This window comes from Streptomyces sp. NPDC013457, assembly GCF_043089925.1.
Classification (GTDB): domain Bacteria; phylum Actinomycetota; class Actinomycetes; order Streptomycetales; family Streptomycetaceae; genus Streptomyces.
In genome coordinates, this window is sequence record NZ_JBICBL010000013.1 from 1 (window position 1) to 224510 (window position 224510).

The window sequence follows — 224510 nt, forward strand, 5'->3', positions numbered from 1 at the left end:
CCCGCGGAGCGGGTACCACATCGCTGCGCGATGTGCAAGCGAACACCCGCGCTGCGCGCGGGTGTTGCGCTCCCGCTCCGCGGGAGCGCTGGCGGGACGCTGCGCGTTCCGCTCAACCCGACTGCTGCGCAGTCGGGTTGATGCTCCGTCCGCTGCGCTCCCGGAGCTACGGGACTTCGTCCCGCTGTCAGGCTTCCGCTTCGCTCAGCCTGGCGAAGCGGGTCCGCTGCGCTCCCCCGCCTGACGGTTCTTCCGGCTGCGCCTTCAGAACCTTGGGGCCCGCTATCGCGGGCCTGGCTGGCTACGGGGGCGGGTGCCCGGGGGCGGTTATTCGATGTGTCCGGTGGTTGGGTCCACCTGCTTCAAGAAGTCCCGGGCTGACGCCTGCAGTTCCTGCTCGCTCAATGCTCTGGCCGGCTGCACGGCAGAAGTGAAGCCGTACCCGGGGTTGGGGCCTGACAGCCAGGTGAAGTCGTATGTGCCCAACTCGTCGGGTCGCTCGGTGACCTCGAACGCTTCCCCGTCGACCATCAGTGTCAACCGCCGTGTGCTGCGTCTGTCCATGACTGGCCAGTATGCCGGGATCCTGCCATCGCTCGTTCGTGTCGGTGTTTCAGGGGAGCGTGCGCATCAGATTGATGCAGCATGTAGCGTTGGAGAAAATGTTACACACCTTGCAGCCGCCCGGGCGGGGAACGCTCACGTCATCAGAAAAAGGGAAAGCCGTATGTGGAGTGTTCAGGATGTGGCGCGGGATCAGGTCCGACGCCAAGCAGAGGGTCCGCAGATCGCCGCCGTTGCGGAGAGGGGCGCGGAGGCTGCTGTTCGCAAGCGTGAGACAGCGGAGCGGTTGCGGCGGAGTGGTTCCCTTGCGGCGCGGGCTGTCTTCGAGGCGCGGCGGCGTGACGAGGCGGAGGAGCTGTGGGTGGTCATGGCCGGCGGATCCAGGCGGTGGCCGCTCGAAGCGGGCTTCGGCCCGCTCGGGTCTTGGCGCAGCTCGACGTACGGATCGTGGTGAGCGAGGACGGTACGGTGTCCGTCTCGCCCTTCGCACCGTCCCGGTAATCCCTGAAATGGGCAGCGAACGAGCTATGGGAGGATCAGGAATTGCCGGGTATTCAGCTCCGGGAACATCAGCTCGCTCAGAAAGCGAGTTTCCGTAAGTGGGTGGGATTCCCTGCAAGGTCATCCGTGCCTCCTCAGGGTGCCCGTGGCACGATCGTGTCAGCGACCGGATCCGGCAAAACGATCATGGCCGCTGCTTGTGCCCTGGAGTGCTTCCCCGAGGGCCGGATCCTCGTGACCGTGCCGACCCTGGACCTGCTCGTGCAGACCGCCCAGGCGTGGCGGGCGGTGGGTCACCGCTCCCCCATGGTGGCGGTGTGCTCGCTGGAGAACGACCCGGTGCTGAACGAGCTGGGAGTGCGCACCACCACCAACCCGATCCAACTCGCCCTCTGGGCCGGGCGCGGGCCGGTCATCGTGTTCGCCACATACGCCTCCCTGGTTGACCGCGAGGACTTCGAGGACCCGATGGGTCAGCGGAAGGTTCGCGGGCCGCTGGAGGCCGCTCTTGCGGGCGGAGAGCGCCTGTACGGACAGCATATGGACGGTTTTTCGCTCGCCATCATCGACGAAGCCCACTCAACCGCAGGCGATCTTGGCAGGCCATGGGCGGCAATCCACGACAACGCCCGCATCCCCGCCGACTTCCGGCTCTACCTCACCGCGACCCCCCGCATCCTCGCCGCGCCCCGGCCACAAAAGGGCGCGGCCGGCCAGGAGCTGGAGCTCGCATCGATGGGCCAGGACTCGGAAACCTACGGCCCGTGGCTGGCCGAGCTCGGGCTGAGCGAGAGCATCGAGCGGGGCATCCTCGCGGGCTTCGAGATCGACGTGCTGGAGATCCGCGACCCCTCCCCCGTCCTCGGGGAGTCCGAGGAGGCTCAGCGGGGCCGGCGCCTGGCCCTGCTGCAGACCGCACTTTTGGAGCACGCGGCGGCGTACAGCCTGCGCACCGTCATGACGTTCCACCAGAGGGTGGAGGAGGCGGCGGCATTCGTGGAGAAGTTGCCCAAGACGGCTGCGGAGCTGTACGTGAACGACGCCTCCGACGACGACCGCGCGGCTGCGGACCGGCTGCCGAAGTCGTCCATCGACGCGGAGTTCTACGAGCTGGAGACCGGCCGCCACGTACCCCCGGACCGGGTGTGGTCGGCGTGGCTGTGCGGCGACCACCTCGTCGCCGAACGACGCGAGGTGCTGCGGCAGTTCGCAAGCGGAATCGACGCCTCGGGTCGGCGGGTGCACCGGGCGTTCCTCGCGAGCTGTCGTGTGCTCGGGGAAGGCGTCGACATCACCGGCGAACGCGGAGTGGAGGCCATCTGCTTCGCCGACACCCGCGGCTCCCAGGTCGAGATCGTCCAGAACATCGGCCGCGCACTCCGCTTGAACCGCGACGGCTCCACGAAGATCGCCCGCATCATCGTGCCCATCTTCCTTCAACCCGGCGAAGACCCGACCGACATGGTCGCCTCCGCCAGCTTCCGCCCCCTTGTAGCGGTCCTCCAAGGCCTACGTTCGCATGACGAACGTCTGGTCGAACAGCTCGCATCCCGTGCGCTCACCAGCGGCAAGCGCACGGTCCACCTCCAGCGCGACGAGGCCGGGCAGATCACCGGCTGGGACGGTGAGAAAGAAGACCAGGACAGCGATCGGGCCAGCGGCAGGGGCGAGTCGCCGCTGCTGCACTTCTCCACTCCACGCGACCCGGCCACGATCGCCGCCTTCCTCCGTACCCGGGTCTACCGGCCCGAATCCCTGGTCTGGCTGGAGGGCTACCAAGCCCTGATCCGGTGGCGGGCGGAGAACGAGATCACCGGCGTCTACGCCGTCCCGTACGACGTTGAGGTCGAGGTCGGCGTCACCAAGAACTTCCCCCTCGGGCGGTGGGTGCACCAGCAGAGGAAGGCGCTGCGGGCAGGTGAGCTCGAGGAACGGCGCAAGGTCCTCCTGGACGCCCCAGAGGCCGGAATGGTCTGGGAACCCGGCGAGGAAGCCTGGGAGAACAAACTCGCCGCGCTCCGGGCCTACCGACGCGCCACCGGCCACCTCGCGCCCCGGCAAGACGCCGTGTGGGGCGAAGGCGAGACGATGGTGCCCATCGGGCAGCACGTGGCGAATCTGCGCCGCAAAGGCGGTCTGGGCAAGGACGCGGAGCGGGCCGCCCTGCGCGCGCAGCAGCTGGCTGCGGTCGACGAGGACTGGAACTGCCCGTGGCCGCTGGACTGGCAACGCCACCACAAGGTGCTCGCCCGCCTCGCGGAGGACGAGCCCGACGGCGTGCTGCCCGACATCGCACCCGGCGTGCTCATGGACGGCGACGACCTCGGACGATGGCTCCAACGGCAGAAGCAGCCCGGCACCTGGGCGCAGCTTCTCCCCGAGCAGCAGGAACGACTGACCAAGCTGGGCGTCAAGCCGCTCGAGGCGCCGGCTCCCGCCCCCGCGGCTGGGCACGCGGCGAAGGGCCTGACCAAGGCGCAACAGGCGTTCCAACGAGGCCTGGCAGCCCTCACACAGTGGATCGAGAGGGAAGGCGCCCACCGGCCCGTACCACGCAGCCACGCCGAGGAGATCGCCGTCGACGGCGAGACGGAACCGGTACCCGTGAAACTGGGGGTGTGGGTATCGAACACCAAGACCCGGCGGGACAAGCTCACCGCCGACCAGCTGGAGGCGCTGCGGGAACTCGAAGTGGAGTGGGCCTGATGGCGAACGAAGAAGCGTGCCACAGTTCGACAGGTTCGGCACTCCGTGTTCTACCTTCGGCGCGGCCATGGAATGATCGCTGCACTCGGTAACCAGAGGGAGGCGGTGGGTGCATGACCAGCCCGGAGAATCCCTTCGAGGCATCGGCGTCAGCGCTCGGATACCTCTACCAACTCCGCGTGGCCCTCCAGCGGTGTGTGGAACTCTCCAGGGGTGGGATCGAGTGGAGTGTGGCGATTGAGGCAACGGACGATGTCCAGGCTCTCATCGGGTCGCACACCGAGCTGACCCAGCTGAAGAAGCGGGCAGACAACGTGAGACTGACGGACCTGTCGTCGGACCTGTGGAAGACAATCAGGGTCTGGTCACATGCCGTCACCGAGGGGCACATCGACCTTGCCGAGACAAGCCTCTACCTGATTACCACCGCAGAGCTGCCGGATGACGGCGCGGGGTTCCTCCTGCAGCCCAAGGCCAGCGGACACCGTGACGAGCGGGCTGCCGAGGCCCTCCTCGTCCAGGCGCGGCAGTCCTCGAAGAGTACGACGTTGGCCAAAGCCTTCGAGGCGTTCGACGCGCTCGGGGCACAGCGCCGGGCCGAGCTCATCAGCCGGGTCGAGGTCATCGGTGACGCGCCGGGGATGGACTCCATCAGGGAGGACCTGCTCGGCTACGCAAGCCTGGCCGTCGAGCGCCAGTACGCCGAGTCCTTTCTTCAGCGTCTTGAGGGCTGGTTCTTCGAGCGGGCGTCTGTCCAGATGAGTTTCCCGGGGTCGGATCCGGTGACCGGCGCCGAGTTCGACGAGCTGTTCAACGATCTGCGCAATCAGATCGGTGAGCACAATCTGCCGATCGACCCTGATATCGCCGCGCTCACGGCTGCGGCCCCGGCCGCAGCCGATGCCGCAGCCAAGGTGTTCGTGCATCAGCTCCGACTGATCGACGTGGGCGCGGAGCGGATCGGCTACGCGGTTCGGGACTGGGTGAGGGCCTTCGCTCAGCGCTCGCGCTGGGCGAACGAGAACCTGCTACGTGCCGGCGAGATCGGCGCATATGAGCGCAGGCTCGTGGAGGAGTGGCAGTCGCGCTTCGCCGAGATGCGTGAAGACCTCGGCGATGAAGCCACCGAGGAAGAGATGAAGCGTGAGGCCAAGCTGATCTACAGGTGGGTCGACCGGGAGGCCCGGCTTCGCATCCGCACCGGCTGTGAAGAGGTGTTCGTCGTCAAGGGGTCGTACCAGATGCTCGCGGACGAGCTGCGAGTCGGGTGGCATCCGGACTTCAGCGCCCGGCTGGCGGCTCTGCTGGAGCCGGCGGGAGCCGCTGATGGCTGAGCGTGACCTCAGCCGCGAGGAGCGCGCCCTGTTCAACCCGGCCTTCACAGCACTTGTGTGCGTCCGGGCTGTGCAAGGCTACGAGAAGCAGTACCGCTCCGCCTGCCCACTGCCAGTCGCAGTGACCGCCGCGGTCATGGCTCTCCAGCCGTCCATCCGGACGGCGCTGCCCGCCACCATCCGCAGCGGGCTGATGAACTGGCTCGACGAGAACGAGGCCGTGCGCGTGGCTATGGGTCTCAACGCCGCTGCCCTCGCCGCCGTCGTGCGACCAGGCCTGCTCTTCGCCCTTCAGAGCGATGTGCTCAGGCTTCAAGGCTCCGGGCTGACGGTGAAGCCACGGGCCGTGACGGCCCTCAAGGACGGTCCCGAACAGAACACCGCGATCCAGAAGGCCGCCCATCAACTCGGGCGCTGGCTGCCCAGCACTGGCAGCATCAGCACCGTCCTGACGCTCCTGGGAGTCCAAGCGTGACCTTTCAGATCCAAGCGGTCACCGTCTACGGCAAGCAGCCCGGACAGGTCCGCACGGTCCCGTTCCACACCGGCACCCTGAACATCGTCACGGGCGACTCCCGGCGCGGGAAGAGCGCGCTGCTGACGATCATCGACTACTGCCTGGCTAGCTCCGACTACCCCGTCAAGGCCGGTAAGGTCCGCAAGTACGTGGGCGCCTATGCCGTCACCCTGACGAAGCCCGGCCGGCAGCTCTTCGTCGCCCGGCGCGCCCCGGAGCCCGGGAACGCAGTGAGCACCGTGCTGTGTGTCCTGTCCCAGGCCCCAGAGACCCCGCCTCCCCCGCTGGAGGGGCTGACGTTCGCGACGCCCCTGGACACCGCCAAGGACATCCTCAGCGACTTCTGCGGCATCGACCGCACCGTCAAGGTGCCCGCGGTCGCCCGCGCCCAGACCATAGCTCCCTCGATCCGCCACGCGCTGTACTTCTGCTTCCAGGCGCAGAATGAGGTCGCCAATCCCGACCTGCTGTTCCACTCCCAAGGTGAGGAGTGGCGGCCGAACACTATCCGGGGTGTGATCCCGTACTTCCTTGGCGCCGTCGACCCTGAACAGGCAGCGCTGCGCAACCGGCTGCGGCTCCTGCGCCGGGACCTTTCCGACCTTGAGGCCAAACTCGCCCAGGCCCGCGACCTCGGCCCAGCGTCGGGCCAGGCCCGAGCTCTGCTCACCGAGGCGGTCGAGGCAGGCCTTCTACCGCACCGCGACAGCGAGCCGACGGGCGAGGAGGTCCTTGGCCTTCTGCGGTTGGCCTTGGAAGGCAGCATCCGGCTAGAGCTGGAGTCCCGACCGGACAACGACGGCGACCCGTTGGCCGCCGCCATCGGCCGGCGTGCCCAACTCCGGCGCGCCGCTGGGCAGTCCCGGGCCCGCATCGCCGACCTCAAGCGCGCGGTCGAGGAGAATGACGACTTCGCGGGCGAGGCAAGAGAGCAGCGCCGGCGTCTCGCGTCTCTCGGGTTGATGCGAGTGTCCCCGGACACCTCCCAGGCCGCCCAGTGCCCGGTGTGCGAAAGCCCGGTCGCCTCGGCCAACACCACGGTAGCGACGATCATGCACGACCTCGAACGCCTCGATGGCGATCTGCAGGTGATCGGCAGCGACACACCTGCCCTGCAACGCCAGATGGCCCTGGAGGAGGAGCAACTGCAGCAACTGCGCGCGGCGCTCTCCCGCAGCCAGGACGAGATCAACGAGATCAGCGCCGGGCTGCGCGCGCTGCAGCAGGAGCCGGACCAGGCGCAGCGGGCCGCCCACGTGCGCGGTCGTATCAGCCTCTACCTCGACACCACCGCCCAGCATGTGAGTGCCCCGCAGGTCGAAGACCGCCGCGACGACCTCCAGCGACAGATCGCTGAGTTGGAAGAGCTCCTGAGCGACGATACCCAGGGCGACCGGCTCACCAGTTACCTGTCCCTGATCAGCCAGAACATCCGCACCAAGGCTTCCGCGCTGGAGCTCGACCACTCGGACGCGCCCATCCGCCTCGACGTCAACCGGCTGACTGTCGTCGCCGACACGGCCGACGGTCCCGTCCGGCTCGCCGACATGGGCAGCGCCGAGAACCACCTGGGCTACCACGTCGCCACGCTGCTGAGCCTGCACGAGTGGTTCAGCGAGCACCGTGGACCCGTCCCGCGGACGCTGATCCTCGACCAGCCGTCCCAGGTGTACTTCCCGCCCGACTACACCGGCGAGCCCACACCCCAGGGGACCGACCTCAGCCACCTGCTGAATATCTACCGGACCATCAACGACACCGTCCAGGCACTCGGCGGGGCGCTCCAGGTCATCGTCGTTGAGCACGCTGACCTGGCCGACCCGCTCTTCCGTGACCACGTCGTCGAACGCTGGCGCTACAGCAACAACCAGGCCCTCGTCCCACCGGAGTGGATCACCGAAATGACCGACGACGAAGACGAATAAGCCTGCAGCCTGGCCTGTCTGCATATCCCGCCGTCCGGCGCTCCTTGCCCCGTCGGGGCGCGAGGGGCAGGGGCCGAGGGGCCGCAGCCATCAGCGCCAGTCGAGGTGGCCGGGCGGAAACGCAGGACGGCCATGAGAGTGGGCGGAGTCCGCTAGCTGGTCCAAGGGGTCGTGTCCGCCAGCGAAGAAGACGGCCGCCAGAAGACCACTGCGAAGAAGGCCGCGCCCTCGCGGCGCCGGAAGTCCGCCTGAGCAGCAGATCCGGCGCCGCGAAACACTTCCTGCTTCTCGTCGCGCGCCCGATCAAGAGGGCAGTGATCCACTTGGCCCGCTGGCGCCTGAGGAGTCAGATGGGCTTGCAGCCGTTATGCGTGCAGTGGGGGATGCCTCCTCCGCCTCCGGAAGGCAGTGCCGACCGCTTACCATCCTTGAGATAGACCAGCATCGCGGGATTCTGCTTCCAGTCGGTTCCTGAGACATTGAAGGTGTCTGCGTCCTCCTCGGGAATGTGTCCCGCGTCGAACAGGATGGAAGCGACATCCTGCGGACGGTCGATCTCAGCGACCTTCACGGTCCCGTCAGGGTACTCAACCTCGAAAGTGGCTCGACGAACCGCGCCCCGCTCAAATTCGGACATTTGATCTCCTTTGGGTCTGCCGTCGTCGGCAGGCTAGGTCCTTCTCCGCCTGCTGCCGAGGCGAATCGCGAAGGCTTGGCCCAGGCGGACGCAGCGGGGAGCCGTTCTCCATCCCCCGCGCGAGACGAAGGCGAGGAGGCTATGCGCCGGCTCGGCTTCCACGACCGGGCGCTGCCGGAGCTGCTGCTGGGTGGGTCGGGATGCCGGCTTGGGAACTCGCGGACGACGACCACGCACGGGCGGGCGGATCGCCGGCACCGTGGTTCACATGTGGGACTGCCCGCTTGCCGGGAAGCCGCGCGAGGAACTGAACATCGGCCAGGCGCTCGACACGCTGGAGCGGCCGGGCGCGCGGGCGTGCCAGGAATGCAGGGCCGCGGAAGCACTGCTGCCCCTGCTCGGCGGCGGGGACGGCTAGCCGAGCCAGTCGGTCATCTCGGTCTGGACGGCCGAGCCGTCGAGGTCGGCCAGCTTCATGCCCACGAAGGTGCGGGCCCAGTCGGAGGTCTGGATCCGGAACGGCATCTTCTCAGCGGTCAGCGCCTCGACGACCGGGGCGGCCGCCTGCTCCGGCGTCTGCGCGGTGTCGCTGCCGAAGGACGTCAGGGCGTGGTTGATGTACCCCTGCAGCGACGGGGCGTACGGGCCCGCCTGCTCCAGCAGCGCCGGGATGTCGAGCCCCACGTTGTTGACGAACTCGCTGGCGACGGCGCCCGGCTCGATCACGGACACCTGGACGCCCGCGGCCGCGGCGACCGGGGCCAGCGCCTCCATGAAGCCCTCGACGGCGAACTTGGCCGCGCAGTACGACTCGTTGAACGGCTGGCCGACCACGCCGCCGACGCTCGTCACGGTGATGACCCGGCCGCCCGAGGCGCGCAGGTGAGGGAGCGCGGCCCGGGTGAGCTCGACGACGCCGAAGAAGTTGACCTCCATCACGGACCGGACCTGCTCCATGCCGTGCTGCTCGATGGTGCCGACGAAGCCGGCGCCCGCGTTGTTCACGATGGCGTCGAGGTGGCCGTGCTCGGCGACGACCTCGGCCACGCAGGCCGCCACGGAGTCCGCGTCGGTCACGTCGAGCCGCTTGACCTGGACCAGGTCCGAGACGCCGGCCTCGGCGACGGCCTTGTTCAGGGCTTCGGCGCGGGCGGTGTCGCGCATGGTGGCGACGGTGTGCCAGCCGGACCTGGCGGAGGCGACCGCGGCGGCCAGGCCGATGCCGGAGGAGGTGCCGGTGATGAGGACGGTCTTGGCGGCGGTGTGGGTGCTCACAAAGGCTCCTTAGTTTTGTGCGTGCACACACACATTAACGATGTGTGCGTGTGCACGCAACCCGGTATCCTTCCCCCATGGCGCACACGCATCTCAACCTGGACGGCCTCACCCCCCGCGACCACGCCTTCTACGGCCTGGTGTGGGCCGGGACCACCCTCACCGCACGGGTCGACCAGGTGCTCACCCGCCGCCACGACCTGCCGCTGTCCTGGTTCGAGGTGATGCTCTGGCTGAGCGTCCAGCCCGAACCGGTCGCACCCTCCGAGCTGGGCGCCAAGACCCTGCTCAGCCGCAGCCAGGTCTCCCGCGTCGCGGATTCGCTACGCGCCCGCGGCCTGGTCGAACGGGTCCCCTCCCCGACGGACGCCCGGTCGGTGGGCATCGCCCTCACCGAGGCGGGCCGCCGCGCCTTCGCGGAGGCCGACGCCACCCGCCGCGAGGCCCTCGCCGAAGTCTTCGACAACCGCCTCGACGACGCAGACATAGCCGCACTGGAAACCGTCTGGGCCAAACTCAAAGACAAGCCCGAGGCCTAGAGACCGGTACGGCCTCCCGGCCCCGGGACACTGCGCCTCCCATATGCCACTCCGTGACAGTGGAACACCGGAACGTCCCGTCCGCGACAGTGAGACCTGCCTCAGGAGGAGGACCCCGAGCCGCGACGACGCGCAGACCTCGCCCGTTCCGGCCCCGTCAGGGTGGGCTGACGGGGCCGGCACGGGCCTGCCAGCCGACGGCGGCAGACCCGTAGGAGGAAGCGTGCGGTCGCTTCACCACGACCAACGAACCCGCCCGCCGGGGGGCACGGCCCATGAAGATGGCGAGCGAAGTCCTCGACGACGGTCAACAGATCCTCCACGGGCACGGGTTGGTGCCGACCCACGGTCAGGCGGCGGATACGGCTTACGTCGGTGGTGTCGATCGGGGTGGTGTAGCCGAGGCGGGCGCGGGTGTCGATGACGATGCCGCCCGTGGTCGCGGCCGACTACGGGCGCGGGGCCGGCGCTCAGCCACCACCGGACCATCGGGCCGGAGGCCGTCGGAGCGCTTTCAGCCAGCCAGTAGCCCAGCTGCCCACAGCCGATCGCGCTGCTCCGGGCCAGGCCACGGCCACCGACTCCGGGGCCGGATCAGGAGCAGCAGGCGGAGGCAGCGACGGCTTCCGGCGCTACCAGGCGGGGCCCGGAGGGCGGAGAAAAAATCTTGGATGCGGCTGGACGGATCTCCGGCCGGTGACGGCGGTACTTGTGAACGCCCAGATGGGCGAGGAGTATTCGTCTGACCGTCAGGGGAGAGCACGGCATGGGGACACAGAGCGTGGTTGGCGGCCTCGACCGAGGAAGGGCTCGTGGTGACGCTCACCTCTGACTCGCCGTGCGCCCGGACCGGCTGCACCCAGGGGCAGCGGTCTCCTGCCTGGAATGCCCGTGGGGGCCGACGATGGTGGCGGTGAAGCCCAGGCTCGTGCCTCCGCTGGAGAACCTCTCCTCGACGATCCTGCCGATGGAGCTGACGGCCTTCCACGACGCCCACCGGCTGAACTTCGTCAAGTACGCGCGCAGCCGCAACGTTCAATCGGCCGACGCTGAGGACGTCGTCAGCGCCGCGTTCCTGACCTTGTATCGGGCGGGCCAGGCTTTCCTTGCGGCGGACAACCGGACCGCGTTCGCGTTCAAAGTGCTGAGCGACACGATCATCGACCACTTCCGGCGCCGCGACCGCAGACCGCGTACCCAAGCACTGGCCGGGGAGCCGGACGACTACTGCGGGGGCGGCACGGGTGATGGCGGCATCGAGTCCGTGATCTGCCGGGTCGACGTAGAGCGGGCCCTGCAGGCCCTGCCGGCCCGTCAGGCCGACTGCCTGCGGTTGCGGCTGTTCCTCGAACTGTCCAGGGAGCAGATCGCCCGGTACCTCGGGATCAGCCCGTCAGCGGTCTCCTCTCACATCTCCGCCGGGCGCCGGGCGCTGGCGGGGCGCCTTGAGAGCTACCAGCCGCATGTGACCGCGGGACAGGGAGGCACGAAGTGAACATCGACGACCTCTTCCAGGCCGCCCGCACCACCCTGCGAGAGGAGTACCACGGCTACGACCCCGCCACGGGGCGTGCCCGGCTCGAGGACGACGCAGTCCGCGACTCTGTCGACACCCAGTCATCAAGCTGGGTGGAGGACTGGTCCCCGCTGGCCGCATGCAACACCACCGACCCCGACGAGCTGTTCGTCCATGGCGTCGCGCAGAACCGCGCCAAGGCCGTCTGCACCGGCTGCCCCGTCCGGACCGAGTGCCTGGCCGACGCGCTCGACAACCGGGTCGAGTTCGGTGTCTGGGGCGGAATGACCGAACGCGAGCGCCGTGCCCTGCTCCGGCGCCGGCCGTCGGTGACGTCCTGGCGGCGCCTGCTCCAGACGGCCCGGGACGAATACGAACGCGGTGCCGGGATCATGCAGACGCAGCGGCAGACGGAGGTGGTGGCCAAGGCCATGGAGTGGACCGCATAGAACCCGTGGGGGCCGGCCTCGTGTCGGCGCCCCGCGCCCGGCCCCGGAAGACCGACAAGCCCAGAAAGGAGCCCGGAACCGTGCCCAGACACAGGACCACAGTCGGCCGGCTTTCACTGCGGAGGGCCGCCTTCGCAGCGGAGCCGACCGGAACCGGATTCGGGCGCGACAAAGCCCGGTATCACGGTCGTGATACCGGGGCCCTGTCTTGCATGCAGGAGTCCGTCGTCCCGAGTTCTTTGGCGAGAGCGGGGAGCAGCGGACCCTCTTCCAACCACGAGCAAGCTCACAGTCGGCCTGCGGGATACCCGGCGCGTCTGCGCTAAGGCGTCCCGCCGATGAGTCCTCCCCGTCCGGGGTCGAAATCATCGTTACGCCCTATCTAAGGCTCCGGACGCCGGATCCGTGCAGCCCAATTGATGTGACGTGGGTCACATCGCCCTGCGAGGGTCGCGCACGGCCGGATGCCGGTCCGCGTGCATGTATCCACACCGCCGAAAACCCCGTTCCACGCCCGGCCTGCGGCCCGCAATGAGGGGTGTGCCACGGGGCCGGCATCTGCTTGAATTTATCTGACAACTCAACACGGACCATGCAGGACTGGGGAGTTCGCGAACCCTTTGGCGAGAGCGCGCGAGCCCCGGTCTCTTCCAACCGGTGTTGCCGGGCTGCTCCAGCCCGGCAACACCGGTGTCGCCGGTCCACGACACCGAGAGGGAGACTCACGTGAGTCTGTCCGCGTTCCGCGACTCCGCCCGCCGCCTGGCCCAGCGTGCCCTGAAAGCCGCCCGAGACGCCCCCGGCCACGTCCGCCGCAAGCTCAAGGCCGTCGACCTGTTCGTCCAGGACCACCACGTCGCCGCCACCGCCCTCGTGCTCATGCTCATACTCGCCGGCGCCGGAGCCCTGTTCTGGTTCCGCCTGGACGAAGTCGTCGAGTTCGCCCGCACGTACGCACCCGTGGCCACCATCCTGTCGATCACCGTCGGCACGCTCCTGGGCGTCACCAAGTGGTTCCGCAAGCGACGCGCCGCCCGACTCGCCCTGGCCGCCGCCGACACCGGGCCCTGCGGAGGTGAGATCCGTGACCGCAGCTGAGCGCGACGGACGCCTCCTCATCGACGGAGAGCTCCAGGACCCCGCTCACATCGAGCTGGCCGACTTCACCGACTTCTACACCGCGACCAAGGCCGGCACCCATCGGATCGTCCGCTCCAAGCTTCGCCACCTCTACCTCTTCGGCGGCGACGCCGACGACATCGTCCAGCACGCCTACGAGATCGTCTTCAAACGCTGGGAACGCGTAGGACGCCTCACAGCGCCCGAGGCATACCTCCACACCGTCGCCGCCAACCTCACCTACAAGGCCCTCGCCAAGAGGAACGCCGAGTTCGACGCCATGTACCCCGTCCCCACCGCCATTGACATGCCCGCCACCCGCCTCGAAAGCCACCTGGAGCACCAGGTCCTCAAAGAGACCATCGCCCCCCTCCCCCACCGCCAACAGCAGATCCTCGTCATGACCTACTACGGCTTCAACGACAAGGACATCGCCGCCACCCTCGACATCGCCGAGTCCTCCATCCGCTCCCACCGCCGCCACGCCCGCAACCACCTCGCCCACACCGCCCGCCACGACACCGAACCCGCCTGACCGCACCGCCCCACGCGGCCCCGTACCCGCCCGGTCCGGGGCCACGCCCACGCACGGCCGACGCCTCAAGCAGCGGCCAGACGCCCGCCCCGCAGCCGTACACCTGAGGTGGATGCTCCCGAGGGTCTGCGGAAGGTTCGCGGGCCGCTGAAGGCCGCTCTGTCGGGCGGGGAGCGGCTCTACGGCCAGCGCATGACCGACGCCGGAAACTTCTGCTTCAGCAGGTCAGAGGGCCGCGGGGGTGGAACACCAGGACCCGGGGCGGGAAGCGTTTCGCCGACCTGGCCGCCGACGACACCTGCGGGCGGTTGGCCTGGTTCCTGGGCGCAGGCGTTGCCGCGCTCTCTTCCGCCTTGCGCTCCCCCTGATCCCGAGGCTGGTGCTGATGGGTGATCTACTCGGTGTGCAGCACCGAGGCGATGGTCATCCGGGCCGCCGACCGGGCCGGGACCAGGGCACCGAGGACGGCGATCAGCACGCCCACCAGGAGCATCGCGGCCAGCTGCGGGGCGTGCCACACGTCTTTCATGTACGCCGGGAAGTCGACCACGCCGACATGGTCCACGATGAGGCGGTGTGCCGCGATCCCGAGCGGGATGCCGAGCACGCCGCCGGCCGCGCCGAGCCCGGCCACTGAGGTCACGGTCATTACCACCACCTGCCGGGGTGTCATGCCGATCGACTTGAGCATGCCCAGGTCCCGGCGCCGCTCGCGGGTGTTCAGGAGGACGGTATTGAAGACGCCGAGCGAGGCGACGAGGGTCAGCAGCGTCGTGAACACGGTGGAGAAGGTGACGACGGTGGCGGTGCCGGCGTTGCCGGAGTCAAGGACCGACGCGTGCAGGGCCGGGTCGAGCGCCGTGACGGCCTCGGCGTAGGCGTGCGCGTCGGCGCCGGAGGCCAGCCGTACCGTGTACTCGGTGGCGTGGGCCTTGGGTGCGAGCCGGGTGAAACTCTCCCACGTGGCCTCCAGGGCACGGGCGTTGCCCTCGACGAGCTGACCCACGACGGTCGCGGTGATCCTCCTGCCGTTCAGCTCCAAGGTGACCCGGTCACCGAGCTTCAGGCCGCGTTGGGTCAGGAAGGCCGGCCCGGCCACGATCTCGCCCGCCGCCTTCGGCGCCCGGCCCTTGACGATGCTGTGCTCGTACACGGAGTCGTCCCCGCGGTAGAAGTCGGCGAAGACGGGCTGAGTCTGTCCGGACATGTTCGCCTGGGAGAGCGCGCGGGCCCGTACTCCGTCCGCACCGGGCAGGGAGCGCAGCCGTTCCTCGATCTGCGCGTCGCCGAGGCGGGGCGGCGTCCGGTCGTTGCCCGACCCTTCGCTCGTCACGTGGATCCTGGCGCGGCCGTCCTCCCGTCCAATTTCGCCATACGCCAGCAGGGTGCTGGTCAGTCCGGTCGACAGGGTCACCGTGATTACCCCGAGGACGATGGACGCCAGGGTCAGCAGCGTGCGGGCCGGGCGGGCGAACGGCTGGCCGAGGCCCAGGCTGACCGGGCGGGGCAGCCGGGTGGCGCCGAGCATCTTCTGGACGCGCAGCCCACGCCCGGTCCGCGGAGCGCCGCCCGCACTGATGGCCAAGGCGGCGGGCAGCCGGCGGGCCCGCAGGGCGGGGACCAGCGCGGCGAGCAGGACGAGGGCGGGCATGCCCAGCAGGCAGGCCACAGAGACCCATGGGTTGATCTCCGCGACCGAGGCCCGGCCCACGTCGATGCCGGTGAACGCGACCTGCAGGATCGGTCCGGCCAGGGCGTTGCCGGCGAGCGTTCCCAGTACGCAGCCCACGACGGCCGGTACGGAAAGCATCGTCAGGTAAACGGCGACGACCTGGTTGGGGGTGAAGCCCAGGGCCTTGAGCACCCCGATGTGCCGGTAGCCGGAGACGACCGCCCCGCTGACCACGTTGCCGACGATCAGAGTGGAGACCAGCAGGCCGAGGACGCCGAAGAGTGTCATGAACGGGAGGTAGGAGTCGGCCAGCGCGGAGAAGGCCTGCTTGAGGGTGAGGTATGTCTGGGTGCCGGTCAGCGCGTCCTCGGGCAGTCCCGTGGTGGCCCGCGCCAGCGAGGCGCTCAACTCGGCCTGGGTCGAGGAGTCGGTGAAGCGGTAGAGCATCTGGGCGGAGGTCGGGTGGAGTGCGGCCATCTGCTCGGGCGAGACCCAGGCGCTGGCCGACTTGCTCATGCTTGCAGCGAATCCGACGACGGTCAGAGTCGCTCCGCCGGGGATCTTCAGTTGGGTGCCGAGGAGATCCGGGCCGGGGGATCCCTGGACGGACCAGTTGACGACGATCTCGCCGGGCGCGGTGGCCCAGTGGCCCTCAAGCAGCTCGATCCGGTCCACCGGGCCGGCCGGATCGGCCCGGCCCACCACGGTGAGGGTGCCGCCCGCCATCCAGAGCCAGTCCTTGGGGATGTCGACGACGGCCTGCCCGAACGGTCCGGCGGCAGCCTCCACACCGGCCTGCCGGGCGGTCCGCGCTAGTTGCTCCCGCGAAACCTTCTTGGTGTCGAAGGACGCTGTCGTGTGGGCGCCGCGCTGCGCGGCGTATGCCTTGTCGAAGGGGTCCGAGGCCGCGGTCAGCAGGGCCAGCGCGAGCAGGACGGTCGTGGTGGAGCAGAGCACGACGAGCCCGATGACGAAGGTCTGGAGCCGACGGCGCTTCACGGCCGCGCGCGAGGCCGTCCATACGGCGCTCACGCGGCCGCCTCCAGCGTGCTCTCACGGGCGATCCGGCCGTCGGCGACTTCGACCAGGCGGCTGGCGCAGCGGGTGGCCAGCTGCGGGTCGTGGGTGACGATCAGCAGGGTCTGGCCGATCTGGTTGAGGTCGATCAGCAGGTCCATGACCTGCTCGCCCGAGCCGCTGTCGAGGGCGCCGGTCGGCTCGTCGGCGAGGAGCAGGGCCGGGCGGTTCATCAACGCCCTGGCCACGGCTACGCGTTGGCGCTCACCGCCGCTGAGCGTCGCCGGATAGTTGTTCCGGCGCCCAGCGACACCGAGTTCGTCCAGGAGCTCAAGGGCTCGGCGGCGCGCCTGCCGAGCGGGGGTGCCCGTCAGCTGGGCGGCCAGGGCCACGTTGTCCAGGACGGGCAGGTCGTCGATGAGGTTGAAGAACTGGAAGATCATGCCGACGTTCCGCCGCCGGAACAGGGCCAGGCCCGTTTCGTTCAGCTTCCCAAGGTCGTGGCCCTGCACCTCGACCGTGCCCGAGGTCGGCCGGTCCAGGCCCGCCACCATGTTGAGCAAGGTGGACTTGCCGCAGCCGGAGGGCCCCATCACGGCGACCGCGTCGCCCGTGCGGATCTCCAGCGACAGGCCGTCTAGGGCCTTCACGTCGCCGTACTCCTTGTGTACACCGTCCAGCCGCACCACTACCTGCCGAGTACCGTTTTGATCGGTTGTCATGGCTCGAACCTAGGGCGGGGCCGATGGCGTGGCGTCGCCCCCCAGATGTATCTGGGAGGTGAGGTCATCCTGGGGATGTACGGAAGCTGCATCCGGAGGCCGATGCGGGGTGAGGCGGGCACCTGCGAAGGTGATCGGGTGGGGGAATCCTGGACGATCTGGCTGGTCATCGCCCTGGCGGCGGCAGTTGGCGCCGCCGGGTGGCTGTACGTGGCGGCGGTCCGGGCACGGCGGGCGCACCGGAAGGCCATCGAGGAGCGCGGTTGGCTCCTTGAGCGGGAGCGCGAGAGCGCGTCGCGCATGGCGGTGGACGCCGAGCGGGCCAGGATCGCGGCCGAGCTCCACGACATCGTCAGCCACAACGTGAGCCTGATGGTGGTCCAGGCAGGAGCCGCCCGCGAGGTGCTGGCCACAATGCCCGCGGAGGCGGCGGCGGCGATGAGCGCCGTCGAGACCGCCGGGCGGAACACGATGACCGAGCTGCGGCACCTGCTCGGCCTCCTCGCACCCGCGCAGAACGGCGAGGACGAGCCCTACGAGGTGGACCTGTCGCCGCAGCCGAGCCTGAGCCGGCTCGGCCCGCTGGTCGACCGGATTGCCTTTGCCGGCCTGCCCGTCGAGATGCGCATCTCGGGTGAGCCGCGCCCGCTGCCGACCGGGATCGACGTCACCGCCTACCGAATCATCCAGGAGGGCCTGACCAATGCGCTCAAACACGGAGAGGGGGCGAAGGCCGAGGTGACAGTGCGGTACGCGGACCACTACCTGCGCGTCGAGGTGCTGACCGGCGGACCGAGCGTCCTGTCGGGCGGCGCGCCCGCGCACAGGGCGCCGGGACAGGGCCGGGCGGACGGAACGGGACGAGGGCTGCTCGGCCTGCGGGAGCGGGTCGCGGTCTACGGCGGCGATCTGGACGCCCGCCGCCGCCTCGGCGGCGGCTACCGGGTCCGCGCCCGGATCCCGCTGGACCGCCCATGACGACGAACGCCGAGCCCGCCCCGCGCGTCGTGATCGCCGATGACCAGGAGCTGGTCCGCACCGGCTTCCGTCTGATCCTGACCGCCCGTGGCATCGACGTGGTGGGCGAGGCCGACGACGGGGCCGAGGCGGTGGCCGCCGTGCGCGAGCTGCGGCCCGACGTCGTCTTGATGGACATCCGGATGCCCGTGATGGACGGCCTGGATGCCGCCCGCCGCATCCTCGCGCAGCACCCGGACTGCCGAGTGATCATGCTGACCACCTTCGACCTCGACCACTACGTGTACGCCGCCCTCGCCGCCGGAGCCAGCGGATTCCTACTCAAGGACGTCACCCCCACGCATCTGGCCGCCGCGGTCCGCCTGGTCGACACCGGTGACGCCCTCCTCGCACCCTCGATCACCCGCCGCCTCGTGGAGCGCTTCGCCTCCGGTGCCCCCCGCACCGGTTCGGACCTCGCGACCCCGGCCGTCCACCGAGACCTGGCCGCACTGACGCCGCGCGAGCGCGATGTGCTGACGCTCATGGGCCGGGGTCTTTCCAACACCGAACTGGCGCAGGAACTGACGCTCAGCGAGGCGACCGTGAAGACCCACGTGGCCCGGATCTTCGCCAAACTGACCCTGCGCGACCGGGCCCAGGCCGTCGTCCTCGCTTACGAGACAGGGCTCGTCTCACCGGGCGAGTCCGCTGACACCGCCAAGCCGTGGGGGCGAAATTGAGCGTCGCGCGGTCCCCAAGGGAAAGTACACGGTCGGCGGTACTTCGAGGGCGCACCGGTGGCCGCGGCGGAGCGGGGATGCGGCACGCTGCCGGCAGTTCCAGGGTCGAGCCGCTTGTCAATGCCGAGCTAGGCTGGGGCACTGGCCAACCTGTCGAGGAGCTGGTGAAGGCGCGCACCACGTTTGTGCAAATCGGCGGCCGCGGGGCGCGGTGGTCCAGCGGGAAGCGTTTCGCCGACCTGGCTGACATCGAGTCCGCAGGCGGTTGGCCTGGTCCCCCTCGGCACAGGCGTTGCCGCGCTCTCTCCCACGTGCTGGCCGGGCCTGTCGCCGCCAGGTGTTTAGAGAGGGATTTGGCGAGTAGAAGGGGTCCACGACCAATCCGGTTACGTTGACGAGGAGGTCCCCATGTCGGGCACGGAGAAGAGCAAGGCCCACGCCGAGCAGGCCAAGGGCAAGGTCAAGGAGACCGTCGGCCGCGCTGTCGGCAACGAGCGTATGACCGGTGAAGGCCAGGCCGAACAGGCCAAGGGCAACGCCCGTCACGCCAAGGAAGACATCAAGGACACCTTCCGGCACTAACAGCGCCCGGCCCATGCCGCAAGGCTCCGGCCACTCCGTACAGACGGAGTGGCCGGAGCCTTGCGGCATGCCGAGGCGAATTAGAGAGCAAGCCCGCCCCCCACCCCGGTGGTGGGGGGGGCAGCGACCGCGCCCGGCACTGGGGCTTCGGGGCACGCTGCTCGGCTCCAGGTCCTACGCTTCAACCGGGGAAGGAACGCCTGCCGCCCGCAAGGCCGGCTGTCTGTCACGCGGCTCTGCGGCCGTTGCGGAGATCGCCCGGACGGTAGTGGAGGTGACGGGCCGGGCCGCGCCGGCGGCAGGCCACCGGCATCGCGCGCGCCGGGGGTGGGCGGCCCGCGCCGCGGCCGGGAAAGGGTGCTCTATGAGATGGCGGCGTCGTCGACCGTATCGCGGACCTGGAGGTAGGCGTCGACGCCCGTAATCGTGAAGAGCCGCTGCAGCTGGGGGGTCGGTGCGGCTACGCGCAAGGCTCCTGCCTGGTGCGTCCGGATCAGCAGGTTGAGCATGGTCGAGTCGGCGAAGGTGATGCCAGAGGCGTCCAGGACCACCTTGGAGTGCCTGTCGATCGCGTCCGCCAGCGCGTCCGCCAAGGGTGTGATCGAGCCCATGTCGTACTCGCCCCGGGCAACGATCACCCAGGCATCACGCCATGCGTACTGCTGCACGCCGGTCTCGCCAGAGGCGTGCCCGGTGTCGGCCATGAGCGTAGGCGTGACGGCCTCGTCCCTCAGCACCTGTCGACCCCTTCCACTGACCCCGCCCCGGGGACATGCGTCATCGAATGCATGCAACTTATGTCATGCAATTATGTTCCGGCAAGCTGGGTCCCCTAAAATGCTGGACATGGTTGGAGTGCCCGAATCACACAGCGGATGGACGTTCATCACAAGCCACGCGCGCGTCCTGGCGGCCATCGCCGACGATCCGAACGTCCGTATCCGTGATATCGCCGCCCACTGTCGGCTGACCGAGCGCGCCGTCGCGCGGATCATCACCGATCTCGAGCGGGACGGCTATCTCTCGCACACCCGCGAGGGGCGAACGAACACGTATCGCATCGAGCCGAACAAGATCCTGCGCCACCCGGCAGAGGCAGGTCTCCCCGTCGCCTCCCTGCTCTCCCTGCTCGTTCAGGACGAGACCGAACGCTCCAAGGAACCGGCCGCATCGCCGCACCAGTAACCCTGCCGCACCCCGCGCCGAAAGCCCCGAGCCGGAGGATTCTTGGGGCGCTGCCCCTGGTAGACAGTGACCGGTGGGTATCCAAGAGCGTGAACGCAAGATGTACCGGCCGTTGCGGCGGGCCGGCCTCGAGGTGATCCCGGACGCCGTGCCGGACGGCACGATGCCGTTCGTCTCCGGATACCGCCCCGAGGACATCGTCGGCGGCTTCTCCCACCCGTACAAAACGCCACGGCTCGTCCAGCGTCTCAACGAGGACTGGTACGACCTGGCGGTCTCCTCGGGCCTTCTCGACCACCAGCGCGAGTTCCTCGTCCTGCTTCCCCACGGCACCCACACGCACCATGCCCTCCTGCCGAAGGAGCACTTGCACTATGGCCGCCATACCCCATCGCCGGTCTGGACCCGGGTCCGGCTCCTCGACCGCTGGGACATCATGGGCCGGGGTGCGGCATCGGCGTTCCTCGGCATACGCGCGGGCCACCCGGGTTTCAGCATGATGGCGCTCGACAGCAGCGTGTACATCAGCTGCTCGACAGGCGAGATCGGCGTCGACGTGAGGGCGGTAGCCCACCCGGCCCACTCTGAGAACATCCTGCAAGACCTGGAGTGGTACGCACATTGGGACTATCCCCGCACCGACAAGGAGTTGCAGAAGCGGATCGCTGCCTGGCTCGCGGGCCGCGGACCGGGGACCGCACCTCTTACGCGGCCCGGTCGGCCGGGAGCAGGACGTCGGCGTGGCGCTTGAGTTCTGAAGGCATGGCAGCAGCAACAGAGTTGACGTCCGAGGTGTCCTGGGGTGTCCTGCTGCAATGTCTGATCTTCGTATCCAGCAGCCGGACGGCGACGCCGCGCTCAAGGACTGGCAGCACGTCCACAACGTGATCATTCCTACTCACCCCCTCTCTCTGGACGAGGTACGGGAACGGGCTCAGCGCAACCACCTTGAGATCGCGTACCTCGATGACGATCTGGTGGGATGCAGCACGGTACGCCCGCCGTCTGACGAAACACCGGCAGCCACAGTCATCGCCCGCGTCCTCGCCCCTCACCGCAGGCGGGGGTTCGGCGAGGAACTCTACGAGCGCGGGCTCAACCGGGCTCGCCAGCTGGGGGCCGAGATGATCGAGACTGTCATCCTGTCCTCCAACGAGGACGGACTGCGGTTCGCGCTCAAGCACGGCTTCGTCGAGACCGAGCGATACCTACTACCCGGCGACACCATCCCTTGGATCGACTTGCGGCTCGCTTAGGGCACGCCACAGCGGCTTCAGTGTCGCCCTCCCAGCGGCCTACGGCCCCGTGACCCGCAGAGCGAAGCATCGCCGCGGTCGAGCACCCTTCCGAGACGAGGCGCTGGCTAGTCGACCTCGACGTACGTGACGATGAGGATGCTGCCGAGGGCGGTCGCGGAGAACACGATCCGGACGCCGGAGTGCTGATAGTCGCGCAGCGCTGTCGCGGTCGCGTGCGGCTTCACCTCAGCGGCCGCTCAGCTTGCCTTCCGGTACGCCCCGGCGGGTCCTGCGACCCGGTGTCCGTAGCGGGCGTTGAGCTGGTCGATCACGGGCTCCAGGCGCAGGCGCTTCTCGCGGGCGTGGTCGAGCGAGAGCTGGGTTCCGGGGCCGTCGTCGGCCGGGCCGAGGTCCTCGGCAATGAGCGTGATGCGGCGGATCCTCGCGCGCTGGAACGCCATCGCGTCCAGGAGTCGCATTGCTGCGGTGCGGAGGGCGTCGGTGTGGGCGGAGTCGCCTACCTCAATTGGATCGACACCGACATGGTCCGAGACGCCGACCAGCACGCGGTCCTGCGAGAACTACGCGCCCACATGCCGCCGCCCGCACGCAAAATCCGCCCGGCCCCCTCGGTCGCCGAAGACCTGGCCACCGCCGTGGAACGGCGCAAGCCATCGGTCTACGTACCGGCCTGGCTCCGCGCCGTCCAACCCCTCCGAGCGTTCCTGCCACCCCTCGTCACACACATCGCCCGCACCGAACTTCCCCGCCTGGAACGCACCACACCGTTCACAGCCACCGGCCTGCTGGGCGCCGGAGGCCGGGCCGACGACAGAACCCGCAACGCCTGAAGCCCGCCACATCCAATCTCGCCGAACCGGGATGCTGCCGGACGTGCACGGCCATCACCGGTCATGCAGGCGCCAACCCAGGGGGCCGGTTCCCCGCTGATCAGCGCCGTGCGGGCGATCACCAACGGGGACAGGCCTCCAGAGCTGGGATCTCTAGGGGGCTGGCCTGCGAGGTGTGCAATTCCGTCTTGAGGGGAGGAGGGTAAGAGGACCGGAACGATCCGGGTTGCGGTCGGCGGTCATCCTTCACGCCGACCGGCGATGTCGCCTCGACGCCAGGCTTCGACGCCTGGAACCCGCGGAGGACAACGGGAGCGCGATCGCGGAGGGCCTTCCCACCAGCGCAGATCGAGGTGCCTTCCTCATGGTTCCCGACCTTCAGGCGGGTGTAACCCGCTGCACACCCATCCTGCTACACGGTGCCCCCACCTGGCAGCCCACCGTCGGTCGCGCCTCCGTCCGCTTGGTCCGCACCGGCTGCCCCACCACGGCCGTCCTGCACCTGTACGGAGAGTTCGACACCGGCACCGTCGAATGCCTCCACGCAGCCATCGCCTCGGTCTGCACCACGCGAACCCGACGGCTGCTGCTCGACCTGACCGAGGTCACCTTCGCCGACTCCGCGTTCGTACACGCCCTGAGCCAGGCCGAGAAGCGAACGGAGCGGCTCGTCCTGATCGGCCCGCTCACGTCCTCTGTGCGCCGTGTGCTCGACGTCACCGGCACCCGGAAGCTGTTCCACATCGTCCTGGACCAGGCCGCGGCCTGACCTCTTGGCCGCCCAACTGCGGGCGGGCGCCCGCGCTGCTACTGCGTGGGAACGCGCCCGGCGAGGTCGCCGGCGAGCTGCGCCGCGTTGTATCCGTGGTGGGTGGTGTCCAGGGTGCTCAGCCGTCTCAGGAAGCCGATCGCCGCCAGCGCCTCAGCCTCGGTCAGCAGCGGCAAGCGAGGCTCGTCGAGGTCAGGAGAGTCGCCGATGATCGGCTCGAAGGTATCCATGGGGTGATCAACTCGCCGGGGCGGGACAGGACACGCAGCGTGGCCCGGTCGGCTGCCTCAGGCGCTCTTACGGCGGGTGGTCTTCTTCGCCGTGGTCTTCTTGGCGGCCGTCTTCTTCGCGGGCGCCTTCTTCTTGGCCGCGGCCTTCTTCTTCGGCTTCGGCATCTCGTGCACGGTGGCATGCTCGCCGGTCTCGCCGCGGGCTTCCTTCGCCTTGGCCACGGACTCCTCCAGCGCGGCCATCAGGTCGACGACCTGCCCGGCCGGTGCTTCCTCCCCGGCGACCGGCGCAGGCTGGCGGTGCTCGGCCTTCGCCTCGATGACCTCGACCAAGGCCTCGCGGTAGTGGTCGACGAGCTCGATGTCGTCCAGGTGCTCCACGCTCATCGTCTCCAGCAGCGCGAGCGCACCCCGCAGCTCCTCCTCGGTGGGGGCCTTGCCCTCGGGAGCGAGGGTCTCGGAGGAGCGGATCTCGTCGCCCCAGTGCATCGAGTTCAGCAGCAGCGCGTCGCCCTTGATCCGCAGCATGCCCAGGCGCTCGCGGCCGCGGAGGGCGAACTTGGCGATGGCGACCTTGTCCGTACGCTCCAGCGCCTTCCTGAGCAGAACATACGGCTTCGCGGCGACCTGGCCGTCAGCGCGGAGGTAGTAGTTGCCCTCACCCAAGCGAATGGGGTCGATGCTGTCGCGGTCGACGAACGCCACGATCTCGATGGCCTTGGCCGTGGGGAGCGGCATCTCCGACAGATCGGATTCCGTGATCGCGACGACCTGATCCTTGGCGACCTCGTAGCCCTTGCCGATCTCGTCCTGGGTGAGCTCCTGGCCGTCGAGCTCGCACACCTTGCGGTACCGGATGCGGCCGCCGTCCTCCAGGTGGACCTGCTTGAAGCTGATGCTGTGCGACTCGGTCGCCGGCTCCAGCTTCACCGGGATCGTGACCAACCCGAAGCTGACGGCCCCGCTCCACATCGAACGGCCGGCGGGCATGCGCGCCTCCCAGAACCCCCTGGCGGTCGGACACCCAGGCTAGGCAGATACGCGCCGTGATCGCAGGCTGAGCCGCTCCTCGACGACCTGGACGTCGGACACACCCGTCTCAGACGCCTTGAACACCGCGTATGCCTCGACGGCGCCAGCGCTGTAGCTGACAGCGGACTCCCGACGGTCCTCATGCCCGGCCTGCGCCCACGTGATCTTGAAGTTCTGCATGCCTCTGCTCCACTCTCCTGGGTCCGGTCCGGCGGCGGCAGCATCGGCATGGGCGCAAGCCGCCGGACTCGCACAAGAGTGCCACCTGGCACTAACACATCCCCCGGAGCGGCACCCGTGGGCGTATGCCCTGATCGAGTGGGGTGTGCCCCCGCCAGCGCCGCGGCGTTGGGCCAGGTACGGCCTCGGGGACATCGGTACAGCGGTTGGCGCTGAGATTGATCATGGTCAGCAGCGAACGCCGCCCCTGAGGGCGTGGGGCACCTGTTTCACGGTGCCTGAGCAGTGGAAGGGCTGAGCGGTACTTCTTCGCTCCTTGGAGGACTTCATGCCAGAAGATTTCGAAGACGTCCCTGAGCCGTACGAGGACACCGTCGACGAGCCCGTCGACGAGACCGGGGTTGACCCCAAGGACATCGAATTGGTTACGGCGCAGACTGGTGCGTCACGAGCGAAGGCGGTCAGGGCCTTGAAAGAGAGCGGCGGCGACCTCATCAACGCGATCATGGCGGCCGGCGAATAGTCGGCGAACCGGCGCCGCACCCGACCAAGGGGCCAACTGTCTGGCACGGCCAAGGCAACACCGGCCTCGGTACTGGTGGACTCGCCTATTCAAGGTGTGCCCACTGCATTCCACCGGGCAGCTCCCGGGTCGCACACAGCAGGACCGTGCCCGTGACGACGTCCCCCAACCCTGAAACACTCCTCAGCCCCAGACTGCCGTAGAGGAGAGAGCCCGATCTCCGCCCGCCCTCGTCCACTCAAGCGGAGAGGCGTCGCGCCCGCAGGCTGAGCTGCTCATCGACGACATGTGCGCAGGTCGAGCGGCTGGGAAAGAGCGTCCCGGCCGTCCCGGTGAGGGATCCCCAAGTGGACACGCCCGACAGCCTCGGTCAGGGCCCTGACGCGGTGACCACTGGCGCCCTGCCGAGATCCGCGAGCGGCACGGTCGACCTGCCTCAGCTCCCGCTAAGCACGGCGCCGCTGTGATCGCATGCCCCGGAGGCGCGCGGCCCCGGGCCCTTTCGCGTGGCCGCCGCCCCTGAGTGTGGGGGGTGTCCGGGCCAGCGGCAGGAGCGCCGCGCGCTCCACGCCCGCCGATCCATGCGCGCCAAGTACGGTCAGCCGGGCGGCAAGGCGAAGCAGACACGGGGACTGGGACTCCGATCTCTTCGAGGTCTCCTGCCCTCGTCCATGCCAACGGGGCCCGTCGCCGCTGGGCGAACTCGGGGGCCGATGCGGGGCTACAGTCACGGGCAGGGGCCCGGAACCACTTGCACTGGCTCTCCCCGTGACCTTGACAGCGAGAGGGCTCGGGTCAAAGACCCAGGCCTTCCAGACGGCCAGCCGGTCCGATGCTGCTTGAGCCGGTATTGCCAGCTCAACGGCATTTCCCTTCCTGCACCGCTCTTCATCAAGTAGTTCCTACTCTCAGAACCGTCGCTCTTTGCAGGCTCGGATCGGCCATCAGCTCAACCACAGCGCTATTAAAGGAATCGATTCCGTCGGCCTCCAAATGGGCCATGATCTCATCGGGGTAGATTACACTCGCTAGCACTTTGCAGCCACCAAGGCTGTGGTGAGTCAGGGTTTCAACCGCGACACCGTCCTCCCCCTGCCTTGCCTCAAACAGTACATAGCCGCGTACCAACATCATTGCTCACCTGTTTCCCGAGCCTACCTATCCGGATATCATGCGCAGCCATTAGACCTTCCGGTCCAAAGGCTCTTGATCCGTGATGACGAGCGGGCATGCTCGGCAGGCTGATTCACCGATCTGGTCAAACCAGCGGCAGGTGGCGCGGATAGCGCACGCTGGAAGATCGGCAGCTTGCTCTTCAGGCGGCGCATGGTTCCCCAAGTATTCCGCAATAGCGCATCTATTCTGTCGCCAATGCATGCACTTTTGCTGCATGCAGCGAGATGCAAACCGGAATCGCTTCTCGGGGCTCTTACCAGCAACCTCTGAAAGGAATTCAGGCGTTACTGGAATTGCCGGTCGGACGAATCCGATGCGTCCACCTTCTTGCACCGCTCCGATTATCTGTGCGCCATCCTCGCACTCAGCACTCGGGCAGGTCTTTTCGGTACTCATTGCGGCGGCCTCGCCTTTGCTCCCATGCGCTTCGGAGGGCGTTCACCTTCCCCAAGGCCTTCCGGGACCAGAATATCGCTGGATTTGAGGACCTCAAGCGCCTTTTCGAGCTGCATCGAAGTGAGGACATGTTGAATTGACGTGACGATGGTGTCTTCCACCTTGCTCTTCTGTTCGTCAGTCAGGTTGATCCCTTCGAATTCTACAAAGAATGTGCTCTTTTCCGCTTCTTCTGTCGTCATTTCACTCCTCCAGAGCTTCAGGCTGTAGGGGTTCCTGTGCTATCACTCTTGTTGGTACGGATATGTCTTCACCCTTCGCGTTGCTGATCCCGAGTTCCTCGGGAATTCGATCCGATGGAGGAGAATTCCCTGTAGGTGTCACGCGCGAGACGTACACGTTGACGCAGTGATCTCCTACGCCGACGCCATGCACAGCGGGAATGCGCATCAGTATTTCCTCGTACTGTTTCGCCGCCTTACGGCACTCGTCTTCTGACGGGAGGCCCACTGCTGGATTGAATTCGCTTGGGGAGCCCTCGCTCATGTCACCAGCTCGATTTCCATAGAGTCGAGGACAAAGTTCAGCGGACTGAAGACACTGGCCGAGGCTGACCCGCACCAGTGAAGGCCAACTGCCATGCCCTCCATGTCGCATACGAGGCTTCCGCTGTCACCGCTGTCCGTGTATCTCTCGCAGAGGACTTGGTTGCGGAATCCTGCGCTTCCATACGTTCCGTCCGCCTTCACGATGGGCATGAACGTCCGGTAGTCGATGTCCCGCACGATGCCGAGGGTGTGCCCTGTTGTTCGGCCAGACTTTTGCACCGTCATCCCTCGCTTGAGGTTTGCGGTTACACCTTTTACCCTACCTATGACGGGAATTTCTGTTGTTACCGTGGCATCGGTGGAAACCGCGGCGATCGCCGCATCGCACAAGTTGTTGTATCCGGGTTCGAAATCGAACGACACCCATTCTTTGAGGTGTGCGATGACGTCCTGCGCGCCTCCACCATCTTTAGGGCCCGGCTGAAGGATGACGTCCTCTTTGCTCGCTCTACCGCTTCGGGCTAGCACGTGACTGTTGCTTAGTACGTAGCTGGTTGAGGGGTCACCTGTCTTCCTCACAAGGCAACCTAGCGTCCCGCCCGAGGCTTTAGAGTGAGACAAACTGTAGCCTGGGGCTATTGGGCGAACTCTCTCGGTGAATGACTCGAGCCGCATTTCCCCAATGGATTGCACGTCGGTTTCTATCTCCCCTATCTCCGGGATCGTTATGCGATCCGGGATGCGGCGGTCACCAGGGATTTCGAATATTGGCTCCTTTCTCTTGACATAGGCAACGAGAGCCAGCCGTTCGGTGGGCTGTCCGTTCTCCATCTTTGTCGCGACGCCCAGTCCGGTGATATTTGGGCCGGACACCCACGGGCTGGCAGATAGCGCGGCAGCCCGTGAGCCTGGGTCCAGCTCCTCGATTTCATTTGTCCCCGGAGGAATTGTGATCACTTCGAGAGCGCTCCTGAGGGCTTCTTCTGTGCTTGGCACTGCATCCTCCGGGACGAATGATCCGGCGATCGAAACTACTTCTTGCGAGTAATTGTCACCTTGACCGATTTGGTCGTAGAAACTTCTGCCGAAGTTTCGCCTTCCGGGGTTACTCCGTCCGGCCCCTCCAGCAGGTGGCGGACCGCTGCGAGTACCTGCTCCTGGACATCAGGAATTTCTTCCTTCGAAGGGAGTTCACCGGTCCAGGTCACCTCGAGTTGTGAAGTGACGTCCTTAGTCGCTGGGGCGATGCTCATCGATAGCTCCTTTGGCGCTCGGATCCTGTCGAAGGATTTCGGCACTAGGACCCTGATAGGCGTATTTCAAAACTAGCTCTCTCACCCTTCGACTGCATCTCGGATCAAAGCTGTTGCAATTTCACTGATTCGCCCTTCAATTTTGCAATTTTTCACGATATGTGGAGGGTGCACCTGCTAAACCGCTGTGCCGGGAGAATCGCTCGTGCCAGGGCCGCGTCGAGGATCGCAAGGCGACCAGCCGGCGCCGAAGAGGCCGGTCTGCAGCTATCCGGCAGCCACGCAGGGCCGAGTGCCTGGAGGCGAAGGCGGCGCAGCACACGCTCCGCGCTCCGTGGCGGGCCGAGCGGGAGACGCATCCCTGGGGCAGGCCGCTGTCCTTGCCCGCCTCGCGGCTGCCAGCCTCGAACTCGCCGCACAGGAACCGCAGCACGCCGTCGGCGGCGCGAGAGCGCGCAGAAGTCAGCGACAGGCACCGAACCTCGATACGCCCCCGTCGCGAACGCGTATCGAGAGAAAAGGAGGGCGGCCGATGAGAGCCCGGCAGATCCTCGGGCTCCGCGAGGGGTTCGGACGCTCGCGGAGCGCGTCAACCGGCAGCGAGCCGGACGCTGGCGCTACGCCTCGCGTGGCTCCTGTCCTCTGGCTCGGCCAACCCCGGTCCCATCCGACAGGTCTCGAAGCGCAGACAGGCTGCGGTCGTCATGTAGTGACGGTAGCGGCGACGAACGGGACATGACGGCCCGTCGACACCCGCGCGCGGCGACGGGAAAGGACCTCGACGTGAGCACGCATCCAGACCTGCCCGAGACTCTGGTCCACTTCACCGGCCGGCCCTGCGGGCAGACCACGCGGCGGGAATTCCCGCCGAGCACGTCTCAGAAGCTCCGGGTGAGCATCCAGCACAGCGGCACCCTGCGCGGAGCGCCGGACCCGCCGCGCAATGCTTCGCGACGGGGTCGGGCCCAGACCACCTCGTCGTACGGATGCACGCCGTCGATCGTGGCATTGGCCGGTGTGGGGGACGTCGGGGCGGCCCGGTGGTACTGCCCCAAAGCCATGGGCACAGGGCCTGACCCGCACGCTCCTTACCGGCACGGGCTTCCGCGAGGGTAGCGGACCGGGGTGCCCGCGCGGGGCCAGCCTGAGCGATTCAAGGAGCGGAGCGGCGATCCGGTCCCCACCTCACCCGGGTCCATGGAAAGGACGGTTGGTGTGACCGCCCTACCGAGAGTCGTCTACAGGAGCGACCCGTCCCTCCAGCCGTCTCGAGCCTCGTTGCATCGGAAGGCAGACCCGCCGTCGTCCAGCAGCGCGGCGAGCATCCCGAGCGAGAGCCAGTCGTCGAGCTGTAGACAGCCAACACCCTCACCAAGATCACTTCAGGTTGCCTTGAAGTGACCCTCTGTCAGTGGGGCCCGCTACATTGATCTGTTGCGCGGGATTCGCGCCGTGACCTGGGGAGGGACGGCTTTGCCGTTAGTGAGGGGATACATCAGGCGGGACGGGACGGCGGTCCGGTCGTACTGGAGGGCGCCGGCTGGGACGCGCAAGCAGACCGCGTATGCGATCGGGATCGTGGCGGCCGTGCTCGTGTTCGGAGGCTCCGGCATGTCGTCGGGCACGGAGACGAGTCCACGGCACGTACCGGCGCCAGGGTCGACGACGGTGGTGACCTATCCGATCAAATGGCCCGAGGCAGATAAGGCGAAGTCCCGCCCGGCGCCGACGGTGTCGTATCCGATCAAGTGGCCCGGATGGAATGAGACCGCTCCGCGGCCCAAGCCGACCGTGTCGTACCCGATCAAGTGGGACCGGAACGGGGCCGCACGGTGAGCCGGCGCTCCGCGCGACGTCGCCCGACCCGGAGACGCTCACGCAAAACATCCGGAGGCGAGCAGTTCGTCCTCGTCGGCGGCGGTCTGCTCGCCGCGTGGCTGCTGTTCACCGGTCTGGTCAACTTCTTGGCCGCCCACCCGTGGATTCCCCTTACGCTGGTGCTGCTCGCCGGCGGTGCGGTGGCCGCCTGGCTGGTCCAGCGGCAGCGGGCGGCGCAGTGGGAGCGGGTGCGGTCGCAGGGACTGCGGTACGCGCTCAGGCACTTGGACGCGCTGCACCACCGGCAGTTCGAAGACGCTGTGCGTGACCTGATGCACCGTGACGGATGCGCGGACGCGGTCCAGGTCGGCGGCGCCGGGGACAACGGTGCCGATGTGAAGGCCACCGACCCTTTCGGGCGGCGGTGGGTCATCCAGTGCAAACACCGCCGCGCCGGCCTCGAGGGTGCTGCGGTCGGCACGCCGGACCTTCAGGTCCTCAACGGCACGGGGCGCCCGGTCCACCGCGGTGATGTCATCGTCCTCGTCACCAACGGCAGGTTCTCCAAGCCTGCGCTCGAGTTCGCCCGTGACCAGCGGCTCCACCTGGTCGACCGGGCGGTCCTCGCCGAGTGGGCAAGCGGCTCCAAGCCCTTGTGGGAGCTACTGCGGGTCGTGCCTCCACCTCGCAGACCCACCAGCCTGTCCTGACGCCGAACCGCATGGCGCTGTCTGGAGCGGCTCCGAGGCAGCGCCATGCGGTCCAGGCAGAGAGCCGGGCTCAGCCAGAGAATGGCAGCAGCCGCTCAGTCCGCCGCAGACCTAGCTCAACAGGCCGCTCGCAGGAGTCGCCGAACCGGCATGGCGGCTCGACGGGCAGGAAAGTTGGGGCGGCCCGGCGGTACTGCCCCCAAAGCTATGGGCACCGGGCCTGACCCGCACACTCCATACCGGCACGGGCTTCCGCGAGGGTAGCGGGGCCGGGCCACCCGTGCGGGGCCGGCCTTAGCGGTTCACGGAGCGGCGCCGCGATCCGATCCCCGCCTCATCCGGGACCCTGGGTACGGCGGTTGGCGTGACCGCCCTCCCGATGGTCGCCTGCAAGCCTGCATGGGCACCTCCGGCACTGCCCGCAGGGCGGGCGTCACAGCGCAACCACGACTGCGAAAGCGCCGGCGATCGCCGCGGCGAAGGCGGCCATAACCATGAGCGGGGTCGCCAGCTGCGAGGCCTACGCGACATAGCCGACCGCAGCCAGGCAGAGCACGAAGACAGTCACGGTGAGCAGCACGACCAGGAGCACGAGCTTGGACATGAATCCCCCTGCTCCACCTCGCCTGCGACGGCCGTGACCTGCCCCTGACCGTCGTCGTCACGCCCTGCAACGTCAACGACCCCACCGTCTTCGATACGGTCACGGAGGAACTGAGGGTGCCCCGGACCGGCCCCGGCCGCCCCGCCTCAGGCCGAACACGGTCATCGCGGACAAGGCGTACTCGTCTCGGGCGATCCGCCTGTCCGACGCAGAGGAAACCGTGCGGTGATCCCGGAGCGAGCGGACCAGAAGGCCAACCGCCTGCGGCGAGGAAATGCCGGAGGCAGACCACCAGCCTTCGACCGCGAGCTCTACAAGGCCCGCAACGTGGTCGAACGCTGCTTCAACCGCTTCAAGCAGCTCCGCGCGATCGCCACCCGCTTCGCCAAACTCGCCACCCGCTACAAGGCTGGAGTCCACCTTGCCGCACTCATCCTCTGGCTCCGGGAGCCCAACCAAGATCTTTTGTCAGACAGGACCTAGTACTCCAGTGTGACTTCGTAGTTCGACGTCACGTCGCGCGTGTGGTGGCTACTGGGCGGTGTCCTGCCCGATCGCACGGAGGACGTCGGCAAGCCAGACCAGGTGGTGGCCCACGGCCCGGTTCGGGTCGGCAAGGAGGTCCTCAAGGTGCTGCCACGACTCGGAGAGCTGCCCGATGGTGATCGTTTTCGGTTCGTTGGGGACGTCATAGAGTTCGTCGCCCGGAACCGACCAGAAGTAGTCGTGTTCGAGTGCCACTGCGCTGCCGGCTGACGCTTCGATGTGTCGCAGTGCCAGCTCGAAGGCCGTCCGAAGCTGATCAAGGCAGATCCGCAGAGGTTCGCCATGGGCTCATTTTGTCGATCAGGGGCCGTCGGGCCGAGCAAGGAGTTCGGCACTGCCCAGGACCCGGCCCGGAGCGAAAGCGGCCACCGCGTGATCATCGGGGGTTGTGTGGACTCCTGAAGATCGTGCGACGGCAGCGGGCCAGAGCGTGGACCCGGTCCCGTGGCGGGCGTTGTTGGACCAGGCCATGGCCCGGATCGCGGGTCGGTTCCGACGGGTGGAACCGCGGGCGGCGTCGAGCGCAAGAACTGCTGGCGGCTGGCCGACCGGGATCCTTGGGCTCGCTCATCGGCCCCTCCTTCCTGACCAGCGCCCTGCGAACAGAGCGATCTCCGCCTGGATCGGCAGAGAGTTAGAGAGGTCAGTCCGGTGGAGCGGCCCTAAACATAGGTTGACGGAAGGGCCCTGAGGGCACCCCCTACATGATGTGTCGCCTCAGAGGCACCAGAGCCTTTGGATTGAAGTCGCTCTCGGGTCCCTCCCAATTTGTTTTGTGGGGTAGACCGCGGATGTGACGTTCCAAATCGACATCGCGAGGTGACCGGCGCCGGGCGGCGGGGTGCCAGCGGCGCGTTGACAAGGTGAAGGCCCGGGGCGTGGCTGCATAGGTCATAACCGAGAGCGGTTGTTGGCGATGTTCAGGAACACTTCGTGATCACGTCGTCTGAGATGTCGGCGAGAAGTAAGAGCACCGGCGACTGCGCACCGGCAAGGTCGGGTGGTGCAGAGCCTGTCAGAGCCAGGTGGCACCCTGGGCGCGTGCTGATCGATGGATACGAGGACGACCCTCTCGTTGCGGCGGAGGACCTGCTGGCTCTGCCGGGGTTCTGGGCTGCCTACCTGCTGTGGATATGCCAGACCGAGGAAAACGAACCGGATCCGCTGTGGTTCGGCGCTGACGAGGCCGACATGGATGCCGCGTACGAGGCCCTGACCGACGAGGAGCGCTGGCCGGTCTTCCGCATACCATTCGCCGACGGCCACAGCGCGCTCATCGTGGGCCGCAACTTCGCCGACGACCTGGGCACGGAGTACTTCATCTCCCACCCCGAGTGGGACCGGCACGGCCATCTGGCCACCATCGACGGGCACCAAGCCGGCCCCGGACTGTCCTGGCGCGAGCTCACGCACATCGCCAACACACCCGACCCCAAGGCTCCCGGCGTCCACGCACCGCACGCCCGCCTGCTGCTTCTGCTTCCGGCCCTCGGAGACAGCGACCTACCCACCGCCGCGGCCACACCGATCGGCGATGCGCTCATCCGGGTGGGCGTCGCCGAGGACCGAGCGCTTGGAGTGGCAGATGCCCTCCTTCACGACCATCCCTTGTGGGAGCCGGCGGAATGGACCCTGCCCTCGCCGTCCCCGCTCTCCGGAACCACGCAGCATTTTCCCGGCATCCTGCACTGCGACGAGCCCCACAGCCCGCGGTGCGGAATCCGCCTCGCCCAAGGCATCACCCGCGAGCAAAGCGACCGGTTGGCGCGAGCACTCGGCACCTGGCCCACGCCGTGACCACCTGCCCGGGTCAATAGGCACGCGAGACGGACAGAAGCAAGCATCGGCGCGCTACCAGAACTCAGCAACACGCTTCCTGTCGCCAACGGACTGTTCTCGGCGGTGACCAGCAAACGCTGCTGCCTCTCAGCGACAAAGCCAGGGGGCGAGAGCGCCGGGGTGGGGCCTGCATTCGCTGACCTCTGAGGGGGCAGAGGGTGCACGCAGCGGGGGTGCGCTCATGGTCATTGCTGGTGTGTCCCGTCGGGGAAAGTCAGCCCCCGTTGCCGAGTAGGTGGTGGGCACGGAGGGGGCGGGGTTCGAGTAGGTAGCGGATTTTGCTCGGGTGGTGACCGGTGGCGTGGGCGATCGTGTCAATGCTCTGGTTCATGAGGTCGTGCAGGACGCGCGCGTCGTAGCGGAGCGGGTTGCCGGTGTCGATGCCGGGCACGGGGTGGGTCCTGCTCTGTGTGCAGGCGACGAGCTGGTCCCAGGCGAGAGCAGCGGGGTTCGGCTGGGCTAGCACGTAGTTCCAGTTGGCGGCGAGGAGCCCGACCGCCGTTCGTACGGCGGCTTGGGCAGCTTCGGGGTCGAGGTGGGCGCGGGCGTAGGCGTCGTACCGGGGGCGGTTCAGGGTGTGGAAGGCGTCGAGGGCGGCGGGGAGAACAAGGCCGACCGCCGGGGTGCCGGGGGCTCGGCCCGTTGTTCGGGCGCGGGGCCGTTGCTTCGGTGGATTTCTCGGGGTGGTGGTTCTAGTTTTCAGGGCGGTCATCCCATGGCTCCGGCGGGCATGGAGGACACGGTGACTCCCCCGCGGTCGCTGCGGCCGAGACCACTTGCGGGGGCTGCGGCCTGCCAGAGGGGGCGGATGGTGTCGGGCTGTCCCCGGAGGGCTGTGACAAGCGTGCTGACGGTGGGCCAGTCGGCTGTGCAGGTGCCGTGGAGGAGGCCGGTGACCTCTTCGCCGGTGAGAGTGTTCCCGGTCCGGGCGCACAGTTCGGCGGTGTCGATGTGGCCAGCGGCCAGGTGCATGCCGCGCAGCGCGGCGTGGAGACTGCTGGGTTGAGCGACCCGATAGCCGCGGGCGGCATCCCACAGGGGGCGGAGCTCGTCCGGGTCGGCTCCGCAGACTTCCGCGAGGAGCTGGGTGACCTTCCAAGAGGGCGTGCGCTCGCCGGTGAGCACCCGGGAGATGTAGGAGCGGGATACTCCGGCTGCGCCGCCGAGCGCGGTGAAGGTGAGGCCGGTCTCGCGCTGCAGCTGGGATAAGGCCTTTGACAGGGTGGCGGCCGGCGTGGTCGTGGAAAGGGTGTATAGGTCAGGTGACACTCCCTCGGTGGTCGGCTGCGGAGCGGGCGCAGGCTCAGGGTGGCGAGGCGCGGGAATGCGTGCGGCCCGCGTGGGCGGTGTGGCAGGGGTGGCGCGAAGCGCGTCGGCGCGGTCGCCCAGGCGCCGGGCGTTGGCCTTCCTCAGGCGGGTGAGGGAGTCCTGGCTCATGTTGAGGGCCTCGCGCATCTGGGCGGGTTTGAGCTTGCGGTCGTACGCCTGCTGCACGAGGGCCGCTACGAGGTGCTCCAGTTCGCTGATGATGGTCCTGGCTTCCTGGATGGCTTCGAGGGGCTGGTCACCGGCGTGGACGAGGCCAGCTGTGTTCCGGGTGCGCTGCTGGATGCTCTCGAGGATCTCGACGGCGTAGCGGTCGTTGTCGAGGGATTTGGGCGCGGACTGGTGGTGCCTGCGGTATCGGCGGCCGCACTCGTCGGAGCAGTACTGGCGACGGCGTCCCGTGGGCTTTTGACTGACGGTCTTGAAGCATCCCGGGCGGGAGCAGAGTGCGGCGGTCTGGTCTGATCCGGTCATGGGAGATGGTCCTATTGGGCGGTTGCTAGCGGGAATGGCCTTCTGCTCGGAAACGGCAACTTCTCGGCCGTGTCTGCGCGTCCACGGGCGCGGGAGCCGAGCCCGCCGCGGCCGAGCGGGCCGCGGCGGGAAAGGGTGCCAGAGCGGCCGGTGGCCGGTTCAGGCACCCTGGCTGTCGTCATTCGGTGCGAAGGCGCCGGTAGCGGAAGTACGAGCGGCGCGCCGCCGCGGTAAGGAACGCCGCCAGGCCGATGGCGATCAGGAGCTCTTGGGGGGCGTACCAGAGGGCAATGCCGACTACGGACGTCGCCAGGAGGGGTCCGACCTGCATGTTGACCTGAAAGTCACGCCGGTTAAGGGTTTGACCTGCTTCTCCCAGCGGAATGGTACGGTCGAAAAGCTCCGGCCGAGACCCCTTGTTTGCATGGTTGGAGACATGGTCAGGGGGCATCTGTGCTCCTTGATCGAAGTAGTTGTTCGCGGTGAGTCAGCTCTTCACTTCTGGCTGCGAAACCGGGTCGAGCTGACTCTCCGCCGCGACGCTACCCCGTCACCCGAATGACGGCCATCGCTACTGTCCGTTAATGGCACGATCTGCGGTTGACGCTCCCCCGGTTCCGCACAGACGATCGATGACGGGCTTTCAAGCGATCGCAGATCGAACACTTTTGCAAATCTGTGAGCACTTCTTGACACCCGGTCGGCGCACGCCCGCGCACACAGCCCGCGCACCTCGAACCACCGTTCACTCACGGCCCGCGAGGGCGACACAGCCCAGCTCTGCGTCTGCCCGGGACCGGATGCCTCCTCGACCGCAAGTCGCAAGCTTCCGGGGGGCCTAGTCACGGTCCGCTCGCCCATGTACGGGGGATGCAGCCCTCCCCCGGCAAGGCCGCCGCCCAGCGCTCTGGCCGGGAATGAGGGGCTCAGGTCTCGTCGAAGGCGCGCGCAGTGTCCGAGAACCCGGACTGATGCGGACGCATCCAGGCTGCGCGGGCGCGACGAAGGACTGAACGAAGCCCCACCTCCTGCACGTCGACGGGTGGGAGCTCGTTCATTGGAGATAGCCGGGGGTCGGCTGCTTGCACTTGAGGTGCGTTCGCCGCTCCGATCGCAGAGGGCGCAGCTACCACGGCCATCGAGGATCTTCTCCGTCAGAGTGGACCGGCGAGCCGGGTGGGCACGCGTGTCCAGCCACATCGCGTTCTCGCCACCACTCACAGTCAGGCCATAGCGCTCGATCCCGGGCTGGTCACTAGTGAGCCACATTGCGGCTGTTCAGGAGCATGATCGTCGGAGCAGGCAGGTAAGGCACGCAGCTGAACGGTTCGGTCGAGCTGGTTGACAGGGCCTGCGAGGCCAGGCGCGACGTCAGCGTTTGATGCGTCCGCGGACGGCGAGCACGGCGAGGGCAAGGAGGGCGGGTTCCACGACGCGGGAGGTCATCTCGATGTAGGTGCCGGCGGTGGTCAGGTCCTGGCCGGAGGAGCGGAACACCACCGAGTTGAGCGTGACGTTCAGGGCCTTCTCGAAGCGCTTGCCGGTGAACCTGTTGCCGGTGGGGTTCTGCAGGTCGTCTTTGTCGATTTCGAAGGTGACCTTGCCTCCGCCAAGCGGCACGGTGCCGGTCGCCTCCTGCTTCGGATCCTCCTTCGGCAGGCCGAAGCCCATCAGCAGTCCGACAGTGATGAGCATGGTGGCCGCGAGCGAGCCCAAGGCGCGTGAGGCACGCATGCCGTAGCCGGACAGTGCCCAGTAGGCGGCTAACAGGCTCCGCTCGCTTCGGGGTATGTCGTCGGCGTGCCGACGCATCTCCATCTCGCCGTAGTAGAAGTCGGCGGCGCCCGGCTCGTGCTTCCCGTCTTCGAACGCCTTGCGGAGCGCGCGGTATACGGGTGCCAGTTGTAGCGGGCCGACACGTCCGGTGCCGAGCACGGCCACGTTCCAGCCGATAGCGGCGCCTGCTTGGTTCGCTCGCCAGTGGTGCTCTTCGGCAAGGGTGCGGCGTGGGGTGAACCGGACTGGACGCCAGCCCCGCCACTGGAGTGCGGACGGCGTCGTGTCGAAGGTGCAGGCGCCTTCCAGCCGTACCTGGTCCAGGTGGACGGTCCCGACGAACAGGCACCTCGACAGGTCGACATCGGCGAGGACCAGATGCGCTGCGTCCACCCCGCGCAGCGAGGCCAGCCGCACCGCAGCGTCCGGCGTGCCAGCGAAGTCCTGTTCCGCCAGCACCTGCCCGTCAGGGAGCACGAAGGGGTCGGCCTCCGCAGCAATGGTGAGGGGATACTCGAAGACCGCGTGGGCGAAGTCCACGCTGGCGTAGCGCAGACGCACCTCGGCCGTGGACAACCAGCGGGTCCGTCGGCACTCCAGACGGCGCGCGGCGAACGAAAGGGTCGCCGGCCCGTTGAACACCGCCCCGGACAATCGCACCCGTCCGGCGCACACCAGCGGCCCGAGGCTGACCCACCGCTCGAAAACCGCCGACTCGAACCCGGCGTTGCGCTTGAAGGTCGCCGCCTCGAACCTGGCGGCACCCTGGAAGATCGTCGACCCGAACCCGGCCATGCCCTCGAAGATCACCGCTACGAACCAGGCAGTGTCCTGGAAGGTCGCCCGCACGAACCTTACGAGGCCCTGGAAGATCGTCGACCCGAACCCGGCAATACCCTGGAAGATCGACGACCCGAACGCGGCCGTGCCCTCGAAGGTCACCGACCCGAATGCGGCCGTGCCCTCGAAGGTCGCCGACTCGAACTCGGCGGTGCTCTGGAAGGTCGCAAACCCGAACCAGGCGATGCCCTTAAACGTCGCCGACCCGAACCCGGCGATGCCCTGAAAGATGGCCAACCCGAACCCGGCAATGCCCTCGAAGATCGCAGAGTCGAAGTCGGCGTCGCCCTCGAAGGTGGCCAACCCGAACTGGGCGTTGCCGAGGCGTGCGTGTCCAGTGGCGGGGTCGCGAAGGGCGTTGAGGAGGGCGTCGAGCAGGGGTTCGGTGAAGGGGGTGCCGCGGTGGTCGATGTCCGCGCCTGGGGCCAGGCCGGCTAGGTAGGCATCGCGGTCGGCGTTGGCCAGGTGGGCGAGGCACGCAGTGTGGCCGGGAACGTGGATGCCGCGACAGCCGACGGGGGCGGTAGCAGGGGCTGCGCCGTGCGCGCAGTGCGGCCAGGCTGGCGTTTCGGATGTGCTCATGGCGCGGCAGCTCCACGGTCAGGTACCTATGCGGACGGTCTGGGGACCGGGACGGTTCAGACTCGACCGTGACACGCAGCGTCGTCGCTCTGCCCGCCCCGCGTCGTGATCATTCCGTATGCGCTTGAGCAACCCGCAGATATCTGTCAGACGCGGTGACTGTGAGGCACGTGCCTCACACGGCAGCAACGGTCTCGGCGGTCACATGCCGGGACTGCCTTGCCAGCCGCGGCGACTGCGCTAGCCTCGGAGCCGTACCCGATCCGGATGGGGACCGTGATGGCGCACCTGATCTTCGACGAGGACGAGCAGCGGAAGCTCCGCGAGTCCGCCCGTGAACGCGCCGCCGCCGGCGAGGGCCTCCTCGCCTATGCCTTGGAGCAGCTCGCTGCCGAGGGCATCAACCTCGCCACCGCCACCCCGTACGCAGCCGTACAAGCCCGCCACGGTCTAGGCGACGGCGACGCCGCCCGCACCACGCCCGGCGCGGCGTGATGCCGCCCAAGCACGGCCCTTGGCGCGCCCACGTCGTCCTCCACGACGTCGCCGAACAGCAGATCGATGCGATGAGCGACGCCGAGCGCGAGGTCCTCGATCCGGCGATCGTCCGTCTCTCCCTCGACCACCGGGCCGGCACCCAGGTCGAGGGAAAGCTGGAGTGGGAGTACCGCGACAGCCAGGTGCGGATCGTGTATATCCCGACCGCCCTCGGCACGATCATCCTCGTCGCTTACGTCGAAGTCGACTGAGCCCACAACGGCCCGCAGTGCACCGGGCCTGCGCCATGGACAGGGACACGTAGCCGCAACTGCGCCCGCCACTGGCATGAGCCGGCCCCGCTCCCCCACCGTGACGTGAGAGGGCGGGGCCGCCTGACAGGGGTCTACTCGTCCCTGGCGAGCAGCACGGACACTTGCTGAAGGATCTGGGACAGCTCCTGCCGATGCTCGACGGGGAGACCGCGGCCGAGGTCTTCAGCCACCTCCGTCACACCGGCCGCGTGGTGGAAGTACCAGTGAAGCAACGCCGTTCGCTGGTCAGGTTCCATGCGTTCCCGGGCGAGTACGCCCGGACCTTCCCAGAGCATCGTCTCTAGAGCCTTGAAGGCGCCGCTCGCACCGGCGGCCGCCGGTACGAGGTCGGCAACGGGCCGCGGTACTGGGACCTGTCGCGGCTCGGGGGCCGGTTTTCCCGTCTCTTGCGAGTCGCCGGCGTCCGGGCTTGATGCGGGTTCGAGTGACTCCGGTTTCAAAACCGGGTTTTGATCCTGGAGGGTGCGCGGCTGGCGCTCCTTGGGCTGTGCCGCCTTAGCGGACCGACGCGCGGTGGTCTCAGCGGCCTTCTGCGCCTTCAGCCTCTCCAGGTGCTCCTGCTGTTCCTCAGACTTCTTCCCGCCGACCTTCTTCAGCACATCGGCGGACTCCTCGCCTGCTTCGAGGCGTTGCTGCAGCTCAGGAGTGAGGTTCAGTAGGGCGAGGCGGTGCGACACCCATGTCTGGGAGCGGTGGAGCCGCTTGGCCAGCGCGGTCTGCGTTCCGTGAATCTTCAGAAGGCGTTCCAGCGCCCGGGCCTCGTCCATGTGGTCGAGTTCCTTGCGGTGGACGTTGGCGACCAGGGCTGACTCCAGGATGCTGTCGGAGTCGCTGCCAAGGCTGTCGTCGAGCATGACCTTGATGGTCTTCAAGCCGGCTTCCCGTGCGGCGGCAAGTCGTGAGTTGCCCTCGATGACCACGAAACGGGTGCCAGGCTCGAGTTCGCCAGCGCGGCCGGGCTCCGCTGCGAGATAGGCCTCCCGGCTCATGATGCTGATCGCTGTTTTCTGGCCGTGGTCGAGGAGGCTGTTGGCCAGGTCCGTGAGGTCACCCAGTTCAGAGCGCGGGTTCGCCGGGTCGTGCGGGGGATGTGGTGGAAGCCCCTACCGGGCACGGGTCGTATCTGTAGGCTTAGCCGCTCATCAGCACTCTTGAGGGGGACCTCGCCATTGCGTACCTATGCCGTCATTGCCTCAGTGCTTGCTGCGTCCGCCGTCGGCGCGCTGTCCGCTGCTCCGGCGCACGCCGCCGAGTACTCCTCCGCACTGAAGGTCCGCGGGGTCCAGTACGACGCGCCTGGCCGGGACTCCAACAGCTGCACGTACGGGAACACTCGCGAGGAATACCTGACGGTCACGAACTTCTCGCGCACGGCGACCGTCAATTTGCGCGGCTACGTGGTGAAGGACGCGGCCGGCAACCGGTTCACGTTCACGGCGAACCACTACCTGCAGCCCGGCGACTACGTGAAGCTCCGCGGCGGCAACGGCACGGACTCCGACGGCGGCAACGTCGTCTACCGCGACAACTGCAACTTCATCTGGAACAACGACCGCGACACCATCTACCTCATCAAGCCTGGCGGGGCGGCTGCAGACACGCACTCATACACCAAGACCGTCAACGACCGCGACGGCAACGGCTTCATCACCTTCCACTGAGACACCACCGCAGGGATGCCACCCAGCCCAGCCTGGACGGCATTCTTCTGCGTCTGCCGCTTGATCTGGCCCTAGTCATGGGGCGGCAAGGGGCCGACATAGTCTTCCCAAGAGGCTGCCCATCGTGGGTCGGTGGGAGCACGGGCGGGGTCCAGGGAAGCTGCCCGGGGCAGAGCTCGCCCGGCGTCCGCGACCGTCTACTACAGCTCGAACTCGCCACGCGAACAAGTCCTGAGGCGGGGACCTCCTCCAAACTTCCGGTACAGCGACCTTGGGCCCTAGAAGTAGTCCACTTTCAGTGCTTCGGTCACGATATGCCGTATCTAGTCGTCGATGGATGCCGATGCCGCACGTCGAGAGGCGTGCTGCGACGGCCCTGCCTGATCCGGTCCTGCTCTGTTGTGCCGAGGCGCGATGCAGCCGCAGCGGGCGCGGTGTTGGCTACAGCTCGAACTCGATGTGCTCGACGTCGGTGAGATAAACCTCTTCCAGGTCCCCGGCGCGGCGTCCGCCGTCCTGGAAGTAGACGTCCTTGAGTGCTTCGGCCGCGACGGCCTGGAGCTCGCGTTCGCCGGCGCCTTGCTCGCGGGCAGTGAAGAGGCGGTCGGCGTACTGCGGGGGCAGGGCCACGGTCAGGTGACGGATGCGGCCGTCGTCAGTGGTGCCGATCGGGGCGGTGTAGCCTCGGCGCGCGCGGGTGTCGATGACGAGGCCGCCCGTCGTGGCGGCAGCCTTGCGGGCGCGCGCCCGGATCTGGGACTGCCACCGCTGCTTGACCTCGCGCTCCATACGCGCGGCAAGGTCAGGCCGGGGTCTCTTGATCTGGTCTTTCACGTACCGCTCCACGGTCCGCTGCGAGACGCCGAGCAGGGCGGCAACAGCCCTGGTGCTGCCCTGGTGCTGCTTGACGAGGTAGCGCACCTGGGCGCCCGCGGATTTCGGTGCGGGACGGGTGAACGCCCCCTCGAGGGCCTTGTCGAGGCTGTGGCTGATGGTCATGTCCGGCCCTCTGGTCCAGTCGAGGCGCACCCGGTACGGGCGGGGCGCTGTACGGCGATCTGAAGGGCTGTCACCACCCGCCCCGCAAAGGAAGACTCGGGCGGGCAGGTGAGGCGGCAGGCGGCCGCGCAAGGATCTAGATGGGGGCGAGGTGAGGCTCCTCTGCCTCAGCGGCTGCAATTGCCGCGTCCCGAGCGGCTTCCCACTCGGCGTCAGCCGCCTGCCTGGCTGCCTCCGCCTCGAAGCGGCACCGGCGGCACCAGCCCTCGGACACCACCGGCCGCCCGCACTGCTTGCCCCCGTGCCCGGGGCACGCACCTTCAGAGTCCTGCGGAGCAGCGCAGGTAATGCACACCGTCGTGTGGTCGATGACGCCGCGACGGCATCCGGCGGCGCACGTGGGCTGCTCGCCGGTCAGGCATGTCGAGCACAGGTCGCTCCCGGGGCGGGCGAGGCGCGGGCACAGGCCTCCGTCCCCGGCGCAGGGCCGATGGCGCCCCGCCCCGGCGGTCTCGACCTCCATCTGCGCGCGCCGGTCAGCCCAGGCAGCCGGCACCGCGGTGTGTTCCCTGCCCTCGGCCTCCGGGCGGGCCGCGTCGTACTCACCGGCTTGCTGAGCCGGGATCGGCTGGATGCCGGCGGATGCCCCGATCCGGACGAGGTCTTTCAGCCGCCGCCCCACGACTGCCGCAACCGTCGTGCGCAGCGAGGACGGCAGGGGACGGGAGAGCAGTGCGTGCCGGATCTCCTGCGCGGTGAACCCGACCTCCAGCATCCCTGTGACCGTGCGTCCCTGGTCCCGCAGCGAGTCGGCGTGGTTGATCTTCCACTGGGAATCCTCCGCCGCGACCGCCAGCAGCACATCTACCCCAGGTGTCCGCTCCACCGGCCGCACGGCGGCCCCGGAACCAGAAGCGGCACCCCGCCCCCCGTTGCTGCCGTCGTTCTCCGGCGCGGCGCCAGCCGCCGCCGAATCCTCACCGGCCGCCACAGGCACGCGCTTCTGGTCCTCGACGATGCCGCCGCCCCCGTCCGTCCTTCCGTCCGGTGCTTTCGCGTGAGCTTCCACTACCTGCACGGAAGGACGGACGGGGGCGGCACTGGCTGAGCGGGAGGACTGAGCGGGAGGACTGAGCGGGAGGAAGCGATCTTGCAGGTCGGCCGCAGAATCGGGGTTGGATTTCCAACCCAGCGGGTTGGAAATCTGACCCAGCGGGTTGGAAATCCAACCCGGGCCCTCGGCTGAGGGGGTCGGGTTGGATTTCCAACCCGCCTTCTCGGCACGCCGCTTGGCCGCCCGCTCCGCCTCACGGGCGACTGCCTTCCGCGCCGCCTCCTCCGCCGGGCCCTTCACTGCGTCTAGCAGCGCGAACGCGTTGCGAGGGCCGGTGTATCCGGGGCCCGGACGATCATGGATTCGGATCCGTAGAGGCCGGCTCGCCGCACTCGCCCGCGAGGACGTCTTGATCTCCTTACCCTCTGGGGTAGTGAGCAGCCGGGCCCGCGTGAGCAGCCGCATGAGATCCCGGATGCGGCCGATGCTCGACTGCTCCGCCGCCTCCCCGGGCAGCACCGGCTTACGGGGCAGCAGGTAGGCGATCTGGAGCAGAGTGAGTTTCCGTACCGGACCGTGCTTCTCGATCACGAGTGCACGCAGAATCCAGTACAGCCGAACGGCCGAATCGCTGAGGTAGGGACACAGAGGAATCCAGTCGTGGAGCTGGCTGGTGTAGAAGCCCGCAAGATCGGGCCCGTCCAGCTCCACACCCTGGCTCTCGTCAGTGCCCTCGTCGTACCTGCCAGCCGTCACCGGCTGTCCTTTCCGGCCCCGCGCGGGTGCACCGCTTGCCGAGTGTCTCCCATGGGTACACTCGACAGGGACCTGCGTAGGTCAAACCCGCCGCCCGGGAGGTCAGAGCCCCGGGGTCACCGGCGGGTTTTCACGTTTCGTACACGCGAAGTTATGCCCAGTCTCGAGCGTGAGGCGCACTGCTAGCGCAGGTCGGTAGTCCACCGGAGGATCGTGGGGCCGTTGGTGACCTTGACAGCCACCTCGACGACCCGATCGTCCGCGAGGTAGACGGTGCGGACCACCTGAGTCACCGGGAGCTCGCCGCCGACTGTGAGGCCCAGGTGCCGCTTCTCCGCTTCAGACGCGTGCCGGGACGTGACCTCCTCCAAGACGCGATCTTGCGCGACGCCAAGGCGCTCGGCTGCCAGTTCGCGCGAACCACCCGTGGAGACCGGCTCCGCCAGCTCGGGCGTTGCGGCCACGACGTACGCGGGGTAGTACGAGCTGCTCACATGGACCGGCACACCGCCGCGGCTGACAACCCGCCGGCGCACGTGCACTGGAGTGCCTGGTGACACATCGAGACGCGGGGCGATCAGCTCATCCGCCCCCACGGTGCCTACTTCGAAGATCTGCGAGCTTTCCCCGCCACCGAGGGCCTTGCCGGTAGAGGCGTGCAGGGCAATGCGATGGGCGATGTTGTTGCTGATGGGGCCTGCCACGACCGTGCCGACACCGGCCTTCGGAAGCGTGAGCCCCTCGGTCTTCAGCATCCTGAATGCACGGTTCACCGTGGTCTGAGCCACATTGAAGCGCTCGGCAACCTCACGCATCGAGGGCATCGTTTCGCCGGGCCTTAGGGCGCCGTCCTGGATCTGCTGGCGGTAGTGCGCCGCGATCTCCGCGTATCCGACTGTCTGAGCCATCTCCGGCCTCTCCTTTCTGATGACTCGTGCTGCTCTCCCCTCGAGTGCAGCGCTACACACAGAAGACTAAGCCACGTGAACATACATCGCTAGCACTAGCGCTTCAGATCGCTAGTGCTCTACATTATGGATGCGCCGAAGCCCGCTAGATCGGGGCTCGAGGCAGGCAATTGCTCTGACCTGCGAAAACGCAGGAGCCCGGACGGCAGCGCGTGATGGCGGCCCGGAAGGAAGCGCCTGACCCTTCTCAAATCCACAGTGGAATCAAGTGATTTCAGGCATCTGCGACAAGCCGTGAGCCCTGCCGCATGAACAGACGCGAGCACTTTGGCCCTGCCCGCCCTTCGGGGTGGCTGGGGCTCCGTACGTGCGGTGAGACAGGGGCAGAGATCGCGAACCCCGAAAGGAACCTCGACCGGTGCGAGTCCGGTCCGGGGTGCTGTGGCATTCATGCCGCTCGGAGCTGGGCTGCTGCCCGCTCCAGAACGAGTGACGGCCCCGGGGGTGGAGCCCCGAGGCCGTCTGAGTCCTGTCTAGGAGGACCCGATGAACAGCATGGCATGTGCACTTCCCGCCCTCGGTAGCGAGGTCCGGGTGGACGCGCCGGAGCGGCGCCTGACAGCGCTGCTCGACCGCATGGCCCGCGAGGGCGACGCCCGCGCCACGAGGGTTGGGCAACGAACCCGGCGGACGCTCCAGGAGATGATCCCCGGCTTCGTCCGTCAGCCGGTCCTCATCCTGCGCCGGCCGGAGATGGCCGACGACGCGTGCCCCTTGTGCCTGAGGTGGGGGTGCAACGGAACCGACTGCCCGCCAGCCGCCGTCATCCCGCCGCCCGCGGCCGCCACGATGGCGCCGCCCGCCGCCACCTCCGGCCAGTGCCAGATTTGCAGCGGACGGTTCGAGGGCTGGAACGGTGGCGTCTGCGACGCCTGCCGCGCGACCGGACGCTGACCCGTGCGCGACCTGTACGAGCGCTACATGCGCGCCGCTGCTGCCGTCCGTTCGCACGACGCCGGATGCATGACATGTGCGGCGATGGGGCGGTGCCCGGAGGGGGCGCGGCTGTTCGAGAGCTTCGAGCGGCTCCAGGACGCGTACATGAACGGCAAGCGCCCGTGAGCAGGGGCGCGCGGCGACGTTCTTCGACCCGGACGGCGAGGTCTACGGCATCCCGCCCTACCCCCGCCGCCTCTCCCCTGAAGGGCTGGCGACCCGTCGCCAGCTCCGCTCCCCGGGCCTCGCCCGAACGGGCAGGAGATCCTCTGGTACGGCCGCCGCGACCCGGGCACCCGTACCCGCCCGGTCCGCGTCGCCTACCTCTAATCCGTCCGATGACCCCGGCCCGGTGGCGCGCCCACCACGCCATGATGCGCGCCCGCGGACCTGTCCCCCGCGTGCCGCGTCACTCACCCCTACGTCATCCCGACCTCCCTGGCGTATGCCCAGGCGCGCCGACCAACCCGCCGCCCTCGCGGCCTAGGAGGAACAGCTCGTGATCCGATTCAGCAGGACCCGTCCCGACGACGGGCCCGACGTTCGTGTGTGGAGTTGGCGGCGTGTCGTCCTCGCCGTCCTGGCCGCGGTGACGCTCGGCGTCGCCGTCCTGTCCGTTGTGGTCAGCTACAGCATCCTCGAGCCGCGGTTCGGCGGGTGGGCGTACGCGATCGTCGGCGCTCTTGATGCCCTGTGGGTGGTGTTCCAGGGGGCGGAGATTCTCGCAGGCAACAACCGGCGCCGCGCGGCCCGCGCCCAGCGCGCTGGGCTGATTCTGACGACTGTACTGACGGCCATGCCGACGACCGACCTGATCCTGACCGGCGACGGGAGGTTCGAGCTGGCCATGGTCCTCACCCCGCTCGCGATCGTTGCCACCAAAGCGGCGTGGTGGCTCACGCTGCCGTCGCTCGGCCGCCGGGTGTCGGGGGCGACGCGACAGAGGATCGCGCACAAGCGGCAGGAAGTCTCTGACCGGCTGGAGGAGATGGAGGCGGAGGCGGCGCACCGCATCGAACTGCTCGCCGTCGCCACCGACCTGGAGAAGCAGGTGGCCGACGCCGAGACCGCCTACCGCAAGGCAGCCCTGAAGAGCCGCCAGCGCACCGCGGAGAAGCTCCATGACCAGGCCGTGACCACGGAGGCCACCCTCACGGACAAGGCTCTGCCCGCTTCCGTTGCAGCGATCCGGCTCCCGGAGCTGGGCACGTGGGACCCCACCATGCTGCCCGGCACAGACCTGATGGGGGGCGGCACGCAGGTCAGCGCGCTGCCGACTTCACCCGGCACGCAGGACAGCACGGAGAGTGTGCCGGTCGACGACACGGAGGCACAGGACACGGCACACGCCGCGGCTCTGGCCGACCTCGCGTACGTCGCGGGCGTGCCGGTGCCCGTGCCGGGCGAGGCCCTGACCTACGGGCAGATGGACGTCGTCCTGCGCCACCTGCGCTACAGCGACGATCCGCCGCTGTCCTACCGGCAGGCCCGCGACCAGTACCGCGACGCGGGGTTCGTCGGCAGTGAGGAGCGGATCCGCCGGGTGTGGGGCGATCTCCTGGCCAAGGAGGAAGCCGGCCCCGCCCGCAGCAGCAAGGCTTCCGCCCTGGCTGAGGAAGACGACGCCGAGGAGGAGCCCGAACACGGGCGCGCGAGCTGACAGCCGGCACCACCGATGCAGCCCAGCCGATCCGTCGGCTGGGCTGTGTCGCGACTGCCGGACCCAGCGGTCGACCGGTGCAGACCCGGCGAGCGATCTGGCGAGCGGCACATGTCGCAGACCCAGGCGCAGACCCGGCGAGCACCAACAACCCCAGCAGGCACACGCCTTGCGCGCGTTACCCTGCGTGATTCCATAGTTACGAAGGGGAGCGTTGACGAGTGAGCAAGAGAAGGACGAAAGCCCAGGAACAGGAGGACAGCTACGGGCAGGCCGCGGGCGCGATCGGCGCGTTAGCCATCGCCTTCGGTGGCATGGCGGCCATCAAGGACAAGCTCGGTATGTCCTGGCCCGCAACTGTCCTGCTGACCGCCGGCGCGCTGGTCGCCATCGGATACCTCGCATGGAAAGTCCGCACGACCGTCAAGCGCCTGTGGGCCCGCGAGGGCCCCTCAGAGCCCGCAGCGGCCCTGCGCAGCGAGGCCTCCCAGGAGACGGGTGACGACCCGGGCGCGGCTACTGTGCCGGCACATCCGGAGCTGACGGCCGCGCTCATCACAGCCGGCGCCATCGGGAAGGACGAAGTGATCCGCGCCGACGAGGCCCGAATCAAAGAAGCCCCGATGGGCACCCGGTACAACTTCCTGGTGCCCCAGGGGCGGTCCTATGAGGACGTCGAGAAGAAGCTGACCATCCTCGCGGGAGTCCTCGGCGTGACCCGGATGCACCTGAAGATGGAGCGCAGCCGCGACACCGACCGCCGCGTGAAACTGCTCAAGCTCCACGAGCCGCCGTTCACCCAGCCTTTCCCAGCGCCGAGCCGTGAGGAAATCGAGCGGTTCCCCGGAATCGCGATCGGCCACGACGTCACCGGGAAACTCGTGGGGCTCCCCACGTTCGACAAGGCGTCCATGCTGATCGCCGGTATGACCCAGATGGGTAAAACCACGCTGGTCAACGGACTCATCACCTGCCTCCTGATCGCCTACGGAGAATTCGAGCTGTATCTGCTCGACGGAAAATTCTGCGGACTGACGCGGTTCGAAAAGACCGCCGTCCGCTATGAATCTTCCGACGATCCGGAGGTCTTCGAGAGCATGGTGGACGAGCTGAACACTCGATCCGACAACCGCTATGAGCAGATGAAGGAAGCCATCCGGAACCGGCAGAACGCGCCCGCGTTCAAGCCGGTCATCTTCATCGTCGACGAAGCGGCCGACTTCTTCTCCAGCGACGAATCAAAGGAAGGAAAAGAACAGGCGCGGCGGATCGCGGAGAAGACGCGGTCCCTGGTCGCGAAATCCCTCGAATCAGGAATCTCCACAATCCTGATGACACAGCGACCCTCGACGAACGCCATCCCGGTGAACGTACGAGACCAGTTCCTCTACCGGCTTTGCCTCTACGTGGCATCGTCAGGAACCGCCAAGGTCGCTCTCGGCGACACGTATTTCGACACGGTCGCCCCGATCAACCCCGCTCTCCTCGACCCCGACATCAAGGGCCAGGGTGTTCTCTTCGCCAACGGCCGATCCACCCTCATCCGGGGATTCAACTTCGCGGATGAATTCGTGTGGGGAGTCGCGGACGAGATCCATGTCCGGCAGCAGAAAGTCATTGAATCCGCGCCTGTATCTCCGCTGAAGCAGGCCGTTGACCTGATGCGCGGCCAGGGTGTCGAATTCCTTCCCACCAGCGAGCTGGCGCCCGCACTCGGCATCACGGACACCGGTGCCACCGAGCGTGGAAAGCAACTCTCCACACTCCTGGGCGTACCGGCCGACAGGGTCAAGGGCGTGCGCGGCTACAAGCTGGCCGACCTCGCCGCCGCGCTCAAGTCCGGTGCGTGACCACCGTCCTCAGCACAGTCCAGCCACCGTCAGCGGACCGTCCGGAGACCGTCACCCGACCGCTGGGATGGCGGTTGCCACCGTCCTGGTGCCGGTGGTCAGACGGTCCCCGGACGGTCATCCATGACGGTCCTGACCAGCGGAAACATCAAGAACAGGGGGATTGACTCTTGCGAGGCACCACGCCCGTAACCGTCGGCATAGCGGCGACCGCGGCCGTCATCGTCGCCGCGCTCGTTCAAGCCGGCACCGACCCGGCAGGAACCGCGCTCGGCGTTGCCGTTCCCGCCCAGTACCGGGACCTGATCGAAGAGGCAGGAAACACCTGCCCAGAGATCAGCCCCAATCTTCTGGCCGCACTCATCCAACAGGAATCCGGATTCAACCCGAAAGCAACATCACCGGCCGACGCCCAGGGAATCGCCCAGTTCATCCCGCCCACCTGGAAAGCTGAAGGAATCGACGCCAACGGCGACGGGAAACGCGACGTCTGGGACCCGGAGGACGCTATCCCGTCGGCCGGAAAATACCTCTGCACCTTGGCCGAGGACGTCAAGAACGTTCCGGGTGACCGGCAGAGCAACATACTCGCCGCCTACAACGCAGGCCCCGGAGCGGTCATCGCGGCGGGCGGTGTCCCGAAAATCACCGAGACACAGAACTACGTCCGGATCATCAACGCTAATGCGAAAACAACCACGCCTGCCGGATCCTCCGAAACCGCCGCTATCGCCATCGGCGCGGCATCCCGGATGATCGGCCAGCCCTACTCGTGGGGCGGAGGAAATACGACCGGACCCACCACGGGATCGTGCTGCTCCCCCAATGGAAGGTCCGGAGCATCCATTCGTGGATTCGACTGCTCCGGACTCGTCGTCTACGCCTTCGCGAAAGCAGGAATTTCCCTTCCCCGCACCGCCGCCACGCAATACGCGGCCTCGCAGCACATCAACCCCGCCGACCTCCAGCCCGGAGACCTCGTCTTCTACGGCAGCAGCGCAGCGAGCATTCACCACGTCGGCATCTACATCGGACACGGCCAAATGATCAACGCACCGCGCCCCGGAACCGATGTTCGGATCGACCCGATCAAAGCACTCCCCGACCTCTACGCCATCGCCCGCCCCACCCCCAAGAAGGAAATCTGAGAATGCTGCAGAACCTTTTCGTTGCCGCGCCCGTCGACCTGTCCGGCGGATTCAGCGACTTCTTCAAGACGATTGGCCTGACCGGTGGCGGTCTCGTCACCAAGGGAATCGCGGCCGTTATCGCGGTCATCGCGGTCAAGATGCTGCTCCAGCTCTCCAACGACCCGAAGACCGCCCTGCGCAAGGGCAGCATGGCGATCGGCACGCTCTTCGTCGCCGTCGTCCTGGCCATGTACGGCGACACCCTGTTCTCCACCGTCACCAACGCCAAGAGCTGATCGGCATGCCGGAAAAAGACCCCTGCGAACTACTCAAGAACACCCCCGGCTACGACTACTGCGTCAACCCCGACTCCGCCCCCGGCTCCCCACAGGACGTCCCGCGCGACGCACTCACCAACGGCGGAGCCGACCAAGTCAAGAAACTCGCCGAATCCCTCATCAAGGCCATCAAGGGCATGCTCGCCCCCAAGGACGCGTGGGCGCCGGCGAAGACGGACGACGCCTTATACGTCCCGTTCTTGTGGCTGGGGCAGCACATGGCGGTCGCGATCTTCGTGTGCGTCGTCGTGGTGGCTGGTCTGACGGCCTGGCAGGGCTCGCCCCGACTGCGGCAGATGGGCGCCTCCACGGGGTGGACGCTGGCCGCCGTGGTCGGCATGGCCTCCGTCCCCGGGATCGTCATGCTGCTCCACAAAGCGGTGAGCGCGGCATTCACCGCTGCGTTCGACAGCAACGAGTCCACTCTCTTCAAGGTCATCGAAGCCGACTTGGAGAAGGAGGCGGGAGACCCGGTAGGTGTGCTGATCATCGTCAGCGCGCTCGTCGTCGCTCTCGCGTTCGCGGCCCTGGTGTTCATGACCCGCCAGCCCGCGATCCTGGTGTTCGTGTGCATCGCTCCTCTCGTGCTCGCGTCACTGGCCCGAGGGGGCGACATGGACGCGGTCAAGCGCTGGGCACAGCGGCTACTCGGGCTGCTCTTCGCCCCGTTCGCGCTCCTCCTCGTCACGCCGTTCGTGTCGCTCGCGAAAGGCGCGCTGGTGATGGACGCGGTGCTCCTGGTCGCGGCGGACGCGCTCATGCTCCGGATGATCTTCCATGGGGTGCCGTACTTCGGTCCGCGGATCGCGGGTGCCGTTCGGGCGGTGGTCGAGCAGAACACCAACAGCCGCCTGGCCCACACCGCCGTGCGGGTGGGCTCGCCGGAGGTGTACGAGCAGGAGAACGTTCCGCGTCCCAGGCACATGGTGGACACCCCGGGGCGGGCGATGGGCCAGGACCGAGGGGTGCTGTTCGCCGCGTACGGGGCCCGGACCAAGCCGCGTCCGGGGCGGCTGACGGTCGAGTCGGCTGCCGCGCAGGTCCGGGAGAACGCGGGCCGTACGGCGGCGCTCACCCAGGCGCGGCGCGAGGGCCGGCCGCCCAGGCCTGCCGCTCCGGTGGTGGGAGGGCAGAGCGGCGCACAGCCAACGGGACCGACCACACCGCCGCCGGCCTCCGCGCCTCGCCCTGTTCCGCGTCCCGCCCCGGGTCAGCGGCCGCAGCCTCCGCAGCAGCCGTAGCTCCCCCGCTCCAACCCTTGGTGGCCGTTCGCGCCTGCGGACGGCCACCGCCCCCTTCTTCTGAGGAGGTTCGATCGTGTACTCCCTGACCCCGGGCTACCGGATTCCCGCTGTGCAGCGTGGACTCAGCCCCGCCGAGACCGTGATGACGAAGGTGACCGCCGGGGCGGGGAGCGCCGTCCTGGCCTCCGCGCTGCTCACGCCGCCGCCGATTTGGACGTTCGGCGCGGTCGGCGCAGCGGTCGCGCTGATCAACCTCGCTCCGGGCCCCCGTTCGCTGGCGCGGTGGGCGGCGGTCGGCTACCGGCACCTGCTCGAGCGCACCGCCCCTGTGTCGATGGTCGACCGCCCCGGGACTACCGCGACGTGGGGTCTGTATCTCGGGCACGGCACGATGCAGAGCGCGGCTGCGCGTGCCGAGTTCCACGCGGCGTTCTCTCGCGCGCTTACGTTCGCGGGCGGGCAGGCCCGTGCGGCTGGGGTTCAGGTGCAGGTCACCCATCACGCCACCGTGAGGGCGCACACCACCCACACCCAGACCGTCTCCGTCCACGTCCCCATGGGTCTGGCCGGGGACCCGGAGCGGATCCTGAGCACGCTCGCGGGGGAGTTCGGCAGGCTCGGTAGCCTAGCGCCGATCACGCCGGACCCCGCCCCGGAGGTGACCGGCCGTGGACCCGGCTGGGTCGCCCTCGATGACGGCAGGTACGCCGCGACCGCGCGGATCACGTCCTGGCCGGACGCGACCGGCGACGACCTCATGGCCCGCATGCTCCTCGGCCAGGACACAGGCCGCTCCCTCGCAGTGCTCTACCGCCCGCTGCCGGCACGGCAGTCGCGCCGGTCGGCCATGTGGCAGTCCGCAGCCGCCGGCGCCTTCACCACGGACAAGGTCAAGCAAGACGCGCACGAACTCGCGAGCGGCACGACGCATGGCGCGCTCGTCCAGGGCGCCACCCTCGTCGACCTCGACGCCTACCTCACCGTATGGGGCGACTCCGCCGAGGAGGTGACCGAGGAGCGGCGGCAAGCCGGACTCATGGCCGACCGGCACCGCATCACCCTCGACTGGCTGACCGGCCAGCAGCACCGCGCCCACGTAATGACCACCCCGCACGGCGCCTCCACCCGGAAAGGCAGCATCCTGTGATCCGACTCCCCTCCACCCTCGCCGCGATCACCGCGCCCCTCGTCGCCTCCAACACGACTTTCCCCGGCATCCGGATCGGCCGCTCCCTCCTCGACGGCCGGGAGTTCCGCCTCTCGCCCGTTCAAGCCAGCTCCGCGCTGTTGCCCTCGACGAACTCGCTCGCGCTGGGTGGTCTGGGCTCGGGCAAGTCCACGACGGCCAAGACGCGAGCCCGCCGGGAGATCCTCGACCACGGTCACCAGTACGTGGTGATCGACTCGTTCGGGGAGGACAACATTGGTGAGTGGGCGCCGCTCGTTCGCTCGCTCGGGGGACGGGTCATCGAGGCCGGCTCGTTCACCCTCAACCCCTGCTCGACGCTGCTCCCGCCGCCGGTGCGTGAGCAGCTGCTCCGGTCGCTGATCGTCGCTGCCGAGCCGGATGCCCTCAACAGGAAGGCGACGCACGCGCTGCAGCACGCGCTTACCCACCCCAAGGCGACCGCGCTGGGTGGGCTGATCGACGCATTGGTGAGTCCGGAAGACGGCCGGTGGCCTGCCGCCCGCCTCGCCGGGTGGGGCGAGGACGTTGCCATAGCGCTCTCCCGCTACACCGATGGTGCGCTGGCTGGCCTGTTTGACTGCCGTGACTCCGGGCTGCCCGAGGTGGATCAGCGGATCACGTCGTTCGACTTCTCCCGCCTCGACCGCAACAGCCCGGCGATCCCCTCCCTGATGGCAGCGATTTCGGTCTGGGCGGAGCATGTGTGGCTTCCCCAGTCGACCGCCGTTCACCGGCACCTGGTCTTGGAGGAGGCCTGGCAGATCCTCCTCTCCCCCGCCACCAGCGAACTCATCCAGCGCATGCTCAAGAACTCGCGAAAGGCGGCGATGAGCCTGGACGTCGTCATGCACACCCTGTCCGATCTCGGCGACGGCCCCGCCCGCGACCTCGCCCGGCTCTGCGAGGTCGCCCACGTCGGACGCCTCGGCCCTGAGGAAGCCGCGGCGGTCGGCGCGCTCCTCGGACTACCGGAATGGGCAGTCGCGGAGATTCCGACACTGGCCCCGGGGCAGGCCGTGTGGAAGGTCGGACCCCACTACGTCGACATCATCGAGACGGTTCTCGCCGCGGAGGAGATCGCACTCACCGACACCTCCTCCCGCCGCCGCGCTGCCCAGCAGGCCCACACCGTTGAGGAGCCGGCGGCGCCCGTCCGGACGGACGAGGAAGACGACGACTCCGAGTGCGAGCACGACCAGGAGCACGAGGAGGACCACCACGACCACAACGAGGAGCAGGATCACGGCTTGGCCCTGGTCGTCGCGGCCAATCCGGACCCGGACGAGGAGGAGGGCTGGGACTGGGAGATGCCACCCATCGTCATCGACCGCCGGCACCACGACGTCCTCCAGGCCGCGCGCGAGGGCCGGTGCAATGAGGCTGCACAACTCGCGGCGATGGGCGAGCGAGAGGACATCAACGCCCACGGCATCATGTCCGATCAGGCCGTCTCCTGGCTCGCAACGCGTGCTCGGGTGGCGGATCTGTGCGGAAGCCCCGACCAGGCACAGCAGCTCCGCGCTACCGTCGCCCGCATGGGCAAAGATCCCGACTGGTACACCGCAGCCGCCGAGCAGACCGACACGACCTGGTACAGCGGCGTCGACCCAGACCCGCCCGGCGCAGACGCTCAGCCGCCCGTCTCGTCGAGCGAGCGGCGTCCGAGCCGTGTCTGGCCCTACGTCGCCGTCGTGGCCGCCGCGTCGGTGGCCACCGCCGTCATCTGGCAGGGCGCCGAAGCCGAGCAGAGGCAGGAAGACCGCAAGGCGGTCGCTGAGGCCTATAAGGGCCGTTCAGGGGCGGAGCTCCACCTCGACGGAGTCAAGGCGGATCTCGTTGCACAGTGGACCAGCGACAGGGAACGCGTCGTCATCGAACTCCGCTCGTTCTTCGACGCGAACGCGCGATACCTGAGGATCGATGCTGGCAGCAGGAGTGTTCAGAGTGCTCTGACGGCCGACCTTAAGTACCTCAGGGACCCGCAAATCGAGGTGCCGGTGACGGATCCTCTGGCTGAAGTGACGGTTCGGGTGGCGGTCGGAGGCCGGGAGTGGAAGGAAGGCGCCCGTGCTGTCTCGCGGGAGATCCGGCTGTCTCCGACTGGTGTTGCGTACGACGCCGAGACCGGGGAACGGCTTCCCTCCGATCTCTGATTTCACGTGGGTTCGCACATGAATCGGCCCCTGGCACCTGGACTCGATCCGGGTGTCAGGGGTCGCTTTGTCGTTCCCGGCAGAGCGCTCATGCCGTCATCGCCTCTCACAACGCGCCGGTCAAACGAGGCCGGTCAGGTTCCGTCGTCTGGTCCAGCGCGGACGACGAGGGCGACGAGGACGAGTAGGACGGTGGCCAGCTTGATGACTTCTGCAGCTGGCCAGCCAGCGTTGAACGCGAGCATGAGAGCGACGATCACGACATAGGGCCAGCTTGGCCTTTACTCACGGGTTGTGGCTCTGGCTCAGGTTCTGTGGTCAGTGACGCTGCGTGGTAATCGACGTTTGAGTTTGGCGGTCTTACGGGCTCGTTGTCGGAGGTGAGTGCCATGATCGGTTGTATGGGAGCTCTCTTCGGCTACTACGCCGCTGCTGACGATGAAGACGCTGTTCGGGCTGTGGTTCGTCAGGATGGACAGCCGATGGGAACGGGGTACGACTCATTCGTCGTGAAGGGCGTCGATCCGGTGGTTGAGCTGCTGCCAGCAGAGGTGCTCGTTACTGGGCGGTCTGCCGATGCCATCGAGGCTGATCCGCGGCATGGGCATTTGGTCGGAATGGTGGGTGACGGCGAGGTTGTCAGCCTGTCCCTCACTGATTCATTTCGTGACTCCCTCACTCGTTTCGACCGGGAGCAGCTGGTCGAAGTGGCACGTGGTTGGTGCGCGTCGGGTGTCTTCGACGCTCAGTCGGACCCAAGTGGACTCACGGGCTTCATGGAGGATCTCGCCGCTCTCGCAGAGAGGGCGGCCGCTCGCGGTCACCGGCTGTACTGCTGGATCAGCATGTAACGACGCGGGGCTCAGCCCGCCAGCAGTATTCGCTTACGCAGCAGGACGAAGCCGGCGCGTCCGTACATCTGGCGCTTGAGCATCTTGATCCGGTTTACATGGCCTTCGACGACGCCCGAGCTCCAGGGCAGTGTGAGGCCGGCGGTGACGGCATCGCGGTCGCGGTCGATTCCCTTAGCGAGGGTATGGAAGCTGGGAAGGTCGTCTTGTCTGACCGCGTCGAGCCAGTCCGGCAGGTGCTGGCCCTGGCGTTCGGTGAGCATGGTCGCGAAGGAGCGGACGTGCCGGGTGAGCGCGTCGAGTTCGGGGCAATTGGCCCGTACCTTCTTGAGTTGGATCTGTTCAGATTCGGCGAGGGATTCCGGGCGGCGCAGGATCCACCCGGCGACTGTCCGAGGCGAAGGCGGGCGGGCAGTCACCGGCTGCCCGGCCGTGCTCGGTCGACCGGGCCGGGTCCGCTTTTGGGCCGCGTCGAGCGGCCCTGACGTGGCTGGAGTCGATCACCGCCCGCGACCAGTCGAGCTGCTTGGCCGAGCGCAGCTTCTTGAGCAGGACCAGGTGGAGCTGGTCCCAGACACCGGCGTCGTTCCAGGCGGCGAGCCGGCGCCAGCAGGTCATGCCGGAGCCGAATCCGAGTTCCTGGGGCAGGTACTCCCACTGGATGCCGGTGTGCAGCACGAACAGGATCCCGCACAGAGCCTGTCGGTCGGGCACCCGCGGCCTGCCCGCCACCAGCTTCGGCGCCGGGACCGGCAGCAACGGCTCGATCAGTGACCACAGTTCGTCCGAGACGATCCACGCCGGGAGTTCCTCTTCGCCACGAACGGAGCAACGAGCAACCAAGCCGACAGTCACATGATCAACAGCTTCTGTTAGGACCTATAAGGCAGTGGCCAGGGGAGCTGACTGTCGGACCCACACTGATTGCCATGCCCGCGGCAACTGGGATACCACGTACGGGACAACCCTCAGTGTGCTCACGGCGCCGGAGCCGTCTTGGATAGGTCCGCCGCAGCAGCGACCACAGTCGGGCTACCAAGGTGCTTGCCGGCACGGAGTACGGCTTACAGCCGGCGAACGGACCGCACCCCACGATCAGGCGGGCGTCGATGCCAATCGGGTGGCTGGTGGAGCAGCGGTAGTCCTTCAACACTCGGCGGCGGTGTGGTCGCGGGTCGGGAAGGTGCTGTCGACGATGAGCACGGTGTCCTTGGCGGGCCCACAGCTGAGTCACCAGGTGAGGGTCTGGGCTTCCCTGGTTACCGCAACGACGGCCTTCTCGATAGCGGGCTTTCCGGCCGCATGCCAGCCGTCGAGGTGTGCCTCTACCGCGTCCCAGAGGAGGTCTGGTCCGCCTTGCCGTGCGACCCACTGACCGCCCTCTTCGAAGACCGCGGCCCACGAGCCGGAGAGGACGTCGACGAGGACGTGTTCGGTGCGTCCGTCCTGATTGAGGGTGAGGCGCTGTGCGTTGGGGGCGGCGAACTGGGCGATGAAGCGGGCCGTCCAGTCGTCCAGGGCGTCGGCGCCGATGCTGGTCTGCCGTTCGGTTCCCGCGCTTAGGTCGGGAATGAGGCCGAGCGGCGGCGGCGACTGCGGCCGGGCGATCATAAAGCTGGCCTGTCCTCCGAGCAGGGGGCCGGACGCGGTGCCGTCTTCGTGGACGGTGAGCCGCGCGAGTTCCGATGCCATGAGCCAGCCGCTGATGGTCGCGAGGATCAGTCCACCGGGCCGGGTCTGCTCGATCCAGGCCGTGGGCACGGTCTTGATGCCGCAGGTGGCGATGATGCGGTCGTACGGGCCGCCGTCCGGGTGTCCGAGGAGTCCGTCGCCGGTGACCAGCGTGGGGTGGATGCCTTGGTCCCACAGGGCTGCTGCGGCGCGGTTGGCGACGTCGGGGTCGTACTCGACGGAGGTGACGAGGCCATCACCGAGGCGGGTGGCGAGGACGGCTGTGGAGTAGCCGGTGCCGGTGCCGATCTCCAAGACTCGCATGCCTGGTTCGACCTGGAGGTCCTCGAGCATGCGAAGCACGAGGGACGGCAGGGTGCTGGAGCTGGTGGGCTCGCGGAGGATCTGGCCGCGGATGTCGGTCGGCAGGATCGTGCCGGCGATCTGCGTCACGAGGGACTCATCGCGGTAGCAGGCCTCCAGCCAACCCTGATCGTCCTGCAGGACCGGTTCCCATGCCGACCCGCCTGTGTGCCGGAAGAAGCCGCCGCGCAGGAAGTCGTGCCGGGGTACGGCGCCGACGGCTTCCTTCCACGGATCGGTGCGCACGTGGCCGCCGGTCGTGAGCTCGTTCAAGAGCTGTGCGCGAAGGGCCTGGGCCTGGTCGGTCATGGCTTCCTCTCCAGCAGGTCGGCCAGCGCTGCGCACATCGGCAGGCCGGTCTCGGTCTCGAGCCAGTACCACTGGCCGGACGGGTTGCACTCCAGGAACCACCATCCCCCGTCTTCGCCGACGCAGAAGTCGAAAGCTCCGAAGATGAGCCCGAAGTGGTCCATGTACTGGCGCAGCGCGCGCCGGATGCCGGTGGGAGTTTGGACGACGGTGTAGGTCAGGCGGCTGTAGTCGGTGCGCCAGTCCAGGAGGTCGCAGTCGATGCGGACGCTGAAGACCTGGTCGCCGATGACGGTGACGCGGACGTCGCCGGTCTTGGGCACCCGCTTTTGGAACAGGTGGGCGGTGCCGGACACGCTGTCGTCGATGTCGTCGGCCGCTACCTCGGCGATCTCTACGACGTGGGAGACGCCGTCGACGAGGTACACGGGGTTGTGGAGCGGCTTGTAGACGACGGAGCCGTGCCGTTTCACGAAGGTGCGGGCGGCGTCGGGGTCAGAGGTGATGAGGGTGGGCGGGACGAGGAAGCCGGCGTCGACGGCGGCCGAGAGTCCTGAGGGCTTGAACTCGGCGTCGCCGATGCGGTGCGGGTGGTTCACGTACAGGCATCCGGGCAGCGAGGTCAGCACTCCGCCGAGTCCGTACCGGGCCTGGGTGAGGGCGAATCTTGCGTCCTGGTCGCTCAGGTGAGGGAAGGCGAACCCGGTGGGCCGCCGGTAGTAGAGGGAGCGTACGGACGCCAGGTCGGCGGTGCGGGTTGGGGTGGCGAGCTGCCCCTCGATCCCGTGCTCGGTGATTTCTGCCTGGACCGACAGTGATGCGGGGAAGTCCCCGGAGTCGAGCCGCACGACCGTGACGCCCCGGTCGTGCAGCTCGCGGATCACCACGTCGGCAGTGGGGTCGTGCAGGCTGGTGACGACCAGCACCGGACGTGTGTCACTCACTGGTCGTTGTCACTCCCCGAGTCCGAGTCCTGGGTGGAGCCGTTCCCGTCGGGGCTGGTGCCCGTCGCCGGCGAGGTGCCGGTCGAGGTGCCGTGACCGGGCATTTCCATCACGGCGCCCAGCTGGTCGAGGAACTCGGCGGTCTGCGTGACCGGGTCGAGCCGGACGGAACTGTATTCGGGGGCCATGGTTGGGTAAGGGGCTATGCGGCCCACGCCCCACGGGGGCGGGGTAACGGTGCCCTGCGGGATAGGCGAGCTGGTCGGAAGACGATCCGAGTGGGCGAACATGCTTCTCCTTGGTCGAAGGGGACTTGGAGGGGCGGGCTGATGCCCGGATGCTGTCGTCGGCTGCGGCAAGGATCAGAACAGGCACGGCTTAGGACTACCGCGTGAAACGGATGGTCGGCCAGATACTTTTTGACCTCGCTGAGCAACGGCCCCGAGTCACCGTCTGCGGGCCCCGACGAGCAAGAACGGGAGCACCGGCCTCAATCCGGCGAAGGCTGCAGCAAACGTGCCGATGGTTGCTTGTGAGAGCCGTCGCGCCGCCAACCGCGGCAACCTCCTGCAAGCTCACTGGTGTTGCCACGGGTGGACTGAGCGCGTTGTGGCTCCTTCGACGCGGTCACTGGCTGTTCTTGGAGCACCGGGGGCACTCGCAGGGCGGGAGGCGCAGCATCTGGGGAACCTCGGCGATGGGCTGGACTTCCCGTTCCTCCTGGACGGTGCGGCGGGCGCCGTCAGGCTTCACCCGGTACACCTTGATCGTCATCACGAGGCATCCCCGTCCGTCGTTTGAAGGGCAGAGCGTCCAACTGCCGCACGTCCCAGCGGCTTCGGGTCGATGATGGGTGGGCACGGCAGCGAGCAACCAGGCCATCGAGTGGCCATGTGCGGCCACGTCGCGGCCACGGCCGAAACGGCAGGCGATGACGCTTCACACTGGCGGCATGAGCCGCAACGACGCCCTACGAGCAGCACGGCTCCGCGCCGGGTGGCGGACCGTGGAACAAGCTGCTGCCGGGCTCACGGACCGTGGCCGGCGCCTCCTCGACGACGCCCACTTCAACGTGTCTCCGCGAACCTGGCGCCGCTGGGAGGGCAGCCGCCCGGGCTGGCCACTGGAGGAGACGGCGCTCGCCCTCCATGACGCACTCGGCCGATGGCCCGAAGACCTCGGCTTCACCCCACCGCCGGGCTGGATCCGGCCGGATCACCATCAAGAGGCGGAAGTGAAACGCCGTGCATTCGTCAGCGTGACCGCTGCCGCGCTCGTCCCCGGACCGACGACCACGCAGCATGTCGACCCCGCGCTGATCACGTACTTCCAGGAGCAACTGGAAGGGCACTACCGGGCTGACATGTTCCTCGGACCGCACGACCTGATCGGCACGGTGTCCGCGCAGTACCAGCTGATCGACAAGCTTGTCCGCTCCGCGAAGGGCGAGACCCGCCGCGGCCTCCTGCGCGTGGGAGCAGCCTACGCCGCGCTCGTCGGCTGGCTCTATCAGGACGCCGGAGACCTGGAGGCAGCCTCGTTCTGGCGCGGCGTGACCCAGGAGATCGCCATACGGTCCCGCGACCCGCACCTCGTCGGCTATTCCCTGGTCAACCAGGCCCAGGTACGCACCGACCTGGGTGACGGATGGGCTGTCATCGACCTGTGCGAGGCAGCGCTCGACGACGCCTGCCGCCTGGCGCCGAAGGTCCGGGTCATGGCCCTGCAGCAGCAGGCGCACGGCGCCAGCCTCACCCGTGACCGCGCGTCCGTCGACCAGCTCATCGACACCGCCGCCGGCCTCCTCCCCCGCGTCGACGACGACCTGCCATGGGGCAACGCCTGCAGGCGTACCCCCGGCTACCTCGAAGTACAGCGAGCCACGTGTTACGGGCGCCTCGGGCTCGGTGCGGAGGCCGGTGCGCTGTGGTCTCAGATCCTCGCCGTCGTACCGTCGACCGCCCGGCGGGACCGAGGTGTCTACATGGCGCGCCAGGCCACGGCGGCCGCGGTGAACGGCGAGCCGGAGCAGGCGCTGGAGATCGCCAGGGCGGTCGCGGAGATCGCGGTGGAGACGCGGTCGGCGCGGATGCGCCGTGAGATGACGGCCCTTCAGCGGGCTATGCGGCCGTGGCAGGATGCCCCCGTCGGGCGGGACCTCGCAGAGGTCTTCGCGCCCGTAGCCGAGGGGAGCTGACCATGGGCGTACCTGCACCGCTGTCCGACAAGGAGATCGCCGAGCGGCTGGCTGCCCTGCCAGGGTGGGAACGCAGGGCGGATGAGATCACCCGCACCTACCCGATCCGGTACCACGCCGCGGTGGCAGCCATCGTCACGATCGCCGACCGGTCCCGGCGGGTCCAGCATCATGCAGACCTCGACCTGCGCATGGACCACCTGCGGGCGACCATCACCACCCATGACGCCGGAAACCGACTGACCTCAGCGGACTTCGACCTCGCAGGCCGAATCGACGCAATCGTGGCCGCGCACCAAACCCTCCCGTTGGACTGATGCACGTAAATGAACTCGGCCGGATCCAGCCACCGAATGAAGGCCCGCTTCTCCTATGCAACGCCACGGGGTCGAGCTCTTCCGACATCAGACCGGGTCGTAAACATGTCAGGTGGATCGGCCGACGTCCAAGGAGACGGCGGCCGGCCCCTTGTGGCATCGCACGCGCCAAGATGGGTGCCGGAGAATCCCTGATCAAAGTCCACGCTGAAACCCCTCAGAGTGAGACGCAGGTAGTACGTCCGGGCGGGACTCGGCGGCGCTTGGGCGTGGCTTGCTGTCCGGGCAACCGCCGCGGAAGCGAGCGTCATCGCCCCTGCCCACGCCAGCTCTAGGGACACTGAGAGGGGGCGGAGTCGGCCGCGAGATGAAGGCTACTCGTAGCCCGCACAGATGACCTGCCTGCAGGGCGAGCGGCTTGACCAGCGTGTCCTGAACGGGCACCGCTGTGACCTGGTCATACTCGGTCGACATGGGCGCCGCAGAGGAAGCCGGTGACGGTCTCGCCGGTCGTGTACATGCTCTGACCCGGCGAAACCTGATCGTGGTCATTGTGCTTTTCGTATCCAGCATCGTCACGGCTGTGAGCACGCTGGTGACGGCCTACAACGTGGTGCTGCGGTCGACCGCGGACTGGAAGCCGGCCGAGTACCGCAAGCTGAGGTCGCTGCGCGGCGGACACACCATCGAGCGCTTCACCCAGGTTCTCGGCCAGGCCTCGTACCGGGTTCCGTACGTTGACCTGGTGCCCAGGCCCGGCGTGGGCAACTCGGGGCTGACCAAGCATGTCTTCAGGCCCCGAGAGGACTACCGGGTCGAGGTCATCACCGACCGCACGGGTGCGACGCTCGTCTACGCGGTGACCTCGTGCAGCCGCGACTTCAAGCCCCCGTTCGAGGTGAACCGCAACAGCGCGAAGGACCGGTTCACCATCAACCTGGGCTCACCTCTGGCCGAGGTACGACCCAGCGAAACGACCGTCTACCAATGGATGACGGCCACAGGAGCCCGCCAGTCTGCGGTCTCCCAGCGCGTGACCACCGGCGACGAAGACGGCATGCGCGAGTACGCCTGGGGCAGCAATGACGTCTGCCCTCTCACATCCGACGCCGCCCGCCAGGAGTCGGACAGCCTGTGGAGCCAGTGGGAGGCGTGGCAGCAACGTCGAACACCTGACAACGACGGCGTGTACTCAGCCGAGCGCAGCGACCGCGAAACGCAAGACCTCTTGCGCAGGTCTTTGGTGAACGTGTACGTCGAGACCCAGCCCGGTGGGTCGATCTACCAGGTCTATCCAGCCTTGCTCGGGGTCACCAGAAGCAACGCCGACTAGGGGATGTCGGCCGCTGCCAGAAGGCGCCTACGAAGGAGTCGGTAGAGGGAGCGCGCCAGCCCGGGGCCCAGGCATGGCTCTGAGGAGCAGTCGCCGCCGGGTACCGGTTGGCGGTACTTCCTCCAGGGGGTTGGGGGTCAGGGTCTCGTCGAAGGTCCACCATGCGGTGAACCTGGACGGCTGGACCCCGCGCGACAACGACGGCAACCGCTACCGCTTCAACGACTACCGCCTCGCCGGCCGCGCCACCGTCCGCATCCACACCGGAGTGGGCCGCGACACCCGCACCGACCTCTACCAGGACCGCCGCAACTACGTCTGGAACAACGACCGCGACAAGGCCACCCTCAAGGACCACCACGGCCGCACCGTCGACACCGAGTCCTGGAACAGGCACCACCACCGTCGCTAACCCGCCCGTCGGCCGTCCCTGCTCGCCGCTCCCCCAGGGCGAACAGCAGGGACGGCCTACCGTGAACCGTGCGCCAGGCAGGCCTCCTTGCCCGGCGCACACTGCTGCCTCCACGGCGACCTCAGTCCAAGATGCCGAGGTCGGAGGCCGGGCGGCAGCTGTCACAAACCCGTATCCCGCCGTCGGTAAGCGTCTCGCGGTCCCGGTCCCGGCCAAGGCGCGCTTCTGCGGGCTGGTAAGCACGCAACTCCTGGCACAGGAAGCGCACCGCGCGGTGCCGTGGTCCGCCCGTGCCGAGCAACTCCCGGGTTACGGCATTGGATTCGGGGACCGTGACTGGTTCGTGGTCGTCGCGTTCGAATCCCGACCAACAGCCGCATGCCGGACATGCAGTGAGCCGGCAACGGTGCAGGCCGAGCCAGATCGCTGGCCCTGAGGTGTGCCGGTCGTTCATCACACCGGCTCGCCAATTCCGGTGCTCAGTCACTGCATCTCGGCAGACCTCATTTGGAGTACCGCGAAGCCCGAGCACACCCATCGAAACGGCTGTGCGGCGATCTGACGGCCTTTCGGGGTCTTCGAGGTCGTCCCATACCGGCCGCTCCGCGCTGGGGCGCCTAAGCCCCCACTCTGCGAGTCGCCTTTCGGGGATTATGGGCGTTCTTCCCGATTCGGGGAATCTAGCCTCCCGACGGGGCGAGTGTGGTCGCGTGTGGATCCGATCGGAAGCGCATGCGGCACCACTTCGAAGCAGCGCGTTGCGCCATGGGTGTTCGTGCATCGTCAACTACTTGGGGCTGAGCGGCAAAGACTTTCCACCGTCTCCGCCGACACGGAGGAACATGTTTCGCGAATTGGACATTCTCGATAGTGCCTGGTGACACGCGACATGACCTGCCGTCACGCATGCCTGGGGAAGAAGTTAGTAAGCTGACTTCATGGTCACCCCAAACCCCAGTGGAGACAGAGAGAAGGTCGTCTCCAAGCTGCCGTCCTGGCTTCGTCAGGACTTGAAGGTTCGCGCCGCCGAACGTGGTGTCGACATCCAGGACGCCACGTCCGAGGGAATCTCGGCGTGGCGTGCCTCCCATGCCGACCACTCCCCCATCGACACGTCTGGCTCTGCATCGTTCTCCACCTGGCTGCCGCCCGGTCAGTGGGACGAGCTCAAGGCCACGTGCACCGAGCGGGGTATCCCATTTGTGCAGGGGCTTGCTCAGTCCATCCAGCTGTGGCTGGACACTCACCCCTCCCCCAGGCACCGTCCGGTCACCGGCATCGCCCAGCGAAAGATCGTCATCAACCAGAAGGGCGGCGTGGGAAAGACCGCTGTCGCCGCCGGCATCGCCGAAGCCTTGGCCGAGGACGGTCTTGAGACCCTCCTCGTCGACTACGACCCACAGGGACATCTCAGCGATCAGCTCGGTGTAGAGCAGCTCGCCCCTGGTACTGACAGCCTCGTCCTGCACATGTGCGGGGAGGGCAAGGGCGATCTCCGGGACCTTGTGGTCACCATCGAGGAGCCTCGGTTCGGCAAGCGCCTGCATGTACTGCCAGCGTGCCCCGACGGCTTCCTCCTCGACGCCAAGATCGCTGTCTCCCGGATGCGCAACAAGGAGGCGGCCCTGGAGCGGGCGTTGCAGCCGCTGGAGAAGGACTTCGACGCCATCGTCGTGGACTGCCCGCCCAGCCTGGGAATGGCCACCGACGCGGCCATCTACTACGGCCGCCGACGCCAAGGTGAAGGCCACGGGGTCTCCGGCATGGTCATCCCAGTGCTCGCTGAAGACTCATCAGCGACCGCCTACAGCATGCTCGCAGACCAGATCGAGTCCCTTCGGGACGACCTGAGCCTCGACATCGAGTACCTGGGCCTGGTCGTCAACCTGTACGACAGCCGACGAGGCTTCGTCGCCACCTCCTCACTTCAGGAATGGCGCGAACTCGGCGACCCGCGCGTGCTGGCGGTCATCGGTGACCTGAAGGAGCAGCGCGAGGCCGTGCGCATGCACCGCCCACTGCTCGCCTATGCGCCTCACAGTGACCAGTCGGAGATCATGCGTCAGATCGCCAGGGAGATCTCATGAGCAAGCGAGATCAGCTGGGTACGTCGTCCTCCTTCGCTCGGGCGAGCCAGGCGCGCAGCGTCCGTCGGCAACTGACGGACGCCGCCTTCGGCGGAGACCCGACCGTTCTGGACCTGACGCTCATCAGCGGCAACCCCGACAACCCGCGGGAATCCCTGGGGGACGTGTCGGGTATGGCTGCCAGCCTCCTGGAGGTCGGCCAGATCCAGGCGATCACTGTCGCGTCGGTCGAGGCCTATCTGCGGGACCGGCCTGAGCGCGCCTCGGAGCTCGATCCGGACGCGGAGTATGTGGTGGTCGACGGCCACCGCCGGCTGGCAGGTGCCCGGGAGGCCGGCCTCGCATCGATAAAGGTCACCGTCGACGACGCGCGGGTCTCCACCGATGAGGTTCTGCTGGAGTCCGCCTTCGTCGCCAACGCGCAGCGGGAGAACCTCTCCGACCTGGAAGAGGCCCAAGCGCTCAAGACACTGGTTGCGTTCTACGGCTCTCAGCACAAGGCCGCGAAGCGACTAGGGGTAACGCAGCCATACATCTCGCAACGTCTGTCTCTGCTCGAGCTGGAGCCGCAGCTGCAGGCTGATCTCGAGGCGGGCTTGCGCAAGGTCGAGCACGTACGTGGCCTGAGCAAGCTCTCCCCCGCCGAGCAGCGCGCGACCGCAGACGCCAGAGCCGCACAAGCCCAGGAGAAGCGACTCAAGCGCACGACCACCCCCTCCCCTGCACCTCCCGCCGCTGGTGATAACGCCGTTATCACCAGCGCGCCGCCCGTCCATCTCGGAACGGAGCAGCCGTCCAGTGATAACGCCGTTATCACCAACCCGAGCCACAGCCGGTCTGACGCGGCAGAGGCCCCCGGCCAGCCGGCCGGGATTGATAACGGCGTTATCAGCAGCCCGCGGGATATGCACGCGGAACGGTCCGGCGAAGCTCCGGCTGACGCGGATCGTGGGGGACCGGAAGCGGCATCCGCGCTTCCGTGGCACAGCCCTCAGGGTCTCAACCGATTGGCACGCCAGCACATGTCCAATGAAGACCGCAGGACCCTGGCGAAGCTGCTCAACGAGGACTGAATCCGAAGCTGGGCGGCCATGTCTCCGGAGATCGTGAGACACGGCCGCCCCTCGTATAGGTGGATCTTTACAGGCGGCACCCGGAAGCCGGGCTGACGCTCAAGACAGAACGGGAGGGGATCGCGGGTGGCCGCGGTGCAGCTGACACGCACGCACAAGATTCTGATCGGTGTGGTGGTCGCCGGCGCGGTCGTCATCGCTGGCATCGGGTTCGCCGGCTCCTACACGGCCGTACGCGAACTCGCCGTGCAGAAAGACTTTGGCGACTTCTCCTACTTCTTCCCCATCGGCATAGACGCCGGCATCTGCGTCCTGCTGGCCCTGGATCTACTCCTCACCTGGATCCGGATCCCGTTCCCGCTGCTCCGGCAGACAGCCTGGCTCCTGACCACGGCCACGATCGCCTTCAACGGCGCGGCCGCGTGGCCCGACCCTCTGGGCGTCGGCATGCACGCCGTCATCCCCGTGCTCTTCGTTGTGACGGTGGAGGCAGCCCGTCACGCAGTGGGCCGTATCGCCGACATCACGGCTGACAAACACATGGATGGCGTCCGGCTCACGCGCTGGCTCCTCTCCCCGCTGCCCACGTTCCGGCTGTGGCGCAGGATGAAGCTTTGGGAAATCCGCTCCTACGAGCGCGTCATCAAGCTGGAGCAGTACCGCATGGTCTACGAGGCGCAGCTGCAAGCCCGATATGGACGCGGCTGGCGCCGCAAGGCTCCGGTAGAGGCGCTGATGCCACTTCGTCTCGCCAAGTACGGTGTCGCGCTCACAGAGACCGCGCCGCACGTCCTGGAAGAAGCCGGCCTAGACCTGGGTACCGCATTGACGGTGGAGCGCGCCGATGACGTGGCGGTCGTCCCAGCGGCGAGCGAGCACCAGCGGGTCTTGGACTTCGGTCCCCGTGAGGCTGCCGGGCCTGAGAACGGCGAGCGCGAGGCTTGGGTAGCACGCGGGGAGCCGGAGGCCGTGCAGCAGGAAGCTACCGCCGGCGGTCAGCCCGCTGCGGAGCCGGTGGCCGATGACCATCCGGAGATTCTGCCCCTGACCGATGACCGGTCGGCCCTGGCCGATGAGGTCGGCGTCCGTCCCGAGGCTGCGGAGGTCTCAGGGTGGTCGTCTACCGATCCCCACCCGTTCTTTGAGAGGCATTCATCGCAGCCTTTCGCCGCGCCGTCGACCGCGGCGTTCACCGAACCGTTCGCCGACGAGCCGGTCTCAGCGCCGACTGCTGCGATGGTCGATGAGCAACGCGTCGGCGGGGGAGTGCCGGTACAGACGTCCCTGGATCTTCCCTCTACGCGACTGGCGGAGGCGGAGCCCGGATCGCCGGGCTGGGGGTCCACAGTGGCGGACGCCGGAGCGGCTACCGCCCGTTTGCCCGAGCAGCGGGCGGACGAGCCGGATCTGGATCCCGTGCAACGTCAGCTTGTGACCGTCGCCGAGTGGCTGACCGAAGCCGAGGAGTCGGGGGAGAGGCTCTCTGGCGCAGAGGTGGCTCGTCGTCTCGGTCTGTCTCCTCGCACGGGGCAGCGCCGACTCGACAAAGCAAACGAGTACTTGGGGGAGCAACGTCGGCAGCAGGGACGAACGCACCTCCGGTCCGTCCGTAGCTGATCAGCCCCTTCCGGCGGTGGCCGATGGCCGACTCTGGCTATCGGCCACCGTTACGTCCGCGCCGCATCGGCCATGAAGCAGGTAGGGCGGACGGCGTGAGACTGATACTCGCTCGTAGCCGAGAGGCCTTCACTGTGTTGGTGATAACGCCGTTATCACCATGCGCGGCTCTGCTCCCTGTTTCCCCGGTTTCAGGATGCTGGTGATAACGCCGTTATCACCAGCATCCTGAAACCGGGGGAGTGGCGCCGGCACAGTACAGCGCGCACCTTGTCCTTGTCTGGCCACTCCCTTTCGCGGTGGCCGATGACCAGCATCAGTCATCGGCCACAGTCATGTCCCGGGGCGTGGCACCGGCGTAGCTGTGACCGTCGTGACCGATGGCCGATGACCGATGGCCGATGACGCGTCCCCCGAACAGAGCACCCAGGACGCGGACCGAACGGCCCCCTCAGCTGCTCGGTGATAACGGCGTTATCACCGAGCTCGTGCTCCATTCCCGGCGATCGGTTCTGCTCGCTGGTGATAACGGCGTTATCACCAGCCCCGCGAGGCTGGGGGAGTAGCGCAAGAAGCAGGGCCACTCACCCTCCGGTCAGTCCAAGACTGACCGGCCCTCCATTGTCAGAGCCCATGATCGAACCTGGTCATCAGCCACCGTCCTAGTCCGGTCATGAGCGGTCGGCTGGCGCAGTGAACGTGAAGGCCCACAGCCACCCGTGTCCGACCCGGCCAGCTCATGGCCGATGACCGGTCGCGCCTTCGTCGGCCATCGGCCACGACCGATCCCTCGCCAATCGGCCACAGCTTGCCTAGACCCCCAGCGCTCTGCAGGCCATCGCCCGCAGCCCCAACAGCCCGGCTTGCCCACCGGGGCGAGCGTGCGCAGGTTGTATCGACCGGCCACCGCCGGCTTCCCCATCACCCCAGCAGGCTTGCCTAATCGGCCACGACAAGCTCGCCCGGCCAATGGGCAAGCCGCTCTGAGGAACGTTCACGGCACGAGATCCGAAGGAGACGTCGTGCCCGCCGCACCGCACCCCGCCTCCACAGCAACTGAACTTGATTGGGTGATGTCGGGGCTTTTCGCCTGACTGCGGCACCGCAGCTTCGGTAGCCATCAGGCGTGAGATACGCGCAGGGCGGTGGGTTGACCGATGCAGGGAGGGCCGCGGGGGAGTGGATCCGGTTGCACGCCGTGGGACGCTTCGAGGGCAGTGAGAAGAACCGGGAGATCGCCGCTGCCCTGCGGGTCAGCGAGCAGTCGGTGGAGCGGTAGCGACGCCAGTGGCGAGAGCGCGGTGAGGTCGGGGTCCTCTCGAAGGGATCGCCGGGGCGACCGAGGCTGGGGCCGGCCCTGGAGTTGGAGCGCGGGCCGCTGGTCCATGGCTGGGCGAACCAGCGCTGGACGCTGGCGCGGGTGAAGACGCTGATCGGCCGTTTGTTCCACGTGTCGTACATGGTTGAGTGCACGTGGCGGCTGCTAAGGCGGCACGGCTGGTCGTGGCAGCAGCCTGCGCGTCAGGCAATCGAGCGCGACGACGCGGCGGTGGAGCTGTGCAAGAAGGAGGTCTGGCCGCGGGTAAGAGCACCGCGGCGGCCTGCAACGGCTGGATCGTCTTCGAGGACGAAGCAGGCCAGTCGATGACGCCGCCGCGTGCCACGACCTGGGGCGGGTCGGCCATAAGCCCGTGTCCGGGTTCGCGGTCGGGGCTCCAGACGGTGTCGATGGCGGGCATGGCCTGCGATAGACCCGGCGAGCACTCCCGACTGATCTACCGGATCCGTGAGTACCGGGGTCGCAAGGATGAACCGAAGGGCTTCGGCTGGCTGGCGGGACTTCCGCGACCTGACCGTCCGTGCCCGCATCCAGCTCGGCGGTCCGATTGTGCTGGTCTGGGACAACGTTCGTCTCACCTCACGGAGCCCCTGCGGGAGTTCACCAAGGCGAACACCGGCTGGCTCACCGTGCTCCAGCTGCCTACCTACGCCCCGGCCCTGAACCCGCAGGAAGGCATCTGGTCGCTGGTCAAGCGCGACATCGGCAACCTCGCCGCCGCTGACCTGAGCCAGATCACGCGGGCCTTGAAGCGCCAGCTCAAACAGATCCAGTACCGCCGGGACCTACTCGACGGCTGTCTTACCGGCACCGGCCTGATCATGGACGGCTGGCTGACGGGTCCGAATCACGCTCAGCGGCCAGCTTCCTGAGGATGCGTCCGGGACGTCGAGGCCCCCTGTGCCTATCAGTGAGGGCGTTCAGCGTGCTCCAAAAACCCCTTGCTCCCCGGTCCGCCTGCTTGGTGAGATGCAGGGGCTTCAACGGTGGGAGGGGACAGCTTGGCGGTGTTCGGGTGCGCGGGCTGCGGTGAGATCCTAACGGCGGCGGTGTCGGAGGTGGCATTGCCGATCCACCTGGCCGACACCCACTGGGAGACGCTGCACCCGCCGCTGCTGGAGGCCGGGTCCTACGCCGTCGACCTCGCGCCGTACGGGCCGCCGTGGCAGCAGTGGGACGAGGTCGGGGCACGCGAGGCGGCAGAGCGGGGACGCTTCGCGCCGTTCGGCGCGCTGTCCAACGGACCGTCGGACACCGTCCTACTCGCGCCCGGCGACATGCGCGGCACACGGCTGATCCCCGAGCGGGCCGGGGGCTACTGCATGGGGATCGACGGGAGGGACGGGCCGAACCTTGCCTGCCTGGGCTGCGATCTGCCGGTCGGAACGAGGGTGGACGACTGCGGGTGCTGGCAGGTCGTCCGGCTCGTCCCTCAGGCAGTAGTGCGGTTGCCCGGACCGCCGGAGCGACCGGTCATGGACTGGGCGGAGCTGCTGGCCACCGGTGCGCTGTGGCACCGGCTGAGCGAGTACCGGGACATCCCGGCGGGCGTGGCTCTCGCCCAGGTGGTAGTGGCCGCAGGGGGCGCCCCGGTCGAGGTCGCGCTCGGGCCAGTCGCTAAGCTCCTCGGCCGGGCGCTTGGCGCGCTGTTGCCCGCTGGGGAAGGTGCGAAGCGGCTGGACCTGGCCGGACCGGGGTTCGGCGAGCCGACTGCTGACCTGGTGCTGGTGCCGGTCCGTCCGCAGACCGGAGACATGTGGCAGCCGCGTGCCGGGTCGGTGCCGGTACCGATGGATGCTGCGCTCTGGGCCGAGCTAGCCTTCCCACCGCACCGAACCCGGCTGCCAGTGGTCGGCGGGCTGCCCGCAGGCGTGGAGCGGGACGACCCGCTGCCGCCGCACGCGTGGTACCCGTTCCAGCCGTCCAGGGAAGCGTTCCGGTACACGCTCGCGCGGATGCCCCATGTCAGGGAGCCGTGATTGCGGGCGATCTACGAGCGAGGATGCTGACCCGTCAGAGGCGTTGGGCTCGACGTCGCCGGCGTAGCCATGGACCGAGTCGCAGCTGGGACCAGGACGGGGCCACATACAGCTGACCGACATCACACATCCAACGTCAGTAGCGGAACCCTTCGCCCTTAGATGCGGCATGGGCAGCACCGTGCGCAGACGCCGCTGTCCATTCCGCCCTGGCCGATTGACTGGTGGCCGATCTGCTGGCCGACGATGTCGCTCCGTCACCGGCGGCGTGGCCGATGCCTGGCTGTGCGCCCCGGCCCGGCCCAGCTGCTTGCCGCACTACCTCCAGGGTCGGCCAGGTGACCGATGATTTGACCGATGCGGTACTCCGTGCCCAGTTACGCCGAGCGGCCGACCGTGGCCGATCGGCCACCCTCGCCTCCCGCGCCATCGTCCAGGCGATGAGTCCACCCGCCGTCCGCATCACCCGCGCACTTCGGCGGCCGATCCTTCGACGACATCGGTCACATGACAGTGGCAGCCTTCTTCGAGGTGGCGCGCTCCAGCCATACCCGACCCGGCTAGGGCCTGTTGCGAAAGTGGATCTTGTTCGTTGATGATCACTCGTTGTGGGACGTGGGGATCTGACGAACGACCAGTGGGCCCGGCTTGAGCCGCTGCTGCCACAGGGCATCAAGCCGGGCAGGCCGCAGGTATGGACACGGCGGCAGTTGATGGACGGCATTCGGTGGCGGACCCGGACGGGCGCCCCGTGGCGGGATGTGCCGGAACGGTATGGGCCGTGGGGCCGGGTCTATGACCTGTTCCGGCGTTGGCAGCGGGACGGGACCTGGGCCAGGATCCTCACCCAGCTTCAGGCCGAGGCGGATGCGAAGGGTCTGATCACCTGGGAGGTGAACGTCGACTCGACCGTCTGCCGGGCCCATCAGCACGCCGCCGGAGCGGTGAAAAAGGGGATCTCCAGAAGGAACCGCCCGGCGGAGTCTGTGCCGAGCCGGCCGACCACGGCCTTGGACGTTCCCGGGGCGGCCTGACCAGCAAGATCCACCTTGCCGTCGAGCAGGGGCAGAAGCCTTTGTCGGTAGTGATCACGGCAGGGCAGCGGGGTGACTCTCCGCAGTTCGAGCCAGTCCTGGAAGCGATCCGGGTGCCCCGGCTCGGGCTCGGCAGGCCACGCAAGCGGCCGGATCGGGTGCGGGCAGACAGGGCGTACGACTCCCGCAGTAACCGTTCCTACCTGCGTAGACGCGGGATTAGGGCCACCATCCCGGTCCCGGCGGACCGGGTCCGCAACCGCCTGGGTCGCGGATCGCGCGGAGGTCGGCCGCCAAAGTTCGACAAGGACGACTACAAGCAGCGGCACGCTGTGGAGTGCGGGATCAACCGGCTCAAGCGCCACCGGGCTGTTGCCACTCGTTACGACAAACTCGCTGTCCGCTTCGAAGCGACCGTGCTGGTCGCAGCCATCAACGAATGGCTGTGACCAGCACTTTCACGCGGGCCCTAATCGTACGGCGCGCCAATGACCGCCTGGCCGATCTGCTCGGCCAGACAGGCGGCGTAGCTCTGTGAGACCTCGGTCTTGTGGACGTCGACGCATACAGTGTGGGTCCCGATTTGCCGGGCGGTTCCTGCGTCGTCGCAGTTGAAGACGACGGTGACCCCGTCGTGATTGACCCGCCCGTCGTACCCACGCTCCGGCACCGCCGGCCAGATCACCTGGTCCCAGCGGATCGAGCCGTATCTCGCACCAACCAACGCGGTGAAGGCGTCCTCGACACTGCCGACCGGCTGGTCCAGCATCGACGCCCAGAGCGGGAGCAGGGGAACAAGACCATCCGCATCCTCAGAAAGCTCGGCCGCGTGCCAGTCGCACCGCAAGCCCGCCCGCGCATCAAACTCCCTCGCCCAGAACTCTTCGTTCTCCGTGCGGAACCAGGCGTCCGGCAGCACCTGCCGCAGTTCCAACACCTCCGCGACCGTGCAGAGCTCCACGTCCACCGATACCTGGGCATAGTCCCGATCGCCCAGCGCGAGGAGCCGGCGCCCCGTGGCGAGGGCCGCTGCCGGGTCGGACGTGCGGAAGACGGGATAGGAGGCGCCGTTGGACATGTGAGCACCCTGCCACACGTCGATGTTGGCCAGCATCTGCGTTTCAAATGCCTGTGACCAGCACTTTCGCAACAGGCCCTAGTCCGCTACCAACCTTGCTCTGGCTGCATTGCGTTACGCCTAAGCAGAGCTCGCTGCCGACCGTGAACCCCGCGCTGATCGCCTGGCCGTCGTCGAGGGCCTGCCGACCGAGCCCCTGGTCTGGCCCTGGTGGTTAAGGCTGCCGTGGTACACACCGCCGCCGCAGCCGCCGGGCAGACTCCCGCCGGGTGGCCCTGTGAGGCGGAGGTATCGAGCGTGCCTTCTGAGCGGCCAAGGCCGAAGTTGCCCTGACGCGGGCTCATGCCCGCTCCCATCACCACGGACGAACTCGAGCGGCGTAAAAGAATCCGGACCCAGCTGCCTTGCCCGCAGGTTCTGGCGGAGCTCCGCCAGTTGGCACCGAGCCGGGTGTGCTGGACCGGGGACGTACTGTCGCCGCGCTGTGAAAGGTCCTGCCTGCTGAGGGCGCGCCGACTCAACTGATCGAGAGGTGTGCCCGGAAGTCTCTTTGAGCGCCAGTTCCTGCAGGTCTTCTCGGACTGGGTAACTCCTGACAGAGGCTGCTCGCTCTGCTCGGGGCTGCCGATCTGCAGCAGCTGGACGATCTGGCGTACCCGGTCGGGTCGACAGCGCGCGCTACCCCCTGATTCCAAGGCCAAGACCGGTGCACGGACGCGTCAGTTGAGGGTGCAGGCTGCGGATTATCGAAGTGACCCGGCCCGCTGCCGGTTGGCGAAGAACGAGGCGGACAGCTAGGAGTACGGCCCCGCTTCGCTGGTTCGGCTTCGTGAGGATGGCTGTGGCGGACATTTCTTGAAGTACCTGATGGCGGTGGGGCCGACGGCTGGATCATGCTTGATCGCTAGCGCCGGAAGGCGGGGTTGGCATGGCTCTTGGGGGTCTGTAGTGGTGGTCAGCGAGCTGGTGCGCGCAGAACTGCGGCGGGTCGATTGGGCTTCGCTGGAGTGCGGCTGCGGCGATTCTGCGGAGCATGTGCCTCTTCTGATCGAGGGGATCATCACTGCTGAGACGCCCCGGGACATGATCGGATACACGCTCGACGGTCACATCGAGGAAGGAACGATCATCTTCGAGTGCACGCCGCCCGCAGTTGGCGTGATCATGGCCGCGCTTGCGGGCGATCTCTCGACACTGGCCCGAGACGTGCTGCTGCAGACACTGTCGTTCGTCGCCGCGGGCTCCGGCGGCTACGGGCTGGATGGAAAAGACGAGCGTCTGAGCGACAGATGCAGGCGCCGAGCCCAGGAGGGGTTCTGGGTGCTTATCCAGATCGGGCTCACGGGTACTGCGGAAGACGCCGAAACGGCAGCCAACATCTGTGAGTACTTCGAGCTGGGCGGTGACAAAGCTGCCTTCTACCAGGCCGAGCTTCGCGAGCGTATGCACGCGAAGACCAAGCGCGGGCGACGTGTCTGAAGCTGTAAGGACAGCTCAGTACGTGTTTGAGATCCTCACGGTGTCCTGCGGTGGTGTGGAAGCTGCACGTGTCATGGGGGAGAGAAGGCTCAACTACACCTGCCTAAACGCTGCGACTAGGGTGGGGCGGCTAGCGTGTGTTGATTGGCGGTGCCCGGCGGCCGATCAGACAGTCGGAGAGTGGAGTGATGGCGATGCTGGGAGTGGCAAATCTGCCTGCCTACACGCTGGGGACTCTGCTGATCATCCTTCTGCCAGGCCCGAGTTCCCTGTATACACTGTCGGTGGCAGTCCGGCGCGGGGCCAGGACGGCGTACAGGGCCGCGACAGGCGTCTTCCTGGGGGAGATGGCCCTGATGCTCCTGACCGCCGTGGGTGTTGGATCGCTACTGCAGGCCAATCCCTTGGCCTTCGCTGTGGTCAAATTCGCGGGGGCCGGCTATCTGGGTTGGATCGCCCTCTCGATGCTCCGCGGGGCGTGGACACTGTGGCGGACCCGCCAGGCCCCGGCCTCACCGGCCGTGCGGCCGGAGTCCGCCGATACGGCTACTGAGCGGCCGTTCCGCAGATCGTTCCTGGTCACTCTGCTGAACCCGAAAGCGATCTTGTTCTTCATCTCCTTCTTCGCTCAATTCGTGGACCCTGCCTACCCGCATCCCGCGCTATCGTTCGCGCTGCTCGCAGTCGTCTACCAGTCGATCAGCCTCTGCTACATCACGGCTCTGATCTTCGGCGGGACCTACCTCTCAACCCAGTTCCGCCGACGCAAGCGGCTGTCCGCCGGACTCACCGCAGGAGCTGGCGCCCTGTTCCTCGGCTTCGCAGCCAAACTGGCCACCACCAACTGACCGGCGGGATTCAAGCCAGTGGCCCCCGGCCAGGGCCTGCGCCTGCTTGCGTGACCCGGACGCCGTCGAAGACGACGAGGGCAACGACTGAACCGGCCCGCGACGTATGGTCGAGACGTGGCGCATACCACCCCGAGCTGTCAGAAAGGTGGTTCGGTGGAGTGGGCGCCGTCCCAGGCGGGTGTGGTTGGTTTGCTTATCGGCTGCTGGAGGAGTCGTACAGCGTCTTGAATGCGGCCGAGGTTGATTAGGCGCTCGGCACGAAGAGAGCTGTTGACTGCCGGGTGCTGTGCTAGGACTGCGTCGGCTTCTTCGGTGCGGCCCGCTTTGTCAAGCATGTCGGACAAGGCCCAGGCCGCGTACCAGGTGTCGCCCTCGGGGTGCGCCCGCGCCTGCTCGATCGCTTCGTCGAGCAGGCCGCAGTCGGCCATGAGTGCAAGCCGCATTTGGAAGAGATCCCAGTACTCCTTGCCGTCTCTTCGCGCCTTGATGGCATCGAGGTGTGCCAGGCCCGCTCGGGACCGGCCGTGGTCGGCATACAGGGTGCAAAGGGTGTGGACGAGCCAGTCCTCCGCGTCGTATTCGGTGAGCGCGCGCAGCACCTCGATCGCCTCGTCGCCCCGACCGTGCCGGACCAGGAGCTCGGACAGCGGGACAATCACCTGCCACATGCCGGACGGCGTGGCACCGAACGTGCGGTAGACGGCGATCGCGCCTTCCACGTCGCCGCGCTCCTCCAGCACTTCGGCAAGGCGCTGCGCAGCGTGCCCGTGGTGCTCGGACGCCGCGTACGCACGCAGTTCCGTGATCCGGTCGTGCCTGGCCAGCAGGTCGGCCAGCTGGTCACGGCCGTTGACGGAGGTGACCTCGCGGGTGTGCAGCAGGACGATCGCCTCCTCGATCCGGCCCTGGCGCTCCCTGATCGCGGCGAGCAGGTCAATCGCGTTGGACGGTTCCATTCGGAGGTTGTTGCAGTCAGGGTCGTCGCAAGCGGGGACCGCCGCTTCCACCCGGGCCTCCAACAGGGCCGCCGCTTCCTCGTCCATGCCCGCCGCTTCGGCGACGTCGACCAGGCACTCGGCGAGGAACCAGTCCTGGATCCCGGCACGCAGCAGCATGAACGCCTCGCCGCCGCGGCCGTGGCGGGCCAGCAGGCGCGCGAAAAAAACAAGCGCCAGCCGGTCACCGGCCTCCGCGTACGAGCGGGACAGCGCGATCGCCTCCTCCGCCCGGCCCCAGCCCTCCAGCAGCTCCGCCCGCGCTTGGGCCGCCGGCCACCAGTTCGTGGCGACGTACGGAGCGATCACCTCCAACGCCTGCTCGCGCCGGCCTCGATGTCCGAGTAGCCGTGCCCACTCCAGCGCGCAGAACCACTCTCCGCGGCTGGCCTGCAACTCCACTTCGCGCTCATGACCGAGTTCGAGAAGCCGCGCCACCAGTGGCGGAGGAATACAGCCCGTCAGCGTTCGGGCCCGGTAGTCAAGATCAGCAGCGTCCACGACAGCGCACCTTAGCCCTCACCACCGACACAGCCCGCACGTCGGAGCTGTCGCACGGGAGGGCGTACGTCAAAAAAACCTTCGTCTTCTGGAGATCGTCCCGCAGGGCCGCCCGGACCCCACACAGCCTTCAAAAAGCCCTTCAAAAAACCCGGGTCATTCAACAACCCCGGACCACCGTCTTCTTACGTGATCTGGGGCCATGACCGCCCTCGAACGGGCCGTCGGGCCGGACCTCCTCGTCGCCGAGCCGCTCGTCCGGACCGTAATCAAGATCGGATACGTTCGGGTCTCCACCAGCAGGCAGAATCTCGAACGACAGCTCGACGCGCTCACCGCCGCCGGATGCCGGATGCCGGATGCCGGAAATTCTTCGCGGACAAGAAGTCCGGCAAGAACGCGCTCCGCCCCGAGCTGAAGCGGGCCACGCCTTCCTCGACCCCGGCGACACCCTCGTCGTCCCCTCGCTCGACCGCTACGGCCGCAGCGTCCAGGACCTCATCAACATGGTCGCCGAGCTGCGCGACCGCACGATCGGCTTCACCTCACTGCACGACAACCTGGACACCCCCCGGCGGCCGGCTTGTCTTCCACGTCTTCGCCGCCCTGGCGGAGTTCATCTGCGAACTCATCGTCATCGGCACCAACGAGGGCATGGCCGCTGCGCGCGCCCGCGGCCGGGTCGGGGGGCGCCCCACCGTTGCCACCGAGGAAGTCATCCGCGCCGCCCGCGACCTGCTCCCCGACCCGGGCCGCTCCATCACCTCGATCGCAAGCCCCTCGGCGACGTTCCCCGGCAGCTCGAAGCTCCTACGAGGTAGGCGAACCCCCCAGCAAGATCGTTCTCGCCGGCATTTCCTGTACGTCAACTACTTGCACCCGGAGGTCATCCAGCCCTTGCTGCCCGTCGGCAGACGACCTCTTCCGCAGTATGGGTAACTAACAGGGCTCCTGTGCCGATGGGTTAGGGGTTCGAACATCTCCTCCAACAGCACGGGAGTCTTGTGCGTTGCGGTCCACGCCTCGCCCTCACCCCCACCCCCGGACATCAGATCGCTGGCCATACTGAAACGCTCAGAATGGGTTCCCGCCGAGCGCGCCCGGCACCAATGCCTGCACCTCTGAGCCTCAACGGAGCCCGCCACAAGGTGCCTGATCATCCATGCAAAGACTCTCCTGATGAGCCTTAGTCGTGCCGTTCGTCATCCCTGATTGCCGCCGGAACGCTCTCGACTGTTCTCGTTGTGTCGGCCTGCGGTTCCGGGGGAGCTGCCAAGTCCGATGGGCCTGACACGAATTTCGTGACCCTCGAGGGTGGCATTTCTACCGTTGCCAAGGGGAAGCGCGCGGAGGCTGGGACGCTGGCGGGCGAGACGGTGGATGGCGAGAAGCTTGACGTTGCCGACCTCGAGGGCAAGGTCGTCGTACTGAACGTCTGGGGCTCCTGGTGTCCGCCGTGCAGGGCCGAGGCGCCACACTTTGCCAAGGTCGCGAAGGAGCTCAAGGGGAAGGGTGTGGAGTTCGTCGACACACCCGTGACTTCAACAAGCAGCCGGCCCGGCTTTGAGGATGACTTCGGAGTCTCGTATCCGAGCCTCTACGACCCACACGGCAAGCTGATCCTCAAAGGCTTCCCAAAGGGGACGTTGGTTCCACACGGCATTTCCTCGACGGTTGTGCTGGACCGTGAGGGAAGGATCGCCGCCAGCTCTCTCCAGGCTCTCTACGAAGGGAAGCTCAGGTCCATGGTCGACCCGTTGGTCGCCGAGAAGTGATGCCAAGCATCGTATGTGGCACGGCTGAATGCCTCAATTACACCCAGCGGCCTGTACCGATGAGTACCGGATGACCGCCCGCAAGATCATCCAGCACATACCGGAAGGCTAGACCCCAGACGAACGTTCAGGGAACAATCGTGGACCTGTTGCTCGAACCTCGTCCCACCCCTCGCCGCGACGCATGACTCCGTGACTTGAGGCTTTTCGGTTTCCCCAGGAGACCTGGCTGCGTCTCCGCGGGCAGTGACTGAACCTCAGCCCTCAGGAAGGTCGCCAGTCCCTCAATGAAGCCAGTGGTCAGAGCAGTCTGACTAGCGAGGCAGTGACTGAAGTGACTCAAGTCTCCATACATGACCTAGACATGTGGGTACTGCCTGACTCCTGAGCCGTGGTGGCTGGCGCCGCGAGAGGTCTGTCTTAGGCATCCTCTTCAGCGCATTGACAGGGCTGGCTTACCGCCAGGAACGCCTCGGTGCTTAAGAGAGCAGGAGCGGTAGGCAGGGACGCAACGTCGATACAGGGTCTACGCAGCGTACGGAGTTTGGTTCACAGGGACCAACGACGAAGCGACGGTTCCAACGCACACCTGATGCTTTGCTGCGTGACGGGAGGACTGCAACTAGAGGCTAGTTCAGTCCCTGCTCGTTGAGTCCCTCAGAAAAGATGCAGGTCAGAGCCCCTTCTCTATCCAGAGAGGGACTGAAGGGACTGAACTTTGCTACTTCCATCATTCGCATGCGTGTGTGTATGCGCGGGCGTGAAGCATGACTGTAGTGATGTCTGGCTCATAACTACAGATCTGAGTCCCTTCAGTCCCTCCGATCACCGGCCTGTGCCCCCGACCAGCGGGTTTGTGTAGTGACTCAAGGGACAGGGACGGAAAGTGTGCGTACAGGGCCAGCCCCTAGGGTTCAGGGGGGCGGGGGACCGGGGGAGGAGGGGCATAGTCGTGAGGGACTGAAGCTCCTGCTAGGCAGCGGAGTTCCCCGTGGCTCGCCCAACGATGAAGACCGCCACTTCTCAAGATTCGGGCAAAATGGCACAAACAGCCCGAACCGAGGGACCGAAGGGACTCAACTTTGCAAGAACGCCGATGTCTTCGGTGAGTCGCGCACGTCGCTGCGCTAACCTCCGGCATAGTGAATCTTGAGTCCCTTCAGTCCCTACGGAGTCAAGCAGCCACCCGCAGTGGAGGCCGGTAGCCCTCCTGAACGACCCCGACACACCGTCAAGGAAGAACCAGTGCCCGTCCACCCCGAGGATCAGCCGTCACAGGCGACGACCGGACGGACCCAACTGGACATCGCCCTGTGGCTGGCGAAGCACGGCTACCCGGTCCATCCACTGGTTCCAGGAGCTAAGACTCCCGCTGCCAACTGCCCCGACTGCACCCGGGTTGACCACCCACCGTACGAGTGCCGCTGCCATTCACAGCGCGGCTGGTGTCACGGTTTCCACGCGGCCACCATTGATCGGGACACCATCAGGCACTGGTGGCAATCGCAGCCTGAATTCGGTGTAGGCGTGTCCTGCGGGCCCGCAAGGCTGGTTGTTCTAGACGCAGACACCCACACCACAACCCTTCCCAGCCGTGACCGGCTGCTGCCTGGCATCCCCATTCACACCGAGGTCGACCTCACCAGGTTGCACAGCGGATTTGACACCCTTGCCCTTCTGGCGGCCATCCGCAGCCGGCCCAACCCCTGCGAGGACACCACAACCCTCCGAGTACGCACTCCCTCAGGAGGCATGCACATCTGGTACCGCGCGCCCCGAAACGGACCACGCTTCAGGTCCTCCAGCGGATCCAGCAACAAGGCGGCCCTCGCCTGGCAGGTCGACGTCCGGGCGACCAACGGCTACATCGTCGCCCCTGGCACGCGAACGGCAGCAGGCACCTACACGGCCCTGCCCGGAGCCCGCCGACCCGCGCCACTTCCTCTTTGGCTCATCGCCGAGCTCACACGCACCGGCCACAGCCTCGACACCTCACGCGCCCCAGCCCCCGCAGCCGCCTCCCCTCGGCCCAGCCTGCGGACCCCCCGCCCCGCTAGAGACGGCCAACGCGTTCTCGCCTCACTCATAGCGGAAGTCCGTGCCTGCGAAGCAAGCCCTTCTGGCATGGCCTTCACCGAAAAGCTCAATCGCGCAGCCTTCACCGCCGGGGGACTCGCTCAGGCCGGCCACCTGGCCGAGGCTGAATGCCGCAGCCTCCTCCTCCAGGCCGCCGCACACGCTAGGCCGCACCAAGCCCGCAGAAATGCTCTCATCATCGAAACCGGCCTGCGTGCTGGCAGCGCCCGCCCCATCCACCCCAAGGAACGCACATGAGCACCGCCGGAAGCACCGGGTTCAACGCCCAGGCGGCGGCTGAACAGCTCGCCGCGTTCGCCGCCCAACCCCCCGAGATCTCACGGCGCCTTCCGCCGCAGCAGAGCTCAGACCCGACGCCGGATCCTGCGGACTTCGTTCAGTCCGGACTCCTCAACAGCCTTAGCGACAGGGGAAACGCAAAGCTGTTCGCTCACCTCCACCACGACCGGTTCCGTCACGTGGAAGGACTGGGCTGGTACGTGTGGGACGACTACCGATGGAAGCGCACAGGCGGCGAGAAGGCCGCAATCTGGGCCGCGGGAGACATGGCCGAAGAGCTCCCCTCCCACGACCCTCGCGGCGTCTTCACTGACCGAGAGCTCGCCCAGCACCGCAAACGCGCCATGTCCACCTCCGGCGTGAAGGCAATGCTCACCCAGGCAAAGGCCTCACCCGAACTCGCCCTCGATCCCGACACTCTCGACGGCGACAAGTACGCCCTGTGCACCCCCGCCGGTGTGGTCGATCTACACACAGGCGAGCTGCGCAAGCCAGACCCCACCCGTGACCTCCACTCGCGTGCAACCTACCTGGCACCCGAGCCGATGCCCACCCCGCGATTCAAGGCCTTCCTCATCCAGACATTCGGCGACGACGACAAAGGCAAGGAGATGATCAACTTTCTGCATCTCCTGCTGGGCTACTCGATCACCGGAGACGTCGGCGGGCAGGTCCTTCCCTTCCTCTATGGCGTCGGCGCCAACGGCAAGTCCGCTCTTCTTGACGTCGTCATCAAGATTCTCGGCGACTACGCCGACGTCGCACCTCCCGGCTTCCTCATGGAACGCGGCAAGTTCAACGAGCACTCCACAGAACTGACCGAGCTCCACGGACGCCGGCTCTTCGTCTGCAGCGAACTCAAACCCCACGACAAGTTCGACGAAGCCCGCGTCAAGCTCCTCACCGGCGGTGACCGCCTAAAAGCCCGGCGCATGCGCCAGGACTTCTTCAGCTTCGAGCCCACCCACAAACTCTGGCTCCTTGGCAACCACCGGCCAGAGGTCGGAACCGGTGGCCACGCCTTCTGGCGCCGCATCCGTCTCATCCCATTCGAGCGCGTCGTGCCCGACCATCGAAAAATCGACAACCTCGCAGATGTCCTCGTCCGCGAAGAAGGTCCCGGAATCCTGCACTGGATGATCCAAGGAGCCAAGGCCTACCTCGCCGCCAAGCCGCCACTCACCGGCCCCAGCGTGGTGCGAACAGCCACCCAGGCCTACGCCACCACCGAAGACCACATCGGGCGATTCCTCTCCGAATGCTGCGTCGCCGCCACCGACCTCGACGAACCACGCGACCTCAAAGTCGAACAAGGCGCCCTCTACCGCGCCTACAGCACCTGGTGCCAAGACGGAGAAGGCCTACGCCCGGCCACGACCCGCGCCTTCGCCACCCGCATCAGGGCCGAGGTCGGCGTCGCCTCACCCAGCGACATGCTGCGCTCGAACGGACAGAAGTTCTATCCCGGCCTCGCCCTCATGGCCGAGGACGAGTCAATCCGACGCGAGGCAGACGGGTAAGCCACGTATGACGCCAGGACGCGTCCTCCCACAAGGCGACCGACACACATACCATGGACAAGGAAGATGAGCCGAGCCACGCAAGCACCGAGCCCCGCAACGGCTGGCCGTATAGCACCATCGGCGCCGAGCACGGCGTGGAGGAACCCGGGCCCACTGGTGGCCGACGTGACCGAGGAGGGACCCAAGCCATGAGTTCGCTACTGACGGCAAGCGATCTCACCCACGAGGACAACGTGGTGTGGCTGGAAGACCCCGAGGAGCTCGACTACGTACGCCAGGCGCTGGACAAGACTCCACGCCGCCGGGGCAAGCCCCGCTACCATCGTGACGGACGCATGATCGGCTTCGCAGAACTCAGCGACACAGCCGAGGCCGATCCCGACAGCGGACTCCAGAAACGCCGAGTCTTTTACCTGCTGCCGCACGACCGAGACGCCGAGCCCGACGGCCTGTATCGGGCAGGTGCGCCAGGAGAAGCAGTCGACCCTCGCACGATTCAGCCCGGACACGTCGGCAGCAAAACTGCCCGATCGCAGCGAGGATCAGCGACTCCAGTTGCGTGACCGCCCCATTAGTCCCATCGGCCTCAGCCAAAGCATCTGGCATAGGAGCTTGCGGGCACCGGGGGCCCGCAAGCGCAAGTGACCCAGTTCCTGTAATGCCGTTGACCGGATCCTGAACGAGATGCTCCGCACCCAAGATCAAGGGCATCGGCAGCCTGCAGCAGCTCGCCGGCTTCCTCATCAGCAGCATGGTGCTGCTCGCCACCACCCCCGCGTCCGCGACCACCACAGGAGCGGACGTAGCTGCCACCACTCTGCACACCGTGGGGGAGGGCGGCACCAGCGCCACGCGAGGTGCCAAGACCTCCGCGCGCGCCGACGAAGCCGACTGGCCCCAGCACACGGTCGCCTCCTGGCCTTGTGCACGAGAATGTCTCGTGCACAAAGTCAGTCGCCTCCACCACCGAGCCGTCGTGGGACCTCGCGGAGGATTACCTCGGCGACGGCAAACGCTGGCAAGACATCGCCGCGCTCAACCCTGAGATCCTTCAGCTGGTGGCCGGCGACCAGTACCGCCCAAGGGCGCCGTCATCCAGCTGTCGGCCGACGCCCGGCCTGTTGCCACCGCCACCAGACCCACCCCAACAGCCCTTCACCGGAGTCGGTGACGCACTACCACGCTGAGGTGCACAGTGCCGAGGCGGCTGGTGGCGGGTGTACTCCCCGTCGGGCACCTTGCCGACGGGGAGAGCCGGGAGTGCGCTGGCCGGTGGTGACCTTGAAGGGCTGCGGATCCAGCTGGTGGCCGATGCCGGAGCTGCGGTCGTGGTCCTGCTGACGGCGGCCGGGTTGTCGGTGTTCAAGTCCTGTGAAATGACCCGGAACGGGATCCGGCGCCGCCGGCGCGAGCAGGGCGCGAGTTTTGCTGGTGTCGGTCTGAGACCGCGCATGAGGAAGGGCCGCCGGACATCCGCCCGGCGGCCCTTCCTCGAAAACGGGGGTCAGCTGCTGACCGGCTCGGTGTCAGCGGCGGGCTCCTGGGCGGCCGGGGCCGAGGACTTCTTTCCCTTCATCAGCAGGGCGGTGGCCAGGGCGCCAACCGCGGCGATCGCGGCCGCTCCGAGGAAGGCGCTGCTGAACCCATCGGTCAGGGCAGGCAGGTCGCCGAGGCGGTTGGCGCCCCGGGAAGCGGCGAGGGCGGTCAGCGCGGCCAGGCCCAGGGCCGAGCCGACCTGATAGGTGGTGTTGACGATGCCGGAGGCCAGGCCCGCCTGCTCCGGCGGTGCGCTGGCCATCGCCGACATCAGGGCCGGGATGTAGGCCAGGGACATGCCCGTGGCCGCGACCAGTGAGGCGGGCAGGACGTCCACCAGGAAGGTGCCGGTGGGCTCGACCGCCGACAGCCACACTAGGCCGGCGGCCAGGACCAGCAGGCCCGCCGCGATGAGCGGCTTGGGCCCGAAGCGGCCCAGCAGACGCCCGGTGAGGGTGGTCATGAAGACCATCAGCAGGGCGGTCATCGGCAGCAGGGCCGCGCCGCTGGCGAAAGCCCCGTAGCCCAGGACCTGCTGGAGGTAGAGGTTCAGGAAGTACCACATCGGGATCCACGCGGCACCCAGCAGCGCCATCGCCAGATTGGAGATACTCAGGCCCGGGGTGCGCCAGATGCTCAGCGGCATCAGCGGCGCCTTTGACGCCTTCTGGAGGAGCAGGAAGACGGCCAGCAGAACGGCGGCGCCGGTCAGCTGCAGCAGGGTCTGCGCGCTGCCCCAGCCGGTCTCGGGGGCCCGGACGATGGCGAAGACCGCGAGGGCAAGGCCGGTAGTGACCGCTGCGGCGCCCAGGACGTCGATCCCGCCCCGGCGACGGCCCACGGCCGGAAGCAGGCCGGTGGCGGCGAGGGTGGCGATGCCGATGGGGATGTAGATGATGAAGATCCACGGCCAGGACGCCCACTGCGTGAACACCCCGCCGAGGAACACGCCCGCCGTACCGCCGGCCGGTGCGGCCGCGCCGTAAAGAGCGAGGGCCTTGCCGAGTTCCTTGGGGTTGTGGCCGAAGAGCATCATCAGCAGCGTCATCGACGCGGGTGCGATGAGGGCTCCGCCCGCTCCCTGCACGGCTCGACCCACGATCTCTACCCCGGCGCTGCCAGCCGCAGCGGCGACGACGGATCCGGCCGTCAGAACCACCCAGCCAGCCGCGAAGACGCGCCGTGCGCCGAGGAGGTCCGAGAGGCGGCCGCCGAGCAGGAGGAGTCCGCCGAAGGCGATCACATAGGCGTTGAAGACCCAGCTCAGGTCGCCTTGGGTGAAGCCCAGGTCCCGCTGCATCTGCGGGAGTGCCACGCCGATGATCGACGTGTCCATGATCACCATGAACTGTGCTGTAGCCAGCACGCCCAGCGCCCACCAGCGCCGGGGATTAACCGTTGACGTTGACACCGCTCTGCCCTCCACCGAATCCTCAATACCCCCTGGGGGTACCATGTGCCGCTGAGGCAGAACGTTATACCCCCTAGGGGTATTCCGGTAGGGGAGGAGATTCTCTCGGCCCGGCGCCGGATCGCTGACAGGGCCCCTGGCGGTTGAGTCACCCGAGGGCGCCGAGGAGGTCGCCACACGCCTGCTGGCAGGAGCGGCAGGCTTCCGCGCAGATGCGGCAGTGCTCGTGCATGTCCGCATGGCGGGAGCACTCGTCTGCGCAGGCCTTGCAGGCGGCGGCACAGGCGGTGAGGATCGCGGTCGTGATGCGGGCGTCGTAGCCGGTATGGCGGGAGAGGACCGCGGCGGTGGCGGTGCAGATGTCGGCGCAGTCCATGTCGGTGCGGATGCACTTAGCGAGGTCGCCGACCATGCCCTCGGAGAGGCAGGCGTCCTGCCCGGACACGTCGGCTACGCCCTCACCGGACGGCGGGGCCTGACCGACGCGGACATGCTGGAACTCCTCGCCCCCTACGCCGGCCAGCGCCACCGCGCCGCCCGCCTCATCCTGCTTACCGGCCGCATCCCCTCCCGGCGGGAGCCCCGGGCCCCGCTCGGACGTATCGACCGGCTCTGACCCGAGCTCGCCCGCGAGGCGCAGTACGGCTGTTACTCGCTGGGAGTCCGCAGGGCCTGGTCACGGGCCAGGTCGCCCGCGGCCCGGCCATGCGGGGTGAGGTCGAGCTGCTCCAGCTTCATCAGGTAGCCGACCGCATCGCGGGCCTCGGCCGCGGTGAGCAGCGGCAGACGAGGATGGTTGGGGTATTCGCCGTACAACGGCTCAGCGGGTTCCACGCAGGGGCAACGGCCGGCCGCCTGCGAGAGACACGCCTCCCCGAACGGTCAGGCCGGTTTCCGACGTCGTGAGGCGCAGTCTGACCATCACGACCTCATCGAAGCCGCAGCGCTCCAGACGCAGACGTGCGCCGGGCAGGTGAGGCTGCCCGGCGCACACGGTTCATACGGGTCGGCTGGTCCTGCTGTCCGCCGTGGACGGGCGGACGTAGGGAGTGCCGACGGTCGAGTTAGCGGCGGTGGTGGTGACGGCCCCAGGACTCGGTGTCGACGGTGCGGCCGTGGTCGTTCTTGAGGGTGGCCGTGTCGTGGTTGTTGTTCCATACGTAGTTGCGGCGGTCCTGGTAGAGGTCGGTGCGGGAGTCGCGGCCCTCGCCGGTGTGGATGCGGACGGTGGCACGTCCGTTGAGGCGGTAGTCGCCGAACTTGTAGCGGTTGCCGTCCTCGTCCTTCAGGACCCAGCCCTTGAGGTTGATCGCGTGGCGGGTGTTGTTGGTGAGCTCGACCCACTCATTGTTCAGCGACCGGTTGGAGCGGTTGTCTCGTCCGGGGCTGTCGGCCTGGACCCGGCTGATCTCCACCTTCGGCTGACGCTGGCGGTCGCCGTCGTGGGCGGCGGCCGGCAGGGCGACGGCAGAGACGATGGCGCCAGCCGCGAGGGCGGTGGCGGCGATGCGGCGGGCGGTCGAAGAAGCAGACATGTGTGATGTCCCCTCAAGAACAGAGCCCCACAAGCCGATACATGCTGGTGGGAGCGGTGTTGATCTCGGTCCGGTTCGGGCCGAGGACCTGAACTCTGCGGCCGGCCGGGGTGCGGCGACAGGCGAACCGGGGTCCGTTACCGATCACGGATATTTCCGTAACTGTCGCCTGTATCGATCACACATCCGCCGCGGGCGTGGCCCTGACATTAACTGCCCGTTACACCCACCCGTTGAAAGATCAAGAGCAAGCCCTTGCGAGCGCCCGGCGCACTACTGGGCGCACCTCCGGCGCACTCTGCCGACCGGGCGATGTGGGGAGGTAACAACCGTTCTGCACGTTTCTTCGCACACCTGCGACGCACTCGCACGCAGGGGCGAGGCGTGGACGGCGGCGGACTATCGGACGGCGAGTGGGCGGCCTCTGTGAAGGCCGTGCTCGGGGCCGCCGAAGGGCCGTCTTGCTGAAGTCGGCCCCACCTGGCTGCTCGGCCACGGAGTAACCCCCGCAGGGCGCGGTGTCGGTGGCAGCGCCTAGCTTTTCCGCATGACTGATCAGGAATGGACGGGAGTCCGTCAGCGGGTCGAGGCTTTGGGGGCGTCTCTCCATGGCAACGAGGTGTTCGGGGCCTTGGGGCACAAGTGGGTTCTGGACGAACCGCTCAGCAATGCCGAGCTCGCTGAGCTTGAGGCACAGATGAAGGTGCGGCTACCCGCGGAATTTCGATCCTTCCTTGCTCGCGTCGGCGCCGGTGGCGCAGGTCCCGCCTACGGCGTCTTCCCGGTGCGGCGAGTGCAAGGCCGCTGGCGGTGGGAGGGCGATGGCTCTGAGCTGACAGACCTGACCCGGCTTGCTGAGCCGTTTCCGGAGCAGGGTCCGGATCCCAAGCTCCTGGAGGAACTGGCGGCCGAACAGCCCGAGGAAGAGGACTTCGAAGAGACGGAGGAGTTCGACGACGCCATCAAGGCGTGGGACGAGCGCTGGGACGGCGTCATGTTCAACCCTGATCGCACTGTCGGCGCCATCGTCATCTCCACCCGTGGCTGCGCCCTGCGCGACTGGCTCGTCATCAGCGGACCGCACCGAGGCACGATGTGGTCCGACGACCGGGCCGACGAGGTTGACTTGGCCCCACATCTAGACGACGACGGGACTCCAATGACGTTCGCCCGTTGGTATACCGACTGGCTGCACCAGGCCGAGCGTTCGCAACCGCGCGACTGAACGCGACGATGCTATGGCCGGCAGTTCAAGTACGGCCAAATCCGCTGCGGTGGTCGCACACCCTGGGCTCCGCAGGGCGTGAGCACGGCGCTTGACCCGGACGGGCGACCGTTCCGGGACGCGCTAGGAGCCGCCGACAACCTCGATCGGTGCCGCAGCATCGCCGACCGTGCGCCGCACCCGCACCCGGAACCCCTCCCGCAAGTCCTCCTCCGACCACAGGCGCCGGTCCACGGGCAGGTGCGCCCACTGCAACCCGCCGGGCAACTCCCGGGTGGCACACAGGACGACCATGCCCGGCGCGACGTCCCCCGGCCGGTGCTCATGCCCCTGCCCCATCCACTGCTCCCTCCCTCTTGAGCCACTCCTCAACCCCAGGCTGCCGCGCGAGGGAACGTCCGTGCAGCCAGGGGTACGTGGCGGACCGTTTCCCCGGTGAACTCCTTCACCCGCCCGGCTGAGCCCTCCGCGAAACCTCTGGTCAACCCCCGGTGTTGGCCGATATCTCAGCGTTCATGATCAAGAACATGGCTTGCGGCCTCGCCACGCTCTCCCTCGCCCTCACCCCGCTCGCCGTCCCCGCCACTGCGCAGGCCACACCCGCCGCGCCGGCCCGCGCCGAGGTCCTCGCCCTGGCCGACGCCCTGGAACTCGTCGCCGTCGCCGACGAATCCCGCGCGGGATACACCCGCGACAAGTTCAAGCACTGGAACGCCGGCCTCGACCTCGGCGACGGCTGCAACACCCGCGCGGAGGTACTCCTCGACGAAGCCGCCGAAGCCCCAGCCGTCGCCACGGGCTGCAAGCTGTCCGGAGGGGAGTGGCTGAGCTATTACGACGGCCAGGAGGTCGCCGACCCCCCCCAACTCGACATCGACCACATGGTCCCCCTCGCCGAGGCCTGGGACTCCGGGGCCTCCACCTGGGACGCGAGGCGACGGGAGGCCTACGCCAACGACCAGGACGCCGCCACCAGCCTCGTCGCCGTCACCGCACGGTCGAACCGCGCGAAGGCAGACCGGGACCCCGCCGAGTGGATGCCGCCGCTCCCGGACGCCCACTGCCGCTACGTCTCCGAATGGACCGCGACCAAGCTCCGCTGGGGCCTCACCGCAGACCAGGCCGAAGTCGACGCACTGAAGGTCTACGCCGACGGGCCATGCGAGACCGCCGTCGTCCACTACACCCCCGCCCCGTAACGGGAGGAGCGGCGCGGGGCGCAGATACTCGGGTGCCCCGGCCACGCGCCGCTCTGTACCCTGCCGAGGCAGTCGCCTTCGTCTAGTGGCCAAGGACGACGTACACCGGTTCGCCGGATGCGTTACCCGGGTTCGAATCCCGGCGGTGGCTGCCTCTCACCACGCCCCATGCCGGCCCGGCTCCGGGTCCGGCTAGGACGCCCGCGGGCGCCTTCTTTGCCGGAGCCTTCTTCATCGGCATCTCGTGCACCGTCGCGTGCCCGCCACCGGCACAGGTCTCGCCGCGGGCCTTCTTCGCCTTGGCCACGGACTCCTCCAGCGCGGCCATCAGGTCTACCACCTGGCCGACGGGCTCCGCGTCCGCGCCCTCCGGGGTCGCCGGGGCGCGGTCCTCCGCCTTGGCCGCGATCACCTCGATCAGCGCCTCGCGGTACTGGTCGGTGAGCTTTAGCTCGTCCAGGCGCTCCACGGAGAGGGCATCCATGAGCGCCATGGCCTCGGCGATCTCCTTCTCGGTCAGCTTCACCTCGTCCGGCACCGGCTCGGACGGATCGCGTACCTCGTCGTCCCAGCGCATCGAGTGCAGGATGAGGGCGTCGCCGAGCGGGCGGACCAGACCGAGACGCTCCCGGCCCCAGATCGCGAACTGAATGCCCTACGCGTCTACATCTGATGGGAGCCCTACAAGGTCTCCGACCTCAACTGACAGCTGCCTCGTGTCGTCACCCCGCCTGAGAGGTGACGACAAGATCCTGCGGTGTCGCCCGCGAGTCCATGCGCGGATAGTCGGTGTACCCGTCGCCACCATGGGTGTAGAGATTCGCTGCGTCGATGGTCTGGAGAGGAGCGAGCTGCTCGAATCGTCGGGGCAGATCAGGGTTGGCGATGAACGCCCTGCCATACGAGACGAGATCGGCCCGCCCCGTCTCCAGGACGGCTTCGCCCTCTTCCTTGGTGGTGGGCTCCCGGTTCTCGCCGACGTTGGCTATCAGGGCCCCATGCCAGTAGGCACGCAGATCGGTGAGAGCGGGATAGCGATCGTTGTCGGTGAGGTGCAGGTAGGCCAACCCGAGGCCGTCCAGCGCCTCGACCAACGCGCGATAGACCGGTCCAGGGTCGGCCTCCTCCATGCCGAACTGCGGATTGCCGGGTGAGAGGCGCAAGCCGGTCCGCTCCGGCCCTATGGCCTCGGCGACGGCGGTGACGACTTCGACAGCAAAACGGATGCGGTCCTCGATCGTTCGGCGTCCGTACTCGTCGTCCCGAAGGTTGGTGTTGTCGGCCAGGAACTGGTGAATGAGGTAGCTGTTCGCGCCGTGCAGTTCTACGCCGTCGAAGCCGGCGTCGATGGCGTTGCGCGCCGCGGCGACATGATCCAGCACGGCCTGCCGGATGTCCTCACGCGTCATCGCGCGTGGGGATACCGGATCGGCCTTGCCGCCGTCCCGCACATGCACGGGGCCTGGCACCGGCACCGGGGACGGACCTGCGGGAATGTCTGCCGTGAGCCGTGAGAGCGGATGCCCTTGACGGCCACCGTGCATCAGCTGCGCGAAGATCCGCCCACCGGCCGCATGCACGGCGTCTGTCACGGCCCACCACCCTCTGACGTGCTCCGGCGTCTCCAGGCCGGGCATGCGCCACCCTGCCTGACCCGTACGGCTGGGCCAGATACCCTCGGTAATGATGAGGCCGGCGCTCGCTCGCTGTGCGTAGTACTCGGCGACGACGGGCAGCGGGGTGCCGTCCTCCGCGGCGCGGAAGCGTGTCATCGGTGCCATGACGATGCGATTTGGGAGGCGGAGGGTACCCAGATCATACGGTGTGAGCAGCAGTGTGTTCGTCATGACGGTAGGGTAGAACCTGACATCAATGTGAGGTTCAAGGGAAAAACACGTGATCAAGGTGAGGCCATGCGAATCGGAGAACTGGCCAATCGCACCGGGGTGAGCAAGCGATCCTTGCGCTACTACGAAGAGCAGGGCCTTCTGACCGCGGAGCGCACCCCGGGCGGTCACCGGGACTACGCCGAGAACGCGGTCCACCGGGTCATACGCATCCAGGAGCTCTTCGCGGCAGGTCTGTCAAGTAGCAAGATCGAGCAGCTCCTGCCCTGCATGCGCGACGCCGACGGTGGCCCCTCCCAGACCGCCACCCCGAGACTGGTCACCGATCTCACCCTGGAGCGGGACCGAATCGACCGCATGATCGACGACCTCCTCCGCTCGCGCAGGGCCTTGGACAACGTGATCGACGCGGCGTCTGGTTCGTAGTCACAGTCGCCGTTGGTGAAGCGTCCGGCCACAGCAGAGCCGGAGGGGCCTCTACAGTGACGCCGACAGAGACTGCGGAGGCGCGGACGGTGGCCAGTGTGGCCAGCCATCCCTCAGGAGCCCGCAGTTGCCACTGACGTACGAGACCTGGAACGAGCATGAGGAACAACAGTGCACCGGCGTGCGGCGTCATCGCCGAAGTGCTCGGCGACTGGCAGCAGGCGTTCGACGACCACCGGCCAGCCGAGATCGCCGCACTGTTCACCCCTGACGCGCAGTTTCAGGGCATCAGCCCGCGCCTTCGCATCGGCCGGGCAGAGATCGCCGGTTACTACGAGGATGTCGCCGACGGCGCCAGGGCAACGGTGGAGGTGCTCCACGGCATGGTTCTGGACGACGGGTTGGCCGCCGGCTTCGCGGACGTGACCTTCTCGGCTCTGAGCGGCGAGCTGTTTCCCGTACGGCTCTCCGTAGTGGCACAGCGGACAGCAGCGGGCACCTGGCTGATCCGCCAGTATCACGCGGCGCCGCGTTGACCCGGATTCCGGCAGGTGGAAGGGGGAGGCGTCGCTGGATGACCTGCTGGCGCTAAAGAACGCCCGGGCTGCGATCGAGACGGCGGGCGGGTTCGAGGCCCAGCTGGCGGAGCTGGAAGCCCTGGAAGCCTACCGGGACAGCAACTACACGGCGCTGGTTGAGCGCTTCTTCAAGCCGGACCGGCGAGAGGTCGATCCGGTTGATCTTCGACCTGACTGTCGTGTGCCGCGGCCGCTTGCCCGGGCCCGCGAAGTATCCCTTGCGCTCCAGCGCCATCAGATGGTGGGAGACGGATGAGGTGCTGGCGAGCTTTACGGCCGTGCCGATCTCACGCATTGACGGCGGGTAGCCCTGGCGGGCCACAGCGCGCTCGATGAACGCGATGATGGCGGCCTGTCGGCCGGTGAGCCCGAACATGTCGGAGTGGACGCCCGGCGGACGCCCGGGGCGACCTGCGGTTTCGACAACGCACCGGCCCTTTCGGCGTGCAGGGCGCCCGCCTGAGTCGCCCGTGCTGAACCTTCGCTGCAGCTCTCGCACCCGTTACTCCGGCCGTCGTCCCGGCGGGGCCGGTAGACAGGCACGTGCGGCGACATGATCAAGGGCGCCAGTCGGACGTGCTGGGGCGGCAGAGGGTGGCCGCATCCTTGGAGGATGCGCCACCCTCATCGTGGGCTTTGCGCTGGAAGACGCATGGTGCCCAGTCCCTGTTCCGTGGTGGAGCCACAACGCCAGGGAAGTCCCGGAGGTTCCCGGAACCGGCGCCCTCTGAGGGTGTCATCGCCGGTGCCGCTAGGCAACGCCAGTCTGGCGGAAATTGAATCAACGATTCGGGTTTACCTCACGTGAGCTGGCCTTTCAGGCTCGAGGCCATCTCATCCGGCCATGAGTTCGGCCCTGACAGGGTGTCCGTGCCAATTCGTTTGTGAATCAACTCAGTTGAGAAGATAGAGACGGATTGTGATCGCGGGATTACTGGTGAGAAGATCCGACAGGTCCGGCGATCAGGGTCTGGAAGCCCCGCCGGGCGTTTGGTGGAGCCCGTCATCAGTCGCGCGTCCCCGCGGAGGCGCGACTGGTAGTGATCAGCAACGACACGTGAGGGAAGTCTGTCATGCGCACCTTCGCACCGGCCGGAGACCCCGGCCCCCACAACCGCCCGCTGACGGGCGGGGAGATCGTACTCGTGATCATCGTGATGATCATCGCGGCCGCTCTCACTGTCGCCGGACCGCCGGCATTCGGAATCGTGGAGCTGCTCGGCGGCACCGCCGTATGTGTCCTGCGACTGCTGCGTGCCAGCGGTTGCAGCGCGGGAGTTCAGGAAGCGCGATGACCGTCGAGCTCAGCAGTGGCGACCCGACCGAGCGGTATCCGCGTGTCCGCTGCGATCTCCTGTGCGTTGGTCCTCTTGCAGAGTCCCCCGGCGCACGTCTCGCCGGCATGCTGCCGCCGGCCGGTGCCACCGCGTCCGTCGGCCCGAAATGCCGTCAGTACCATGCCCACTGTGAATTTTCAGGAACTGGTGGAAGAGCAGACGAGTCTTCGCGATGTCCCGGCGGTAGCGGCGGGTTCGTCGGTGGCGGGCGTACGCACGACGGCCACCCACGGGCCGGTGGCGGTGACGGCGGAATCGTGTTTCCGTATCGCGTCGCTGACGAAGGTCTTCACCTCCGCGGCGCTGGTCCGCACGTTGCGGGACAAGGGCGTCCCGTTGGGCACACCCGTCGTCGAACTGCTTCCCGGCCTTGCGCCGGACTGGCGGGCCGACGAGAGCCTCACCATCGAGCAGACCCTGGGTCAGGTCTCCGGCCTGCGCGAATCGGTGGACGCGGCAACCGTGAAGGCTTTGGGTGATGGGGACAGCGCGCTCCTGGAAGCCGCCCGGCTCGTGGTCCGCGCTGGCAACGAGCGGGAGCCCGGCGAACGGTGGTCCTACTACAACGGCAACTACTTCCTGGCCGGCTCGATCCTTGCGGCCCTGAGCGGCACGACGTTCGAGAGCGCGCTGAAGGGAAACCTCCTCGACCCCTGGGGTCTTGCACGGACAGGTTTCGAGACCTCGGCGGCGTCCGTCACCGGGTGGAACGGCACGACCGAACTCCCGCTGCTCGGCTATCCGCGCACCCGTCGGCCCAGCGGTGGCCTGTGGTCGTCGGTGTCGGAGCTCCTGGCTGTCGGCGAGGGCCTGCTCGCCGACCGGGCTCTCCTGAAGGAGATCAGTCGTCCGCGCACCCGGTCCGACGACCCCATGGCCTACGGGCTTGGTTGGGCCCTGGGGCGGTCAGGCCAGATGTATCTCAACGGACGGCTGCCCGGCTACCGAGCTGCCATGGTCCTGGTCCCGGACCGGGACTACGTGAGCGTGGCCCTCGCCAACCAGGAGACCGCCCTACCCGCGTTGGCGCGACTGCTCAGCGACATGCAGCAGCCCCTGACCGGGGACGACATCGCCAAGGCGGTCAACGACTTCGCCGCCTGAGACCTCGCTGGTGAGACCGGGGCGTCGCCGTCAGCGGTTGACCTGGGCCATCAGCTCGCGGTTGGCCGCCCGCGCAGCTGCGAGGTCATCGTCCCGATCGGCCAGATCCCTGCGCAGGTCGAAGACCTGCTGCTCCGTCCTTGACCTGCTCGCGTTCGTCGTCGGTGAGCCCGTCGAGGTCGGTCTTGACGCGGCGGATCAGTGTGATCGTCGGTCTCCATGCAGTCCCAGGGCAAGCACCCGATCTCGTCGGGGCGCCGACCGGTGTCGATGAGGATCTCGATGGCGTGGCGCATGTGCTCGCTGCCGTCGCGGATCTCGTCGAGGGTGGGCAGCCGCTCGCATAGCTGGCTAAGGATCTCCTTCGGCAGGGCTCTGCCCGGTCCTTCCTCGGTGATGACCGGGGCATGTCGTGCCATCGCAGCGCGAAGGGGTCGGGCAGGTTGGCGAGGATCTCGCCGGGCCGGGTCAGGCCCAGGTTGCGGACTTCGTGAAGGAACCGGCTGGTGAAGCGGCAGACCGTCGTGCGGCGGAAGGCGCTGATCTGCCGGTGTGCGCCAGGTGAGCCACGTACTGCGTGAACATCTCGATGTCGCTTCGGCCGAGCGCCGCCATATCCGCTCCGCCGTCCTGACGGGAGCGGACCAGACTCTGCGAGAGGTAGCGCAGGCAGAGGACCATGTCGGAGAGTCCGTTGGGGATGTTCTTGCCGTAGCGGCGGGGGATCTCGTCCAGCACCCACGTCTTGCAGGCCCGCCGCATCTACTCCTGGTGCAACGGCATGAAGTCCATCTTCCGCCACTGGCCCAGCCCGAAGGCGCCCATGTTCCAGACGTCCTTGATCTGTTCCAGTTCCGGAGAGGAGACGGCGGCCGCGAGTGCGCGGCGCATGCGGTTGGCCATGCCGCTCAGGTGGGTGTTACGGGGGACCTGGACGTCGTCAAACTGCTCGACGCGTTGCTCGCGCAGGTGCCGGACGACGCCTCGCAGCAGGATGGGCGGGGTCTTGACCTCGGCGTCCGTGCGGGCCTGAAGGACGTCGAGGATCTCGGCGGTCACCAGAGTCGGCAGACCTCGCAGGCTCAGCGCAGTGGACTCGACGTGCCGGGCTCGGTGCGGCACCACGTCTCGAAATCAGCGTCGGGGACTTGCGCCTCTTGCCACCTCGTCCAGTGGGGAGGGCAGAACAGGTTTGAGCCGTTCGCCTGGTGCCGGTGGCAGGCGTCCACCGAGCACAAGCCGAAGCCCGGCAGCGGGCGAACGCGCGAGTCGGCGAAGAACTCTTCCAGCGGCGGACGCCCCAGCTTCGTGAACAACTCGCGGTGCCGCATGCACATCTGCGTGCGGGACGACGTCCAGGGGCGCCGGCACTTGGGGACACGACACCCGCCCGAGATATTGCTGATCTGTTTTGGCTCGGTGGCCAGGAAGTCCTCCGGCGTTTTGCCGCTTCGCTTCCAGCTACCGCGGCATGCCGAGCACAACCCCAGCTCCGTGTTGCGGGCCGCTGCCCAGCAGCCGGCACGGGCACAGATGTGCATGCCGAGGAAAGGGTGGTCGGGTGAGGGCCGAAGGATCCGCGACTTCTCGTCCCAGTTCAGAACGTCCAGCGTCTCCAGTCGGATCAGAGCGCGCAGCCGTTTCGCGCGGGCAGGCAGCAGATCCGATGCGGGAGCGGGCACCAGTTGCAGGGCCGTGGTCATCCGTTCCTCCTGGGAGCGAGAGCGCCGACCCGTTCGACGGCGGACCGCAGCCGCTGCGGATCGGGATGCAGGTAGACCTGCGAGCTGGCTGCGCTGGCGTGTCCGAGCAGGTCGGCGATCTGGGAAGTACGAGGTGACGGTGAAGACGGAGGCACCGCCTCAGGCCGGCGACGAAGCACCCGTCTTCCGAGAGATCGTCCCGATGCCGGAACAGCCCCAGGACCGCAACGAGCAGATCATCGTGGTAGGCACAGGGATGTCCAGATCCCGGCCGCCTCGGTCGACTCGACGAGTGCCTTCAGCAGGGCGGACGCGACGCCCCGGCCGCGCGCGTCAGGGTGCACGTAGACGGAGTGCTCGACCACGCCCGCGTACGCGCAGCGGTCGGAGACCTTGGTCGTGGCGACCCAGCCGAGGGCCCGGCCGGTCTCGTCGACGGCGGCGAAGCGGTGCTTCGGCAGCTTGGTCGCGTCGAACTGCTCCCAGGTGGGGGCGGTGGTCTCGAAGGTGGCGTTGCCCTCGTCGATGCCGGCCTGGTAGATCGCGACAACCTGCGCAGCGTGCTCAGCGACGAGAGGCACGACCCTGGTGGGGGCGGTCATGCCGCCGCGGCCTTGGTGAGCAGCTGCCCCATCGCCGCCAGTACGGCCGATTCGACGCGGTAGTACACCCAGGTGCCGCGCCGCTCGGAGGAGAGCAGGCCGGCGTCCTTCAGCTTCTTCAGATGGTGGGAGACGGTCGGCTGGGAGACGCCGACGTCGGAGATGTCGCACACGCACGCCTCGCCGCCCTCGTGCGAGGCGACGGCCGAGAAGAGTCGCAGGCGGACCGGATCACCCAGCGCCTTGAACATCTTCGCGGTCCGCTCGGCCTCCTCGGCGGTCAGCGGGCGCTCGTTCAGCGGCGGGCAGCAGGGCTCGACCTCGGGCTGAAGCAGCGGCAACACGATGGCGTTCGACATATGTCTATGTTGACACACGTCGAACCAGTCGCCCAGGGGCTTCTCTGCCGAGCTCCCGGCCGGGCGGACTGGATGCCCTCGATCACGGTCGCGTCCTCCTGTTTCATGAGCCACCTCACGAATTCGATGAATGTCTATGTTGACGCCCGTCGATGTAGATGCCATCCTGGGCAGGCAAGACATCGACAGACGTCGAAGCAAAGAAGGGAATCGTCGTGATCGCCACCGACCACCTGCCCGTCCTCGTGATAGGGGCCGGCCCCACCGGTCTGGCCGCCGCCGCCCACCTCGTCGAGCGCGACCTCGAACCGCTTGTCCTGGAGGCCGGTGCGGCCGCCGGTGCGGCAGTGCGGGAATGGTCGCACGTACGGCTCTTCTCCACCTGGGGCGAGGTCACCGACCCGGCCGCCGAGAAGCTGCTCGCGCCGACCGGCTGGGTGAAGCCCGACAAGACGACCTACCCGACCGGCGGCGACTGGGCGGAGCAGTACCTTCAGCCGCTCGCCGACGTCCTCGGCGACAAGATCCGCTTCGGCGCGACGGTTACCGGCGTCTCCCGGGCCGGCCGCGACCGCATCGTGGACGCCGACCGAGAGACCCAGCCCTTCGTCGTCCACGTCGCGTACGCCGACGGCCGCGAGGAGCGGCTGTTTGCTCGCGCGGTGATCGACGCCTCCGGTACGTGGTCCACTCCAAGCCCGACCGGCGCCTCCGGTCTCCCGGCCCTCGGCGAGAAGGCCGCCGCCGACCGGATCTCCTACCGGGTCCCAGACCTCAAGAACCCGGCCGTCCGCTCCCGTTACGCCGGGAAGCGCACCGCCGTGATCGGCTCCGGCGCCTCCGCCTTCACCGCGCTCGCCACCTTGGCCGACCTGGCCGGGGCCGAGGAGGGCGCGGGGACGAAGGCTGTCTGGATCCTGCGCCGCGGTATCTCCGGCTCCACCTTCGGCGGTGGTACTGCCGACCAGCTCCCTGCCCGCGGCGCCCTCGGCCTCGCGGCGAAGGCGGCCGTGGACGAGGGGCACGCCGACGCCGTCACTGGCTTCCGCACCGAGGAGATCGAGCGCGACAGCGACGGTCGGCTGGTCCTGGTCGCCGAGGACGGCCGCCGCCTCGACCCGGTTGACGAGATCATCGTCCTCACCGGCCTCCGCCCCGACCTCTCCTTCCTCTCCGAGCTGCGCCTCGGCCTCGACGAGCGCCTCCAGGCACCGGTGAAGCTCGCCCCGCTGATCGACCCCAACCAGCACTCATGCGGCACCGTCTACCCGCACGGTGTCAACGAGCTCTCCCACCCCGAGCAGGGCGTCTACCTCGTAGGCATGAAGTCCTACGGCCGCGCCCCGACCTTCCTCGCCCTCACCGGCTACGAGCAGGTCCGCTCCATCGTTGCCGCCATCGCCGGCGACCGGGAATCGGCCGAGCGCGTCGAACTCGTCCTTCCTGAGACCGGCGTGTGCGGCGGTGCCGGCCTGTTCGAGCAGCCCGACACCGGGCAGCAGGCTGACGGCAGCGGCTGCTGCGCCCCGGCTCCCGCACTTATCCAGCTCGGCACCAGCACCGCGGCCGGCCCCGCCGGCTGCTGACCCCACCCACCACCTGATCGGCAGGAGAACCGTCATGACCCGCGTACAACTCGCCCTGCGTGTCCCCGACCTTGCAGCCTCCGTCGCGTTCTACACCAAGCTCTTCGGCACCGAGCCCGCCAAGCTCCGCGACGGCTACGCCAACTTCGCCGTCACCACACCGCCCCTCAAGCTCGTCCTCATCGAAGGCACGGAAGGACAGCCCACCCGCCTGGACCACCTAGGCATCGAAGTCGACACCACCGAGGAAGTCCACAGCGCGGCCGGCCGCCTGAGCGAAGCGGGCCTGACCACCAGCGAAGAGAACGACACCACCTGTTGCTACGCGCTCCAGGACAAGGTCTGGGTCCACGGGCCGGGCCAGGAGCCGTGGGAGGTCTACGTGGTCAAGGCCGACGCCGACACTCTCACCAAGCAGCAGCGCAGCACCTGCTGCGCCAATACCCCAGAGGCCGAGGCCAATCAGCAGTCGGCCACCGTGGGCAGCCGGTGCTGCTGACCCGCCGATGACCAACCTTCACACCAGCGAGGCCGCGACCTGAACGGAGGACCGGTCGCGGCCCCGCGCCGTGCTTCCCTCCCTCTGCGCCACCCAGATCACCAGCTGGGGAATCGTCTACTACGCCTTCCCCCCGTCAACCCGCAGATCACCCAGGCCACAGGGTGGCCCGCCGAAGCCACCACCGCCGCGTTCTCCCTCGCTCGTCAATCTCCGCGCTCGCCGGTATCCCTGTCGGCCTGCCACTCGACCACCGAGGCCCCTCACGCGGTCATGGCCGTCGGCTCCGTTTCCTCGCAGAGGCAACTCTCATTGTTGTGGCCACGACCCCGAACCTGCCGGTGTTCTCACCGGTTGGGTGCTGGTCAGTAGCCCGATGGCGGCGAGCTTCTACCAGCCCGCCTTCGCCCCACTCACCCATTGGTGGGCCCTCCGACCACGAACCGACACTTGAGCTGCCTCAATGACGTTCTAGTGCGCGCACTCAACAGCCTCAGCCCCCGGAGAAATCCCTCTGCCAGTCGCATCAGGCCGAGGTCACCGAGCTGCATTAGCCCAAGCGGGCCGTCGGCGTGATGCACGATGCCCGAGCTGCTCCCTGACCTGCCCAAGCTCCAGACACTGGAGCGCTGGCTGGTGCTGTCCCTGGACCGCGTCTGCAGCCGGATCGCCGAGGCCGAGACCAGCGACGCCTAGCTCCGACCGGTCTGGCACCTGCCGCAAGGACCGAGCTGGGTCATCTCCTGCCTCCGCGAGTGCGCATGCCCGTCGCGGACAGCGTCCACATCGGCGACTGCGCGCTCGCAAGCCTGCAGTAACGGCCACTCGCCCCCGGGACCTTGGCCAAGAACTGCCCCGGACCGTCATCACCCGTCTACTCGGGCTCAGCAGCACCTCGGCCGGACGCTGGAATGCAGACGGCCGGTGGGCGAACTATGCCGCCACTGCCATCAGCCGAACGGATGACTCATCTCAGCAGGCAGATCGCTGCGCGGTAGCCCTTCACTCGTAGGTGTCGGATCTCCGCAGTAGCTCGCATACTCTGCGAGTGATCACGCCAATTTCACTGAACGTTTCGGTCGGCAGTCGGGCTCAGGCGCCGAAGTGAACCTGCGCGGCCCAGCGCGTCGGATCGTCGGCGAAGCGTTCGCGGAGCAGCCGGGTCGCTCTGTGGGCCGCGTGCGCCGAATATTCGAGCCTGAGGTTCCGGTCCCAGGTGGACAAGGCGTCGTAGAACCAGAACGCGAAGCACGCCGCGGCTCCGTCGCCGACGTTCCAGAGCGTTCCGACGACGTAGGGGTATCCCACCAGTTGGAAGGCTGCGGCCAGGTGCAGTGACTCGTCGAGTAGGGACAAATTCGCCATGAACGAGGTCCGGCAGGCGGACAGGAAGGCCAGCTGTGCGTCACGCAGATCGAGCGGCAGCAGGCTGCCCACCGTGAGCGGCTCGGTCTCGTGGTCGGCGAGAAAGAGCCGACTCCGCACGGGGTCCTGCGCATCGGCGCCACCGTGACAGGCGAAGTGAGCGATCGTGGAGCGCCGGAGGTACCGCAGCACGGTGTCCTTCTCCGGCCGTTCGCGCGCCGGATCACCGGAGTCGAGCAGAAGGGGGTGCGGAATCATTCGCGTGATCACCCGCGCCTCGGCCGCCACGCCGGGCAGATCGTCCAAAGGTCCCGGGGTCTGCGGCAACGCGACGATGAGGCTGACGTGTGCGGCTGGAGGTCGTCGCCGTTTCCGGGAATGGCAGAGCGCGGTCAAGCTCGGGGTGTAGGACGACACCACGCGATCGAGCACCGAACGGCCGCTTGAGGTGTGGTCGCCCGCAGCGTGCAGCGGAAGCAGGGCGAGCAGGCCTGTCGGGACCCACCAGATCCGAGGCCACTCCCTCTCGTCGTCCTCATGCACGGGCCCGAGGCAGAGGGCGTCGAGCACGGGCCCGGTCGCGGCTTCGTACAGCCAGGTGAGCACGTCGCTCATGCCCTGGGCCGGCTCTGGCTGAGGCATGTCCGGCCATCCTGGTTGTGTGCGAAGAAGTCTCAAGAGCTTCTCGGCTGTGGCCTTCTTCGTGAGGCGCGGAAGTTCCAGGGAGCGAATCCCGTGGCCGGTCACGAGGATCGCGTCGCTGCCGTAGGAGCTGATGTTGAAAACGACGACAGGGCCGTCCGAGGCTTGGCGTTTCAGTTCGGCGAGGCTGGGCCGACGGCCGAACTCGCTGAACCCGTCGACGGCACGGATCTCGAGCAGCGTCTCGCGGAGCCGCTCGTCGAGTCGTCGACGGTCCGTGGCTGACCCGTACACACGTCCGAGTTCGGCACGCAGTTCTTCGAGCCGTCCGGCCAGGTGCGGATCGGCGTCCCGAAGCCTTGCCAGGTCGCGCCTGAGCTCAAGACCCTGGCCAAGCAGAACGCCCCGGCCGGTCTCCAGCAGGACCAGTGCCCTGGCGGCGCGCTCCTCGGGCGAGACCCTGGGGTCCCGCAGCGCGAGCGCCGCGGCGTCAGCAGCGAGGCTGCTGTAATCGCTGAGCATGCGTTGCCGGTCTTTGAGGTCCAACCGCCGCAGTGCGACGGTCTCCAGCAGCGGAACGACCGCCTGCAGGAAGTCGGCGGCACGGCCGGGATCGTGTACCGCGGTGAGTTCTGCCGCCGCCTGCGCCGCGCGGATTCGCACCACCGCGATTGCGTCGGCTCGCTCCACGACTTTGGCGAACTCGGCTACCGCCGCTTCCCGATGGGCGGGTTCACCGGTGGTCTTGAACCGAACCAGCAACGCGGTGGCATAGCTCGACTGGTCCTTCGCCCACCCCGGGACACTGGGATCGCTCAGGCCGATCGCATGCCGATGCGCCTCGATGGACGCGTCCAGGTCGCCCTGATCGCCCAGGCGCCGAAAGCGTCGTCGTAGTGCTATGCCCAGGTTGTTGAGGTACGTTGCCCGGTCCTCGTCCGATGCCTCCGGAGTCTCCGAGGCCGACCGCAGCACATTGATCGCCCGGTCGATGTCGGCCGGGACGGCGGTCAGCTCGAACCGACTCCGCAACGCGTTGCCGAGGCCGTTGCTGAAGTGCCCGTGAGCAGGACTTGTGGGATCGGCGCCGGCCACAGCCTCTGTCAGCGCGCCGACAGCGATGTCGAGGTCTTCGGGATCGTTGCTCAGCGAAAACCGCTCCATCCGGAAGATTCCGCGGTTGGAGAGCAGGGCCCCTCGCTCTGGATGGTCGGGCCGCGCCAACCGGACGGCCACGTCATTGGCCCGGATCGCGGATTCCAGGTCTTCCGACGCGCCCTGCGCCTCGTAGCGCATCTTGAGTGTGACGGCGAGATTGGCGTGACAAGAGACCTGGAAGAGGTCCTTCGCGGGGGCCCGCTCGATGGCCCGCCGGAAAGAATCCTCCGACCGGTCCAGGTCTGCCACGTCCCCGGTCCGTCGGTATCTCTCGCCCAGCCACTGGCCCAGTACGTCGTGGAAACCCGCAGGTTCCATGCTGCCGCCGACGATCTGGGCCGCGACGTCCATATCCGCGATGGCGGCGTCGAGATGGTTGCCTTCGGCTTGGCGGAATGCCAGCCTGACCAGCTCCTCCGTCAGCTGCCGGCGAACCTGTCCGTCAAGGTTTTCCGCTGCACCCGGCTCCCGCCGGATGATGGCCAGCGCTGCCTGGAACCGTTCCTCATCATCGTGCAGTTGTGCGGCCACGGCGAGGAGCGACGCCAGCAGGCCGAGAACCTGCAGACGCGAGTCCCGCTCCTGTTCGGGAAGGAGCTCGGCCGCTGTGCTCAACGCCTCGATAGCGCCGTCCAGGTCCATCGAGCGGCGACGGCGGCATCGAGTCCAGAGTGCGATTCCGAGGTTGCTCCAGGCCGCCGCGAGATCGAGGCTCCCCTCACGAGACCCAGAGTCGGGATCGGAAGCCACCACGACACGGAGCAAGTCGATCGCTTCGTCGAGGTCCTCGGGGCGATTCCGTTGGAGGAGAGCGCCACCGAGCTGGGCCCGGACCGCCGTGAGGTCCTCCTGCGGCAGAGACGCCAGCGCTGCCCGGAAGTGCCTCACCGCCGCTTCGATGTCGAGGCGGTCGCATGCACCGTTCCGGGTGAAGCGCTGCACCATGCCTAAACCTGCGGCCCAGTGCCTCAGCCCTGCGTCCGCGTCGTGCGTCGGGGAAGCGTCAGCGGCCTGTGAGGCATGGGCGGCACTCTCAGCGAGATCGACGGCATTGCGGATGATGAAGAGGGCGCCATGCCGCTCCCGTAGATCCTCCAGGAATGCCGACAAGGTCGCCCGGTCGCCTCCCTCCGCAACGGGCAGATCATCGATTCGGGATGCCCACAGTTCTGCCGAGGCGAACAGCTCGCGGGCCGCCTCCTGCCATTGCACGGACTGAGGTGGAACCGCCTCGAGCGCACCCCGGCCGTGGTCAAGAGCGCGCATCAGATCGGCAGGTACGCCGGTAAGTTTGAAGCGCGCTCGCTCGTGCATACCCAAATCGCTGAGCAATGCCGCCCGCTGAGCGTCGACCTGCCTCGTGAGCGGGACGGCTTCCTCGCACGCTTCGATCGCCTGCTCCAGATCGGCCAACTCATGGGCCAGTTCGAAGCGGTGCGCCAGCAGGTTCTCCAACTGCATGAGACCCGGCACCCGATATTCGGACCCCGGCGGGAGCACCGTCAGACCTGCACGAGTCATGCCGAGCGCCTCATCGAGGTGCTCGCGGCGGAAGGTGGCCATATAGCGTGTGCGCAGGGCACTGGCCAAACCCAGCAGTACCTCTCCCCGATTCGGCGCCTCCCCTGGTGTGCGCTCCGCAAGGTGCTGCCAGCCGTCCACGAGGCCGGGGATGACTTCTGTCCGGAGTTCCTCCGGCAGGCAGTCCCTGTCCTGTTGCAGGACAAGCTGGAGCGAGAACTGGGCTCTATGGAAGTCCGGCTCCCCGTGCTCGAAGCCGAGAACCTTGAAACGCTGCCAGTGGAACTCGCCGAGGACGGCGATCGCCCGCACCTCAGCCTCGCCCAGCTCCGACAGATCGAGAAGAGCCTGCGCAACCTCCAGCGCTGGAGCGTCAAGGAGTTCGCTGAGCTCCCCGTTGCCCTGGTGCCGGTCCAGTACCGCGCGAAGCTGCCCGGCCAAGTCCGTCGCTTCCACCCGAACCCCCGGATCGGCTGAAGTAGGTCACACCAAGGAACTTGATCTGCCGTGCGCTGATGACGACTCTATGTGTGTCCGTGAGGTCCCGCTGTTCGCCGTCCGGGCCCGGCCGGTACTCGAATGGCGGCCCGAGCGCGAGTTCGCGGTCGCCGGTCTCTTCCGGATTCGGGGAGTAGTGGTGAACCTGTCCGGCCAGGTAGGAGCCGTCGATCAGCTCGCATCCCACCCGGATCCACTCGGTCCCGTTGGCCCGGGCGTTCATGTCGAAGAGAACCCACCAGGCGGAGGACTCCGGATTGACCGAGAACGTTCGGCGCGGAAGAAACCGTGCGACGAGTACCGCGAACAGCACCGCGAGGAGCAGCAGCGCCGCCGCCCACATGAGAGTCTCGGCGTAGTGCGCGTGAACGTAGCGATCACGGTCGCGGACGATCCGACCTACGTCCGGGGTCTGGCCGGGCGCGACAATGCGTACGCAGGCGAAGAAGATCAGTGCCGCAGCGTTGAACCCGACACTCGCGAGCACCACGCGCGAGGTCTCCCGGAGCGCCGTCGAGGTCCGCTCCGGACGATGACGGTCCCGGACTGCCGCATAGGTAAACCCTGGTGCGAGCAGGATGATGAACAACAGCAGGCTCGTGAAGGTCGCCGGCATCGATCAGGAGCTCTCATCCGTAATCGAATCGTCGTCCAGGGGTCGTTGCACGTCGTCCGAGACCTCGATCGGACGGGGGATCTCTGCCCCCGGCGCGAACGCTTGCCCACGAAGGTCGTCGTCGCCAAGCAACGACTCCAGTTCGTCCGGTAGATCACCCACGTGTCTCATCACATCCCCACCGCCCAGGCCATGGTTCACAGCCTCACACCGTCACGGCGTCAGATTGGCAGGGGCGGCCGCACACGACAAGCCCCCTCATAATGCTGACCTCGTAGCCACTGCCGATGTCCGCCTAGGTCAAGACCAGAGCGTGCGACCGGGCATCGCCTCCTCCAGGCCGCCTGGCAGGTCGGACGCCCAGGCGAGGCAGATGCGCGCCGTGATCGCGGTCGGAGACGCCCTCTTCGACCTTCTTGAACGCAGGCCTCGATGACGCTTGCGCTAGCTGACTTCGAGCTCTCGGCGCCCCTGTGCCTTGCCTGCCGTCCGCGTGATCATTTCGTTCGGCATGAGTTCGCTCTGCTCTGCTGGTGTCCGGTCCGGCGGCGGCAGCATCGGCAGGGGCGCACACCGCCGGACTCGCACAAGAGTGTCACCCGGCTCCGGCACATCCACCGGGATGGCACCCGTGCGCGCATGCCTTACTTGAGTGGGGTGACCCTGTCTTCGCCGCAGCGTCGGGCTGAGCGTGTGGAAGATCATCACCATCTTTGCCGGTGCCGTCATCACCGCCGGACTCGCCGGCACCGCCACGGCGGCCGCGCCTGGCGATCCCGCTACTGCGGACGGGCGCAGGGAGTTCTCTGTCGCCCGCACCGTCTAGGCACTGTCCGGCGGATCACGTGACCAGGAACCGGAAGGCCATTCTGACTAGACCGGTTGACACGACAGCCCTTTCAGTTCTTACGGAGGCGGTGGGCCATGGCAACGAGTCTCCGAGGCAGCTTCGGCCCTGCACATGCGTAGTCGATCAGCAGGTTCCGGTAGGTGGTGTTCGCGATCTCTGGCGCCAAGGTGATCAGGGCCCTCAGGTCGTCGGACGAGCCGGCAAGGCGTGTGCGGTAGGCGGCGCTCGCCGCGCGCAGGGTGACTTCGTGAGGTTCGTATTCCAGGCCCTGTTTAACGAGGCTCGCGGCTGCGGCGAAGTCGCCCTGCTCGGCACGCACGTCCGCCAGGTCCAGGTAGAGGGACCAGTTGGCGGAGTCCAGGAGTAGGGCGGATTCGAAGGCCGCAGCAGCCTGATCCAGGTCGCCCATCACGCGCCAGGTGGCCGCTCGTGCGACTGCAGTCCACGTGACCCGGTCGACGGCATCGGCGCGGTCGCACAGAGCGAAGGACAGTTCGTACCGGCCGCAGGCCCGAGGCAGTCGTGCCATGGCGGCCAGCGACTCTGGCACGGGATCCCGTTCGGACACCACGTCGAGGGCATGGAACCAGGGCTCGAACCGCTCCCGCATCTCGTCGGAGTCCAGGTCGTGGCCGTAGTCCAACGTCCGCAGACACGCCTCGGCCAGCGCCGCAGCACTCACCGCGCCGAGACAGCGCGCATCGCCGAACCAGGGGGCAGCGCCCCATGCCACGTCGGGCCGCACACCCGTGACCGAACCAAGGGCCATCACCGCGTCGTCCATGTCCCCTTCAAGGAACAAGAAGTACGCCTGCGCCAGCACAGCGCTCAAGGAGCCGTCCTCTTCGAGGCTCTCCTTCAGCTCCGACCTTCGGTCCTGCCACAACTCAGCGAGGGCCGCATAGGGCTCCGAAGCCGCTGGCGCCGAGGCTATTGCCCCCACCAAAAGCTTCACGGCGCCCACCAGGCTTCCACCGCAGTGCGCCATCACACCAGCGAGACTGACTCCCGCCGCCACTGACTGATTCGACATCGCCAGAGAATACCCGTGGCCAAAGGTTCAGCGAGTACTTCCGTATGGACGGCAGCACCGCTGACAGTGATCTGTCAGTGACGGCAACCCTGCAGGCAACGACGGCGCACAAAGGCGACGATCACCCCAGTCGGCGATCAGAGCAGGAGGGAGAGAGCCCCTCTCCACGCATCGCCCGATCCTGCCGGGTTGCTGGCTCGTTAGTCCAGCATGGGGCGGGGTGATCTGACCAATGCTGAATGGGCCCGGCTGGAGCCGCACCTGCCGACGTCGGGACGGCGCGGCGGGCAGTGGAACGACCACCGCAAGGTGATCAACGGGATCTTGTTCCGGGTCCGGACGGGCATACCGTGGCGGGATTTGCCTGAGCGTTTCGGCAGGTGGAAGACCGTCTATGAACGGCACCGGCGCTGGTCGGCGGACGGCACGTGGGACCGGATTCTGCGTGCCGTCCAGGCGGAGGCCGATCTCGCGGGCCGGATCGACTGGACCATGGTCAGCGTCGACTCGACGTCCTGCCGTGCTCATCAGCACGCGGCCGGGGCCCGAAAGAAGGCGCCACGCATCCCGAAAAAAGGAGGACGCCCCGGCACCACCGTCCCGACGAAGGGCTCGGACGGTCCGGGGCGGCTTGACCTGCAAGATCCACCTCGCCAGTGAGGGTGGATGCCGACCCATGGCCTTCCTGGTCACGCCAGGTCAGTGGGGCGACGCACCGCAGATGATCGAGGTACTCGAACGCCTCGCCGTTCCCCGGCCGCAGGGCGGACGGCCGCGCACCCGGCCGGACCACCTCGGCGGCGACAAGGCATACAGCTCACGCCGCAACCGCCACTACCTTCGAAGACGCCAGATCAAGCACACCATCCCGGAGCCGAAGGACCAGCGGGCCAACCGCAAACGACGCGGCAGCAAGGGTGGCAGGCCCGCCGGTTTCGACAGCAAGATCTACAAACGCCGCAACGAAGTCGAGCGCACGATCAACCGGCTCAAGAACTGCCGAGCCGTCGCCACCCGCTACGACAAGAGGGCCTACGTCTTCCAGGGCACCGTAACGGTCGCGGCGATCCGTTTATGGCTCCGCCCGTGATCCGCCGGACAGTGCCTAGGGCCGGAGCAGATCGAGCACACCTAACGGCGGATCAGGCTGCGCGCTAAGCAGCGGCATTCCATATGCTTGGTGTCGGCACCACTGACAGGACGGTGCACCCTGTGGGCCGGTCCGTGTCCCTTCGCACGTACGCGGACCGGCCGCGCCACACTCGCGGCGGAGCCGGTGTGTTCTCCCTCTGTCGCACCGCGCCTCCGTCTCCGTCTGGCGGAGCAGTCGTGCATTCCACTGCCGGTGTTCGGATCTTCGGCCGTCTCGGAGGGCGCGCATGACGGCGAATACCTTGCCAAGGATGACAGCACCGTTGCCGGGGTTGTGAGGCCTCAGTCAGACCCGGCCGTTCTCACGGCGCAGGAGCTTGACGGTGGCCTCGCCGACGAGCACGGCGGCCACGATTTCGCCGTGAATCAGCAGGTTGGCTTTCCGTACGTTGCCGGTGTCGCCGTTCGTGAATAGCCACGTCGATCATGCTGTCTCTGACCACATTCAGCTCGAACAGGAGCCCCTCGCCGAGCAACTGACGGCCCGCGGTCATGATATTTCCGTAGAAGGAGTCCCGCGTGGGGCAACACTGCCGGAACTGGAACTTGAGGCCGGCCCGGGCTCCGGAGCTCAACCTCGCGCGCTACATCAGAAACGGCTCCGTCACCGATGTCGATAGTGGAGAGTAGGAGAGGGCGATGAGCCTGTTCGGGGACGGCTTGGACGCCGCGGTGCGGAAGTCGTTCACCCGCCCGGCGCCCAAGAGCGCCGGCGCGCAGATGCGGTACCTGGTGAGGCAGCACGAAGGCAGCACGAAGGCCGTCTCCGAGCTGCTCGGTATCACTCAGCGCACGGTCGAGCGATACGTGAAGGACCAGATCAGGAGACCCCGCCCGCATCTCGCCGCCACGATGGACAGCGAGGTGAAGAAGCGGTGGCAGCCGCAGATCCGCGCCAAGGCGCGACTGAGGGCGGCGACGACCGACGGCATCGTCATCGACACGCGCGCCCGCCTCGGCTACACCGCGCCGATCGGCTCCACGGACCAGGACCGGATCCGCCACCTCACCGTCGCATTGCCGCCCCACCACGCCGCTCGCCTCTTCGACGCCCAGGAGCAGGGCGCCACCGAGGACCGGCTCCGGGAGATCGCGGCGGAAGCCCTCAAGGAGGTCTACTTCCAGGACGGCGGCCGCCGCGCCGGCTCACTGGAAGAGGTCCGCATGCTCGACGTCCAGCACCTCGAGTTCGAGCTGTAGGCCCTTACGAACGGCCCGCAGAGCCAGACAGCTGCGGTGGCCGGGCGACGTCTGCAGCCGTCGTGCTGCGTTGGCATGCGCGTCTGCTTCACGTCTCGTCTCATGGCGCGGCATCGGAACGTCCGAGCCGGCCGTCGCGGAGTGTGGACCTCGGCAGGCACCAGACGGGCCCGCACCGCAGCTTCCAGTGGTGTCGACTGCTTGGGCAACATACGTAGCTCTGCCGGCATCCCTGCTGGCCGCGCTGCCTTTGCCGAGACGAACCGAGTGGTGGAGGAGCTACGTAGCTCGACTCTGCGGCTTGCAAGGGTTTCTCTCATCGAGGCTCATGGATCGGTGCCCCTACTGACATGGCCCGGTGGTGCCACAGCTTTTGTACCCGGAGCGCGCGCAGGGCGCTGGGCATTCTGACGAAGGCGAGGAAGTGTCCGCCTTGCGTTCGTAGCGGCGGTGGAGCCTCCGACAGCCTGCACAGGCTCCGCCAGGAGTTCCAGAGCTGGTCCGGCACTACTGGCGGGCACAGCGGCTATGGTCCGGCTCGTACTTCGCTCGTCCGTTGGTACATCGAGCAGCAGAATCGTCTGATGTGACCTGCGGTCAGAGCAGCGTTGAGGATCGCTTCACCACCGGGCTAAGAAGTCGCTTCTTATGGCTGAGATGGCTCCGCAACCCGTCCCTGTGGCGCATGCCGTGATCATCTCGCACGCCCGATCACGATACGTAGACGGGTGACCACCGGATGCCTGCTCAGGTGGCCGTCGACTGGAGTTGGTGCGGCATGTTCCAACCCTCAGCGAGCCTCGACGGATGAACGTTAACTCCGCCGCCGAAGAACTCGCAGAACTTCATGATCAGCGGGTCCCAGCCGAGCGGGTCCACATAGCGCGTTCCGGGGATGACCAGGTCTTCCTCGACATGGGCGCGAAGGACTTCAACCTCGAAGGCGGTGGCGTACGACTCGGGACCGCCGAAGGGATGGGCCGAGACCACCTTGCACTCCAGCTGGACCGGACATTCCGCGGCCCTGGGAGGCCGGACCAGATCCGATGCCTGCTCGGTCAGATGGGCTGCCGCAAACTTGTCGGACTCGTACCGGTAGCCCTGCTCCTTCTTGTGGCCCGGTATCGCCTGCTTCCCGGTGGTGAGCGCGATCCGGTCGACAGCATCGACCATCGCCGACGAGGGCAGATTGAGCACGCACTCGCCCTCCCGCAGCAAGTTCGCGGTGGTCTGGGCGCTGTTGCCGAGACCGAGCATGCAGGACTCACCCAGCCACCACGCCGAGGACATCGGCGCGAGATTCGCCGTGCCGTCCTCGTTGAGCGAGCTGATCAGCACCACCGGAGTTCCGAAGTACAGGACCTTGAGCCCAGGGACGACATGCATGCGCTGTGCCTTTCGCGAAGTACCAGACGATCAGGCCCGCGATCGGGAACACGAGCCTTCGCTCACTCTCTCGTGAGTGAGCTATGAGCACTGGCGGAAATGCGACGTCGCGTTTCGGACGGGCGGAGCGATCATCCGATGACAGAACCAACCCGGCGCTGATTACTAGGGTATCGCCGCGAAACGGATCAAAGGGGCAATGAGTTGATCTTGAAGCCCTGTCAGCTGGCGCCTTCGGCCTCGCCGGTGTCGGCGAGGATGGGGTAGACAGTGGCGACCGAAGGCCGCTGGCCCTAGTTCTTGCCCGGGGTGATGACCTGCTTCTGGGTAATCTGCGGTACGGGCAAGCCGTTGGCCCGCAGGCTGCGGGCGTAGTCGGCCATGTCGTCGTCGACGACCTTGGGGCGTCCGCCGTGACGGCCGCGCTCACGGGCGAACGCCTTGCCCTCCAGGGACTTCTCCCGGATTTACTCGCGCTCCGACTCCGCCATGCCGGCGAAGAACGCGAAGAGGGCGGCGCCGTGACCGGAAGGGTCGTAGACCCTTGAAGGGAGCCGGTGACGAGTTCGAGCTGAACGTCGTGGTAGAGCAGGTCTTCGGCGATGGCCAGAAGTTCGGCGGCGCCGCGGCCCAGACGCTTCATCTCGTGCACCGAAAGTCCCCCGTTGGTGGGGGACGGCCTTCTTGATGGTGCGGGCGAAGTCCATCGCGTTGACGAACTCGGGCCGGACTTTGACCCGGGTGCTGATCTTCTCCGAGAGGACCGGGTCACACCCGGCCTCGGCGAGCGCGTCGAACTGGCTCCCGAGTTCCTGCTGGGCGGTGCTGCACCTCGCGTAGCCCACTCTCGTGGGTTTCGTGGTGGCCTCGGGCACGGCGGGGTCAATGGCCGGGGCCATCTCCCATGCGTGTCCGGGGCCGCGGTCGGCGGGGTACGGGCTTCGAGTTCGGCGCGGCGTTGGGGACGAGCATGAAGCGCGGGGTGTGGTAGTCATTTCTGCTGCAGGCTGAGTATCGAGCGCCATGCCTGTGCAGTGATGTGTGGCCGGGCACGGCGCTGGCGCCTGACACAAGGACGGGGACTCGGCTTGAGGCTTGCAATACCCCTACGATCGTCCGCCGCTACCTGGGTAGCACCGTTTGCTCTCGCATTGCCACTGTTGTACTCCATGGTCGGCCCTGGTCATCCTCCTACAGACAACTTTGGGCACGCACCGACCATTACCTCTTACCCGCTGATGTTCACTTACCCGTTCGCTTATGCGGTTGCATCGTCTCTGGCTTTGTGGGAATCAGGCACTTTGCGACAGGCTGGCGTGTGGGAAATGCCGCTGGGGCGTTCCCGAGTCCTGATTGCAGCGCAGTCCCTCCTTCCGGTGGTGATGCTCGCGTGGGCCTCGCTGATCCGTCCCGTCAGCATGGCCTTGCTTATGGAAGGCGTGTGGCCGACGTGGCTCAGTCTGCGTCCCCTGGCCATGGGGCTCATCGTTGCTTTGTGTCACACCGTCATTGGTTTTGCAGTGGGGAGACGACTGCCGAGGATCATCGGTGCACCTCTCCTGGCTGTGACGACGTGGGTGGCCGTGGCCTTCGCGGTGACGGTTGACGCTCCTTGGGCCCGTCACATCTCGGGGCAGTTTCCGGAGCAGTTGATGTTCGGGGAGGCCGCCGCATTCGACGCGTTGTGGCCGCATGTCGCAGTTGCCGGAAGTCTCGCCCTCGCCGTGGCTCTTCTGTGGGCTCCAACTCGGCTGGTGTGGCTTCCGTGGGCGCTCAGTCTATGTGTCCTTGCCGGCGGGATCGTTGGCACGTACTCGGCGGTGGAGGACTATGACTACAATCCGCCCTTGCTGACGGCAATAGCGGACATGCCCTGTGCCCGTAGCGCACCCCAGGGCCCCCGCGTCTGCATGCCGCAGGCCACCGCGTCGTCACTTACGCAGGCGGTTGAGTACACCGAGCAGGTGTTGACGTCCCTCCGTGATGCGGGCGTTGAGCGCCGCCCGGAATTGGTAATTGACAGCCTTCCTGACGGCCGGTTTTCCAAGCCCTCCACGGCCACCACCTGGCGGGCGCCGCTTACGTTGGCCGCCCAGCAAAAGGATCTGAAGTTCGCCCTCGTTGTGACAGCGGTGAGACTGGACTGCGGCCGCCCGGACCCGCTGCTGCGGCGTGTCACGATCGCTTGGGCGGCCCGAATCACGCACACCGAAGAGGCGTGGGACCGGTTCCGGGCCGGCATCGACCGAGGGAATGGACAGAGCTACGGAGTGGTCGACCGGAAGCTTGATGAGGTGTCCGCACTCAGCCCTCAGGCACAGGCCGCCTGGTTCAATGACAGCGTTTCGAAAGCGTGTGCACGCTGATATGCGGTGGTGGATCAAGGTTCGGCGCATCCCGTTCGTCGCCGCAGGAGCAATGCTCAGCATCGTGCTGTCTTTGTGGGTGGGAGGCGAATCAGTCCTCATGCCTTCTCTGTTCGCCGGCAGTCAAAGAGCTGTGCTCACGATGTTCCTGCCCGTGCCACTGGTCGTCGCGACCGCGCTCGCTCTCGACTCACATGTGCCCGCCCTGGAGACAAGCGCGGTTCGTCCTGTCTCCCGCTTCGACGTCGCTCTCGTCCTTGCAACTCTGGCGCCTGCTCTCGTCCTCGCGATGGCCGCGGATTCTGGCGTCCTGATCTGCGTGCTTCGCAACGCGGCCTTCCTGACCGGACTGTTCCTGTTGACACGCCCGTTGGCAGGACAAGCGTCTGTCATGACCCCCGTCGGCTGGATCGCCGTCGTAGTGTTCTTCAGCAGCAGACCCTGGCCCGACCCCGACCCGTGGACCGTCCTGCCTGAACCCGCAGGTGCCCTTCACGCCGCCGTAGCCGCGATCGCCAGCCTCACTGCTGGTGTGCTAGTCCACCTTCATCTCAGTCGGGGAGACAGATGAGTATTCAGCTCTCGAACTGTACGTTCCGGTACCGACGACGGAAACCGTCTGTCCTCGACGGCCTGACGTTCACCGTGCCGCACGGACTGTCGATCCTGCGCGGCCCCAATGGCGCTGGGAAGTCCACTCTCCTCAAGCTTGCCGCCGGCGTCCTCACACCGAGGGCAGGGACGGTGAAGCTAGAGGGGCAGTCCTCGAGCGAGGTGGACTACCGCAGGAGGGTCGCATGGATGCCACAGAACGTCACGCCGATGCCACGGCTGACCGCTCGCGAGTACGTCGCCTATGCAGGCTGGCTGAAAGGCATGTCTACCGACCACGCCTACGAAGCAGCGAAGATGGCTCTGAGCCGCGTAGATCTCACCGCCCAAGCCGACGCCAGGACTCACCACCTCTCCGGAGGTCAACTCCGACGGCTCGGCGTGGCCGCTGCTCTCGTCCACGACGCCCGGATCCTCCTCCTCGACGAACCCACAGCTGGAATGGACCCCCACCAGCGGCGCATCTTCCGCGACCTCGCCGGCGAACTCTCGGAGCACGTGCACGTGCTCATCTCCACACACGACATTGCCGACCTCGCCGAAGAAGCAGACCACGTCTCGGTCCTTGTCGCAGGGAGCATGGTCCACAGCGGAACCACCGCCGAGTTCCTCGCGCTCAGCCCGCCCGACGTCGCCGAAGGCCGCAGGGCAGAAGCCGCCTACAGCGCGCTCATGGTCTGAACCGGCCCGTCGTCGCTGCCAGCTCGTCGCCCGAGCCAAGTTCAGGTGGCTTGGCTGAGGAAGGCAGCGGTCAGGTCCTGTTCGCACAGCGGGGTGGAGTCGACGTCCAGCGTCGGGGCCGTGGGCCGACTCCTGGCGCTCCGTCGGTGTGCAAGTAGGCCACTAAATTAGTCGCTTGAGTCGCTCGGAACGGCGGGCGCTGCACCCCCCTCCCAGGCTCTGCCCCCAGCACCGCCTGGGAAGTTACCGACATAGCATTCGGGCACTGCTGCCGCTACTGGATGACGACGAGTGAAGCAGTAGCTCGGGCTTGCGCGTCCCAGCTGCAGTGGGCGACGCGACACGCTCGGCCGCCCCCTCACAGCCTGAACGGAAGATCCCCTGCGTGAGAGCCGTGCGGCTGGCGCACACGGTCTTACTCTCGGCGGCATCGAGCACCGCCTCCGCATCGCGCGAGACTGCTGCCAGTATGACCGCCGGCCGCTGTAGTCAACGCGTGCCCGACTACGCGATTTCCTCTGTGGGCAGGTCGTTGCTCCATGACCACTGCGTGTAGGCCGGCTTGCGTGGTCTACTCCGCGAGTCCGCTCGCGCAGATCTGCGCCGTATCCGCGGGTGCAATGGAATGGCCCGCGGGCTGGCGCCGGGTCAGCGCCGCTCGTCTAGTGCTGTGACCGGGAAGGTTCACCGGGTTCGAGAGCTGTGAGGGACCGGACGAACGGTTCGCGTGCTGGGGTGAGACGATCGGGCCGTGACCATCCACCTTCATGACTTCGATGGCGAGCACTCGCTGACGTTGGATGCCGGCGGCCTGGCTGCCGATGCCGCAGTAGTTGCCGCCGGACACGAGCCGAACGGGTACTTCTGGGAAAGTCTCGTGCGGTTTGCCTGGCCGGTTATTGCCGAGCACGTCGATTTCGACAGCGAGGCTGGCATGTTCTGCGCGGTCGGCAGTTCGAGCGACCTCGCGCGACTCAAAACGGCCGTCGGATCCGTCATCACGAGCCCCGAGGCAGTCCGCGACATCATCGCCCGTGCGGAGGCTTCGGGCTTCGAGTTCGACGACTAGTGCTATGCCCTCGCCGGGTTGAGCGGGGTCAGGCTGCGGCCGGCAGTGGCCTGCCGCCCCAGCGGAGACCTCGTTCGCTGCGGACGCGTGCGCGTTCGCGGCGTTGGGCGGCCAGGACGTCGGGGTGGCGGGCGTTCTGGTTGCGCCAGCGCAGGTAGGCGTGCAGGGCCGGGGTCTGGACGGTGTGGTTCGGATGGTGGGAGTTGGCGAGGGGGTGAACTGCCGCAGCGGCCCGAAGTGGGCCTCGATGGGGTTGGCCCAGGACGCGTAGGTGGGTGTGAAGCACAGCTCGACCTTGTTCCTGGCCGCCCACCTGCGGATCTTCCAGTTGAGGTGGGCGGAGAGGTTGTCCAGGATCACGTAGATCGGGCCGCCGTCCGGGCGGGCTGCTCGGATCGACCGCAAGGCGGCCCAGGTGTGGTCAATGCCCTTGCGGCGCCGGTTGACACCCCACGGCTTGTCGTCGCCGACGGAGTAGCAGCCGTGGAAGTAGGTGATGCCGTGGGTGCGGCGGTAGGTGGCCGGCAGCCGGTCGGGGCGGCTCTGTTCGGCCCAGCAGGAGCCGGCGGTGGGGCGGATGCCCAGCGGCCCGAACTCGTCGAAGACGAACGTGCAATCAGGACGCTCGTTGATCGCGTACTCGATCCGGGCCAGCTTGGCGTCGAAGGCCGGGTCCGGGGACTCCTTCCAGGTCTTCGTTCGCTGGAAGGTGATCCCGCGGCGGGCCAGTAAGCACCGCAGGGCCTCGCGGCGATCCGGACGGGCCTGGCTATGTTCCGGCGCAGGTGGTCGGCAAGTTTGCGGACCGACCAGCGGGTGAAGGGCTTGCCCAGCAGGGTCGGGCGGGTGGTGGCCGTCTGGATGACGAAGTCCTCGTCGTCACTGCTCAGCAGGCGGGGACGGCCTCCCGCCCACTGAGGGTTGAGGCATGCAAGCCCGATCTCGTTGAAGCGGTGGATCACGTCACGGACGGTGTCCTCGTCCGCCTGGACCAGCCGCGCGATCACCGGGACCGTGCTGCCGCCGGCAGAGGCCAGCAGCATCATCGCCCGCCGAAACCGCACCGAGCTCGTACCACCCCGCCGAACAATCTGCTGGAGCTCCTGCCCCTCCTGCTCCGTCAGCCTCCGGACCCTGACCGGTGGTGCCATCCCGCCTCCCCTGCTGGTGGGAAGCGACATCGCTTCCCACCAGCACAACGAGCAACCCGGTGAACCTATGCGGTCACAGCACTAGCAGTGAGGATGGCTGCCCATGCGATGCCCGACCTCATTGCTGTTCTCGAACAGAGGTGCCTATCAGTACTGCGTGAAAGCGGAACTTGCCCACATCGGGTAGGCAATACCGCTAAACATGAGTCATGTCTGCAGCAGCGCGCTCGCGTCCCTTGATCGCCGTCGTCGGCAGTGTCGACAGAGTACGTAACCTCAACCCGCCTCTGCGCGATGCGGAAGCGGCTCCGGGGGCGTGCAGACTGTTGGGAGCAGAATTGCTCCGGGCAGGCTGCGACCTAGCCGTCTTCTCAAGCAAGTCCACGTACATCGAAGCGGACGTCGTGCAGGGTTACGCCGAGGCTGGCACGGCGGAAGCTCCTGGCAGAGTCTTCGCCTACCCGCCGCGTCACAAGTCCGTCGACTTCGCTCTGCCGCCCGATAGCGCTGTCACCGTGCAGACGGTGCGGGACACCAGCGGGGAGTGGGAGGTGTCCTATTACCGGACTCTGCTCAACTGCGACGGTGTCCTTCTGGTCGGCGGAGGGCAGACAACCCGCATCGCAGGAATCATTGCTATGTCTCAGCAGATACCTGTGCTGCCGATCGCGGCGTTCGGTGGCGGAGCTGGCCAGGTCTGGGTGAATCTCGACAAGATTCGCAACGGCCTGGGTGACACGAGCATTGCTCTTATGGGGGACGACTGGCATCCCGATACTGCGCCGAAGCTGGTCGCTTCGTTGCTAGAGCAGCGGGAGCTTCGTCGGGCGGCCGAGGCGGCGGCACTGCAGACGGACCGGTGGGCCGCCCTGCGGGCGAGCGCCAGTCTGGTGCTTTCTGTCTTGTGCATGGTGCTGGCTGTCGCGGCGATCGTTCTCGCCCCGCCGGCAGGCCCGGCGGGTGTCCGGAGTTTGTCGTTGCTGCTCCTCGCCCCGTTGGTCGCATCCGTTGGCGGGGCTCTGATCCGGCACTCTTTCGAGGCCGAATCCAGTCCGTTGCGTGCTGCTGTCCGCGGTCTGGGGGCTGGCCTGGTCTCGGTGCTGCTGTACTGCGCCTCGCAGCTGCTCACTGTTCCGACGCTGCTCGACGCGCTCGATGTGCGGCGCCTGCTGTTTTTCACCGTGCCGCTCGGTTTCAGTGCGGGATTCACCTTCGACCTTGTTTTCGAACGTCTGCGGTCCGGAGCGGCTCCTGCGGGGGTCGACCCGCTGGCCAGCGCGGCCCCGACGCCTGCGGTGCCTGGGCAAGGCGCGCCAGCGGGTGCTCAGGCGGAGGCTGCTCCGCCGAGGTGAGCTACTTAGGGGGGCCTATCTTCTTCTGCGGCGGGGTACATACCGGGCAGCGGATGACGAGGCCGTCTTGGGTGGATTCATCCATACTTGTGCCGTGAGTCGGGATCCGCTGCTAAGGGGGAGGTCGCGTATGGACGAGGGGCTGTCGGCAGCGCTGCTGGTCAGAGTCGCGCTGGGAGTAGTTCACGGGCTGGCGGAAGAGCCGGAACGTAGTGCCTGGACCCGGCTGGGTGATCTGGTAGCCAGAACGGAACCGGCACACGGGCAGCTCATCCCAATCGCTCAGCGCGAGCTGCTCGAGTTCGAAGCCTCCCCGGTCGACCCTGCGCGCGCGGAGGCGCTCTTGCATGCTCTGGACCAGCGCGCACAGCGCGATCCTCGGTTCTCTCGAGAGCTGGCCGGCTGGGCGCAGGACGCGAGGCAGCGCTCCTTCACTCACGATCACGGTCCTGACTTCAGGAGCGCGTCCCTGCACGGTTCGGTGGTGCAGTCGGGCCCGGACAGCCTCGTCACATTTGTCACCTACGGTCCTCCTGCGCCTTCTCGTCATCCTTGAAGGCTGGCGTTTCAGGAACTCTGGCCTTCTGGGCCGTGCGAGGTGTCCCGTTCTGCAGATGCCTCTACCTGGAGCGCCTCAGCGAGAGTGGCTTGTGCTTGCTTGTGCTGTCCGGTGGCGTTGAGAAGGTCACTGAGCAGTAGGAGGGAATCGACGAGGCCTGTGGTGTCCCGGCCCTGGCGGAAGGCCTCGGTGGCTGCACGCAGGTGCTCCACGGCCAGCATGTCGTTGTCGGTATGGGCCATACGTCCAAGTGCGTGAAGCGCCCGTGCGCGGGAGGTGATGTCGCCGAGTGATTTATGGGTCTCGGCGCTTTCGGACAGGGCGGCGTGTGCTCTGCGGATATCGCCCAGTTCCACGCTGGACAGCCCCAGATTGAGCAGTGCTTCGGCAAGCGCCCGCTCGTCTCCAACGCCTCGCAGTTCACTGGCGGCTCTGGCCAGGGTGAGAGTGGCCTCCTCGTGACGTCCTTGGCGCCGCAGAGCGTTGCCCACGTTGTTCAGGCACTGGGCTGCTGACGCAAGGTCATTGATCGAGAGGTAGGCGTCTCTGGCTCGCTCCAACTCGAGGAGGGCCTGTGTTTCCTCGCCGTCCTCTAGCAGTGCGAGCCCCAGGTTGTTGCCTGCGCGCGCCTGGCCGGGCCTATCGTCTAGTTTGCGGTAGAGGACAAGGGCTCTGGAGAACAGGCCGATGGCTTCCTCGAAGTGTCGGACCTCGAGCATGGCCCGGCCTAGGGCCTCGAGCACTGCGCCTTGGCCGCCGGCTTCGCCCATCCGCCCGGCGCGGATTGCTGCGAGCGAGAGGTGCGTCAGGCCCTCTTCCGTCCTGTCACTGCGCAGCTGAGCCGTCCCGAGAGCGGTGAGCAGAATCGCCTCGTCGTGGATGGAGATTTCGACGTGTTCTGACGCTTCTAGAGCCCGCTCCAAATGGGTGACAGCGACGCCAGCTTCGCCGAGGTCGAGCAGAGCTGTGCCGAGGTTGATGAGGACCTGCGTCAATCCCATGCGGTCGTCGATCGCTGTGAAGCGATCGGCTGCGTCGGTCAGGACCCGGACGGCGTCCTTGTGTCGTCGTCCGATAAGAAGGGTCGCGCCGAGGTTGCCGAGCATCAGTGCGTAGGCGGCGGAGCGGTCGCCTCCTTCGCTTCCCAGGCGTGCCGCGTCTTTCAATGCCGTCATGGCTGCGTCGAAGTCCCCGGTGGTCGCCATGGCGACTGCGAAGTTGTTGAGTGCTGCGGATCGCGTGTATCGGTCCGATTCATCGGCCGCAGGTGAGTTCAGCACTGCGTTCATGACACGCAGCAGGTCGCTGAACTGCCGTGTCTGCGTCAGGAACTCTGCCAGGGCCAGCGCGATGGCCTGACCGGTCTGTGCCAGCCCTTCACGCAGGCAGATGTCCACGGCTGCGACGAGGTTCTCTCGCTCGTCTTCCAGCCATTGCACTGCTTGTTGACGTGAGGAGAAGACGATCCTCTTCTTCTGCTCGGCCCTGGTCCACGTGTCAGCCTCGCGCGCGTACTGCTCGTAGTAGCCCATCAGCCGCATCAAGGCTCTGCGCTGATGGTCTTCTAGTGCGTGTCTGCGGCACAGGTCCGCCGCGTGCTGCTTGACGAGGCTGTTGATCCTCCATTGGTCAGCTGACTGCGCCGATCGCCTTAGCAGGTGCAGGTCGGCGAGCTTCTCCAGAAGGCCGTCAGGGGCAGAGCCGGTCAGAACCAGTGCAGCGGTTCCGGAGAAACTCTCGCCAGGCATCAGTCCCAGTAGACGGAAGGCGGATGCCTCCACGGGCGTCAGCTGCAGGTACCCCCAGTCGAGAGCATGACGGACCGAGCCGTCACCGACGGGAAACACATCGGCCATGATCTGGGCACGCTGCAGCTGAAGGAGCAGCGTCGTCACCGTCAGAGCGGGGTCTTCTTCCAGTAGCTTCGCCGCGGCAGCCAGCGCCAGGGGAAGCCTCCCGCAGCTCTCACTCAGGGCTGCTATCTCGTCCATAGCCTCACCTAGTCGGGTACCCGGCACATGCGCGGCTGGCAGGATGCGGGTCAGCAGCTGGACGGCTTCTGTGGCACTCAGCGGATCGACTGCAATTGGTTCGGCAGTTGGGGGGACCGTTGACCGGGTGGTGAGGAGTACCGACAGACCTGGCGCGAGGTTGCTCAGGGCAGAGTGGTCGCCCCGCGCCGCGCCGTCGAGAACCAGTAGAGCTGGCCGGGCGCCCGCGCCTGTGACCTGGTGCATCAGTGCCGAGCACAGCAGCCACGCTTCGTCGTGGGACATGGTTTGCGTTGCAAGGGGTGGCATTCCCAGCGCGCTCAGAAGTGTTGTCGGAGTGAAGGGCTGCTCTGCCAGGCTGGTCCACAGCACCCCACCAGGAAACCAGCCACGTTCTCGCGCTTGGTGCACCGCTTCGACGGCCAGTGCCGTCTTGCCTGAGCCTGGCATCCCCGCCAGCGCCGCGATCATTCTGTGGCGCGGCCCCGTGTCGGCCCACAGCGCGTGGAGTCGCTGCATTGCAGCTGCCCGCCCCGTGAAGTGGATGGGGCGTTCCGGAAGATGGCTGGGGGCTTCGATCTTGTGACCGGGTTCTGCGGCTGCGGCTCGTGCGATAGCTCGGTCGCAAACCCGGGAAACTGCATCAGCAGCCGGGGTTGTTTTGCCTTGTTTACCAGTGGCTGCCTGAACGAATAGCGCTCCGGACGCCAGGGTGTGTGCGGCAGGCCCGAGATCCGTTCGCATCGCAAGATCGGGTTCTGCTGTTGCGACCATGAGGACAGGGGCAAGGGCTGGATCGGCAAGTACCTTGGCGAGAGCGCGTGCCAGCTCCTCGCCGGCGTCACCTATGAGGCTTCTGTCGAGATCATCGAGCCACAGCACCGTGTGAGAACCCAGCCGGTCGTCGTTGACCGCATCCACCAGTGCCTGGCGGCGCCCAATGACCGGAGGGCTCCAGATCCACCAGTCGCCCAAAGCCTGACGGACTGCCTCAAACGCTGCCCTCGTGCGTCCGCTGGACGGGCCGCCTGTCACAACCACCAACTGACTCTTGTGAGATGCCTGCTTCATGAGCAGCGGAAGTGCGATGTCACTCGCGCGGGCCATCCGCGGCGTAAGGTCGGTCAAGATCAGGCGGTCGGGCTCGGTGATGGCCAGAGTTCTGGCACTTCGCGTGACCAGGCGTGCCGCGATGCCAAATTGCAGCGCATCTCGGTCACGCAATTCCGTGATCCGTGTCCCGAGCAGGCCGCGATGGGGGGAACGGGATGCGCGCTGCGCGGGATAGGCCAGAACATCCGAGGCTCCGCGCGCCCCCAGCTCGTACACCACCCCCCTTGCGGTCCGCAGGAACACGGGAACATGGGCCACGGGCAGCGCCATCTGTGCACCGCGGGGAACACGTACCTTCTGTGCGTCGTCCCAGGCGTGGACGTGGGGTGCGACCTCGAGGACTCGTGGCTGCGTGTCCGGGACGAGGATCCCTTCCGCCGGCCAGCGGGGATCACCGATGGTCACATGGGATCCGTCGTGCCGCACGGCGACGATCACGTCCTCAACACCGTCAAGGTGCGCGCCCGGGACGGGGGCGATGGTTCCTGTCCGGTCTAGGGCGTAGTCTTCACCGCCCAGCACCCCAAAGAGTTCCAGCGCAGCTGGAGTCTGGCGGACCCTGTCGGGGAACCGCTGCCAGGCTCCAACGAACCATCGCTGGAGCCTTTGCCGACGGTCTGGAGTCTGTACTGCTGCCCGCAGCGCCCGTTCCAGCAGGCGGTCGATATCGGCGTCGGCCTCCTGCGGGCGAAAGCCGGCGTCGGCACACACCGCTGCCCAGGTCACCTGCTCTTCCAGCGCAAGGGTGGGGGACAGATGTTCATGCACGCGGAAGATGACTTCTCCCGCCTCACGCACCAAAGCTCCATCCGCGCTTCGTTCAAGTTCCGCGCGCAACAGATCCCGCAAGGGACGCAGAAGATCATGGTGCAACGCCATGGAGCGGGCTGTGCTGCGCAGCGACCAGGGCCCGAACCATAATGCCGCCTCGGCAGACACCGTCAGGTTGGGACGAACCTCGACTCGGATTGCCCGCACTAGTTCGGGCTCGATGCGTGTAGCGGTGCACAGGACGATGGCAAGCAGTCTTGCAGGCTCTGGGAGATCCTCCACCCGAGGGACCTCGCGAGGGTCGCTGTTCCGGCCCCCGATCATGAGAGCGCGGAGTGGACGCGGGCGGTCGTGGTCTGACGGTCCCAACTGAGTACGGGCATCAGCCGCTGCAGCCAGGGCGGCCACAGTTCAGGCGGTGAGGGGATCAGCGCCAAGGGCCGGCACGCTGCACGCCGGATGAGCTGCGCCGTCTGTCGCCACTCGGTCTCGAGTTGGGGTGTCGCGCCTCCCGTGTGCGCGCCGAAGTCGCTCAGAACCAGAACCCTCGCGCCGGGCGGAGGTGGCTCATAGGCCTTCCACGTCCATCCCGCCGCGGCTCCGCTGCGTTGTAAGGGGGACTCTGAGAAGTACTTGATGTCGCAGCTGTGCTCTCCTGCCAGTGCGTTGACTCGCCGCACTAGCTCTGCCTGGTCTCTGTGGAAGGGTTGCATGCCCACGCCGAGGTCGACGAGGACCTGGACGCCGAAGCGCAGCGTGCGGACAGGTTCACGCGGGAGCTGCGACAGGACGTCTCCCCGGCATACGGTGTCCAGCAGAGCGGCGACGTCGACTGGTCCTTCGCGCACCACTCGTGACAGCAGCAGATGAAGGGTGGCGGACTCCGACGTGGGTGGAAGCAAGGGTTGGTGGGGTAGCGGCTCAGGCTTGCTGCGTTGCTGTTCAGCGAGCGCGGGTTCGCTCCATCCGCGTTTTGAGCCCGGCGTCTGGGCGCTTACCGGGCGCAAGACCTGCAACGGTTCCTCGGGGAGTTCGGCAGGCCCGCGTGAAGGTTGGGACGCCGGCTTGCTGGGCTCCGCTGTGGGGCTCACCGTGGCCTCCAAGGATAGGGCTCGTTGGAGGCGCTCGTCACCGGCAGGCGGCCGCGCCGGTGCAGCCTTCTCCATGCCCAGCAGTGCCGCGATGCGGCTCAGTGTCGCGTGATCGGACGTCTCCACGCCGAGCGCGGTAACGGCCCGTGCCATGTCCGCGATCCAGTTCTCGCCGCGGGGGCTCACTGGCAGGGCGTCTGCCTGCTTCATCTGCGCTCTCACTTCCGCAGATGCTGCGGCTTGACGAGAGTCAGCCCGCGCACAGCGTCCCACTGGCCTTGTCCGACCTTGATTTTCAGTTCGCGGCATGCCCACAGTGCGTCGAGGTATTCCGCTGTGCTGGGTTCGCGGACCCCTTGGCGTCGTGCGGACTCGCGCACCGTCTCGAGCTCATGTGCCAGAGCCTCTGCCAACTGCATGTCGCTCGGCGCTGGTTCTGACTTGAGCCGTACCTTCAGGTGTTCCTCGGCGATTTTGACCAACTGCTCGGAGGTGGAGGGCGGGGTGAGCTCCGCGATGACGCACCGGCGCAGAAATGCCTGCGGCAACTCCCGCTCCTCATTGGTCGTGATGACCACCAGATGCTGGTGGAAGGGGCGCCCGGGCATCGCTTCCGGGTCCGCCTCAACCGTCACCCGTGTCCCGGATTCGGCGACGGTGAACTCCTGCAGAGCGAGCGGTACCAGGAGGCCATTGGGCACATCGGGATCCGCCTTGTCGATCTCATCGATCAGGACCACGGAGTGCCGGGCGAGACGGCCTTCGTTTCGCAGCTCCTCCGGATGCTTGTACTCGGTTGCTGCCGGACTGCGCAGCCGGGCGCTGCGCGCTACATGTTCAGATGCCGAGCGCGGCGCAAAGGCCCACCAGAGTGGGCCCGGCTCCACGTAGGAGTCCGCCTCCAGATGCCTTGGGCCCCTGAAGAGACGGTGGCTCTGCGCGTCAGCGAGCCGGCGCACCCCGTCGAAGGTCCACTGCAGGTCGCGGGCCCGGGTCTGGGAAGTGACTACGTAGTTGTAGTAGCGCCAGTTCCGCTCCTGAGCTACGTAGGGAGCCATGGAACTCTTTCCTGATCCCGGCTTCCCTCTCAGGAGCAACGGCCTGCCGGCAGCGAGCGCAACCTTGATGGCGAGGTCTAACTCCTCGGGCATGACATAGACCATGCTGTCGTCGGGTGCGTCTCCCCGCGGAGCTTCCGTCACGGCCGACTCCTTTCCATATGTGTTATCAACTAGCAATGCCAGCCACGTCCTCGAGGCTTCGCATGAACGAGTAGGCGCGCATCTCCAGGCTCTTCGCCAGGTCAACCTTGACCGCTCTTGTGAGGCCGAGATCGTCAAGTAGTTTTCCGGCTGGGAGGGGCTCAGGATGGAGCACGATGATGACAAGCCACGGGTAATCCTTGTGCAAACTGTTAACGACGCTGGCCACGTCCTCAAGGTCATGACCACTCGCGTTGATCACCAGATACTCACGACATCCAGGGCGCGGTTGCACCAGGCCGGGGTCCAGGGTGTACCCCGGGGGAATGTCGAAGATTTCTTCGAGCGCAGCGAAGCAATCGTTCAGCAACTCTTCTTCGGGGGTGCTCTCGTCCATCGGAATAGCGCCATTAGCATGGAGCGCGCGGCTCGTAAAGGCCCGGGGAGCATTACATAGGGCTCGTTTGATGTGTTGCTCCGCCGCCCAGGAACCGCCGGCGCGCAAGAGAATCAGAGGGGCTTCTTCGCTGCAGGAAGGGGAGGGTACGAAGCAGGCGGCCGTCTCAGGATCAACCCACGAGGGCATGAGCTCCGCCGCGAGGCCCGATCGGCCTGCGCCCAGGCTAGGCCGGAGTGCTGCGACCGCAGCAGGAAGGAGGCTTCCCTGCCCCTGCTGCACGAGCTCTCCCGACCGGAATAGCAGGTGTGCCAGGAACAGCTCTGCCCCCACGCTGGCCCGCACGTGCAGCAGTTCCTCCGCCGAACAGCAGAGTGCCCCTGCCATGTCGTTCAACGACTCATAGTCACGCTCCCGCGCGACACGAAGATATCCAGAGACCCGCTTCGTCCACTCGAAGAAGGCGGATTCTCCGCATGGACCTGCAACAGGCGCGAACTCGTCAAGAACCCACTGCGCGATCCGCCGCGTAAGCTCCCCCGCCGGCAACGGATTCTTCTCACGCTGCCCGAGTTCGGCCTGCAGGGTTAAGAGCGCACCGAATCCACGCTCTCTCGCCGTCTTCGTATTGCTGGCGCCGAGAAAGCATGGGATAACGGTCTTTAAGCTGCGCACGATACGCCGTGACATTAAGATTTCGGCCTCTCGGCGAACCCATGGAGATTCCGCGATCGTGTTGGGGCCTAAGAGGACGATCGCGGCATCACACAGGTACATCTCCTCGTAGAGGGCCGGACTCCACTGCTCGCCTACGCGTAGCTTTTCGACATCCGTGAAGACGTCATAGCCTCGGTCGGACAGCTGAGGCGCGATGATGTCTAGTGCTTCCACGACCTCCGCGTCCTTGCCGCTGCCGTGACTAATGAAGATCTTCAGCGCACACCCACCCCTCGCCTCCAGCACCGGCCACCTCGCTGGCACCGAGCGCTACCCCTGCACTGATTGTGCTGGACATCCGTATGCCTCGGCAGGCGGTTGGGCAACATACGCACGCGGCACCCCAGCCGGTGGGCCTGACGACAGAATCCCCGACGCCCGCGCAGAGGCGGGATCGCCAGGCGCGGCCGCCGTAGCGCCCCGGCGAGTCCGGCGGCGATGACGGCGCAGGCATGGTGTGAGCTTCTACGCGACTAGCCCAATACTGCGGCAAGGACAGGCACGCAGCATTCGATCAGGTCATACGTCCACAGGCGCCATCCCGATGGATACGCCAGCGTCGAATGGCACGCTTGTGCGAGTCCGGCGGTGCGCGCCCACGCTGCGCGGTTCCTTATGAGGGGCTTGCCGTCGGGAGCGGCCCTGTCAATCTGACGCGATGATGGTGCGGGGCTGTGAACCATGGCCGAGCGACGGAGGAAGTGACGAGTCACATGGGTGATCTGCCGGACGAACTGAACGCGTTACTCCATCCCGATGTGGTACTTCCTCAACCTCTACCTCCAGCAGGTCCTGGGCTACGGGGCTTTCGTCAGCCGCGAGCGCCGGCGGCGCGCTCGGCGCGGCCCTGCTGCCGATGACCGCCCTGCTGATGGTCTTCATGACCACCCTCACCGGGCGTCTGGTGGGCCGCTTCGGGCCCAAGCGCCACGATTGCCGCGGCCGCGACATACACGCCGCCGAGGCCGACCGCGACCGTCACCGCGAGGGCGGCGACGATCGCGGAGGGGCGACGATGGAAGACGGCTCTGCACCCTCCTAAGACGTCGTTTCTTATGGCGTGATTGCTCGTTGAGCCGCGCATGGCCGGCAGGCTGGTCTGCAAGTAATCGTCTGCACCTCTGGGAGTGGGTGAAGCCTGCCGCTCACCCACAGTGCCGAGCTACGCCCGTCTGTCCAGCACGGAGAGCTCCGTGCCGCAGTCGGTGCAGACGGCCTGTCCGAACATGTATGGCAGCCCGTGTGCCACGACTCTCTGGCCATCTGCCAGGGCCCGGCGGTACAGCTGCTGTACCGCACCGCCCGCTTGGGCGGGGTCGATCGGACGCAAGGGCGACCTCTGCGCTTTCGGGTTCGCGTAGTCCTCGCTGGACGCGAAGTGGCCTTCCTCTCCGAAGACGATGGTCAGCATCACTCCGCAGTAGGGGCAGTCGACTTCATGCTCACCCTCCGCAAGGTTCTCCAGATTCCGGTCCCAGACCTCGGCGCCCTGGAACGCCATCCATGACTGGAGCAGGAAGACGTAGTCCACTGCGGTCATGGGTGTGGTGAGTGTTTCCTCTGTCAGACGGCAGAACGCGGCCGCTTCCAGGGTTCCCATCTGAGCTGCCTCGGGTGAAGAACGGGCGCACCGCGTGATCGCTCCCGCCAGGTAGAGCACCTCCAGTCGTTCGCCGGCCGCTCGTCCGGCTGCGATCCCAAGAAGGCGGGGCAGGGCGGCGAAGCTTGCGGAGAAGGCGGTGTCGTACATCGGGCAGAGCCGGTCAACCAGCTCCGTTGAGACAGCTTCGGGGTCCGCCTCGTACCGGTCAAGCAGGTCGGGCACCCCTTCCGCTGAACCGTATGCGTCGCTGAGCCTGGGCCAATCCGTCATGCCCGGCATTCAAGCATCGCCCGTCCAGTCCGAGGCAGCAGGGGCCTACAACAGCAGGTTTCGCTCTACTTGGTGAGGCGGCGGTGACAGATCAGGGTCGCGGCTATGCCGACGAAGGCAAGGAAGTGCTCAGGTTTGCGCTCGTAGCGGCGGTGGAGTCGGCGACAGCCGGCGAGCCAGGACACGGTCCTCTCGACGACCCATCGGTGGCGGCCAAGCCGCTGCGAGGACTCGAGCCCCTTGCGGGCGATGCGGTGGCTGATGCCGCGCTTGCGGAGCCATCGGCGCAGGTGGTCGTAGTCGGTAGCCCTTGTCGGCGTGCAGTTTTCCTGGGCGACGACGGCGAGGTCCGCGGCGGGAACGAATGGGCGGGATGCCCCGCACAAGCGGCTCAAGGCCCTGACTGTCGTGCATGTTGGCGCCGGAGATGCCGAGCGACAGCGGCAGTCCGTTCCGGTCCGTGATCAGGTGGATCTTTGAGCCCATTTTGCCGCGGTCGGTCGGATTCGGTCCCGTCAGTGGCCCCCTTTTGCAGCCCGCAGACTGACCGAGTCGATCGCGCACCGCGACCAGTCCAGCTCGCCGTAGGCTCCGAGCTCGTCGAGGACGACACGGTGGAGCCTCGCCCAGACGCGGGCCCGGCTCCACTGGGCGAAGCGTCGGTAGACCGTCTGCCAGCTCGGGCCGAACACCGGCGGAAGCTGCCGCCACGTGCAGCCCGAGGTCGCCACGAAGATGATCGCCGCCAGGGCCTCGCGGTCACCGGCCCGTCGCCGACCCCCGCCCTGAGGACGTATCACCTCGGTCGGCGGGACCACCCGCCGGAACAACACCCACAACTCGTCCGGCACCAGCCGCTCAACCAGATTCGCCATGCACTGCTCAACGAAGGATCAAGCCATAAGAAACGACGTCTAAACCGCGCCTACCGCGAACCCGGATGACACAGACCAACGACTTCTTGCGCTCCGTGAGCATCCACCGCGGCCCCGCGGGCCGTCGGCAAAGATGAGCCCGCGATGCGCAAGAGCCCATGTCTTCGGAACCGCGGGGGTCGACGTCGGACCGAGGACCGGGTCGCGCTATTTACCGGTTCGCGAGGCCACCAGTTCGCGGCCTGGCCAGCCGATCACCCTTGCGGTCGATCGCGCCTCATACTTCGCTGAGGGACACCAGCATTGGGGTGCAGACCGCCGTCCTTTCCACACGGAGCGCAATCGCGGCAAGAGTGGTGGCCAGCACCAGGGGCACTACCTGATGCTGGCCCGGGCCTCCGGAAAGGACGGGGTCCGTTCAAGAGGGCGGGCCGCCTGTGAGAGTTGAACCCCTCTCAGGCAGCAGGGCGAAAGCCGGCCGAGTTGCTCTCAGGGGCAGTTCAGCCTCACTTGGGAGCCATGTCTGATCCCGCCTTCGGCGCCACGCCCGAAGGGGCGCACCCAACTCGCTTGGGCGCCGGGCCCCAACCTTCTTCCCCCATTGCCCGCCCACGCCCGGGCCGTGCCGCGCCAACCGAAGGAGCACTCGGCGCGTGCGTTGTGCTCCATCCCGCCACCTTCACTGCCACGCCGCACCCGGGCCCGGGGCCGCCGGCAGCGATCAAAGAAGGAGCGCCTCCACCCTGCCTGGGTGCCTGCCCCAATTCCACCGTCGGTGCTACGCCCCACCCAGGGTCAGCCATGACCGTCGTCGCGCCACTTGTATCGCTTATCAGCAGTGCGGCGGCTGCGGCAGCGCCGGCGATGCTTGCGAGAGTCGAGCGCAAATTCTTCATGGTCTCCGCTTTCATGAGAGGTTGTTTCGAACCTGCTGGCTGGATCGGAACATCTCCGCCCACGCCACGACAGCGCCCTAGGCTTCCGCGCCGGAAACCTTGAGACAGCCGTTAGTGAAGTAATGTGCGTCCTTGGGGCGCGCGGGGTCATGAAGGGCCGGGCTGGGAGATCTGGTCAGGTGAGGAATATATTTGGAACAGTGGATATAGGCCTCCTCAACGCTCAAATGCACCCACAGCTCGGGTCCGCGCCCTGGTGCGACCTCGGACGGTAATCCGCGATGGAGCGAGCGCAGGTCCGCGTCGGTGTACAGGCGGGCCCTGCCGTTGACGTGAAGCCCGACGCGGTCGTGAGTGAAGTCCACAAACAGCATGCCGAGATGAGGGTTTTCCGAGATGTTGCCGGCACTGGCGAGCACGCCGTTGCCCCGGAACTCTGGGTAGGCCAGAGTGAGTTCATCGATGACGTGAACAAATCCCGGCGGACCTGCTCGGAAGCTGGCGTCGCACTCTCCGCGCGAGTCGGAGGTGGCAAGGAAGACCATGGACTGACGAGAGATGAAGTCCCGCATCTGGGATGTGAGGCTGGGACGCACCTGCTGGTCGTAGAACCTGTGGGCGCGGTCGGTGGTGCCTAGTTGCTGCTGCAGAAGGTGTTCACCTGCTGATCCGGAGGGCATCGAGCGCGAAGTCACGGGGTGTTCTCCTACAGGGAGGGAAGGGGAAGGCGGCAACGGCGGGTGCGGGGCCGCCCGGTGCCTCAGGAGGTGGCCAGGACGGGGGTGTCGAACGGGTCGTGATGGATGCGGTCGCTTGCCGTGCCGCCGAGCGTGAGCGTCTGCCTGGCTGAGGCGACCATCGGAGGGGGACCGCTGAGGAAGACGTCATGCTGGTACCACGGCCCGTACTCGGCCAAGACCTCCGGCAAGGACCCCCGGATCCCAGGAACGTACTCGTCGGAGACGGCGCCCCTGACCGTCAACCAGTGATGCTGCTGAGCCATGCGCAGCATGTCGTTCACTCCGTACAGCTCGGCACCAGTCCGGGCGCCAAGGAAGAGGCTCACCTGGTGCCGACCGCCCCGGCGGGCAACCTCTTCGACCAGCGCGCGAATGGGGGCGAGGCCGGTGCCTCCGGCAACGCAGAGCAAGTCGCGGTGTACGGCGGAGTCCAGCACCATGTCGCCCATCGGCGGGCCCAGGTGGACCTCCTGGCCCACTGCGGCCCGGTGCACGAGCGACTGACTGACCGAGCCACCGGGCACTGCCCGTACGTGGAAGGTGAGAGTGCCATCCTCGCGTGGTGCGTTGGCGGGGGAGTAGTAGCGCCACTGCTTGGGATGCCACGGTGTTTCGATGCTGGCGTACTGACCGGCGGCGTACTCGTAGCTCGTGTGGGGCTGGAGAGTGACCTCGGCGATGCTGGGACCGCAGCGGACGGAGTGCACGATCGTCGCAGGCCAGAGGGCGGGCCGCGCCTTCGCGTCTTCCTCGGCAGCGCTGATCATGGCGTCGGCGACCACTCCGTACGCCTTGGTCCACGCGGCGGCGGTGTCCTGAGTCCAGGCGGGGCCGGCGTAGCGGGCCAGAGAGGCGAGGAGGCATTCGCCCACGGCGGGGAAGTGGTCGCGGAGTGTGCCGAATTTGCGATGGTCGCGTCCGAGGTGTGCGCAGAAGCGGACCAGCCTTTCCGGATCGTCGACCAAATCGACGATCCGGAGCAGCGCGCGCAGAAGGCGGCCCCGCTGGGAGTCCATCCCCGCCGGGAACATGGGCCGTACTTCGGCGTAGCGTGCGAAGAGGATGGCGTAGAAGTACACCGTCATGTCTGCGGCGAGTGGCTCGACCACAGAGACGGATGAGCGTATGAGCTCAATCTCGTGGGCCGACAGCGGCGCTTCGACACCTTCTAGTTCACGGGTGTGCTCGGCCGCGACAGGTGCCGAATTCTCCGAGTATGGGAGGTCAGGGGTGTTGCCTGAACGTCTGATGCGGAACCTCAAGTGATCAGAGCTCCGTCACCCGATACTGGCGGCATTTCGGAGGACTGGAAGGTACCGCGTTGTGGGAGCGGTGCCCCCGATGGGTCTGACGAACGGGCAGTTCACTGACGGGCATAGGTCCTCAAGACATGGCGGGCGCATCGAGGCACCATGAGGTGGTCGGATTCTGGGTACGTACGGGCTTGACTCACAGCGAGGCTGCGCAGGCTGTGGGGTAGCTGGCGAACCGTACGGGGGAAGGATCCGTGTGCCTGGCGCCGGGCAGAGGCTTGTTGAGCCGAATCGACCGTTCGAACTCTGTGCGGCCTCACGAAGCGACTGTCGAGGCATGATGGGAGCCTATGGTTCGGGGCGAACTCACCGGATGTCAGATGCCTAGCAGGTCGTCGACGAGATCACCGACACCCATGACCACTCCACCGAGCCCTCCGTGATCGTTCCTGGCAGGAGGTTGCTCGCTGCTGCCCGAGGAGTCCGGATCGACGGCGGGGGGCTGAATGGGCTGCTGCGCGGGCGGGCTGTTGGGAGAGGTGGGAGACGCGGGCTCCACCGGCAGTGGGGAGTGCGAGGGCCGCGTCACCGGTCGGTCATGCACAGGACCGGACACCCCTGGGGCAGGAACGCGCTCCTGCGGGGGCGACTGTGAGAGCCGGCGTTGCGCCGCGGAGTGTGTGGCCAGGTCGGTCGGGGCGGCGGAAGCGGTGCCACGTGAGTCGATCGCAGTGATGGAGGCGACTGTGAGAGACGGCATCGAAGTATCACCGGATTCAGACGACGCCTGCACGCGAGCGGGGCCGTCCGAAGCGGAATTGACGCCCACGGCGGCGATCGCAGTGGCAACACTGAGGGCTGCGGCGGCCTTGACGGCTGCTGATCGCGTGTGGAGTGTTCCGCTGGCCTTTCGATGCCTGCCCACGTCGCCGTCCGTTCTCCTGGGGTCGATCGTCGTGTAGCACTGTACTGAGGCGCCCAGGGCGGAAATGCGGTGCGAGTGGGACGAAGGCAACATACTGATGTCCAGGTGACGCAAATACGCCGTCTGGGATCGCGGCCCTTCATGACGGGCCGTCGGTTCGTTCAATGGACTGCTCGCCGAGTGCCAACAATTGCGCATTCGGAACGGCTCTGGCAGAAATCTGAATGGGCCGTATTCCAAGCACCCATTGGTGTACCGCGGACCGTGCCGCCCCCTGATTCGCAAATCCGTGGAAACGATGCTGGGGAACCGGTGAACAGTGATGGAGCAATCATTGTTTCCTCGGCTCGGCTTGAACCAAGCCCCGAGGCCAACTGAACGGTTCGAGCAGCACCCGCGTCCCGACACCCTCAGGGACAACGGTGAGCGGTCCCGATGTCATTGACAGCTTCGGGACCGCTCACCTGGCTCGGCTACCCCCACGGCGCCGTGCCACATGCGGGAAAGGCCGTAGGCGACTCCCCCCGGGAGGCCGGATCCTCTCGACAGTCATGACACCAGACCATTACTCAATTAAAAATAGTATGAGGTGGCGTAATTGCGTCAATTCAGTGCCGCCTGCCCTGCGGAGATCAGCCGTGATCCGGGTCAACGCGCCGCCGCCTGACCAGCCAAGGGTCCGCTGCTTCCGGCAGTGTCACTAGAAGAGCCGTACAGGAAAGAGGTCACCGCTCAGAGCCAGGAGGTCGCGTTCGCGAAGCCAGCGGCCAAAAGTCATCCTGCAGCAGGGCATGGAGCACCTCCAGCGTGGCCCCGGCGGCGGCGGGAAACGCGTATTAGCCGGCGATCTCTGCCGGCCCGAGGAAAGTGAGGGCTGATGCCATGGCTGCGCGTCGAGGGTGAGCAGTGCAGTGATATCGGCCGCCCGGTGGCCGTCACACGCTTGCTACCAATCGCAGATCAGTTCGGCGATGCCGGCGCACGCCGATTCACTGCTGTTCCTCATGCTCGATGCCGGCCCTGTATGTCAGTGCAACTGCCGACTCCTGAAGGGGGTCCGGGCGCACTGTCTAGCCTGTCCGCGCCATCCGCAGTTTCCGTCGGCGTCATTGGAGAAGGCCCTGCCCCCGCCGAGCATCATTCTTCGGTGCTGCTCGGAGGGGCTCGGGCAAGGAGCGGAGTAGTCGTGTTCCCGAGCGACTCAAGCGACCGTGGCACTGGCGTATTTACGCAACGTCGGTGCGTCAGCGTGGGGCTGCCGGTCGTCTGACGAGTAGCAGGGCTGACGGACAGCGACTCATGCAAAGTGACTGGCCGCCGGTTGAGTCGCTGCCCCCTCACCCCGGCTAAACCTGCAGGTCAGAGGCTTGAAACGGGTTAGGAAGCGACTAAAGCGCCCGAAGGGCGACGTATATGAAGCCGTCTAGGGTGTGCGTGTGCGTCATAGATGGAAAGGTTGAGTCGCTTCGGTCGCTACTGGCTGGGGTCCACTGTGCCTGACCTGGAGGTTCGCACCTCGCCCGGGGGTAGCGACCAACCGCGCGTCAGTCGCTACCCCCAACCCCCGGGTCGCTGGTCCACACTCTGCTGTTGGAAGCGACAGAGAAGCGTTGCGCTTGGTGCGGTGGACCGTCCCCCTGACAAGCAGCGTTAGTCTGCGTTCGTTGTTGAGTCGCTTCGGTCGCTAAGAGGGGGAGTCGCATGGCTGATGATCTGCGCATTTCGCACAGCGACTCACATCGCGCTCACCCCGGATTTTCAGCCGCTGCCTCCCCCCTTGCCATTGCCAAGTGGTGCGCAGCCAGGGGCTGGCCCGTGCATCCTCTCGCCCCTGGTCGCAAAACCCCCGCTGCGAACTGCCCTGCCTGCCTCCCGGCAGACCACACCCACCACCTCTGCAAATGCCGCAGCGCAGGCCGCTGGTGCCACGGATTTCATGCAGCAACGCTAGATAAACAGCGAATTCACCGTTGGTGGGGCGCGACCCCCAGCTTCGGCGTGGGTGTCGCCTGCGGCCCCGCAGGCCTCGTCGTCATCGACATCGACGCACACCACCAAACGCCCCCCACTCGAGACCGTTTGCTGCCAGGCATTCCCATCGCAGATCAGATCGACCTCTCGGGGCTTGCCACTGGCTACCACACCATTGGCGTCCTCGCGGCCCTCAGAGGAGCGACCAGCCCAGCGGACGACACAAATACCCTGCGTGTGCGCACCCCTTCTGGTGGACTCCACGTCTGGTACCGATCACAAGGCGCCCACACCTGGCAGTGCTCCACAGGATCCGGCGCAGGTCGCGCCCTGGCGTGGCAGGTCGACGTAAGGGCCCACGGCGGCTACATCGTCGCTCCCGGCACCAGCACCAAGGCTGGCACCTATACGCCGGTCGGCGCTGCACGAACGCCAGCCCTCCTTCCGCCTTGGCTCGCCCAGGAACTTCAGCGCACGGGTCACCAGCCCGCTCCCCGCGTTCCCGCCCCCCGCCCCGTGCCTGCCCGTGCCCTTCAGGCAGTCATTGCCGCCGGCGGCGGCCGCGATCACGCCAGCCGCATCCTCGCCAAGGCGCTTGCTGACGTCGCCGACTGCGCCACGGTTAACAGCGGCGCAGGGTTCTCCGACAAGCTCAATCGCGCCGCCTTCACGGCAGGAGGCTTGGTTGCCAGCGGTCACCTGCCTGAGGACCAGGCGGAACACGCACTGAAGGAAGCAGCAGAACTGGCCCGCCCGGGGCAGTCCCGACGCAGCGACGGCATCATCCGCAGCGGCCTGAGCGCCGGGCGAGCCCACCCACTGCAGCTCGGGGCCCGCCCGTGACTCCCCAGAACGGCAAATCCGTCTTCGCCTTCGACCCACAAGCTGTTGCCGCGCAAATCCTTGCCCAGGCCACACCCCCCGTACCTGCACAGTACGCGGAGAACACCCTTCCATCGCAAGGAAACGGCCCCGCAACTGCAGCGGGACTCCTTCCTGACACTCTCTCCGACCGCGGCAACGCAAAATTGTTCGTAAAGCTGTACTCCAGCGACTACCGCCACGTCCCCGGCCTCGGCTGGTACCGCTGGGACTCCACCCGCTGGCAGATGGACGAAGACGACGCCGTCGTGTGGTCCGCAGGCGACCTCGCAGAAAACCTGGCCGTCCACGACCCTCGAGGCGTCTTCACCTCCAGCGCCCTTCAACAGCACCGCAAACGGGCACTGTCTACATCCGGCATGAACGCCATGCTTACCCAAGCCCGCTCGGCCCCCGGGATGGTGCTCAACGCAGCCCTGCTGGACTCAGACCCCTACGCCCTGTGCACCCCCGCCGGCATTGTCGACCTGCGCACCGGACTCATCCGCACAGCCGAGCCGAACAAGGACTTCCACTCACGCTCCACAGCCGTAGGCCCCGTGGATGCAGCCACCCCCAGGTGGCTGCGCTTCCTCTCCGACACCTTCGGCGACGACGCCGAAGGCCGGGAAGTGATCGACTTCCTGCACCTGCTCCTCGGCTACTCCATCACCGGAGACGTCGGCGGCCAGGTCATGCCCTTCCTCTTCGGATCGGGCAAGAACGGCAAATCAGTGCTCCTTGACGTCCTCATGAAGCTCCTCGGTGACTACGCGGATGCCGCCCCACCCGGATTCCTCATGGCCCGTCCCTACGAAGGCCACCCCACCGACCTCGCCGAACTCCACGGCCGCCGGGTCTTCGTCTGTTCTGAGGTCAAACCCGGAGACAAATTCGATGAAGCCCGAGTGAAACTCCTTACTGGTGGCGACCGGATCAAGGCCCGCCGGATGCGCCAGGACTTCTTCAGCTTCGCTCCCACCCACAAACTATGGCTGCTGGGCAACCATCGACCCGAAGTCGGCACCGGAGGTTTCGCGTTCTGGCGACGGATGCGCCTTATCCCGTTCGAACGCGTCGTCTCGGACGACTGCAAGATCGACAACCTGGCAGATGTCCTGGTCGCAGAAGAAGGCCCCGGTATCCTCAACTGGCTCGTAGATGGAGCACGGCGCTACCTCGCCGGCGACAAAAACCTCACCGGCCCTGCCCGCGTCCGCATAGCTACCAACGCGTACGCAGAAACCGAGGACCACACAGGGCGCTTCCTCAACGAATGCTGCGCTCTCAGCCCAGACCACCGGGCAGAACAGACCAGCCTCTACGCCGCATACAAGTCCTGGTGCCACAGCGAAGGAGCGTCTGCCGTCTCGTCCCGGGCATTTGCCACCCGGGTACGTGAACTGGTCGGACTTGCCTCTCCCAAGGAGATGATCTTGTCCAACCAGCGCAAGTACTACCCGGGAATCGGACTGCTCGAGGAGGAGAAGACAGGATGAGCGCCCTCATCACCGAGGACGAGATCAACCACGAAACCGACCTCATCTGGCTCGAAGACATCACCGACCTCGACTATGTACGCCAAAGCCTCGACCGGCTGCCCACCCGCCGGGCCAAACCCGCCTACCATCGCGACGGTCGGATGGTCGGCTACGCCCAGCTCGGCCCGCGAGCCAAGGCATCGCGATCGTCGGGCACCTTCCGCCGCAGAGTGTTCTGGCTCCTGCCCCACGACCGAGACACCGACCCCAAAGGCGTCTACGCCACCGGTGCCCCCGCGGAAGCCATCGACCCGAGAACGCTCGAGCCCCGCTGTAAGGGAAGCAAAACAGAACGCTCCGAAGGCGGGCCGCCCTCCTCCGCGATGCAGGAACTTGGCATAGAGCTCCCCCTGTGACTCCACACTGCCCCAAGGAGGCATGCCCCAGATACACCTCGGGACGATCTTGAACCTTGCGGGCCCCGCCCGTCACCCGTTCGGCTCGGTGTCGCTGGTGGTGACGTCGCTTTTCGTCTGGGGCGGGGTGGGTAGTCACCTCGATCGACAGTGCCGCGTGTCCGCGGTTCAAGCGGCTGATCACCGCGCACGAGCGGCATCTGTTCTTCGCGCCGAGTCGTGACGAGGTCGAGAGGGCTGCCGCTCGTAGCGACAGTGACAAGCATCTGCCGGCTCAGCTGCTGGCGCTGAAGCCGTACCAGCGCATGGGGTGTTTCCCGAAGCTGGACGAGATGCCAGAAACGGTGGTCGACTTCGTGCGCCGCACGGTGGACCTGCCGGAAGGCACTCCGCACAGAGTCGCGAACCGTACGGCGGAGCGGCAGTCACCGGTGTCGACCACCTGCAGGCCCCTCCGCTCACGCTATCGTCCGGCCTTGCCTCGGCACCGAGCGCGACACCACATTACGCAGAGTTCTTCCGATCTTGGGCGAAGCCGGTGCTCAAGCCCCTCATCAGCGGTCCGGCGATGCCACCGGGTCCGGTCCCCCCACCGGATCATCAACAACAAGGGGGAAAGTCATGCCGGATCCAAAGGCTGGAAGCTCCGGCGCGGAGCCACGAAAGGTAACGAGGGGTTTGTGGCGGGCAGGGCGCCTTGCCTCATCCCGCTGCCACAGCCATTCACGGAGCACTGTCAGGGACGGGGAGTCGGGGGCTCCGCGAGGATCGTGCCGTTCTGCTGCATCGCAGCGACCGATGACCAGGCTGATCAGCGGTCTGACCAGAGGTCTTTGCCGTACCAGATCTCCATATACGGACCCGCGCAGTACGCCGGGATCTCGGCGTAGCCGTGGCGGACGTACAGTGCGCGCGCTTCGATCAGGTCAAGGCGCGTGTTGAGGACCATCTGACGCGCGCCGAGTGTGCGGGCCTCTTTCTCCAGCAGTTCCAGCAGGAGGCTCGCGCCGTTCTTTCCACGGAAGGCTGGGCGGACATAGACCCGGGTGAGCTCAGCTCGCTCAGCGTCCAGCATCAGTATCCCGCCGCAGGCCGCAGCCTCTCCGCCGTAGTGCCCGACGACGAACTGGCCGGTGGGCGGGGTGAGCAGTTCGACGCCGTCCCCGGCCAAGCCTCGGTCGATCTCCTCGGACGTTGCTGGCCGCTTCCAGTAGCGGCTCGCAACCTCGTCGTAGTAGCCACGGCGCAGACTGCTCGCACTGACCGAGTCGAAGGCTTCACAGGCCAAGGTCCAAGACGTCATGACTCTATCTATAACGGGGGCGCAACCGGCAGGGCCAACGCATTTCGGGAGGAGCCGAATGCCTCACCTCACACCACTCGGAACGCGGGCGAGTAGTCCAGCACCCGCCGGGTGAGTGTCAGAAACGATCCTATGCCCGAGCAAGATCAAATGGGACCGGACGGAGATCACAGCATCCACCGGGCACTCGCCGGATAGGAAAAGACCCAGGCGCACCCCGGCCACTGAAACAGCACATGCGACTTCACTGCCCTGCAGCAGCGTGCCCACAGTCGTGTCTAGATACTCAGAGCTACACGCCGCCTGGCCGTAGCAATACGAGAACAAGGCCCACGCCGTCGCCTGCGCAACTTGAGGCAATGCTCAGCGTGCCCATCGCGGTGAGCGCGGACGGCACCAACAGCCCAGACGGCTCCGAGGTCGTCAGCAGGGCTGCACACCAACTTTGCCGATTTCGCAGCCCAGGAGTCCCGCACCCATGCCCGGAACGGCTTCAGCGTGCACCAACCGCAAGAAGGAGGAGTACCAGCTACACCACCTTGCACACATATGGCGTCGTGGTGCTCAGAAAGACGAAGCCCAGACGCTGCAGGATTGGCCGGCTCTGGGCGGAGGCGTCCACCTGCAGGTAACGGTAGCCGTGGGCGGCGGCCATCTTGGCGCGGTGCGCAACCAGCGCCCGGTAGATCCCCCGGCCCCGCCATGCAGGCACCGTACCCCCTCCCCAGAGGCTAGCGAACTCGGTGCCTGGGTGCAGTTCCATTCGCGCCCCGCAGACCGGCACGTCGCCAGCCATCGCCACAACCATGCTGACCGTATCCGGGCTTTCGGCCAGCACGTCGAGCAGACTCGGCCGCAACCAGTCCGCAGTCGTCTCGAACGCACCCTCGTGTGCGGACAGCATGAGTTCTACGTCGGCCGCAGTGGACACCGGGTGCAGTCGGACGCCCTCAGGCAGACCGTCACCATCCGGCAGATCGGTGATCCGGGCGATCATCAGGGCCTCGTCGGGCTCCGCCTCGAACCCGGCCCCCCGCAGCAACTTGCCCAGATCCTCCGGCTGGTCGTGAGAATAGAGCTTCCACTCGAACTCACGGCCCAACTCGGTGAAGTACCGCACCTGCTCGGCGATCGCCGCCCCCGCTGTGGCTTGGTCCAGATCGGACCAGACGATCGCGCTCCAGCCGCCCTCGACACCGACCTGCCGCACCACATTGCCGACGCGCTCGACCCGGGCGCCGGGCGCGTCGGGGAGGGTATCCCGCCGCCTCTGACAGTCGAACAGTGCGAGCACCTCAGCAGCATCCATCCTCGCATTGCAGCACGGGCACGAGGGCTCGGCAAGCGGCTTCGAGCTGCCCAGAACGGGAGCGGGGGCAGCGGTCGCACGAGCAACCAACATCGCGATGAGACGGCGCGGCTGTCGCTGTTTTGCTCGGTGAGTACGGCTCGCCGGTCCTGCAGCTTCGGGCGTGTAGGTGCAGGTCATGGTGCGGGCGAGGTAGCTCACCCTGGCGATTGTGAGGAGAGGGTGTTCTCTTGCTGGGCGAGCGGGGCCGCGGGTGCGGCGTACATGGTGCAGGCGCAGCAGAACCTCAAATATCCAGAGGTCGGGCCGCCTCTGGACACGAGGCGGCTTAGCGCCATCAGAGACCTCTTCTGTTGACGCCAAATGGTCCACACCTGTTTGCTCGGTTCACTTTGTGATTCCTGTGAACTCTGAGGTGGGACTGTGAAGCGGGGGAGGGGCGTGCGGTTCCGCACGCGCATAGCCGGTCTGGGTATGGCGTCGGCGCTGGCCGCGTCCGCGGCAGTGCTCTCGGTGGGTGCGTCGCCTGCTACGGCGGCGGCGTGCACGGCGGGCACCGACTCGGACTTCAACGGAGACGGCATTCGGGACATGGCGATCGCGGATCCGCAGGCCACGGTCGGCGGATACACGGCGGCCGGTTTGGTCCGTGTGGTTCTGGGCGGCGGCAAGGGGGTCAGCGAGATCTCGCAGGCGCTGCCGCAGATCTCGGCGAATCCGGAGGCCGGAGATCAGTTCGGCTATGCCATTGCGGCCTACGACGCCAATCAGGACGGCTGCAGCGATCTCGTGGTGAGCGCACCCTACGAGGATGTGACCACCGCAGACGGCCCGCAGGCGGACGCCGGGTCGGTCTACATCGTCCACGGCACGACCTCAGGCATCGGGGCCGGGTCGCCGATCACGAGCTACACGCAGGCAGGCCTCGAGAGCTCGACGAAGACCGAAGCGGGTGACCTGTTCGGGTTCTCGCTCGCGGCGGGCAACACAGCAGGCAAGCCCTTCCTGGCCATCGGTGTGCCCGGGGAAGCCGTTGGCAGTGCAGCACAGGCCGGCTGCATTCACTACATCCAGGGCACGGCCAAGTCGACGGTGAACCAGGACGACCCTGGAATCCCTGGAGCGGTGGAAGCCAACGACCGATTCGGCTACGCGCTGGCAGCGCAGAGCAAGTTCTTTGTGGTCGGCTCGCCAGGCGAAGCGATCGGCACGGAAACCTTTGCCGGCGCGGTGACAGTGTTCAACCACACGCTCACCGACGGACGGCCAACCGCGCTGAGCAACATCGACGAGAACCATTCGGCGCTGACCTCCGGCACAGCAGAGAAGGACGACCGTTTCGGTACGGCGCTGGCTTTGGTGCCCTACCGGCCGTCAGGCGCTGCCTCGGAGACGGATGCCCTGGTGGCCATCGGGACGCCCAACGAGAACGTCGGCAGTGTCGCGGATGCAGGTGCGGTGACGGTGGTGCATGTTAAGCCGACCGGTGCGCTGGCTGAGGTGAGCCTGATCGACCGACTGTCGCCGAACGTAGAGGGCGAGCCGGTCGTGGGCGACTTCTTCGGGCAGCGTGTACAGATTTCCAACACCGCTCCTGGCGAAGTGGGTTCGGCCGCGAACATGCGCCTTGCCGTGAGTGTGCCGAACCAGGAGGTCGGTGCGGCGGAGAATGCCGGCGCGGTCCACGTCCTGCCCGGCATGGGGGCCCCGGGAGACGGGGACCGGATTTTGACCCGGGGAGCGGGGCTGCCGGATGCGGCTGAAGCCCGCGACTTCGCCGGCCTTGGGCTGTGGTCGACGTCGGCGGAGCTGTATGTCGGAGTTCCGTACAGCAAGTCGGACGGGCTGCAGAAGGGCGTCGTGTACGCGATGCCGTGGTCGGTAGCCACCGGCGGCACGGGGACAGTGCGCACGCTCAAGCCGGGGGCAGACGGCATCCCGGACGAGGGCAAGGCCTTCGGCTCCGCGATCCGCTGACATCCGGAACGAACACGCGCGAACGCTCACGACTGCGAAATGGACCAGGTGGGGACGATGACGAGCCGATTCATCGGGCGAAGAAGGCAGCCGACAACCGCCAGACACAGGCTGGTGGCGGCCGCGTGCGCGCTCGCATCGGTCCTGTCGGTTGGCATGGGGACCATCACAGCAGCCGCCGCGTCTGACAACGCCACCACCACAGTGGCCGCGGAAGGCGATCGGGAACGGACGAAGACGCCCTCGTCGGCTGTGTCCGAGAACGATGCTGTGAGCGCTGCGGCCAAGGCTGGCCGACGTGTAGAAATTTCCACGCTGCGGGACGATCGAAGCCAGACGTTCGCCAACCCCGACGGGACGTTCACCGTCAAGGAGTTCGTCCAGCCGGTGCGCACGCGGAAGGACGGCAAGTGGGTCGACATCGACACGACCCTCGTCGCCACGCCGGGCGGCCGTCTCGCGCCGCGCGCGGCGAGCGCAGCGATGAGTATCTCCGCAGGCGGGGACACCACGTTCGCGACGCTGGCCCGCGACGGCAAGACGATGTCGTTCTCCTGGCCGAGCACACTGCCCCGACCCAAGGTGACGGGCAGCACGGCGACGTACCGGTCGGTACTGCCGGACGTCGACCTGGTGGTCACCGCGCAGAGTGACGGATTCTCGCACGTCCTGGTGGTCAGGTCTGCCCAGGCCGCCGCCAATCCCCAGCTCGCCGAACTCGCCCTGCCAGTTGCCGCCCGTGGCGTGACAGTAGAAGAGGACAACGGCGGTCTCGTAGCCAAGGACAAGACGTCCGGAGGCCGGGTCTTTGAAGCGCCCCAGCCGGTGATGTGGGACTCCAGCGGGGCGGGAAAGGGGCGCGACGAGCACCCGGTACAGGCCGGCCCCGGCCCGCCCGAAGGCGCGCAGGTGGCCAACGTCGGTCTGGCCATGAAGCACGGGAAGATGCACCTCACCCCGGATACACGGCTGTTGCACGACAAGCGCACCCGCTACCCGGTCTACATCGACCCGGTCGCCAAGACAGTCTCACGGACCAGCTGGACCTGGGTGTCCTCAGCCAACCCGGGGCTCGAGGGCTGGAAGTTCTCCAACACCGCAGACGGAATCGAGTCGGGCAAGGGTGTGGGCCGTTGTCCCGCCGACGTCTCGGTGCGCTGTACAGGCAGCAATGACATCCAGCGCCAGTACTACGCCCTGCCGACAGGCAGCCTTGAGGGCAAGACAATTCTGAAGGCCGAGTTCGCGATCACGCTAGTGCACACCTACAGCAGCGAGGCCCGCTCGGTACAGCTACACCGCATGAACAGCTCCGGCGGCAGCGCCATCAACTCGGGGACGAACTGGTCCAACCGCCCTTCCAGCAAGGACCACATCACCTCCGAGTCCCCGACGAACCCGACCGGTTCGTGCACCACGACGAACCAGAACGTGCGGTTCACAGTCACGAGCACAGTGCAGAAGGCGGCCAGCAGCGGCTGGGACACAACCACCTTCGGGCTCCAGGCCGCCAGCGAGGACTCGACCGCGTCGTGGAAGCGATTCTGCAACAACGCCGCCCTCGAGGTGACCTACAACCGGCTGCCGTACCAGCCGGCCATGAGTGAACTGACGATGGACCCGGGCGGCACGTGCGCCTACAACGAACCGAACAAGCACTACACGAAGAAGCCGCCGACCCTGTCCGCAATCATCTGGGACCCCGACCACGGCGATGTGCAGGGCAACACCGAGCAGCTGCGTGCCCAGTTCAGGATCTTCTGGACGGCCGCGGACGGCAGCGCCAAGAGCTATTCGGTGACCACTGACTACAAGCAGTCCAACAGCGACCCGGACCGTTCCAGTGGCTGGGAGCGCTTCATATACACCGTGGGTGAGGACATCCCAGGAGATGGCACGGGGCCGTTCACCCTGCCGGAGAACACGGTGATCGGCTGGGAGGCACGGGGCAGTGACGGCACCAAGGACAGCAGCGGCAATCCGGCCTGGGGGCCGTGGAGCAGCACGGGAGATGCCACTCGCTGCGAGTTCATCCTGGACTCCACCAAGCCTGATGCCCCCACGGTGACCTCCACCGAGTACCCGAACGACGATCTGTGGCACGCCGGGGTGGGCGATTACGGCACGTTCACCTTCTACTCGCCGGGTACCGATGTCGCCAAATACCTGTATCAGTTCACCGGCGAGGCCGAGAAGGTCATCGAGCCCGACGAGCCCGGTCGCCCGGCCGCGCTGCGCTGGATGCCGGACAGTGAAGGCACCACCGCCCTGATCGTGAAGGCCGTCGACCAGGCCGGAAACCCCCAGTTGGCCACCTCCAGCTACGTGTTCCGTGTCTCCAAGGGGCGTTCCCCGAAGGCATCCTGGGCACTGGCCGACCCGCCAGGCTCCCGCGAGGCGGCCGGCACCGACAGCGGGCCCGCGGCGGCGGGGTCGGGCGTGACGTTCGGCGTGGACGGCCCTCACGGGTCCGTCCGCACAGCAGCCTCCCTGGACGGCACCACGAACGCCTACCTGAGCGCCGGGCAGCACGTCGTGGATACCGACAAGACATTCTCTGTGGCGGCCTGGGTGATGCTGCCGCAGCTCCCCACCACCTCGATGAGCGTGGTCAGCCAGGACGGATCAGCCCAGTCCGGGTTCTCCCTCGGCTACGACGCGACCTCAAAGAGATGGTCGTTCCAGGCCCCGGACAGCGAGATTGACTCGATGGTCTCCTGGCAGGTCCTCGGCCCCAGGCCGGTGCCTGGCGAGTGGACCCACCTGGTCGGCGTATACGACATGAACGATGGCGGCCCGCCGGGCACCATGCGCATGTACATCAACGGCATCCCGGTCTCCGGTGACCCTCAGGAACGCTCCACCACCTGGAACGCCACCGGTTCGCTCCAGATCGGGCGGGCCCTGGAGCCTGCCGGCTACACCGCGAACTTCAAGGGCACGATTGCCGGTGTCCAGGTCTTTGACCGGGTGGTTGCGCCTGGGGAGAGCGCGAAGCTGGGCGGGATACCGCCTCTGCAACTGGCCTACTGGGACATGGAGGAGCTGGCTGACGGCAAGATCCCGGACCGAGCCAACGGCACTGGACTGACCCTGCACGGGGCGGCGAGCTTGTATCAGCCGGACGACAGCTGCGACCCGGGCACCGACCCAGAGTGCTTTCCCCCTGCCCAGCCCGTGTGGGGTGACGGCCACCTGGCAGTGGACGGAACCAACGGCTACGCAGACCGGCCCGCCGGCCTGCTGAAGGCGAAGGCGAGCTTCACCGTGACTGCCCGCGCCCGCCTTGCCACACCGAACCCGACCGCAGACGAGACAGTGCTGTCGCTGCCCGGCACCGCGAATTCGGCCATCACAGTGCGCTACGACAAGGACAGCGGACGCTGGCAGATGGCCCTGAGTGAGCAGGACACCAGCGGTGCGGTGCTCACCGAATCGGTTGCGACCGGTTTCATGCCGGGCAGCGAGGGCGATGGGGACCACCTTGCGCTTGCGTACAACGCCGCGTTCGGCGAGGTGCGCCTGTTCGTCAATGGCCAGTGGACTGGGCAGCGCGTCGACTGGCCCAACACCTGGGATCTGACACAGGCCGGCGTCCAGGTGGGGCGCTCCGGTGTGGGAACCGGCGGAACGCAGTACTTCTCCGGGGCGATCGACGAAGTCCGCATCTTCGAAGGTGCGCTGGACGAACAGCTCGTCGCGATGGTGGCGGGCCTGGAATCCGGCACCAGCATCGTCGGCACCACGTAACCCCCGCTCCGTGGTTGGGGGCAGCCCACAGGGGCTGCCCCCAACCACGGCATGCCCGCTGCCTCGTGCGTCCTGTTCTGTCCTTCCTGTCTGCCGTCTGTCACGGAGAAATAGTCATGGCTTCGTTTCGTCCGTTCCGCACGTCGTCCCGTCTGCGTCGCCACCGTGGCATCGTTGTCACAGTTGGGGTCGTTCTCACGACTGCCCTGCTGCCGCAATACACCCCGGAGACGCAAGCCGCTGGCAAGGGCGGTCCGCGTTCCAAAGTGCAGCAGGATCTGGGCGCCCCGGTCGAGGGCACGACGCTGAAGTCCGAACCCCATCCGGCCAACCCGGCCAAGAAGGCCAAGGTCACCTCCCCAGCCAAGGTCACCTGGCCCATCTCGGGAAGCAGCGAAGTCACGCTGGACGGCTCGAAGCCGGTTGCGGCGGCGAGCTTGCCGATCGAAGTCGGACCACCGGACAAACAGACCGCCTCCAAATCGGCCCCCAGGGTCGTCCGTGTGACGGTCGCCGACCGCAAGGCAACCAAGGCGGCGGGCATCGACGGGGTCCTGATGACCGTGGCCCCCACCGGCAAGACGGACAGGTCCGGATCGGCGCGAGTGACGCTGGACTATGCAGGCTTCGCTGACGCATACGGCGCCGGCTACGGCACCCGACTGCGGCTCGTGCAGTATCCCTCCTGTCTGCTGACCACCCCCAGCAAGAACGGCTGCTCGTCGGGCAAGCCGCTGACGACCGCCAACAACACGGCGAAGCAGACGCTGAGTGCCGATGTGGCCATCGCCGCAGACCAGGAAGCCGGCGGTGTAACCGTGCTGGCCGCCGAGGCCGGCGCATCGGGTGACCAGGGCAGCTTCGGTGCGACCCCGCTGGCACCCTCCGCGGACTGGAACGTGTCGTACTCATCAGGTGCGTTCAACTGGTCCTATCCGATGCGCACTCCACCAGCACCAGGTGGCGTGGTCCCACACGTCACGCTGGGGTACGACTCGCAGTCGGTCGACGGCCAGACGTCCGCCACCAACAGCCAGGGTTCCTGGGTCGGCCAGGGCTTCAGCTACGAGCCAGGGTTCATCGAGCGCCGCTACAAGCCGTGCGCGGATGACGGCCACGCCGACACCAACGGCGACCAGTGCTGGGCATACGACAACGCCACGCTGCAGATGGCAGGCGGCAGTTCCGGCGAGCTCATCAAGGACGACACGACAGGCCAGTGGCGAGTCGAAACCGACGACAACCTCAAGGTCGAAAAGCTCACAGGCGCCGCCAACGGCGACGACAACGGCGAACACTGGCGGGTGACGAACACCGACGGCACCCAGTACTACTTCGGCCTCGACAACCTGCCCGGCTACGCCTCCGGCAAGGAGCAGACTGCATCCACCTGGACCGTACCCGTCTACGGGGACGACGCCGGCGAGCCCTGCTACAACTCCACCCTCGCCTCCGCACACTGCACCCAGGCCTGGCGCTGGAACCTGGACTACGTCGTCGATCCGCACGACAACGTCATGTCGTACTTCTACGGCACGGAGACCAACTACTACACCCAGGGCCTGCAGACGGGCGAGAACGGCAAGCCCTATATCCGCGGTGGCTACCTCAAGCGCATCGACTACGGCCAGCGCCACGGCAAGGTCTACGACACCGCTGCCCCGGCCCGCGTGATGTTCACCACCAGCGAGCGCTGCCTCGGCGCGGACACCGACTGTGAACCCGAAGACCTCACCGACGCGACCGCCACCCGCTGGCCCGATGTGCCCTGGGACCTGAACTGCAAGAAGGACACCAAGTGCGAGGGGCAGAACTCCCCGACGTTCTGGACCCGCAAGAAGCTGTCCAAGGTCACCACGCAGATCCGGTACGGATCCGGCTACGCGGACGTCGACTCCTGGACTCTGGACCACTTCTTCACAGACAACGGCGACAGCTCCAAGTCGCTGTGGCTCAACACGATCACGCAGACCGGGCACGCGGGCTCGGGCACGGTCGAGATGCCGCCCGTCGAGATGGTGGGCAAGCAGTTGCCCAACCGGGTCGACAAGGCCGGCGACAACATCCAGGCGATGAACCGCTACCGCCTGTCCGGCGTCGACAACGACACCGGCGGCCACCTGGACATCGTGTACCGCGAAGCCGAGTGCAGCGCCGACAATCTGCCCGCCACAGACGCCTCCACCAAGGCCTGCTATCCGGTGAAGTGGAATCCGCCGGGCGCTGAAGATCCGATCACTGACTGGTTCCACAAGTACCTGGTCCGCACGGTCACCCAGGACGATCTGACCGGTGGCGCCAAGGACTCCGTCACCGAGTACGAGTACATCGGCAACGCGGGCTGGAAGAAGGCCCGTGCGGACGGAATCACCAAGGACGAGTACCGCACCTACAGCGACTGGCGCGGCTACGGCAAGACCCAGGTCACCAAGTCCGGTGGCACGGTCAGTCCGGCCAATCAGCGCACCGAGCACACCTTCCTGCGCGGCCTTGGCGGTGAAGTCACCGACTCGATGGGCGTCAAGCACGCCGACGACGACGACCTGTCCGGCTTCGAGCTGGAGACCACCAGCTACAACGGGGCATTCACCAGCGACAAGGTCGTGTCCAAGAGCATCAGCACCGCCTGGCGGCACACCACCGCCACCCGCAAGCACGACTGGGGTACGCGTACCGCCGCCTACGTACGTCCCGCCACCACGTCCTCCTACACAGCGCTCGAAGGCGGCGGCTGGCGGGAGACGAAATCGACGATCCGCTACGACGACACCAACGGCCGCGTCACACAGACTGACGACTACGGAGCCATTGGCGACGCCACCGACAACCAGTGCACCCGCACCTGGTACGCCGACAACGCAACCAAGCACATGGTCACCCTGGTGTCCCGGGTCGAGACCGTATCGGTCACCTGCGCCGACTCCCCGGACCGCAAGACCCAGCTGATCAAGGACGATCTGACGTTCTACGACGGCAAGGGGCTCAGCGAAGCACCGACGAAGGGCGACACCACCAAGGTGCAGCGCCTGGCCTCACACGACGGGACCAACGCCACCTACGAGACCGTCACCTCGTCCGCCGTCGCCGACTTCGACCAATACGGCCGTCCGCTGAAGGTCACCGACGCCCGCGGAAACTCCACCACCACCGCCTATACCGAGACCGACGGCCTCACTACGCAGAAGGTCGAGACCAACCCGCTGGGCTGGACCACGAAGACGGAATACGTGCGCTCCTGGGGCGCCCCTTCCTCGCAGACCGACATGAATGCCAAGCGCAGCGACCTCGGCTACGACGCGCTGGGCCGCCTCACCTCGGTATGGCTGCCCGATCGCTCCAAAAGCAGCTTCACCCCCTCGATCAAGTACACGTACCTGATTCGCAAGGACGCCCCCGTTGCCGTCAAGACCGAAAGGATCGAGAACGACGGCAACTCCTACGGCGCCGAGTACCAGCTGTACGACGGTCTGCTGCGGCCCCGCCAGAAGCAGACCGAAGGGCCCGACGGCGGCCGGATAGTAGCCGACAGCTTCTACGACGGCGTCGGAAACCTGATCCAGACCAACACCGACTACTACACAACGGGCGCCCCCACCGACAGCATCTTCAGCCCCACGGGTCAGGTCGCCGGCCAGTCGGTGACCGAGTACGACGGAGCAGGCCGCAAGACCGCCGACATCTTCAAGGTCGCCGACACGGAGAAGTGGCGCACCACATACACCTACGGCGGCGACCGCATCCACACCGACCCACCCGCAGGCACAACACCGACCACAGTCATCACCGACGGCCGCGACCGCACCAAGGAAATCCGTCGCTACAAGGGCGACAAGCCACTCCCGGCAGGCACCACCGCCGACTACGAGTCCACCACCTACACCTACACGCCGACCGGCCAGCTGAAGACGACCAAGGACCCGGCCGGCAACGTCTGGTCATTCGCCTACGACCAGCGTGGCCGCAAAACCTCGGCGACCGACCCTGACACCGGCAGCTCCACCTTCGAGTACGACGCCCTGGACCATCTGACCTCCACCACGGATGCCCGAGGCAAGAAGAACTCGACCAAGTACGACGTCCTCGGCCGGCCCGCCTCCACCTGGGAGGGCGAGCCGGACACCGGAACCAAGCTGACCGCCACCACCTACGACCACCTCGCCAAGGGCCAGGTGTACGGCACCTTCCGGTACGAGGGCGGCGTAGTGCAGTCCTCCACGCTCAACACCGCGCTGGACGAGATGTACCAGCCCACCGTCACCCAGGTGAAGCTGGCCGGATCGGAGGCGGCCGAGCTCAAGGGCACCTACGAATTCGGCACCCAGTACAACCAGGACGGCACCATCCAGTCCGTAAGCTTGCCCGCCGCTGGCGGCCTGCCCTCGGAAACCCTGACATACGGCTACGACTCGCTCCAGCGCCCCAAGTCCCTGAAGTCCTCGCTCCACGGCTCGTACGTCGGCGACGCTGGCTACGCCCCCACATCCCAACTTCAGCAGTTGACACTGGGCGCGATCAGTCCCGAAGGCAGACAAGCCCAGCTCACGTACACCTACGAGAGGGGCACCAACCGCCTGACCAACTCCCGCGTCGAAGTATTGGGCACCACGACAGTCACCTACGACGCCGACTACACCTACGACCCGTCCGGCAACGTCACCTCCATCGCCGACACTCCCACGGGCGGCCCCAGCGACGTTCAGTGCTTCACCCACGACTGGCAACAGCGCCTGACGGCGGCATGGTCCACCTCCAACACTTCGGACGGTGCCGCCGGTTCGGGCACCCAGAACGCCGCTTGTACAAGCGACGCAACCAGCAGCACCATCGGCGGGGCGGCCCCGTACTGGCAAACCTTCGGCGACTACGACACCGCCGGCAACCGCACCTCCCAGGTCCTGCACGGCGTCAACGGCGGCCCGGACATCACCCGCACCTACACCTACGGCAAGGACCCCTCCGGCAACGGCGGCCCGCACACACTGACAAAGGTCGTCCAGCACACCCCGGCCTCCGGCTCCAACCCGGCCGTCACTCGCCAGGACACCTTCACCTACGACAAGTCGGGCAACACCCAGCAACGCATCCTCAACGGCAACACCCAGGCCCTCACCTGGAACAGCGAGGGCAAGCTCGGAACTGCCGGGACGGACACCTCCTACGCCTACGCCGCCGGCGGTGACCGACTGCTGCGCAAGGAGAAGGACAAGCACACCCTCTACCTGCCCGGCATGGAACTCAGCCTGAACACCGCAACCCGTGCGGTCGAGGGCACCCGCTACTACGCGTTCGGCGACCAGACGGTTGCCCTCCGCACGAGCAAGGGTGTGCAGTTCCTCGCCGGCGACCATCACGGCACCATGTCGATCGCGATCGACGCCATGACCGGCGAGGTGACGCGACGCCGCATGGACCCATTCGGCGTCGAACGCGGGGCCGCCGCGGAGCCCTGGGTCGATGACAAGGGGTTCCTTAACAAGCCCGTGGACGCGTCGACCGGCCTGACCCATATCGGTGCGCGTGAGTACGAGGCGGAGAACGGCCGGTTCATCACCGCTGACCCGATCCTGGTCCTGACCGATTCGCAGCAGATCAACGGCTATGCATACTCCGGCAACAACCCGGTGACGCACTCCGACCCGACGGGGCTGTGCAACGAGCCCGCATGCCCCACCATCGATGAAGCCGGCATCAACCACACACCACTGCCACGCAACTCGCCGCACCGCACACCCTGGCACAGCTCGACATCGAAGGCGGCAAAGCAGCACTACGCAGTCCAGGCGCGGGCCGAGTCGAATGGAGCGAAGGCAGCAGCGATCGCCGCGGCGAAGGAACTGTCCGGGATCCTCGCCGACGAACTCGGCATCACCGATGCTCTCGACTGCTTCACCACCGGCAGTATGGGCGCCTGCGGCGCCACTGCGCTGAACGTCGCAACCAGTCTGGCCGGTGGCATCGTCGGCAAGCTCGCCAAGAAGTACGGTCTGCCCTGGAAATGGAAGAAGTCCTTCGCCCTCGGCAAGCGCGTCGTCGGCCTCGTCGACGACATCATCAACAACTTCAAGGCCTGGCGAAAGTTCGATAAGACCGCCGACAAGCTCGAAGGCATCGCGAAAAAGGCGGACCCCAACGAAGGGGTGAGCTGCCTCGCCAACAGCTTCACGCCGGATACCAGAGTCCTGATGGCCGACGGCACCACCAAAACCATTAAGGACCTCCGGATCGGCGACAAGGTGATCGCCACGGACCCCAAGACCGGCAAGACGACCTCAAAGATGGTCACCGCCGAAATCAAGGGCCACGGCGTCAAGCACCTCGTCAGGATCACCCTTACCAGTGGCGACAAGCGCATCTCACGGAGTGACGCCAAGGCCACGGCGACCACGTCCTCGGTCACCGCCACCGACGGACACCCCTTCTGGGTACCGAGTCTTCGTAAGTGGATCGACGCCACCGATGTGCAGCCGGGAGAATGGCTGCAGACCAGCGCCGGCACACGTGTCCAGGTAAGTGCCGTCCAGCGGTGGACCGTCCCAGCCGCCACCGTCCACAACCTCACAGTGGCAGATGCGCACACGTACTATGTGCTGGCGGGCGCCACTCCTGTCCTGGTTCACAACTGCAACACGACGGTATATCGATTGCAGACGGACCACCCAGATAGCCAGCGTCTGTCGGTCGGTGGCGATGGGGGCGTCTCGATCAATGGTGACGGAATGCTGCATCTGAACATGAGCGGGAATATCGCGCACACAGAGCAATTCCGCGGCTCGGGTGGTCAAATAGTCGCTTTCGATGTTCCGAGTTCGTATGTGGCTCAGGTCCGCTCAGCTGCAATCGACCAGCGTCGTCGTGGTATGAGTAGGCGACAGTGGAATATCTTTTCGTCGGGGCGCCCGCAGATTGATGATCCTGGTAGGGGGCCAGATTTGTATGGGCTTCCATCGGAGATGTTCCCCGGACTCTTGGATGCGATAATTCCAGGATCGGGGAGAGTGCTGTGATGGATCTCTGGAGCGGATCACAGGTGCTGGAGAGATGACAGGGACCTCAGAGGAAGAGCTTGGTCGGCTGTGGGTTCGCCCCATGGCGTCGCCAACTGGTCCGCTGGCAGTGTTTTACGTGGAAGTTGGGCGATGGGAAGAAGTCGAAGACTTTGCCCGCCGCGTTCGAGGGCTCGTCGCTGCCGGTGTTGAAATTTCCCGACGCGGAGACTTCGAACTGGACCAACTTCCAGAAGATGTTCTTCCGGCATGGGCTAGAGGTGGCGATTTCTCTGAGGCGCACAGGGTTGCCCGCCTTCGGTACACCCTGCATCGCGGTGAAGAGGAGTGGACGGCGCAGGATATTCTGTTCTCGTTCGAGCCGAAGCAGAGGCGTTGGAAATGGTGGGATATAACTCAGCTTGGTGGGAATATGCTCCAGGTGTGGGTGGATTCCCTAGGGGAGCCGGTTTTCGCTTGCGACGAGTTGAGATGGATTCTCTATCTCAGCGGTGCCCATGCGGTCGTTGGGCCGTCGCTCTTGTCGCCTGATCTTTGGGGCCAGGAACGGTCGGCTGGCATCGAAGTTGGGTCCGCGAGTTCAGGCTGATTCGATTAGGTATTCCTCATGCAAATCTGAAGCCCCGTCAGGTGTGTCCTGGCGGGGCTTCAGCGTGGTCTGACGGCAGTCGTTGGCGGCAACGTCAGTGGACGGGGACCGCGCAGAGCGATGGGTCGTTGTCGCTGTCGTCGGGCTGGCCAGTCGTCTCCGCGGTGTTGTAGAGGGCGTGGCCGAGGAGGTCGATTGCGCGCCGTTGTTCTTGCCGCGTAGGCATCTGACGAGGTGCCAGGTCGTATGGCGGTGGAGGAGGCTGCGCTGGTCAGAGTCTTGCTGGGATGCGAGGAGACTGACGAGGAAGCGTTCGATGCGGACCATGTGCTCGTCGCGTTCGGGCAGAGCGCCGACGCTGACAAGTACTTGACGCAGATGTGCGAGGGGCTGGCTGTCGGGCAGTTCGCCGAGGGTCTGATGGGTGAGTGGCCGGCGGCCGGAGGCGAGATCAGCGAGAACCGGGGCAACGGACGGCTTGTTCAGCCAGCGGGTGGCGGTGAGGGGGTATTCGGCGGTGGCGATGTTGCGCCGGAGGCCCTGGAGAGGCCCCAGCAGCTCGTTGAGGCGCTGGTTGATCAGGCACGCAGGCCGAGCAGGAGGCGGTGCGGCGTTGGCAGGTAGGACACCACGGGCGACCGGTGGCGCGGGAAGTGCCGCAGGGCCTGTTCGCGCCGCATACGGAACAGGTCGCGGTGCGGAGAGCGGGGCAGCTCGGGCAGATCGGGCCGTCTGGCGTGCGGGTATCTACCAGGCGTCGGCGCCCGCAGTTGATGCAGAATTCGAGGTTCGCGGGGTCGGTGATCAGACAGTTCGGACAGAGCGGTCGGCCCTGGTCGTCGCGGGTGGCGGGTTCCCGGCGGGCTCCGCAGCGCGAGCACTCCTCAAGGCGGCTGTGGGCGATGCAGATGCGGCAGACCCGCTGTCCGTCGAGTGGTCTGTCGATGCGGACGACTCTGTGGCAGCGAGGGCAGGCGGGTGGGACGACTCCGGCGATGCCCGCGGTGTGCAGAAGGTCGATCAGTCGCAGAATGGCGCGAAGGGGTGAGAGGTGCCCGTCCCCGGTGAGGGGGAGGGGGGCGGTTTCCAGGGCCCAGGCGAGTTTCTGCTGGTCGCAGGGGCGTGGTGCCGACCGGCGGACCGCATCGGCTACCACCTCGCGATCGGCGGCTGGGTCCAGCGCGGTGACCACCCTGTGGATGACGGTGATCGGATCCCGGCCGTCGACGTCCGGACACATCTTGCAGCGCGGTCGCCCAGCGCGGTCCCGCGTCGTGATGCGGCGGGTGTTTCCGCAGGCAGCGTGGAAGGAATTCTACGAATAGGACAAGTGCTGACCATTCGTCTCTGCATCGCCGTTGGTCCGGTACACGATGGCGGACAGGGCGTGTTCTGGTGTGGCGCGCTCCACGTCATGCGGGGCATGGCGTCGATTCTGGTCAGGGAGACGCCATCCCTGTACGAAAGCATTGCGGCCCGCCTGGTCACCAGGCGGGCCGTTCGCACGTCCCCGACACGTGTTAACCACTTGCGGCAGGTACGGTCGCTGCGAGACTGCGAGGTGAGCACCGTCTTCCGAGGCTTCCGGACGTCCTCGATGCCGAAAGCGTTGTTGCGGGAACACACCGACCAAGCCGGCCCTTGGGTGCTTACCTGCCCTGTCTGGTGGACCGTCGGGCGTGACCTACCCGACTCTACGGTTGGTTGAGCTCAGAGGTCCGTCCGTGACGGCCAGCCAGCAGGCCAAGAACCCTGCGGAGCTTCTCGCGGACCCCGGGATCGGTGATGAATCCCTCCGCGTCGACCATCTGGGGGGCCACCGGGACCTTCACGCAGGCCGCCTCCACGATGTCTGCGCCCGTGTAGCCGAGTACTTGCCGAAGCGTCGTCTCCGCGCCATGGCCCCGGCCAGAGGCAGCGGCGTTCACCCAAGCTACAGGCTTGTTGCAGATCTCGGTGCCGCCGACCGTCCAGTCCAGCAGGTTCTTGAACGAACCTGGCAGAGTGCCTGCATACTCCGGGGTGCAGATTAACAGAGCGGCTGCCTCGCTGATCGCCGCCCGCAACCTCGCCACGGGAGCAGGCAGCGGTTCGGTGTCATCGTCGGGGTTGAAGTGCGGGAGCCCCGCCAAGCCGTCGTATAGGACAGTACGCACTCCAGAGGGAGCCAGGGTCTGGGCAGTGCGCAGCACGGAGTTGTTGGACGAACCAGTTCGGAGGCTTCCCGACAACAAGAGGATCACAGGCAGCGTAGACATTCGTCCAACCTATCGATCTCATGCTGTCGCCTGACAATCTCGCTGTCGTGCGGCAGGTATTCCACGGGATTGCGGTGCGGTGACGAGAGAGGATTGCGTCCACAATCTCTCTCAGATCATGTACCCCGCGCTGCAGGGCTGATTCAAGGTCTGGGTGATCTCGATGGAGTGCAGGTCGGGCCTGTCCGAGCAGGTCCAGCGGGCGGGTGAAGGGCGCGTAGGAGACCTTGCGCAGGCCGGCGGCGATGCTGTTGTGCCCGGCGGCGCGGAGAATGTTGATCGCCGTGTTCCGCAGCCTCGCCATGTTCTCAGGTCCGTGTCCGGTGCGGATCTTCGAGGCGTCCTCGGCGAACGCGGTATCCCTGACGAAGTGGACCCGGTTCTCGATCACCCATTGTGACCTGGCCAGCTGTCCGATCCGCTGCGGCGATGCCTGGCGGGCCGTCAAGTCGCTGATCACGTAGACGGTCTGCCGGTGACTTTGCCGGTCCTCGGGTCGGTGCGGTGCCGCAGGATCTTTGCGGCCTGCACCGCGTACGGGAAGCCGAGGCCGAGGTCGGTGACGGTCAGCACCCGGGTCGAGCGGGTCTCGCGGCGGCCGTGTCCGCGCTCGCGGTCGTAGCGCCTGGCGGTGACCTTGTTCCATGGCAGGGACCGCAGTGCGGCGGACAGACCACGCTGGTTGGCCTTGACCCGAACAGGTGGTGCGCGTACTTCTCCTCGACCAGGAAGCGGGCATGCTCACGCTGCGTGTGCAGAGCGTCGGCGGTGACCACGGTGCCTGCCAGGTCGAACGGGGCCAGCAGGCGGGCGAAGCCGGTGATCTCGTTGGTCCTGTCCGGGACCCGCAGCTGGCTGACGGTGTGTCCGGCCCCGGTGACCGCGGACAGCAGGTGGGCGGCCGGGACGTCCAAGATGCGTGAACCACGCGCACTCTTGCCGTCAAGTGCCAGGCTCTCGACCCCAATCGGGGCGTATCCAAGCAAGTTGGCCAGGCCGCCGGGGCACACGGCCAGCAGCACGCGGCGGTGGTGGAGGTACTCGGGGCGCTGCGCACGCCCAGGGCTCCGGCAGGCCAGGCGGGCCGCCTCGATGTGCACGGGACCGCACTCGACGCGCGAGGCACCGGTGAACGCCCTGCCGAGGGATTCCTCCCTCGCCCGGCTCTGCTCGTCACTCATCCTGTGTGCACCTTCTGACCATGTCGGGCACCCATGTCTCGCAGTTCTTGCACAGAGGGAATCTATGCGGAACGGATGGGGCAGGACGTTAGTCGGCGTCGCGTGCACCGACTTGGCCATGCGTGTGCGGGCGAGCTCCTTTGACCGCCAGGTCTTGCACGCCGAGCGCTTGGTTGTCGCGGATCAGCCGGGTGGGAGCTGGTGGTGGAACTCCCGCCGTGCGGTCGGCCACGCGTGCGTGTGCGCGGGCCACCTTGAGACGGGCCTTCTTCCTGTTGCGGGAGCCCTTGGCCTTGCGGCGCCGGCCGATCTCGTTGATCTGGTGGACGACTTGAGTCCCGTCCCCGACCATTGCCTTGTGGATCGACACCGTCTCGCCCAGCGGGTAGGTAGTGCTTCCCGCGGCCGCAACCCCGGGTCACTAGGGCGTGTATCGAAAGTGGATGCGGCGGCCGGCCACCGAAGTTCAACCAGCAGGACTACAAGGCTCGCCACGCGGTCGAGTGCGGCATCAATCGCCTCAAGAGGCACCGGGCCGTGGCCACGAGGTACGACAAGCTCGCGGTCCGCTACGAGGCGACAGTCCTCGTAGCGGCCATCAACGAGTGGCTGTGACCAGCACATTCGATAGGCGCCCTAGGAACACCAAGAACTAACGGCCTGGGAGCGATTACCAGTGACCGCTGGTTGGTCAGGGCGACGAGACGTTGAGCGGCAGATCTCGGTGGAAGACGGCCATAGCCTGGCCGGGGCCGTTGTAGTCATCGACGATCTTCGTGTTGAAGCCGAGGCTGTGGTGGAAGGCGATTGAGCCGGTGTTCTCGATTGACGTGATCGCCTTCAACTGCCGTGCACCGTGACGTTCCGCTGCTTCGGCGAACGCCGTATACAGACGACGCCCGAGACCGGTGCCACGGGCGTCGTCCCGCGTGGCGATCAGATGCACGTACCCGGTGCCGTCTGGGGTGACGAAACCGAAGATGTACCCACGGATGCCGTCTTCGGCTCGGGCAACCAAGCTGGTGGAACCGAACTCCTGCACCAGTGCCAGAAGGTGTAGTGAGCGAAGGTCGCGTTCGCCCCAGTAACGGGAATGATCAGCCAGGACCTGATGGAAGTCGGCCACCCCGGCCGTTGCGATGTGTATCCCCATGGTGACGATCATGGCAGGCATCTTGGCCGTTACGGGAGAGGGACCGCACGGAGACATCGAGCCGTTGCCACGACAAACTCGCGGTCCGCTACGAGGCCACCGTCCTCGTTGCCGCCATCAACGAGTGGTTGTGACGTACTGGTCCGACGACAACTCGAACACCCGTACTCGCCGACCGCAGGTGGGATTGACCGTCTCACGGACCGGATGCATCCCCAATTTGGTCATGATTCGTTCGGAGGCGTCGTTGCCCACTTGAGTGATGCTGACGATCCGCTCCAGCCCTCGCTCTTCGAACCCGAACCGCACAGCGGCCGCAGCGGCCTCGGTGGCCAAGCCCTGCCCCCAGTGGGAACGTCCCAGCCGCCAGCCGACCTCAACCGCGGGCAGTACCTCCGGCAAGAAGTGCGGCACCGAAAAGCCAGTGAACCCGGCCAGTTCACCAGTGGACCGGATCTCCACGGCGAACAGGCCGAAGCCCTCTGACTCCCACTCGCTCTCCCATGCCCGGATCCCGGCGCGGGTCTGATGTTCGTCACGGACGCTGCCGTCACGGATCCACCGCATGACCTCGGGGTCGGCATTGACGGCAGCCATGGGCGCGACGTCTTCCTCGCGCCAGCGACGCAGGATCAAACGGGGAGTCTCAAGCGTGATCATCCAATCATTCTGGATCACAAATAGGCGCTCGGCCATCCTCACCAGGCACTTTCGATACACGCCCTAGGTGAGGGCTCGATCACGGGCCGGTGGGTGTGGTTGCTGGAGCGGAACTTCAGCAGGTCCAGCAATCTGATCAGCCCGCATCGGTATGGGTCGGTGTACGACGCCTTCAGCGTTGTCTGCAGTCTTCGCGCCTGAGCCGCACGGAAGGATCTCGGAGCGGCGTCAGAAGGCGTACTGGCACGCGGGCTACGGCTCGGACGAGATTTGAGCTCTGCTCAGCGAGCTTGCACGGCCACGTCGCGCGCCCTGGCTGGACTAGCAGGAGTAGCTTTCGGGCGCGTTTCGAGACGGGTCGCTCAGGTTGCTGCGGGTCTCGTTCGGGCGTGGCTCACAAGGCCTCGGATGCGCGAGTGAGGGAGGCAAATAGCGAAGGCAAGGAGGTCCTACTCCTTGCCACTTTCAACTTATAGCGCAATGGGGGGCTTGTGGCAAGGCCCATAGTGTGCTGCAGAATCTCCCGCCGAAGGCAGAACTGCGAATATGGAGTAGGGAGTACAAGTGCTGTTGCAGATGACATCGCTCCGCAGGAATGTGACACAGGAGTGCGAGGGGTGTGGCCAGTGATCGACGCCGATGTGATCATCGCGGGTGCCGGCCCCACCGGCCTGATGCTGGCCTGTGAACTGCGCCTGGCCGGTGTGCAGCCGTTGGTCTTGGAGCGACAGAGCCAGCCCCTGGAGATTCCCAAAGCCAATGGGCTTGGCGGACAGATCCTCGAACTGTTGCGCTATCGAGGTCTGCTTGATCGTTTTGAAGCAGCCTGCACCGCCCCCAGTCCGCCAGCTCCCCGATACCCGTTCGGCGGGATCCACGTGGATCTCTCGCCCCTGAAGGACCCCCCGCTGCGGGGGCTCATGCTTCCGCAACCGCGCCTCGAGCGTTTGCTCGATGAACGGGCACACGAACTCGGCGCTCAGGTGCGGCGCGGGCACGAGATCGTCGGTGTCAGCCAGAACGGCACGACGGTGACCGCGGAGGTGCATGGCCCAGACGGCCCGTATCAGGCAACTGCCCGCTACCTGGTGGGCTGCGACGGCGGGCGCAGCCGGATCCGCGACATGGCAGGCATCCCGTTCCCCGGCACGACCTATCCGGAGGTCAATCGACTGGGCCAGGTCACCTTCGCCGAATCGGTGACCCGACTGAGCAACGGGGACCTCGATGTCCCCGGCCTGGGCAAGATGCGTGCGGGGACCTTCACCAGGACAGACCGTGGTGTATTCGGGTTCGGGTGGCTCACCTCGGAGATTCTGATGGTCTCCACCACCGAAGACGAAGAACGCACAGTCAACGACGACGTACCGATGACACTGACCGAGCTCGAGGACAGCATCTGCCGCGTGCTCGGCGCGAGCTTCCCTCTGGGAGAACCCCGCCGACTGTCGCGCTACCAATTCCAGGCCCGCCAAGCCGACCAGTACCGCGATGGGCGGATCCTGCTGGCCGGTGATGCGGCTCATCTGTTCCCTGCAACGGGCGTCGGCCTCAGCGCCGGCATGCTCGACGCGGTCAACCTGGCCTGGAAACTGGCCGGCGACATCCAGGGCTGGGCACCGGCTGCTCTGTTGGACACTTACCACCATGAACGCAACTTCGCCGGCGCGCGTACGATGCTCCACACTCAAGCCCAAGTAGCGCTGCGACGTGGACAGGACCAAGCCGCCGAGGCGCTGAGAGAAGTCTTCCTGGAACTGTTGACCGACGAGCAGCCACTACACCGCATCGCGGCACTTATCGCCGGCAGCGACATCCGCTACCCGGCTCCCAACCCCAACGCGCATGCCTTGACCGGCACCTTCGCACCCGACCTCACCCTGCAAACCGATCAGGTCACCACCAGCGTTGCAGAACTCATGGAGACCGCACGGCCCATCCTCCTGGACCTTGCAGATCGCCCGGACCTACGCGAAACCGCCCGAGACTGGAACCCTTGCATCGACATCCACACCATCAAGACGGATCGCCGACCCGCTGATGCGATCCTCATTCGGCCTGACGCCTACGTCGCCTGGGCCGCAGACATCGACGAGCCCTCCGCCACCGCCGCACCCGCGCTGGAAGAAGCACTTTCCCACTGGTTCGGCACCCCATCAGTACACGCCGGTGACTAGACAGCACTGTCATGGTGGAGTCCCTGACCTCGTTCGCGAGGCCTGTCTCCCGGGAGCTGTGCGCCGAAAGGACGGCAGTCACTTCGTGCAGTCCCCGAGCCGGTCGTAGGTCGCGGCTTCGGCCGGGTTTCAGACGGCGGACGACACGCCGGCCGGGTCACTCCCCGCCCCGGCCGGTGACCGCGGGCAACCCTGGGTGCGTTCCCGGGGCCGCGAGGATAGGCCTGGGCGACGCTGACGTCGACGAAACCTTCGAACTCATGGCCCGGGGACCGTCCCGGTCACCACTTAGACCGCCCCGGTGACTCACTGGAAGGTCATCCTGCCGGTGAGTCACTATGTGAACTCTGATCACCCGCAAGGTCTGAGCAGGCAAGCCCCCAAACTCGTGGTGCGCCCACGCCGCAGAACGATCACCAAGAGGCCGGGGCGCACCAAACCGCAGTACAACAGCAACTCTGCCTCACATCGGCACACCGTTGCAGTGAAAAGCACATTGGACCACCAGCCCGCTGTTCATAAGTTGTCGGTGTCCGAAGCGACAGGCCGAGCACGGAACAGGGGGCCCGCGTGTCCAGCACTCTGAGGATTGCCCCTTCTGCAATTGCTCTTCTCGCCACGCGGGAAACTTGCGGAAGCCTCATCGAGTGGCTGGTCAACGCAGGATACCGGCCGACCTGTCACACCGTCGCGGCTAATGGCGCGGCTATCGGACTGGTCCCGGGTGACGTAGCAGCCCCGTGCTCCTCGGGGGGCAGCACCCCAGCGCCACCCGGGACCCCTGTCCGCCATGTCGATGAGCTCCGCCTGCGTGAAGCCCTACCCGACCTACCAACCTTGGTGAGCTATCTTCCAGGCCACACCAGTTGCACCATCACCGCTGAGCTTCTCTCCCTCCTGCCACGGCCCGCTCTCTGGCTGCAGCTCGCCCCCCTCCCTCCGCGGACGGCATGCGCACTGCACGAAAGGGCCCGCGCAACGGGAACCACAATGCTGCACGCCCCGTACGACGCTGACCCGGGTCGCGCAGTCAAGCCTGCCTGCAAGGTGTTCGGATCCCGTGCGTTGAGGACCAGTAACCCGGCTCACGATTTGATCGCGGCACTCAGCAAGAGCGTGGATTGGCAGGAGCCCCTCCGCCCCATTTCTGCCATGCCCGTCGCCTGAGGGCACTCCCTACCTTTGGCCTTGCGCAGTGCCCCGTCCGCTAGGGCGGGGGTGAAACGCATCCTTGGTCCGGAGGCGTGAAGCGCCGGATTTCACTGCGTTTTCGCGTGACGGTCGGAGTGGAGGACGCGGCGAACCTGTTGCGCCACCCGGACGGTTGCATCAGCGAGGAAAATCTCGTCGCGGTCGAAAATGTCTGAATTGTTAAATTGCTTGGTGTGTACTCCAATTACTAACCTGCTGCAGCATGAATGAGCCCAATTCCCGGTCCGCACAGACCGATACCCGGTACAAGCGCGGCCTCGCCATCCTCAGTCAGATGTCCGGCCAGCACGGCGCCGCCGTCGTTGACGCGCTGGCCGACATCGCCCCGGACCTCGGCCGCTTCGTCGTCGAGTGGGCCTACGCCGACATCTTCGATCGCCCAGGACTCGACCTGCAGGAGCGCGAACTGGCCACGGTCGGCGCGCTCGCCACGCTGGGGGACACCGCACCCCAGCTGACATTCCACATCGACGCGGCCCTCAAGGTCGGCGTCACCCCCGTGGAGATTGTGGAAGCCCTCATCCACCTGGTCCCCTTCGCAGGCTTCCCGCGCGTGCTCAACGCGATCGGCGCCGCCCGGGCCGTCTTCGCCGACCACGAGGTCACGGTCGACCCGGTAGTCATGGACGACGACCGCGACCGCTACGAGCGCGGCGCCGAGAACCTGGTCAGAATCGACGGTCAGCACGGCCTGGACGTCGTGGCCTCTCTCAAGGACATCTCTCCCGACCTGGCCCGTTACATCGTCGAGTTCTCCTTTGGCGACATCTACCACCGGCCGTGGCTCTCGCCGCAGCGCAAGCAGCTCGTCACCGTCGCCGGCCTGACGGCCTTCGGTGACACGGCACTCCAGCTTGCCGTGCACATCGGAGCCGCCCTCAATGTCGGCCTGAGTCCGATCCAGGTCGTGGAAACCCTGACACAGGTGACCGCGTACGCCGGCTTCCCACGCGTCCTCAACGCCATCAGAACGGCCCGGGAAGTGTTCGAGAAGCGGAACCTCTCCTTGACACCGCCTCCGTCCTAAAGGACAGAGATTCCCGCCTGCCATGCCGTTTTCTGGCGTGGCTTCGGGTGGGTGCCCGTCTCTTCGCGTTGTGCCTGGACAGGTCCCGGACTTACCCGCGCTCGACAGACTGGTATCGCCAGTCCGGCGGCCGTGGCGACGCCGCGTTGATGTCCCGGTCGAGGACGGCACCGCGCACCCCGCATTCCCACACACGGATGTGCAGGGGCTTTGGGGGACGCCCTTGACGACGCAGTGCGAACCCACCTGAGAAGTCGGCTCGAACCGGCCAATACTGATAAGGGTGCGCCCGTACCGGACGGCCTTGTACTCCAGCATCGTCACGAACTGCGACCAGCTGGCGTCGTGCACGGATGTAGCCATGCGTGTACGGGCGAGCCCCTGCGCCAAGAACAGGAAGCTCATCCCCCTGCTCGAAACGCACATGCCGGCCTCGGCTCCCTGCGAAGTCCTCCGGCACCTCAATCGACAGCTAACACGTCCCACGAGCAGGAAGCCGACAACACAAGCGCGCCATGCTCCTACCCGCTGGCTTGAACGCCCACCCGCCTCCCGCACCTCGTACGACCAACAGCGCGCCCTCGGCAAGACCCAGAGGCGGCCAAATGGGCAGCGGCGAGGAAGCCAGTGCCGTCGCCGACGGTGACCCGCAGGACAGCGGCGGGCCCTGACGTCGAGGCGGGGCATGAACCTCGGAGTCGGAGAAGAGGGCTGGCCATGCGTTTGCGCAGGTGCGGGGCGGGAGGGCTCGGGCCTCGGCGGTCTGCTTGCTCGCCCCTCGTTGTCTCGTTAATAGAGGGACCACAAATGGACCGACGCATCGTTGCTGGCGACTGTCCACCACATCCCGGGCCCTGCGGACCGCGGACCGCCCGCCACGGAAAGGGGATAGGCGATCCGGCCTCGCACAGTCATGGACCGGGGATCGACCAGCCAATGCCGTGGCGTCTCGGCACACTCCTCCGTGCTCACGACGACACCGTCCTCGTAGGGATACGCGCCTTCGTAGCCCCACCGGGCCATGTCGTCACCGGGGACAGGGGGCAGCACCGCCCTGGCATCCACGCGCCGCAACTCCCGGCCATCTGCAGCGTCATGCAGATACAGAGCCCACTGACCGGGATCGGTGCATAGGAAATGGCCTCCGGAAGGGCTGACCGACTGGAGGATCTCGCCCTCGATCCGCTCCACGGTGAGCACCGCGCCGTCGCGCCGGCCCCACAGCACCGGGGAGTCGTCGTCTCCCTGCCCGATGGCCAACCCCATGAAAGCGGGCTCAGGATGCGTGAAGTGGACGGAACCAGCGCCCACGGTCCGCGTCTGCACCCGGGACAGCGCGGTTCCGTCGCCCGCGTCCAGGACCAACCACTCCTCGTACGGGCGGCCCCCGGCGTACTGCCTGATGTAGGCCCACACCGTCTTGCCGTCCGTGGAGAACGTGGCGGAACCCCAGTCGGGACGCTGATGGCGGGGGTCGTCCGCGTACGAGGCGAGCGAGGCCCCGGTCCAGACACACGTGGCGATGGCCCAGCAGCCGTGCGGCACCTCCCACAGAACCTCGCCCGCCCGGTCCACGGCCCGTACACCGTGCACCCCCGAGTACACCCCGACATCGCCGCCGGGCGAGACCGTCGCCCCGCCGAATCTTCGGGGCCAAGGAGCGGGTATGCGGAACTCCGAGCCCGAACCGCCTACTTCGACCGCGGCGAGCTCCGCGTCACCATGCTGGACGAGAAGTCTGCGACCCGGCCAGTGGAGCAGCCGAAGAGCATCAGCGCGCGTAGGGCCCAGCGGAAGGGGAACCGTGGCCACGAGGCGGGCTATATGGTGCATGGCGTGTGCATGCAGAGGGCCGGTGGACATGCATGGCATGCTGCCTACCTCGACACGCGGAGGCAAGCGGGATCCGCCCCTTGCCGAGCGCACTCACACCTGCACCGCCAGCCTCCACCGCCGCGTCCGCGCGGCAAGTACATCGCGTGGGGCTGAGTCGTAGCTGGGTCACACACTCAAGTCGCCCAACCTGCCGCAGCCCCGTGCCCGCGAGGTGAACAGTCTCCTCCCGTGCGGGTCGGTCGTCCTCGCGGATAACTCACCCGGGACATTCGAGAGCGCACGCTGGCGATCTTGTCTTGGTCGCTGTCGTCCGCTTGGAGGCCGGTGATAAAACTGGCAGGTCGCCGGCAGCGCTGCGGGTGAGCGAGCGCTGTTCCACGTCTCCTACGCCGTCGACGAGCAGATCGGATACTTCCGTCGCAATCATTTCGTTCCGGTCCTCGAGGCCTCCTCGCCTGTCGACCTGTAGGAGATGGTCGAGCAATGGGACAGGCAGGATGATGCCCGCCAGATCGGCTCCAGTCGCGGACCATCGCCAAGGACATCGCGCTCGAACAGCCGCTGCTGATGCCGTTGCCGGAGGAGCGCTTCGAGACCGGTCGGCTTTTCACACCGCGAGTCGACCGCTACGGGCAGATGTCGGCCCGCCCGAACCGCTACTCGGCCTGGCAGTGACGAAGCGGACCAAAGCACGTGCGGGGAGCCCATGACTGGGGCTCCCCGCACGTTCAACTCATGTTCGCTCCGTCAGCTCGTATTCAGCCCAACGGCGTGCCGTATGTGTAGTCCGGCGTTTTCGAGTACTTGTAGACCGCCCACTCCGTCTGCTGGAACCAACCCCACGTCTTCGAGGTGATGCGCCCGTCCGAGTGCTGATACACGGTCTGGAACGTATTCATCACGCCTGTGGGAGAGATCCCGACTTGCTCGCCCTGCTTGATGTCCACGTAGTCGTCGATGGCCCAAGTCTTGCTCTTGGTTTTCGTCTTGGATCTTGTTTTCGACACTTCGCTGTTCATGGAGGTGACGATCTTCACACTCACCTCAGCGCTAGCGAAGATGCCGAATTCTCCCGCTGCTCCGCCCTCCAAGGTGAGGCTCCCCCCACGCTTCTTGGTGAACTCGTCTGTAGCCGACTCTATTTGTGCGACGGATCGCTGCACTCTGACCTGACGCTGGGTCCCCGAGCCGTTGTAGCTGTAGGAGATGTCCGTGTCCGTAAAAGGTTCCCTGGCGAGAGCTGTCGTGTTTGAGTACACGACATCACTGCCCCCGGCGGGGGCGAATACACCTTCAGGCAGCTCCACATGGAGCGGTGGAGTGCAACCGTCACAGAAATGTGGTGCCGTGGCCGCCCCGCTCGCGCTGCCTCCGCCACTACCCCGGCTGCCGGTATACCTGTTCGATGCCGGGTCGCGCTCTGGCTTGTACTTCCCGGTTGTGCCATTGCTGCCCGAGCAGTAGTGGGGGTAGCAGCTCTCGTAGCCGGTCGGGTCGGAGAATGAGACCGGGTTGTTCCCGGAATAGCTGTACGCGTTGATGGTCTGCGGAACGTACGGTGTGGTGAGCGGGTCGGTCGACAGAAATCGTCCCAGAGCGGGGTCGTACAGACGTGGACCGAGGATATCCAGTCCGGTCGAGTCGTCCTCGGGCTTGCCGAGGAATCCTCTGTCACTTGCGGCGGCGAGGTTGTCCGTGGCGGAGCGAGGTGCGCCGAACGGAGTGGTGCGGCGTCGGGTGACTGCGCCGTCCGAGGCCGCGATAGACAGCTGCGTGGAAGCCTGCCCGTCGGACAGGAGCCAGGTCAGCTTTCCATTGCCGCCCGCGGGATCGGAGGTGCGCATCGCCAGGGACGTCCCCTTGGCGGTGTAGTAACGGGTTGCGAGCACATTGCCAGTCGCCGCCGCACGGTGCAGTTCGTGACCCTCGAAGTAGAGGACGTTCTCGGCTTTGGTCCTGCGCATCAGGATGCTGCCGCCGCCGTCATAGACGTAGCGGCTGACCTCGTCGCCAGTAGTCTTCTTCTGGGTGATGGACTCGACGCGGCCTTGCGGATCCCAGCCGACGACGGAGGCTACTCCGCCCACGGTGCGGGTCGTCATGCGGCCTGCGGCGTTGTAGTCAAGGGTGTCGGTGCTGTCCGGCGTCACGACGCCGATGACTGCGTGCGGGCGTGCCTGGCCGGGGGTGTAGACCGTTTCATCGGCGTTGTACCCCGGATACTTGTAGTCCCGCGTGAGGGCCGACGCCGATGCCGAAGCCTTTTCCGTGACCGACTGGATGTTGCCCAGCTGGTCGTAGGCGAAGGTCGTCTGGTAGGGGGAGGGCCCCGCGAAGTCCGACTGTGGCTGGGCGCCGCAGGTGGCAGCCGCCGTTGTCCAGGCTGCGGTCAGTCGCTGCAGATCGTCGTACTGGAAGCACTGCTGCTGACCCGCCACGTTCTCACGCAATGCGATGACTGCACTGAGGTCGTTACGGGTGTACGTGTCGTCCTGGACCTTGGTCGTGACGCCATCGGTCAGTTTGTTGGTGCTGACATTTTTCAGCCAGCCGGTGCCGGTGGAGTCGTCGTAGGTGAACGTCCGGGTGGCGCTCGTGGCGGTTCCTGCTGCGCCCAGAGAGCGACCTGCCACCCGTCCGAAGTCGTCGTAGACCACGGAGGAGAGGTAGGACTCCAGCGGGCTGCTGATCCTGGTGAGGAGTCCTTCGGTGTAGCTCGACGTTACCGTCTCGGCCGGAAGACCTCCCACCGACGGATACTGCACAGAGGTGGGATTGTCCGCCAGGTCGTATCCGTACGTGACCGTGTAAGAGCCGTTCAGACCGGAACCGTCGTCCGGGACGACAAGGGTCTTGGAGGTTTCCCGCATGCGAGCGTCGTAGCTGTCCACCTTGCTGGCGTAGGCGAATCCGCCGGAGTAGGTAGTGACCACTGCCACCTGCCCCTTGCCGCCGGTCGCCGTGTCGTAGCTGGTCGCGTTCACCAGCGTGCTGCCCTGCTTGACCGACGTGGGCCGCCCCATGGCGTCGTACGCATAGGTCAGGGCCCCGGTCGGGTCGGTTACGGTGGCCGGCTTGCCGTTCTCGTCATAGACGGTGCTGGAGGTGCCGGTGTCTGGGTCCTCGGTGGTCAGGCGGTCACCGGCCCAGTTGTAGGTGTACTGGGTGGTGTTGCCCCGCGAGTCATGGATGTACTTGAGCTTGCCTGTCCGGGTGTACTCGTATGTGGTTGAGTACTGCGCGGCGCCCAGGTTCTCCACCACCTCGCGGGTTTGCCCGAAGACGTCGGTGACGGTCTTTGTCGGCGAGGCCGCAGCGGGGAAGACAGTCTTCTCGTCCGCCCCCTGGTACTGGGTGACAGTCCGGTTTGCGGTCTGGACAAGCCCCTTCGCCTGTAGCTGCGACAGGATCGTGCGCCCGGCCCAGTCCGACTTGGTATCCGTATAGGAAGGGATGTTCGGCACGCTTGGGTTCACCAAACCCGAGCCCGGTGCGGAGCTGTTGTAGAACGGGGCCGACGTTCCGGCGACATTGCCTGAGGAGTCATACCGAGTCACCGTGACGGCCCGTCCGGTACCGGACGGCGCCGGAATCTGGCTCTCTCTCGCCCTCCCCAGCCCATCCGCGTAGGCGTAGGCATCCGTATATGTGGTGCCGGATTGGAGGGTACGAGACTTCACCCGGATCGGGTCACCGGTGGCGACCCGGGGGACTCCGGTGGCGGAGGTCGCAACGGGAATCGAGTACTCGAAGATCAAGGACGGGTTGCCGTCCGGATACGCGGCAGCCTCGGTCGGCTGGAACACCTTCGACGTCCGGCCGGCAGCGTCAAAGACGACGTAGGTGGCGTTGCCGTTCGGATCGACCGTCTTCCACGGCTGGCCGAAGTACCGGGAGTAGTAGGTCGTCCTGGACAGGGCTGTCGCAGCTCCCGCACCGTCCGGATCGGGCGTAGTGACCTTCACTCCGTCAACCGGCCACGAGGTGGCGGGCTGGTATGCGGTGGTGGTCATATTGTTCTTGCCGTCCCAGGACGCGGTAACGCGTCCCGCGGCGTCGTAGCTCTTGCGCGTAGTGCGGTAGACGGTCTCCGAGGTGTGAGTCCTGGACTGGGTCGGATTTCCGTCGGTCAGCTTGGTGTTGTTCTCGTCGAACGTGACGGCGCCGTCGTAGAACGTGACGGTACGGCTGTCCATGTGAGCAGCCGGCGTGCCTGCGGCCTCATCGTCAGCGACCGCATTGCACGAGACGCTGTAGTGCCGCTCGTCGTCCTGGTAGACCATCCAGCGCTGGGTTCCGGTGGAGTCCAGCTGGTCAGTGTTGTATGCGCGGCCGTACTCGGTGCAGCGGTTGTCGGATACCCCGCTCTCGCCCCAGTCGTCGACGCGCATCGGCAGGCCGAAGACGGTGGAGGCCTTCTCGGTGTCGTCGAATTCGGTCTCGACGATGTGCTCGCGCCAGCCGGTCCCGTCGGTCGAGTTCACGACCTTCTCCAGGGTGCGCACCTTGCTCTCGCGCACCATCCGGGCATCCGGCAGACCCGTGTACTGCGCCGTGTTGTGCTGCCAATACTCGTGCCACTCCCGCTTCTGCGAGTCGCCGTTGTGGTCACGCGTGGACATCTCCAGAGTCCGCCCGTTGAGCCAGGCGTGGTCCTCCCACTCCTTGTTGTCGGAGTCCGCCACCTTGACCGTGCGGGTCGCGTCCGGATCCGTCTTCGAGGTCCGGTCGCCCGAAAGGCCTCGGTAGAGCCAGTGGTACGTGGAGTGCCGGTTCTCGTTCGCTCCGGTCGTGACCAGCACCTTGCCGTAGCCACGCCAGACGTTCCAGGACTCGTCCTCGTCATCGGTGACCGGATCGTCCGAGAACTTCCAGCCAGGCGCGCCGTCGTACTCGTAATCCGTGATCATCGACGGGGATCCGTCGTCGGCCTTCCCGGGGTCAACCTGGACCCGGGTGGTGACGAACTTCTTGAACCAGCCGGACTTCGCGTCCGTCGCTCCCTCGGGAATCCACTTCTGCCAGAAGCATTCGTAATTGTTGGACGACTGGGACGGTGCGCCTGCCTCGGGGCACTGACGGTCGATGGTGCCGTCGGCGTCGGTGGCGTGACCGTATGTGGCGGTGATGGTGGAGCCGGTGTCGGTGAAGATCTTGTTCACCCGGCGGAAGTTCATCTCCCCAGTGCCGACCTTGTTGTCCTGCCACTCGCCGTTGAAGTTGATCGTCGGCAGGTCGATGTCCGTGCCGGAGTAGTTCCGGCGCTGGATGTAGTCCAGCCACAGCTGGCCGCCGACCGAACCTGACGGATTCATCAGCGCGTACTTGAACTGGTACTGCCGCACCAGCCCGTCGGCCCAGGTGTCGGTGTTCTTGTCCCGGACATAGACGTTGATGTCCCACAGCAGATCGCGCTGGAAGAAGGTGGGGTAGTACGTCTTGCCTCGGCAGGCGCTGTCGTCCGCGCTGCCGTCACAGATCAGGTCCACCGGCACGTCGGGATACGACTCGGGCTTGGAGTCGATGCTCGGGCAGTTGGCCGGCGTGTTGTTCAGGGGGTCCGGCTCGTTCAGCCGCTCCACGCACCGGTTGACGTGTTGGAAGTCGACCATCGCCGGCAGCTGCGCGCCGGGAATCTGTGAGGACCAGCCGTAGTCGATTCGCTCCAGGTAGCCGCCGGCGTCGTAGGGGCGAGCCTTGTCCGCTGCGGCGACCGACCGGTAGTAGTTACGTTCCTTCCGGTAGAAGTACGAGTTCTCCACCTCGTTGGCCGTGACGACCCGGTCCAGACTCCAGCGCCACGCCTGGGTGCAGGGCGATGGGTACTGGGCGTGGCACGGCTCTCCCGTGTCGTCCCCGATTACCGGAACGGTGAAGACCGAGTTGGTCGCCTCGCGCTCGCTGGCGTTGTTCAGACGCTCGGTGCGTCCCCACCCGAAGTAGTAGCGGGTGCCGTCCTGCTTGGTCAGGACCCAGAACTCACTGGTGCCGTCCGAACCGTAGCCCCCGTTCAGCTTCTGGACCTTCCAGCCCGGGTCGTCCTTGATGCGGAACGCGCCCGTGCCCGTGTTGTCCTGAATGAGATCGGAGGTGAGGCCATCGATGGTGATGGTGTACGCCGCGCCGTTGGGGTCCGCGGTGGAGTTCGGCGAGTCCCAGCACAGGTCACCGAAGGTCGGGTGCCCATCCTGGGCGCAGTTCCTGTACTTGCGCTCGATGGCTCCGACATTGAGGTCCCACCCCATGCCGACCCAGGAAGCCTGGTTGTTCGAGGCGGATGTACGGCCATCCACTGACTGCGAGTTGTATGTCAGGGCCAGGTTGGGCGCGATACCGACCGGGGGCTTGGGCACGGAGATGGGGACTTGATAGGTGAAGGCTCCCGACCCCAGCGACACGTCCCACTTCCCGGCCGGGTTGGTGGGGGAGGCGCGGTAGTCTCCTGCGTCCGAGGAGGACCCTGCAGCCAGCGCGTACACGGCGGGCTGTGCCGAGGCGACCTTGATGAACTTGGAGGGTTCGGGAGCGGCTTCGACGACTGCGGTTATGCGGCCGCTTGCGGTGTCGTTGCGCTGCGCCTGAACGGTCCTGCCGTCGGAGCAGCCGGGCGCCTTTGGCGTCGTCAGCGCACAGGCTGGCAACTTCACCAGGCGCAGCCGGGAGGCGAAGGCTCCTCCGTATGCCCGTGCGAATCCGGAGTAGTCGATAGAGGCCTCAACGGCGCCGGTTACCGAGCCCCCGTCTGCACGGACGACTGTGAGACCCAGGCCCACGCCGCCGAAGCGTTTAACCTCTTTGTCGTCCAGGATCCTGATCGTCGCCTGCTTCGGCGCCACTTGTGCGACATCTGAGGGGGTGGCGTTCAGCGCCGACGGCGTCACCGTGCGGAGCGAGACCACCTCCCCCGGGGTAGCAGTGGCAGCCGGCTTCTCACCTGCAGGTGACACAACCATCGTGGTCCGCTCGGCCTTGGGCCAGCGCACCTTCGGCGCTGCCTCCATGCCTGGCTCGGCCGGGGAGGAGATGGCTCCGCCCTGGCTGCGACTGGGCACGCTGGGCTTGCTTCCTGACGGTGTGGGGTCCGCCACCGACACAGTCGGAGCGAACACCACTGCAGATAGCAGCCCTGCCGCTAGTCCCTTCACTGTCGCCGTGGCGACAGCCCGACGTCTAAGCATCTTCACTCCAGTTCCAACATCAGCTGAAGAGGCTGCTCCTGTCACAGGAGGCGCACCAGCCCCGTGGCACGTATGGCCAACAGCGCGAAAACGTAGTCCTTCAAGAAGGTGCGTGGATCCCTAGTCCACATATTTGAGCAACGTTTGAGGTGCTACCAGAGACCTTCCCTGGGGCAGGTGTCATCTGGCAAGATCCTTACGCCGCGATGACATGCGCCGACCGGACGGCGTACCGATGTGTGTGCGCGGCCACCGATCACCGGTTAGGACCACATGTCGCACGCAAAGCGCCTCAAGACAGGCACCACCATCGCCGCGCTGTCCTTCGCCCTGCTCACCGCGGGCGCTCCACCCATTCACGCAGTAGCAGCGCAGGACACGATTGGTGTGTCAGCCGAGCAGTCCCGGGCCATCTTCAACAACCCGCTCGGAACGCAGGCTGAGCAACAGGCCATACGCACCCAGCTCTTGCAGTACATAGGTAGTAGCCCCACCGGCTCATCGATCAAGGTAGGTCTGTACCACTTCTGGGACGACGAGATAGCTCAGGCTCTTGCCGACGCCCACAAGCTGCGCGGCGTAGCCGTGCAGATCATCCTGGACGAGAGCACAGTCAGCTCGCGCCCTTCCGACCCGAGTTACGGAATTCTCAGCCAAGCACTCGGAAACGACACCACGCAGGGCTCGTTCGTCAGCACCTGCCCAGCAGGCAAGTCATGCCTGGGACGCCCAGAGTTCGGCAAGTCCATCAACCACAACAAGTTCTGGCTGTTCTCCCAGGTTGACGGGGCGACCGACGTCGTCGTACAGACCTCCTCCAACCTCTCGCCGTCCGCGTACAGCGCCTTCTGGAACGACGCGTACGTGCTCACCTACAACACCGGCATCTACCAGGCCTACGGGAGGTACTTCGATGCTCTCGTCGGCAAGAGCTGGTCCACCTGGTCCTACACCAGCCAGGCCTTTTCCCCATACAAGGCATACTTCTTCCCGTACTACCCGGGCACGGGCAACAGTACGGACACCATCTGGAACACTCTCGACAACGTCACATGCAACTACGCAGCTTCGGACGGAACGGCGAAGCACACGAAGATCCGCGTCGGCATGTTCAAGTTCACACGCCAGGGAGTCGCTGACAAGCTCGTCGCCTTGAAGAAGGCCGGCTGCACGGTTGAACTCGTCTACACGGAGACGGACAGCGCGGCCAGTTCGGCTGATGGAGCCACCCCTGGCACCTGGGAGACACTGCACTCGGCCCCTGGCTTCACTCCTGTCTGCTACAACGATGACCACGACGGCAACACGGCCACCAGCCGACGGATCATGCACTCGAAGTACCTGCTCATCGACGGCAAGTACGACGGCAACATCAAGCGAGTCATGTGGACCGGCAGCCACAACTACACCGGTCCCGCACTACGCGAGAACGACGAGGCACTCCTCAAGATCGACATAGCCGCGGTCCACGACGCCTATGTGACGCACTTCAATACGGCCAAAGCAGCTGCCGTTCCGGGAACCAACGACAACACCGCTGGTTGCAAGGGCGTTGTCAACCAGCCCGAGTAGCCAATTCGAGGCCTTCGCCCGATCGTCCGGCGCGCCGCGTTGCCCTGCAGGCGTCGCACCAGCCCTGAGCGCCCCCGCACGTTACCCCTTCACGAAACGAGGAATGATGCTTACTGCAAAGCTCACCCGTTCCATGGCACTGCTGACTGTCACCACAGCCGTCGGCATCTCGCTCTGCGCGGGAACCGCCAACGCCGCCGCCCCCGAAACCCCCTGGGATGCCACCGGCACGGCGGCTGACGTAGTGGGAGCGCACGCCTGGGGCTCCATTACCCCCGGACCGGCTGCCGGCACCTACCAGGTCAATGCGACGATCAAGGACACCAAGGCGGACAGCCACGGTGCACGCGTCAATCTGCGTGCATCTTGCGACGATGGCTGTGCTTCTCTGGTCAGCGTCAGCGCCTCTGGCCTCAACACCACGAGCTCACAGACCTTCACCCTGAAGGGCCCTGTCACCGTCCAGGAGTGCCTGACCGAGGCCGGCGTGGACTACATCTGCGGAGAGCCGTACACCATCATCCCCTGACCGGCACTACCTCGCCCAACAACTGCGTCACAAGCACCCGCTACCCCATCCGCTGCACGTGTGAACAGCACAGGCACGATGCAGACTCGGACGCGAGCCTCCCAACCCGGGGCCTGACGTGTTCGGCTCCACAATTGCCCAGGTTGCCGGGCTGGTTGGTGGGCTCAAGCCTGAAGGCTCTGCGCAACTCTCAATGAGTGTCGGACGAGGTCATCGAGCGTCCAGCATTGGTCATCGCCTTGAGTAGGGTGACCAGGGCCCTTCGTTGAGTGGGTGGCGGGTGCGTACCGCGCCGCCAACGGTGAGCCAGGCGAGTGCGGCATCGGAGCCTCACCTGCTGCTAGTCATCTGAGTCAGAGATTCGTCGGCAGTAAGCGGCAACTTTGTCGAGGATTTCGTCGGCCGTTTCGTCCAGGCGAAGGGTCTGGGGTGTTCGTTCCAGTCGGCGAGCCAGGACCGGATGTCGCGTGCGAGGGCCTGGACGGAGCGGTGGACGCCGCGCTTGAGCTTCCTCTGCGTGAGTTCGGCGAACCACCGCTCGGCCAGGTTCAGCCAGGACGCACTGACCGGCGTGAGATGCAGGTGGAACCGCGGGTGGGCCAGCAGCCACTTCTTGATGTCGGGCGTCTTGTGGGTCGCACAGTTGTCCAGGATCAGATGAACCTAGAGGTCGGCTGGGACTTCCTTGTCGAGCTTGGCCAGGAACTTCTTGAACTCCGCTGCCCGGTGGCGGCGGTGGAGGGAGCCGATGACCTTGCCGGTGGCTGCTTCGAGGGCTGCGAAGAGGGTCGTGGTGCCGGCCCGGATGTAGTCGTGGCTGCGGCGTTCGGGAACACCGGGCACCATCGGCAGGACCGGCTGGGAGCGGTCCAGGGCCTGGATCTGCGACTTCTCGTCCACACAGAGCACCAGCGCCTTCTCCGGCGGGTCGAGATACAGGCCGACGACGTCACGGACCTTGTCGATGAACAACGGATCCGTCGACAGCTTGAACGTCTGTGATCGGTGCGGGGCCAGGGCGAAGGCCCGCCAGATCCGCGAGACGGTCGATTGGGACATGCCCGTTGCCGCCGCCGTCGACCTCGTTGACCAGTGGGTCGCGTTTTTCGGGGTCTCTTCGAGCGTCTTGACGATCACCCGCTCGACATCGGTATCGGTGATCTTCCTCGGGACGCCGGGCCTCGGGTCGTCGCACAAGCCGTCCGGGCCGCGTTCGATGAAGCGGCGCCGCCAGGTGCGGACCGTGTCCGGAGCGACTTGCAGCCGACGGGACACCTCCATGATCGAGTGGCCCTCGGCGCACTCCAGCACGATCCGCGAGTGCAGGGCCAAAGCCTGGGCCGTCGTCCGGCGACGCAACCAGGCCTCCAACACCGCCCGCTGGGCTGACCCTTCACGACCCTGACGAGCTGAAGTCAGTCATCGCATAGGACGGCGTGAAGGGCCGGTCTTCGCTCCCCGGCGGGAGGGGAGACGGCCCCGATCTGTATCGTGGCGATCTTCGGGAGGCGTAGGCCCCCGGAGTCCCAGAGGTTAATCCCCATGACAATCGACGAACTGCCCGTCGCGTGGAGGCTGTCCCCCAAGGACGTCCAGGCGGGGTGGCGTGCGCTGTGGTGGACCGTGGGACCGGACGGCGAACTCGCCGTGATGCTGGTCCAGCGCCGGTACCTGAGCCGCGACAAGTATCCGCGCGGGTGGATTGGATGGCGTCCCGAGACACCGTTCGACGGAGAGCTGGTCATCACCTCCGGGCAGGGGCAGCGGCGCATCCCAGTCGAAGGGATCGACATGCGGCCCAGCCACCTGGCCCTGCTCCCCGGGTCCCGATTCCTGGTGGCGTCAGGCCGTACCGACCAGGACGCGGAGGGAGCCTGGCGGAAGAATGCCGTCGTGTACTCCCCCGAGGGCCGGCCGGAGGGTGCCTTCTGCCTCGGTGACGACATTCCGGCCCTGGTCACCGACCGCAGCGGGGGGATCTGGACCGCCTACGGCGACGAGGGCATCTACGGCGGACACCCGGAGTCCGCGGCCGGCCTTGCGGGCTGGAACACCCGGGGTATCGCGACGTGGGCACCGAAGGGGAGACTTCCCGACTGGCCACTGGAGGGTTGCACGGCCGCCACGGAAGGCGAATCTGTGTGGCTGGTCTGGTACAGCCCCAAAGGGACCTTCCTCACCCGGATCACACCCTCCACCGGCGAAGTCGCGAGCTACCGCAGCCCGGTGAAGGTCCCGGACGGCTTCGCCGTGCGCGGCACGCGGGTGGTCCTGACCAGCCGCGACCACTACAAGCGCAGGACCACCGTGACTCGCGCGGAGCTGGTCGGCGACGTATGCGTCGCCATCGGCCAGGAGCGGGTGCGGGTGCCCGGGCGGGTGGTCATGCACTGCGGCCAAGGCCGCGACGGCACCCTGTGGCTCCGTGCCGGCCGCACCTGGGTGCGCATCGACGCCTGAGCCCCGCGGCCGTCAGACCCGCGGCAGGGGGCCCCGTCGAGGCCCGCTGGTAGGCCGTCGGGGAGACCTCGAACGCCGTCGAGAGGTGTTGGCGCAGGGAGACGGCCGTGCCGAAGCCCGCGTGGGCCGCGACGTCCTCGACGGATTCCTCGCGGGACCGGCCTCTGCCTCAACCTCCCACCACCGGCACCCTGAAGCGCCGACGTCAGTAAGAGCTGCGCCTCGAACGATCACGCCGGCCTGCCGGTATGCGTCCACCTCCAATTCGACGGTTCGATCGTCGTGGTCAGGCACGACGATGACTGCCCTCCTTGGACTTGTCCGGACGATCAGAGCCGCCAGTCATCGGCGCGTTCCTGAAGCAGCTCCATGTGTACTCCGTCGGTGAAGGCTGCCGTCCCGTTCAGCGGGTGCCGATGGCGGACGACGATGAGAGAGCCCCAGTACCCCATGTGATTGCTCCATGTCCGAGTCGCTGACCTGGTGGCGCTTACCGCCGTCAGCCAGAGCCGCGCTTGCGCTGGAGGTGCGATTCTTGCAGGAGCCGCATTCGTGTCGGCCCGGACTCGGTCGTTCGTCAGGTCCCCACGTTTCAGAACATAATCACCAGACAAACAAGATCCACTTTCGCGGGAGGCCCAAGGACGCAGCCCACGGGACTGCTGTAGCCGTCTGTCATGTATGAGCGCTTCAGCGGGATCTAGTGCCGCATCAGGCAGCGTCCGCCCTGGTCTAGGGCCTTTACACGTGCGAGGTCGCTCACGTCCGGGGTGTGATCTCTTCGAGGTCGTTGATGGTGCCGGACATGATGGTCCGGATGTGTTCGGTGAGGTGCTCTGCGGGCCAGTCCCACCAGGCGAGGGCAAGCAGGCGGGCAATCTCGTCGTCGTTGTAGCGGGTGCGGATGTGTTTGGCCGGGTTGCCGCCGACGATGCCGTAGTCGGGGACGTTGTCGACGACTACGGCGCCGGAGGCGATGATCGCGCCGTGCCCGATGCGTACTCCGGGCATGATCATGGTGTTGTAGCCGAGCCAGACGTCGTTGCCGACGATGGTGTCGCCCCGGCCGGGCAGGCCGGTGATCAGGTCGAAGTGTTCGGCCCAGGAGCCGCCCATGATGGGGAAGGGGAAGGTGGAAGGGCCGTCCATGCGGTGGTTGGCACCGTTCATGATGAACCGCACCCCGGTGCCCAGCGCGCAGAACTTCCCGATGACCAGTCTCTCCGGCCCGTAGTGGTACAGGACGTTGCGGGTCTCGAACGCGGTCGGATCGTCGGGGTCGTCGTAGTAGGAGTACTCTCCGACTTCGATCAGCGGCGACGTCACCAGCGGCTTGAGCAGGACCACGCGCGGCTGGCCGGGCAACGGGTGGAGCACTGTCGGGTCCGCGGGAAGGTGATTCATGGCGGTCACTCTCGGTCGGCGGCTGGTGAATGTCCCTATTCTGCGCTGACCGCGCTGACCGCGCTGTCCGCGTACTTGTCGGAGTGCTCAGGCAGGTACGGATGGACGTGCTCAGCTCGACGTTCCGTAACGCGGGGGCTTTGAGGATTGCGGGACGCCGCAAGTGCGACAGACAATCTGGCCGTGTCTGAGGAGTTGACGCGCTGGTATCGAGGCCGCCTGGTCGTGGGGCCGTTCCAGGTCAGTGAAGTCGAAGGTCTCGAACGGGAGATCGAGCTGCCACTGCCTATCGCTCGTTCCTGGAGGCAGCGGGCGGTGAGAGCCTTACGTCCTCGGTCCGATTGCCGGCTTGCGACCCGGAGCTGCTCCAGAGTTTCGACGACCTCTATCAGCTCGGTCGTGACGAAGACGGCAACCTGGGGCACCCTGCTGGGCGAGTACTGCCGCAGCCGTGATGGGTGGCTCGCCCATGAGGTCTCACTGGCCGGCCTTCTCCCGATCGCCCGCAACGGCGGGAGCGACACCCTGTTCCTGGACCTGAACCCGGCCACCCATGGCCAGCTCCATGCCTTCGTGTATGGCATCCCTCACCCGGAACACCTGTCGAAGGGGGTCTTCACCAAGGTCACTGACGACGTCAATGCCTACCTCGACAGCCTCGTCGTCGATCCGGAGGCTACTGAAGACACCTGGACCGACGTCGTCGACAGTGACTTCACCGACCCTTGGCGGCAGACCGTCGAGGAATGGCTGGACAAGGATCTGCCGGGCTGGCGTGCTGAGCCGTGGGGGACAGCCTGAGTGGTCGGGCTGCGTGATTGATCAAGCCGATGCCCGCTCTCAGGGGACAGAGGCGTGCATTCTCTGGCCCGTGACCAAAAGAGTGCGGGTGCGGGAGATCGATGACGACGAGGGGCGGAGACTGCTGCGGATCAACCCCAGGGGCACTGGATCGGTGGTGACCTGGCGGCGGGCCCAGACGGTGTTGCTGTCCGCGCAGGGCATGCCAGTAGCGCGGATCGACGAGGTGTCGTTCACCAGCGATGACCGGGTCCGGGACGTCATCCACAACTTTCACGCCGACGGCTTCGAGTCGCAGGGCGTCTTCTTTTAACGCCTGAAGACCTGGAAGACCCCAGAGACCCCGACTACGCGACCAAGAAGGCCCGCGTCGGGCACCCTACGCGATCGCCGACGCCGAGGTCATACCCGAGGACGGTGAGCCCGAAGCTGTCTTCTGCATGTACGAGTTCGGACCGCTCACCCTGATGCCCCACCCGAGCTGGCAGTAGGCCGAGCGCGGCGGCGAACACAAGGACCTCAGCTGCGAACCGTGCCGCAGAGGCGCGCGACCTACAAGCGCTCGGCGGAGTACGGCACCAGTTCGCAGCCCTCGACCTGGCCAAAACAAGTTCTATGGCCACATCAAACCCGTCAAGCGGCCACCCAGTTCCTGGAGTGCTGCCGCTACCCCCGCAGCCTCTACCCGGCCCACATCCGCATCGCGATCGTTTGTGACTGGGCCGCGGCGAACAATGTCGAGATTGACTACACCCCGACCAACAGCTCCTGGCTGAACCGGATCGAAGCCCAGTTCATGGCTTCGCTACTTCACCCTGGACGGCACGAACCACGCCAGCCACAAAGCACAGGGCAGCATGATCCGCCGCTACATCATCTGGCGAAACCGCCCCGTCGACGACAGACGCCTACGCGTCGTCGTCGACGGTGCAAACGTTGCCTAACACGGCACTAGCGAGGAACCCTTCAGGCTTGGGTGGAAGGCAGAGACCCCTTCTCCCACCATTTGCGACACAGCGGCGGACAGCATCGATAAGCCGAGGGTTTGCCGGACCTGCATGTGCAAGGCACAATCCGTCCTCGCGCCGCGCCCGGCGCCACCTGCCCGGCAAGCGCTCATCCGCAGACTCTTCGCGGTCACCGCAGTCTTCGCACCATGGGCGAATCGGTTCACGGCTTGCAGCCTGGCCTGCTCCCCGGAAGGCCCGACGCTCAGTAGCCGGGTTCACGAATGGCGCATACAAGGGCATAGCGTATGTATCGCTGCCATCGCCACGCGACAACCCCCGAGACCTGAATATCCAAAGAACCTGAGGGGACTTCGCTCTGTCGCTGGGTTGGGTGATTTGCGCCATAGCCGGGCTGCTGCTCCGCCTGCGTGTCACAGGGCGCTGGCCTATTTCGTCTCAGACCTCGAAGAAATGTTCCGGAACGAACGCGCCCTACGGCAAGGAGCGGGTCATGAGCGATCGGACGGCACTTCGCACGTTCGTGCCGGCAACTGTGGCGACCAATGGCATCGTCCGGACCGGTATCCGAGCGGTGGCCGCGCCGTGCATGATCGTTCCTATCAGCGCTCACGACACGATGGACGCGGCGACAGCTAATCGATGGAAAGAAGCAGCGAACCAGAACCGGGAAGCCGTGGCGGCATGCCCTAGACACGATCGGCCTTTGAGGCTGGGTGTTGGCACCCACGTGCAAGCGTCTCGAGAACACCGTGCTTGGGTTCATCGTAGGACTTTTGGCCGCCGCCTTCCTCTTGGCCGGCTCGAGTGGACTGTTCGTTTCCTGGGAGGCACTGACCTTGGACTTCAGCGCTGCTTCCGCCAAGCCCCTCGGAGTACTCGACTTCCTGGCGGTCGCTCGCTGACCATGCCCCTCCCACTCGGCATCGCGCCGATTCTGGGGCCGCCGACTGCCCTCGGTTGTCGTCGAGACCGGTCTGGTGATTGTGGAGTTTCGCCTTCGAGACGACAGACACGTGCTCGACGTGATCTTCCTCCTCTCGGCGGTCGTGTCCGGTCCCTCCGGACACGAGCTATGCCCTGGCTGACCGGGCGACGCGCGCCCTCTTATCAGGCTGACAACCCCTGCACCTGCGACGTCCGGTTATGAGCCGTCAGTTATCTGATGCCCTGACGGCTCGACGACTTGCGGCCACTGGTTCTCGCCGGGGGCTGCCAACAGTGTGCGCGGCCCGTAGGTAGGGCCGCCCTGGCGCGGTGCGAGGGCCAAGACCGCAAGCGGTTGGAAACGGAGAGACATGCTCGAGCACGAGGAACAGCGCAGCGCTTGGAGAGCGCTGCACCATGTAAGAGATCTGCGGCACAACGGCGATATAGCAGCCGCGGTGCTGGTCGCCGAGGAAGCTCTTGACCATCTGGCCAACGGTGGCCAGATGCCACCAGAGGATTTCGCTGAGTTCCACGTGGAACTTATGGCCGAACGGGCGGCCGCGCTAGGGGAGATCGCACAGAAGCGCTCACGAGTGCGCGAGCGCCGGAGCGGGCGCCGGCGGCCACGCCCCTTCCCCCCGCGCCCCGCGCCTGCGCGACTGAGACCGCTGCTCCTTGCGATTACTCTTGTGGTCGCCGGGTGGACAGTGGGCAAGATTCTCGCCTTCTGGATCCAGCTGGGGCGGTGAAGTTTGTGGCCAGAGCTGGGAATTCTGATGGTTTCACGGTAGAGGTCGCTACTCCCGTGCGTGCCAGCCGCGCACCGGTCGTGTCACCTTGCACGAAACCCTGACACAAGTGCGTGCAAGGCGGCCCTGTGATACTGCCGACGACACGGCGCTGGTACGAGGCAGTTGCCGGCGCCGACTCCGCAGAGCTTGCGACGCTGGCGGTCTCGCCGCCCCATACCGGTCGGTGCTGGTGACTGTGACTGCGGTGGCCTCGCCCCACGTGGCTGGGTCGCCGAAGACGAACTCGCCGCCCTGCTTGGGTGGCCGTCCACCCTGCGGCGGGCATATCCACGGCACCGGCACGGGCTTGCGCATCACCCGGTCGGAGCGGAGCCGACCCAGCACTTCCACCGGCAGGTCGGCCAGGAGGTGGGCGATGCGGGGCCCGTCGTAACCGGCGTCCAACACGACCAGGATGTTAGGGGCCCCGTCCCGCCATTGCCCGGCGTCCACGAGGCGTTCGACAACGTCGCGGACCTGGTCGGCCGTGACCGCAGCGACATCGGCGTCGGGGTCCAGGCGGATCGCGTCCAGTAACGCGGTTTACGAGGTCCGGCCGGTCTCCAGCGCGGCGACGATCGAGTACGGCCAGCCAGGCACCATCTGGTGCTTGTCCCGGCCCCGGCCGAACGTGTGACAGAAGGAGCGGTCGGAGCAGGTATCGGCGTCCGGCCGCAGCCAGGGGGAAACGTCCACTGCCAACACCAGGCGCCCATCAGTGCGCCGGGGCAGGGGCACGCCGGCCAGGGCCCGCCGCAGCCGGGCGACGTCGATCTGACCTCGGTTGATGCCGGTGTACAGGGCCCCGTGGCCGCGCCGGTGTTCCGGCGCAAGTGCCAGGTCCACGAGTGTTCGGACTGGGCCGTCGGTGCACAGGAGCGCGTCGCACAGTTCGAACATTGCGTCGCTCCGGGAGAGCAGGCAGGCGTGCAGCTCCGACCGTAAGTCCGCCAGCGTCGTGAACGCGTCTCGTTGGACGCGGTGCTCGACCAGCCCCACGATCCCGGCCTCCATGCTGCGTTGTCTCTGAGCACAGGATCGGACCATGGCTTCACGCACGTCCGGGGCACTGGGGAAGGCTCGACCAAGTTCGAGCCTCGTTCGACACCGGACTAGAAATGATGGGCTTAGACTCTGCCGATGATCGAGATCCTCGACAACCTGGACGTGCTGTATGAGCCGCACCTCGACCTCACGACAGTAGAGATGGGCGGCATAGCCCTGGGGGCGCCAGCCAATCGCGTTCCACGCCAGAGCATCACCGAGGCCCAGTCCTCCATAGTCGCCCGGTACCGCGGCGGGACGGACGTCGACAGCGAGTACTACGACGCCGACGGACGGCGGCTGACCCTCGACGAGGTCCTCGGCCACACTGCCGAGTCAGATGGATTCTTGTACTGCTCCGACAAGCTCACCTACAAGGTTCGAGCCAGTACAGTCGTCGGCTTCGCGATCTACGGCTCACATCTCACCCACTACGCTCACCTGACCTCGTACGAGGAACTCCTGGACGCCTTCGGCCGACCCGACCGGGCGCACGAAGGCGAGGCATACGGCGACCTCATGGGCTACGACAACTACTACTGGGGCGCGCAAAAGCGCGTGCGGTGGGATGCCTGGGACGACCGGGTGAGCCTGATCAACCTGGGCCCCTTCGAGGGAAACACCGGCCCCTGACCGCATGCGCCAGATCCAGGCTCCGCTGTACTGAGGTAAACGCAAGCTAGTGCGTGTTGCACAATGCGAAGCGGGCATTTCCCAAGTATGGGTGGGGTGTTGAGGGCTGAGCCGTTGTGGGTGGAGACGTTCACCGGGCTGCGGATGTGGCAGTTCGAGCGGCTGCTGAAGGTGGTCCGGGAACGGAGACGGGAAGGGTCCCGGTGGTGGCCGGCCGTGGTGCTTGCCGCTGGCGACCGGGTGCTTCTGGTGGCCGTCTACTACCGCACCAACCTCACGATGCGGCAGCTCGCGCCGCTGTTCGGCTGCTCGTCGGCGACGGTCTGCCGGGTGATCCAGCGGCTGCGGCCGCTGCTCGCGATCGAGCCGGCTGCCCGGCCGGCCGGTGCAGTGGAACGCTGTGGATCGTGGACGGCACCCTGATTCCGGTCCGCGACCGCACGATCGGAGCGTCCTCGCGCAACTACCGGTTCTCGGCGAACGTGCAGGTCATCATCGAAGCCGACACCAAGCTGGTGATCGCCGCGGCCCGGCCGGTGCCGGGCAACACCGCCGATGCGAAAGCCTGGCGGGACTCCGGTCTGCCCGCCACCTGCGAGGGTGTGACCGGGCTGGCCGACGGCGCGTACATCAAAACCGGCCTCGTCGTCCCACACCGCAAACGCCCCGTTGGAGCCCTACCCGGCAACGCCAAGCACCGCAAGGTCCGGGCCCGCGTCGAGCACGCTTTCGCCCGCATGAAGCACTACAAGATCCTGCGAGACTGCCAGCCAGCGCGGGAACGGTCTTCACCACGCGGTCCAGGCCGTCGCCCAAATGCACAACCTTGCTCTCGTCGCATGACCAGACAGGCCACGAACCCGGCCCTGAACTGCCCCGACACGACCTTCTGCAACACGCTTTAGTCCTGGCGAACACTGTTCGACTGGCATGCGTTCACATCGGCCGCGTTACGTCAGACAGCGACCTGCCCTGCTCTCGGCAGGACGCTACCTGAAACCAGCAGCAGAGCGCCCAGAACTTCAGACACTCTTCCCGAGACTACCCGTCCGCCCAGGACCCGCCCCGCGGGCGGGAGACGCACCTCACAGTCCCCGCATGTCACATTGCGGCGAGTCGTTTCGTCTCGTGTGTAGCCCCATCCACGGCAACGGAGCTCTCTCATGGACGCACGCCTGAACCTCCTCGACAACCCGACCGCCGCCAAGTTCCTGAAGCGCGTGATCGCGCTGAGCCAGGCTGTCAAGGATTCGCCGCTGCCTGCCACGACACAGGAACTGGTGGCGATTCGTGCAAGTCAGATCAACGGGTGCGGTTTCTGTATCGACATGCACACGAAGGACGCCGCGGCTGCAGGTGAGAGCTCGGTTCGGCTTAACTTGGTCGCTGCGTGGCGGGAGGCCACGGTCTTCACGGAGGCTGAGCGAGTCGCGCTTGAGCTGACTGAACAGGGCACCCGCATCGCCGATGCCTCTGGCGGTGTCACGGACGAAGTATGGAACCGCGCAGCCGAGCACTACGACGAGGATGAGCTCGCCTCCCTGGTGTGTCTCATCGCCTTCATGAACACCGTCAATCGGCTGAACGTCATCATCCAGCAGCCTGCTGGTGACTACCAGCCTGGTCAGTTCGGATGACATCACTGGTGTCTGACAGTTTCAAAGTGCAGTGACACGCAGATGGCTTGGTCGGAAAGGCGCATGATGGGAATGAGCGACAGAGGAAAGGTGGCTCCCGCGGGTGGTGCCCCGCGCGGTGAACGCGTCGCCGACTTTCTGGACTCACGGCTCGGGATATACAAGGCTGGACACCTGGTGCGTAAGGTGTTTCCTGACCACTGGTCGTTCATGATCGGGGAGGTGGCACTCTACAGCTTCGTGGTGCTGATCCTCACCGGCGTCTACCTCACGCTGTTCTTCGAACCGAGCATGGCGCATACCGTTTACCAAGGCTCCTACACGAAGTTGAACGGCATCAGCATGACGGAGGCGTATGCTTCCACGCTCAAGATCAGCTTCGACGTACGCGGCGGTCTGTTCATTCGGCAGTTGCATCACTGGTCAGCCCTGGTCATGAGCGCTGCAGTCACAGTCCATACTCTGAGGCACTTCTTCACCGGTTCCTTCCGAAAGCCACGTGAGTTGAACTGGATGATCGGCTTCATCCTTCTCATCCTCGTCATCGGGGAAGGGTTCTTTGGCTACTCACTTCCGGATGACCTGCTCTCGGGAACCGGCCTGCGTATCGCAAACGGCATAGTGCTTGCCATTCCAGTAGTGGGTACCTATCTGAGCACGCTCCTGTTTGGAGGTGAGTTCCCCGGAGAAGAAGTTGCCCAACGGCTCTACAGCGTACATATCCTGTTGATCCCGGGAATCATGGCCGCCTTGGTGACCGTCCACTTGATACTGGTCTTCTACCACAAGCACACCCAGTTCCGAGGCCCGGGGCGGACCGAAAAGAACGTCGTAGGACAGCCCATGATGCCGGTCTACATGGCCAAGGCAGGCGGGTTCTTCTTCCTAGTTGCAGGCGTCCTTTCGGTGCTCGCCGCCGTCGCCCAGATCAACCCCGTGTGGACCTACGGTCCATACCGCGCGGACATGATCTCGCAAGGATCCCAACCCGACTGGTACATGGGCTTCCTTGAAGGTGCACTGCGTGCTTTCCCCGCCTGGGAGTTCGTCCTGCCCGGGGGATACACCGTCAACCTCGGCGTCCTGATACCGGCGGTAGTCCTGCCGACCATCATGGCTTTGGTGCTAGGACTCTGGCCGTTCCTGGAGGCGTGGGTCACCAACGACAAGGAGGAGCACCACCTCCTCGACAGGCCGCGCGACCAGGCCACTCGAACTGCGTTCGGCTGCGCCTTCATCGCCCTGTACCTCATATTGTTCCTCGGCGGCGCCAATGACCTGTTGGCAGAGCGCTTCCACCTGTCCATGAACGCCATCACTTGGACGGTACGGATCGGCATCTTCGCCATCCCAGTGGTGACCTACATCGTCACCAAGAGAATCTGTGTGGGCCTGCAACTGCGCGACCGAGACAAGTTGCTGCACGGCCGGGAGACCGGCAGAGTCAAGCGACTCCCTCACGGCGAATTCGTTGAGATACACGAACGCTTGGACCGGAAGCGTGAGTACACCCTCCTGTCACGCGGCGACTTCCAGCATCATCCGCCGTCCACCGCGGAGCCGGACGGCGCGGCCACTCCGGAACTGCGCCGCGCGAAGCTGCGCTACTGGCTTCGTCGCTGGCTCCAGGGAGGACAGGTGCCTATCCCCACGCTGGAGGAGCTGCAAAAGGCGTGGGAACACCAAGCGGAAGCGCCGGCTGAAATCCGGCAGGATGCCGAGCAGAGAAGGATGCCTGAGGAGACGCCGAACTAGCCGCAGTGCCAACCTGCCCGGCAGGAGCGCTGCTTCATCGTGATGAATGATGCTGAGGAGCGTGCCGACAGCCTTAGTGCTGGTGGGGCACACGCGCTGCCAGACTGCGGGTGGATCGGTCCAGTTGTGTGAAGATGATCAATGCGCGTATTCGGTCGGCTGAGAGGGTGTGCGCGATCCAGCTGATGGTGGGACAGCAACAGGCTGTGCGGAATTGGCAAGAGATGGCCGACCTGAACAGAGAACCCGGCGAACGATATGTCATTCCCGAAGGAGTTTTCGGGGGGCATCCCTGTCGGGCTCCCCAGTGAAACTGCAGACATAGCGGCGTAGGAGAGACTGTGACACCTGTAGAAGAGAAGTTGCTGCGTAGGGCGATCGAGCTTGCTGTCGCAGCTCGTGCGGCCGGCGATCCGCCCTTCGGTTCCCTGCTCGTCGGGCCTGGCGGGGAGGTTCTGCGCGAGGAATGCAACACCACCGTCACCGAGAATGACATCACTCTGCATCCGGAACTCAAGCTCGCTAGGTGGGCTGCGCGAGAGCTGGATGCCTCCACAGCGTTCGAAACCACGATGTATACGAGCTGCCAGCCATGCGGTATGTGTACAGGGGCTATCGAACGCTCCGGACTCGGCGGTGTTGTGTTCGCCCTCTCCACAGAGCAGCTGGGTGCGTTGAAGCCTCCAACTCCGATGCCAGACGTACGGATGCAGGGACCATCTCTCTTTGATCTTGCCAGTGCTGCAGTTGATGGATATTACGTCTGACCTGTCAGCTAGCGGCGAAGTGGTCCCTTCAAGACCAGTCGGAAAATATTCGAGGATCCAGGCTCGCACAGCCGGATCAACGTTCCGCTCGTAGATTTCTGTGAGCGCGGCTCCGTCCACAAGAGGAGAACCCTCAACCTAAGCCTCGTACCGCTCACACCGTGTTTGGCTACTAGGAAGTAGGGAGACGACCTTGTGCCTGTGATTGTTGGCGAGTGATCGACTTCTCTCCGAGGATCGCCCGCCCCGCTATGGCGTTCAGGAAGGCGCGCTCTGCGAGCCTGGTGTGGTTGCCCAGAGCCGCGAGACCCTCGAAGACACAGACGTTCTCCACCGCGCCCTCGGGCCAGACTCGCCAGCGGTCGCGTTTCACGGGCGCTCCGGAACTGCCGCACAGACTGGGCGCGTAGCGAAGGCGATCGTAGAACTTTCCAACGTAGCCCGCTAAAGCACATGCCCTGCTCAGACCACCGGAGAATCGAAGCATGACACATGCAAGTGTGCCAGGAGGCGGAAAACGGCTGCAGTGGTGGCCATCACCAACCCCCTGCGAAGCCGCGGAGAACGCATGGCTTCCTGCTCTTTCGTGTAGGGAAGATTCCAAATGAATGCGCGACGATCACGGGGGAAGAGCAGAACTGAAGAAGTTCTTACATACCCGCACCCCTGTTCCGACGCCATCGACGTTCAGATTCTCGGCCTTATGGAGGAAGGGTTGCCTGACTCCGCCATCGGTAAGAAACTGGCCCTTGGCCTGCGTACCGTGCAACGCAGGGTTCAGCGGATGATGGAAAGAACCAGCAGCCCAAGCCGATTCGCCTTTGGCATCACCATTTGCCAGATCGGTCTCCTACGGGAAGACGGCGTTGGCGCGTCGACAGCTCGTCCAGGTCTAGCTGGCGAAGCTCAATCGGACGATGAGCCGGACCGGCCAGAGGCCGACATGCATGCGACTCCTACAGCACCGAGACCGGCTGCGGCCCCTGCGACTTCTGGCGCGTCATCTCGTGCACAGCATCATCGATCATCGCGAGCACAGGGAAGTGCCCCCGCATCGGAGAGTAGACCTTTGTCCTGCTCCATCAGTTCCTGCTCCTTGCCAGCCCCTGGGAACGCCACACCGAACTCGACGACGGCATTTGTCTCTTGCCTGTGACCTCATCGCTGGAGCGCCGCCTCAGGGTGAGCACTCTTGAGGTGCCTCAAGCGATCTCGTGCGGCGCAGCATCTCTAGGGGCCGCAACCAACGGGTGCCGGCATCTGACCTCTGATCGGCTCTGCAGCGTATGCCTCGGCTGCGGTGAGGCATGCAACACCTCCTCAGCCCCTGCACCGACGAAATCGACCAGCACCACGCTCGCCTCGTCAGAAGTTCAGGATGGAGGCCGGATCGAGCTTCACAGGAAGCCGAAGGGCAGCGGCGGAAGGACGGGATGCCGTGCTCGAGCGGCTGCAGGTCCCCGGATGCCGTGCATGGTGGCGCCGGAGAGAGCCCGAACCGTGGCAGCCCCGTTCCTATTGGTGATCAGAGCCCAACCCATTGCCAGCGTTCGTTAAAGATCACGAGGTACAGCCCTGCTCAGTTCCTGTACCGCCCTCTTCCTGCGAGCCACTGTCTTGGCCTCCGCCCATTTCCTCCACGGCTGCTCACGCTCCTTCTGTTCCCGCAGGACCTTGACGCCTGGCAGCACGAGCGGCCCGCCTCGCACCGCACATGTACGTAGCACCGGTGGTGACCGCGGTAGGTCGGCGACGTCGATTACGGCCAGCGGATCGTAAGCGCATCGGATGTTCGCACTATGCGTCGCAGCTGCGAGCTTCAGTCTCGCCCTCTCCGCACTGGCCGGAACCGCGATGTTGGCGGAGTAACCCCCTCTGTCGGCGAGGCACGTGAGCAGGACCGAGACGGGTTGATCGCCCGCCGAGCAGCAGGGTGCTACTGCTACCGGCGACAAAAGGTCTCAGCGGGCGGGTTACATGCGTGGTGCCCTCGTTGGGCTAGGCGCAGACGGCGCGTTGGCTGCACGATCCAACCGGGCTCCCCACTGCCTCACACCGCGCGTTCAGAGCCCTGCGACCTGGGCCTGGCTCAGACGGCCAGCCTTAGGTAATCGTCTGCGCCCGGCAGTCCTGTGGCCGGCGTTGAGCGCTGCGTACAAGGTTGCGCTCTACATCGCTTCGTCTTCTGGGTAGCATCCGGCACTACAACATGTAAGCGAGGAGTGCATCACATGGCGGCTACCGACACCGCACTGCAGTCAGAGTACGTTGAGAAGGTCGATGCTGATCTCAAGCACAACCTCAGCGAGCAGGAGCGTCTGAGGTCAGAGGCTGAAGCTCTGGAACTGCAGCTCGAAGGATTGCGGAAAGATCATGATTTGCTGGTGAGCGTGAAGGCGGCCCTCGAGCAGCGGGCGATTTCTGGATCGGCCCAGAAGGCCCGTGGCAAGCAACGGGAGACAGGGGCGGCGAACAGCCAGGATGTTGCAGTCAAGCGCAGGAAGTACACAAGGTCGGCAGTGCCGTTGCGGGAGCTGGTGGTGGCTGTCCTTGCGGAACGTAACGAGCCGTGTTCCGCCGCTGAGGTGACAAAAGTCCTCGCGAGCAACCAAACTGACAGGGCACTCACGGTGCAACTGGTGCGAAACGCTCTCGAGTCGTCGGTCGCGAAGAACCAGAGCGAACGGATCAAGCAGCAAAATTCCGTCTACTACATGGCTCGAAACCAGGCTCCGGCCGCTGAACCCAGTAACGCACCTGAAGAGATGGCCTAACGTCAACGCTCTCTTCGATCGCAACTAGTCCCGCTGGCGTCACTGCCTGATCGCAACCAGTCTCTGTCTGCTTGGCGGACGGCACAAACTGCAGCGCTGCTGTCTGCAGGCAGTACTAACAACTGACGGGTTCCGTGTGCTCCCCGTCCGGCACCATTGTTCGTTGCCGACGGACGGGTAAGCATTGTCGTTCCCTTTTTCTGTGGCTGATGTGGCAGCCCTGCCATCCTGCCATGTAGGTGGCTCAAGCGAGAGGTGCGGAGGCCCGTTTCGGGATGCGCGGCGCAAATACGCCACATGCGAGAGGCGATCCGCTATGCCGCATGCTGATCCGCTGAGGTGTAACCATGGCTGTCGCGAGCCGCAGGGCACCTGCTGCGGAGGCCTCCGTCGTGTGCTCCTGCCACCGAACTCGCGATCCGGTGGCAGGGGTAGCGTTACGCAGACCGCGCAGCAACGCATTGCCGCCCGGTCTAGCGGTGCTTCGGACGGCTTACCCGGATCCAGCAGACGCACCGGACAGCTGGCCATTGTTGCGAGTGTGTCTTTGATGCGATGGGCGGCCTGGACCGGGCCTCGAGGCCCGGTCCAGGCCGCCACCGTCGATCAGCGCCAGTACGTGACCGGTCGTGGTCTGCGAGGGAGAGCGACGCCAGCGCAACGGGTGTCGACGGAAACCGACTGCCGGCGGAACGATGTCCGAAGCCCAGCGTTGCCCACTTGGCGATCACTCCCGCTCTCCGCTCCCGCCACGGGCGCGCAGGCAATGATGAGGAAGCTCGCGGTCAGCGAGTGCCAGCGGCCCGTCTTGCGCGCGGGTCGGGCACGGTGTCGAGCAGGGCCGCATGCCTGCATGGCCGTTGTTCAGCGGACCCAGCTCACCAGCACGGGCGGGATGAAGGAGATGCAGTGGCAGGCACGGGCCACCTCGTGAGCGTTGAGTTTCGACACCCTGATGATCACGAACCCGTGCCCCCTCTGCTCAGCACCCCAACCGGTCACCCGGCGCGACCAAACGCCCGACCCCGGGGTCCGCCGCCCAAGCCCTGGGTGCCCAGCGGGATGGGCTTGCAGAGCTCGGCCTTGCCCCTGACGCCGAAGAAGTAAGCGGACTTCTTGGTGGACTTGTACTCCTGCACGTTCTGAATGACCAGGGAGTCGTCCGGCCGAAGGGTCACGCTCCAGTTGCTGCCCTTCGAACCCGACGACTCGCGATTGAGTGACTTCGAGTCCGGATGGTCGTGCCAGCCCTGACTGATGACCTTTCCCTTCTCCTCTGCCATGCACGTGTAGCCCTTCGGCGGGTTCTGAATGCTGGCCCCCGCTCCTGTGGCCCGGACCTTCTCCGCCAGCTCGTTCTGTTGCCGCTGATCCAGCGTCAAGTCACGGACTGTTACGGCAATGCTGCCGTCCGCTTGCTTCTCCACCGCATACGCGACCGAGCCGCCCTGCACACTGGGCAGTGCGGCCGAACCGCCCTGCCCGCCAGCCAGTCCGAAGCTGAGCGCTGCCGCGCCGCAGGCGACTAGGCCGAGCGCCACTCGGCGACGGGTGACCATCCGGCGAGGCGCCGGCTGGGGACGCTGCGCCACCGACTGCTCGATCTCGCGCTTGAGCTCGTCGAGCAGTCGGTCGTCGAAAGTGTTCGTCATGCTTCTCCTCCTGCGTAGCTGAACTGCGTGGGCTCCGATACGGCCAGGGCGGCAGCGCGCAGCGTCTTGCGTGCGCGGTGCAGCCGTACGCGAGCGGTGACTCGGCTGACTCCCAGGGCCGCAGCTGCCTCGGACACGGTCAGCTGGTCGAAGGCGACGAGCTCGACCACCGCCCGCTCCCCCTCGGACAGGTCGGCGAGCGCCGCCATGGCCTGACGGCTCGCATGTTCGGCGTCGAGCCGCTCCTCGAGCCGGGTGATGTCGTCCTCGTCCAACAGCCGACGGCCGGCGATCCGCGCCCGCAGCTCGGCATGGCGGGCGGTACGGCGGTACTCTGCCGAGACGAGGTTGCGGGCAATGCCGTACACCCAAGCCGCCTCACTGCCACGGCCGGGGCGGTAGGTATGCGCCGAGTCGATCACCGTCAGGAAGATCTCGGCGGTGAGGTCGGCCACGATGTTCGGATCGTTGACACGCCGCGCCACGAAGCGCGTGACGCCGTCCAGATGACGCCGGTAAAACTCCTCGAACATCAGTGGGTCCCGTGCCGCCTCGGCCGGTCCGCCACGGTTTCTCGCCTTGCGCGTCATCGAGACCCCTTCACTTCTTTCTCCTTCTCGTCGCGCTGCAGAAGCGCGAAGAGCCGCGCCTGTGGGCCGCGCACCTCCACGTGGCCCTACTTGCACTTGCGTTACACCAGTACTTGGTGCGAGAAGCGAGACGCGTTACAAGAGCGTGCTGTGGGTGGTCCGCCGTGTCCGTCACATCTGTCGTCTGGAGCATGGCGACTCGACACGGGATGAAATCAGGAGGCAACGGCCGCGGCGGGCATAGCCTGACCCGCAAGCCCCGCCTCGCTTGCCCGGCTGCGCTGAACCCGCAGCCATCCTCGTGGGGACTCATCGGCTCAGCACTCGACCTAAACGCCCGCTCAAGCGGCAAGGTGCTGCTCGTGGGGGCACTCGCTGGCCCGTCTTGCCGAATGGCCGGGCGGCGCGTGTCATGGGGTAGTAGCAGATGATCGCTTCCAACGCGTAGCGGCTTTGAGCGGACCGGTACCATCAGGAGGCCTTGACGTGGTCGTCCGCGTCCAGCAGCGCATCCTTCAGCCGGTCGTCGAAAGCAGCAACGCCCCAGTGGGACAGCTGCCTTGCCGGCATGCACCGCCCCTACTGAAGATCACGAACGGGCGAGGCGGAACATACCGGCAGGGAATGAAACTTCCGCGCCCTGCGCGGGCTCTGCACAACTTTCCGAGCAGGAGCAAGCAGATAGCGACTACGTCACGAAGATCGCCCAGACAGGCCTCGGTCATAAGAGTGATGACGGCAGGATGTTCATACCAGGCGTAATGTCGCCATTGCCTACCAATAGACATGTTCGCCATGGAAGACTCTGGTCGTCGGCACACCTGCCACTGGCAGATTCAACCGCCAAGGGGGCACATCACCCGCACTCTCTTTGGTGGGCGGCAACGGTGGATGAGGGACGCTGCATGAAGTCGCCGGCAACGCCCCGCCTCCCTCTCGTCGGAGGCGGGGCTCCTTCGCCTCACGGACGCGCACTCGTGCCGCGGCGGGCAACAAGCATGTGCGGGCGTTTCGGGTACCCAACCATCGACGTCGGGGATCTTAAGTTCCGAAGCCAAACACTTTCTTGGCAGTTCAGATTCTCGCAACTACACTTTCACGCACGATGGCGGGCGATCAATCAGCGACTGACCTCCCGGATTGGTGGCGCGTCCACTTTAGTGGACGAACACGGCAATGGCCCTGGGTGTTGGTTCGAACGTTAGGCTCGCCAGATGGCTTCGCCAGCCACCATCAGCGGTCGGTACTCGAGTGGCCATACACGAATCGACCGCGCAGCGGTTGCTCGTCGTCTCGGCGCCATGCTGGCTGCTGCAGTTGCCCGTCGGAGATGTCGGCTCGCTGCTCCCTGACATCGCGAATCGACGACGTCTTCCACGCCTGTACATATCAGTTCGTTGGCCCTGACACCCTTGGAGAGATCTCATATCATGAGTGCGCCATTGCATCTTGCCGAAATGTCTCTGCCCTTCGCCTGGGTAGACGTCTTTGCCGACATCCCGTTGACGGGCAACCCCCTCCCCGTGGTGTGGGAAGCCGAACTGCTTGATGAGGGAACGATGCGGGCCGTTGCCCGTGAGTTCAACCAGTCCGAGACCACGTTCGTGCTCCCGCCAACTCTTCCGGGGGCGCACCGGCGCCTTCGCTCCTTCACGCCTTCAGGTGCCGAGGTGACCGGCGCCGGCCACAACACACTGGGTGCCTGGTGGCTGCTCGCCAGCGCCGGGTGCCTAGACCTGACCGAGGGCACAACCACCCTGAACCAAGAGATTGGGGGCCGAACGCTCCCTGTACGCATCGACGTCACCGACGGACAGCCCACTGCGATCCTGCAGTTCCAGGCTCCGCCCGAGATGAACGCACCGCTGGACATTCGCGAGGAACTGGCCCTAGCTCTGGGCCTGAAGCCTGAAGACCTGGACACGTCGATGTCACCCCAGGTGGTCTCTACCGGCGCTGCCCATCTGCTCGTCCCGGCAACCGACCGAGCCGCCGTCGACCGCGCAGCTCCTGATGCACCGCGGCTGGCCCGGCTATTGGCACAGGCCGGCGGGCAGGGCTGTTACCTGTTCACTTCGGAGCCGCCCAGCACGGACACGCATGCCTACACCCGCTTCTTCAACCCCACCGTTGGAATTTGGGAGGATCCTGCGACGGGAAGTGCCGCTGGGCCTCTTGCTGCATACCTCGTCGCCCATAAGCGCATCGCCGCAGGCATTGCTGTCAACATCGAACAGGGGCACCGCATGGGGCGCCCGAGCCGGCTCACTGTTCACACCGGGTCGGAAGGCATCGCCATCGCGGGCCGCGGCGTCACTCTTGCCGAAGGCCGCCTTCGCCTCCCGCACACACGCGAGTGAGGTGGAGGCGCGTCATATGATCGAGCGGATGTCGCTCGCCATGGCACCGTTAAGGTCCTGGGCATCCAGGCCACACCACCGCGGTTGCGCAGATCTGGGTTCTTCGGCTGTCCTCTAAGAGGTCGTTTTCTCCCGTTGTTTCATCCCGGAATTTGGTGTTTGGTCTGTGGTGTCGGGTCACGCCAGGAGATGGTGCTTTCGCCGGTGATGCGGCGGGCCATGAGGCCGGTCATGGCGAGGTGGATCATGGCTTCGGAACGGGTGGGCAGGGTTTCGTAGTCGCGGGCGAGGCGGCGGTGGAGCATGAGCCAGCCGTAGGTGCGCTCGACCGCCCAGCGTTTCGGGATCGGGGTGAAGCCCCTGGTCCCGGGCTTGCGGGCGGTGATCTCCATGTCAATGCCGAGGGTCGCGGCGTGCTCGACGAGGTGCTGGCGGTATCCGCCGTCGACCCACACTTTCCGGATGCCGGGGTGGTGGGTGGCGACCTGGTCGAGCAGTGCGGTGCCGGCGACGGAGTCCTGCACGCCCGCCGCGGTGACCAGCACGGCGAGGAGGAGTCCGAGCGTGTCGGTGACGATGCTCCGCTTCCGGCCCACGATCTTCTTTCCGGCGTCGATGCCCTGGCCGGCAGCGGGGACGCTGGTGGAGGTCTTCACGTTCTGGGCGTCGATCACACACGCGGAAGGCTCGCTTTCCCGGCCTTCCTTCTCGCGCAGCAGCTGCCTGAGTAGGCCGTTGAGCTGGGCGAACACTCCCTCGTCCGCCCACTTGGCGAAATAGCCGTAGACGGTGTTCCAGTGCGGGAAGTCGTGCGGGAGGTAGCGCCACTGGACCCCGGTCCGGTCCACGTACAAGATCGCGTCCATGATGTCGCGCAGGTCATGCTCGGGCGGCCGCCCGAAATCCAGAGCCCGGCCGCGGCGCTCGAACCGCCAGGCCGCAAGCACCGGCTCGATCAACTCCCAGCGGGCATCGGACAGATCACTCGGATACGGGCGTCGCTTCGCCATGCTTCCGGCCTACCGCCGCAGACCGAGTGCGCCCAGGCGCACAGTGACGCCTACCGAAGCACTCAGCCACGGAAGCCGGGCGTCCTGGGATGAGACAGGCGCAAGCCACCTCCCGCCTCACCCGTCACCCCACCTGACGAGCTAGAAACAACCTGCATCTCCAGCAACACAAGCACCACAACCCAGCGGACCGAAAATCGCCAGATACCTCAGCAATGCAGAAGAAAACGACCTCTAACTGGTGGTTTCAGAATGACTTGTGATGGCTCGCGTGCAGGCATCGTCTGACATGCGTAGGGGCCGCGGAGCCCGCTATCCACGGGGTCGCGGCACCGCCGGACAGGGGAGCGCTGTTCGCCCTGGACTGACGTGTCAAACCACTCGCTATCGCCCATGCCATGACCTCAAGTGATCATCTGCTTGACCTGATCCAGAACACGCCGGAGATCGATCTACTGCTGCGGTCATCGTTCGGCTTCGGCATCCATCGGAAGCACTGTGGCGACGGCTTGAGGCTTGCCTCGGGTGCGCCGCTGGAGGTGATTGCTGGGGAGGCCGCCGGTGGGGCGTACTTCCTGTGCGCCGAGCAGAACGGTTGCCGGCCCGTGGTGTTCGCGAGTTCCGAAGGGCAGGGCGGGGTGCTCGCCGATGACCTGGCGGACGCGCTGGAGATCATCATCGGCCTGGAGTGGCACGACTGCCTCTCGTTCTCAGGCAGTGGCGATGTGGAGGTCATAGAACTCCGCTCAACACCTCGTGCAGCCCCGTGACAAGTACAACCCGGACATCGACAACGAAGCTGCCCAGGTGGCCGCAGCCCTCTCGTTGCTTATCGTGCCTGTCACTGACCTCGTCATCCGGTTGCAGGCAGCCGCCTCGAAGACCGAACCGGACTACGTCGTGACCGACGACGACAGGCAGGCGTTCGACCCACTGTTTGGCGATCACCTGGAACCTCGCCACGGTGGCTGGCGCTGAACCCAACCGGGCGACGCCATGGTCGGATCGACACCGGCACCTCGGCCGATATCTGAACACGCGTCGGTCAGAATCTCCGACGTGTCTGCCGACCTTGTTGCCGACGATCTCTGGAGCGTATAGCTCCGCTTCTGCCAGCCCGGCCTGCCCGACGCCATCGTCACCCCGGACGACTACCGGTATCGGACCGGGTGGCACTGGCCGACATCGTCTACGTGCTGCGCAAAGGAGCGGCTTGGCGCGATGTGCCCATCCAGATCGTTGGCTGTTCAGGGGTGACCGCCTGGCGTCGGCTCCGGGACTGGACTGAGGCTGGCGTCTGGCCCCGCTTGCATGAGGTGCTGCTGGCCGGGTTGCGAGAGGCCGGCTTGCTGGACATGGACGACGCGGCGATTGACGGCTCTCACGTCAGGGCGTTGAAAGGGGGCTCACGTCGGCCCTTCGCCGGTCGATCGTGGCAAGCCAGGCAGCAAGCACCACCTGATCGTCGACCGGCACGGCACACCGCTCGCAGTCGCGCTGACAGGCGGCAACCGCCACGACGTGACCCAGCTTCTGCCGCTTCTGGACGCAATCCCACCGATCCGCGGCCTGCGCGGACGCCCGCGACGACGACCCCGCAGACTCTTCGCCGACCGAGGCTACGACTACGACAAGCACCGCCGTATCCTCCGCCGCCGCGGCATTACCCCGACGATCGCCCGCCGCGGCGTCGCCCACGGCTCCGGACTCGGCAAGACCCGCTGGGTAGTCGAGCGGACCTTCGCCTGGCTCCACCAGGTCAAGCGGCTCCGCAATCCGCTACGAGATACGTGCCGATCTCCACCAAGGTCTGCTCCAACTCGCATGCAGCATCACCTGCCTGCGACGACTCAAAACCTCATTCTGAAACGATCAGGCAGTACGACTGCCTTCGCTGATGCTTCCAGCCGGCCGGTCTCGGGTCACGCATCCCACCCGAGGATCAGATACCGGCGTAGGAGTGCATGCCGGAGACGAAGATGTTGACGCCGTAGTAGTTGAACAGCCAGCAACCGAAGGCGACCAAGGCGAGGTAGGCGGCCTTACGGCCCTTCCAGCCTGCAGTGGCCCGGGCGTGCAGGTAGCAGGTGTAAGCAACCCAGGTGATGAAGGACCAGGTCTCCTTGGGGTCCCAGCCCCAGTAGCGGCCCCAGGCGTCCCCCGCCCAGATGGCTCCCGCGGTGATCGTGAACGTCCACAGCGGGAAGACAGCCGCGTTGACGCGGAAGGAGAACTTGTCGAGAGACGCCGAGGAGGGCAGCCGGTCAAGGACGGAGGTGGCGAACCGTCCAGGAGCGCCGCGGTTCGCCAGCTTGTTCTCGTAGCTGTCCTTGAACAGGTACAGCAGCGCCGAGACGGCACCAATGTAGAAGACGGCGCCGCACAGGATTGCCGTGGAGACGTGGATGTACAGCCAGTACGAGTGAAGGGCGGGAACCAGCTGGTCGCTGGCGGTGTACAGGACGGTAACGGCGACGCCGAGATCGAGAAGGACCGTGGTGATCAAGAATAGTCCGAGCCAGCGCACGTGCATCTTCAGTGCAAGCAGCGCCAGGTATACACCCACGGCAACCGTGGAGAAGGTGACATTGAACTCGTACATGTTGCCCCAGGGCGCCCGCTGCACCGACAGGGCCCGCGTCAGCACACCCCCGAACTCGACAAGAAAGGCGAGGGCGGTGAGCGAGATGGCGATACGCCCGCTGAGGTCGCCTTGCTCGTCGCCCCCGTGCGCCCCGGCCCCGTCGGGCACGTCCCGCTGCCCGCCAGCCGCCCGCACGGCGACCTTCGGCCGCACCAGTACGGTGGTGGCGCCGCCATTCCTCACGGTGACAGCGGGAGCCACGGCATTCTCGGTCTTCGCCAGTGTGAGTGCGCCGGCGGTGCGGCCGACCTTGCTACGGCTGCCGAGGAGCCATTCGGCGATGTACGCGAAGAAGGCGAGGGTGTAGACGGCCATTGACGAGTACACAAGCATGTTGCTGACAGTGGCTAGACTCTCGTTTGTTGCGAGGGCCAGGTCGGTTGCAGCGGCGAGGGTCACTTCTCAGCCCCTTTGGCAGGTACGACTTGAGGGTGGGAGGTTGTCGTTCTGGTCCTCGAGAGCGCAGTGTCCCGAGGCCTGGTTGCAGTGGAAGAGGGTGAGGTAGCCCAGTTCTCAGCTACCTGGCGGGCGGGCTCCCAGGGGCGGCGCCACCGTCGGCGCCCGTGGCGGCCCACACTCACACTCGGCAGCGCTGGATGGACCGGGAGGCGGGGTACTGAAGATCGCGACAAGAGAGCCAGTTGGCGTCCAGCGGATTGCATGGTGCTGCGTCACCTGGCAGTTCACCCGACTTCCATCGCCTCTGGTGCTCATGGGTGGGACCAAGCCGACTCTGGTTGGGACCGCCCCTGAATCCTTCATGCCATTCGATTCAACATTGCGGGGGACTGGCAGGCGCGTTCGTTGGCTTCGACGCGAGTGGGATGGAACGGGGCCCGGCGTCCGAGCTGGCTCGATGTGCCCGTGCCGTCGCACTGGCCAGCCGTCCGCGACATCGAGGACACCAGAGGAGGGCATGTTCTCATCGAGGGGGGAGGAGATGCGTGGCGTTGGGGTAGACCACGCCGGCCGACAGACTTCGAACGTGATAGCGATCCATCGTCGCGGGCAGTGAGGGAGACTCTTCGAGTCGCTGATCTCCAGCGACTCGTTGATTTTGTCTGTGCCCTTCTGGCCCTTGCCGTCGACGCCCCTACTGTAGGAGTCGGTGCCGGCCTTGTATGTGCGCAGGGCAGGGTTCGGACTGAGCGCCACTCAACGGCCCATGGAATCTTCAGGTGAAGTAGAGCGGGTCTAGCAGTGCTGTCACAACCCTCGCCGGATCCAACTCCCTCTGCGCAGGCGGAAGCATGCGGAAGGAATGCACACATAGGTGAATTGCCCGCGCCCTGGGGCAACAGCTGAGGTCCCCATGCCGTTTTGGCTCTGTCGTGATGCATCTGGTCGGAGTGCAGGCAAGTCACGCTGGCCATCATGCCGTTCGGCGTTTACACATGGAGAATCAGGGTCAGTTGCGTCGTTCAGCGTTGGGATGCGGGCCTGATGCCGACGTGTCGCAAAGTGAGCCCGGGAGCATTCTACCTAGATGGCAGCGTCTCGTATGCTGGTCAAGATGATGTGGCGTAAAGCCGCCACATTTCTCGGGTATGAGTCTTCTTGGGCAACTCGGGGCTCATTGACTTCAATTGGCCCAGGAAGTGAGGTGAAAATTGGACCAGCCTTCGCAGCGAATCAATGTGTAAGGTCGAGCCATGACGAACACTCCCGCCAATGGCTCGAACCCTGCACCCGAAATCCCGCCTCGTATGGCTTGGGTAGACCTCATTCCTGACGTTTTCGAGGGTCTGGTTCGCCTGGACACCTCAGCCCGGTCCGGCCTCGACCGTTCTCTCCTGGAGTTGGTCAGGATCCGTGCCTCCCAGATCAATCACTGCGCCTTCTGTCTCGACATCCACACGAAGGCCGCTCTGGCGGCCGGTGAGTCGGTCGAACGCATCATCCAGCTGAGTGCTTGGGAAGAGTCGCAGCACTTCTACACGGAGAGGGAACTCGCCGCGCTCGAGCTGACAGAGGCCGTCACGGTCCTGACCGACGGATTCGTTCCTGACGAGGCGTACAACCGGGCAGCTGCGGTCTTCGAGGAGAAGGAACTTGCCAACCTGATTGCATCCATTGTGGTCATCAATGCGTGGAACCGGTTCGGGGTGTCGACCAGGAAGACGCCCGGCGGATTCACGCTGGCACAGGACTGACGACACGTCTGAGTCCCACGTGGCCAAGTGATCAGGTTCGTGGGCGGGCATCCGAACGAGGATGGATGCCCGCCCACGATTGCGTGCGACCGGCACTCGGGAAGGCAACCAGACATGGAAAGAGTCCCTTACGGGACTTCGGCTGGCCTCAGCCAGGGCATGGGTGAGGCCAGCCGATCACGACCAGGTTACTTCAGGGGACAGCGGTACCTGTCGTGCAACGCCGCAGATCCACGCGCCAGCGAAGCGATCTGAGCGTGCGGCAAATCTACTCCGAACTAAGCCTCGCAATCGTCTCTTGGCGCAAATACGCCAAGACTCCAGCGATCACGGGAGTCGAGGGGGACCTGCCCGTCCCTGACTGAAAGCTTCGAAAAACACTCCTCTAATGGGCTTCCCGTCAGGTATCAACACGGGCCGGGACGATGCTGTCGGCAACGGTGAAGAGTAGGTCTTCACGGCCCGGGGGACAGATGAGTTGGACGCCCACCGGGAGCTGACCCACGTAGCCGGCGGGAATGCTCAGTGCAGGGAAGCCCAGAAGGTTCCAAGGGCTTGTGAGGGCCAACAGCGTGCTGCGCACGGAGTGGGGTGAGCCATTGACGGTAACCTCACGCTGACCGAGCAGTGGTGCCGTGATGCCGACGGTCGGGGAAGCGAGCAGATCGAAGCGTTCGAGCAGTCCGCTCATATACACCCGCGCTGCTTCTCGCGCATGCTGCGCTCGGATGTAGAGCCAGCCAGGAGTTCCGGCGGCGCTCTGCAAACGATCGAGGACTTCGGCATCGAAAAGTTCCGGTCGATCACGGACCCGGTCGGCATGGGTGGCGAAGGCCTCACTCGTCTGGATGGCGCTGAATGCTTCCCACATGACGTCTGAAGCATCGTGCGGAACCTGCGTCACATCGTGCTGCGAGAGAGAGCTCCGCGTCAGGTCCGCCACCGCCGATGTCACGGGAGCCTGAGACGTCGCTTCGAGCCAGCCGATCCGCGCGACGGTTCCTGCGGGCGGGTGAGGCGCGGAGTGCGTAGGGGCCAGTGCATCCATGACCAGCTGACAGTCCCTGGCAGTGGCACCCAGCACACCTACATGATCGAGACTGGGCGCGAGAGGGAACACCCCGTCGCTCGGCACGCGCCCGAACGCCGGCTTATATCCGGCGATGCCGCACAGCGCGGCGGGGATGCGTGACGAACCTCCTGTGTCCGTGCCCAGCGCAACGGGCACCAGGCCTGCGGCGACAGCCGCCGCGCTGCCGCCGCTGGAGCCACCGGCCATGCGGCTCAGCTCGTGAGGGTTCCTGGCCGGACCGTGCCAACTTCGGTCTCCGGTCGGCCCGTAGCCGAATTCGTGCGTGACCGTGGTGCCGATGATCACCGCTCCCGCCGCCCGGAGCCGTTGAACACACGCCGCATCCTCGGCCGCCCGATGGCTCGCGAAATGAGCCGACCCTCTCGTGGCGGGGAGGCCTGCGACGTCGATGAGGTCCTTTACCGCAACGGGAATGCCGTGCAGTGGCCCCCGATCGATCCCGTCGGACAGCTCTGCGTCTGCTTGGAGCGCGGCACTCACAGCCCCCTCCCGGTCGACGACGGCGAACGCACCGAGCTCGCCGTTCTGATCCGCAATCCGAGCAAGGGCACGCCGGGTCAGGGCTTCGACCGTCGTTTCGCCGAGACGTAGAGCCTCAGCCAGTACTTCGATGTCACTCATGGAGGTCTCCGATCGGGAACTCGTGGTCTGGCGCGAGTTGGCGACGCCGGCTGCCTGGTGGTGCAGACGCCAGCGTCTCGCCTTCCACGACCGCGGCTGCCATCCCCGGGGCAGTACTACTCACAGCTCTGAGCGTGGGGCCAAAGAGCCTGGCGCGCCCGCACTGCGCGGCGGGCCTCGAGCGCCCCTCGCTGCTTCGACGCCCCCACCACGCTTGCTGCTCCGGGGGGGCGGATCCGGGAGCAGGGCGCAGCCCGCGTGGCCTAGGTTGTCGGCTGCTGGTCGGCGGATAGCAGCAACACTTGGCGCAACCGCGGTGGCGCGACTACTGAGACCGAGGGCGTGCTTGGTCCAAACCTGCCCGCCCGGCACCGGACTCGCTCGAGACGGCGGACATGAGGTCGGTCAGGGAAGCACCGTTAGCTGTACTCGAGTGGGGCACAGCGACCGCCGAAGAGGCGGACGGGAACCGGCCGGTCGTACCAAGAGGGGATCGTGTTGCACCTCATGGATGACGGGGTGTGAGCAGTGAGCAAGGGAAAGCGGCTCCCCGGATGCACCGCGAAGTCGAGACGTGCGGGCCGGAACAGATCAGCCGGCCCACTCGCTCGGTAGCTCGGTGGTCAATCCGCCGGCGTGGGAGGAACAGGGCTGCGCAGAGGCAGTGTGGCATCGACCTGGGCCGCGCGCGCCACATCGGAGCAGCGGGCGAACTGGACGTCGCCGCGGTTCTGGGCGTGCTCGATCAGGTTGCGCAAAGCTACCGCTCGCGAGGGCCGACCGCTCAGGAAGGGATGGTTGGTGAGGTTGAACAGGCAGCCGTAATGCCTCATGGCGTCCAGCTCGTCGGTCCACATCTCGAGCACCTTGCGCGGGGACTCGATGACAGACCCCACATGCGGGGCGGGCAGGAAGGCGTACTGCTCCCAGTCGTCGAGAGACCAGTGGACGGGAAGCTCCACGATCGTCCCGGCCCCGGTCTGCAGGTTGTAGGGGCGGTCGTCCCCCATGAGCGAGGAGTCGTAGAGCAGGTTGTACTCGGCGACCAGTGACGGCGTCAGCCACGTTGATGACCAGTTCGCGGCACGATGCCCGGTGATCGGGATGTTCTGGGCGGCGAACACCTCCATGCCACGCTCGAAGTCCGCACGTTCCTCGTCGGCCGTCATCTCTGTGGGCGGACGATGACTGTAGGAGTGGTGCGCGACTTCGTGACCGCGGTCGATGATGGAGGCGGCGAGCCCCGGTCGCTGTTCCGCCACCCAGCCCGGCACGAAGAACGTCGCGGGCACGCCGGTTTCATCGAGCAAGTCCAGGATTCTGGGCACTCCGACATCTGGGCCGTAGGACTGATGAGACATGGTCGATGCATGGGCGGCGTAGTGCGCACCGTGCGCGAGGATCGGTGCCTCGGCGTCTACATCGAAGGTCAGCGTTGCGACGGCGGCAGCTCCGCCTCGCCAGGAAAGGTCCATGCTTCGGCTCCTCGTGCCCGGCCGGCACATCAGTGCCGGCCGGTGAAGATGGGATGGGCGGCTTGCTCAGGCACTCATGTCACGGCGCCACTGTGCGGCATTGTCCAGCGACGCCCGAGGCTGGAGCATTGCGTGGTCGAACGTCTCCAGTTCGTGTCCGCCGGCGATCCGGCTCGGGAGGTCGGGGTTGGCCAGCGCCCCTCGGCCCAGGGACAGCACGTCGGCATGACCCCCTTCGAGAAGGTCGGCAGCCTGGTTCATGTCGTGCATGCCACCGTTGGCTATCACCGGAAGCCCGGTCACCTTCTTCGCGAGCGCGGTGATCGTGTCCCCGTCGTCGAGTCGCGCGGTTTCAATCCAGTCCCGGCCCTCGCTCGCGATGTGAAGGTAGTCGGCGCCGGCGTCGGCCAGCGACGTGAACACGACGCGGGCGTCATCGGAACCGGCCCAGCGGTACTGGAAATCGTTGACCTTGGTCTGCGAGAGACGTACCCCCACCCAGAAGTTCTTGTCGGGAATCTGAGCGCGGATGCGCTCGACGACCTGCGCCGTCAAGCTGATTCGATTCGTCACAGAGCCCCCATAGGAGTCGCTGCGCAGGTTCGTGTAGTCCGTCAGGAACTGGTCGAGCAGGTATCCGTTCGCTGCGTGCACCTCGATGCCATCGAAGCCGGCGAGCCGCGCGTTCAGGGCAGCGCCCACGAACCCCCGCACGGCTGTGTCGATGTCATCGTGGGTCATGGCACGCGGAGTGGGCCAAGGACCGGACCCGCCGTACTCGGGCATCATCTGCCCCATCGGGGGGACGGCAGACGGCCCCGCCGTGTCCGTTCGGAACCGGTTCCCCTGGGAGAGCGCCCCCGCATGCATCAGCTGCATGACAGCACGGGCACCGCCGGTGTGGATCGACTCGACGATCGGCCGCCACGCCTCGACGTGTGACTTGGTCACGATCCCCGGCTGACAGAAGTAGCCCTGGCTGTAATGCGTATCGGTGTAGGTGCCCTCGGTGATGACCAGACCGAAGCCGCCCGAGGCGAAGGCAGAGTAGTAGCGAGCCATTGCCTCGGTGGGCGTGCCGTCCTCACTGGCCGAGACACGGGTCATCGGAGCAACGGCGAGCCTGTTGGCCAGCCTGGAGCCAGCCAGGGTCACGGGCTCGAGAACAGGGTGTGCGACGTTGGTCATGCGGTTGCTCCGTCTTCTATCAGCAGTCTGAGAGGCGTGGGCCTGCCAGCGTTGATGTCTACGAGGTCCTGCGGACAGGCGGACACCACGACCACACAGTCGATCTCCGCCTCGAAGGTGATGCTGTCCCCCGGCCGGGATGTTGCCGTCTCCCAGCTGAGGACACCGTCCCTGCCCACGGGAATATCCATGAATATATTGATCGGCTGCGGCACAGTGTCGGCGGAAAGCCCAAGCGCCGCCAGGGCCGCATGCATGTTCTGAGCGCAGGAGGTGTGGTCAGGAGGAGCGGCGAGGGCCGCGTAACGAGCTGCGTCGCAGGCGGCGATGAGCATGTCGTGCCGGCCGGGCGACGAATCCTCGACGAGCCTGAGGATGGGACGCCGCAGGCTCGTCACGAACTGCTCACCGACCGCGGGAAAGAGGCGGTTGACGTGTGCCCGGGTGTGCGACGCGGAGTGGTGCTCCCGGACGTCATGTGTGAAGGCGAAGACGTCGCCGACCTGCTGACCTTCGACGTCGATGATTTTTACCCGTTGCCCCGCATGGACGAAGACTGCTCTGCCCTCGCCTGCGGGGATGTCGATGCTTTCGCATACCGGGGTCACTGGCTTCATGGAGACAAAGAAACCAGCGCACGGGCGGGCAGAGCGAGGTGGGAAGCGATACCATTTCGGCCCTATAGGTGTCGGAAGCTACAGCGATCATGCTCCACCTCCTCGCATCATGACTGCGGTATGTCCGCTGCGGCCCGCCCCTCCCGGCGCCCAGCTCCGTGCGCCGGCCAACGGCGGGACAGCGCGAAGTGCAGCGCACCTGCCACCAACATGCCGCATAGCCAGGAGAAGTCAGTGTTGCCGAAGGCCCTGGCGAGCGGTCCTTGCATGATGGGGACCAGACCGTACTGCCAGCTCCAGCCAGCGAGAATCCCCACGCCCAGACTGAGCAGGGCCCTGCCCTTGACGCCTCCGGCAGGGCCTTCTTCCTGGTAGAGCTCGGTGACGTCGATGTGACCGCGGCGGAGGACGAAGAACTCGACGAGCATGACGCCAGCCCAGGGGCTGATCCAGACAAGGATTGACGTCATCCAATTATCGAATGCGTGGGCGAAGCTCTCGGACTGCATGAAGAGGACGAGCACTCCCGAGGCCACCACGCCGGAGATCATTGTGACCTTCCAGCGCGCCACGCGGATCCCCACGGTGAGGGCCGCAAGCGAACAGGAGTAGAGATTCAGAATGTTCGTCGCGATCGGTCCGTGCATGATCAGCAGCAGCACCGGCAGCGCCATGGCGCCGAAAGACGCTATTACCAGCTGGGAAGGGTCGCCGCTGTTCCCGGCGCTGGCAAGACACGCGCCAAGCGCGGCAAGCCACACGGTGGGGAGGTACATCCCCAGCGCCGTCGCCCAGAAGACCTTCCGCCCCGACGTGCTGGGTTTGACGAACCGGCTGTAGTCAGCCGAATAGGGTAGCCAACTCACCCCCCAGCCGATACCGATCGCGGTGAGAAGCCGCGTGACCGCGGTGAACTTGTCGCTGGAAGCCGCGGTTCCAGACGTCCAGTTCAGATCGACCTGAGTCAGCGCGAGGATGGTCATAGCGGCCATGACGAGGGCCGTGAGCGGCACGGTGTACTTCTCAAAGGATCGAATGGCATAGAAGCCGTAGACGGCAAGGCTCAGCTGGACCAGCATGACGACCCCGGCCACCACATATTTCAGGCCCTCGCCTCCGTGAATCCCGAGCTTGGCCAGCATGGCGACCGCCAGGTCGAGGATGACCCAGGTGTTGACCCCGACCCAGCCCATGGCAAGCAGCCCCTGCACAATGCCCGGCACGATGGCACCCCGTCGGCCGAATGCTGCTCTTCCCAGCAGCATCTGATTGACCCCGGTGCGGTGCCCCATCAGGTTGAAGAGGCCGAAAATCGCACAACCGAAGAGGTTACCGACGGCCACGACGAGCAGCGTTTCGACCAGGCTCAGGCCCAGCGTGACGCCCAGTGCACCAAGTACCCAGTTGATGGGGGCGATGTTCGCTCCGGTCCAGATCCAGAACTGCTCCCAAGCAGTGGAACTCCGAGCAGCAGCGGGCAGGGGATCGACTCCGTGAGAGTCGAATGTCGCCTCCGCTGCCGGCGAAGCAGCTTCATTGCGATGCGATGGCATGGCGGCCTCCGAGACCAGACTGCCCACGAGGTGATGCTGGTCACAAAAACAGCAGGTCGCGGTGTAGGGTCAGTGGAGATGACGCTCTGCAATACCCACAAAGGGTGGTTAAGTAGACACCATGCTAACGCTGCGCACTCTCTGCGAGAATCGCGAGCTTGAGCTGACGGTCTTGGTACCTGGACCCACGGGCGCACTCGATACCGAAGTCTCGTGGACACACAACACCGAGCTACCCGATCCTTCGCCATACATCCGGCGCGGTGAACTGGTGATGACCAACGGCCTGTGGCACATCGCGGGACATCCGGCAGAAGCCTTCGTTGACCGGGTGCAGAGCGTCGGCGCATCCGGGATCGTCTTCGGACTGCGGCGTGAAATGCAGGCAACACCAGTCGATGTGATCAACGCCTGCCGCACGGCGGGCATGCCCCTGCTCGAGTTGTCAGTCAATGTCCCGTTCACCGCGCTGTCCCAGGCCGCCGCCCAGACATTGGCGGAACACCGGCAGAGCACTCTCATGGCGTCCGTCCGGCGCGGCAACGCGCTGGCCGATGCGATCAGCTCCGGAACCGGAGCCGGCGGCGTCCTGCGAGTACTGCGTCGCGATCACGATCTACGCCTCGCGGTGGTGGACCGCATGGGTCACCTTCTGGGCTCCGCCGGAGCAGACCTCACCGAGGATGACCTTGCGGTGGTGGCACGAGCCGTCGCGCGCCGCCCGCCTCCACTGGAGCTGACGCTGTCGAACGACTCGGCGGTGTTGTACCCCGTAGGGGCTTTCGGAGAAGCCGACGCGGTGCTCATGTGCCTCAGGCCAGCCGCCTCTCTCGACGAGGCGGAGCACGGAGCTCTGGAACAGGCCGCGCACTTTCTCAGCATGGAGACTGCCCGGCTGCACGCCGTGCAAGCCACAGAAATGCGCTTCGCAGGCGAGCTGGTCGACATGATCTTCTCAGGCGCGAGCGCGTCACGAGAATTCGCCGCCCGCCTGAAGACCTTCGGAATCGAGGCAGGTGACCCGCTCGCCGTGTGCGCCCTCGCCGTCACGGACGAAGGTGCGGCAGTCTCGCCTGTGCCTGCCAATGCTGTGATGGCCTACTTTGTGTCCGAGGGCGTGCCGGCCGTCGTGGCCCCGGGTGGACGCGACACCGTGGCGATCTTTCCGTGGCGTCTTACGGAGGAACAACTTGCGGCGTCGATGGCCCGGCTGCTGGGCGTACTGGACGGGCAGTTCCCTGAGCAAAGAGTAGTGCTGGGCCACGGCGGACCGGCCGGGGACAGCACCAAGCTGAGAGTCCCGCTGATGGAAGCGCGAGAGGCGTGCCAACTGCTGGCCCGCGGCAGTTCCGCGTCCCGAATGGCTCGATTCGCGGAACTGCCCTCCCACAGCGCGTTGCTGGGGCGCTTGGACGGGCAGGTCGTGCAGCGCTTCGCAGATGCGCTCCTGACACCCCTGCGTGATCACGATGTCCAACGGGGAGCCCAGCTGGAGCTCACCCTGCGCACGTTTCTTGCCAACGAGGCGCAGTTTGCTGCCACGGCCGACGCCTTGTACATCCACGTGAACACGCTGCGGAAGCGGCTCACCCGCATCGGTGAACTGACTGGCCGCGACCCTTTGAAGTTCGAGGGTCGGGTCGACCTGTTCCTGGCTCTGGAGGCCGATGCGTTGATGAGAACTTGAGGGTCTGCGGCCTCCTGAGTGCCTTGACCACCTCTCCGCCCTGAAGGACGGAGATTCCCGTCGGCTCGCCCCGGTGGGGGTGGAGCTTCGGGTGGGTTCCTGCTTCTTCGCGCTGTGCTGGGAGAGGTCCTGGTCTTACCCGCGCTCGACAGGCTGGTACCGCCAGTCCGGCGGCCTTGGCGACGTTGACCGCCGCGTTGATGTCCCGGTCCAGGACAGACCCGGCATCCCCCGCATTCCCACACACGGATGTGGAGGGGTTTGGGGCCGTCCTTGACGCCACAGTGCGAGCACACTTGCGAGGTCGGCTCGAACCGGCCGATCTTGATCAGGGTGCGCCCGCGCCAGGCGGCCTTGTACGCATGGTCAGGAATGCCGACCAGTCGGCGTCGTGGACGGACTTGGCCAGCTTCGTGCGGGCGAGCCCTTGACCGCCAGGTCTTCCACACCGATCACTTGGTCGTCGCGGATCTGCTTGGTGGAGAGCTTGTGGTGGAACTCCCGCAGAGCGTCGACCACCCGTGCGTGAGCGCGGGCGACCCTGAGCCGGGCCTTCGTCCTGTTGTTGCTGCCCTTGGCCTTGCGGCTGTGTCTCTAGCGGGCCTTCTTAAGCTTCCTCTCCGCCCGGCGCAAGAAGCGCGGGGCTGTCGATCCTCGCGCCGTCCGAGAGGATCGCGAAGTGCGACAGGCCCAGGTCGACACCGACCTCGCATGCCGCCTCGGGCGGTGCATCGCCGTCCCCGGTCTCGACCACGAAGGAGGCGAAGTACCTCCCGGCCGCGTCCTTGACCGCGGTCACCGTGGACGGGGTGGACCGCCGGAAGCCCCGATGTCGGTGGTGAATCAACTACTGCTCGCCGTGAAAGCGCACGCTGACACCACTGGGAACGAGGGGGGTGTGGTGATGAACTCCTGATGCAGAACCTGCACCAAATCGACGGGTGGATCGGGATATGTGCCTTCGATGTGGCACTCCGGAGGCGGACCGCGCACCACCTGACGTCGCCGCCAACAAACTCGAGGGAACAAAGGTGTACGCGCATCTGCTGCCCGGCACTCACAGCGCCGCCCACACCTGCAAGATCACGAGTGAATCGAGGTACTAGTGTCCGAGCCGACGCACATCGAGGACCGACCGGAGGGCGAGATCGACTGGCCCACGGTCGTCAGCGCCACGGAACTGTCCAACAGCTTTCTCGGCAATTTGATCGAGATCTGCTTTGTCACTCGCAACCACCGACGGACCATGGAAGGGCTGGTCCGCCTCGGGATCGGACCCTGGCGGATCTACACGTTCGACTCGCACACGGTGACACAACGCACCTACCAGGGAACCGAGGCGGACTACGCGATCAAGGTCTGTTTCGCCGATGTAGGCGACCTAGCCGTGGAGATTATGCAGCCGCTGTACGGTCCGTCGATCTTCCAGCAATATCTCGATGAACATGGCGAGGGCATACAGCACATCGCCTTCGACGTTGGAGGGCGGCCTTGGCCTGAGCGGATCGAGGAGTTCCAAAGCCGCGGGTTTCCCGTGAGCCAGTCCGGCCAGTTCGCTAATCAGAACGCCTTCGCGTTCTTCGCTACGCAGCAGGCGACAGGCACGACGTTCGAAACGTACGACATCCCCCCCGGCTTCGTCTGGCCCGAACCCGAGGAGTGGTTCCCCGCGCCCCCGCCGGGCGGGCAGCAACCTCCGGCACACACCCAGAGTCACAGTACGTGACGACGTACCCACACAGCTTCCACATCTGACACAGGAGTGCAGGAGGCCAACGCGGTTGCAGTTGCGGCCCCGTGATGGACTCGGGCGATGAGCGCCTCGCAGGGGCGATGACAGCACGTGCCTCACTTCTCGGGCAGCCAGTCCGCGATCGAGGTCCCCGATAGGAGATCGACGCGAGGGTGCGCTCGCGGATCACACGAGGACGCCACTCTGTACAAGGAGTTGAAGGATGTCGGGTGCCACCGGCGAGACGGCCCGGAGTCGGTAGCAGATCCTCCGCGAGGGCCGAATAGGTGGCCGTGATGGCGTACATTCCTGCCCGAACTGGACGCATCTGACGCCTCGGTGCTCCCTTCTGGCCCTCAGCAAGTGGAAGGTATCCCGACGTCATGACTGCCGACGCCCTGGAAGCCGGCGGTGTACCCAGCCAGAAGCCCTTACGGCAGCCGGGCGGGGTCCCGACAACCATGGTCGTGACGCTGATAGGCAGTCGGATCTCCATGGTGGCGTCCCCTGGTGAGTCATCGTCGCAATCAGGGGGCGCCACCCAGACCGGAAATTGGTCGCTTTGGGACATGACTCCCTGCGTGGTGGTACAGGCGCTCACCCGACCGCTGGTAGACCGGATCGGGCCCGCGGTCCGTCTCGTGAACCACCGATCTGGACAGCGCGACCGCAGCCGAGGTTCCCCTGTTCCATAGCGGGAACCTGCCGTCCTTACAACGCTTGCTGGCTCTGGTTGCGCGTATCGGCGCGAACCGAGCGACCTGGAGACCTGGCCAAGGAGGTGTTGGTTCCGGGGGCGGTCGAGCGCGGGCCAGGTGCTGCTGGAGCGGACCACCAGCCGCGGGTGGCGAGCCCTATTGGGCGAGCTTATGCCCGCTTCAGGTCTCGCGCCATGGGTGGCGAATCAACCACCGATCGCGATAAAGGCGCACGTGTTCACCACTGAGAACGCGGGTCGTGAGGTGCTGAAATTGTTCCACCTCCTGATTCCAGGATCTGCACCAACGTGACGGAGCATCGGGCCATGTGCCCTCGATTCCAATATCGGAAAGATCGGGGAAACCAAATGAAGCTGATCCGGAAGCGTTCGGCGAAGGCCGTCGGCATCGCTCTTGCTGCGGTCGCTCTGGCAATGGGCACGGCGACGAGCGCGTCGGCCGGAACCATCGCGCATGCGTACACCACCGACGACAACCCTGGTGGCCACGCGTGGCTGATGGACGAAGGTGAGCAGTTCCGCGTGCAGGACAAGGATTCTGACGGCTACCGAGCCTCGGGCTATCTTCGCTTCAACGGGAACACCTACCGTCTCGACGACGCCAATGGTGCCGCCACCGGGGACAGCGGCGGCTGGGTGAGCAAGGACTTCAGCATCGCCGAGGGCACCAGGTACGAAGTCATGGTCTGCCTGCGAGATGGGGCCGACGGCGTGGCGAAGTTCTGCAGCGCCTGGCACGCGGGCCTGGCCTGAGGCGCGCCAAGTCTCTGATGCCAGGCAATAGGTGGGGCCAGCCGTGTCAGGACGCCGGCCTCCGTGGCACCCGTGCCGCTGAAGGCCGAGCCTGACGGGGGTGACCCCTGGGACCTAGTGCTCGGGGGTCTTCTTCCTGGAGGTTTGACATCCTCACTGCCCTGAAGGGCGGAGATTCCCGTCGGCTCGCCCCGGTGGGGGTGGAGCTTGGGGTGGGTTCCTCTTCTTCGCGCTGAGCCGGGACGGGTCCCGGTCTTACCCGCGCTCGACAGGCTCGTACCGCCAGTCCAGCGGCCGTGGCGACGTTGACCGTCGCGTTGACGTCCCGATCAAGGACGGCCACACTCTCCGCAACTCCACACGCGCTGGTGCAACGGCTTGGGGCCGTCCTTGACGCCGCACTGCGAGCACACCTGTGAGGTCGGCTCGAACCGGCCGATCTTGATCAGGGTGCGCCCGCACCAGGCGGCCTTGTACTCCAGCATCGAGACGAACTGCGGCCAGCCAGCGTCGTGCACGGACCCGGCCCGGTGTGTGCGGGCGAGTCCCTTGACCGCCGGGTCCTCCACGCCGATCGCTTGGTTTTCGCGGATCAGCCGGGTGGAGAGCCGGTAGGACTCCTGCCGTGCGTCGGCCACCCGGGCGTGTACGCGGGCGACCTCGAGCCGGCCCTTCGTCCCGTTGCTGGACCCCTTCGCCTTCCGACGTCCTGCTGGGCCTTCTCAAGCTTCTTCTCGGCCAGCGCAGGCAGCGCGGGCTGTCGATCTTCGTTCCGTCCGAAAGGATCGCGAAGTGCGACGGGCCCAGGTCGACACCGACCGCACCGGCCGTCTCGGGCAAGGTCTCGTCCGCACCGGTCTCTACGACGAAACTCGCGAAGTACCTTCCGGACCCGTCCTTGACCACCGTCATCGTGGATGGGGTGGACGGCAGGGACCGGGACCCCCTCACCCGCACGTCACCGATCTTCGGCAGCCGAGCAGATTCCCGCCGGCAGTGATCCGCCAACCGGCAGGCCGTGAACCGCACGGCCTGCCGGTTGCCCTTGCCGGGGCGCTTTCCTTTGAGACTGTCGAAGAAGTTCTGGTAGGCGGTATCCAGATCCCTCAGGGACTTCTGGAGGATCACCGACGACACCTCACCGAGCCAGGCCCGCTCGGGAGTCTTCGTTACGGCGTGAGCCGCTTGGACAATAGCCGACGGGACGATCGGCAACCCAACAGCACGGGCTGTCTGTTGAACGCCCAGCGCGTCGTTGAACACCACCCGATCGCACCCGGACACCCTGGCCAACGCCGAACCCTGAGGGCCGTTCGGGTACATCCGGAAGGAGTACCTGAGCTGCATGCCGTGGGTGATAAGCGGCCACTCCGACCGGCACCCGGAGAGGCAGCGAGCTCCGGCGCTGCGCGCCTCCATACCAACGATGCGCTTTACCCCCGCCCTATAGGGACGGAGCACTGCGCAAGACCAGAGCTGGACGGTTGTCCGCCGCAGGTTCCGCGACAAGGTCAGTCCTCGGGCGTTCTGAGCTGGCGATTCTTACCGGCACCCGAGTAGCACCGGACATGGGAAGGCAGGCCCTTCGCAGCGGCTATCTGCTGCGATCCCTACTGGTGGCCATGCTGAGCCCCTCCTCGGGTCGACAAGATCTTCGCCCCAGGTGGCGAATCAGCCACCGGTCGACATAAAAGCGCACGTGTTCACCACTGAGGACGCGTGGGGTGAAGTGGTGGAATTGTTCCGTCTCTTGATTCCAAAGATCGTACCGACTCGAAGGGTGGATCGGGGCCATGTACGGAGTACGCCATATGGAATTCTGCGCTTCCCTGGTCGATGACCCAGTGGCTGTACGCACAGCGCGTCAATTCACCGTCGAGACTATGAGAAGGATCGGACTGATCTCTGCGAATAGTCCGGCCGACCGTGACGGGGGTGAGGCGGCCGTGCTAGTGACGTCGGAACTCGTGACGAATGCTTGCAGACACACCCCTGGTGTTGTAGGCCTTCGGCTTATATGGGATGGCAGCACACTGACAATCGAGGTCGACGACAAGGACAACATGGCGTGCTCGCCCGCCGTCGTCCCCGCGCTCGAACGCGGTGATCACGGGGGATTCGGGCTGGACCTCGTGGACCAACTGTCTGACACATGGGGCACATCCTGCTACCGCTCGGGCAAGACGGTGTTCGCCCGCGTGCAAGTCACGGCAGGTGCGGGGCCCACTAACGAGGCTGTGTGACCCGTGGATATATGGCGCAGTTGTACTCCCGCAAACATGAATTCTTGGAAACTGCAAGTAAGGGATGAAATAGAAAACCCTTACCCGCACCCGTGTGCCGATGCCCTCGACGTCCGCATAGTCGGGCTCATGTGTGAGGGAATGCCTGATGTTTCGATTGGCAGAAAATTGGGCATCGGCTTGCGGACTGTGCAGCGTCGCGTCGGCATAATGATGGAGAAGACCGAAAGTCCGAGTCGATTCACATTCGGGGTAAATCTGTACCGCATGGGCGTGTTGCGTGAACAGCTGCTGCGGACCAGAGAGACGCTCGTCGGGCGCGATGCCAGCTGAGAATGAGTGAACCAAAGTGCGCGCTGGGGAAGATTGGTAGATCGACAGCCTGCAAGGCGATCCGTCCTACGTCGCGTCATCAGCTCTACTCAGTTCTCGGGTTTACGGCTCTTTCCGGGCGGATTGAACTCAGCCGGCCGGGCGACTGAGTTCCTCAGCGCTCTGGGTGCTGCGGTTCGCCCGCACCCCAAGCTCTCTGCGACTGTCGCAGTCGCAGACTTGTGAACCTGACGTGGCATACCTCGGCCAACGCTCGCACCTCAGGTTCACAAACCGAGCGTGCGCTGCGCTACAGGCTCACGGCGTCGGTCCCGCGACGGGTGACAGCAAGCAGCGCAAGCGACTGCAGGGAAGAGGACATCCATGTTCGTACGTCTACTGGGTCCAGTGATCGTGGAGGGCGAGGCCAGCGCACTTCGCCCTGCTTCAGGCCGCGCACGCACACTGCTGGCCCTGCTTGCCTCGAGGCACGGCCACACTGTCCCGGACGAGTCGCTCATTGAGCGAATCTGGGGCGCCAACCAGCCCGTCGATCCGATGGATGCCCTCTACACTTGTGCGAAGCGTCTGCGAAGATCCATCCGTCAAGTGTGTGACATCAACCCAGTCCAGCGGCGTCAGGACGGGTACTTGCTGAGCAAAAAAGCTGTGACCGTTGACATCACCTGCTTCCGGACGGGCGTCCAAGAAGCCCGCACCGCTACCCGGACCGGGCAGGACCACGCAGCGCTGGAGCTCCTCACTCCTGCTCTGGAGCTGTGGAGAGGTACCCCACTGTCCGAAGTACCCGGACACTGGGCACACATGATGCGTCGTACGCTGTGCCGCGAGTATCAGCAAGCCCAGCTCCTGCGTGCCGAGATCGGTCTCCGGTTGGGACACCATGCCCAGCTCTTGCCAGCCCTGTGGGAGGTAACGAGCGACTTTCCGGGCGACGAGACAGCGGCCGGACTGCTGATGATCGCGCTCGACCAGTGCGGCCGACAGCCCGAGGCACTTTGTCACTACAGAAGACTGCGCCGCTGGCTGGCCGATGAGATCGGCGTCGAGCCGGGGCCATGGCTACGCCACCTGCACGAAAGCCTGTTGTGCGGGGCGTCCCTCATCCAGCAGGTGCCGCAACCGGGGTCTGGCGAATCCTGTGCTGACGCTCGCGTTTGACTTCGCTTCCATCGTCATGCGTGTCGAGCGTGATGCCGGACTGCATCTGGCATGTGAGGGGTTGAGGTGGCGGCGACTATCGGAGCACTGGTCTGTTCAACGTGAAGTGCTGGCCTTGGCAGCGCGTGACTGGGCAGCGAGCATGGCTGCCTGCTCTGCGACAGAAAGTCAGATCAGCCACGAAGGGGTCCCTATTGAGTCTTTGAAATCAGGTGCTCGATTCGTGGGACGAGGTCGCGCATGCGCAGCCCCATCTGAACTCCGTCCACGTCCTCGTCGGCGAGGACCGCAAGGAAGGCACTCGATCCAACGGCCATCAGGAAGAAGAAGCCGGCACTCATGTCCATGGCGACCAGGTTGATTCGGCCGCTGCTGTCCGGCAGCTCGGGGGCGATAGTACCCGCCGCCCTTTGGAGCCACGTGCACGCTGCCGCCATCCGGTCGGCAGCGTCGCTGACTGCATCGTGCTGACCAATGCGTACGCCGTCCGAGGACAGAACAATGACACTCCTCGTATGCGGGACCTCATCCGCCAGATCCTTGAGCATCCAATCCATGATGGTCTGGTTGGACTGCGAGTGATTCATTCCTCAGGGAACCTTCCTAGTCCGTTCGGACCGGTTAGCCGTCGACCCATGCGGCACTCTTCGCCAGTAAGAGGCGAGAGTGCCCAGCGGGTGATGCCTTATGGTCTCGCGCTGCGATCTCGCACTCGGGAGTCATCACCTTGAGATCAGGATCTAGCAGTGCGCGCACTGTATTCCGGGAGGAGGGGTGGCGCACGCAGGGCGCGGCCGATGTCCGTTCCCTGACGCAATGATACGGACGGTCGAGGTCCGCCCGGGTGCACACCGACGACTGCTGGGTTGAAGCCGAGCGCGGGGGCTCCCGCCCGTCGACGGTCGGTGCCCTTTCCACCAGCAGTATCACCTGAACAGGCACGATCCCTGCATCCTCGAACAGCTCACGATGCGATGCCTGAGGCGACCGCCTCGGGATCGCGCCGCGGTCGGCTGGTCCGCCCGGAACTGGTGTGAAACGTAGCGGGACGCAGGCCCGGCTTGAGGTTCGCAGTGCGGCCTCAAGGACGGCCCCAAGCCCCTGCAGCAGCGCGTATGGGAATGCAGGGCGTACGGGGCCGTCTGGACCGGGACGTCAACGCGGCCGTGAACGTCGCCACGGCCACGGGACTGGCGGCACCGGCCTGTCGAGCGCAGGTAAGACCGGGACCTGTCCCGGCACAGTGCGAAGAAGCAGGAACCCACCCCAAGCTCCACCCCCACCGGAGGGAGCAGGCGGGAACCTCCGTCCTTCAGGGGAGAGGATGCCAACAAGCACCGCAACTGCCGCGACTCTCGTCCTCTGGTCAGCAAGGGGTCGAGCAGCGGCCTAGGGCGTTTCCTTCGGATCATCCGATCGTTGGTTGATCTGTGTCGTTGACTGACGCCCAGTGGGCGAGGATCGAGCCGCTGCTGCCGGACCGGACGCCGAAGCGGGGTGGCCGGTGGCGTGATCACCGGCAGGTGATCGACGCAATCGCGTGCAAGTACCGCACTGGAACGCCGTGGATGGACCTGCCCGAGCACTTCGGCTCGTGGAAGGGCGCCCACAACCGCCTGCGGAAGTGGGCCGCTGACGGCACCTGGGAGAAGGTCTTCACCGCTCTGCTGGCCCAGGCCGACGCCGAAGGCGATCTCGACTGGGTCGTCGCGGTCGACTCCACCGTCGTCCGGGCTCATCAGCACGCCGCCGGGGCCCGTCAAAAGGGGCCCCGGCCAGCGACCCGGACGACCATGCCCTTGGACGGTCCCGCGGCGGACTGACCACCAAGATCCACCTCGCCGCGGACAGCCGATGCCGTCCGCTCGCCTTCGTCATCACGCCCGGCCAGGCTGGTGACGCACCCGCGTTCGCCCACGTCATGGCCCGCTTACGAGTGCCGCGGCCGATCGGCCGCCCCAGGATCACCCCGGAGTTGGTCCTGGCCGACAAGGCCTATTCGTCTCGGGCGATCCGTAGTCATCTCCGTCGGCGCGGCATGCGGGCCGTGATCCCGCAGCCCGCCGACCAAACCGCGAACCGCAAACGCCTCGGCAGCCGCGGCGGCAGGCCACCGGCCTTCGACCGCGAGGCATACAAGCAACGCAACACGGTCGAGCGGTGCATCAACAAGCTCAAGCAGTGGCGCGGCCTTGCCACCCGATACGACAAGACCGCCACCATCTACCTGGCCGGCCTTCACCTTGCAGGGATCTTCATCTGGTCGGACAGATGACCCCCAGGTGTGGCTAATCTGCCCGGTCGAGTGTGACTTCGATGTCGATCGGAGCGGACCGCCACATCGCGCTGAAGAGCGGGTCCTGGTCAACGAAACGGCGTGTCTCCGCGAGCGCATCCGCTCTGGGCTCGCCGATGGCAGCGTGATCGAAGCCGCTATCTCCGCCACCGCTGATGTGCAGGTCTGCCCAGGCGGGGTCCTCGGCGAAGCATGCCTGGAACTCAACCTTCCAGTACTGGGGCTGCCAGTACTGATCCTGCCGATCGCCGTCCTCGTTGACCGCCAGCAGTCGTCCAAGAGACAGCGCGGGCCGGTTCTGGGTCCAGTCCCAGACGCCCCACTCAACGATGAAGCCGTCCCCGTCGTCCTCAGGCCCCTCAATGCCCTCGAGCGGTACCTGCACGAACTCCTCAAAGGCAGCCCACGCCGCCTCCATGGTGCAGGCGCCAGCGGCCACGCCATGCCGGCCCAGTATTTGCTCGAACGCTGCGGCGCTGGACCGCCATGAGATGGACATGCCGTCAGGCTAGCTGCACCGATCACCCCCCCCTCCAGCCTCAGGACAGAGGCCCGCTTCGTGGTCCAAAGGAAACGGCCTAGCCGATCCGGACGCCTGTCCCGCTTACGCGCACCCGCTCGTCCTCTGCGCATAGTTCCACGGTCAGCACTCCCGGGCGGCCCATGTCGGCGCCCTGGTGGAGGGTGAGCACCGCGTCGTCCGCCACCAGCCCGAGTTCCCGAGCGTACGCGCCGAATGCGCCCGCGGCGGCGCCGGTCGCCGGGTCCTCTACGACACCGCCGACCGGGAAGGGGTCCCGTACGTGGAAGACATGATCCGACTCGCGCCACACCAACTGCACGGTGGTGAGGTCGAGCTGGTGCATCAGCACTGTGAGACGGTCGGTGTCGTACGCGAGGTCGGCGAGCCGTTCTCGGGTAGCCGCGGCGATCACCAGGTGGCGGGCGCCAGCGAAAGCGATCCGCGAGGGCAGGGCGGTGTCCAGGTCGCCAACGGGCCAGTCGAGCGCGGCCAGTGCCTCGGCGAGGTCCGTCTCGGCGATGTCCTCGGTATGCGGCCTGACCGTGGTGAGCGTCGCCCGCAGGGTTCCTTCCGTCTCGCGGACCGTCACAGGCACGACGCCAGCTGCCGTGGCGAAGGTCAGGTCGCCCGGGCCGATGCGCTCGCCTAGGGCGACCGCAGTAGCGACGGTCGCATGGCCGCAAAACGGTACCTCAGCCTTCGGGCTGAAGTAGCGGATTGTGAAGGTCCGACCGGGTTCCCCGTCGAGGCCCTCGGGAGGTGCGGTCAGGAAGGCCGACTCGCTATAGCCGAGGTCGGCGGCGATGGAGAGCATGGTGTCGTCGTCGAGCCCGGAGGCGTCGAGGACCACGCCGGCCGGGTTGCCACCCTCGGGGTCGGCGGAGAACGCGGTGTACCGCAGGACATCGGGCTTCGTCGTCATGCTCGCGGGAACCTGCGGAGCTGGCCGATTGTTCCCGGCGGCTCCCGGCACGGCGGGAAGCCGCCGTGCCGGTACAGTCCCCACCAACCGACGGTCCGCTGGGCGGAGAAGCCGCCCCACTTCCCGTCTGAGAGTTTCGCCCGCAGCCTGATGCTGTACCAGGGCGCCTGGGGGGCGTCACGGTGAGGTCGCCGTGGGGCACCGCGGGCTGGGCTACCTGCACGATCTTGGTGATCGCCTTCCCAATGCCCGGACTGCGGGAGGTCTGCCGTGACATTCTCTCCGTTCAAAAGGACGGAGATTCCCGCCTGCTCGCCCTGTGGGGGTGGCGCTTGGGGGTGGGTTCCTGTCGCGAAGTCCTGCGCTTAGCGCCTCCGGACCGAGGATGCGCTTCCCCCTGCCCTAAAGGACGGAGCCCCGCGCAAGATCAGTGGTTGGCGGCGACGTCTTCTCCAGCGGGAGTCTCTGCGGCTCAGCTCAGACGCGCTGGCCCCAGTCCAGACGGTCCGCCATGCCGGCGGTGGCGAAGGCGGCTGCCAGCTCCTCATGGCCCTCGGTGAAATGTGCCCAGCTGTCGTAGTGGGCAGGCACCACACGGCGGGCGGCAAGCAGATGGGCAGCTTCAGCCGCCTGAGCACTGTCCAGGACGATCACCTCACCATTGAAGAGCCCGGCAAAACGTGGCGCGCCAGCGAACAGGATGGCGGTGTCCACCGGGGCGAAGCGCTCGGCGATTTCCTTGACGGCGTTGAGGGATGCGTTGTCGCCACTGACGTAGACGGTGGGCAGGCCCTGCCCGGTGAGGATGAAACCGACGACTTCGCCGCAGATCGGCTCGACCTCGTCGCGTCGGCCCGGGCCGTGGATGGCGGGCACGCCGGTGACGGTGACCGTACCGCCGTCGGGGCGGTTGAGTTCGATCGATTCCCAATCAGGCAGGCCCGTAGCTCTCTCTCCGAGGCGCTGTGCGCCACTGGGCGTGGTGAGGGTGAGGGGAATGTTGGCGAGCAGCGCCCGGCCGGAGGTGTCGAGATTGTCGGCGTGCTCGTCATGGGAGAGGAGTACTACGTCGATGTGGCCGAGGTCAGCGGGGTCGCCGACGGGAGGGGCGGTCTTGGTCAGGACCACGGCGGGTGTCTGGTGGTCGCCGGGAGCGTCGAAGGTGGGGTCGGTCAGGAAGCGGAGACCGCCGTACTCGAAGAAGGTGGTGGGACCACCCAGGACGCGGACCGGAAACTGATCGGTTGCTGCAGATGGAGCAGACACTTCAAAGCACCTCACGGATAGATGTGGGTTAACCGTGAGAAGACCGTAGCCATTTCTCACGGAAACGCGCAAGCCGTACCATGAGGACATGGAGGAGCCCGTGATCGAAGAGCCCACCCTGCCGCCGGCGCAGGGGGAGGAACAGCACCTCTCCCTCGCCCTGGCCAACAGCGTGATCGCTCTGCCCGGCGGACATACGGTCGATCGTTTGGGGACTCCTGACCAGGCCAACCACTGGCTGACGGAGCGGGGCCTCGCGCCGGTCGACGTGGGCATGCGGGAAATGTGTGCGGCGCAGCTGCGCTCGCTGCGTGAACAGACCAGGTCGCTGTTCGCCTCCCGCGCTGCCGGGCTTCCCGCCCTGCCCGCCGCCGTCACGGCCATCAACGACGCGATGACCCGCGTCTCCGCCGCCCCGCTGCTGCAATGGGACGACAAGGACGGCCCCTACCGCGCCACCCGTCACCCCACCACCGAGATCCTCGACCATGCCTTGGCGGCCCTCGCAGCCGACGCAGCCGACCTGCTCACCGGCTCAGAGGTCGAACGCCTCACCTCCTGCGGCTCCCCGCCCTGCAACCGCTACCTGCTCCGCCACGGCCGCCGCCACTGGTGCTCCACCCGCTGCGGCGACCGCGCCCGCGCCGCCCGCGCCTACGCCCGCCGTAACCAGCCCAAGGCACCTTGACGGAGCACCGCGCGCCCCCAAGGGGCCCTGCACGACTCTACGAAGACCCCGCAGGTCGTACTCGGCGTGCGCGTCCTGCCAGGGACGCCGGTGCAGGCCCGGGAGCCTACGCCGTCGACAACTGCAGCCGGGTCCGTCCTGGCAGGCACGGGCACCACGACCGTCTACGCGTCTCCCAGCGACGACCAGCCAGAGATGAGGGCAAAAACGATGATCGCCGTACACATGGGAAACATGTCGTTGCCCTCCAGAAACAGACCATCAAGATGAGGCAACTGCAGCGCTACCACCAACACGGCGCAGGCCTGCAGAGTTGCTGCAGGTACGACGACCGACGGCACGTGCCAGAAGACACCCCTGCGTCCCGCGGACACGGTTACCTGCCCAAGAGGTAGCAGCCACCAGGGTCGGCGAGGAGTCATCGGACTCTCCCGGCACACGCGAACAGACTGCGCAAGTCACGCATCACAAGGGCACCAACCTTGAGCCGCTCGATCGGAAGAGTGATTCTGGACGGAGCACACTGCACCGCTTGTTGAGTTGCCTATGGGACTTCCTGCACGGCGCCCGGGTGAGTTTCGCCGGGTTACCGGTCAGGGTTTGGCACATGAATCGCTAGAGGTCATCGGGTGCTCCCGATCCGGGCCCGTGCTCTCATCCCTTGCAGGCACAGGCGGTTCCTTATGGAACCCTTTGACGCGGTTCTCTGCGTAGCCCATGCCGATGAGCACGACGAGACCGCCCACCACGAGGTTCCAAGTGACCGGCTCGTTGAGTACGAGGACACCGGCCACGACGGCCACGACTGGCACGACGTAATTGACGGCGGAGGCGGTGACGGCGCCCATGTCGTTGATGAGACGGAAGTACAGGATGTAGGCGAGGCCCGTGCTGAGCAGGCCGAGAGCGACGATGCCAACGGTCACGCGGCCGGTGAAGTTCGGGGTGCCCCACTCCAGGAACGGGGTGACAGCGGCTTGGATCGCGGTAGCGGCGATGAGCTGAGAGGCGGCACCTGCCAGCGGTTTGACGCCTCGGGGGGAGAGGAACTTCCGGACGTACACGAAGCCGATGGCGTAGCTCAGAGCAGCGCCCAGGCATGCCAGCTGCCCGCTGGCGGAGCCGAGTCGCTCGCTCCACGGGCCGATGAGGAGAACTACACCGACGAAGCCTGCAACCAGTCCGATGGCTTTGCGGCGTGTGGCCCGTTCCTCGGGCAACGCGAGGGCGGCGACGGTGAGGGTGAGCAACGGGGTGCCGCCGATGAGCACGCCCGCGATGCCGGCTCCGGTCGTCTTCTCTCCGTAGGACAGGAGCAGGAAGGGGATGACATTGCCGAAGAGCGCGGCGCCAGCGTAGTGCCCCCACACCTCGCCCGAGCGAGGCAGGGCAACCTTGCTGACCAGAGCGATGACGACGAGCAAAAGTGCGCCCATGAACAGTCGGCTCAGTACTAGTTGACTCGGTGTGACCCCGTGGAGGGATACCTTGATGAAGGTGAAACTGCTTCCCCATAGGACGGCAAGGAGTATGAAGCGGGCCAGGGACGCGTAGTTTTTCATGTCTCGTTTCCTTCCGCGCCGGGTGAGTCTCGACGCGGTTCCGCTGGAACTTGTGGAGGCCGTGTTCGGGTGGCTGGACCGTGGCAACAGCTGGGTGGGGTGGGTGGTTAGCTGGCGAGGCGTGCCCAGACTTCTCGGGTGTCGGGGGTGATGTGGGTTCCCCAGTCGGTGGCGAGGGCGGAGACGATGAGGAGGCCGCG

Annotated in this window: 177 protein-coding genes, 1 tRNA gene and 23 pseudogenes; 112 read left to right on the plus strand and 89 right to left on the minus strand. The window is 66.4% G+C overall.

Annotated features, from left to right (window positions below):
- Nucleotides 1–327: 327 nt before the first annotated feature.
- Complete coding sequence (locus ACF1G2_RS29785) at nt 328–564, minus strand: hypothetical protein (RefSeq protein ID WP_391801268.1); 237 nt, start codon at nt 562–564, stop codon at nt 328–330.
- 543 nt (nt 565–1107) lie between these two features.
- Here ACF1G2_RS29785 and ACF1G2_RS29790 point away from each other — a divergent pair.
- The 4 genes from ACF1G2_RS29790 to ACF1G2_RS29805 all read left to right on the plus strand — a co-directional run bounded on the left by ACF1G2_RS29790 (nt 1108) and on the right by ACF1G2_RS29805 (nt 7547).
- Nucleotides 1108–3771, plus strand: coding sequence for a Helicase associated domain protein (locus ACF1G2_RS29790; protein ID WP_391801269.1), 2664 nt, complete (start codon nt 1108–1110; stop codon nt 3769–3771).
- Nucleotides 3772–3884: 113 nt separating this feature from the next.
- Nucleotides 3885–5105, plus strand: a complete 1221-nt coding sequence (locus tag ACF1G2_RS29795) for an ABC-three component system protein (RefSeq protein ID WP_391801270.1) — start codon at nt 3885–3887, stop codon at nt 5103–5105.
- Nucleotides 5098–5580, plus strand: coding sequence for a three component ABC system middle component (locus ACF1G2_RS29800; protein ID WP_391801271.1), 483 nt, complete (start codon nt 5098–5100; stop codon nt 5578–5580). Before ACF1G2_RS29795 ends, ACF1G2_RS29800 begins: the two co-directional genes overlap by 8 nt.
- Entirely contained in the window at nt 5577–7547 is a 1971-nt protein-coding gene (locus ACF1G2_RS29805; RefSeq protein WP_391801272.1) for a DUF3732 domain-containing protein, read from the plus strand. Before ACF1G2_RS29800 ends, ACF1G2_RS29805 begins: the two co-directional genes overlap by 4 nt.
- 346 nt (nt 7548–7893) lie before the next feature.
- On the opposite strand, the gene ACF1G2_RS29810 is transcribed toward ACF1G2_RS29805, so the two are convergent.
- Nucleotides 7894–8184, minus strand: coding sequence for a hypothetical protein (locus ACF1G2_RS29810; protein WP_391801273.1), 291 nt, complete (start codon nt 8182–8184; stop codon nt 7894–7896).
- Nucleotides 8185–8374: 190 nt separating this feature from the next.
- On the opposite strand from ACF1G2_RS29810, the gene ACF1G2_RS29815 reads away from it, so the two are divergent.
- On the plus strand, nt 8375–8602 hold the full coding sequence (locus ACF1G2_RS29815) for a DUF6233 domain-containing protein (protein WP_391801274.1): 228 nt from the start codon (nt 8375–8377) through the stop codon (nt 8600–8602).
- On the opposite strand, the gene ACF1G2_RS29820 is transcribed toward ACF1G2_RS29815, so the two are convergent.
- Nucleotides 8599–9459, minus strand: a complete 861-nt coding sequence (locus tag ACF1G2_RS29820; RefSeq protein WP_391801275.1) for an SDR family NAD(P)-dependent oxidoreductase — start codon at nt 9457–9459, stop codon at nt 8599–8601. The two genes, ACF1G2_RS29815 and ACF1G2_RS29820, sit on opposite strands and share 4 nt — an antisense overlap.
- A gap of 77 nt (nt 9460–9536) precedes the next feature.
- Here ACF1G2_RS29820 and ACF1G2_RS29825 point away from each other — a divergent pair, with 77 nt between their 5' ends.
- The gene (locus tag ACF1G2_RS29825; RefSeq protein ID WP_391801276.1) at nt 9537–9998 is read left to right on the plus strand and encodes a MarR family winged helix-turn-helix transcriptional regulator; all 462 of its coding nucleotides are present in this window, start codon (nt 9537–9539) and stop codon (nt 9996–9998) included.
- Between the two features lie 344 nt (nt 9999–10342).
- On the opposite strand, the pseudogene ACF1G2_RS29830 reads toward ACF1G2_RS29825, so the two are convergent.
- Nucleotides 10343–10444 (minus strand): annotated as a pseudogene (locus tag ACF1G2_RS29830) (XRE family transcriptional regulator); the annotation flags it as partial.
- Between the two features lie 521 nt (nt 10445–10965).
- Here ACF1G2_RS29830 and ACF1G2_RS29835 point away from each other — a divergent pair.
- From ACF1G2_RS29835 to ACF1G2_RS29850, 4 genes are all read left to right on the plus strand, one after another.
- Nucleotides 10966–11493 (plus strand): sigma-70 family RNA polymerase sigma factor, encoded by a 528-nt coding sequence (locus tag ACF1G2_RS29835; protein WP_391801277.1) that lies wholly within the window; start codon nt 10966–10968, stop codon nt 11491–11493.
- 134 nt (nt 11494–11627) lie between these two features.
- Nucleotides 11628–11963 carry a WhiB family transcriptional regulator gene (locus tag ACF1G2_RS29840; RefSeq protein ID WP_391801431.1) on the plus strand — a complete coding sequence of 112 codons (336 nt, stop codon included), beginning with the start codon at nt 11628–11630 and terminating at the stop codon, nt 11961–11963.
- A 726-nt stretch (nt 11964–12689) separates the two neighbouring features.
- Nucleotides 12690–13061 carry a hypothetical protein gene (locus ACF1G2_RS29845; protein ID WP_391801278.1) on the plus strand — a complete coding sequence of 124 codons (372 nt, stop codon included), beginning with the start codon at nt 12690–12692 and terminating at the stop codon, nt 13059–13061.
- On the plus strand, nt 13048–13617 hold the full coding sequence (locus ACF1G2_RS29850) for an RNA polymerase sigma factor (RefSeq protein ID WP_391801279.1): 570 nt from the start codon (nt 13048–13050) through the stop codon (nt 13615–13617). The genes ACF1G2_RS29845 and ACF1G2_RS29850 overlap by 14 nt, the downstream gene beginning before the upstream one ends.
- Nucleotides 13618–14011: 394 nt before the next feature.
- On the opposite strand, the gene ACF1G2_RS29855 is transcribed toward ACF1G2_RS29850, so the two are convergent.
- Together ACF1G2_RS29855 and ACF1G2_RS29860 are read right to left on the minus strand one after the other, a co-directional pair.
- Nucleotides 14012–16321, minus strand: a complete 2310-nt coding sequence (locus ACF1G2_RS29855; RefSeq protein WP_391801280.1) for an FtsX-like permease family protein — start codon at nt 16319–16321, stop codon at nt 14012–14014.
- Entirely contained in the window at nt 16318–17028 is a 711-nt protein-coding gene (locus ACF1G2_RS29860) for an ABC transporter ATP-binding protein (RefSeq protein WP_391801281.1), read from the minus strand. The genes ACF1G2_RS29855 and ACF1G2_RS29860 overlap by 4 nt, the downstream gene beginning before the upstream one ends.
- Before the next feature lie 138 nt (nt 17029–17166).
- Here ACF1G2_RS29860 and ACF1G2_RS29865 point away from each other — a divergent pair, with 138 nt between their 5' ends.
- From ACF1G2_RS29865 to ACF1G2_RS29875, 3 genes are all read left to right on the plus strand, one after another.
- Nucleotides 17167–18006 carry a sensor histidine kinase gene (locus ACF1G2_RS29865; protein ID WP_391801282.1) on the plus strand — a complete coding sequence of 280 codons (840 nt, stop codon included), beginning with the start codon at nt 17167–17169 and terminating at the stop codon, nt 18004–18006.
- Nucleotides 18003–18728: a response regulator gene (locus tag ACF1G2_RS29870; protein ID WP_391801283.1), complete on the plus strand. Its 726-nt coding sequence runs from the start codon at nt 18003–18005 to the stop codon at nt 18726–18728. The genes ACF1G2_RS29865 and ACF1G2_RS29870 overlap by 4 nt, the downstream gene beginning before the upstream one ends.
- Nucleotides 18729–19136: 408 nt before the next feature.
- Nucleotides 19137–19310 carry a CsbD family protein gene (locus ACF1G2_RS29875; RefSeq protein WP_391801284.1) on the plus strand — a complete coding sequence of 58 codons (174 nt, stop codon included), beginning with the start codon at nt 19137–19139 and terminating at the stop codon, nt 19308–19310.
- A 362-nt stretch (nt 19311–19672) separates the two neighbouring features.
- On the opposite strand, the gene ACF1G2_RS29880 is transcribed toward ACF1G2_RS29875, so the two are convergent.
- Nucleotides 19673–20014 carry an STAS domain-containing protein gene (locus tag ACF1G2_RS29880; RefSeq protein WP_391801285.1) on the minus strand — a complete coding sequence of 114 codons (342 nt, stop codon included), beginning with the start codon at nt 20012–20014 and terminating at the stop codon, nt 19673–19675.
- A gap of 142 nt (nt 20015–20156) precedes the next feature.
- Here ACF1G2_RS29880 and ACF1G2_RS29885 point away from each other — a divergent pair, with 142 nt between their 5' ends.
- From ACF1G2_RS29885 to ACF1G2_RS29895, 3 genes are all read left to right on the plus strand, one after another.
- A complete protein-coding gene (locus ACF1G2_RS29885) occupies nt 20157–20495 on the plus strand; it encodes a helix-turn-helix transcriptional regulator (protein ID WP_391801286.1) in 339 nt (112 codons plus the stop codon).
- Between the two features lie 73 nt (nt 20496–20568).
- Complete coding sequence (locus ACF1G2_RS29890; RefSeq protein WP_391801287.1) at nt 20569–21246, plus strand: hypothetical protein; 678 nt, start codon at nt 20569–20571, stop codon at nt 21244–21246.
- Between the two features lie 64 nt (nt 21247–21310).
- Nucleotides 21311–21751 (plus strand): GNAT family N-acetyltransferase, encoded by a 441-nt coding sequence (locus tag ACF1G2_RS29895; RefSeq protein ID WP_391801288.1) that lies wholly within the window; start codon nt 21311–21313, stop codon nt 21749–21751.
- Between the two features lie 239 nt (nt 21752–21990).
- Here ACF1G2_RS29895 and ACF1G2_RS29900 read toward each other — a convergent pair whose 3' ends face one another.
- Entirely contained in the window at nt 21991–22212 is a 222-nt protein-coding gene (locus ACF1G2_RS29900) for a hypothetical protein (RefSeq protein WP_391801289.1), read from the minus strand.
- Nucleotides 22213–22236: 24 nt separating this feature from the next.
- Here ACF1G2_RS29900 and ACF1G2_RS29905 point away from each other — a divergent pair, with 24 nt between their 5' ends.
- Together ACF1G2_RS29905 and ACF1G2_RS29910 are read left to right on the plus strand one after the other, a co-directional pair.
- Nucleotides 22237–22584, plus strand: coding sequence for a hypothetical protein (locus tag ACF1G2_RS29905; RefSeq protein WP_391801290.1), 348 nt, complete (start codon nt 22237–22239; stop codon nt 22582–22584).
- A gap of 364 nt (nt 22585–22948) precedes the next feature.
- Nucleotides 22949–23353: an STAS domain-containing protein gene (locus ACF1G2_RS29910; protein ID WP_391801291.1), complete on the plus strand. Its 405-nt coding sequence runs from the start codon at nt 22949–22951 to the stop codon at nt 23351–23353.
- A gap of 38 nt (nt 23354–23391) precedes the next feature.
- Here ACF1G2_RS29910 and ACF1G2_RS29915 read toward each other — a convergent pair whose 3' ends face one another.
- The 3 genes from ACF1G2_RS29915 to ACF1G2_RS29925 are packed head-to-tail and all read right to left on the minus strand — an operon-like array spanning nt 23392 to nt 24795.
- A complete protein-coding gene (locus ACF1G2_RS29915) occupies nt 23392–23583 on the minus strand; it encodes a hypothetical protein (protein WP_391801292.1) in 192 nt (63 codons plus the stop codon).
- A gap of 57 nt (nt 23584–23640) precedes the next feature.
- Nucleotides 23641–24573 (minus strand): Ku protein, encoded by a 933-nt coding sequence (locus tag ACF1G2_RS29920; protein WP_391801293.1) that lies wholly within the window; start codon nt 24571–24573, stop codon nt 23641–23643.
- A gap of 39 nt (nt 24574–24612) precedes the next feature.
- The gene (locus tag ACF1G2_RS29925) at nt 24613–24795 is read right to left on the minus strand and encodes a hypothetical protein (protein WP_391801294.1); all 183 of its coding nucleotides are present in this window, start codon (nt 24793–24795) and stop codon (nt 24613–24615) included.
- Between the two features lie 328 nt (nt 24796–25123).
- Here ACF1G2_RS29925 and ACF1G2_RS29930 point away from each other — a divergent pair, with 328 nt between their 5' ends.
- Nucleotides 25124–25318, plus strand: coding sequence for a ubiquitin-like domain-containing protein (locus tag ACF1G2_RS29930; RefSeq protein WP_391801295.1), 195 nt, complete (start codon nt 25124–25126; stop codon nt 25316–25318).
- A 1568-nt stretch (nt 25319–26886) separates the two neighbouring features.
- Here ACF1G2_RS29930 and ACF1G2_RS29935 read toward each other — a convergent pair.
- From ACF1G2_RS29935 to ACF1G2_RS29950, 4 genes are read right to left on the minus strand one after another with little or no spacing between them, the layout of a single operon-like run.
- Nucleotides 26887–27132, minus strand: coding sequence for a hypothetical protein (locus ACF1G2_RS29935; RefSeq protein ID WP_391801296.1), 246 nt, complete (start codon nt 27130–27132; stop codon nt 26887–26889).
- A gap of 1 nt (nt 27133) precedes the next feature.
- Nucleotides 27134–27436, minus strand: coding sequence for a hypothetical protein (locus ACF1G2_RS29940; protein WP_391801297.1), 303 nt, complete (start codon nt 27434–27436; stop codon nt 27134–27136).
- Nucleotides 27433–28434 (minus strand): trypsin-like serine protease, encoded by a 1002-nt coding sequence (locus tag ACF1G2_RS29945; protein WP_391801298.1) that lies wholly within the window; start codon nt 28432–28434, stop codon nt 27433–27435. Before ACF1G2_RS29945 ends, ACF1G2_RS29940 begins: the two co-directional genes overlap by 4 nt.
- Before the next feature lie 35 nt (nt 28435–28469).
- Nucleotides 28470–28691 carry a hypothetical protein gene (locus tag ACF1G2_RS29950; protein WP_391801299.1) on the minus strand — a complete coding sequence of 74 codons (222 nt, stop codon included), beginning with the start codon at nt 28689–28691 and terminating at the stop codon, nt 28470–28472.
- Nucleotides 28692–30523: 1832 nt separating this feature from the next.
- On the opposite strand from ACF1G2_RS29950, the gene ACF1G2_RS29955 reads away from it, so the two are divergent.
- Together ACF1G2_RS29955 and ACF1G2_RS29960 are read left to right on the plus strand one after the other, a co-directional pair.
- Complete coding sequence (locus tag ACF1G2_RS29955; protein WP_391801300.1) at nt 30524–31219, plus strand: restriction endonuclease; 696 nt, start codon at nt 30524–30526, stop codon at nt 31217–31219.
- Nucleotides 31220–31834: 615 nt separating this feature from the next.
- Nucleotides 31835–32306: pseudogene (locus ACF1G2_RS29960) on the plus strand (IS5 family transposase); the annotation flags it as partial.
- Between the two features lie 48 nt (nt 32307–32354).
- Here ACF1G2_RS29960 and ACF1G2_RS29965 read toward each other — a convergent pair.
- Entirely contained in the window at nt 32355–32564 is a 210-nt protein-coding gene (locus ACF1G2_RS29965; protein ID WP_391801301.1) for a hypothetical protein, read from the minus strand.
- Nucleotides 32565–33410: 846 nt separating this feature from the next.
- On the opposite strand from ACF1G2_RS29965, the gene ACF1G2_RS29970 reads away from it, so the two are divergent.
- Complete coding sequence (locus tag ACF1G2_RS29970; protein ID WP_391801302.1) at nt 33411–34166, plus strand: hypothetical protein; 756 nt, start codon at nt 33411–33413, stop codon at nt 34164–34166.
- Nucleotides 34167–34422: 256 nt separating this feature from the next.
- Here the strand turns inward: ACF1G2_RS29970 and ACF1G2_RS29975 are convergent, their stop codons facing one another.
- The 4 genes from ACF1G2_RS29975 to ACF1G2_RS29990 all read right to left on the minus strand — a co-directional run bounded on the left by ACF1G2_RS29975 (nt 34423) and on the right by ACF1G2_RS29990 (nt 39206).
- The gene (locus ACF1G2_RS29975) at nt 34423–34920 is read right to left on the minus strand and encodes a hypothetical protein (RefSeq protein ID WP_391801303.1); all 498 of its coding nucleotides are present in this window, start codon (nt 34918–34920) and stop codon (nt 34423–34425) included.
- A complete protein-coding gene (locus tag ACF1G2_RS29980; RefSeq protein ID WP_391801304.1) occupies nt 34917–36008 on the minus strand; it encodes a helix-turn-helix domain-containing protein in 1092 nt (363 codons plus the stop codon). The genes ACF1G2_RS29975 and ACF1G2_RS29980 overlap by 4 nt, the downstream gene beginning before the upstream one ends.
- Before the next feature lie 178 nt (nt 36009–36186).
- A complete protein-coding gene (locus ACF1G2_RS29985; RefSeq protein ID WP_391801305.1) occupies nt 36187–36459 on the minus strand; it encodes a hypothetical protein in 273 nt (90 codons plus the stop codon).
- Nucleotides 36460–37379: 920 nt separating this feature from the next.
- Nucleotides 37380–39206: a pentapeptide repeat-containing protein gene (locus tag ACF1G2_RS29990; RefSeq protein WP_391801306.1), complete on the minus strand. Its 1827-nt coding sequence runs from the start codon at nt 39204–39206 to the stop codon at nt 37380–37382.
- A gap of 267 nt (nt 39207–39473) precedes the next feature.
- On the opposite strand from ACF1G2_RS29990, the gene ACF1G2_RS29995 reads away from it, so the two are divergent.
- Together ACF1G2_RS29995 and ACF1G2_RS30000 are read left to right on the plus strand one after the other, a co-directional pair.
- On the plus strand, nt 39474–39701 hold the full coding sequence (locus ACF1G2_RS29995; protein WP_391801307.1) for a hypothetical protein: 228 nt from the start codon (nt 39474–39476) through the stop codon (nt 39699–39701).
- Nucleotides 39701–39955 carry a hypothetical protein gene (locus ACF1G2_RS30000; RefSeq protein ID WP_391801308.1) on the plus strand — a complete coding sequence of 85 codons (255 nt, stop codon included), beginning with the start codon at nt 39701–39703 and terminating at the stop codon, nt 39953–39955. Before ACF1G2_RS29995 ends, ACF1G2_RS30000 begins: the two co-directional genes overlap by 1 nt.
- 134 nt (nt 39956–40089) lie before the next feature.
- Here the strand turns inward: ACF1G2_RS30000 and ACF1G2_RS30005 are convergent, their stop codons facing one another.
- Nucleotides 40090–41073, minus strand: a complete 984-nt coding sequence (locus ACF1G2_RS30005) for a ParB/RepB/Spo0J family partition protein (RefSeq protein WP_391801432.1) — start codon at nt 41071–41073, stop codon at nt 40090–40092.
- A 141-nt stretch (nt 41074–41214) separates the two neighbouring features.
- Between ACF1G2_RS30005 and ACF1G2_RS30010 the strand changes: the two genes are divergently transcribed.
- Complete coding sequence (locus ACF1G2_RS30010; protein WP_391801309.1) at nt 41215–41679, plus strand: lamin tail domain-containing protein; 465 nt, start codon at nt 41215–41217, stop codon at nt 41677–41679.
- 441 nt (nt 41680–42120) lie between these two features.
- On the opposite strand, the gene tpg (ACF1G2_RS30015) is transcribed toward ACF1G2_RS30010, so the two are convergent.
- The 3 genes from tpg (ACF1G2_RS30015) to ACF1G2_RS30025 form a co-directional block, all read right to left on the minus strand.
- On the minus strand, nt 42121–42678 hold the full coding sequence (gene tpg / locus ACF1G2_RS30015) for a telomere-protecting terminal protein Tpg (protein ID WP_391801310.1): 558 nt from the start codon (nt 42676–42678) through the stop codon (nt 42121–42123).
- 136 nt (nt 42679–42814) lie between these two features.
- On the minus strand, nt 42815–44488 hold the full coding sequence (locus ACF1G2_RS30020) for a hypothetical protein (RefSeq protein WP_391801311.1): 1674 nt from the start codon (nt 44486–44488) through the stop codon (nt 42815–42817).
- 182 nt (nt 44489–44670) lie between these two features.
- The gene (locus tag ACF1G2_RS30025; RefSeq protein WP_391801312.1) at nt 44671–45396 is read right to left on the minus strand and encodes a GntR family transcriptional regulator; all 726 of its coding nucleotides are present in this window, start codon (nt 45394–45396) and stop codon (nt 44671–44673) included.
- Nucleotides 45397–45942: 546 nt separating this feature from the next.
- On the opposite strand from ACF1G2_RS30025, the gene ACF1G2_RS30030 reads away from it, so the two are divergent.
- The 10 genes from ACF1G2_RS30030 (at nt 45943) to ACF1G2_RS30075 (ending at nt 56807) form a co-directional block, all read left to right on the plus strand.
- The gene (locus tag ACF1G2_RS30030) at nt 45943–46350 is read left to right on the plus strand and encodes a hypothetical protein (protein ID WP_391801313.1); all 408 of its coding nucleotides are present in this window, start codon (nt 45943–45945) and stop codon (nt 46348–46350) included.
- 3 nt (nt 46351–46353) lie between these two features.
- On the plus strand, nt 46354–46518 hold the full coding sequence (locus ACF1G2_RS30035; RefSeq protein ID WP_391801314.1) for a hypothetical protein: 165 nt from the start codon (nt 46354–46356) through the stop codon (nt 46516–46518).
- A gap of 463 nt (nt 46519–46981) precedes the next feature.
- Nucleotides 46982–48052: a hypothetical protein gene (locus tag ACF1G2_RS30040; RefSeq protein ID WP_391801315.1), complete on the plus strand. Its 1071-nt coding sequence runs from the start codon at nt 46982–46984 to the stop codon at nt 48050–48052.
- Between the two features lie 221 nt (nt 48053–48273).
- Nucleotides 48274–49902 (plus strand): FtsK/SpoIIIE domain-containing protein, encoded by a 1629-nt coding sequence (locus tag ACF1G2_RS30045; RefSeq protein WP_391801316.1) that lies wholly within the window; start codon nt 48274–48276, stop codon nt 49900–49902.
- A 170-nt stretch (nt 49903–50072) separates the two neighbouring features.
- Entirely contained in the window at nt 50073–51050 is a 978-nt protein-coding gene (locus tag ACF1G2_RS30050; protein ID WP_391801317.1) for an NlpC/P60 family protein, read from the plus strand.
- Nucleotides 51051–51052: 2 nt separating this feature from the next.
- The gene (locus ACF1G2_RS30055; protein WP_391801318.1) at nt 51053–51328 is read left to right on the plus strand and encodes a hypothetical protein; all 276 of its coding nucleotides are present in this window, start codon (nt 51053–51055) and stop codon (nt 51326–51328) included.
- A 5-nt stretch (nt 51329–51333) separates the two neighbouring features.
- Nucleotides 51334–52611, plus strand: a complete 1278-nt coding sequence (locus ACF1G2_RS30060; protein WP_391801319.1) for a hypothetical protein — start codon at nt 51334–51336, stop codon at nt 52609–52611.
- Nucleotides 52612–52687: 76 nt separating this feature from the next.
- Complete coding sequence (locus ACF1G2_RS30065) at nt 52688–53761, plus strand: hypothetical protein (protein WP_391801320.1); 1074 nt, start codon at nt 52688–52690, stop codon at nt 53759–53761.
- The gene (locus ACF1G2_RS30070; protein ID WP_391801321.1) at nt 53758–55956 is read left to right on the plus strand and encodes a hypothetical protein; all 2199 of its coding nucleotides are present in this window, start codon (nt 53758–53760) and stop codon (nt 55954–55956) included. The genes ACF1G2_RS30065 and ACF1G2_RS30070 overlap by 4 nt, the downstream gene beginning before the upstream one ends.
- 401 nt (nt 55957–56357) lie before the next feature.
- Nucleotides 56358–56807, plus strand: coding sequence for a hypothetical protein (locus ACF1G2_RS30075; protein ID WP_391801322.1), 450 nt, complete (start codon nt 56358–56360; stop codon nt 56805–56807).
- 11 nt (nt 56808–56818) lie between these two features.
- On the opposite strand, the pseudogene ACF1G2_RS30080 reads toward ACF1G2_RS30075, so the two are convergent.
- The 6 genes and pseudogenes from ACF1G2_RS30080 to ACF1G2_RS30105 all read right to left on the minus strand — a co-directional run.
- Nucleotides 56819–57235: pseudogene (locus ACF1G2_RS30080) on the minus strand (transposase); the annotation flags it as partial.
- A pseudogene (locus tag ACF1G2_RS30085) lies at nt 57226–57602 on the minus strand (IS5 family transposase); the annotation flags it as partial. The pseudogenes ACF1G2_RS30080 and ACF1G2_RS30085, both read right to left, overlap by 10 nt.
- Nucleotides 57603–58037: 435 nt before the next feature.
- A complete protein-coding gene (gene tgmC, locus ACF1G2_RS30090; protein ID WP_391801323.1) occupies nt 58038–59150 on the minus strand; it encodes an ATP-grasp peptide maturase system methyltransferase in 1113 nt (370 codons plus the stop codon).
- Nucleotides 59147–60094 carry an ATP-grasp ribosomal peptide maturase gene (gene tgmB / locus ACF1G2_RS30095; RefSeq protein ID WP_391801324.1) on the minus strand — a complete coding sequence of 316 codons (948 nt, stop codon included), beginning with the start codon at nt 60092–60094 and terminating at the stop codon, nt 59147–59149. The genes tgmC and tgmB overlap by 4 nt, the downstream gene beginning before the upstream one ends.
- Complete coding sequence (tgmA, locus tag ACF1G2_RS30100) at nt 60091–60384, minus strand: putative ATP-grasp-modified RiPP (protein ID WP_391801325.1); 294 nt, start codon at nt 60382–60384, stop codon at nt 60091–60093. Before tgmA ends, tgmB begins: the two co-directional genes overlap by 4 nt.
- Nucleotides 60385–60721: 337 nt before the next feature.
- Nucleotides 60722–60868, minus strand: coding sequence for a hypothetical protein (locus ACF1G2_RS30105; protein ID WP_391801326.1), 147 nt, complete (start codon nt 60866–60868; stop codon nt 60722–60724).
- A gap of 178 nt (nt 60869–61046) precedes the next feature.
- Here ACF1G2_RS30105 and ACF1G2_RS30110 point away from each other — a divergent pair, with 178 nt between their 5' ends.
- The 12 genes from ACF1G2_RS30110 to ACF1G2_RS30165 all read left to right on the plus strand — a co-directional run bounded on the left by ACF1G2_RS30110 (nt 61047) and on the right by ACF1G2_RS30165 (nt 73931).
- Entirely contained in the window at nt 61047–62291 is a 1245-nt protein-coding gene (locus ACF1G2_RS30110) for a Twin-arginine translocation pathway signal (RefSeq protein ID WP_391801327.1), read from the plus strand.
- A gap of 2 nt (nt 62292–62293) precedes the next feature.
- Nucleotides 62294–62608, plus strand: coding sequence for a 4a-hydroxytetrahydrobiopterin dehydratase (locus ACF1G2_RS30115; RefSeq protein ID WP_391801328.1), 315 nt, complete (start codon nt 62294–62296; stop codon nt 62606–62608).
- Between the two features lie 472 nt (nt 62609–63080).
- Nucleotides 63081–63941, plus strand: a complete 861-nt coding sequence (locus ACF1G2_RS30120) for a hypothetical protein (RefSeq protein WP_391801329.1) — start codon at nt 63081–63083, stop codon at nt 63939–63941.
- Between the two features lie 73 nt (nt 63942–64014).
- Nucleotides 64015–64353, plus strand: coding sequence for a lamin tail domain-containing protein (locus ACF1G2_RS30125; RefSeq protein WP_391801330.1), 339 nt, complete (start codon nt 64015–64017; stop codon nt 64351–64353).
- A 938-nt stretch (nt 64354–65291) separates the two neighbouring features.
- Nucleotides 65292–66440, plus strand: a complete 1149-nt coding sequence (locus ACF1G2_RS30130; RefSeq protein ID WP_391801331.1) for a ParA family protein — start codon at nt 65292–65294, stop codon at nt 66438–66440.
- On the plus strand, nt 66437–67513 hold the full coding sequence (locus tag ACF1G2_RS30135) for a ParB/RepB/Spo0J family partition protein (protein ID WP_391801332.1): 1077 nt from the start codon (nt 66437–66439) through the stop codon (nt 67511–67513). The genes ACF1G2_RS30130 and ACF1G2_RS30135 overlap by 4 nt, the downstream gene beginning before the upstream one ends.
- A 126-nt stretch (nt 67514–67639) precedes the next feature.
- Nucleotides 67640–69130, plus strand: a complete 1491-nt coding sequence (locus tag ACF1G2_RS30140; protein WP_391801333.1) for a DUF2637 domain-containing protein — start codon at nt 67640–67642, stop codon at nt 69128–69130.
- 1126 nt (nt 69131–70256) lie between these two features.
- Entirely contained in the window at nt 70257–70409 is a 153-nt protein-coding gene (locus ACF1G2_RS30145; RefSeq protein WP_391801334.1) for a hypothetical protein, read from the plus strand.
- A gap of 171 nt (nt 70410–70580) precedes the next feature.
- On the plus strand, nt 70581–70778 hold the full coding sequence (locus ACF1G2_RS30150) for a winged helix-turn-helix domain-containing protein (protein ID WP_391801433.1): 198 nt from the start codon (nt 70581–70583) through the stop codon (nt 70776–70778).
- Entirely contained in the window at nt 70688–71341 is a 654-nt protein-coding gene (locus ACF1G2_RS30155) for a transposase (RefSeq protein WP_391801335.1), read from the plus strand. The genes ACF1G2_RS30150 and ACF1G2_RS30155 overlap by 91 nt, the downstream gene beginning before the upstream one ends.
- 186 nt (nt 71342–71527) lie before the next feature.
- Entirely contained in the window at nt 71528–72448 is a 921-nt protein-coding gene (locus tag ACF1G2_RS30160; RefSeq protein WP_391801336.1) for a hypothetical protein, read from the plus strand.
- 608 nt (nt 72449–73056) lie between these two features.
- Nucleotides 73057–73931 (plus strand): IS5 family transposase gene (locus ACF1G2_RS30165; RefSeq protein ID WP_391801337.1). Its coding sequence is split into 2 segments (ribosomal slippage): nt 73057–73450 and nt 73450–73931, totalling 876 coding nucleotides; the frame shifts between segments, so codons are not numbered across the junction.
- A 20-nt stretch (nt 73932–73951) separates the two neighbouring features.
- On the opposite strand, the gene ACF1G2_RS30170 is transcribed toward ACF1G2_RS30165, so the two are convergent.
- Nucleotides 73952–74596, minus strand: a complete 645-nt coding sequence (locus ACF1G2_RS30170) for a hypothetical protein (protein ID WP_391801338.1) — start codon at nt 74594–74596, stop codon at nt 73952–73954.
- Between the two features lie 915 nt (nt 74597–75511).
- Between ACF1G2_RS30170 and ACF1G2_RS30175 the strand changes: the two genes are divergently transcribed.
- Together ACF1G2_RS30175 and leuE are read left to right on the plus strand one after the other, a co-directional pair.
- Nucleotides 75512–76039 (plus strand): hypothetical protein, encoded by a 528-nt coding sequence (locus ACF1G2_RS30175; RefSeq protein ID WP_391801339.1) that lies wholly within the window; start codon nt 75512–75514, stop codon nt 76037–76039.
- A 194-nt stretch (nt 76040–76233) separates the two neighbouring features.
- The gene (gene leuE / locus ACF1G2_RS30180) at nt 76234–76887 is read left to right on the plus strand and encodes a leucine efflux protein LeuE (RefSeq protein WP_391801434.1); all 654 of its coding nucleotides are present in this window, start codon (nt 76234–76236) and stop codon (nt 76885–76887) included.
- Between the two features lie 140 nt (nt 76888–77027).
- On the opposite strand, the gene ACF1G2_RS30185 is transcribed toward leuE, so the two are convergent.
- Nucleotides 77028–78386 (minus strand): hypothetical protein, encoded by a 1359-nt coding sequence (locus tag ACF1G2_RS30185; protein ID WP_391801340.1) that lies wholly within the window; start codon nt 78384–78386, stop codon nt 77028–77030.
- 202 nt (nt 78387–78588) lie between these two features.
- Between ACF1G2_RS30185 and ACF1G2_RS30190 the strand changes: the two genes are divergently transcribed.
- The 7 genes and pseudogenes from ACF1G2_RS30190 to ACF1G2_RS30220 all read left to right on the plus strand — a co-directional run bounded on the left by ACF1G2_RS30190 (nt 78589) and on the right by ACF1G2_RS30220 (nt 84623).
- A complete protein-coding gene (locus ACF1G2_RS30190; protein WP_391801341.1) occupies nt 78589–78804 on the plus strand; it encodes a recombinase family protein in 216 nt (71 codons plus the stop codon).
- Nucleotides 78746–79325, plus strand: a pseudogene (locus tag ACF1G2_RS30195) (recombinase family protein). The gene ACF1G2_RS30190 and the pseudogene ACF1G2_RS30195 overlap by 59 nt, the downstream one beginning before the upstream one ends.
- A gap of 362 nt (nt 79326–79687) precedes the next feature.
- Nucleotides 79688–80161 carry a TlpA family protein disulfide reductase gene (locus ACF1G2_RS30200; RefSeq protein ID WP_391801342.1) on the plus strand — a complete coding sequence of 158 codons (474 nt, stop codon included), beginning with the start codon at nt 79688–79690 and terminating at the stop codon, nt 80159–80161.
- A 1245-nt stretch (nt 80162–81406) separates the two neighbouring features.
- A pseudogene (locus ACF1G2_RS30205) lies at nt 81407–82099 on the plus strand (bifunctional DNA primase/polymerase); the annotation flags it as partial.
- A 186-nt stretch (nt 82100–82285) separates the two neighbouring features.
- The gene (locus ACF1G2_RS30210; RefSeq protein ID WP_391801442.1) at nt 82286–82495 is read left to right on the plus strand and encodes a hypothetical protein; all 210 of its coding nucleotides are present in this window, start codon (nt 82286–82288) and stop codon (nt 82493–82495) included.
- Nucleotides 82492–84057: a phage/plasmid primase, P4 family gene (locus tag ACF1G2_RS30215; RefSeq protein WP_391801343.1), complete on the plus strand. Its 1566-nt coding sequence runs from the start codon at nt 82492–82494 to the stop codon at nt 84055–84057. The genes ACF1G2_RS30210 and ACF1G2_RS30215 overlap by 4 nt, the downstream gene beginning before the upstream one ends.
- Nucleotides 84058–84248: 191 nt before the next feature.
- Complete coding sequence (locus ACF1G2_RS30220; protein ID WP_361677809.1) at nt 84249–84623, plus strand: DUF6009 family protein; 375 nt, start codon at nt 84249–84251, stop codon at nt 84621–84623.
- 941 nt (nt 84624–85564) lie between these two features.
- Here the strand turns inward: ACF1G2_RS30220 and ACF1G2_RS30225 are convergent.
- The gene (locus ACF1G2_RS30225) at nt 85565–87052 is read right to left on the minus strand and encodes an MFS transporter (RefSeq protein WP_391801344.1); all 1488 of its coding nucleotides are present in this window, start codon (nt 87050–87052) and stop codon (nt 85565–85567) included.
- Between the two features lie 103 nt (nt 87053–87155).
- Nucleotides 87156–87440, minus strand: a pseudogene (locus ACF1G2_RS30230) (four-helix bundle copper-binding protein); the annotation flags it as partial.
- Between ACF1G2_RS30230 and ACF1G2_RS30235 the strand changes: the two are divergent.
- Nucleotides 87441–87623: pseudogene (locus ACF1G2_RS30235) on the plus strand (DNA-3-methyladenine glycosylase 2 family protein); the annotation flags it as partial.
- 32 nt (nt 87624–87655) lie between these two features.
- On the opposite strand, the gene ACF1G2_RS30240 reads toward ACF1G2_RS30235, so the two are convergent.
- Nucleotides 87656–87841, minus strand: coding sequence for a hypothetical protein (locus ACF1G2_RS30240; RefSeq protein ID WP_391801345.1), 186 nt, complete (start codon nt 87839–87841; stop codon nt 87656–87658).
- A 230-nt stretch (nt 87842–88071) separates the two neighbouring features.
- Nucleotides 88072–88542, minus strand: a complete 471-nt coding sequence (locus tag ACF1G2_RS30245) for a lamin tail domain-containing protein (RefSeq protein WP_391801346.1) — start codon at nt 88540–88542, stop codon at nt 88072–88074.
- 547 nt (nt 88543–89089) lie between these two features.
- On the opposite strand from ACF1G2_RS30245, the gene ACF1G2_RS30250 reads away from it, so the two are divergent.
- A complete protein-coding gene (locus ACF1G2_RS30250) occupies nt 89090–89767 on the plus strand; it encodes an SMI1/KNR4 family protein (protein ID WP_391801347.1) in 678 nt (225 codons plus the stop codon).
- Nucleotides 89768–89890: 123 nt separating this feature from the next.
- Here ACF1G2_RS30250 and ACF1G2_RS30255 read toward each other — a convergent pair whose 3' ends face one another.
- The gene (locus ACF1G2_RS30255; protein WP_391801348.1) at nt 89891–90106 is read right to left on the minus strand and encodes a hypothetical protein; all 216 of its coding nucleotides are present in this window, start codon (nt 90104–90106) and stop codon (nt 89891–89893) included.
- Between the two features lie 176 nt (nt 90107–90282).
- Here ACF1G2_RS30255 and ACF1G2_RS30260 point away from each other — a divergent pair, with 176 nt between their 5' ends.
- Both ACF1G2_RS30260 and ACF1G2_RS30265 read left to right on the plus strand, forming a co-directional pair.
- Nucleotides 90283–90966, plus strand: a complete 684-nt coding sequence (locus ACF1G2_RS30260; RefSeq protein ID WP_391801349.1) for an HNH endonuclease family protein — start codon at nt 90283–90285, stop codon at nt 90964–90966.
- Nucleotides 90967–91034: 68 nt separating this feature from the next.
- Nucleotides 91035–91120, plus strand: a tRNA-OTHER gene (locus tag ACF1G2_RS30265).
- A gap of 568 nt (nt 91121–91688) precedes the next feature.
- Here ACF1G2_RS30265 and ACF1G2_RS30270 read toward each other — a convergent pair.
- Nucleotides 91689–92813: an alkene reductase gene (locus tag ACF1G2_RS30270; protein ID WP_391801350.1), complete on the minus strand. Its 1125-nt coding sequence runs from the start codon at nt 92811–92813 to the stop codon at nt 91689–91691.
- Nucleotides 92814–92879: 66 nt separating this feature from the next.
- On the opposite strand from ACF1G2_RS30270, the gene ACF1G2_RS30275 reads away from it, so the two are divergent.
- Nucleotides 92880–93239: a MerR family transcriptional regulator gene (locus ACF1G2_RS30275; protein ID WP_391801351.1), complete on the plus strand. Its 360-nt coding sequence runs from the start codon at nt 92880–92882 to the stop codon at nt 93237–93239.
- A 158-nt stretch (nt 93240–93397) separates the two neighbouring features.
- A complete protein-coding gene (locus ACF1G2_RS30280; RefSeq protein WP_391801352.1) occupies nt 93398–93775 on the plus strand; it encodes a YybH family protein in 378 nt (125 codons plus the stop codon).
- A gap of 52 nt (nt 93776–93827) precedes the next feature.
- Here ACF1G2_RS30280 and ACF1G2_RS30285 read toward each other — a convergent pair whose 3' ends face one another.
- Nucleotides 93828–94193: a hypothetical protein gene (locus ACF1G2_RS30285; protein WP_391801353.1), complete on the minus strand. Its 366-nt coding sequence runs from the start codon at nt 94191–94193 to the stop codon at nt 93828–93830.
- 697 nt (nt 94194–94890) lie between these two features.
- Between ACF1G2_RS30285 and ACF1G2_RS30290 the strand changes: the two genes are divergently transcribed.
- A complete protein-coding gene (locus ACF1G2_RS30290) occupies nt 94891–95112 on the plus strand; it encodes a hypothetical protein (RefSeq protein ID WP_391801354.1) in 222 nt (73 codons plus the stop codon).
- 171 nt (nt 95113–95283) lie between these two features.
- A complete protein-coding gene (locus tag ACF1G2_RS30295; protein WP_391801355.1) occupies nt 95284–96258 on the plus strand; it encodes a serine hydrolase domain-containing protein in 975 nt (324 codons plus the stop codon).
- 468 nt (nt 96259–96726) lie between these two features.
- Here the strand turns inward: ACF1G2_RS30295 and ACF1G2_RS30300 are convergent, their stop codons facing one another.
- The 5 genes and pseudogenes from ACF1G2_RS30300 to ACF1G2_RS30320 all read right to left on the minus strand — a co-directional run bounded on the left by ACF1G2_RS30300 (nt 96727) and on the right by ACF1G2_RS30320 (nt 98922).
- Nucleotides 96727–97020, minus strand: coding sequence for a hypothetical protein (locus tag ACF1G2_RS30300; RefSeq protein ID WP_391801356.1), 294 nt, complete (start codon nt 97018–97020; stop codon nt 96727–96729).
- Nucleotides 97021–97317: a hypothetical protein gene (locus ACF1G2_RS30305; protein ID WP_391801357.1), complete on the minus strand. Its 297-nt coding sequence runs from the start codon at nt 97315–97317 to the stop codon at nt 97021–97023.
- Between the two features lie 23 nt (nt 97318–97340).
- Nucleotides 97341–97961 carry a hypothetical protein gene (locus ACF1G2_RS30310; protein ID WP_391801358.1) on the minus strand — a complete coding sequence of 207 codons (621 nt, stop codon included), beginning with the start codon at nt 97959–97961 and terminating at the stop codon, nt 97341–97343.
- Nucleotides 97962–98218: 257 nt separating this feature from the next.
- Nucleotides 98219–98563, minus strand: a pseudogene (locus ACF1G2_RS30315) (GNAT family N-acetyltransferase); the annotation flags it as partial.
- Nucleotides 98560–98922 (minus strand): ArsR/SmtB family transcription factor, encoded by a 363-nt coding sequence (locus tag ACF1G2_RS30320; RefSeq protein WP_391801359.1) that lies wholly within the window; start codon nt 98920–98922, stop codon nt 98560–98562. The gene ACF1G2_RS30320 and the pseudogene ACF1G2_RS30315, both read right to left, overlap by 4 nt.
- Before the next feature lie 209 nt (nt 98923–99131).
- On the opposite strand from ACF1G2_RS30320, the gene ACF1G2_RS30325 reads away from it, so the two are divergent.
- The 3 genes and pseudogenes from ACF1G2_RS30325 to ACF1G2_RS30335 all read left to right on the plus strand — a co-directional run.
- The gene (locus ACF1G2_RS30325) at nt 99132–100508 is read left to right on the plus strand and encodes an NAD(P)-binding domain-containing protein (RefSeq protein WP_391801435.1); all 1377 of its coding nucleotides are present in this window, start codon (nt 99132–99134) and stop codon (nt 100506–100508) included.
- Nucleotides 100509–100542: 34 nt separating this feature from the next.
- A complete protein-coding gene (locus ACF1G2_RS30330) occupies nt 100543–101007 on the plus strand; it encodes an ArsI/CadI family heavy metal resistance metalloenzyme (RefSeq protein WP_391801360.1) in 465 nt (154 codons plus the stop codon).
- 70 nt (nt 101008–101077) lie between these two features.
- Nucleotides 101078–101437: pseudogene (locus ACF1G2_RS30335) on the plus strand (MFS transporter); the annotation flags it as partial.
- A 662-nt stretch (nt 101438–102099) separates the two neighbouring features.
- Here the strand turns inward: ACF1G2_RS30335 and ACF1G2_RS30340 are convergent.
- The 3 genes from ACF1G2_RS30340 to ACF1G2_RS30350 form a co-directional block, all read right to left on the minus strand.
- Nucleotides 102100–106134, minus strand: coding sequence for a CHAT domain-containing protein (locus ACF1G2_RS30340; RefSeq protein WP_391801361.1), 4035 nt, complete (start codon nt 106132–106134; stop codon nt 102100–102102).
- Complete coding sequence (locus ACF1G2_RS30345) at nt 106067–106807, minus strand: DUF6338 family protein (RefSeq protein ID WP_391801362.1); 741 nt, start codon at nt 106805–106807, stop codon at nt 106067–106069. Before ACF1G2_RS30345 ends, ACF1G2_RS30340 begins: the two co-directional genes overlap by 68 nt.
- An 899-nt stretch (nt 106808–107706) precedes the next feature.
- Nucleotides 107707–108675: a tetratricopeptide repeat protein gene (locus ACF1G2_RS30350; protein WP_391801436.1), complete on the minus strand. Its 969-nt coding sequence runs from the start codon at nt 108673–108675 to the stop codon at nt 107707–107709.
- Nucleotides 108676–108900: 225 nt separating this feature from the next.
- Between ACF1G2_RS30350 and ACF1G2_RS30355 the strand changes: the two genes are divergently transcribed.
- Nucleotides 108901–109780 (plus strand): IS5 family transposase gene (locus ACF1G2_RS30355; protein ID WP_391801363.1). Its coding sequence is split into 2 segments (ribosomal slippage): nt 108901–109250 and nt 109249–109780, totalling 882 coding nucleotides; the frame shifts between segments, so codons are not numbered across the junction.
- 285 nt (nt 109781–110065) lie between these two features.
- Here ACF1G2_RS30355 and ACF1G2_RS30360 read toward each other — a convergent pair.
- Nucleotides 110066–110324: pseudogene (locus tag ACF1G2_RS30360) on the minus strand (LexA family protein); the annotation flags it as partial.
- Between the two features lie 157 nt (nt 110325–110481).
- Here ACF1G2_RS30360 and tpg (ACF1G2_RS30365) point away from each other — a divergent pair.
- Entirely contained in the window at nt 110482–111042 is a 561-nt protein-coding gene (tpg, locus tag ACF1G2_RS30365; RefSeq protein ID WP_391801364.1) for a telomere-protecting terminal protein Tpg, read from the plus strand.
- Nucleotides 111043–111789: 747 nt separating this feature from the next.
- On the opposite strand, the gene ACF1G2_RS30370 is transcribed toward tpg (ACF1G2_RS30365), so the two are convergent.
- Both ACF1G2_RS30370 and ACF1G2_RS30375 read right to left on the minus strand, forming a co-directional pair.
- Nucleotides 111790–112428 (minus strand): flavin reductase family protein, encoded by a 639-nt coding sequence (locus ACF1G2_RS30370; RefSeq protein ID WP_391801365.1) that lies wholly within the window; start codon nt 112426–112428, stop codon nt 111790–111792.
- Between the two features lie 467 nt (nt 112429–112895).
- The gene (locus ACF1G2_RS30375; protein ID WP_391801366.1) at nt 112896–113453 is read right to left on the minus strand and encodes a recombinase family protein; all 558 of its coding nucleotides are present in this window, start codon (nt 113451–113453) and stop codon (nt 112896–112898) included.
- 126 nt (nt 113454–113579) lie between these two features.
- Between ACF1G2_RS30375 and ACF1G2_RS30380 the strand changes: the two genes are divergently transcribed.
- The 4 genes from ACF1G2_RS30380 (at nt 113580) to ACF1G2_RS30395 (ending at nt 117156) form a co-directional block, all read left to right on the plus strand.
- Nucleotides 113580–114794, plus strand: a complete 1215-nt coding sequence (locus ACF1G2_RS30380; RefSeq protein ID WP_391801367.1) for a hypothetical protein — start codon at nt 113580–113582, stop codon at nt 114792–114794.
- Nucleotides 114795–114846: 52 nt separating this feature from the next.
- The gene (locus ACF1G2_RS30385) at nt 114847–115365 is read left to right on the plus strand and encodes a hypothetical protein (RefSeq protein WP_391801368.1); all 519 of its coding nucleotides are present in this window, start codon (nt 114847–114849) and stop codon (nt 115363–115365) included.
- The gene (locus ACF1G2_RS30390; protein WP_391801369.1) at nt 115362–116087 is read left to right on the plus strand and encodes an ABC transporter ATP-binding protein; all 726 of its coding nucleotides are present in this window, start codon (nt 115362–115364) and stop codon (nt 116085–116087) included. Before ACF1G2_RS30385 ends, ACF1G2_RS30390 begins: the two co-directional genes overlap by 4 nt.
- Before the next feature lie 751 nt (nt 116088–116838).
- Nucleotides 116839–117156 carry an Imm51 family immunity protein gene (locus ACF1G2_RS30395; protein WP_391801370.1) on the plus strand — a complete coding sequence of 106 codons (318 nt, stop codon included), beginning with the start codon at nt 116839–116841 and terminating at the stop codon, nt 117154–117156.
- 28 nt (nt 117157–117184) lie between these two features.
- Here the strand turns inward: ACF1G2_RS30395 and ACF1G2_RS30400 are convergent.
- A pseudogene (locus ACF1G2_RS30400) lies at nt 117185–118307 on the minus strand (IS630 family transposase).
- A 209-nt stretch (nt 118308–118516) separates the two neighbouring features.
- Between ACF1G2_RS30400 and ACF1G2_RS30405 the strand changes: the two are divergent.
- A complete protein-coding gene (locus ACF1G2_RS30405) occupies nt 118517–119659 on the plus strand; it encodes a hypothetical protein (protein WP_391801371.1) in 1143 nt (380 codons plus the stop codon).
- Nucleotides 119660–119789: 130 nt separating this feature from the next.
- Complete coding sequence (locus ACF1G2_RS30410) at nt 119790–120215, plus strand: hypothetical protein (RefSeq protein WP_391801372.1); 426 nt, start codon at nt 119790–119792, stop codon at nt 120213–120215.
- Nucleotides 120216–120226: 11 nt separating this feature from the next.
- Here the strand turns inward: ACF1G2_RS30410 and ACF1G2_RS30415 are convergent, their stop codons facing one another.
- A complete protein-coding gene (locus ACF1G2_RS30415; protein WP_391801373.1) occupies nt 120227–124375 on the minus strand; it encodes an NB-ARC domain-containing protein in 4149 nt (1382 codons plus the stop codon).
- 416 nt (nt 124376–124791) lie between these two features.
- Between ACF1G2_RS30415 and ACF1G2_RS30420 the strand changes: the two genes are divergently transcribed.
- Nucleotides 124792–124950, plus strand: coding sequence for a hypothetical protein (locus tag ACF1G2_RS30420; RefSeq protein ID WP_391801374.1), 159 nt, complete (start codon nt 124792–124794; stop codon nt 124948–124950).
- 452 nt (nt 124951–125402) lie between these two features.
- On the opposite strand, the gene ACF1G2_RS30425 is transcribed toward ACF1G2_RS30420, so the two are convergent.
- From ACF1G2_RS30425 to ACF1G2_RS30455, 7 genes and pseudogenes are all read right to left on the minus strand, one after another.
- Nucleotides 125403–126386 (minus strand): AAA family ATPase, encoded by a 984-nt coding sequence (locus ACF1G2_RS30425; protein WP_391801375.1) that lies wholly within the window; start codon nt 126384–126386, stop codon nt 125403–125405.
- Nucleotides 126387–126411: 25 nt separating this feature from the next.
- Nucleotides 126412–127746, minus strand: coding sequence for a toll/interleukin-1 receptor domain-containing protein (locus tag ACF1G2_RS30430; protein WP_391801376.1), 1335 nt, complete (start codon nt 127744–127746; stop codon nt 126412–126414).
- Between the two features lie 565 nt (nt 127747–128311).
- Nucleotides 128312–128605, minus strand: a complete 294-nt coding sequence (locus tag ACF1G2_RS30435) for a hypothetical protein (RefSeq protein ID WP_391801443.1) — start codon at nt 128603–128605, stop codon at nt 128312–128314.
- A 57-nt stretch (nt 128606–128662) separates the two neighbouring features.
- Complete coding sequence (locus tag ACF1G2_RS30440; protein WP_391801377.1) at nt 128663–129373, minus strand: hypothetical protein; 711 nt, start codon at nt 129371–129373, stop codon at nt 128663–128665.
- Nucleotides 129374–129438: 65 nt separating this feature from the next.
- Nucleotides 129439–130248: pseudogene (locus ACF1G2_RS30445) on the minus strand (IS5 family transposase).
- Nucleotides 130249–131221: 973 nt separating this feature from the next.
- Nucleotides 131222–131824 (minus strand): pyridoxamine 5'-phosphate oxidase family protein, encoded by a 603-nt coding sequence (locus ACF1G2_RS30450; RefSeq protein ID WP_391801437.1) that lies wholly within the window; start codon nt 131822–131824, stop codon nt 131222–131224.
- A gap of 80 nt (nt 131825–131904) precedes the next feature.
- A complete protein-coding gene (locus ACF1G2_RS30455) occupies nt 131905–133146 on the minus strand; it encodes a globin domain-containing protein (protein WP_391801378.1) in 1242 nt (413 codons plus the stop codon).
- Nucleotides 133147–135763: 2617 nt separating this feature from the next.
- On the opposite strand from ACF1G2_RS30455, the gene ACF1G2_RS30460 reads away from it, so the two are divergent.
- The 4 genes from ACF1G2_RS30460 to ACF1G2_RS30475 all read left to right on the plus strand — a co-directional run bounded on the left by ACF1G2_RS30460 (nt 135764) and on the right by ACF1G2_RS30475 (nt 139681).
- Nucleotides 135764–136876 (plus strand): bifunctional DNA primase/polymerase, encoded by a 1113-nt coding sequence (locus ACF1G2_RS30460; protein ID WP_391801379.1) that lies wholly within the window; start codon nt 135764–135766, stop codon nt 136874–136876.
- The gene (locus tag ACF1G2_RS30465) at nt 136873–138393 is read left to right on the plus strand and encodes a phage/plasmid primase, P4 family (RefSeq protein WP_391801380.1); all 1521 of its coding nucleotides are present in this window, start codon (nt 136873–136875) and stop codon (nt 138391–138393) included. Before ACF1G2_RS30460 ends, ACF1G2_RS30465 begins: the two co-directional genes overlap by 4 nt.
- Nucleotides 138390–138791 carry a DUF6009 family protein gene (locus ACF1G2_RS30470; protein ID WP_391801381.1) on the plus strand — a complete coding sequence of 134 codons (402 nt, stop codon included), beginning with the start codon at nt 138390–138392 and terminating at the stop codon, nt 138789–138791. Before ACF1G2_RS30465 ends, ACF1G2_RS30470 begins: the two co-directional genes overlap by 4 nt.
- A 179-nt stretch (nt 138792–138970) precedes the next feature.
- On the plus strand, nt 138971–139681 hold the full coding sequence (locus ACF1G2_RS30475; RefSeq protein ID WP_391801438.1) for a hypothetical protein: 711 nt from the start codon (nt 138971–138973) through the stop codon (nt 139679–139681).
- On the opposite strand, the gene ACF1G2_RS30480 is transcribed toward ACF1G2_RS30475, so the two are convergent.
- Both ACF1G2_RS30480 and ACF1G2_RS30485 read right to left on the minus strand, forming a co-directional pair.
- On the minus strand, nt 139603–140094 hold the full coding sequence (locus ACF1G2_RS30480; RefSeq protein WP_391801382.1) for a GNAT family N-acetyltransferase: 492 nt from the start codon (nt 140092–140094) through the stop codon (nt 139603–139605). The genes ACF1G2_RS30475 and ACF1G2_RS30480 overlap by 79 nt on opposite strands.
- Nucleotides 140095–140623: 529 nt before the next feature.
- Nucleotides 140624–141403 (minus strand): GNAT family N-acetyltransferase, encoded by a 780-nt coding sequence (locus ACF1G2_RS30485; RefSeq protein ID WP_391801383.1) that lies wholly within the window; start codon nt 141401–141403, stop codon nt 140624–140626.
- A gap of 441 nt (nt 141404–141844) precedes the next feature.
- On the opposite strand from ACF1G2_RS30485, the gene ACF1G2_RS30490 reads away from it, so the two are divergent.
- The 4 genes from ACF1G2_RS30490 to ACF1G2_RS30505 all read left to right on the plus strand — a co-directional run bounded on the left by ACF1G2_RS30490 (nt 141845) and on the right by ACF1G2_RS30505 (nt 155347).
- On the plus strand, nt 141845–143380 hold the full coding sequence (locus tag ACF1G2_RS30490; protein WP_391801384.1) for a VCBS repeat-containing protein: 1536 nt from the start codon (nt 141845–141847) through the stop codon (nt 143378–143380).
- 57 nt (nt 143381–143437) lie between these two features.
- Nucleotides 143438–147130 carry a LamG-like jellyroll fold domain-containing protein gene (locus ACF1G2_RS30495; protein ID WP_391801385.1) on the plus strand — a complete coding sequence of 1231 codons (3693 nt, stop codon included), beginning with the start codon at nt 143438–143440 and terminating at the stop codon, nt 147128–147130.
- A 116-nt stretch (nt 147131–147246) separates the two neighbouring features.
- The gene (locus ACF1G2_RS30500; RefSeq protein WP_391801386.1) at nt 147247–154134 is read left to right on the plus strand and encodes a polymorphic toxin-type HINT domain-containing protein; all 6888 of its coding nucleotides are present in this window, start codon (nt 147247–147249) and stop codon (nt 154132–154134) included.
- 835 nt (nt 154135–154969) lie between these two features.
- Nucleotides 154970–155347 (plus strand): hypothetical protein, encoded by a 378-nt coding sequence (locus ACF1G2_RS30505; protein WP_391801387.1) that lies wholly within the window; start codon nt 154970–154972, stop codon nt 155345–155347.
- A 1070-nt stretch (nt 155348–156417) separates the two neighbouring features.
- Here ACF1G2_RS30505 and ACF1G2_RS30510 read toward each other — a convergent pair.
- Nucleotides 156418–156981, minus strand: a complete 564-nt coding sequence (locus tag ACF1G2_RS30510; RefSeq protein ID WP_391801388.1) for an NADPH-dependent FMN reductase — start codon at nt 156979–156981, stop codon at nt 156418–156420.
- Between the two features lie 272 nt (nt 156982–157253).
- On the opposite strand from ACF1G2_RS30510, the gene ACF1G2_RS30515 reads away from it, so the two are divergent.
- Nucleotides 157254–157445, plus strand: coding sequence for a hypothetical protein (locus tag ACF1G2_RS30515; protein ID WP_391801389.1), 192 nt, complete (start codon nt 157254–157256; stop codon nt 157443–157445).
- Between the two features lie 102 nt (nt 157446–157547).
- On the opposite strand, the gene ACF1G2_RS30520 is transcribed toward ACF1G2_RS30515, so the two are convergent.
- Both ACF1G2_RS30520 and ACF1G2_RS30525 read right to left on the minus strand, forming a co-directional pair.
- A complete protein-coding gene (locus ACF1G2_RS30520) occupies nt 157548–158162 on the minus strand; it encodes a transposase (RefSeq protein WP_391801390.1) in 615 nt (204 codons plus the stop codon).
- An 88-nt stretch (nt 158163–158250) separates the two neighbouring features.
- Entirely contained in the window at nt 158251–158532 is a 282-nt protein-coding gene (locus ACF1G2_RS30525; RefSeq protein WP_391801391.1) for a hypothetical protein, read from the minus strand.
- 77 nt (nt 158533–158609) lie between these two features.
- Between ACF1G2_RS30525 and ACF1G2_RS30530 the strand changes: the two are divergent.
- A pseudogene (locus ACF1G2_RS30530) lies at nt 158610–158777 on the plus strand (IS5/IS1182 family transposase); the annotation flags it as partial.
- A gap of 76 nt (nt 158778–158853) precedes the next feature.
- Here the strand turns inward: ACF1G2_RS30530 and ACF1G2_RS30535 are convergent.
- A complete protein-coding gene (locus ACF1G2_RS30535) occupies nt 158854–159327 on the minus strand; it encodes a GNAT family N-acetyltransferase (RefSeq protein ID WP_391801392.1) in 474 nt (157 codons plus the stop codon).
- Between the two features lie 105 nt (nt 159328–159432).
- Nucleotides 159433–159975 carry a GNAT family N-acetyltransferase gene (locus ACF1G2_RS30540; protein ID WP_391801393.1) on the minus strand — a complete coding sequence of 181 codons (543 nt, stop codon included), beginning with the start codon at nt 159973–159975 and terminating at the stop codon, nt 159433–159435.
- 626 nt (nt 159976–160601) lie between these two features.
- Here ACF1G2_RS30540 and ACF1G2_RS30545 point away from each other — a divergent pair.
- From ACF1G2_RS30545 to ACF1G2_RS30555, 3 genes are all read left to right on the plus strand, one after another.
- Entirely contained in the window at nt 160602–162152 is a 1551-nt protein-coding gene (locus ACF1G2_RS30545) for an FAD-dependent monooxygenase (protein WP_391801394.1), read from the plus strand.
- Between the two features lie 1244 nt (nt 162153–163396).
- Nucleotides 163397–163519: a hypothetical protein gene (locus tag ACF1G2_RS30550; protein ID WP_391801395.1), complete on the plus strand. Its 123-nt coding sequence runs from the start codon at nt 163397–163399 to the stop codon at nt 163517–163519.
- Between the two features lie 47 nt (nt 163520–163566).
- A complete protein-coding gene (locus ACF1G2_RS30555; RefSeq protein WP_391801396.1) occupies nt 163567–164391 on the plus strand; it encodes a carboxymuconolactone decarboxylase family protein in 825 nt (274 codons plus the stop codon).
- Here ACF1G2_RS30555 and ACF1G2_RS30560 read toward each other — a convergent pair.
- From ACF1G2_RS30560 to ACF1G2_RS30570, 3 genes and pseudogenes are all read right to left on the minus strand, one after another.
- Nucleotides 164388–164775 (minus strand): annotated as a pseudogene (locus ACF1G2_RS30560) (zinc ribbon domain-containing protein); the annotation flags it as partial. The gene ACF1G2_RS30555 and the pseudogene ACF1G2_RS30560 sit on opposite strands and share 4 nt — an antisense overlap.
- 405 nt (nt 164776–165180) lie before the next feature.
- Nucleotides 165181–165966, minus strand: a complete 786-nt coding sequence (locus tag ACF1G2_RS30565) for a hypothetical protein (protein ID WP_391801397.1) — start codon at nt 165964–165966, stop codon at nt 165181–165183.
- Nucleotides 165967–166985: 1019 nt separating this feature from the next.
- Complete coding sequence (locus ACF1G2_RS30570) at nt 166986–173279, minus strand: RHS repeat-associated core domain-containing protein (RefSeq protein ID WP_391801398.1); 6294 nt, start codon at nt 173277–173279, stop codon at nt 166986–166988.
- A gap of 399 nt (nt 173280–173678) precedes the next feature.
- On the opposite strand from ACF1G2_RS30570, the gene ACF1G2_RS30575 reads away from it, so the two are divergent.
- Nucleotides 173679–174977 (plus strand): phospholipase D-like domain-containing protein, encoded by a 1299-nt coding sequence (locus ACF1G2_RS30575; protein ID WP_391801399.1) that lies wholly within the window; start codon nt 173679–173681, stop codon nt 174975–174977.
- Between the two features lie 133 nt (nt 174978–175110).
- Nucleotides 175111–175506, plus strand: coding sequence for a hypothetical protein (locus tag ACF1G2_RS30580; RefSeq protein WP_391801400.1), 396 nt, complete (start codon nt 175111–175113; stop codon nt 175504–175506).
- Nucleotides 175507–175846: 340 nt separating this feature from the next.
- On the opposite strand, the pseudogene ACF1G2_RS30585 reads toward ACF1G2_RS30580, so the two are convergent.
- Nucleotides 175847–176925, minus strand: a pseudogene (locus ACF1G2_RS30585) (IS630 family transposase).
- Between the two features lie 123 nt (nt 176926–177048).
- Here ACF1G2_RS30585 and ACF1G2_RS30590 point away from each other — a divergent pair.
- Nucleotides 177049–177966 carry a hypothetical protein gene (locus tag ACF1G2_RS30590; protein ID WP_391801401.1) on the plus strand — a complete coding sequence of 306 codons (918 nt, stop codon included), beginning with the start codon at nt 177049–177051 and terminating at the stop codon, nt 177964–177966.
- Nucleotides 177967–178725: 759 nt separating this feature from the next.
- On the opposite strand, the gene ACF1G2_RS30595 is transcribed toward ACF1G2_RS30590, so the two are convergent.
- On the minus strand, nt 178726–179370 hold the full coding sequence (locus ACF1G2_RS30595) for a CatB-related O-acetyltransferase (RefSeq protein ID WP_391801402.1): 645 nt from the start codon (nt 179368–179370) through the stop codon (nt 178726–178728).
- Nucleotides 179371–179769: 399 nt separating this feature from the next.
- Between ACF1G2_RS30595 and ACF1G2_RS30600 the strand changes: the two genes are divergently transcribed.
- Both ACF1G2_RS30600 and ACF1G2_RS30605 read left to right on the plus strand, forming a co-directional pair.
- Nucleotides 179770–180171, plus strand: a complete 402-nt coding sequence (locus tag ACF1G2_RS30600; protein ID WP_391801403.1) for a hypothetical protein — start codon at nt 179770–179772, stop codon at nt 180169–180171.
- Between the two features lie 70 nt (nt 180172–180241).
- Nucleotides 180242–181115: pseudogene (locus tag ACF1G2_RS30605) on the plus strand (IS630 family transposase).
- 1877 nt (nt 181116–182992) lie between these two features.
- Here the strand turns inward: ACF1G2_RS30605 and ACF1G2_RS30610 are convergent.
- Nucleotides 182993–183874 (minus strand): annotated as a pseudogene (locus ACF1G2_RS30610) (transposase); the annotation flags it as partial.
- 126 nt (nt 183875–184000) lie between these two features.
- Between ACF1G2_RS30610 and ACF1G2_RS30615 the strand changes: the two are divergent.
- The 6 genes and pseudogenes from ACF1G2_RS30615 (at nt 184001) to ACF1G2_RS30640 (ending at nt 191470) form a co-directional block, all read left to right on the plus strand.
- Nucleotides 184001–184537, plus strand: a complete 537-nt coding sequence (locus ACF1G2_RS30615; protein ID WP_391801404.1) for a hypothetical protein — start codon at nt 184001–184003, stop codon at nt 184535–184537.
- An 87-nt stretch (nt 184538–184624) separates the two neighbouring features.
- Nucleotides 184625–185380, plus strand: a pseudogene (locus ACF1G2_RS30620) (transposase family protein).
- A gap of 320 nt (nt 185381–185700) precedes the next feature.
- Nucleotides 185701–186174 carry a carboxymuconolactone decarboxylase family protein gene (locus tag ACF1G2_RS30625; RefSeq protein WP_391801405.1) on the plus strand — a complete coding sequence of 158 codons (474 nt, stop codon included), beginning with the start codon at nt 185701–185703 and terminating at the stop codon, nt 186172–186174.
- 66 nt (nt 186175–186240) lie between these two features.
- Nucleotides 186241–187929 carry a cytochrome b N-terminal domain-containing protein gene (locus tag ACF1G2_RS30630; protein ID WP_391801439.1) on the plus strand — a complete coding sequence of 563 codons (1689 nt, stop codon included), beginning with the start codon at nt 186241–186243 and terminating at the stop codon, nt 187927–187929.
- Nucleotides 187930–188270: 341 nt separating this feature from the next.
- A complete protein-coding gene (locus tag ACF1G2_RS30635; protein ID WP_391801406.1) occupies nt 188271–188696 on the plus strand; it encodes a nucleoside deaminase in 426 nt (141 codons plus the stop codon).
- Between the two features lie 2231 nt (nt 188697–190927).
- On the plus strand, nt 190928–191470 hold the full coding sequence (locus ACF1G2_RS30640) for a hypothetical protein (RefSeq protein ID WP_391801407.1): 543 nt from the start codon (nt 190928–190930) through the stop codon (nt 191468–191470).
- Between the two features lie 998 nt (nt 191471–192468).
- On the opposite strand, the gene ACF1G2_RS30645 is transcribed toward ACF1G2_RS30640, so the two are convergent.
- Complete coding sequence (locus ACF1G2_RS30645) at nt 192469–193122, minus strand: hypothetical protein (RefSeq protein WP_391801408.1); 654 nt, start codon at nt 193120–193122, stop codon at nt 192469–192471.
- Nucleotides 193119–193712 (minus strand): RNA polymerase sigma factor, encoded by a 594-nt coding sequence (locus ACF1G2_RS30650; RefSeq protein WP_391801409.1) that lies wholly within the window; start codon nt 193710–193712, stop codon nt 193119–193121. Before ACF1G2_RS30650 ends, ACF1G2_RS30645 begins: the two co-directional genes overlap by 4 nt.
- 1457 nt (nt 193713–195169) lie before the next feature.
- On the opposite strand from ACF1G2_RS30650, the gene ACF1G2_RS30655 reads away from it, so the two are divergent.
- Nucleotides 195170–196072, plus strand: coding sequence for a PhzF family phenazine biosynthesis protein (locus ACF1G2_RS30655; protein ID WP_391801410.1), 903 nt, complete (start codon nt 195170–195172; stop codon nt 196070–196072).
- A 140-nt stretch (nt 196073–196212) separates the two neighbouring features.
- On the opposite strand, the gene ACF1G2_RS30660 is transcribed toward ACF1G2_RS30655, so the two are convergent.
- The gene (locus tag ACF1G2_RS30660) at nt 196213–197082 is read right to left on the minus strand and encodes an IS5 family transposase (RefSeq protein WP_391801411.1); all 870 of its coding nucleotides are present in this window, start codon (nt 197080–197082) and stop codon (nt 196213–196215) included.
- 398 nt (nt 197083–197480) lie between these two features.
- On the opposite strand from ACF1G2_RS30660, the gene ACF1G2_RS30665 reads away from it, so the two are divergent.
- The 3 genes and pseudogenes from ACF1G2_RS30665 (at nt 197481) to ACF1G2_RS30675 (ending at nt 198949) form a co-directional block, all read left to right on the plus strand.
- On the plus strand, nt 197481–197852 hold the full coding sequence (locus ACF1G2_RS30665; RefSeq protein WP_391801412.1) for a hypothetical protein: 372 nt from the start codon (nt 197481–197483) through the stop codon (nt 197850–197852).
- The gene (locus ACF1G2_RS30670; RefSeq protein WP_391801413.1) at nt 197839–198060 is read left to right on the plus strand and encodes a hypothetical protein; all 222 of its coding nucleotides are present in this window, start codon (nt 197839–197841) and stop codon (nt 198058–198060) included. The genes ACF1G2_RS30665 and ACF1G2_RS30670 overlap by 14 nt, the downstream gene beginning before the upstream one ends.
- A gap of 81 nt (nt 198061–198141) precedes the next feature.
- Nucleotides 198142–198949, plus strand: a pseudogene (locus ACF1G2_RS30675) (IS5 family transposase).
- Nucleotides 198950–199024: 75 nt separating this feature from the next.
- Here the strand turns inward: ACF1G2_RS30675 and ccsB are convergent.
- Entirely contained in the window at nt 199025–200125 is a 1101-nt protein-coding gene (gene ccsB / locus ACF1G2_RS30680; RefSeq protein ID WP_391801414.1) for a c-type cytochrome biogenesis protein CcsB, read from the minus strand.
- Nucleotides 200126–201378: 1253 nt separating this feature from the next.
- Here ccsB and ACF1G2_RS30685 point away from each other — a divergent pair.
- The gene (locus tag ACF1G2_RS30685; protein WP_391801415.1) at nt 201379–201879 is read left to right on the plus strand and encodes a carboxymuconolactone decarboxylase family protein; all 501 of its coding nucleotides are present in this window, start codon (nt 201379–201381) and stop codon (nt 201877–201879) included.
- A 400-nt stretch (nt 201880–202279) separates the two neighbouring features.
- On the opposite strand, the gene ACF1G2_RS30690 is transcribed toward ACF1G2_RS30685, so the two are convergent.
- From ACF1G2_RS30690 to ACF1G2_RS30710, 5 genes are all read right to left on the minus strand, one after another.
- Nucleotides 202280–203593, minus strand: coding sequence for an amidase (locus ACF1G2_RS30690; protein WP_391801416.1), 1314 nt, complete (start codon nt 203591–203593; stop codon nt 202280–202282).
- A gap of 623 nt (nt 203594–204216) precedes the next feature.
- On the minus strand, nt 204217–205068 hold the full coding sequence (locus tag ACF1G2_RS30695) for a polysaccharide deacetylase (RefSeq protein ID WP_391801417.1): 852 nt from the start codon (nt 205066–205068) through the stop codon (nt 204217–204219).
- 66 nt (nt 205069–205134) lie between these two features.
- Nucleotides 205135–206256, minus strand: a complete 1122-nt coding sequence (locus tag ACF1G2_RS30700) for a tRNA-dihydrouridine synthase (RefSeq protein ID WP_391801418.1) — start codon at nt 206254–206256, stop codon at nt 205135–205137.
- Complete coding sequence (locus tag ACF1G2_RS30705; protein ID WP_391801419.1) at nt 206253–206873, minus strand: DUF1989 domain-containing protein; 621 nt, start codon at nt 206871–206873, stop codon at nt 206253–206255. The genes ACF1G2_RS30700 and ACF1G2_RS30705 overlap by 4 nt, the downstream gene beginning before the upstream one ends.
- Nucleotides 206874–206980: 107 nt before the next feature.
- Nucleotides 206981–208453, minus strand: coding sequence for a purine-cytosine permease family protein (locus tag ACF1G2_RS30710; RefSeq protein WP_391801420.1), 1473 nt, complete (start codon nt 208451–208453; stop codon nt 206981–206983).
- A gap of 94 nt (nt 208454–208547) precedes the next feature.
- On the opposite strand from ACF1G2_RS30710, the gene ACF1G2_RS30715 reads away from it, so the two are divergent.
- Nucleotides 208548–210113, plus strand: a complete 1566-nt coding sequence (locus ACF1G2_RS30715; RefSeq protein ID WP_391801421.1) for a PucR family transcriptional regulator — start codon at nt 208548–208550, stop codon at nt 210111–210113.
- Between the two features lie 91 nt (nt 210114–210204).
- Here ACF1G2_RS30715 and ACF1G2_RS30720 read toward each other — a convergent pair.
- A pseudogene (locus ACF1G2_RS30720) lies at nt 210205–210927 on the minus strand (RNA-guided endonuclease TnpB family protein); the annotation flags it as partial.
- Nucleotides 210928–211218: 291 nt separating this feature from the next.
- On the opposite strand from ACF1G2_RS30720, the gene ACF1G2_RS30725 reads away from it, so the two are divergent.
- Both ACF1G2_RS30725 and ACF1G2_RS30730 read left to right on the plus strand, forming a co-directional pair.
- Nucleotides 211219–211839: a VOC family protein gene (locus ACF1G2_RS30725; protein WP_391801422.1), complete on the plus strand. Its 621-nt coding sequence runs from the start codon at nt 211219–211221 to the stop codon at nt 211837–211839.
- A 1072-nt stretch (nt 211840–212911) separates the two neighbouring features.
- On the plus strand, nt 212912–213316 hold the full coding sequence (locus tag ACF1G2_RS30730) for a hypothetical protein (protein ID WP_391801423.1): 405 nt from the start codon (nt 212912–212914) through the stop codon (nt 213314–213316).
- Between the two features lie 329 nt (nt 213317–213645).
- Here the strand turns inward: ACF1G2_RS30730 and ACF1G2_RS30735 are convergent.
- A pseudogene (locus tag ACF1G2_RS30735) lies at nt 213646–213960 on the minus strand (RNA-guided endonuclease InsQ/TnpB family protein); the annotation flags it as partial.
- A gap of 127 nt (nt 213961–214087) precedes the next feature.
- Nucleotides 214088–214735: pseudogene (locus ACF1G2_RS30740) on the minus strand (RNA-guided endonuclease InsQ/TnpB family protein); the annotation flags it as partial.
- Nucleotides 214736–215127: 392 nt separating this feature from the next.
- Between ACF1G2_RS30740 and ACF1G2_RS30745 the strand changes: the two are divergent.
- Entirely contained in the window at nt 215128–215559 is a 432-nt protein-coding gene (locus tag ACF1G2_RS30745; RefSeq protein ID WP_391801440.1) for an ATP-binding protein, read from the plus strand.
- Nucleotides 215560–216255: 696 nt separating this feature from the next.
- On the plus strand, nt 216256–217053 hold the full coding sequence (locus ACF1G2_RS30750; protein ID WP_391801424.1) for a BTAD domain-containing putative transcriptional regulator: 798 nt from the start codon (nt 216256–216258) through the stop codon (nt 217051–217053).
- Nucleotides 217054–217244: 191 nt separating this feature from the next.
- On the opposite strand, the gene ACF1G2_RS30755 is transcribed toward ACF1G2_RS30750, so the two are convergent.
- Entirely contained in the window at nt 217245–217610 is a 366-nt protein-coding gene (locus ACF1G2_RS30755) for a roadblock/LC7 domain-containing protein (protein WP_391801441.1), read from the minus strand.
- Nucleotides 217611–218483: 873 nt separating this feature from the next.
- Here ACF1G2_RS30755 and ACF1G2_RS30760 point away from each other — a divergent pair.
- Nucleotides 218484–219328, plus strand: a protein-coding gene (locus tag ACF1G2_RS30760) for an IS5 family transposase (RefSeq protein WP_391801425.1) whose coding sequence is annotated in 2 segments (ribosomal slippage) — nt 218484–218814 and nt 218814–219328 — 846 coding nt in all. Because the reading frame shifts where the segments join, the coding sequence is not laid out codon by codon here.
- Between the two features lie 13 nt (nt 219329–219341).
- Here ACF1G2_RS30760 and ACF1G2_RS30765 read toward each other — a convergent pair.
- The 3 genes from ACF1G2_RS30765 to ACF1G2_RS30775 all read right to left on the minus strand — a co-directional run bounded on the left by ACF1G2_RS30765 (nt 219342) and on the right by ACF1G2_RS30775 (nt 222060).
- Complete coding sequence (locus ACF1G2_RS30765; RefSeq protein ID WP_391801426.1) at nt 219342–219848, minus strand: hypothetical protein; 507 nt, start codon at nt 219846–219848, stop codon at nt 219342–219344.
- 79 nt (nt 219849–219927) lie between these two features.
- On the minus strand, nt 219928–220794 hold the full coding sequence (locus ACF1G2_RS30770) for a PhzF family phenazine biosynthesis protein (protein WP_391801427.1): 867 nt from the start codon (nt 220792–220794) through the stop codon (nt 219928–219930).
- 477 nt (nt 220795–221271) lie between these two features.
- Nucleotides 221272–222060, minus strand: a complete 789-nt coding sequence (locus tag ACF1G2_RS30775; protein ID WP_391801428.1) for an MBL fold metallo-hydrolase — start codon at nt 222058–222060, stop codon at nt 221272–221274.
- Between the two features lie 88 nt (nt 222061–222148).
- On the opposite strand from ACF1G2_RS30775, the gene ACF1G2_RS30780 reads away from it, so the two are divergent.
- On the plus strand, nt 222149–222748 hold the full coding sequence (locus ACF1G2_RS30780) for a CGNR zinc finger domain-containing protein (RefSeq protein ID WP_391801429.1): 600 nt from the start codon (nt 222149–222151) through the stop codon (nt 222746–222748).
- A 593-nt stretch (nt 222749–223341) separates the two neighbouring features.
- Here ACF1G2_RS30780 and ACF1G2_RS30785 read toward each other — a convergent pair.
- Entirely contained in the window at nt 223342–224310 is a 969-nt protein-coding gene (locus ACF1G2_RS30785) for a DMT family transporter (protein ID WP_391801430.1), read from the minus strand.
- Nucleotides 224311–224510 lie beyond the last annotated feature (200 nt).

What these genes read in the sequence shown, in the direction of transcription:
- ACF1G2_RS29785 (WP_391801268.1), bottom strand. Translation starts at nt 564, where the DNA reads ATGGACAGACGCAGCACACGGCGGTTGACACTGATGGTCGACGGGGAA.
- ACF1G2_RS29795 (WP_391801270.1), top strand. Translation starts at nt 3,885, where the DNA reads ATGACCAGCCCGGAGAATCCCTTCGAGGCATCGGCGTCAGCGCTCGGA.
- ACF1G2_RS29800 (WP_391801271.1), top strand. Translation starts at nt 5,098, where the DNA reads ATGGCTGAGCGTGACCTCAGCCGCGAGGAGCGCGCCCTGTTCAACCCG.
- ACF1G2_RS29810 (WP_391801273.1), bottom strand. Translation starts at nt 8,184, where the DNA reads ATGTCCGAATTTGAGCGGGGCGCGGTTCGTCGAGCCACTTTCGAGGTT.
- ACF1G2_RS29825 (WP_391801276.1), top strand. Translation starts at nt 9,537, where the DNA reads ATGGCGCACACGCATCTCAACCTGGACGGCCTCACCCCCCGCGACCAC.
- ACF1G2_RS29835 (WP_391801277.1), top strand. Translation starts at nt 10,966, where the DNA reads ATGGAGCTGACGGCCTTCCACGACGCCCACCGGCTGAACTTCGTCAAG.
- ACF1G2_RS29860 (WP_391801281.1), bottom strand. Translation starts at nt 17,028, where the DNA reads ATGACAACCGATCAAAACGGTACTCGGCAGGTAGTGGTGCGGCTGGAC.
- ACF1G2_RS29870 (WP_391801283.1), top strand. Translation starts at nt 18,003, where the DNA reads ATGACGACGAACGCCGAGCCCGCCCCGCGCGTCGTGATCGCCGATGAC.
- ACF1G2_RS29875 (WP_391801284.1), top strand. Translation starts at nt 19,137, where the DNA reads ATGTCGGGCACGGAGAAGAGCAAGGCCCACGCCGAGCAGGCCAAGGGC.
- ACF1G2_RS29880 (WP_391801285.1), bottom strand. Translation starts at nt 20,014, where the DNA reads ATGGCCGACACCGGGCACGCCTCTGGCGAGACCGGCGTGCAGCAGTAC.
- ACF1G2_RS29885 (WP_391801286.1), top strand. Translation starts at nt 20,157, where the DNA reads ATGGTTGGAGTGCCCGAATCACACAGCGGATGGACGTTCATCACAAGC.
- ACF1G2_RS29895 (WP_391801288.1), top strand. Translation starts at nt 21,311, where the DNA reads ATGTCTGATCTTCGTATCCAGCAGCCGGACGGCGACGCCGCGCTCAAG.
- ACF1G2_RS29900 (WP_391801289.1), bottom strand. Translation starts at nt 22,212, where the DNA reads ATGCGACTCCTGGACGCGATGGCGTTCCAGCGCGCGAGGATCCGCCGC.
- ACF1G2_RS29910 (WP_391801291.1), top strand. Translation starts at nt 22,949, where the DNA reads ATGGTTCCCGACCTTCAGGCGGGTGTAACCCGCTGCACACCCATCCTG.
- ACF1G2_RS29915 (WP_391801292.1), bottom strand. Translation starts at nt 23,583, where the DNA reads ATGGATACCTTCGAGCCGATCATCGGCGACTCTCCTGACCTCGACGAG.
- ACF1G2_RS29920 (WP_391801293.1), bottom strand. Translation starts at nt 24,573, where the DNA reads ATGCCCGCCGGCCGTTCGATGTGGAGCGGGGCCGTCAGCTTCGGGTTG.
- ACF1G2_RS29925 (WP_391801294.1), bottom strand. Translation starts at nt 24,795, where the DNA reads ATGCAGAACTTCAAGATCACGTGGGCGCAGGCCGGGCATGAGGACCGT.
- ACF1G2_RS29930 (WP_391801295.1), top strand. Translation starts at nt 25,124, where the DNA reads ATGCCAGAAGATTTCGAAGACGTCCCTGAGCCGTACGAGGACACCGTC.
- ACF1G2_RS29935 (WP_391801296.1), bottom strand. Translation starts at nt 27,132, where the DNA reads ATGACGACAGAAGAAGCGGAAAAGAGCACATTCTTTGTAGAATTCGAA.
- ACF1G2_RS29940 (WP_391801297.1), bottom strand. Translation starts at nt 27,436, where the DNA reads ATGAGCGAGGGCTCCCCAAGCGAATTCAATCCAGCAGTGGGCCTCCCG.
- ACF1G2_RS29950 (WP_391801299.1), bottom strand. Translation starts at nt 28,691, where the DNA reads ATGAGCATCGCCCCAGCGACTAAGGACGTCACTTCACAACTCGAGGTG.
- ACF1G2_RS29975 (WP_391801303.1), bottom strand. Translation starts at nt 34,920, where the DNA reads ATGACCGCCCTGAAAACTAGAACCACCACCCCGAGAAATCCACCGAAG.
- ACF1G2_RS29980 (WP_391801304.1), bottom strand. Translation starts at nt 36,008, where the DNA reads ATGACCGGATCAGACCAGACCGCCGCACTCTGCTCCCGCCCGGGATGC.
- ACF1G2_RS29985 (WP_391801305.1), bottom strand. Translation starts at nt 36,459, where the DNA reads ATGCCCCCTGACCATGTCTCCAACCATGCAAACAAGGGGTCTCGGCCG.
- ACF1G2_RS29990 (WP_391801306.1), bottom strand. Translation starts at nt 39,206, where the DNA reads ATGAGCACATCCGAAACGCCAGCCTGGCCGCACTGCGCGCACGGCGCA.
- ACF1G2_RS29995 (WP_391801307.1), top strand. Translation starts at nt 39,474, where the DNA reads ATGGGGACCGTGATGGCGCACCTGATCTTCGACGAGGACGAGCAGCGG.
- ACF1G2_RS30000 (WP_391801308.1), top strand. Translation starts at nt 39,701, where the DNA reads ATGCCGCCCAAGCACGGCCCTTGGCGCGCCCACGTCGTCCTCCACGAC.
- tpg (WP_391801310.1), bottom strand. Translation starts at nt 42,678, where the DNA reads ATGACCATCAGCCACAGCCTCGACAAGGCCCTCGAGGGGGCGTTCACC.
- ACF1G2_RS30025 (WP_391801312.1), bottom strand. Translation starts at nt 45,396, where the DNA reads ATGGCTCAGACAGTCGGATACGCGGAGATCGCGGCGCACTACCGCCAG.
- ACF1G2_RS30030 (WP_391801313.1), top strand. Translation starts at nt 45,943, where the DNA reads ATGAACAGCATGGCATGTGCACTTCCCGCCCTCGGTAGCGAGGTCCGG.
- ACF1G2_RS30055 (WP_391801318.1), top strand. Translation starts at nt 51,053, where the DNA reads ATGCTGCAGAACCTTTTCGTTGCCGCGCCCGTCGACCTGTCCGGCGGA.
- ACF1G2_RS30060 (WP_391801319.1), top strand. Translation starts at nt 51,334, where the DNA reads ATGCCGGAAAAAGACCCCTGCGAACTACTCAAGAACACCCCCGGCTAC.
- ACF1G2_RS30075 (WP_391801322.1), top strand. Translation starts at nt 56,358, where the DNA reads ATGGGAGCTCTCTTCGGCTACTACGCCGCTGCTGACGATGAAGACGCT.
- tgmC (WP_391801323.1), bottom strand. Translation starts at nt 59,150, where the DNA reads ATGACCGACCAGGCCCAGGCCCTTCGCGCACAGCTCTTGAACGAGCTC.
- tgmA (WP_391801325.1), bottom strand. Translation starts at nt 60,384, where the DNA reads ATGTTCGCCCACTCGGATCGTCTTCCGACCAGCTCGCCTATCCCGCAG.
- ACF1G2_RS30105 (WP_391801326.1), bottom strand. Translation starts at nt 60,868, where the DNA reads ATGACGATCAAGGTGTACCGGGTGAAGCCTGACGGCGCCCGCCGCACC.
- ACF1G2_RS30110 (WP_391801327.1), top strand. Translation starts at nt 61,047, where the DNA reads ATGAGCCGCAACGACGCCCTACGAGCAGCACGGCTCCGCGCCGGGTGG.
- ACF1G2_RS30115 (WP_391801328.1), top strand. Translation starts at nt 62,294, where the DNA reads ATGGGCGTACCTGCACCGCTGTCCGACAAGGAGATCGCCGAGCGGCTG.
- ACF1G2_RS30120 (WP_391801329.1), top strand. Translation starts at nt 63,081, where the DNA reads ATGGGCGCCGCAGAGGAAGCCGGTGACGGTCTCGCCGGTCGTGTACAT.
- ACF1G2_RS30125 (WP_391801330.1), top strand. Translation starts at nt 64,015, where the DNA reads ATGGCTCTGAGGAGCAGTCGCCGCCGGGTACCGGTTGGCGGTACTTCC.
- ACF1G2_RS30130 (WP_391801331.1), top strand. Translation starts at nt 65,292, where the DNA reads ATGGTCACCCCAAACCCCAGTGGAGACAGAGAGAAGGTCGTCTCCAAG.
- ACF1G2_RS30135 (WP_391801332.1), top strand. Translation starts at nt 66,437, where the DNA reads ATGAGCAAGCGAGATCAGCTGGGTACGTCGTCCTCCTTCGCTCGGGCG.
- ACF1G2_RS30170 (WP_391801338.1), bottom strand. Translation starts at nt 74,596, where the DNA reads ATGCTGGCCAACATCGACGTGTGGCAGGGTGCTCACATGTCCAACGGC.
- leuE (WP_391801434.1), top strand. Translation starts at nt 76,234, where the DNA reads ATGCTGGGAGTGGCAAATCTGCCTGCCTACACGCTGGGGACTCTGCTG.
- ACF1G2_RS30190 (WP_391801341.1), top strand. Translation starts at nt 78,589, where the DNA reads ATGACCGCCCTCGAACGGGCCGTCGGGCCGGACCTCCTCGTCGCCGAG.
- ACF1G2_RS30210 (WP_391801442.1), top strand. Translation starts at nt 82,286, where the DNA reads ATGGCCTTCACCGAAAAGCTCAATCGCGCAGCCTTCACCGCCGGGGGA.
- ACF1G2_RS30215 (WP_391801343.1), top strand. Translation starts at nt 82,492, where the DNA reads ATGAGCACCGCCGGAAGCACCGGGTTCAACGCCCAGGCGGCGGCTGAA.
- ACF1G2_RS30220 (WP_361677809.1), top strand. Translation starts at nt 84,249, where the DNA reads ATGAGTTCGCTACTGACGGCAAGCGATCTCACCCACGAGGACAACGTG.
- ACF1G2_RS30225 (WP_391801344.1), bottom strand. Translation starts at nt 87,052, where the DNA reads ATGGTACCCCCAGGGGGTATTGAGGATTCGGTGGAGGGCAGAGCGGTG.
- ACF1G2_RS30245 (WP_391801346.1), bottom strand. Translation starts at nt 88,542, where the DNA reads ATGTCTGCTTCTTCGACCGCCCGCCGCATCGCCGCCACCGCCCTCGCG.
- ACF1G2_RS30250 (WP_391801347.1), top strand. Translation starts at nt 89,090, where the DNA reads ATGACTGATCAGGAATGGACGGGAGTCCGTCAGCGGGTCGAGGCTTTG.
- ACF1G2_RS30255 (WP_391801348.1), bottom strand. Translation starts at nt 90,106, where the DNA reads ATGGGGCAGGGGCATGAGCACCGGCCGGGGGACGTCGCGCCGGGCATG.
- ACF1G2_RS30260 (WP_391801349.1), top strand. Translation starts at nt 90,283, where the DNA reads ATGATCAAGAACATGGCTTGCGGCCTCGCCACGCTCTCCCTCGCCCTC.
- ACF1G2_RS30270 (WP_391801350.1), bottom strand. Translation starts at nt 92,813, where the DNA reads ATGACGAACACACTGCTGCTCACACCGTATGATCTGGGTACCCTCCGC.
- ACF1G2_RS30275 (WP_391801351.1), top strand. Translation starts at nt 92,880, where the DNA reads ATGCGAATCGGAGAACTGGCCAATCGCACCGGGGTGAGCAAGCGATCC.
- ACF1G2_RS30280 (WP_391801352.1), top strand. Translation starts at nt 93,398, where the DNA reads ATGAGGAACAACAGTGCACCGGCGTGCGGCGTCATCGCCGAAGTGCTC.
- ACF1G2_RS30285 (WP_391801353.1), bottom strand. Translation starts at nt 94,193, where the DNA reads ATGTTCGGGCTCACCGGCCGACAGGCCGCCATCATCGCGTTCATCGAG.
- ACF1G2_RS30290 (WP_391801354.1), top strand. Translation starts at nt 94,891, where the DNA reads ATGCGCACCTTCGCACCGGCCGGAGACCCCGGCCCCCACAACCGCCCG.
- ACF1G2_RS30300 (WP_391801356.1), bottom strand. Translation starts at nt 97,020, where the DNA reads ATGCGGCGGGCCTGCAAGACGTGGGTGCTGGACGAGATCCCCCGCCGC.
- ACF1G2_RS30310 (WP_391801358.1), bottom strand. Translation starts at nt 97,961, where the DNA reads ATGACCACGGCCCTGCAACTGGTGCCCGCTCCCGCATCGGATCTGCTG.
- ACF1G2_RS30320 (WP_391801359.1), bottom strand. Translation starts at nt 98,922, where the DNA reads ATGTCGAACGCCATCGTGTTGCCGCTGCTTCAGCCCGAGGTCGAGCCC.
- ACF1G2_RS30330 (WP_391801360.1), top strand. Translation starts at nt 100,543, where the DNA reads ATGACCCGCGTACAACTCGCCCTGCGTGTCCCCGACCTTGCAGCCTCC.
- ACF1G2_RS30345 (WP_391801362.1), bottom strand. Translation starts at nt 106,807, where the DNA reads ATGCCGGCGACCTTCACGAGCCTGCTGTTGTTCATCATCCTGCTCGCA.
- tpg (WP_391801364.1), top strand. Translation starts at nt 110,482, where the DNA reads ATGAGCCTGTTCGGGGACGGCTTGGACGCCGCGGTGCGGAAGTCGTTC.
- ACF1G2_RS30370 (WP_391801365.1), bottom strand. Translation starts at nt 112,428, where the DNA reads ATGCATGTCGTCCCTGGGCTCAAGGTCCTGTACTTCGGAACTCCGGTG.
- ACF1G2_RS30375 (WP_391801366.1), bottom strand. Translation starts at nt 113,453, where the DNA reads ATGGCGCTCGATACTCAGCCTGCAGCAGAAATGACTACCACACCCCGC.
- ACF1G2_RS30385 (WP_391801368.1), top strand. Translation starts at nt 114,847, where the DNA reads ATGCTCAGCATCGTGCTGTCTTTGTGGGTGGGAGGCGAATCAGTCCTC.
- ACF1G2_RS30390 (WP_391801369.1), top strand. Translation starts at nt 115,362, where the DNA reads ATGAGTATTCAGCTCTCGAACTGTACGTTCCGGTACCGACGACGGAAA.
- ACF1G2_RS30405 (WP_391801371.1), top strand. Translation starts at nt 118,517, where the DNA reads ATGTCTGCAGCAGCGCGCTCGCGTCCCTTGATCGCCGTCGTCGGCAGT.
- ACF1G2_RS30410 (WP_391801372.1), top strand. Translation starts at nt 119,790, where the DNA reads ATGGACGAGGGGCTGTCGGCAGCGCTGCTGGTCAGAGTCGCGCTGGGA.
- ACF1G2_RS30440 (WP_391801377.1), bottom strand. Translation starts at nt 129,373, where the DNA reads ATGACGGATTGGCCCAGGCTCAGCGACGCATACGGTTCAGCGGAAGGG.
- ACF1G2_RS30450 (WP_391801437.1), bottom strand. Translation starts at nt 131,824, where the DNA reads ATGCCCTCCGGATCAGCAGGTGAACACCTTCTGCAGCAGCAACTAGGC.
- ACF1G2_RS30460 (WP_391801379.1), top strand. Translation starts at nt 135,764, where the DNA reads ATGGCTGATGATCTGCGCATTTCGCACAGCGACTCACATCGCGCTCAC.
- ACF1G2_RS30470 (WP_391801381.1), top strand. Translation starts at nt 138,390, where the DNA reads ATGAGCGCCCTCATCACCGAGGACGAGATCAACCACGAAACCGACCTC.
- ACF1G2_RS30480 (WP_391801382.1), bottom strand. Translation starts at nt 140,094, where the DNA reads ATGACGTCTTGGACCTTGGCCTGTGAAGCCTTCGACTCGGTCAGTGCG.
- ACF1G2_RS30485 (WP_391801383.1), bottom strand. Translation starts at nt 141,403, where the DNA reads ATGGATGCTGCTGAGGTGCTCGCACTGTTCGACTGTCAGAGGCGGCGG.
- ACF1G2_RS30495 (WP_391801385.1), top strand. Translation starts at nt 143,438, where the DNA reads ATGACGAGCCGATTCATCGGGCGAAGAAGGCAGCCGACAACCGCCAGA.
- ACF1G2_RS30500 (WP_391801386.1), top strand. Translation starts at nt 147,247, where the DNA reads ATGGCTTCGTTTCGTCCGTTCCGCACGTCGTCCCGTCTGCGTCGCCAC.
- ACF1G2_RS30505 (WP_391801387.1), top strand. Translation starts at nt 154,970, where the DNA reads ATGGCGGTGGAGGAGGCTGCGCTGGTCAGAGTCTTGCTGGGATGCGAG.
- ACF1G2_RS30510 (WP_391801388.1), bottom strand. Translation starts at nt 156,981, where the DNA reads ATGTCTACGCTGCCTGTGATCCTCTTGTTGTCGGGAAGCCTCCGAACT.
- ACF1G2_RS30515 (WP_391801389.1), top strand. Translation starts at nt 157,254, where the DNA reads ATGTTGATCGCCGTGTTCCGCAGCCTCGCCATGTTCTCAGGTCCGTGT.
- ACF1G2_RS30520 (WP_391801390.1), bottom strand. Translation starts at nt 158,162, where the DNA reads ATGAGTGACGAGCAGAGCCGGGCGAGGGAGGAATCCCTCGGCAGGGCG.
- ACF1G2_RS30535 (WP_391801392.1), bottom strand. Translation starts at nt 159,327, where the DNA reads ATGATCGTCACCATGGGGATACACATCGCAACGGCCGGGGTGGCCGAC.
- ACF1G2_RS30540 (WP_391801393.1), bottom strand. Translation starts at nt 159,975, where the DNA reads ATGATCACGCTTGAGACTCCCCGTTTGATCCTGCGTCGCTGGCGCGAG.
- ACF1G2_RS30555 (WP_391801396.1), top strand. Translation starts at nt 163,567, where the DNA reads ATGAATGAGCCCAATTCCCGGTCCGCACAGACCGATACCCGGTACAAG.
- ACF1G2_RS30575 (WP_391801399.1), top strand. Translation starts at nt 173,679, where the DNA reads ATGTCGCACGCAAAGCGCCTCAAGACAGGCACCACCATCGCCGCGCTG.
- ACF1G2_RS30580 (WP_391801400.1), top strand. Translation starts at nt 175,111, where the DNA reads ATGGCACTGCTGACTGTCACCACAGCCGTCGGCATCTCGCTCTGCGCG.
- ACF1G2_RS30590 (WP_391801401.1), top strand. Translation starts at nt 177,049, where the DNA reads ATGACAATCGACGAACTGCCCGTCGCGTGGAGGCTGTCCCCCAAGGAC.
- ACF1G2_RS30595 (WP_391801402.1), bottom strand. Translation starts at nt 179,370, where the DNA reads ATGAATCACCTTCCCGCGGACCCGACAGTGCTCCACCCGTTGCCCGGC.
- ACF1G2_RS30615 (WP_391801404.1), top strand. Translation starts at nt 184,001, where the DNA reads ATGATCGAGATCCTCGACAACCTGGACGTGCTGTATGAGCCGCACCTC.
- ACF1G2_RS30625 (WP_391801405.1), top strand. Translation starts at nt 185,701, where the DNA reads ATGGACGCACGCCTGAACCTCCTCGACAACCCGACCGCCGCCAAGTTC.
- ACF1G2_RS30630 (WP_391801439.1), top strand. Translation starts at nt 186,241, where the DNA reads ATGGGAATGAGCGACAGAGGAAAGGTGGCTCCCGCGGGTGGTGCCCCG.
- ACF1G2_RS30640 (WP_391801407.1), top strand. Translation starts at nt 190,928, where the DNA reads ATGGCGGCTACCGACACCGCACTGCAGTCAGAGTACGTTGAGAAGGTC.
- ACF1G2_RS30645 (WP_391801408.1), bottom strand. Translation starts at nt 193,122, where the DNA reads ATGACGAACACTTTCGACGACCGACTGCTCGACGAGCTCAAGCGCGAG.
- ACF1G2_RS30650 (WP_391801409.1), bottom strand. Translation starts at nt 193,712, where the DNA reads ATGACGCGCAAGGCGAGAAACCGTGGCGGACCGGCCGAGGCGGCACGG.
- ACF1G2_RS30655 (WP_391801410.1), top strand. Translation starts at nt 195,170, where the DNA reads ATGTCTCTGCCCTTCGCCTGGGTAGACGTCTTTGCCGACATCCCGTTG.
- ACF1G2_RS30660 (WP_391801411.1), bottom strand. Translation starts at nt 197,082, where the DNA reads ATGGCGAAGCGACGCCCGTATCCGAGTGATCTGTCCGATGCCCGCTGG.
- ACF1G2_RS30665 (WP_391801412.1), top strand. Translation starts at nt 197,481, where the DNA reads ATGACCTCAAGTGATCATCTGCTTGACCTGATCCAGAACACGCCGGAG.
- ACF1G2_RS30685 (WP_391801415.1), top strand. Translation starts at nt 201,379, where the DNA reads ATGACGAACACTCCCGCCAATGGCTCGAACCCTGCACCCGAAATCCCG.
- ACF1G2_RS30690 (WP_391801416.1), bottom strand. Translation starts at nt 203,593, where the DNA reads ATGAGTGACATCGAAGTACTGGCTGAGGCTCTACGTCTCGGCGAAACG.
- ACF1G2_RS30695 (WP_391801417.1), bottom strand. Translation starts at nt 205,068, where the DNA reads ATGGACCTTTCCTGGCGAGGCGGAGCTGCCGCCGTCGCAACGCTGACC.
- ACF1G2_RS30700 (WP_391801418.1), bottom strand. Translation starts at nt 206,256, where the DNA reads ATGACCAACGTCGCACACCCTGTTCTCGAGCCCGTGACCCTGGCTGGC.
- ACF1G2_RS30705 (WP_391801419.1), bottom strand. Translation starts at nt 206,873, where the DNA reads ATGAAGCCAGTGACCCCGGTATGCGAAAGCATCGACATCCCCGCAGGC.
- ACF1G2_RS30715 (WP_391801421.1), top strand. Translation starts at nt 208,548, where the DNA reads ATGCTAACGCTGCGCACTCTCTGCGAGAATCGCGAGCTTGAGCTGACG.
- ACF1G2_RS30730 (WP_391801423.1), top strand. Translation starts at nt 212,912, where the DNA reads ATGAAGCTGATCCGGAAGCGTTCGGCGAAGGCCGTCGGCATCGCTCTT.
- ACF1G2_RS30745 (WP_391801440.1), top strand. Translation starts at nt 215,128, where the DNA reads ATGGAATTCTGCGCTTCCCTGGTCGATGACCCAGTGGCTGTACGCACA.
- ACF1G2_RS30750 (WP_391801424.1), top strand. Translation starts at nt 216,256, where the DNA reads ATGTTCGTACGTCTACTGGGTCCAGTGATCGTGGAGGGCGAGGCCAGC.
- ACF1G2_RS30755 (WP_391801441.1), bottom strand. Translation starts at nt 217,610, where the DNA reads ATGGATTGGATGCTCAAGGATCTGGCGGATGAGGTCCCGCATACGAGG.
- ACF1G2_RS30765 (WP_391801426.1), bottom strand. Translation starts at nt 219,848, where the DNA reads ATGTCCATCTCATGGCGGTCCAGCGCCGCAGCGTTCGAGCAAATACTG.
- ACF1G2_RS30770 (WP_391801427.1), bottom strand. Translation starts at nt 220,794, where the DNA reads ATGACGACGAAGCCCGATGTCCTGCGGTACACCGCGTTCTCCGCCGAC.
- ACF1G2_RS30780 (WP_391801429.1), top strand. Translation starts at nt 222,149, where the DNA reads ATGGAGGAGCCCGTGATCGAAGAGCCCACCCTGCCGCCGGCGCAGGGG.
- ACF1G2_RS30785 (WP_391801430.1), bottom strand. Translation starts at nt 224,310, where the DNA reads ATGAAAAACTACGCGTCCCTGGCCCGCTTCATACTCCTTGCCGTCCTA.